Origin of the sequence: Sphingomonas echinoides (assembly GCF_029623395.1) — a bacterium.
Classification (GTDB): domain Bacteria; phylum Pseudomonadota; class Alphaproteobacteria; order Sphingomonadales; family Sphingomonadaceae; genus Sphingomonas; species Sphingomonas echinoides_A.
Window position 1 is genome coordinate 1 of sequence record NZ_JAPYKK010000001.1, and the last position, 230686, is coordinate 230686.

A 230686-nucleotide genomic window follows, 5' to 3' on the forward strand; every position below is an offset into this window, starting at 1 on the left:
CCATGGATATGCGCGCAAGGTCGATCGCGACCGGCCTGCTCCCCGCTCTCCTGCCCGCCCTGCTCTTGGTGAGCGGCTGCGCGGGGACGCAGAATCGCGGGCTCGAATCGGTCCACCAGCCCGTCGTCAGTCGGACCAGCTATGCGTTCGACGTCACCACCACGCCCGACGGCCTCGCCCCCGGCGAACGGCAACGGCTGGCCGGATGGATGGCGTCGCTCAGGGTTGGCTATGGCGATTCCATCGCAGTCGAAAGCGCCGACGGCGATGGCGGCGCGATCCGCGATACGGTCGCGGCCGAGACCGCTCGTTACGGCCTGCTGCTGGCGAACGACGTGCCGCTGACCGATACCCCGGTCCCGCCCGGCACGGCACGGATCGTCGTGACTCGAATGTCCGCAAAGGTCCCTGGCTGCCCCGATTTCAGCCGGGTTCGCTCGCCCGAGTTCGAGAGCAACACCTCGTCCAATCAAGGCTGCGCGATCAATTCGAACATCGCCGCGATGGTCGCCAATCCGGGCGATCTGGTGCGCGGGCAGGTAGGTCGCCCGATCACCGACCAGGCGACGTCGAACCGCGCGATCGACGCCTATCGCAAGGCGGTGCCGACCGGAAACGGCGGCATCACCATCCTGACAGAAAGCACCGGCGGCGGGAGCAAGAAATGAACGCACCCTTCAACCCCGGTCGTATAGGGTCGCGGGACCCCTTCGCCGCCTATGTCTGCGACGAGACCGCCGCCGAGACGCTTCGCCCGGTCGCGGTCGAAATGGGCTGGGCACCGGAAAAGGTGAACAAGGGCGGACTGCGCAACGCCGTGCAGTCGCTGTCCGTGTCCGCCTCCCCGCAAATCCTGTTCGTCGACCTGTCCGAGAGCGGCGATCCGATCAACGACATCAACGCGTTAGCTGAAGTGTGTGAACCCGGCACGGTCGTCATTGCTGCGGGTCAGGTCAACGACGTCCGGCTGTACCGAGAGCTCGTCGTCAGCGGCATTCAGGATTATCTGCTCAAGCCGCTCAGCCCCGACATGCTGCGCGACGCGTTCGGCCATGCCCAAGCGATGCTGAATGCGCCCAAGGCGGTCGAAGCCACAACCGAACGCCCGCATATCTCGACTTGCTTCATCGGCGCCCGCGGCGGCGTCGGGGCATCGACCCTGGCAACATCGATTGCGTGGATGATGAGCGAGAAAGGCGCGCGGACCACCGCTCTGCTCGACCTCGACGTGCATTTCGGCACGGGTGCGCTGGCGCTCGATCTTGAACCCGGGCGCGGCCTGACCGATGCGATCGACAATCCGAGCCGGATCGACGGCCTGTTTATCGAACGCGCGATGGTGAAGGCCAGTGAACGGCTGTCTGTCCTGTCCGCGGAAGCTCCGATCAGCGTTCCGGTGATGACCGATGGCACGGCGTTTTACCAGTTGCAGGAAGAAATGCGCGCCGCGTTCGAATGCACGATCGTCGACTTGCCGCGCGGGATGCTGGTGCAACACCCACATCTGATGACCGACATCCAGGTCGCGGTGATCGTGACCGAACTGACGCTGGCGGCCGCACGCGACACGATCCGGCTGTTGTCGTGGCTCAAGACCAACGCGCCGCAGACCCAGGTCGTGGTGGTCGCGAACAAGCTGCAGGTCGCGGCCCAGCTCGAAATCAGTCGGAAGGACTTCGAGGGGTCGATCGAGCGCAAGATCGATTACGCCATTCCGTTCGATCAGAAGCTCGCCGCGCAAGCCGCGAAACTGGGCAAGCCGCTCGCCGAAGTCGGCAAGACCTCCAAGACGATTCAGCCGCTGACGGAGCTTGCCGCCAATCTGATGGCGGTCGGCGATTCCGCGCAGTCGATCGACACCGGCGGCAAGAAGACGGCGGGCAGCAAGGGCACGTCGCTGATCGGCAAGTTCGACCTGAAGGGGATGCTCTCCAAGTCGGGCAAGAAAAAGTGACCGCGTTCGCATCCATGCGGGGCGTGTGACAGCGCCATGAACCTCATCCCGATCCTTTCGCTGGGCCTGGGCGCGCTGGTCGTGCTGATGCTGATGGCGTTTGCCTTCACCGGGCCCAATGCGGACCGCTCGGGGTCGCGCCGCCTGGATGCTGTGCGCGAACGGCACAGTGAAACGGGCAATGTCCTGGCGGATGCGCAGTTGCGCCGGATCTCAGCCGCGCGGAGCAACCGCATGGATCTGGCCGCGGCACGCTTCCTGCCCAACCCCGCCCTGCTCAAGAAGCGGCTCGCGATGACCGGCAAGACCTGGACGGTCGGTCAATACGGCGTGGCGACGCTTCTTGCCGTCAGCGGCGTCACGCTCCTGCTCGCGATCTTGGGGCTGCCGTTCCTGCTTGCGCTGCTGGTCGGCGTCGTGATCGGGGCGGGCGTGCCGCACAAGGTGGTCGGGTTCACAATCAAGCGCCGGATCGGCAAGTTCACCACCAAGTTTCCCGACGCGATCGAACTGCTCGTCCGAGGCCTGCGATCCGGCCTGCCGATTACCGAGACGATCTCGGTCGTGGCGCAGGAAGTCGACGGGCCGGTCGGCGTCGAGTTCAAGACGATCACCGACAAGATGAAGATCGGTCGGACCATGGACGCCGCCCTGCAGGACACCGCGGATCGGCTCGGCACGCCCGAGTTCCAGTTCTTCTGCATTACCATCGCGATTCAGCGTGAAACCGGCGGCAATCTGGCCGAAACGCTTGCCAATCTTGCCACGGTCCTGCGCATGCGGGGTCAAATGAAGCTCAAAATCCGCGCAATGTCGTCGGAATCGAAGGCGTCGGCGTACATCGTCGGGTCGTTGCCGTTCATCGTCTTCACGCTGATCTGGATCATCAACCCCCCGTATATGGCGAATTTCTTCATCGATCAGCGCCTGATGGTCACCGGCGGGATCGGGATGCTGTGGATGGGCATGGGCGCGTTCATCATGAGCCGCATGGTCAGTTTCGAGATTTGACGATGGCACCTGCACACACCGGTCCGATGGTTCTCGGCTTTGACGTCTACACCGTGGCGACTCTGCTCGCCGGGGTCGCGGCCTTCATGGTTTTGCTCGCCCTCTACGCGGTCACCACCGTCAACGACCCGATGACCAAGCGCGTCAAGGCCCTCAACGATCGGCGCGAGCAGTTGAAGGCGGGGATCACCGCGTCGACCAAGCGCCGCGCGAAGCTCGTCACCAAGAACGAGACGACCGACCGCATCAAGACCCTGTTGTCGAGCCTGAAAGTCCTCCAGGACAGCCAGGTCAAGGCCGCGCAGGTCAAGCTGATGCAAGCGGGAATCCGGTCGAAGGAATACGCCGTCGCGGTCATTTTCGGTCGGCTGGTGCTGCCGCTGACATGGGGCGTGCTGGTCCTGTACCTGGTCTACGGCAGCGGCATTTTCGCCAACTGGACGCCGTGGAAGATGTACGCGATCGTCGCGACCAACTTCGTGCTGTCGTACAAGGCGCCCGATCTCTATCTCGACAACAAGATCACCAAGCGATCGCAGGCGATCCAAAAGGGGTTGCCCGATGCGCTCGACCTGCTGGTGATCTGCGCGGAGGCGGGCCTGACCGTCGACGCTGCGTTCAACCGTGTCGCGCGCGAACTGGGCAAGGCATACCCCGAACTCGGCGACGAATTCACGCTGACCGCGATCGAGCTCGGGTTCCTCGCGGAACGGCGGCAGGCGTTCGAAAACCTCGCCTCGCGGGTCAAGCTCGACGCGGTCAAGGGCGTGGTCACCACCATGGTGCAGACCGAAAAATACGGGACCCCGCTCGCGTCCGCCTTGCGCGTGCTTTCGGCCGAATTCCGCAACGAGCGGATGATGCGCGCGGAGGAGAAGGCGGCACGGCTGCCCGCAATCATGACGATCCCGCTGATCCTGTTCATCCTGCCGACGCTGTTCATCGTCATCCTCGGCCCCGCCGCGTGCTCGATCGCGGACGCGTTCAAATAGAAGCACTTGCGACGTGCTTGTCGAACGGTCAGGGTCGTCGTCACCGCTTTGTAGCAGGAGACGCGCCATGCCATTTACGACACCCCAACAGTTCGTCCTGCTCGCCGTGATTTTGGTAGCAGGCTGGCTGATCGGCTATGCCAGCGCACCGGGCACGCGGAAGTACAAACGCCAGTTGCAGGACGAATCGGCGCGCAATATGGTCTATCGGCAAGAGACGGAAGGCCATCTGCGCGCCGCCGACGAGCGCGTCGCCGAGCAGAACCGCGAGATTGAGATGCTCCGCACCGAGCTGGCGGACGCGGATCGGACGATCGCAGCACTGCGGGAGTCCGGCCCTTTGCCGCCACGCGACAGGATGTAAGACCGAACCGTCGCACCGAAGAAGTGGGGGGAACGACGCCCCCCACCCCTTGCTTCAGGCGCGCTTGGCCAGCGCCGCCTGCGCCGCCGCCAGTCGCGCGATCGGGACGCGGTACGGCGAGGCCGAGACGTAATCGAGCCCGACCGTCTCGCAGAAGGCGATGCTCGCCGGATCGCCGCCATGCTCCCCGCAGATGCCGAGCTTGATATCCGGCCGCGTCGCGCGCCCGCGTTCTGCCGCGAGCGCGATCAGCTGTCCGACACCCTCGACGTCGAGGCTGACGAACGGGTCGCGTGCATAGATCCCGCGCTCGACATAGGTGCTCAGGAAGCGCGCCGCATCGTCACGGCTCACGCCTAGCGTGGTCTGGGTCAAGTCGTTGGTTCCGAACGAGAAGAACGCGCCGACCTCGGCGATCTCGCCCGCCATCAGGCAGGCGCGCGGGAGCTCGATCATCGTACCGACGTGATAGTCGAGTGTCGTGCCGGTCGCTGCGAACACCGCCTGCGCGGCCTTGTCGACCACCGTCTTCATCAATTCGAGCTCGCGCCGGGTGCCGACCAGCGGGATCATCACCTCGGGAATCGGCGCCGCGCCCGACCGCTGCGCGACGTCGACCGCCGCCTCGAAGATCGCGCGCGCCTGCATCTCGTAGATTTCGGGATAGGTCACGCCCAGCCGGCACCCGCGATGCCCGAGCATCGGGTTGAATTCGTGCAGTTCCGCCGCGCGGCGCTTGAGCACCGCGATGTCGATCCCCGCCGATCGTGCGACCTCGGCGAATTCGGCTTCCTCGTGCGGGAGGAATTCGTGCAGTGGCGGATCGAGAAGGCGGATCGTCACCGGAAGCCCGGCCATCACTTCGAACAGCTGGACGAAGTCGCTGCGCTGTTCGGGCAGCAATTTGTCGAGCGCGGCGCGGCGGCCCGCTTCGTCCTCGGCCAAAATCATCTGGCGGACATCGGTGATCCGCTGTGCATCGAAGAACATGTGCTCGGTCCGGCACAGACCGATACCCTCCGCACCGAACTCGCGCGCGACCTTGGCGTCGAGCGGGGTCTCGGCATTGGCGCGGACCTTGAGGCGCCGCACGCCATCCGCCCACACCATCAACGCCGCGAAATCGCCCGACAATTCGGGCTGCACGGTCGGGACTTCGCCCGCCATCACCTCGCCGGTGGTGCCGTCGATCGTCACCATGTCGCCCGCCTTGATCGTGCGATCGCCGACGCGCATCGTGCCCGCCTTGGCGTCGATCGCGATCGAGCCAGCGCCCGAGACGCACGGCCGCCCCATGCCGCGTGCGACGACGGCCGCGTGGCTGGTCATCCCGCCGCGGGCGGTGAGGATACCGCGCGCAGCGTGCATCCCGTGAATGTCCTCAGGCGACGTTTCGGTGCGGATTAGGATCACCGAATCACCAGCGTTGGCGCGCTTTTCCGCCGTATCGCTGTCGAAAACGGCGTATCCCGACGCCGCACCCGGCGAGGCGGGCAACCCCTTGGTCAGCACGTCGCGCGTCGCCGTGGGGTCGAGCGTCGGGTGGAGCAGCTGATCGAGCGCCATCGGATCGATCCGCGCGACCGCTTCCTCGCGCGTGATCAGCCCCTCGTTCGCCATGTCGACCGCGATCTTGAGCGCGGCCTTGGCGGTGCGCTTGCCCGAACGCGTCTGGAGCATCCACAGCTTGCCCTGCTGCACCGTGAATTCGATGTCCTGCATGTCGCGGTAATGCGTCTCGAGCAAGTCGAACACCTTCGCCAGCTCGCCGTACACTTCGGGCATCGCCTCTTCCATCGAGGCGGGCTTGGCACCGGCGGCTTCGCGCGCGGCGACGGTGAGATATTGCGGGGTGCGGATGCCGGCGACGACGTCCTCGCCCTGCGCGTTGATCAGGAACTCGCCGTAATAAGCGCGCGTGCCGATCGAGGGGTCGCGGGTGAAGGCGACGCCGGTTGCCGAGGTCTCGCCCATGTTGCCGAACACCATCGCCTGGATGTTGACCGCGGTCCCCCAGCTTGCCGGGATGTCGTTGAGGCGGCGATAGACTTTTGCGCGCTCCGACTGCCACGAACCGAACACCGCACCGACCGCGCCCCAGAGCTGGTCGTGCACGTCCTGCGGGAAGGGCTTGCCCCATTGCTGCTCGACCAGGCCCTTATATTCGGCGACGAGGCCGCGCAGATCGTCCGCGCTGAGATCGGTATCGAGGAAATAGCCGCGATCTTCCTTGGCGATTTCCAGCGCTTCCTCGAACGCGCCGTGGTCGAGCTCGAGCACCACGTCGGAATACATCTGGATGAAGCGGCGGTAGCTGTCCCACGCGAAGCGCGCGTCGCCCGAGGTGGTCGCGAGGCCCTCGACGGTCTGGTCGTTGAGCCCGAGGTTGAGGACGGTGTCCATCATCCCCGGCATCGAGGCGCGCGCGCCCGACCGGACAGAGACGAGCAGCGGATCGGCGGCATCGCCGAACACCTTGCCGGTGATGCCCTCGATATGCGCGATCCCGGTCGCGACTTCGTCGCGCAGGCCCTGCGGGAACTGGCCGCCCTCATCGTAATAGACAGCGCAGAAATCGGTCGAAATCGTGAAGCCCGGCGGGACCGGCAGGCCGATCGACGCCATCTCCGCCAGATTCGCGCCCTTGCCCCCCAGCAAATTCCGGTCGCCCTTGCCCCCATCGGACACCCCGCCGCCGAAGCGGTATACGTACTGAGTCATGCGTCTTCCCTCTAACAGGTTGAATTCGCTGGGGAGGCGATTGGAAGGTTAGGCTAAGGTTAGGCGTAAAGCGATTGCATCATCCCTCGATCCGCGAAAAGTCTGCCACATTGTGCACCGCAGCACGAACCCGGTCGAGCAAAGCGAGACGGGCCGTGCGCTTTTCGGGCACGGGGTCGTTGACGATCACGGTTTCAAAGAACGTATCGATCGGTGCGCGCAAGCTGGCAAGCGCGGCCATCGCGGCCTCGAAATCCTCGCGCGCGATCGCCGCGGTGGCGGCGGGTTCGGCGGAGTCGAGCGCGGTGGCGAGCGCAGTTTCTGCTGGTTCGGGGGTGTAGGACAGCGCTTTCTGTGGGGAGAGGGGCTGTGCTGCGGTTTCGAGCGGAACGCTGGTTGATGCGTCCCCCTCTCCCCGACCCTCTCCCCGGAGGGGAGAGGGAGAAGAAGGGACGCCCTCTTTCTTCAGGATATTCGCGGCACGCTTGTAGCCTGCGAGCAGGTTGGTGCCGTCCTCGGTGCCGATGAACTTCTGCAATGCATGGACGCGGGCGAGCAGGCGGACGAGATCGTCCTCCCCACCGAGCGCGAACACCGCGTCGATCAAGTCGTGCCGGACGCCAGCTTCGCGTTGCTGGACCTTGAGGCGGTCGGCGAAGAAGTCGACCGTCGCAACAACCGACTTGGCCAATCTCTCAGATACCTTGATCTCGTCCTGCTCGACCTCCTCGGCAGCCGCTTCCAATTCAGCTCTGAAAAATGTCTCAGCCGCTTTGGCATCCGGGTTCAAAAGTCGCCGAAGTTCGTCAAAGCGTTCGGCCGCGCGACCAACTGGGTTTCGAACACTCGCCATAGGCCACTGCCACGTAGCAGCGGCAACAGCATCGTTCAGCGCAAACCGAATATTGCCCGTTAGCACGGTCGATATCACGCCCAGTGCAGCACGACGAAGCGCGAACGGATCTTTGGATCCTGTCGGTTTCTCACCAACGGCGAAAAACGCAGCGATCGTATCCAGCTTATCCGCCAGCGAAACCGCCACCGTCACCGGATCGGTCGGCACGTCATCGCCCTGCCCGACCGGCTTGTAGTGATCGCGGATTGCGGCTGCGACGCGGGGGTCTTCGCCTTGCGCGGCGGCGTAATAGCCGCCCATCAGGCCTTGCAGCTCGGGGAATTCGCCGACCATGCCGGTGACGAGATCCGCCTTGCAGAGCAGGGCTGCGCGGTGCGCGAGGTTGGCGAGCTCTTCCTTTAGCCCCTCCCCTTCAGGAGTGGCGGGTGAACCGCGCCCCGCGCGGTTCAGATCAGGCTGGGAGCCTGATCGACCCGCCACTGGGTTGGGGTGGGGCAGTTCAGCAATCTGGCCGTCGGAAGCAGGCACGGCCCCACCCCCAACCCCTCCCCTGAAGGGGAGGGGCTTAGAAGAAACGATGCCCTCTTCGACCAGCCATCTCGCCAGCTTCGCCACACGCGCGACCTTGTCCGCGACCGTGCCGAGCTTCTCGTGGAACACGATCCGGTCAAGCTTCTCCGCCTGCGCCTCGAGCGGCACCTTCAGATCGGTCTCGTAAAAGAACTTCGCATCCGACAGCCGTGCCGCGAGCACCTTGCGGTTGCCCTCGACGATCTTCGCGCCGCCATCGACCGCATCGATATTGGCGGTGCAGACGAACGCATCCGCCAGCGCGCCATCGGCATCCCGGCACACGAAATACTTCTGGTTCACGCGCGCGGTCAGCTGGATGACCTCGGGCGGGACGCTGAGGAACGCAGCATCGAAGCGCCCCAACAAAGGCACCGGCCATTCGGTGAGCCCGGCATTCTCGGTCAGCAGCCCTTCGTCCTGGACCAGCTCGAGTCCGGCCTTGCGCGCGGCCATCGTCGCGCCGAGCGCGATGATCTGGCGGCGTTCGGCCTGGTCGACGATCACATGGCAAGCGCGCAGCTTCTCGACATAATCGTCCGCCCAGCCGATCGTGATGATTCCCGGATGATGGAAACGATGCCCGACGGTGGCGGCACCGCTGGTGATGCCGGCGATCTCGACGGGCACGATCTCCTCGCCGAACAGCGCGACGATCCCCTGCAACGGGCGGACCCAGCGCAGCGATTCCATCGTGGTCGACGCCCCGCCCCAGCGCATCGCCTTGGGCCAGGGGAAGGCGCGGATCATCGCAGGGATTGCCTCGGCGAGCACGCCGGCGGTCGCGCGACCGGGCTTGTCGACCACCGCGAACAGCACGCCGTCGCGCTCGACCAGTTGCTCGCGCGTAAGGCCGGTCTTGCGGAGGAAGCCTTCGAGCGCCTGCGGGGGGGCGCTCGCCTTGGGGCCCTTGGTTTCCTCGGACACCGCGGCGGTCTCGGTCGGGAGCCCGCGCGCGATCAGCGCGAGGCGGCGCGGCGTCGCGTAGGTGACGAGCTCGGTCGCGGCAAGACCGGCTTTCGCCAGTTCGGCGGCGAACTGCTTGGCGAGATCCTCGCGCGCGCGGTCCTGCATCCGGGCGGGGATTTCTTCCGAGCGGAGTTCGAGGAGGAAATCGGTCATGCGGGCACCGTTGGGAGGTTATGCGCAGTCGTGGAGAAGGATTGGCTCGCACAAAGGCACAAAGACACGAAGGGAAGAAGGCGGAGAAGTCGACGGTCGTCAGCGCTAAAGGCCGAGCGCAGCTCCATCGCAAAACCGGAAGCAGACCGACCGGCGGACACGAAGCGCAGCGTCTTCGTGCCTTTGTGGCTTTGTGCGAGAAAACCCTTCTTCCCGAACAAAGCCACAAAGGCACTAAAAGAGATAACGCCTGCGGCGCGGATCATGCGGTCCACCCCGGATAGGCTTCCTGCCACGCCGGTGTGTGCTTTTCGATCCACGCCTGGCAGCTGCCCTTCGCGAGATCGCGCACCCGCCCCATATACGCCTGCCGCTCGGCGACCGAGATGACCCCGCGCGCCTGCAACAGGTTGAACACGTGGCTCGCCTTGATCGCCTGCTCATAGGCCGGGATCGGCAGCCCCGCCGCGAGGCTGTTCTCGCATTCCGCGACATGCTTGCGGAACGAATCGAACAGGCTGTCGGTGTCCGCCACTTCGAAATTCCAGGTCGACATCTCGACCTCATTCTCGTGGAACACCTCGCCGTAGGTCACGCCCGCGTCGTTGAACGCGAGGTCGTAGACGCTGTCCTTGTCCTGGATATACATCGCGAGCCGCTCGAGCCCGTAGGTCAGCTCGCCCGCGACGGGCTTCATGTCGAACCCGCCCATCTGCTGGAAATAGGTGAACTGGGTGACTTCCATCCCGTCGCACCACACTTCCCAGCCGAGACCCCAGGCGCCGAGCGTCGGCGACTCCCAGTCATCCTCGACGAAGCGGATGTCATGCTTCGTGAAATCGATCCCGATCGCCGCGAGCGAGCCGAGGTACAGCTCCTGCAAATCGGCCGGGCTCGGCTTCAGGATCACCTGATACTGATAGTAATGCTGTAGCCGGTTGGGGTTCTCGCCATAACGGCCGTCGGTCGGGCGGCGGCACGGCTGGACGAAGGCGGCGTTCCACGGCTTGGGGCCGAGCGCGCGCAGCGTCGTGGCGGTGTGGAAGGTCCCCGCCCCCATTTCCATGTCATAGGGTTGCAGGATCAGGCATCCCCTATCGCTCCAATAGTCATGGAGCGTTAGGATCATCCGCTGGAAGCTCATCGGGCGGTCGGTCATGATAGGCAGGGCTTTGGCGCAGCGCAGCAAGGGGGTCAACGCCTCATCGGAAAGCTGTTAACCCGCGCCGGTTTAGGGGGTAGGGCGGCGACCATTCGCCGGACACGCATCGGGACGCTTCGCAATGACCTTCACCCGCCCCTTTCTTGCGCTCACCGCGCTGTTGCTGAGCGGCGGCGCGGTCGCGCAGACGGCACCCGCGCCGGTGCAGATGCCCGCAACCCCCCGCGCCGCCACGGTTCCTGCCGATCCCGCCCTGTGGGTGGTCAAGGACAAGGATACGACGGTGTATCTGTTCGGGACGATCCACGCGCTCAAACCACATCTCGGCTGGTTCGATTCGGCGGTGCGCAAGGCGTTCGATGCGAGCGGGCAGCTGATCCTCGAAATCCCCCTCCCCGATCCCGCGACCGCGCAGGCCGTGATGCTGCCGCTCGCGACCGACACGTCGGGGGTGCCGTTGATGCAGAAGCTCAACGCGGGTGACCGCGCCGCTTATGCCGCCGCGATGACCAAGCTCGGCATCCCGCCCGCCGCGGTCGAGAAGTTCGAGCCGTGGTTCGTCGCGGTCACGCTCTCCCAGTTGGCGTTGCAAAAGGCCGGGTTCAGCGCGGCGGACGGTGCGGAAGCCGCCCTCTCCGCCGCCGCCACCGCCGCGGGCAAGCCGATCACGGGGCTCGAGACGCTGCAGCAGCAGCTTGGTTATTTCCACGCGCTGTCGCAGGCGGACCAGATCGCCTTCCTCGTGTCGAGCGTGCAGGACATCGACAAGTTCGACGGGATGATCAACGCGATGCTCGACCGCTGGAAAGCGGGCGACGCCGAGGGCCTGAGCGCGCTGATGAACGAGGACCTGACGAGCCAGCCCAATCTGTACCGGATCCTGCTGGTCGAGCGGAACAAGCGCTGGGCGGCGTGGATCTCCGAACGGATGAAAAAGCCGGGGACGGTGTTCATCGCGGTCGGCGCGGGGCATCTTGCGGGGCGCGACAGCGTGCAGGTGCAACTGGCGAAGCGTCATCTCAAAGCCGTGCGCATCCGCTATTGATCCGGCGCTTCGGCCTTACGTTCGCGCTGCTGCTGGCGGGATGCGACCAGACACCGCCGACGCCGGCGCGGCCCGCGCTGTGGCAGGTGTCGGATGCGGATACGACGATCTGGCTGATCGGGACGATCCACGCGCTGCCCCCCAAGGTGCAATGGCAGACACCCGAAGTGGAGCGCGCGATCGGGGCGGCGGACACGCTGGTGCTCGAAGTGCCACCGGTGGCGAGCGCTAGTGCGCACGAGCAGTTTGAAACGCTTGCCCGGCAACGCGGCCTGCCCGCGCTGCTCGATCGCGTCGCGCCCGCGGATCGCGCGCTCTTAAAGCAGGGCATTGCCGCGGCGAGCCAGTCCGCCGCCGATCTCGACGGGTACAAGACCTGGGCCGCCGCGCTGGTAATCGGCGCGGGTGCGGGGCATGTCAGCCAGGCGTCCGCCGACGACGGGGTCGAGGCGGTGCTGACGCAGCGGTTCGCGGGCAAGACGATCGGTGCGCTCGAATCACGCGAGGGACAGCTCCACCTGTTCGATCGCTTGCCCGAGGCGTCGCAGCGGCGGTTGCTGCTGGATGCGGCGCGCGATGCGATCGACCCGGAGCAGGGGTATCGCCCGCTCCTCGCCGCCTGGATCAAGGGCGACGCGGCGAAGCTGTCCGCCACGCTCGATCCCGTCCGCCAGGACCGCGCGATCGCGGACGCGCTGATCGACCAGCGCAACCGCCGCTGGGAGCGCGCGATCGTCGGGCGGATGGCGCGCCCCGGCCGCGTGCTGGTCGCGGTCGGCGCGGGGCATCTGGTCGGGCCGGGCTCGGTCATCGCCCTGCTCCGCGACCGCGGGCTTAACGTGGAGCGGGTCGAGTAAGCCCGGCTTACACGTTCACCCGACCGGTCCGCACCAGCTTGCCCCAGCCGACCCGCGGGCCGCGCAACGCCTGGGTGATCGCCTTGAGCACCACGTAATACATGATCTGGCGATAGCCGAAGCGCTGCGGGATCAGCAGCCACAACAGCCGCCAGTCCTCGCGCCGCTCGAGCGCGAACGCGACGATCGCGGCGAGCAGGTCAATCAGCGTGAACACCAGCCAGTAGATCAGCATCTTCTCGACGTCATGCTGGGTCTGCGCCCAGCCATGCGCCAGCACCGCGAGATAGGTCATCACGAAGCTGACGATCAGCGCGAGATCGATGATCGGTGAGATCGCCGCAAAGACGATCTGGAACAGGATCGCCTGCGGCAACCCCACGCGCGCGAGCCCGCGCGGCTTGCCCGTCGCCATGATGCTGCCGTGCTTCCACAGGCATTGCAGCGTGCCGAACGCCCAGCGGAACCGCTGTTTGGCGAGGCCCTTGATCGTTTCGGGCGACTCGGTCCAGGCAACCGCATATTGGTCATAGGTGACCTTCCACCCGGCGCGCTGGATCGCGATCGTCAAGTCCTGGTCCTCGGCGAGCGTATCGTCGGGATAACCGCCGACCTGCTTGATCGCCGCCAGACGCCATGCGCCGACCGCGCCCGGCACCACCGCCATCGCGTCGAGCCGTGCGAGCGCGCGGCGTTCGAGGTTCTGCGCGGTGATATATTCGACCGCCTGGAACCGCGTCAGCAGGTTGACGCGGTTGCCGACCTTGGCGTTGCCCGCGACCGCGCCGAGCGTCGGATCGACGAACCAGCGCGCCAGACGCGCGATCGTGGTCGGCTCGAACTGCGTATCGGCATCGAGCGCGATGACGATCTCGCCGGTCGCCAGATCCAGCGCGCGATTGAGCGCGCGCGCCTTGCCGCCGTTTTCGAGCGTGAGCAATTTGACGCGCGGGTCATGCGCGAACGCGGCGTCGACCACGGCGCTCGTCGCGTCGGACGATCCGTCATCGATCACGATCACCTCGATCCGCACGTCGGTCGACGCGAGCACGCCCCGGACCGCACGTTCGATCACCAGTTCCTCGTTGAACGCGGGGATCATCACCGTGACGAACGTGTCGGGGTCGATCGGCGGGAACACCATCCGGCTCTCCCGACGCGCCTGGATCAACGCAAGGGCCGACAGGATGACCGCGCGTGCGATCCCGATCGAGATCGCGAAGAAGAAGATCCAGCCGAGCGCGACGACGATCCCGCCGAGCGCGCTGAAGATGAACAGGTTGAACTGCGCGGTCACCTGCTCGCTCTTGGAGATCGGCGGCATCGCCACGTCGCGCGGGATGCCGGCGAGTTCCGACACCGGAACGAAGCGATAGCCCTTGGCGCGCAGTTGATCGATGATCTGCGGCAGAGCGGCGAGCGTCTGCGACCGGTCCCCGCCCGAATCGTGCAGCAGAATGATGTTGCGGCTGCACTGCGGTTCATCGTCGTCGGTGCAACGGCCCGCCGGATCGGTCACGTCCGCAACGGTCCGGTCGATGATCGCCTGTGTCCCCGGTCGTTTCCAGTCATCCGGATCGACGTGAAGCCCGACCGATATGTACCCGAGATTCTGCGCCTGCAACGCCGGCGAGATTTCGTCCGCCGTGGTCGGCTCGGCATCGCCGAAATAAGGTGCGCGGAACAGACGGAGCGAATGGCCGGTAAACGCCTGGAACAGCCGCTGCGTGGTGTTGAGCTGAAAACGCGTTTCGGTTTCGGACGAACCCGCCAGGTTGGGATGGGTGTAGGTATGGCTGCCGATCTCATGCCCCTCGCGGATCATCCGTTCGAGCAGGCGGCGTTGGGTCAGCGCGTTCTCGCCGATCACGAAGAACGTAGCCGGTGCGTTCCTCTCCTTCAGGACGTCGAGGATCCGCGGCGTCCACACGGGGTCGGGTCCGTCATCGAAAGTGAGTGCGAGCAATCCCGGACGATACCCCGTTCGCGCGACGATATAGGGCGACGGCAAGGTCACGAAATGGACATCCGCGATCCCGCCGTTCCGGCCGGCGACCGCTTGGCGCACACCTGCAACGGGGACACCCGCAATCTTCAGGATCTCGCCGCTGCCCTCGATATCGACATCGGTACCCGCCGGGATCGCGTTGATCGCAGAGGGAGCAGGCAGACTGCGATGGGACCGCCCGAAGATCGACCATAGCGATGGGTCCTCCGCGCCGAGCCGCCACACCGCGACGCCGTTCAATCCGACACGGCTGAGGAATTTCATCTGGTTGTAGGCGGACGCCGCGTCGAGCAGCCAGACGACGTGGCGGTGGCTCCCTTCCATATACGCAAAGCCGGTGTTGCCGCTGGCCTTATCGAAGACCGGCATCGCGCTCGACTCCCGCGCGGCCTGCCACGCTTCGTCGATCGGCAGCGGTTCGCCGCCGCCGTCGTGCCAGTCGTATCCGTAGCTGCCGATCGCGACGACGATCTTGTTGCGCGGCACGCCCTTCACCGCACGCGCGACCGAGCGTTCGAACCATCCCTGCGACGCGATCGGGCCCGAATCGCCGCTGGTCTCGTGTTCGTCATACGCCATCAGGAAGACGCGATCGACGATCGCGGCGAAGGATTTGATGTTCCATCCCCCCTCGTCGTCCGCCGCGCCGATCGGCACCGCGATTGCGATGACCCAATTGCGCTTGGCGAAGCGCGCCTTGGCTTCGCGCAGGAAGGTGCGGAAGTCCTCCTGGCCGCGCGGGCTTAGTTCCTCGAAATCGAAGAACGCGCCGCCCGCACGGTTGCGCACCAGCCACGGCTCGAGCTTGTCGAGGAACGCCTTGCGCTGCGGCGCCGAGCGCAACAGCGCTTCCATGCCTTTCGCATCCCAGACGCCGTCCTTGGCGTTCTGGATCATCGGCAGGAGCAGCGGGCGGTGCGTCGAGCGGTTGATGATCTCGCGCCCCGCCGTATCGCGAAACACGGATATGTCGTGGTTCGTGCCCGTGACCGAAACCCACCCCGGGATCAGCCAGTCGAGATCGTTGATATGCCGCCGCAGCGAGGCGACGCTCGATTCATCCCACGGCACGTGAAAGCCGATCGCCAGCGGCTGATCGACCGCCGCGCCGACCCCGCGTGGGGGGGCCGCACCCATGAGGCGCGCGTAATCGACGATGTCGCGCCGTGCGCGCTTGAGCAGCGGATCGTGCGGCGGGGGCAGCTTGGTATAGGCCACATGTTCCGCTTCGACCGGGAGCAACGGCGGCGCCGGAACCACGCCGATCGACACGCTCAGCGCAGCGATCGACAGCAACACGAGCAGGACGAAGGCCGCGACCGCCATCGCAAAGCGACGCCGCCGGCGACCCGAGGCGTCATAGAAAATTGGTGCGCGGCTCATCGGCGAGGCATCCCCTGAAATGTTCTCATCCGTCACGATCGTTCACGATCGCATCGCCGCTTTCGCATGGCGTTAGCGCGACGCCAAGGTGACATTGATGTCATCTGTCAGGCGTTAACCTCATAAGGTTAACCGCTTGCTCCCCGGTCGCTTCCGGTTACGATCATCGGGCAGGAGAGCGAACCCAATGCGTCACATCGCGATCGTCGGTTCCGGACCGGCAGGATATTACACCGCGGAGGCATGCCAGAAAGCGTTCGGGGACGACTGCCGCGTCGATATCATCGATCGGCTGCCTGTTCCCTACGGGCTGATCCGCAGCGGCGTCGCGCCCGACCACCAATCGATCAAGGCGGTGGCGCGGCGGTACGAAGCGGTCGCGCTGAGCGATACGGTGCGGTTCGTCGGCAACGTCTCGGTCGGTGAGGCGGTATCGGTGCCCGAATTGCTGGACCTGTACGACGCGGTCGTGCTCGCCACCGGCGCGCCCGCCGACAAGCCTTTGGGCGTGCCCGGCGACGATCTGCCCGGCGTGATCGGCTCCGCCGCATTCGTCGGCTGGTATAACGGCCACCCGGATTTCGCGGCGCTCGATCCGCCGATCGGCGGGCTCGACGCGGTCGTCGTCGGCGCGGGGAACGTCGCGCTCGACGTCGCGCGGATCCTGGCGAAGACCGAGGCCGAATTCGGCGGATCCGACATCGTCGGCCACGCGCTCGACCGGCTGCGCGCCGCGGAACACGCCACGGTCACGCTGCTTGCCCGGCGCGGACCGCATCAGATCGCGATGACGCCCAAGGAACTGGGGGAACTGGCACATCTGACGCGTGCGGTCCCGCTGGTCGATCCGGCGGACTTGCCGCCGCTCGCGGACGACGCCGCACTCGACCCCGGAATGCGCAAGGCGGTCACGCATCTGCGCGACTTTGCGCAACCCCAACAGGACAAACCGGTCCGGATCGTGTTCGACTTTTTCGCGCGCCCCGTCCGCGTCGAAGGCGCCACCCACGCCGAGCGCGTGATCGTTGCGCGCACCCGACTCGACGAGTCCGGACGGCTGGTCGACACGGGCGAGGAATATGCGCTTCCCGCGACCCTGGTGGTCAGCTGCATCGGATACCGCACGCCCCCGATCGCGGGGGTGCCGTATGACGACGCGCTTGGCCGCTTTGCCAATGTCGATGGGCGAATCGCGCCGGGGTTGTACGCGGTCGGCTGGGCGAGGCGCGGTCCGACGGGTACGATCGGCACCAACCGGCCCGACGGCTTTGCGATCGCGGACCTGATTGCGGCCGACATTGCGCGCGGCAGCCAGAAGGCGGGTCGCGCGGGCCTCGATTCGGTGCTGACCGAGCGCGACATAGACATCGTCACTTTCCGCGACTGGCAGAAGATCGAAGCCGCGGAAGTCACCCGCGCACGCGACGGTGCCCCGCGCGAAAAGTTCGCCACGATCGCTGAGATGCTCGACGCCCGGATATGATCCCGGCGCAATTGCGGGGTCGGCGCAACTTTTCGCTTGCTAGGGTGCCCCTCCCCGGCTAACCGCTCGCCCCTGCAATGTGTCGGGGCGTGGCGCAGTCTGGTAGCGCACTGGTCTCGGGGTCCAGGGGTCGTAGGTTCGAATCCTATCGCCCCGACCATTGCAGCGATCGCTTCGCCCGAATGGGCTCGAGGCGGTCTTCCCCGAAATCATGCCGGCGTGTGTACGCCCCCACGGCGACATGCGGCGTCCATTGTGCACGTCCCGCTGTAGGCCGCGCGCTTCGTTACCGTGACCTTCGCAACCACCCCGGCCTTCGCCGGGGTGGTTGCGACACGGTCAGCCCTTGTGCTTCGCGCGCCAGTCGCGAACCGCAGCGAGCGTACCTTCGACATGACCGACCGGGTTGTTCTGCGTCAGTTCGTAGATCACCTCGCCGGTCGGCGCGATGACGTAGGACGTGCGGCTCGTGATCTTCGAACCCGCGGCATAGGACACGTCGTAATTCGTGATCATCGGCGGCGTGGCGGCGGCGACCGGGAAGGCGCTGCGGCATTCTTCCTTCGAGAATGCATCGATCTTGTCGATCCCGCCCGCCGTCAGCCCGACCAGCGTCGCGCCCGCCTTCTTGAAGTCGGCCGCGGCTTCGGCGAACTTGTGCGCCTCGATCGTGCAGCCCGCGGTGAAGGCGGCGGGGAAGAAATACACGACCACCGGCCCCTTCTTGAGCGCCGCCGCGAGCGAGAAGGTGAACGGTTTGCCCCCGAGCGCGCCCTGCGTGGAAAAATCGGGTGCCTTGGCCCCGACTTTCAGCGCGGCGGTGGCGGGCGCTGCGAGCGCGACGGTCGCGGCCAGAGCAAGGGCGGCGGCAGCATAGGGGCGAGCGAGCTTCATGCGGATTCTCCTGGCGATGTTTTGCAAAGCCTAGCTCGCCCCCTTTTGTTCCGCCAGCGGCAATCGGTTCCTGACGAATCGCCCATGTTGCGTTGCCCTGTGCGCATGCTATCGCCGCAAGCATGACCACCCCGCTTGACCGCATCCGCAATTTTTCGATCATCGCCCATATCGACCATGGCAAGTCGACCCTCGCCGACCGGCTGATCCAGCAAACCGGCGGCCTGACCGCGCGCGAAATGTCCGAGCAGGTGCTCGACAATATGGACATCGAGAAGGAGCGCGGGATCACGATCAAGGCGCAGACCGTGCGCCTCGCCTATCGCGCCAAGGACGGTCTCGATTACGTCCTCAACCTGATGGACACTCCGGGGCATGTCGACTTCGCCTATGAAGTGAGCCGCAGCCTCGCCGCGTGCGAGGGCGCGCTGCTCGTGGTCGACGCGGCGCAGGGCGTCGAGGCGCAGACCTTGGCCAACGTCTATCAGTCGATCGAGCATGACCACGAGATCGTGCCCGTCATCAACAAGATCGATCTCCCCGCCGCCGAGCCCGAAAAGGTCCGCAAGGAAATCGAGGACGTGATCGGCATCGACGCGTCCGGCGCGGTGCTTGCGTCCGCCAAGTCGGGGATCGGCATCGAGGACATCCTCGAGGCGATCGTCACCAAGATCCCACCGCCCAAGGGCGATCCCGAGGCACCGCTCAAGGCGATGCTGGTCGACAGCTGGTACGATCCGTATCTCGGCGTCGTCATCCTTGTCCGCGTGATCGACGGCGTCCTTAAGAAGGGTCAGCAGATCAAGTTCATGCAGACCGGCACGATGCACCTGGTCGACCGGGTCGGGTGTTTCCGCCCCAAGATCGAGCAGCTGACCGAGCTCGGCACGGGCGAGATGGGCTTCATCACCGCGCAGATTAAAGAGGTCGCGCAGACTCGCGTCGGCGACACGATCACCGATGCGAAGCGTCCGGCTTTGGAAGCACTGGCGGGCTTCAAGGAAGTCCAGCCGGTGGTGTTCTGCGGGCTGTTCCCGGTCGACGCCAACGACTTCGAGAAACTGCGCGAGAGCATCAGCAAGTTGCGCCTCAACGATGCGAGCTTCTCGTTCGAGATGGAAACCTCGGCGGCGTTGGGCTTCGGCTTCCGCTGCGGGTTCTTGGGACTGCTCCACCTGGAGATCATTCAGGAGCGCCTGACGCGCGAATATGACCTCGACCTGATCACGACTGCGCCGTCGGTGGTGTACGAGATCGAGCTGACCCACCCCGATCCTGCGGGCACGACGCAAATCGAGTTGCACAACCCCGCCGACATGCCCGAGCCCAACAAGATCGCGACGATCAGCGAGCCGTGGATCGAGGCGACGATCTACGTCCCCGACGAATATCTCGGCAGCGTATTGAAGCTGTGCCAGGATCGCCGCGGTATCCAGAAGAACCTGACCTATGTCGGCGGCCGCGCGCAGGCGACCTACGAGCTGCCGCTCAACGAAGTGGTGTTCGATTTCTACGATCGGCTGAAGTCGATGTCGAAGGGTTATGCCAGCTTCGATTACCATCAGATCGGCTATCGCGAGGGCGATCTCGTCAAGATGAGCATCCTCGTCAACGAGGAGCCGGTCGACGCGCTGTCGATGATCGTCCACCGCGGCACCGCAGAAGTGCGCGGGCGCGGGATGGTCGAGCGGTTGAAGGACCTGATCCCGCGCCATCTGTTCAAGATCCCGATCCAGGCGGCGATCGGCGGCAAGGTGATCGCGCGCGAGACGATCAGCGCGATGCGCAAGGACGTGACCGCAAAATGCTATGGCGGCGACGCGACGCGCAAGAAGAAGCTGCTGGAAAAGCAGAAGAAGGGCAAAGCGAAGATGCGCGAGTACGGCTCGGTCAGCATCCCGCAGGAAGCGTTCATCGCCGCGCTGCGAATGGGCGACGACGGCTGACGCACTGGGGGTTGGGCTCGCCCGCCCCCCTACTAACCGTCACTCCGCGCCTCCAAAGGCTTCCGTCATGCTGAACTTGTTTCAGCATCCACCGCGGAACAGGCATCGTCCGGACTCGCGGAGGGCTGGATCCTGAAACAAGTTCAGGATGACGGACGGTTTTTCAGAACGCTCGCCTTCCCGGGAATGACGGCGTTAGCGACCGACCTCAAACGCCAAAAACCCCGACCAAAGCCGGGGTTCTGGTATCATTGGCAATGTGTCGAAGCGCTCAGTTGCCCTGCGGCACAGCTCCACCCGGGGCTCCGCCCGGAACGCCACCAGGCGCACCCGGCATTCCGCCTGGCGGCATGCCGCCAGGAGCGCCGCCGCCCTGCATCATCTGCTGCTGCATCATTTGCTGCTGCTGAAGCTGCTGGACCGCGGCCTTGGACAGGAAATCGAGCATCTCGATGTCGAACACCAGCGTGGAATGCGCCGGCATCCCCGGACGCGCGGTGTCGCCATAGGCAAGGCTAGGCTTGATCCACACGCGGTATTTGCCGCCCTTGGGGATCAGCGACAGCGCTTCCTCGAACCCGGGAACGACCTGATGCTCGCCAAGCGGCACCGGGAACGGACGCTGGCTCTTGTCGAACACCGTTCCGTCGACGAACTTGCCCTCGTAATTGACGAGCGCGACGTCCTGGTCGGTCGGCGGGGCACCGGTGCCCGGCGTCAGCACCTGATATTGCAGGCCCGACGGCGTCTGCTTGACGCCCTTCTTCTGCGCATTGTGCGAGAGGAAGGTCGCTGCCGGATCAACCGGGGTCTGCACCGCCAGCGCCGCAGCGCCAACCGCGGCCACCGCGATGCCGGCCCACAGATACACCAACACACGCCGCTTGACGGGCTTCAGCGGAACAGCGGTGATCGACATGGGCGCTCCCAGGTGGGCGGTCGGGTCAGTAGAAGAGAGACTGGCGGGCCAATCACGACCCGCCCGAAGTTACGGTGTTACCGTGCTCCGTCACGCTCCATGCGCTTACGCTCGAGCTTGCGCGCGCGACGAACGGCAGCGGCACGCTCGCGGGCGCGCTTCTCGCTCGGCTTCTCGTAATGCCGGCGCAACTTCATTTCGCGGTAAACGCCTTCGCGCTGCAGCTTCTTCTTGAGCGCGCGCAGCGCCTGGTCGACATTGTTGTCGCGAACGATGATTTGCATAAACCCGAACAGCTCCGAATCGATAGAAAAGCGCCGCCGCGAACATCAGGTCCGCGTCGCAAGGCGTGCGCCCTACACGGCTGGGTTGTAAGTTTCAACCCGTGGCACAGCTTTTACGTGACTTGCCGGCCCTCCCCTCGCTAAGCGAACGGCATGACCGGAACACCGCTTACCCTATATAACAGCCTGACGCGAACGCTAGAGCCCTTCGCGCCGATCGACCCGCATGTCGTGCGGATCTACACCTGTGGCCCGACCGTCTATAACTATCAGCACATCGGCAACATGCGCGCGTTCCTGTTCGCGGACACGCTGGGGCGGGTGATTCGCTGGAAGGGTTGGCCGACCAAGCACGTCATCAACATCACCGACGTCGGCCATCTGACGAGCGACGCGGACGCGGGCGACGACAAGATGGAAAAGGCCGCCGCCGCGCAGGCCAAGTCGATCTGGGACATCGCCGCGCATTATACCGCCGCGTTCAAGGACGACGTCGCGCGGCTCAATATCGAGCCGCCCGCCGAATGGACCGTCGCGACCGACCACATCAACGAGATGATCGCCTTCGCGCAGAAGATCGAGCGCGACTGCTATCTCATCGACGGCGGGTTGTATTTCGATACGAGCAAGGTGCCGCATTATGGTGCGCTCGCGCGGGCGACAACCGATCAGGGTGAGAGCCGGATCGACCCGGTGTCGAGCAAGCGCAATGCCGCCGACTTCGCGATCTGGCGGCGCTCTCCCCCGGGCGAGCAGCGCCAGATGGAATGGGACTCGCCGTGGGGCAAGGGCGCGCCGGGGTGGCACCTCGAATGCTCGGTGATGAGCCTCAAGCATCTCGGGCATCCGTTCGACATCCATACCGGCGGGATCGACCACCGCGAGATCCACCATCCCAACGAGATCGCGCAGAACCAGGCGTTCTGTTCGTGCGAGGACACGGGCGCGCGAATCTGGATGCACAACAACTTCCTCGTAGATCGCGGCGGCAAGATGTCCAAGTCGACCGGCGAATTCCTGCGGTTGCAGACGCTGGTCGACGCCGGGTTCCACCCGCTCGCCTATCGGCTGATGTGCCTGCAGGCGCACTATCGCAGCGAACTGGAGTTCACCTGGGACAATCTCGCGGCGGCGCTGACTCGGCTCAAGCGGCTGGTGATCGCGCTGGATGCGTTGCGCGGACGCGACGACGGGACGCTCAAGGGCGATGCCGAACTGTATCTGGCGCGGCTCGAGGAAGCGGTCGCGGACGACCTCAATACGCCGCGCGCGCTGACCGTGCTGGACGAACTGATCGCGGACAAGAAGCTGTCGCCGACGGTGCGGATCGGCGCGATCGCCGATTTCGATGCGGTGCTGGGGTTGCGCCTCGCCGAACTGACGAGGGCGGAAATGCGGTTGCGTCCGGGGAGTGCGACGATCGACGAAGGAACGATCGACGTGCGGATCGCGGAACGCAAGCAGGCCAGAATCGACAAGGACTTCGCGGCTTCGGATGCGATTCGCGATTCGCTCGCGGCGGCGGGGGTCGAGGTGATGGACGGCGATGCGCTGGGATGGGACTGGAAGTTGGGCGCTTCCTAGGGCCAGACGTAAGGAGCACCTTGCGCGAATGCCGGCGTTCCGAGAGAGGGGCCAAGAACGCCCCCTCCCCCACGTCCGTCATTTCCGAACGGCGGGCTTGGATCGGTACCGCCGTTTCATCACAGCGTCCGCCAGTGGCGAACCCCGCGGGCACGGGGGTGACGGATGTGGCGGTGAAAGCGCGCCTCAATCGTGCACGGTCAGCCATTCCATTGTGGGCGCCCGCGCCGCCCGCACCGCATTCGCCGGATCGGCGGTGTCCTCCAGCCCGATCGCCATGCCACAGAACAGCATGCGTTCCCCGGGCAAGCCGATCGCTGCGCCGACCGTCTCTGGATACATCGCCCAGCATTCCTGCGCACACGTCGCCAGCCCCACCTCGACCGCAAGCAGCATCACGGTCTGAAGATACATGCCGAGGTCCGCCCATTGCGGCGGCCCCATCCGCCGGTCGATGCTGCAGAACAGGGCGGCGGGGGCGCCGAAGAACTGGAAGTTGCGCGCGAACCACGAGCGCCGCGCCGCCTTGTCGGCGCGCGGGATGCCGAGTTCGGCGTACAGCGCCTCCCCGACCGCGAAACGCCGGTCGCGGTATGGCGCGACGAGGTCACGGGGATAGATGTCATAGGCCGGCTCCTCGGTCTCGCCGCGCAACAGCTTCGCGGCGATCGTCTGCTTGAGCGCGGCGAGCGGTGCACCGGTCATCAGGTCGACGTGCCACGGCTGCAGATTTCCGCCGGTCGCCGCCCGCGCAGCCTTTGTAACGATCGCGTGCAACAGTTCCGTATCGACCGGGTTCGGGAGGAACCCGCGGACCGATCGCCGCGCCGCAATCGCTTCGCTGACGATCATGGAATCTCCTTTCGAGCCTTGGGTATGCAAGCGCACTCTTGCCCGGGACCGGCATTCAGGGCAAGACAGTTGCAAAATACAACCCTTATGGAGAGTCGAGCATGGCCGAGGCCTATATCGTGGACGCAGTGCGCACCGCCGGCGGCAAGCGCGGCGGAAAGCTCGCCGGGTGGCATCCGGTCGATATGGCGGCAGCGGTGCTCGACGCGATCGTCGCGCGGACCGGGATCGACGGCGCGGCAGTCGACGACGTGATCATGGGCTGCGTCATGCAGGGCGGGCAACAGGCGGGGCAAGTCGGCCGCAACGCGGTGCTCGCGGCGAAGAACCTCCCCGACAGCGTCCCTGCCGTATCGATCGACCGGCAGTGCGGCTCGTCGCAACAGGCGATGCAATTCGCCGCGCAGGCGGTGATGTCGGGGACGCAGGACATCGTGATCGCAGCGGGGGTCGAGAGCATGACGCGCGTCCCGATGGGCACCACTGCGACGCTGTTCATGAAAGAGGGGCTGGGCAACTACAAGTCGCCGCTGCTCGAGGAGAAATACCCCGGCATCATGTTCAGCCAGTTCATGGGCGCGGAGATGATCGTCAAGAAGCATGGCTTCACCCGCGAGCAGCTCGACACGTTTGCGGTCGAAAGCCACCGCCGCGCCGCCGCCGCGACCGACCGGGGTGCGTTCGACAAAGAGATCCTGGCGCTCGACGTCGAGACGCCCGACGGCATCATCAGCCACCGCACCGACGAAGGCATCCGCGCGGACGCGACACTGGAGAGCATCGGTTCGGTCAAATTGCTGCAGGAAGGCGGCAGCATCACCGCCGCCAACGCCAGCCAGATCTGCGACGGCGCGTCGGCGGTGATGATCGTCAGCGAGCGCGCGCTCAAGGAACATGGGCTGACCCCGCTCGCGCGCATCGTCAACCTGACCGTCACCGGGGGCGACCCGGTGATCATGCTCGAGGAACCGCTGTTCGCGACCGATCGTGCGTTGCAGCGCTCGGGGATGAAGATCGCGGATATCGACCTGTATGAGGTCAACGAGGCGTTCGCGCCGGTGCCGCTCGCGTGGCTCAAGCATACCGGCGCGGATCACGCACGGCTGAACGTCAACGGCGGCGCGATTGCCTTGGGGCATCCGCTCGGCGCGTCTGGGACGAAGCTGATGGCGACCTTGGTCCATGCGCTGCATGCATCGGGCGGGCGCTACGGCTTGCAGACGATGTGCGAAGGCGGCGGCATCGCCAACGTCACGATCATCGAACGGCTTTGATCTACCTTAGCCCCTCCCCTTCAGGGGAGGGGTTGGGGTGGGGAAGTCCAGCAGAACAAACCTCTCTGCGAGGCACGCCCCACCCCCATCCCCTCCCCTGAAGGGGAGGGGCGTTCTTGCTCCAAGGGAGGGACCCCGACATGAACCTAGACTCCAGCAAATCCGCGATCGTCACCGACGGTGCATCCGCCCGCGCCGCCAAGCGCGTCAACGCCGCGATCATCGAACGACTCTGATCTCACTTAGCCCCTCCCCTTCAGGGGAGGGGTTGGGGTGGGGAAGTCCAGCAGAACAAACCTCTCTGCGAGGCACACCCCACCCCCATCCCCTCCCCTGAAGGGGAGGGGCATTCTCGTTCCAAAGAAGGTATCCCGACATGAACCTAGACTCCGCCACCGCAGCCGTCGTCACCGGCGGCGCCTCCGGCCTCGGCGCCGCGACCGCGCGCGCGCTTGCCGCCAAAGGCGTCAAGGTCGCGATCTTCGACATGCAGACCGAGAAGGGCGAAGCGATCGCCGCAGAGATCGGCGGCACCTTCTGCGAAGTGAACGTCACGTCCGAGGAATCGGTCGACGCCGGCTTCGCCAAGGCGCGCGCGGCGCACGGGCAGGAAGCGATCCTCATCTGCTGCGCGGGCACCGGCAATGCGATGAAGACCGCGAGCCGCTCCAAGGAAGACGGCAGCATCAAGCATTTCAGCCTCGCCGCGTTCGACTGGCTTATCCAGATCAACCTCGTCGGCACCTTCCGCTGCGTCGCCAAGTCGGCGGCGGGGATGCTGACGCTCTCGCCCGGTGAAGACGGCGAACGCGGCGCGATCGTGATGACAGCGAGTGTCGCCGCCGAGGACGGGCAGATGGGCCAGGCGGCCTATTCCGCGTCCAAGGGCGGGGTCGTCGGCATGACGCTGCCGATCGCGCGCGACCTGATGGGGGAAGGCATTCGCGTCAACACGATCCTCCCCGGCATCTTCGAGACGCCTTTGATGCAAGGCGCGCCACAGCAGGTGAAGGACAATCTCGCCGCCTCGGTCCCCTTCCCCAAACGTCTGGGAAAGCCCGAGGAATATGCCAAGCTCGCGCTCTCGATGGTCGAGAACAGCTACTTCAACGGCGAAGACGTGCGGCTCGACGGCGCGATCCGGATGGCACCGCGCTGAATGGGACGGCATGATCCGGCGCGACAGGACCGCGCGCATTACCCGCACACCACGACGATCCAGACACGGTTCCAGGATCTCGACGTGCTCGGCCATATCAACAACGTCGCGATGGCAGCGCTGTTCGAGAGCGCGCGGGTGCGGTTCAACCGGTCGCTCGACCTGGCAGGCTGGTCGGGGCATCGCTGGCTCGTCGCGCGTGTGGAAATTAACTATCTCGCCGAGGCCTATTTCCCCGATGACGTCGAGGTCGCGACCGGGATCGGCGAGATTGGCAATCGCAGCTGGCAGATCCTGTCGGCGGCGTTTCAGCGCGGCGCTTGCGTCGCAACGTGCGACGTCGTCCTCGTCATGAGCGCAAGCGGCGGGCTGACCACATTACCCGACGATTTCCGCGCGGGGTTGGAGGAGAACCGGGTCGGCTGATCGATAAGGCCGTCACCCCGGCAAAGGCGAGACTTCTGCGGCGGGAGTTCGGTAAAACCGCCCGTCATCCTGAACTTGTTTCAGGATCCAGCCCTCCACGAGTCCGGACCATGCCGGCTGCACGGTGGATGCTGAAACAAGTTCAGCATGACGCCAGCTTTGGGGCGAGGGGTACTCGAACATAGCGGCCCCGGCCTTCGCCGAGGTGACGGCCGTAGCCACACGCCACCCCAACCTTGACTTCCGCCGCCGCCTCGGCCATATGGCGCTCATCGAAGCGTCATGCAGCGTGATCGGACCTTATCGTCCCAGCTCCGCCTCGGTCGTTACCAAACGGACTTCCCTTTTCACGCGGGGTGTCAAATCTCCCCCCGCCATCCGCGCGTCGAGAACGTGCGTCCATGGCATATGCAATGGAATACACTTTCATGTCTTTCGCACATCTCGGCCTTGCCGAGCCGCTCGTCCGCGCGCTCGAAGCAAAGGGCTATACCTCCCCCACCCCGATCCAGGCGCAGTCGATCCCGATGCTGCTCGAAGGCCGCGATCTGCTCGGCATCGCGCAGACCGGCACCGGCAAGACCGCCGCGTTCGTGCTGCCGTCGATCCAGCGCCTCGTCGCCGCCGACAAGCGCGTCCTGCCGACGCATTGCCGCATGCTGGTGCTCGCACCGACGCGCGAACTCGCCAGCCAGATCGCCGATAGCGCGCGCGATTATGCGAAGTTCTCCAAGATGACCGTCGCGACGGTGTTCGGCGGGACCAGCATCAACAAGAACCGCCAGGACATGAGCCGCGGCGTCGACATCCTCGTTGCCACGCCGGGCCGTCTGCTCGACCTGATCGAGCAGCGGATGGTCAGCCTCGCGATGCTCGAGATCCTCGTGCTCGACGAAGCCGATCAGATGCTCGACCTCGGCTTCATTCACGCACTGCGCAAGATCGTGAAGATGCTGCCGCGCGTGCGCCAGACGCTGTTCTTCTCGGCAACGATGCCGAACGCGATCCGCGAGCTCGCCGACCAGTTCCTCAACGATCCCGCAACCGTCAAGGTCGCGCCGGTGTCGAGCACGGCCGAGCGCGTCGAGCAGTATGTCTATTTCGTCAACCAGGGCGAGAAGCAGGCGCTGCTGACGATGCTGCTGGCGGACGGCGCGATAGAGCGTTGCCTAGTCTTCACGCGGACCAAGCATGGCGCAGACCGCGTCGTGAAGCTGCTCGGCGCAAACGGCATTCCGGCCAACGCGATCCACGGCAACAAGAGCCAGCCGCAGCGCGAACGCGCGCTCGGCGAGTTCAAGACCGGCAAGGTCAAGGTGCTGGTCGCGACCGACATCGCGGCGCGCGGGATCGACGTTTCGGGCGTCAGCCATGTGTTCAACTTCGAGCTGCCCAACGTGGCAGAGCAGTACGTCCACCGCATCGGCCGCACCGCGCGCGCCGGCGCATCGGGCATTGCGATCAGCTTCTGCGCGGATGACGAGCGGAGCTACCTGCGCGACATCGAGAAGCTGACGCGCGTCAAGCCCGACATGGTCAAGCTGCCCGAGGGCTTCATGGCCGAAGCCGCCCGCATCAAGGCGGCACGCCCGGCGGGTTCCGACGTCAGCGATCGTCCGCGCGACGAGAGCGGTCGTCACCGTGCGCCGCCGCGCGCAACGCATGCCGCCCGCCCGACCGGCGAGCGTCCTGCCGGTGGTAGCCGTCCGTATAACGCTGGCGGCGCGGGCCGTCCGGCGGGTGGCGCAGGCCGTCCGGCAGGCGCTGGTCGTCCGGCCGGTAGTGGTCGTCCCGGTGGCAGCGGCCGTCCGGCGGGTGGTGGTCGCCCAGCTGGCGGCGGCGGCGGTCGGCGGTCGCCTGCTGCTGGCTGAGGCTTTGCAGCCTTGAGCGGTTAAGGAACGGTCGGTCCCACGGGACCGGCCGTTTTTTTGTAAGTGCCACCGACCCTACGCCGTCATCCCTGCCGCCCCTTCCCTTCGCGCTCGCCCGCGCTAAGCTGCCCCCCGGACACAACCGGGGGGACGTGACGATGCAGGGCAGGATCTTGGGATACGACACCGACAGCGCCGAGGGGATGATCAGCGCTGAGGACGGATGCCGCTACGCCTTCACCCCCACCGATTGGCGCCACCGCACCGCGCCGCAAACCGGGCAGCGCGTCGATTTCGAGGCACGCGACGGCCGCGCCACCGGCATCTATGTCACCGGTGGCACCGCGATGACCGCCGACAAGAACCGCTTCGTCGCTGCGCTGCTGGCGCTTTTCCTGGGAACGCTCGGGCTCCACAAATTCTACCTCGGCAAGATCAAGGCCGGGATCATCATGCTGTGCGTCGCGGTGTTTGGGTCGATCCTGTTCGGCGTGCCGACCGCGATCATCGCGCTGATCGCGCTGATCGAATGCATCATCTATCTTGCCACGCCCGACGACGCGTTCGAGCGGAAATACGTCGAAGGCGACACCGCCTGGTTCTGACCATCGCCGAAAGATTGCCGATGAAAATCGTCCTGCCCGCGCTTGCCCGTTCGTTGCTCGAAGCGCGGCTTCCCGCCGGCCTCGACATCACCTGGGTCACGACGCGGGCGGAAGCAACCGAAGCAATGGCCGATGCCGAGATCGGCTGGGTCGATCTGTACCCGCACGGACTGACCTCGGAAGCGGTCGCCGCCGGCAAACGGTTGCGCTGGCTGTTCACCGCAGTCGCCGGAATCGAGTCGCTCGATCTGCCGGCGCTGCGCGATGCGGGGACGATCGTCACCAACGGCGCCGGCATCAATGCGATCGCGGTCGCCGAATATGCGGTGATGGGCGTGCTGGTCGCAGCCAAGCGCTATGACGAGGTGGTCCGCATCGCCGACCGCCACGTCTGGCCCGACACCGCGCCCGGACGGCAGGAACTGTTCGAAACGCGCGCGCTGGTCGTCGGGTATGGCGCGATCGGGCGGCTGATCGGGGAACGGCTGGCGGCGTTCGGAGTCGCGGTGACCGGCGTCACGCGCTCGGGCCGCGATGGGACGCTGCCACCGGATGCATGGAAAGCGCGGCTCGCCGAGTTCGACTGGGTCATCCTCGCCGCACCGTCGACCGACGGCACCAAGGCGACAATCGGCGCGCCGGAGCTCGCAGCGATGAAATCGAGCGCGTGGCTCATCAACATCGCGCGCGGCGACATGGTCGATCAGGATGCGCTGCTCGCGGCCCTTCGCGAAAGGACGATCGCAGGCGCGTTCCTCGACACGGTCGACCCCGAGCCGCTTCCGCCGGAGCATCCGCTCTGGACTGCCCCCAACGTGATCCATTCGATGCATCTCGCCGGACGCAGCCAGACCAAGATGTTCGTCCGCGCTGCCGACCTGTTCCTCCGCAACCTTGCGAAGTTCCAGGCAGGAAAGCCGATGGAGAATGTCGTCGATCTCGACGCGGGATATTGAAGCACGGACCGCGAACAGGGGCGCGCAGCGCGTCCCGCCACCCGTGGCAGTGTGTTCACTGCGGGCGCTACACATCTTTGACGCCGTAATGGGCATAAGGGCGACGGGTCGCGTCCGACGACCGGTGGCGGAGCCCAGCAATGCGTCGTCGGGGAATATCTCTCGACGGGCGAAACGCCCCTCGCCGCTACTGCGAGGTAAGCTCCAAGATCGCGAACGACTAAGGTTGATGGAAACCGGTCGCTCAACGCAGAACGGCTAACAACACTTCAGGCGGCAGGTATGGCGTCGAAGATGGCTCCGTCAAATACCTCCAACTGAGCTGGTTTTCGGAGTAACCCTTTGCCGCTCAGGCGAGCGAGAAGGTGCGCCACTGCAACTACCATCTCAGATGGGCGATAGGGTTTGGGCATCGAGCCTATTGCCACAGTCTCGGCAGAACAGGCTCGGCTGACTTGCCCGCTAATCAGAAGCACCGGTATCCCCATCGCCTTCAGATGCCTCGCAAGCTCGATGCCGTCGTCACCGCCCGCAAGCGAAATGTTGACCAACGCGATAAGGGGCTTTTCGGCCGTGGCGGCTTGGAGCGCCTCGTCCTGACGATCCGTTAGATCGAGCACTTTATATCCCGCCAGTTCGAATTCGTCGCGAAGGTCGATCGCGATCAACGCCTCGTCTTCGACGATCATCAGGGTTTCAGGCTTTTGGCTGACGAGTGATCCAGCCATAATCCACCTTACAGTTCGCGAGGTGCCACTAATGTATGCGTGCGAAGCTAAATAGCTGAATTCTAACGCATTCGAGACCCGCAAAGTTGCTGCCGTAAACCGACGACTTCATGCGGGAGCCATCCGGCGGGATTAGCTGCGTTTGGCGACGGCTCAAAAGGTCAGATAAGGCTCCAGCCCAAGGCTCAAAAATATGGCGGTGCTAGCCACCCGGTAAACGGGGCTGCTCCTTGCAATTTTCGCGACCAGTCGCCCCAAGTCCCAAATCTCGCAGTCGCTGTTAAAATGATGCTGCCGCACATGCGTGATGGCGGCCTCGTCGCTATCACCAACAAATTCGATCCGGCTGGTAATGCGCCCCTGATCATCTAAACAATATAGTTTGTACGCAGCCATAATGGGTACCGTACATATTCTAGATACCGTTCCCTAGCTTTTATAACAGATTGCAGTCTTTTTCTATGCGATCGCGAACAAGGTCGATCCTTGGACGCCTTGTTGACCGCGCTGGAACGCTACTGGGGTGGGGACGGAGGGTAGACAAAGGAGAAACTCGTGGGACGCCGACTTAACGATCGGCATGGCACGCTCTGCCATGGCTAACATCCGTTAGCGTTTCGCCGTCGAGGTCCGCAACTGAGCGTAAGCGGACATTCTACGTTTCCTTCACTTCGCCGATTACACGCAAAGTGAGTCAATCGGGACTATCTCAAGCGCCAACTGGTTTTAGGGCTTTTTGGAAAGGGGGACTGGTTCACCAATCAATGCACCTTGTATCGGCCAAATCGTGTTCGTTGATGGGATGCCCACCAACACCCGCTTGCCAAGTACCAGCGAATTGAAGACGTGGATTTCGGTCGGCACCGGATCGAGAGAGTGCGTGATAAACATGACCTCCGGTTTGGCCCCCGACGGCAGTTGCGGTTGAGTCGGCATGTCGAGGCAGGAGTTGGTGAAATGCCGGATGCTGCCGGCCTTGCCCGAGGCGTCGACATCGACCTCATAATGCCCTCCGAAAGGGATGGCCTTACCGCTTGTTTGTGGTGTGAGGAAGTAGACGGAGATCGCACCATCTACACTGTCGGGAGGCAGCACGACTGTATTGAAAGGTTTCGAAGAACAAGCTCTTACGCTGCTATCAGTCAGGATAGCTGCGCGCGCAGACGCAAGAGCGAGTAGCATGCGCCTATCCAGCTCGGAAAGCGCTACATTTTCAGCGGCGCCGAGAACGCGCCCTTCAACGAGACGGTTGGCTCTAAACGCTGCGACGTACACGGCCTTTCGCCCCGCCTTGTCGAAGAAGATGAGCCGGGGGTTCGTTGCCGGGCCATCGACGATGTACCCCCCGATTGTGTTCGACGGGTCGGTAAGCTTGGCAAGCATGTCGTCAGTTCCGTGCCATGCGGCCTGATCATAGGCGTAGAGGAGCGCACCTCGCTGACTTGCTCGTTCGAGCGCCTTTTCTTGCCCGGAGTTTTTCGCCGACGCGCCTTCGGCGAGCATAGTTGCAAATGCCCAGAGAAGCATAGCCATGTATCGAGTGCTTACTTTCATCTCGATAGATTATAAGATCTTGGTAGCCCGTCAACGACGCAATTGAGCGTCGATATTCTTTGTCAGCCAGATCCTGCGAACTTCTGCCTATGGGGAGAAAACAGTCATCACTATCCCGGCTTAAGAAACCTACTCCTCCCTGGCCGGATCGAAAAAGAACCAGTGTTCGTGAATCTTCCCGTCCACGATCCGCACAGCATCCGCACCGCTCACGATCACCTGGCCCGGCGGCCCGCCTTGCCAGCGTGTTACCGCAACACCGTGATGGCCGAGCGTCGGCCCGGTCACCTCGAACCGGAACCCCGGCGGCATGTCGGCGAGGACCGCGGCGACGGTATCGGAAATCGCCCCATGCCCCGTAATCGACCGCTCGGGTTCGTGGATGCGCGCCTCGGGATGATAGATCTCGGCGATGGCAGCCAGCCGCTTGTCGCCGTCACGCTCGTTCCAGACCCGTTCGATGCTGGCTTCCAGCAGCCCCGTCGCGATCACGTCGTTCATGTCGGGTTCCCATATCTGTAAGGCAACAACGCCTGCAGCATGCCACCGAACGCCTGGCCGAACCCTCGTATCAGATGCGCTTCAGCAACGGCAAATCCCGCACGAAGGCCACACCGTCCGCCAAACGCTCCCCAATTACCCAACAAGGGAAATTCTGGGTTGCACCTCTTACCCAGTCTGGGTAATAGCATCCGCATGACGACAATGGCCGGCCTCAAGATCAAACGCTTCCGCGAAGAACGGGGTCTCACCCGGGCTGCGTTCGGGGCGTGGTATGGCGCGCCCGGCTCGACCGTTCAGGGCTGGGAAGAGGATGGCAAGCGCGCCAGCGGCCCGGTGGTCAACCAGATCGCCGCCAACGCCATCGCGGCCCACGCCGACTGGTATGTACAGATTCGTATGGAGAATGACATGAGCAGCTGGGCCCCCGATAGCTGGACCCGCGCCGACGCGCGCCAGATGCCACACTATGAGGATTCCGCAGCGCTCGACGCCGCGACGACGCAGCTCAGCAGCTTCCCGCCGCTCGTCTTCGCGGGCGAAGCGCGCAACCTGACCGCGGATCTCGCGCGCGTCGCCGAGGGCAAGGCGTTCCTTCTGCAAGGCGGCGACTGCGCCGAGAGCTTCGCCGAGCATAGCGCGAACAACATCCGCGATACGTTCCGCGTGATCCTGCAGATGGCGGTCGTGCTGACCTTCGCGTCCAAGCTGCCGACGGTGAAGCTCGGCCGGATGGCGGGGCAGTTCGCCAAGCCACGCTCGGCCGACACCGAGACGATCGGCGACGTCACCCTGCCCGCCTATCGCGGCGACATCGTCAACGACATTGCCTTCACGCCTGAGGGCCGCGCAAACGATCCGCAGCGGATGATCCGCGCGTACAGCCAGTCGGCGGCGACGCTCAACCTGCTCCGCGCGTTCGCGGGCGGTGGCTATGCGAACCTCCATCAGGTCCATCGCTGGACGCACGATTACATGGGCCGCAGCCCGTGGGCGAAGAAGTTCGCCGACGTCGCGGACCGGATCGGTGAGTCGCTCGATTTCATGGAAGCGTGCGGGATCAGCCCCGAGACGGTGCCGCAGCTCGCGCAGACGAGCTTCTACACCAGCCACGAGGCGCTGCTGCTCCGCTACGAACAGGCGCTCACGCGGCAGGATTCGCTGACCGGCGACTGGTATGACACCAGCGCGCATTTCCTGTGGATCGGCGACCGCACCCGCTTCGAAGGCAGCGCGCATGTCGAATATCTGCGCGGGATCGGCAATCCAATCGGGATGAAGTGCGGCCCGAGCCTCGAGCCGGATGCGCTGTTGCGGCTGCTCGATACGCTCAACCCGTCGCGGATCCCGGGGCGGATGACGCTGATCACCCGCTATGGCCACGACAAGATCGAGGCGGGGCTCCCGAAGCTGGTCCGCGCTGTCCTACGCGAAGGGCATCCGGTAGTATGGAGCTGCGATCCGATGCACGGCAACGTCATTAAGGCGGCAAACGGCTACAAAACGCGACCATTCGATCGCATTCTGGCGGAGGTTCGCGGCTTTTTCGCGGTACATCGCGCGGAAGGGTCGATCGCTGGCGGCATTCACGCCGAGATGACCGGGCAGAATGTCACCGAATGCACCGGCGGCGCGGTCGATGTGACCGAACAATCGCTGGCGGATCGGTACCATACGCATTGCGATCCCCGTCTGAATGCCGGGCAGAGTTTGGAACTCGCATTCCTGCTGGCGGAGATGCTCAACGTCGAAATGGCAGAAAGGCGGCGCGCGGCGGCCTGAGCCACCGCGCGCTAAGCTATTGGACTATATCGCGGAACGACCCTGCAACAGGCGGACCACGACGACCACCGCGGCAATCACGAGCAGAAGGTGAATCAACCCGCCACCGATATGAACAGCAAGGCCGAGTGCCCAAAGCACGAGTAGAATGACGACGATCGTCCAAAGCATGTGAAATCCCTTTTCCAATACCGGCCCCTCGCCGGAACGGGTGACGCGGTCACCCATCGATAAGCAAACGTAACGATGCCGCGCAGGTTCCACGGGATCGTGCGCGGCAAAACGTGCCTTGACGCTGATCACCACCGTGCGTATGGACGCACCTCCCGCGACGGCCCCTTCGTCTAGCGGTTAGGACGACGCCCTCTCACGGCGTAAGCACGAGTTCGATTCTCGTAGGGGTCACCATCTCGCCATCCCAAGGCATTTGAAATGTGCCGGAAACAGCAGTTTCCAGCGGGTTCATTCGATTTGAGCATCGGAATCAGAGTGACGGGACGCTGCTACCCGTCACTCCACCGGATGAAGCTGATAGCTGTTCTTAGGTTGCTTGTGCCCCTCGCGACATCTCAAAGACGCGCTGCCAACGAGAACAGAACAGAGCGGGGAGCACCGGGGTAAATCCACAAGGCGCTGTAGCTGCTCTGGGCGTAGGTCTGGTCAAGGATGTTATCGACCTCGACCCGTGCCGTCAGCCCTTCTGTGACGGGATACGCGATGCTGGCCTTGGCTTTGACATAGCTGGCCAGCCGCAGGTTGCCGCCGTCGAGCGCCGCAGCCCGCGAACCGACATAGGTCGCGCCTGCACTCATAGCGAGATCGCGTCCTGACAGTGGTACGGTGGCAAAGAGTTGTAAGGTGCCAGCGTGGCGTGGAACATTGAGAACGTCGGCGCTGGGAAAAGCCGGATCTTGAGCGGATGCGTCTGTAAAGGCATAATTGCCGATCACCCGCACACGGGAGGTCAGATCGAGTTCCCCATCGAGTTCGACGCCGCGCGACCTGATCCTACCGACCGTGGCAAGGAAGTTCACGTCGATCGGATCGGCCGCGAGGATGTTGCGCTTGGAAACACTGAACCAGCTGGCGGCGGCGCGGACCGAAGGCAGGACCAGCTTGCCACCGACTTCATAGCCACGCCCCGTTTCCGGCGCGAACGCCTCTCCCAGCCGTCCGACGCTCGAATTGGCGCGCGAGCCTTCCCCCCAATTGGCATGGAAAGCGAAGCGCGGGTCGGGCCGATATCGAAGCCCGGCACGGAATTCGATCGGGTCACGCTTCAGGCGGCTGAGTTGCCCCGAACGCAGGTTGTCAATGCGCTGATCAAGATGCTCATAACGCAGCCCACCTACTGCACTGAGCGAGTCGGTCAGCTCCCACATGTCCTGACCATAGACGGCAACGGCTTTCCGCCGCTCGTTGGTGATCGTGAACGGTGTCAGGGGGCCGGCGGTGCCACCATAGATTGGGTTGAAGACGTTGATCGGATAGGGTTCTGTAGCGCTGGGCCGAAACCGTACCTGATAGGTATCGAAGTCGAGGTCGTAGAGCGTCACGCCAAAGCTCGGTCGGTGAAGCCCCAAGGCAGTCACCGTGCCGCGCACTTCGACGCGTCCCGACCAATCGGTCAAGCTCCAGTCGCGAAGGCGGCGTTGGCGGCGAACGATACCGTTTACTGGCGAGGTCGAGGTTTCGCTGGAGAAGCCGCGGATGCGCGCGTTACGATAGGCGGTACCGCCAACCAGGGTCCAGCTGCCCCCCAGATTCTGCTCTAGCGTCAGCTCGTGGCGCCAGTTGCTGGACGAAACGCGACCGTCACCCGGCTCCCCCAAGAAGCGATCGCGAGATACCGCTTCGGTATCACCGTTGATCGCCGGAATGCCACGGTCAAACGGAGAGCTGAACTGGACATATTCCCCTTGATAGGTGAGCGTTGTGCCGTTCATCGGGCGCCAGCTGATCGACGGTGCGAACAAGCGGCGCCTGAGATCGACGAACTCGCGAAAGCCGTCGCTATTCTCCATTGCGCCGACCAACCGGATCGAGAACGATGGCGACAGTCTGGATTCGACGTCGCCTTCCAGGCGGTAAGTCCCGAATGAACCACCACTCGCCGTCAGATTTCCACCAGTCCGGAAGCGCGGCTTCTTGGTGACGACGTTGATGACACCAGCCGGATCGACGGAGCCGAACACGACGCCGACCGGGCCTTTGAGGACCTCGATCCGTTCGACATTGGCGGGGTCCCGCGGCGGTCCGAAACCGCGGTTGGCGAGAAAGCCGTCGATGAAGTACTCGGCACCCGTATCAGGCGTCCCAAGGAAGCCGCGGATTGCATAATTGTCGCGCAGGCCACCAAGATTGTTCTGCTGTGATATGCCGCTGACCAACTCCAAGGCATCGGCCAGGCGGCGCACGCCATAATCATCGAGGATGCTGCGATCCAGCGCGATGCTGGCCTGCGACATCCGCTCGGTTACGATGTCCGATCCGTTGGTCCGATCGAGGCGCCGCTTGCCGAGCACGACGATGTCGTCGACCGTTGGTTTCTGCGCTTGCGTTGCTTCTTGAGCGAAAGCGGGCGTGATCGAACAAGTCGTCGCGGCAATCGCGGCGAGCGACGCGCATTCGCAAAGTGACCAGCGCTTCCGCCCCAAATTTTGCACGACCTTAGACACAGCTCTGATCACGGATGCCCCCGAATTTCATGTGAAAGCGCAGGGCATCTATGCCTTGCGTAACGATACATCGTCTCATAGACGTCGCTAATTCCGGCGCAAGATGAAAAAATGGTGACACGATGATGACGAATGACGCAGGCACTCCCCTGCCGATCGACGTGCGCGAGGTGCGACACAGCTACGGCGAGCGCGAAGTGTTGTGCGGGCTCGATCTCTCGGTGGCACCAGGCGAAATTTATGCGCTCCTGGGTGGCAATGGCGCCGGCAAATCGACCACGCTGTCCGCGTTGCTCGGCTTCATCGTGCCATCCTCGGGAAGCGTGCGTGTCGGTGGCATCGATCCTGCTGCCGATCCGGCCAAGGCACGCGCACAGCTCGCGTACGTGCCTGAGAGTGTTGCGCTGTATGATCAGCTGAGTGCACGCGAGAACCTCGACTATTTCCTTGCGCTTGCCCGCGCCCACAGGTCGCCGGATACCATCATCGCGCCTGCGCTCGAAGCCGTCGGGCTACCGCAACACGCCTGGAACCAACGCGTTGGTGGTTTCTCCAAGGGCATGCGGCAGAAAGTGGCGATCGCGCTCGCGCTGGCGCGTCATGTGCCGGTGCTTTTGCTCGACGAGCCGACGTCGGGGCTCGATCCCCGTGCCACCTTGGAGTTCAACCGCCTGATCGAGACGGCGCGTGACCGTCAGGTCGCCATCCTCATGGTGACGCACGATCTCCTGAGCGCTGTCGACGTTGCGGATCGCATCGGCTTCCTCGCCGACGGACGGATCGAAGAAGAGCTTGCTGCCGGAACCGGATCTGTCCGGTTCGATCTCAACGCGCTCCACGCCCGCTATACCGGAACGAGGGTGGCGGCATGAACGTGCGCGTGATCCGCATTGGGCTCGAGGAATGGCGCAGCCTGGCCAGGAACCGCGCTGGTCTTGTGGCAACTCTGCTGCTCGTTGCGCTCGTCCTCGTATCTGCGCTGGTCAGCTTCGAGCGCCGCGCCGGGATCGAGGCGGAACGGGCGCACTATCAGACCCTGGTGGACACAGACTTCGACAACCAGCCCGCCCGCCATCCCCACCGGATGGTGCATTATGGGCAATTCGTGTTCCGGCCGCTCAGTCCCCTCGCCTTCGTCGATTTCGGCGTCGACAGCTTTACCGGCAACACCATTTTTCTCGAAGGGCATCGGCAGAATAGTGCGAACTTCTCTGAAGCACGCCAATCGTCGCTGCTTTTGCGCTTCGGTCAACTGACCCCGGCGTTCGTCCTGCAGACATTGGCACCGCTGCTGCTCATCTTCCTGGCGTTCACCAGCGTGGCGAGGGAACGCGAACGGGGCACCCTGCGGCTTCTGCTGGCGCAGGGTGTCAGCGGCCCGCAACTGCTTATCGGCAAATTGCTGGGCCACGGCGGTATTGCGCTTGCGATCGGCACGCCGGCGTTTCTGCTCCTCGGCTGGCTGGCGGCAAGCGCGGCTGCACCCGCAAGGATCGTTGTCTTGCTTGTCATCGGGTATGCCGCGTGGCTGCTGCTCTGGGCTGCGCTCGCCGTGCTCGTTTCTGCGCTGGTCACTCGCTCGCGCGATGCTCTGGTGGCGCTCGTCGGTATCTGGATGGTCGTCGTCGTTCTGCTGCCCCGCGCCTTGCCCGAGGTAGCGGCGACCCGCACCGTGCTGCCGAGCAAAATCGAGACCGAGATCACGCTGCACCGTGCGCTCAAGCAGATCGGTGACGCGCATAATCCCGACGATCCGTATTTCGCCGCCTTCAAGGCGCGCGCACTTGCCCGGTACGGAGTGTCGCGTGTCGAAGACATGCCGGTACAATATGCGGGTCTTGTCGGCATGGAAGGCGAACGGTTGACGACCGGCCTCTACGCCAAGTCGGCGAGGGCAATCGAGGCGCGCGAGGGGGAGCAGAACGACTTCGTTCGCGCCTTCGGGACGATCAGCCCGCTCATCGCAGTTCGGCAGTTGTCGATGGCACTCACCGGCACTGGCCTTGCCGCTCATCAGGACTTTCTCAACCAGGCGGAGGCGTTCCGCTACCGGTTCGTGCAGGCGCTCAACTGGATGCAGGCGGAGAAGATCCCGGTCGTAAACGCCGGCGAGGATCCGCGCGTCTCCGCCGACAACTGGAAGACCATCCCCCGCTTCCAGTATCGCCCGTTCGTGCCAACTTCCGCGATGATCTGGCCGAACCTGCTGGTGCTCGGCGGCTGGCTGGCGGGCCTTGGGCTGCTTTCAGTGCCAATTGCCCGCCGTCTGGGAAAGGCGACACGATGAGCTTGGCCCGAGTAGAGCTGCGTCTTATCCTGCGCTCCCGTCTCGCCGCGGCAGCGCTTGCGTTGTTGTTCTTGCTATCAGCGCTTTCGATCTGGTCCGGCCTATCGGCGGTCGACCGGCAAGACGCCACGATCGCGCGTGTCACCGCCGAACAGGCACGCGATCTTGCGGCGGTGGCCAAGGAATATGGCAAGCCGGACGGTGAGGCAGGCTATGCCGCATATTACTCGTTTCTGCTGACCCACGACCGGCCTTCGGCCCTTGCCTTTCTCGCGCTGGGGCAGCGTGACGTCCAACCGGCAGTCCTTCGGGTTCGAGCCTTGAGCTTGCAGCAGCAACTCTACGAATCTGAAACGCTGAATGCCGAACAGGCACTGCCGGGCGTGTTCGACTTCGCCTTCGTCGCGATCTATCTCGCGCCCCTGGTAGTAATCGCGCTGACTCACGATCTGGTCACCGGCGAACGGGAAGGCGGACGGCTTCGCCTGCTGCTGTCGATGCCGGGCACCGGTTTGTGGCGGCGGCGGATTGGTCTTCGCTACCTGCTTGTCGCGCTGTCCCTGCTGACACCGGCCGCTGTTGCCCTTGTTGCTACGGGCGCCCCTGCCATGCTCGGACTTGGAATCGTGGTCGTGATTTCGGTGTACCTTGCCTTCTGGTTCGGACTCAGTGTGCTCATCGCCAGCCGGGTGCGTGCATCGGCAACGGCGGCAGCAGGCTCCGTCGGATGCTGGATTGTGCTGACCCTGCTGCTCCCCACCCTCGCCAATGCCGCGATCGCGCGCGCTGTGCCAGTCAGCAAGGGCATCGACTTGACCTTGGCGCAGCGTGAGATCGTTCATCACGGCTGGGACATCCCCAAGCCTGCAACGTTCGATCGTTTTCTGGCGACCCATCCCGAGTGGCGTGGTCACGAGAGCTTCAAGGGTCGGTTCCATTGGAAATGGCTGTTCGCCATGCATCAGGTCGGCGACGAAGCCGTGGCGGCGCAGGTTGCTGCCTATCGTGCCAGCCTGCTCGACCGCGAAAGCTGGACAGTCCGGCTTGGCTGGCTCCTGCCAAATGTCGCGGCGCAGGGAGTCCTGCATCGGCTCGCCGACACCGATCTTGTCGCGCAGCTCGATTATCAGGACAGCATCGGTGCGTTCCACAAGGAGCTGCGCTCGTTCTTCTACCCCTATCTCTTCCTCGATCGGCCCTTCACGCGTGCCGACTTCGGTTTGCTGCCAAGCTACCACGCCCGTAGCGGCACGGCTTCCTGGCCAGCCATCCCGATGCTGCTGTTGCTGATCGTGACGGGCCTTATCCTCGCAGCGAGCGCAGTTCAGATACGCGGGATCAGCCGCGACGATTCCCGTTGAACCAAATCCCTACCATCGTTCCCGAAAGTCGATCCGTGTCCCCTCGTAAACCTTCCAACTTGGCGTTTCTTCTCCTCATGGTCGCAGCACCGCTCGCGGCGCAGGGCCCCGCTCCCCTGCCGCCTACTCTGCCGTGGTCTGGCAGGAGCGAAGCGTTGATCGTTGAAGGCGACGATCCGTGGATTACCCCGGCGGAAGCGTCTGGGTTCAAGACAACGCCGCCTTATGCCGACGTGAAAGCGTGGCTTGCGCGGCTGGATGCGGCCTCGCCGCTGATCACCGTGCACAGCTTTGGTCGTACGGGCGAGGGGCGTGATCTGCTGTACGTGCGCGCGAGCAAGGGCGGCGCGAACAAGCCAGTGGTGCTGGTGCAGGCGGGGATCCACTCGGGCGAGATCGACGGGAAGGATGCAGGGCTGATGCTGCTGCGCGACATCGCGTTGCGCGGAAAGGAGGATCTGCTCGACAAGGTCGATCTGGTGTTCGTGCCGATCTACAACATCGACGGTCACGAACAGATAAGCGCGTATAATTTCGTCCATATCCGTGGCCCCTCCCAGAAGGGGCGCGAGGCAAATGCCCGCAATATCGATCTCAATCGCGATTACGCAAAGGCGGACGCGCCCGAGACTCGCGCCATGATCGGACTGTTACGGGCGCTCGACCCGATCCTCTACGTCGACTGCCACGTCAGCGAAGGCTTCGACATGCAGTATGACGTAACCTTCACCTATGCGGGCTGGGGCAAATACGCCCGGCACCGAGCGACCGCAGACTGGTTGGAAGGTCGCTTCGGGCAGGCTGTCACCTCCGCTCTGACGATGGCCGGGCATACGCCGAGCATCTATCCAAGCCCGATCGACACGCGCGCGCCCACCAAGGGCATCCGTTTCAGTCCAGAGGGGCCACGCTACTCGACGGGTTACGGCGACTTCATCAGCGTGCCGACGGTGCTGGTCGAAAACCACATGCTCAAACCCTATCGTCAACGTGTGCTGGGCACCTATGTCCTGCTCGAAGCCGCCTTGAAGATTGCAGCGCAGGATGCACAACGCATCGCTACAGCGAAGCGGAACGACCGCGCCTCCCGTCCCACCGAGCTTCTGACCCGCTGGTCTCCCGCAGAACAGCCGATCGGCTGGATCGAACGCTTCAATGGGGTGGCGTTCGACACCTACCTGTCTCCAGCATCCGGGCGCATGGAGCAGCGGTGGCTTGGAAAACCCCTTACGTTCCGCATGCCGATCATTGGCCAGCGCGCTACGCAAACGGTGCAACTCCCCAAGGCGTGGTGGGTCCCGGCTGCGCAGACTGAAGTGATCGAACGGCTGCGTCTTCACGGCATCGCTTTGGAAACAAGTACCGTCTCGCGGACGCTGAACGTCGATCAGGTCAGGTTGATCGATGCGAAGCTGTCCCAGCCAAGCGAAGGACGCGTGCCGATCACCGCTACTTTCTCGCATGAACGGCGCGAGCAGGTAATGCCCGTCGGCAGCGTCCGCGTACCCGCGGATCAGGAATTGGGACTATTAGCCGCGGCGCTGCTGGAACCGGAAAGTCAGGACTCGTTTCTTGCGTGGGGCTTCTTCCCCGAGATGATGGCGCCAGCGCCGAGCACGGATGCGTTCGTTCTCGCCGCCTTGGGCGATCGCATGCTCGCGACCGATCCCGCGATCAAAAGCGCGTTCGAGGCAAAATTGGTCGCCGAGCCTGGCTTTGCGACTGATCCTGAGGCGCGACTTGCCTGGTTCTACGAACGCGCCGGCCCCGGACATCCGTACCCTCTCCGCTATCCCATCGCCCGCGAGGTCGATTGAGCGCTGAAAGGGGACGAGAGTCCGCCTCGGATAGAGCGATGGCTGCGAAAACCGCTGGCACTACCTCCACGGGGGGTTGCGGCGCGTAGCAACGGACCACGCACGCCGCCCATCCGGCAGGCAGCAGATCGCACTGACTGGTATCGTGAGTCCGTGTGGTTCTCGTCTTGCCAAAACCAACCCTCATGTCGTAATGATACAACATATCATGACGTAGGGTGCAGTTCGATGGTTCAAGATGTAAAGGCTCTCTTGCCGGTGACGGTCCTGTCCGGATTCCTGGGCGCTGGAAAGACGACGCTGCTCAATCACATCCTCGCCAACCGAGAGGGCCGGCGGGTGGCCGTGATCGTCAACGACATGTCCGAGGTGAACATCGATGCGGATTTGGTCCGCAGTGGGGATACCGCCCTCTCACGCGGCGAGGACACGCTCATCGAAATGACCAATGGCTGCATCTGCTGCACACTGCGCGAGGATCTTCTCGTCGAGGTTCGCGCGCTGGCAGACGCCGGGCGGTTCGACTGCCTCGTGATCGAAAGCACGGGTATCTCCGAGCCGTTACCGGTCGCTGCCACCTTCTCGTTCGAGGACGAACAGGGCGAAAGCCTGTCGGATGTCGCGCGTCTGGATACGATGGTGACGGTGGTCGATGCCGCAAACCTGTTGCGTGACTATGCAAGCACCGACTTTCTCGCCGATCGCGGCGAAGCGCTCGGCGATGATGATCGGCGCAGTCTCGTGGGGTTGCTGGTCGAGCAGATCGAGTTCGCAGACGTGATCGTCATTACCAAGGCCGATCTCGTCGATGCCGCACAACTGGCGACCGTGCGCAAGCTGGTGGCCTCGCTCAACGCCGACGCCCGCATCGTCGAGGCACGACATGGAGCGGTGCCGCTCGACTCCGTGATCGAAACCGGATTGTTCGACGATGAAAAGGCGGAATTGCATCCGCTGTGGGCGAAGGAACTTTACGGCCACGCCGATCACCGTCCCGAAAGCGAGGAATACGGTGTCGAAAGCTTCGTCTACCGGGCTCGCGCACCTTTCGACCCGGCTAAGTTCCACGATTTCTCGCGGGGCGGGTGGCCGGGTGTGGTGCGGGCGAAGGGCCATTTCTGGCTTGCGACGCGTCCCGATTGGTGCGGAGAGCTCGCTCAAGCCGGAGCCCAATCGGTGACGGAAGCGCTCGGCCGCTGGTGGGCCTGCATCCCCGCGTCGGAGCGTCCGAGCGGCGAAGCATGGGACCGGATGGTGGCTGCCAGATGGTCGCCGATCTGGGGCGACCGACGGCAAGAACTTGTCTTCATCGGCATCGACATGGACGAGGCCGAGATCAGACGCCGCCTCGATGCGTGTCTTATACCCGCCGCCGCCTTCACGCCCCGGCTATGGGAGGGAATGCCCGATCCGTTCCCCGCCTGGGGTGTGCGAGAGGTGTCCTGATGAACGGCGCGTCGATACTTGCCTCTTCCCGCTCGCACGTTCGTCGAGCGCCCACCATCGATGCGTTTACAGCGATCCTCGATCCCAGAGTGAATCTCGCGATCTGGGAGAGGCCTTCGATGGTGCCGGTCGGGCCTCTGGACGGTTTTGGTACCATCCAGATGACGACCGCGATCGATCATGCGCACGCAGCGCTGACGGAGGCGTTCGCACGGCAGCCACCCGCCGCTTGGCATTCGGATATCGCTACCGATATCGCTTCACTCAGCGCAGCCTTTGCAGTGATCATGGCGTTGTCGCATGTCGCAATCCGCCTGGAGCGGGCGGTCGGCGACGCGTGCAAGCGCTGGCACGCGGATTACGTGTCCGTCCGGCTGATCTGCACCTATCGCGGGTCGGGAACACAGTGGATCGAACGGTCCGTCGACAGCACCGATGCATTGGTGGGCGAGACGCCCCGATCGCTTTCTCCAGGCGCGGTCGGCCTCTTCAAAGGCCGGAACCTCGCCGGTGAACAGGCCATCGTCCATCGCTCCCCGCCGATCGCGGGCACGGGCGAAGAGCGGTTGCTGCTGGTGATTGACGGTCCACCACCAGCGGACACCGCCGCGCTCTGGAACCGAGCGATGCAAAGTGGCTGACATATTCGCAGGCCATCATCGGTATGCGATCGGCAAGAGTATCCTTACCCTTTCGATGACCCAAGCCTTGAGGATCGACACTCCGTGACTCGTTTGCCGCTACTCATCGCCGCCACCCTCACAAGCGCTGGCGCCATTGCCGGCGCACAACAGTCGCTTGGGCCAGGGGGCTATTTGAGGCCGGGCGCGTTCGACGTGCTGGTTGTCCTACCACCTGCCCCGACGCCGGCCGATCCCCGGGGAATCGCCGACCGCGCGACCTTCAAAGCGACCCGCGCGCTTCAGGCCAGTCCTCGTTGGGAGATGGCGACCAACGACGTGAAGTCCGCCCCGTCTGACCTGTTCCATGACTTCAGTTGCGCACTTGGAATCACGCTAACACCCGAAAACGCCCCGCGAACCGCCGCGCTGCTTCGGCGCGCCATGTTCGATACGGGACGCCAGACAGGCACTGCAAAGACATATTACAAGCGGCAGCGCCCATTCCAGATCGACAGCGGGCCGATCTGCCAGCCCGCGGCGGAAGTGGCGGATAGTTATGATTATCCATCCGGCCATGCGACGGCGGGCTGGACCATGGCGACGTTGCTGGCGCAGGTCGCACCGGACCGCGCAACCGCGCTGCTAGCGCACGGCCGGGCTTACGGCGAAAGTCGGGTCGTGTGCGGTGTCCACAATGCCAGCGCGGTCGAAGCAGCGCGTCTTTCGGCCTCGTCGACATTGACGGCTATGCAGGGCGAGCCCGCCTTCGCCGCCGATCTCACAGCGTCCAAGCACGAGGTTGCAGCACTTCTGAAGGCCGCAGGCGCAGCAAAACACGACACTCCGGCTTGCACGCGTGAAGCGAAACTGGTTGCCCAGCGCCTCTACTGACGAGCTACTGAAACTTCGCCCCTGGCGATTCTATTGGTAAAAAACCCTCGCCACCAATTGCGATTACCGACCTGCGAAACGTCGGTCGGCAGTTCACACCGCGGTAGCATCGTGCCGTATCACCGCGCGTCGATCGCGCGCGAAAAGATGAGTGTTACGCCTTCTCTACTCTGGCGCTAACCCCGTAATCTGTCACATGGCATAGAGAACGGAATTGGGACCACGATGACGGCGGAAGTGGCTGACGAGCGGACGGCGCAGCGGGTTGCCGCCCTGACTTGCTATGCGGTGCTGGATGCGCCGCGCGATCAGTCGTTCGATGAGCTTGCGGAGCTCACTGCCAAGCTGTGCGATACGCCGATCGCCGTCGTCAATCTGATTGCCGCCGATCGACAGTTCTTCATGGCGGAGGTGGGTCTTGGCGTCCGCGAGACTCCGTTTGAAAGCTCGTTCTGCGCCAAAGCCATTCTGGAAGAAGACTTCCTGCTCGTTCAGGACGCGGCGCAAGACCCCCGGTTCGCCTGCAACCCGCTCGTCATCGGTGAGCCACACATCCGATTTTACGCAGGGGTTCTTCTCAAGAGCGAGGAAGGCGTCCCGATCGGAACGCTATGTGTCCTTGATTTTCGTCCACGGGACCTGACTCAGCTTCAGCTGGATACGCTCCAAATTCTGTCCCGACAGGTCATGGCGCAGCTCAACCTCCGGCGGGCCGTGCTCGATCGGGAGCGCCAGTATAATGCGGCCTGCGAAAGTGAGGCGCGTTACCGCACGCTGTTCGATTCCATCGAATCCGGCTTCTGTGTGGCTGAAGTCACCCAGCGGAACGCGGATGGTCTAACGGATTACCGTATCACCGACGCAAACCCCGCCTTCTTCCGACAGACCGGCTTCGACGAGACGATTCGAGAAACCTGGTTGCGAAAGGCTGTACCCGAGCTCGAGGAGCACTGGTTCGACATCTACGGCCGTGTGGCCTCTACCGGTGAGCCGATCCGTTTCGAACAGGGATCGCAGGCCCTCGGACGCTGGTTCGACGTATACGCCTTTCGCATCGGAGAAGCGGGTGAGGGGCGGATCGCAATTCTGTTCAACGACATCTCTGCGCGTCGCCGTGCAGAAGAAGCGCTGAGAGCGCTCAACGAAACACTCGAGCAGGAGGTGGCTAGTCGAACAGCCCAGCTTCAACTGTCCCAAGACATCATTGAGGCCAGCAACGATCCGATTTGCGCGTTCGATACCGAATGCCGGTTGATCGCCTTCAATAAGGCCCACAGCGACGAAATCTTTCGGATCTTCCATCATGAAGTTCAGTTGGGGGAGGTATTCCCCGATCTGTTCCCACCGGACCAGGCACCGATAATGCGGGCCTTCATGGAACGTGCTCTTACCGGGGAAAGCTACACCATCAGCGAAGCCTTTGGAAATCCTGACCTCGCCAAGCCTGTTTGGGAAGTCTCCTACTCGCCGTTGCGGGACGCCAGTAACCAGGTCGTCGGCGCATTTCACTATGCCCGCGACATCTCTGTTCGACTGCGGGCCGAGGCAGAGCTTGCCGAAACCCATCAGGCCCTCCGCCAAGCACAAAAGATGGAGGCCGTCGGCCAGTTGACCGGTGGTTTGGCGCATGACTTCAACAACTTGCTGACTGGCATGATGGGGAACCTTGAACTTCTGCAACTTCGTGTTGCCCGTGGTCGGCACGATGATCTAGATCGCTTTGTGAATGCAGCCCAAGGTGCGGGCCGGCGCGCTGCCTCGCTGACGCAACGATTGCTCGCCTTTTCGCGTCGGCAGACGCTCGATCCGAAGCCCACCGATGTGAACAAGTTGATCTTCGGTCTGGAGGAGATGCTCCAACGCACGGTTGGGGCGACCACGGACATCGAGATCGTCGGCGCAGCCGGTCTATGGACTGCCGAAATTGATGCCGGTCAGCTCGAAAACGCCATTCTGAACCTGTGTATCAATGGACGCGATGCGATGCCGCATGGCGGAACACTCACGATCGAGACTGCGAACAAGTGGATCGATGATCGCACCAGTCGCGAGCGGGATCTGCCTCCGGGACAGTATATCTCCGTGTGCGTGACCGATACGGGCACAGGCATGAGCGCAGAAACAATCGGGCGCGCTTTCGAGCCGTTCTTCACCACAAAACCCATTGGCCAGGGGACCGGCCTAGGCCTATCGATGATCTATGGTTTCGCGCGTCAGTCCGGAGGACAGGTTCGCATCTATTCCGAAATCGACCATGGAACGACGGTGTGCATCTACCTCCCGCGCTATCACGGCCAGGCGGAATCCGACGGCACCGATACCGAAGGTGTACTTGTCGACGGAACAATGGGCCAGACGGTGCTCGTGGTCGATGACGAGGCAACGATCCGACATTTGATCGACGAGGTGCTGGATGAGCTCGGCTACACGGTCATTGGCGCAGCCGACGGTGCCGCCGGTATCAAGGTTCTACAGTCGGGCGCTCACATTGACCTACTCATCACCGATGTTGGCCTTCCCAACGGCATGAACGGTCGTCAGGTCGCGGACGAAGCGCGGCGATTGCGGCCCGGGCTGAAGGTGCTGTTCATCACCGGGTTCGCTGAGAATGCTGCGGTCGGCAATGGCCATCTGGAACACGGCATGGAATTGCTCACGAAACCTTTCACCCTCGAAGCGCTGTCGTCAAAGGTTGCGAGCATGCTGAAGCGAGCGGAAGAATAGATTCACAAGCGTTCCACTTTACCGGGGCAACGTCGGCGCGCGTCCCTTTTTCGTTGGGGAGATTATTATCCGAAACGAAAGCCAGAGATCGGCTTTCCGAGGGCGTGTCCGTGAAAGTCGGTCCGGCCGGGCTCTCCGGACGCAGCACCCGCCGCCACCATCAGCGGCAGCAAGTGATCTTCCCGTGGCTGCGCATGACGAGCGCCGGGAGCCTGTTCCCAGGCAATCAAGGAACGTTCCCGCGTGATGCCGTCCACCATCGCTTCACGGAGCCATGCGTCGAATGCCTCGGCATCGGGCTCAGCTCTTCGGCTACCGCCCATGAAGCCGCTCATGTTGTGGTAGCTCTGGCCGCTGCCGATGATCAGTACGCCCTCTTCTCGCAGAGGCGTGAGCGCGCGACCGATGGCGAGATGAGCTTCGGGATCCAGCCCGCGCTTGAGCGACAATTGGACGGTTGGAACGTTGGCTTCAGGGAACATGACCTTGAGCGGTACGAAGACGCCATGGTCCCAACCGCGCACCGTGTCCGCACCGCTTTCGATACCGGCAAGACCGAGCAGGTTACGCACCCGATTTGCCACCTCCGGACTCCCGGGGGCGGGCCATGTCAGCCGGTAGGTGTGGTCGGGAAAGCCGCCATAGTCGAACAGTAAAGGCGGCGCAGCGGCGGCGTTGACTGTCGCTCGCGCTTCTTCCCAATGACCTGAAACAACTAGGATCGCGCTGGGCTGCTCGGTGAGTGCTGCAGCAAAATCACGGAGATATTCCTCTAGCTCCGCCCATGCTTCCCGCATCGGACCGGGATCGAGGAAAAAGCACGGACCACCACCGTGGTTGATGAAGAACGTCGGTTGCATCGTCTCGATATAGGCGTCGCGACCGCCTTGCAGGAGTGGTCAAATCATGATCGTCTCCATCGTCGGAGATGTTGAGTGATGATTAGCTGGGTCGAGCCTTTAACAGGTTCGAACGCTCGTCCCGATCGCTCCCCTGTGATCCTCTCGCAGCTTTGAAACGCTCCGCAGGATCGGATGACCTAAAGCCGCGCGTGCGTTTGTGGCGCTCCTCGATTTTCGGCCGACAGTTCGACTTCCGGCTTGCTGGCGTCGGATCGTGCCGAATGCCGGAACTTCTCGTCGCGGCACCCATCGCTGACTGACGGCTGATCCTGATCAAAATCCAGGACGCCCCGCCCAAAAAGGGGGCTCACTCCTTATCGACTGGTCGCACGGTCGATCAGATCCGCCATTGCAGTGTTGGCCTGCCCGGCCGCGATACTTGCCGGGCTGTTCCCCGCGACGTCGATCACCGCGGTTTCAGCACCCGCGGCGAGTAACATCTCGACGATCGCACCGTGCCCGAACATTACCGCGTTCATCAGCGCGGTTTGACCCGCGAGATTGCGCTGGTTCGCGTCTGCACCGGCATCCAGCAGCAGACGCGCGATATTGGCATAGCCTTTGAAGGCGACGCCCATCAGCGCGGTATTCCCCCGAGCACCATCCCCGGCAGCGGTATCCGCGCCATGCGCCAACAACCCCGCGGTCGCGCCTTCGTGGCCGTTGTAACTGGCCAGGATCAGAGGCGTATATCCTTTTGCGTCGCGCGCTTCAACATCTGCCCCTGCCTGGAGCAGCGCGGGAAGGACGTCGTCCCGTCCCAAGCGTGCGGCCTGATGCAACAGGTCCTGCAACCGCTCCGGCGACGGCAACGGTGTCTGGTCGGTCATGATTTGTGCGTCTGACACAGGAAGTTCCTAACAAGGCTGATCCACACCAACGATTTCGCAACGAAACAGGCTCCCACGATCGAACATATTGCCCGGGCAAAACGGACGCACGGCTTTGACCGAACCGCGTCGCCATCATAAGCCACGAAGCACCGCCGTTCTGCATCAGGCCGGCTTGGCTCGCAGGAATGTGCGTATGTCCAACGAATACGACCACGGACGCCGTGACGGGCTTAGACTGGCGATCGCCATCCTCGCCGCAGAAGAAGCCAAATGGGCGGCGCTGCTCGGGGAAAGCCCGTCGTGGCGGACCAACCAGACGCGCGAAGTCCGACACAAAACGCTGCAAGTCGCCCAGAAGCGCGTGCAAACGGTGCTGAACCGGCTTTCGCCCAAGCAGGACGACGGCATGAGTGATGAACTCGCCGCCGCGTTGGACAGCGCGGGGCTCTAACGCGTCCTGGCATGCCAGCGCCCCGTTGGCTGGCCCTACCCCGCGTACACCTTGACCACATCAAACAGGTAATCGCGCCCGTCATACAGCGACTTGACGTTCATCCGCTCGTTGAGACCGTGTGCGCGGTTAATGTCCGACGCGATAAACATCCCCGGCACGCCGTATACCGGAATCCCCACTGCCTCTAGAAACACACCATCGGTCGCGCCGGTCGACATCATCGGCAGGATCGGGACGCCGGGGAAATGCTTCGCCGCAACGGTCTTCGCAGGTCCCAGGATCTTGGGATCGAGCGTCGGCGGAACCGCGGTCGGGCGAATTGGCTGGTTGGCAGTAACCGTCACCTTGTCTCCCGCCAGTTCCTTCAGCTTCGCCAGAGTTGCATCGACGGTTTCGCCGGGAAAGATCCGGCAATTGACGTTGGCGGTCGCGCGCTGCGGCAGCGCGTTCTCGGCATGGCCGGCGTTGACCAGCGTCGCAACGCAGGTGGTGCGCAGGACCGAATGGAAAGTCTTGTTCGCGCTCACCACCGCATCCGCCGCAGTATCGGTTGGATCGGCTAGCAGCCGCTTGATCGCATCGCCCATGGGCCCGGGCTGTGCCGCCGCATTTCCGGCGAAGAAGGCGCGGGTCGTGTCGGTGAAGCGGATCGGGAACTCATACCCTTGCACCGCCCTCAACGCGTCGGACAATTGGTAGATTGCGTTATCGGGGGTCGGCTGAGAGCTGTGCCCGCCGGGGTTGGTGGCGAGCAGCGTAAAGTTCTGCGCGGCCTTCTCGCCTACCTGGAGGAACAACGTCTTGCGTTCGCCCTGTTCGGTTAGCAACCCGCCGCCGCCTTCGTTGAGCGCGAATTCCGCAGCGATGAGGTCGGGCTTGTTTTTCGCCAGCCACTCTGCGCCGTTGAACGCGAAGGTCGTCTCCTCGCCACAGGTCAGCGCGAGCTTGATCGTGCGCTTGGGGCGATAGCCGCCGGTCTTGAAGCGGATCATCGCGTCTGACCAGATCGCCGCCTGCGCCTTGTCGTCGGTGCTGCCGCGCGCGTAATAATAGCCGCCGTCCTCGACCAGCTTGAACGGATCGCGCGTCCAATCCTCGCGCTTGGCCTCGACCACGTCGAGATGCGCGAGCAACAGCATCGGCTTCATGCGCGCATTGCTGCCCTTCAGCACGGCGACGAGGCCACCCTCCTTGGGATGATCGGGCACCGAAAAATAGGTGATGTCACTGTCAGCATAGCCCGCCGCCTTCAGGCGCACACCGATTTGCGCAGCGGCTTGCGTGCAACTGCCGGCGGAGAGCGTGGTGTTGGTTTCGACCAGTTCCTTGTAGATCTCAAAGAAGGCCTTCTGGTCCGGCCTGTCCTGCGCCGTTGCTGCGGATGGGAACCCGGCCCCCGCTGCCGTCGTACCGAGAAGGATCGCCAAAGTGATCGCGCGCATGTTGCCCCCTGCCTGCTGATCTAGCGAGGCTAACGCCCTGAGCGGGGAACGCAACGGGGTGCGATGAATGGCGCTGCCACGCCTGGCTCGGTCATAACCGTGCAGGCGCCTTTTTCGGGCGTGCAAGATGGAGTTCACGGTTGACGAAGTCGATCCGGACTTGTCCGAACAACTGCAATGCATCCATCCCAAGAAGCAAGGCGGGCCGGTCCGCCAAGCCAAGCCGCGTGAACGGGGCGGCGTCCGAAAAGGCGATCGGCAGGTTCGCTAATTCGATCTCGCCGATCTTTACCCCCGTCACGATGCTGTATTGCGCCTGCAGCGTGGCTCCGGTGACGCTAAGCAGACTTACCGAGGTCATCGGACCGCTGCTCTTGGCGACGAGCCGCTGGAGCGCGATATTTCCCATGCTGACGACCGCCCCGGTATCGATCACCACGCGGATTCTTTGTCCACCATAGCGTGCATCAGTGACGACGAGCTGACCGAACAGGTTCTTGGCGCGAATGACAATGTCGTCGCGACCAAAACGCTCGAGCCGGGTTCGGCGTGTTGCCGGGGTTACGGTCATTACGTTACGCGCGAAATCGATCTGAATCGATTTCCCTTGCAACGTATCAATACCGACAAGCCCGGGCGCCCCCAGATGGCGTTCGAACAACACCGGCGCCTCGATGCGGGATCCCGTAAGATGCGCTCCCACCTTGGGCGATCCCACGACGATCATCGGGACCAATACAGTCCCAACGGGAACCGTTCCCGCCATCGCGGTTACGCGAACCCGTGGCCCCGGCGACAGCTGCAATCGCGTCGCCAGTTCCTGCGACAGCACGGTCCGCTCCGACCCGGTGTCGACGATGAACGGAAACGGGCCGTCGTCGCCGATCTCGACCGGCACCGTCATGCGCGTCTGGTCGATCCCGAAACCGAGCTCTTCCGCCAACGCGTGCTGCTCCGTTGGCTGGTCTTCAGTCTGAGGTTGTACCGGTGTTTTCGGTTGGAAGGTTTCCTGCGGCAGGGGCTGCACTACGGTCAGGATGGAGCCGAGCGAGGCGACCACCGGAGCGGCAAGAAGCAACGCCAGAAACATTCCTGCAAGCTACGCTCGTTCCGCCTCCTGAACAAGCAACGTCAGTCGACCCGCATGGCTTCCGCCGCGAGCACTTCGGCTTCCTCCAACAAGGCATCGTCGGACATTCCCTGCGCGACTTTCTCCCGACCGATCAGCGTCAGCACCGGGACCGCTAGCGGTGAAATGCGCGGCAGATCGACGTGCAGCATCGTATCCGCCGCACGGTCGAGCAGATTGGCGAGCCGCCCGACATCAGTCATGCGAGCACGCGCATCCGCCCATGCCGCTTGCAGCAGGATATGCGCCGGCTCGTACTTTCGCAGCACGTCGTAGATCAGGTCGGTGGAGAAGGTAACTTGCCGGCCGGTCTTGCGTTTCCCCGGGATCTGGCGCTCGACCAGCCCGCCAATCACCGCGACTTCGCGGAACGCACGTTTGAGCAGCGCGGATTGCTGCACCCAGTCGACGAACTCGTCCTCCAGAATATCGGGCGAGAACAGCGCGCGCGGATCAGGAATGGGATCGAGTCCGAAACAGGCGAGCGCATAATCGTTGGAAACGAAGCCGATCGGCCGCAGCCCCTGCGTTTCCATGCGCCGCGTGACCAGCATGCCAAGCGACTGGTGTGCGTTCCACCCCTCGAAACTGTAGGCGACCATGTAGTGGCGCCCCTCGCGCGGGAACGTCTCGACCAGCAACTGGCCCGGGCTTGGCAGGATGGAACGGGCCTGCTGCACCTCCAACCATTCGCGTACGTCATCAGGAAAGCGCGCCCATTCGGACGGGTCGGCGAGGAACCCCCGCACCCGATCCGCCAGGTTGGTCGACAGCGGCATTCGCGACCCGCCGTAGCTCGGAATCCGCGCAGGCCGAGCGGTGGCGCGGACGACCAGATCCTCGGTATCGATCCGTTCGACTTCCAGGCTCATCCCAGCGAAAAAAAAGGTATCGCCGGGACTCATCGTCGCGGCGAACGCTTCTTCGACTCGCCCGAGCGTACGCCCGTTCTTGAAGCGAACGCTGAGCATCGTCGCCTCGACGATGATCCCGGCGTTGAGCCGATGTTGCGCGATGAATTTGGGATGCGTGATTCTCCACATCCCGTCCGTGTCCTGGGTCAGCCGCTTGAACTTGTCGTAGGCCTGAAGCGCATATCCCCCGTCGCGAACGAAGTGCAGCACTTGGTCGAACGTCTCCGCGGTCAGCGCGGAATAGGGCAGCGCGGACCGGATCTCGTCGAGCAGCACCGCCTGATCAAACGGTGCGGCGCAGGCACACGCCATCACATGCTGCGCGAGGACGTCGAGCGCACCCATGCGAAAGACGTCAGCGTCAAGCTCACCAGCTTCCACCGCATCCAGTGCGGCGCGCGCCTCCAGATATTCGAAGCGATTACCAGGGACGACGATTGCCTCCGAAGATTCGTCCAGCCTGTGGTTGGAACGGCCAATCCGTTGCAACAACCGCGACGATCCCTTGGGCGCCCCCATCTGGATCACACAATCGACATCGCCCCAATCTACGCCAAGATCCAAGCTCGCGGTCGCGACCAATCCGCGGAGCTTTCCGTCCGCCATCGCGCCTTCGACTTTGCGGCGTGCCTCCAAACTGAGCGAACCGTGATGGACACCAAGCGGCAGGTTCATCGCATTGGCCTTCCACAAATCCTGGAAAATCAATTCGGCAAGGGCGCGGGTATTGCAGAAGACAATCGTGGTCTTGTGCGTCTCAATTTCAGCGATCACTTGTTCGGCGGCGTAACGCCCCGAATGGCCCGACCAGGGAATGCGGCCCTCGGGCAGCAGGATTGCGATGTTCGGCGGCGCACCGGGATCGCCCTGCACCAGCGTCACCGTATCGATGTCGCCATCGGGGGCGAGCCACGCGCGGTAGCCGTCAGGGTCTGCAACCGTCGCGGACAGCGCGACACGACGCAAACCGGGGGCGATCGCCTGCAGCCGTGCCATTCCCAGAGAGAGCAGGTCGCCGCGCTTTCCGGTTGCAAAAGCATGGACCTCGTCGACGACAATCGTCTTCAACCCGGCAAACATCGTCGCGGCATCGGGGTAGCTAAGCAACAGGCTGAGCGATTCAGGCGTGGTCAGCAGGATTTGCGGAGGGCGAATGCGCTGCCGCGCCTTGCGGTCGCTGGGGGTATCGCCCGTACGCGTCTCAATCCGGATATCCAGCCCCATTTCCTCAACCGGCGCGAGCAGGTTACGCTGGATATCAACCGCGAGGGCCTTGAGCGGGGAAACGTAGAGCGTGTGAAGCCCTTCGCTTGGGCTCTCGATCAGCTCGGCGAGCGTCGGCAGGAAACCGGCAAGCGTTTTACCCGCGCCCGTCGTAGCGACGAGCAACCCGTGTGCGCCGTTCCGCGCCACTGCAAGCATATCGAGTTGATGCCGACGCGGCGCCCAGCCTTTGGCCGAGAACCAGTTGGTCAGGTCAGATGGAAGAGACGACGCTGGTGGTGGCACTTGCGTCATATGGGGCGTCGACCGGAACGGTACCAGCCGTCCTGTGCCTCAGAGGTACGCAACCTTTGTGGCGCTCGCCCCGAGGTAATCGGCGCGCGACGAAAATGCGTCGCGCGCCGGATCATCAACGGACCGCCGCGGCCTCGTTTGCGATGACTTCGCCACGTTGTTCGGGGGTCATTGCCTGGGCATTCACGTCGGCGGCGCGGATTGCGTCTGCGCGCTCATCGGCAGTCTCTCGCTCGGCCTTGGCGGCTTGCTCCAGGTTTTCGGCCTGTGCTTCCATCGCATCGGCGCGGTTGTCCGCTGCCTTTTCGACCTGCTTGGCGAGCTTTCCATCGCCATTTCCGCCACACGCGGCCAGCGGGAGTGAGAGCGCTGCAAGCGCGACGAACATCGTATTCTTCATTGGTTAGTCCCCGTTACACATGCCTTAACTCGGCACGCACGGGAGAACCGGCAACGCGAAAGATCGTTCCGCTTCCGCATCGGCGCAGACCGCGCGACGCGATCTGCCCCGACGTGCGGCAGCTTCAGACGTGGATCGCCTTGCCGCGTACGGCCATCGCAGCCTCCTTCATAGCCTCGGCGTGCGTCGGATGGGCATGACACGTATATGCGATGTCTTCGCTGGTCGCGCCGAACTCCATTGCCGTGCAGGCCTCGGCAATCATCGTCCCCGCCACACTCGCGATCGCCCACACGCCGAGGACGCGATCTGTTTTGGCATCTGCAATCACCTTCACGAAGCCGTCGGGCTCGTGGTTGGTCTTGGCGCGGCTGTTGGCGGCCATCGGGAACTTGCCGACCTTGACCTCGGCGACCTTCTCGCGCGCGGCTTCCTCGGTCAGGCCGACGCCTGCGATCTCGGGCCAGGTGTAGACGACCGACGGGATGACATCGTGATTGACGATGCCGGTGAGGCCACCGATGTTCTCGGCGACCGCGATGCCCTCATCCTCGGCCTTGTGCGCGAGCATCGGGCCGGGGACGACATCGCCGATCGCCCAAATGCCGGGGACCGACGTCTGGAAGCGGTGGTCGGTCTCGACCTGCCCACGACCGTTGGTCGAAAGCCCTGCAGCTTCCAGGTTGAGCCCATCGGTATTGGGCTTGCGCCCGATCGACACGAGCACGGTATCCGCCTCGATCGTCTCAGGCGCACCACCCGCAGCGGGCTCGACCGTGATCGTCGCCTTCTCGCCCTCGACGCTGACGCCGGTGACCTTGGTCGACAGCTTGAACTCGATCCCCTGCTTCTTGAAGATCTTGTTCGATTCCTTGCGGATCTCACCATCGAAGCCGGGGAGGATCTGATCGAGATATTCGACGCAGGTGACGCGTGCGCCAAGCCGCTTCCACACCGAGCCAAGCTCGAGCCCGATCACCCCGCCACCGATGACGACCATATGCTCAGGCACCTTCGCCAGCTCGAGCGCACCGGTCGAATCGACGACAACCTTCTGGTCGACCGTCACACCCGGCAGCGGGGTGACCGACGAGCCGGTCGCGATCACGATGTTCTTGGCGCGATAGGTCTGGCCCGCGACGTCGACGCTGTCCTTGCCGGTAAAGCTCGCCTGACCCTTAAGCCATTCGACCTTGTTCTTCTTGAACAGGAAGGCGACGCCCGCGGTCAATTGCTTGACCGCATCGCGGCGCTGCTCGTGCATCGTGTCGAGGTCGAGCGAGACGCTGTCCATCTTGACGCCGAGCTTGGCCATCATGCCGTTCTTCGCGTCGTTGTAGAATTCAGAGGCGTGGAGCATCGCCTTGGACGGGATGCAGCCGACGTTGAGGCAGGTGCCGCCCAGCGTCTCGCGGCTTTCGACGCACGCCGTGCGCAGCCCGAGCTGTGCCGCGCGGATCGCCGCGACGTAGCCGCCGGGTCCGGCACCGATGATCAGAACGTCGAAATCATAGTCAGCCATTTTATGCTCCACTTGTGTTCCTGCGTAGGCAGGAACCCAGAGTTACGCGGGGCACCGTTTGAAACCTTCGACTCCTGCTTTCGCAGGAGAACGCATTTTCAGAACAGCGTCTCGTACAAATCCTTCAACTGCGGATTGTCCTGTTCGATCAACGCGATCTTCCAGGCCCGCCGCCACTTCTTCATCTGAAGCCCGCGATACCGCGCTGCCTCAAGATCGTCACACGCGTCGTACCAGACAAGATGCGTGCAATTGTATTGTTTGGTGAAGCCGTCGATCAACCGGTTGCGATGTTAATAGGCTCTGGCCAGCAAGTTGCTGGTGACGCCCAGGTAGAGCGTCCCATTGCGCTGGCTTGCCATCAAATAGACGCAGCCCGGTTTCGTATGACCTCTCCTGTCCTTCGTCGTGTTCCTGCAAGGGCAGGAACCCAGAGTTACGCAGTACAGCGTTCGAAACCCTGGGCTCTGCCTGCGCAGGCGCGCAACGGTCAGATCACAAGTCGATCAAGATCCGCGTCGGATCCTCGATAGCATTCTTGAGCGCGACGAGGAACGTCACGGCTTCGCGACCATCGATCAGCCGGTGATCGTAGCTAAGCGCCAGATACATCATCGGACGGATTACGATCTGCCCGTCGACCACGACCGGACGCTCGTCGATGCGGTGCAGCCCGAGCACCGCCGACTGCGGCGGGTTGATGATCGGGGTCGACATCAGCGAGCCGAACACGCCGCCGTTCGAGATGGTGAACGTGCCGCCCTTCATCTCGTCCATCTTGAGCGCGCCGTCTTTAGCGCGCTTGCCGAAGTCGCCAATCGTCTTCTCGATCTGCGCGACCGACATCTGGTCCGCATCGCGGATCACCGGAACGACGAGGCCACCCGGCGACGACACCGCCACCGAGATGTCGGCGTAATCGTGATAGACGATGTCGTCGCCGTCGATCGACGCGTTGACGCTGGGAATGTCGCGCAGCGCCATGGTGGCGGCCTTCACGAAGAAGCCCATGAAGCCAAGCCGGACGCCATGCTTCTTCTCGAACAGGTCCTTGTACTTCGCGCGCGCCGCGATCACCGCGGTCATGTCGACGTCGTTGAACGTCGTGAGCATCGCGGCGGTGTTCTGCGCTTCCTTGAGGCGCTTGGCGATCGTCTGACGCAGGCGCGTCATGCGCACGCGCTCTTCCTTGCGGCCGCCCGTTGCAGCGGGTGCGGGAGCCGCGGCAGGCGCTGGCGCGGCGGCAGGGGCCGGGGTCGAGGCGGCGGCGGCGGCGACGTCGTCCTTTGTCAGGCGGCCGTCCTTGCCGGTGCCCTTGACCGTCGACGGGTCGACGCCATGCTCGAGCACCGCGCGGCGTACCGACGGGCTGAGCGCAGCGGGGCCATCGCTCGACGACGACGGAGCCTGCTGGCCCGCGGCTGCGGCAGGAGAGTCAGAGGCGGGAGCGGCGTCTGACGTTGCAGTGACCGCCGGCTGGGCGGCAGGCGTCGATGCAGCCGCACCGTCGCCTGCGTCGATCGTCGCGAGCATCGCGCCAACCAGGACGGTGTCACCAACCTTGACCGCATGTTCGCCCATGATCCCGGCGACCGGCGACGGTACCTCGACCGAGACCTTGTCCGTCTCGAGGCTGGCGATCGGCTCGTCCGCTGCGACCTTGTCGCCAGGCTGCTTGAGCCATTCGCCGAGCGTCGCCTCGGTGATCGATTCGCCGAGTACCGGTACTGTGACTTCGGTTGCCATATGCGCCTCTTTTATCTTCCCCGGCGAAGGCCGGGGCCCAGGTGCGCAACGCTCGCTGATCAAGCGCCGCGCGAAATTACCTTATGCCTCACTACTGGGCCCCGGCCTGCGCCGGGGAAGCAGTGAGGGTGAATCAAACTTTCCGCGTGCGGCGAATTTCCTCGCGGACGCTGTGGCCGAGCGCATCGGCGACGAGCGCCGCCTGCTCGGTCTGGTGCCGCTTCATCAACCCGGTTGCGGGCGAGGCCGAAGCCGCACGACCCGCATAGCGCGCCCGCGTGACCGGACCGCCAACCTCGGTGAGAACCTCCTCGATGAACGGTTCGACGAAGCTCCACGCGCCGTTGTTCTTCGGCTCTTCCTGCGCCCACACCACCGTCTCGAGGTTGGGCATGCGCTTCATGCGTTCGACCAGCGGCTCGCCCGGGAAGGGATAGAGCTGCTCGACCCGTACGATCGCGGTGTTGGTATCGCCCGCTGCGTCACGCGCTTCGATCAGGTCGTAGGCGACCTTACCGGAACACAGGACGAGCCGCTTGACCTCGACGTCCGCCGGCGCGGAGGGATCGCTCAGCAACCGCTTGAAGTGGCTGTCACCGAGGAACTCGTCGACCTGCGACACCGCCATCTTGTGTCGCAACAGCGACTTGGGGGTGAAGACGATCAGCGGCTTGCGGAACGACCGATGCATTTGCCGACGCAGCAGGTGGAAATAGTTGGCCGGGGTCGTGCAGTTGGCGACCTGCATGTTGTCCTGCGCGCACAACTGCAGGAAGCGCTCGATCCGCGCTGAACTATGCTCTGGCCCCTGCCCTTCGTAGCCGTGCGGCAGCAGCATCACAAGGCCGTTGGCGCGGAGCCACTTGGCCTCGCCCGACGCGATGAACTGATCGATCATGATCTGCGCACCGTTCATGAAGTCGCCGAACTGCGCCTCCCACATGACCAACGTCTTGGGGTCCGCGAGCGCGTAGCCATATTCGAACCCGAGCACGCCATATTCGCTCAAAGGACTGTCGAGCACCTCGAACCGGCCGTGCGGGATCGTCTCGAGCGGGCGATACTTGTGCTCATCGGTCTGGTCGACCCAGACGGCGTGGCGCTGCGAGAAGGTACCGCGGCCCGAATCCTGCCCCGACAAACGAACGCCATAGCCTTCCGACAACAGCGACCCGAACGCCAGTGCCTCGCCGGTCGCCCAGTCGAAGCTGCGGCCCGACTTGAACATCTCGCGCTTGGCATCGAGCACGCGGTTGAGCGTCTTGTGGACGGTCAGCCCCTCGGGGATCGTCGTCAGCGTACGGCCGAGCGAGTCGAACAGCTTCTGTTCCATCCCCGTGTTGACGTTGCGACGCGCGGTCTCCGCGTCGGCCGGCGCATGGAGCCCCGACCATCGACCGGCGAACCAGTCCGCCTTGTTGGGCTTGTAGCTCGCGCCCGCCTCGAACTCGCCTTCGAGCAGCGTGGTGTACTGCTTGATGTTCTCGTCAATCCACGCGGAATCGATGACCTTCTGCTCGATCAGCTTCTTGCCGTAGATCTCGCTGACTGGCGGATGGTCCTTGATCGCCTTGTACATGAGCGGCTGCGTGAAGCCCGGCTCATCGCCTTCGTTATGACCGAAGCGGCGGTAGCACCACATGTCGATCACGATGTCGCGATGGAATTTTTGACGGAACTCCATCGCCATTTTGGTAGCGAAGGTGACGGCTTCTGGGTCATCGCCGTTGACGTGGAAGATCGGCGCCTGGACGCCCTTGGCGACATCCGACGGATAGGGCGACGAGCGCGCGAATTGCGGACTGGTAGTGAAGCCGACCTGGTTGTTGATGATGAAGTGGACGCAGCCTCCGGTGTTATACCCGCGGATACCGGAGAAGCCGAGCGTCTCCCATACGATCCCCTGCCCCGCGAACGCCGCGTCGCCGTGGATTAGCACCGGGAGCGATGCCTTATGCTCGGTCAGGTCGTTCGCGATCGTCTGGATCGCGCGGGTCTTGCCGAGCACGACCGGATCTTCCGCTTCCAGATGCGATGGGTTGGCGACCAGCGACATGTGGACGCTGATCCCGTCAAACTCGCGGTCCGTCGAGGTGCCGAGGTGATACTTCACGTCGCCCGAACCCGCGACGTCATCGGGATTGTCCGACCCGCCGCCGAATTCGTGGAAGATGATGCGGAACGGCTTGGCCATCACGTTGGTGAGGACGTTGAGGCGCCCGCGATGCGCCATGCCAAAGACGATCTCCTTCACGCCGAGCGAGCCACCGTATTTGATGACCGATTCGAGCGCGGGGATCATGCTCTCGCCACCGTCGAGGCCGAAGCGCTTGGTGCCGACATACTTCTTGCCGCAGAAGCGTTCCCACTGCTCGGCTTCGATCACCTTGTTGAGGATCGCCTTCTTGCCGAGGTCGGTGAACTCGATCGCCTTGTCCTTGCCTTCCATGCGGTCTTGCAGGAAACGGCGCTCCTCGACGTCGGCGATGTGCATGTATTCGAGGCCGACGTTGCCGCAATAATTGGCGCGCAGCGTGTCGATCAATTCGCGCACGGTCGCCCATTGCAGCCCCATCGTGCCGCCGAGGTAAACCGGACGATCGATGTCGCTATCAGAGAAGCCGTGATATTCGGTCTTGAGGTCGGCCGGCATCTCGCGCTGCGAAAGACCAAGCGGGTCGAGATTAGCGGCGAGGTGGCCGCGCACGCGGTACGTACGGATCAGCAGCATCGCGCGGATCGAGTCGCCTGCCGCGCGGATGATGTCGTCCTGGCTGACCGCAGGGGCCGCGGCCGGAGCAGGCTTGGCGCCGCCCTTCATGGGCTTGGGCGCGGGCTCCATCTGGGTCGGGTCGAGCGCGGCGGTCAGATCGTCCGTGGTCGACAGCGGCCACTTGGCCGACTGCCAGCTCGGACCCGAAGACGAACCCTCGAGTCCTTCGAAAAAGCCACGCCAGGCCGGCTCAACGCTGTCCGGGGACGTGCGGAAACGCGCGTAAAGCGTCTCGATGAACGCGGGGCTGACGCCGCCTGCGATATCGCCGAAGTCCTGGTTCTCGTAGCCCATAGCGAGTCCTCGTCACCCCGGAGCATTGGGGTCTTTAGTAGTGGGACACCGCCGCGCCCGACTGGACACGGCGGCCCCGGCATGACGCCGGGGCGACGTGCCTTTAACCCTTGAGCACTTCCAGCAAGGTCGTGCCCAACTCACTCGGCGAAGCGGAAACGCGAATGCCTGCGCGCTCCATCGCCGCAATCTTGTCTTCCGCGCCACCCTGGCCGCCCGAGACGATCGCCCCGGCGTGACCCATGCGACGACCTGGAGGCGCCGTGCGGCCCGCGATGAAGCCGGCCATCGGCTTCTTGCGGCCACGCTTGGCCTCGTCGATCAGGAACTGCGCAGCCTCTTCCTCGGCCGAACCGCCGATTTCGCCGATCATGATGATCGACTTGGTCGCGTCATCCGCAAGGAACAGCTCGAGCACGTCGATGAAGTTCGTGCCGTTGACCGGATCGCCACCGATGCCGACCGCGGTCGTCTGACCGAGACCTGCGTTCGACGTCTGGAACACCGCCTCATAGGTGAGCGTGCCTGAACGGCTGACAACGCCGACCGAGCCCTGCTTGAAGATGCTACCGGGCATGATGCCGATCTTGCACTCGCCGGGGGTGAGGACGCCGGGGCAGTTCGGGCCGATCAGGCGCGACTTAGACCCCGACAGCGCGCGCTTGACGCGAACCATGTCGAGCACCGGGATACCCTCGGTGATCGTGACGATCAGGGGGACCTGCGCGTCGATCGCCTCGAGGATCGAATCCGCCGCGAAGGGGGGCGGAACGTAGATCACGGACGCGGTCGCGCCGGTCATCGCGACGGCCTCGGCCACGGTGTCATACACCGGCAGGTCGAGGTGAGTCGTGCCACCCTTGCCGGGCGTGACGCCGCCGACCATCTGCGTGCCGTATTCCAGCGCCGCCTTGGTGTGGAAGCTGCCGGTTTCCCCGGTCATGCCCTGGGTGATAACCTTGGTGTTCTTGTCGACGAGGATGCTCATGCAGCACTCTTCCTAATTAAGAGAATGCGGGGATCGCGCTGTCGCGCGCCCCGCAGAGAATATCAGTTGAGCGACCCGTCGATCGCCTTACATGCGACGAGAAGTTCCTTGACCGCATCGACCGACACGCTGAGGTTCTGCTTCGCTTCGTCGTCGAGCTTGATCTCGATGACTTCCTCGACGCCGCCCGCACCGATCACGACCGGGACACCGACATAGAGATTGTCGATGCCATACTGGCCGGTCAGGTGTGCTGCCGCCGGAAGGACGCGCTTCTGGTCGTACAGATAGGCTTCCGCCATCGCGATGCCGCTGGTGGCAGGGGCATAATAAGCCGAGCCGGTCTTGAGCAGCGCGACGATCTCGCCGCCGCCGCCGCGGGTGCGCTTGATGATCGCGTCGATCTTTTCCTGGGTCGAACGCCCCATCGCGACGAGGTCGGGAACCGGGATGCCCGATACGGTCGAATAAGAGATGACCGGGACCATCGTGTCGCCGTGGCCGCCGAGCACGAAGCTGGTGACGTCCTTGACCGAGACCTTGAACTCGTCCGCGAGGAAGTGGCTGAAACGCGCCGAGTCGAGCACGCCGGCCATGCCGACGACCTTGTTGTGCGGAAGGCCGGAAAATTCGCGCAGCGCCCAGACCATCGCGTCGAGCGGGTTGGTGATGCAGATGACGAATGCATCGGGTGCGTTGGCAGCGATGCCCTCGCCGACGGCCTTCATAACCTTGAGGTTAATGCCGAGCAGGTCATCGCGGCTCATGCCGGGCTTGCGCGCGACACCTGCGGTCACGATGATCACGTCCGCGCCTGCGATGTCTTTGTAATCGTTGGTGCCGGTGATGGTCGCATCGAAGCCTTCGACCGGACTGCACTGGCTGAGGTCGAGCGCCTTGCCCTGGGGTACACCTTCGACGACGTCGAACAACACGACATCCCCGAGGCCCTTAAGCGCTGCGAGATGGGCGAGCGTGCCGCCAATGTTGCCGGCGCCGATCAGCGCGATCTTCTTGCGAGCCATCCGGGATCCTTTTCGCTTAGGCCCGCCCAGGGCGTTAATAACTCAAGAGCGATCGGGCGAGCTCTGCCGGGCGTCGCCTTAGGCGGGTTTTTGCGTTTGGGCAACCCGTGAGACACAGACTTTCACTTCTTATTGCAACTAGTTCGCAAGTGCAATAAGGTTTGCCATGCTCCTTCGCAGGCAGGAGCCCAGAGTTACGGGTGTGCCGCTCGTGTGGCTTTGGATCCCCGCCTTCGCGGGGAAACAGTTCGTTACGACAGGTTGTCGTCAATCCCCGCCATGCCCCGCAGCAAGATACTCTTCCGACCGCATCTCTTCCAGCCGGCTGATCGTCCGATCGAACTCGAACCGCCCATCCCCGCTTTCGTACAAGTCCTGCGGCTCGGCATCCGCGGCGGCGAGCAGCTTGACCTTCTGTTCGTACAGCGCGTCGATCAGCGCGACGAACCGCGCTGCCTCGTTGCGATTGTCCGGCCCCAACTTGGGAATGCCGACCAGGATAACGGTATGATAGCGCCGCGCGATCGCGATATAGTCCGCGCTCCCGCGTGCCTCCTCGCACAACCGCTTGAAGCTGAACACCGCGACGCCCTTTATCGCCTTTGGGACATGCACGCTGCGCCCTTGCACGATCAGATCCTCGGACGGGACATGCGCGCGGTCCTCGACCGGGAAGTCGGTCAAGCGGAAGAAGTCACCCGATAGCAGTCGGGTCGCTTCGGGGCCGTTCGGGACGAGCCAAGTGTCGACCGATCCCAGCCGATCACGGCGGTAGTCGGTCGGTCCGTTAAGCGTAATCACGTCCATCCGCGCTTCAATCAGCGCAATGAAGGGCAGGAAATGCTCCCGATTGAGCCCGTTCTTGTACAGGTCGGCGGGTGGGCGGTTGGAAGTCGTGACGACCGTCACGCCCTCCTCCAGCAAAAGCGTAAACAACCGCGACAGGATCATCGCGTCGGGGCTGTTGGTCACCATCATCTCGTCGAACGCGAGCAGCCGCGCCTCTTCGGCGATCGCCTTCGCCAGCGGTGGGATCGGGTCCCCCAGCTCCTTGGCGCGCTCGACCGCGAGGCGTTGGTGCACTTCGAGCATGAATTCGGCGAAATGGACGCGCCGTTTGCGGCGGATGTCGAGCGCGTCGAAGAACAGGTCCATCAGCATCGACTTGCCGCGACCAACCCCGCCCCACATGTACACGCCGCGCGGAGGCTCCGGCTTACGACCGAGCACGCGCCATAGCATCGAGCCGCGCTTGGGCGTTGCCTCCAGTGCGGTCGCCAATTCCGCCAGGCGCCGCGCCGCGGCTGCCTGCTCAGCGTCGGGACGGAGTTCGCCGGAGGCGATCAGCGCGTCATAGCGCGCGATAACATTGGTCATGCCGGGATCATTCTGGTTGGGGAAGCGTCGCAGCCGGGGACGCGGACTTGCGGAGCGTGCCCGAAAAGCTGGCGATCGTGGGAGTATGGTCCTGGACGATCAGGCCGCGTAGGAAGAGCAGGTTACGGGTTTCGCGCAGCAGTTCGATCCGCGCCTCGAGCGGGACGTCCAACGCGCCACCCCCGATGAACTGCGCCGACAGGTCGAGCGTGACCGCCCCACCCGCAGACAAGACATCGAACCCGCGCGCCGCGGCGAACAGCGCGACATCCATGAATCCGAGCAGCGCACCGCCATGGACATGGCCCCGCATATTGGAATGTGCCTGCCGCGGCATCATTCGGACTCGTGCGATCTCGCCTTCGACCCGAACCTGAAGCGGTTCCAGGAAGGCATTGTAGCGGGTGGCGTCGTGAAACTGCCACCGCTTCCATCCGGCCAGATCCGGATCATCGTCGAACGTGAACGGAGCGGTCAAACGTCGTTTATCCTCGGGCGTGGCCCCGTCCTCACGGACGGGGCGGCGCTGCTCATACGACGCGTTCTGCTTCCATCTTCTTAATTTCGGCAATCGCCTTGGCGGGGTTGAGACCCTTGGGGCAGACGTTCGCGCAGTTCATGATCGTGTGGCAGCGATACAGGCGGAACGGATCCTCGAGTTCGTCGAGTCGCTCGCCGGTCATCTCGTCGCGGCTGTCGGCGAGCCAGCGATAGGCCTGCAACAGGATCGCCGGGCCAAGGAACTTGTCAGAATTCCACCAGTAGCTCGGGCAAGCCGTCGAACAGCAGGCGCACAGAATGCACTCGTACAGACCATCGAGCTGCTCGCGCTCGGCTGGCGACTGGAGTCGTTCCTTGCCGGCGGGCGGCGGCGTGACCGTTTGCAGCCACGGCTTGATCGACGAATATTGCGCGTAGAAATGCGTGAAGTCAGGAACGAGGTCCTTGATCACTTCCATATGCGGCAACGGCGTGATGCGGATGTCGCCCTTCACGTCTTCGATCGCGGTCGTGCACGCCAGGCCATTCTTGCCGTCGATGTTCATCGAGCAGGACCCGCAAATGCCTTCGCGGCACGAACGGCGGAAGGTGAGCGACGAATCCTGCTCGCCCTTCATCTTGATTAGTGCGTCAAGCACCATCGGGCCGCACGAGTCGAGATCGACCTCGAACGTGTCGTAATGCGGGTTCGCGTTCGCATCGGGATCGTACCGATAGATCTTGAACTTCTTGATACGTTTCGCTTCGGGCGCCGCTTTATGAACCTTGCCACCCGACTTGGGCTTGGAGTTGGCGGGGAGGAAGAATTCGGCCATCGCTTGCTCGCGTTTTCCATCCAGGAGGGCGGGTTACCGCCGGGTTGTGCGGGTAGCCGTACACAAGCAAGGCCCGCCCCGCAAACCCTTGCGGCATCGAATTGCTGCAAGTGCGATTGCGGGGCGCGGTGTCATCCGATCAGATGACGTCGAGCACGAGCCCGCGATCGCGCGCTTCCTCGGCTTCGATATACCAGTTGGACGGGGCCTTCTGGCGCAGTTCCTCGAACGAAACCTGGCTGTCGCGGACGATCGCCTGGAAGCCTTCTTCCTCAATCTCGATCGAATGCTCGACCTCGTGGAGCGCCGCTTTGATGGACGCGACGACCATCCGTAACGGCCCGTTGAGGTCGATCTGCTTGGTGATTTGCCGTTCGTGCAGCATCAATCGCGTGTGCCGGGTGAGAAACCGGCGCGCGACCGGGAACGCGGACATGAACGTTGCGCCCGCAGAATAGACCGCCACCTTGCCGAGGAACAGGATCTCGCGACCGTCATGATCCTCAAGCAGCCGGATATCGTCCGCCATCGTCCGCGCGACTTCGGGGTCGCCGCCCAACGTGGTCAGCGCAATGACGAGCGTGCCCTCCTTCGGGCAATTGCCAAGTTGCGCACGAAAGTTTTCGTACATCAGCTGGTCCACGGTGCCCGACAGGCGGATGTGGGGATTGGCAAGGAGGGGATAGCGGGTGGGATCTGAGGTCTGGGTCATGGCCGCGGAAACCCGCATCCGAAGCTGCGGTTCCTCCCGCTCAAAATTAACGATGTTTGAGCGCAATCCGACCGGAGATCACACACCCTCCACATCGCCCACGTCGGCGCGAACGCCCCGGCGTCCCGCAATTGCAGACGCGTCGAGCGCGGCGTTGCGCCTCCGATCCGACGCCCTCTTGCGAATGGCCTGAAAGGTGACAACCTCGAACACCCGCCACGCGTGCCGCGCTAGGCGATACCGAAGGAACTTACGCCGATAGCGCCGTTCCGCCGGGTTGAGCGCAACCGCCCGCGCGATCTGCGCTACCGCCGCTGCGCGCTCACCCCGCCGCCATAGCATCGTGGCATACCAGTTCCGCAGATGGCCGACGTCGGGCTCGGCATCCACCACTTCCCCGGCGACCGCAAGCGCCTCCCGGCCCTCTCCCGCACTGACCAAAGCGTTTGCGAACGGGACGAGATAGATCGGCAAACGGTTCACTTTGACCGCGATATGGCGATGAATCGCCAGCGCTTCGTCGTGATTGCCCGTCCGCGTCAGGATTTGGGCGAGGCTGAGCATGCCAAGGGCCGAGTCGGGCTTTACCAGCCGCGCCTTGCGGGCAAGTGCGATCGCGGTCCGTGGACGGACCGCCGGTTGCCGTTCAGCCAGCGCGCCTAGGTAGACCGAGCTGGACGCGCGTCTTGCCCGAATCTCCCGCGCCATCGCGCTCCCATCGAACCGGTCATATAGCACGTCCTCGAGCAGCCCACGTAGCAGACCGACTTCGCCCAGGAACGTGCTGGCAGGGTGCAGACAATGCGCCACCGGCAGCAGGTGCGATCCGGTTTGCTCTGCGATCAACTGGGCGTGTCGGCGGTCCAGCGTCAGGTGCGGATCGTAGACGAGCACGGTCGACGCGGGGCAGCGCAACGGGCCGGCCATCGTGCTCAACCAGCGGATGCGATGCGCATCCTGCGACCAGCGCGTGTCCCAGTTCGCAATCGACGGATCGATCGACCATTGCGGCGAGAGCGCCAGGACGGCATCCGCCCCGATCGCGTCGGCCAGCCGGACCGCGGCATAGGCTCCCATGCTGGATCCATACGCGACCCGTCGCACCGCCCCGCTGGTCGCGGCGCGCACGACCGCCGCCGCCGCGAAGATGTCGTCATATTGATACCAGTCATTGCCACGCCCCAGCACGTGGATCGCCGATATGCCGTTTGCCTTCAGGAAACTTTCGCCGAACCCTTCGCGATCGAAGCCGTCGCCGATACTGTGATGATCGAACGTGATGACCCATCGATCACATCCCTCGATCGCCACCTGCCGGACCAAGAGCGTATCGCTACGATATAGCTCGATCGGCACGCCAAAACCCCATCTCATCTCAACCACCCCGGGCGCTCCTATCCCATTTAAGAGACTGGTGGAAAACCTTCCTTGATCGTCCGGTATCCGGAATTCGTTTGCTGCCAAGCGCATGCACTTTTCGGTCCAGCCACGACTGACCGCGTGCCCTCCGGCTATCGCAGCTTTCGTTCATCTCGATCTGCATCAACCATCTTTTACGGAACCTACCCGCCCCGTGTTCGTCGTCTGCCCGAACCCCCAAGAAGGCTCCCTACATGGCAGATTTCGACACGGTCACCGGCAACGGTGGCGAGACGCACCAGCAGGCGCAAGGCGATGCGCCGGTCCTGACGACCAACCACGGCGTGCCCGTTTCCGACAACCAGAACAGCCTCAAGAGCGGTTCGCGCGGCCCGACGCTGCTCGAAGACTTCGTCCTGCGCGAGAAGATCTTCCACTTCGACCACGAGCGGATCCCAGAGCGGATCGTCCACGCACGCGGTTCGGGCGCACACGGCTATTTCGAGGCGACCGACGACATTTCGGACCTGTCGCGCGCGGCCGTGTTCAAGAAGGGCGAGAAGACCGAAGTCTTCGTCCGCTTTTCGACCGTCGCAGGCGGTGCTGGCTCGGTCGACACCCCGCGCGACGTGCGCGGCTTTGCGGTCAAGTTCTACACGACCGAGGGCAATTGGGATCTCGTCGGCAACAACATCCCGGTGTTCTTCATCCAGGACGCGATCAAGTTCCCCGACCTGATCCATTCGGTGAAGATGGAAGCCGACCGCGCCTATCCGCAGGCCGGCAGTGCGCACGACACCTTCTGGGACTGGGCATCGCTGATGCCGGAAGCGACTCACATGCTGATGTGGGCGATGTCGGACCGTACTCTCCCGCGTTCGCTGCGGATGATGGAAGGCTTCGGCGTCCACACCTTCCGCCTCGTCAATGCCGAGGGCAACAGCAGCTTCGTCAAGTTCCACTGGAAGCCAAAGCTCGGCCTCCAGTCGACGATCTGGGACGAGACGCTCAAGCTCCAGGCCGCCGACAACGACTATCATCGTCGCGATCTGTTCGAGGCGATCGACACCGGCGATTTCCCCGAGTGGGAACTCGGCATCCAGGTGTTCGACCAGGCCTTTGCCGAAGCGCAGCCGTATGACGTGCTCGATTCGACCAAACTGATCCCGGAAGAGGACGTCCCGGTGCGGATCATCGGGCGGATGGTGCTCGACCGTAACGTCGACAACTTCTTCGCCGAGACCGAGCAGGTCGCGTTCCTGCCGACCAACGTCGTGCCGGGGATCGATTTCTCGAACGATCCGCTGCTCCAGGGTCGCCTGTTCAGCTATCTCGACACGCAGAAGTCGCGTCTGGGGACGACCAACTTCCACCAGATCCCGATCAACAGCCCGCGCTCGCCGGCGGGCAACTTCCAGCGCGACGGGATGATGCAGACCAAGGTCCCCAAGGGCCGCGCGAACTACGAGCCGAATAGCCTTGCCGCGCACGGCGAGGATGGCGGACCGCGCGAGAGCGCGACCAAGGGCTATGTGACGACCAACGCCGCAACCGGCGACAACGAGACGGGCGACAAGCTCCGTGTCCGTTCGGAACTGTTCGCGGATCACTACAGCCAGGCACGGCTGTTTTTCAATTCGGCGACCGAAAACGAGCAGGCACATATCGCGTCGTCGTTCGTGTTCGAGCTGTCGAAGGTCGGCCTGCTCGATCAGGTCCCGCCGCGGATGGTCGCCAATCTTCGCAACGTCGATGAGGGTCTCGCGCAGCGTGTCGCGGACGGCCTCAACATCGATTTGCCCGAGAAGGCAAAGGCCGCGCGCGAACCGGTCGACATGAAGCCTTCGGACGCGCTGTCGATCCAGAAGAATATGAAGGAGACGTTGGAAGGCCGCGTTGTCGGCATCCTGATTGCGGACGGCACCGACGCCGCCGAGCTCGACGCGCTGGTCGCGTCGATCAAGGACGCCAAGGGCAAGGCCGTGCTGGTCGCGCCCAAGGTCGGCGGCGCAACGCTGTCGGACGGCAGCAAGCGCAAGGCCGATGGCCAGCTCGCCGGTACGCCGTCGCAGATCTTCGACGCGGTCGCGATCGCGTTGTCTGCCGAGGGTTGCGCGATGCTGCTCAAGCAGGGCGCGGCGGTCCAGTTCGCGATGGACGCGTTCGGGCACCTCAAGGCGGTCGGTGCGAGCGCAGCGGCACAGCCGTTGCTCGACAAGGCCGGCGTAGAGAAGGACGAAGGCGTGACTGATCTGGGCGCGGACTTCGCCAAGGCAGCGGCGAAGCGCTTCTTCGCGCGTGAGCCGAACGTGCGCGATCTCGCCTGATTGCCGAGACGACAGACTAACGAAAAAGGCCCGGTGCGCTCCGCACCGGGCCTTTTTCTAATTCGGCATCATGCCGAGCAATCCGTGTTTCTCTGAACTTATCAGGCGGCATGCGAAGGGATTACCGCAACGCCGCCGCCACTGCCGCCGAGCAATTAATCGTCGTCGGCGGCCGCCCTTCCGCCGAGGGTGGCGTCTTCCGGATCCCCAGCGCCTCCCCTATCGAGCGCCCCAGCACGCGAAGCACCCCGCCTGCGGTCGGCTTCTCCGCTGCGCCGATCCCCGCGACCGACACCGTCGGCGAACTCAAGGTGCCGCGCACATGGATCGGGTCGGTAATCCGCAGCAACGCGTGGCTCTTGCTCGCCCCCGCTAGGGTCAGATCGAGTCGTTCGCCGTCGAGCACGATCCGCCCGGAACCGCGCCCAACCGACGCGCCCGTATCGATTGCGAGCGGGTTTGGCGTCAGCACGCCCCGCGTCGCGCGGAAGTTCGCGACGAGACAGCGCAGCGGAACTTCCTGGCTCGGCCCGCTGATAGCGTGCGACACCGCGCCGCTCAGGTTCTGCCCGAGGACATCCGCGACCATCCGCTGGACGTGCCCGTCGGTCGCGACGATCGCCGCCTTGCCGCTGGCGTGCGCCATCGCCTCGCGAACGGTATCACCCTGCCCGTTCATCACGATATGCCCGCGCACCGGCCCCGAGATCATCTTCGGCTGGCCGACCAATGCGTCCAGCGTCAGCCCGGCCAGACGCACGTCGACCCCGAGCTTTGGATTGCCGCTGCGATGATCGACCTTGACCGTCCCGGTCATTCGACCACTCGCCAGCGTCGCGACGATGTTGCTGACCGTCACCGTCCGGTGATCGAGCGTGAGCGTACCCGACAGGCTCTTGAATACCGTCCCGCCACTCGAAAGCAACTTGTGCGCGGCGAACACCAGCCGCCCGTCGGTCTTGCCGAGCTTGGACAGGTTGATCCGCGTCGGCGGGATCACGCGTGCGCCGATCGCGGCCTTACGCGCCGCCGATTTCGCGCGACCTTCGGTATCCGCCAGATCGTCGAAGTCGAACTGGCTTGCATCGATTTTCGCGTTGATCATGGTTCGCGCACCATCCTTGTGGATCGTCGCCAGGCCAGAGAAGCGCGATCGCCCCATACTCCCGGCGATCCGGTCGACATACCAGTCACGTCCATCATGCCGGATCTTGCCGCGAAAATCGATCGGTTGTGATCCAAACAGCCCCGCCTCGATGATCCGGTCGAGGTTCTTGAGCGTCGGCGCCTGCGTGCTGACGTCGGCGGTGAAATGGCGCGTGTCGAGTACACCGCGCATCGCCCCCTTCACCGTCATGCGCAATGCCGGCGATGCGAGCGACACGGCGAACGGATAGGACGCGGTAGGGTCGATCCCGGTGATCTTGCCGCCGTGCAACTCCAGTCGGGCAGGCGTATCCTGGAAGGTGCCTGTCGCCGCATATTGTAGGCCACGCGCAGCATCGACGCTTAACGGACCGGAAACCGTCAACCCGCGCTTGGCATCGCGGATGACGATCTGGCTGTTGGTGACGGTCAGATCGGACAAGCTCGGGCGGCTGTCTCCCCCACGCTTGGGCGTCTTGCGCTCAGGTTCCCAGTTCTTGCGCCCCGACACGTCGCGCACCAGCGCCACGCGTGCGCCGTCCACGCTGATCCGATCGGGCTTGAAAGCGCCTGTCAGCAACCGGAACACCGGCACGCGCAGGCTCACGCTATCCAGTCGAACGAAATCCCCCGGTCCAACCCATGCAGGCTGGGCGATCCGAACGTCGCGAATCGATACGGTCGGCGTGTAGGAAAACAGCGTGTCGCGCGTGACCGAGCCGACCTGTACCTTGGTATCGAGCGCCGCGGACAAACGGTTTTCAACGACGCCGCGCATCATCCCGACGGGAAACGCCCCGAGTGCAACCAGCGCGATGACGACGATCCCGCCGCCTACCGCAGCGGTCGCCAGCAACCGCGAACGCCATCGCGATTTGGATGTGGAAGGAAGGGCGGGCTGCTCGGAAGGGGCCGAAGCGGGAAGATCGATCACGCTTCAACAACCCTAGAACCGTCAGTTGGTTTCACCAGCGTATCTTTATGTGTCTCGTTCAACATTGCGAAGCCCCTTGCCCCTTTCGCCCGCCCCCGTTGACTTTCCCCCACATCCCTTTATTGGCCGCCGCTCTCCTGATCCGAGTTCGCTTGGGCCGGGACCGTCCGAGACAGCAGGTGGCCGAATTTCGTCGGTCTTAATGCCCTGCCGAGACGGGGACAGGATTTCACCGCACACCGGTTTTCCGGCGTGACGGCTTGCCGCCTACCCACCGCTTCGTCGGAGGTTGGCGTCGCTTCCATTCCCCATCGCTGGACACCTTCCGAGGCGCAACTGTGTCTCGGTTCGTAACCGGTCGTGCCGTTCGCGGTGCGACCATAAGTGGAGAATGGCATGGATCGCGCTCAAAAGACCGAGCTCGTTACCGAGCTGAACCGCACTTTTGCCGAAGTTGGCGTGGTGGTTGTCACCCGTAACCTCGGCATGACCGTTGCCCAGTCGACAAAGCTGCGCAACGCGATGCGGGATGCCGGTGCGACCTACAAGGTCTCGAAGAACAAGCTTGCCAAGATCGCTCTGGACGGCACCGACTACACCCCGTTGGGCGACATGCTCACGGGTCCGGTCGGTCTCGCCAGTTCCATCGACCCCGTCGCGGCCGCCAAGGTGGCCGTGGAATTTGCGAAGACGAACGACAAGTTCGAAATCGTCGGTGGTGCGATGGGTGCGACCGTCCTCGACGTGGACGGCGTGAAGGCACTCGCGACGATGCCGTCGCTGGACGAACTGCGTGCCAAGATCGTTGGCCTGCTGGTTGCACCTGCAACCAAGCTCGCAACGATTGCGCAGGCGCCTGCGGCTCAGCTCGCTCGTGTGCTTTCGGCCTACGCCGAGAAGGACGCCGAAAAGGAAACGGCGGACGCCTGACATCTGTCGGGTATTCGAGACTTTTTGAACTGAAACCATGGGGCGACGCCCCGATCAATGGAGACTACACATGGCAGACCTCAACGCGCTGGTTGACCAGCTTTCGGCTCTCACCGTCATCGAAGCAGCAGACCTGTCGAAGATGCTCGAAGAGAAGTGGGGCGTTTCGGCCGCTGCAGCAGTCGCAGCAGCACCGGCGGCAGCCGGCGGCGCAGCTGCTCCGGCAGCTGAAGAGCAGACCGAATTCGACGTCATCCTCACCGGCGACGGTGGCAAGAAGATCAACGTCATCAAGGAAGTCCGCGCGATCACCTCGCTCGGCCTGACCGAAGCTAAGACGCTGGTCGAGTCGGCTCCCAAGGCCGTCAAGGAAGGCGTTTCGAAGGACGAAGCAGCCAAGATCAAGGCCCAGCTCGAAGCAGCTGGCGCGACCGTCGAAGTCAAGTAAGGCGGACGAAGGGCGGCGGGCAACCGGCGCCCTTCCCCACCGGACCTTGGTTCGAACCGAAAAGGGCGGCCCCTGCGAAGGGGTCGCCCTTTTTGCGTTCGGGTGCCCTCGTAAATCGCGGTCCTGTTGCATCCTCGCCCCCATTCGGCTATGCGCGCACCCTTCCAACGAGACATCGATGGATTTTGCGGGAGGCGGCTCTTTACCGAGGCGTCGCTTGAACCGCTAAACTTGAACCGGGCGTCGCGCTTAGGCGCTGCGCCCTATGACAGAGTGAGACCGCCTTATGGCAAAGAAGATTACAGGCTACATCAAGCTTCAGGTGCCGGCCGGCAAGGCCAACCCGTCGCCCCCGATCGGTCCTGCGCTGGGTCAGCGCGGCGTCAACATCATGGAATTTTGCAAGGCGTTCAACGCGTCGACCGGTGACCAGGAAGTCGGCACGCCGCTCCCCACCGTCATCACCGTCTACGCCGACCGCAGCTTCTCGTTCGAGACCAAGACGCCGCCTGCGACGTTCCTGATCAAGAAGGCCGCTGGCCTTAAGTCGGGCTCGAAGGAGCCGGGCAAGACGGTCGCCGGCAAGATCAAGCGCTCGCAGCTTTCGGAAATCGCGACTGCGAAGATGAAGGATCTCAACGCCAACGATATCGACGCGGCAACCCGCATCATCGAAGGCTCCGCCCGCGCAATGGGCCTCGAAGTGGTGGAGGGCTGAGATCATGGCAAAGCTGACCAAGAAGGCAAAGACGCTCGGCACCGCGATCAACAGCGAGAAGCTGTACGGCATCGACGAGGCGATCGCGCTGGCGAAGACCCACGCAACCTCGAAGTTCGACGAGACGATCGAAGTCGCGCTCAACCTCGGCGTCGATCCGCGTCACGCGGACCAGATGGTCCGTGGCGTCGTCACGCTGCCTAAGGGCACCGGCAAGACGGTTCGCGTCGGCGTGTTCGCCAAGGGTGCCAAGGCTGACGAAGCCCGTGCCGCTGGTGCAGACGTCGTCGGTGCGGAAGACCTCATGGAAATCGTCCAGGGTGGCACGATCGATTTCGATCGCTGCATCGCGACCCCGGACATGATGGGCGTCGTCGGTCGCCTCGGCAAGGTGCTCGGTCCGAAGGGCCTGATGCCGAACCCGAAGCTCGGCACGGTCACGATGAACGTCGCGGAAGCGGTCAAGGCAGCCAAGGGCGGCCAGATCGAATATCGCGTTGAGAAGGCTGGGATCATTCACTCGGGTATCGGTAAGGCGTCGTTCCCGGCGGAAGACCTCCGCGCGAACTTCGACGCGCTGGTCGACGCAGTGGTCAAGGCCAAGCCGTCGGGCGCCAAGGGCAAGTATGTCCGCAAGGTCGCCGTCAGCTCGACCATGGGCGCCGGCATCAAGGTCGACACCGCCGAGGTTTCGGCGGCGTAAGCCTTTCCTGCCTCAAGCCATCCGAAAGGGCCGGGGGAAACTCCGGCCCTTTTTGCATGGGCCGACGAACGGAAAACATCCGCACGCGATCGCGTTTGCTGGCCTTACGCAACCAACCTCCACCGGCGAGCGGTCGCGCTGAATGTCACGAAGTCCCGGGACACCCCTGCCTGGGCTCCTACGGAAGCAGGAGCCCAGGAGTTGCGAAACCCTACAGGGGATGTTTTGCTTGGTTCTGCATTCCTGCGGGCGCAGGAAATGGTAAAGGACGGTGGGCCTAACCGGCTCACCCAATCGTCGCGGGCCGCAACAGCGGCTTATAGCGCGGCAATTGCTCTAGCGCCGTAGCGCTCTATGCCCGTCCGGGGCATTCTGTACCATCTGATCGGAGCGGTGCCGCTTCCCCTGCACCTGCAGGATGTTCGGCACCGCTACCGACAGCAATCAGTAAACGCGCTTCTTCGGCTTGATGTACTCGGCATCGTCCGTGAGCGTGTAGTCATGCACTGGGCGATAGCCGATATCGACCTTGCCCGCCTTGCCGCCCCAGCCGTTGAAGGTCGCGGTGGTGTGCTTCATCCAGTTCGCGTCGTCGCGATCGGGATAATCCTCGTTGACATGCGCCCCGCGCGATTCCTTGCGGTTGGCGGCGCTCTCCATCGTCACGACCGCCTGCGCGAGCAGGTTGTCGAGCTCGAGCGTCTCGACCAGATCGGTGTTCCAGATCAGCGAGCGATCGGTGACGTGCACGTCCTGCAGCCGCTGATAGGTCGCGGTGATCTTCTGCTGCCCCTCGGCGAGCAGCGCGTTGTCGCGGAACACTGCGCAATGCTTCTGCATCGTGCGCTGCATCTCGGTCCGGATCTGCGCGGTGGGCGAACCGCCCGTGGCGTTGCGGAACGTGTCGAGGCGACCGAGCGCCATGTCTTCCGACCCCTTGGGGAGCGGATTGTGCGGCGTGTTGGGCTTGAGCGTCTCCTTGAGACGCAAACCCGTAGCACGGCCGAACACCACAAGATCGATCAGCGAATTGGAGCCGAGGCGGTTCGCGCCATGGACCGAAACGCAGGCAGCCTCGCCGACCGCGAACAGGCCGGGGACGACCGAATCGGGGTTACCGTCGCGCAGGTTGACGACTTCGCCGTGATAATTGGTCGGGATGCCGCCCATGTTGTAATGCACGGTCGGCGTCACCGGCAGCGGCTGGCGCGTCAGGTCGACGTTGGCGAAGATCTTGCCCGTCTCGGTGATGCCCGGAAGCCGCTCTGCCAGCACCTTGGGATCGATGTGATCGAGGTGCAGGAAGATGTGGTCCTTATGCTCGCCGACACCGCGGCCTTCACGCATTTCCAGCGCCATCGAGCGCGACACCACGTCGCGCGACGCCAGGTCCTTCGCCGACGGGGCATAGCGCTCCATGAAGCGTTCGCCCTCGGAGTTGGTAAGATAACCACCCTCGCCGCGTGCACCCTCGGTGATGAGGACGCCCGCGCCGTAAATGCCGGTCGGGTGGAACTGGACGAACTCCATATCCTGCAGCGGGAGCCCAGCGCGGAGTACCATCGCATTGCCGTCGCCGGTGCAGGTGTGCGCCGAGGTCGCCGAGAAGTAGGTGCGGCCATAGCCGCCCGTCGCCAGCACGACCGAATGCGCGCGGAAACGATGGATCGATCCGTCGTCCATGCACAAGGCGATCACACCACGGCACACGCCGTCTTCCATGATCAGGTCGAGTGCGAAATACTCAATGTAGAAATCGGAATTATACTTCAGGCTCTGCTGGTACAGCGCGTGGAGCATCGCGTGACCGGTACGGTCGGCCGCGGCGCAGGTGCGCTGGACCGGAGGCCCCTCGCCCATGTTCTGCATGTGGCCACCGAATGGACGCTGGTAGATCGTGCCATTGTCGTTGCGGCTGAACGGCACGCCGGCATGCTCGAGCTCGTACACTGCCTGCGGTGCTTCGCGCACCATATACTCGATCGCGTCCTGGTCACCGAGCCAGTCGGATCCCTTGACGGTATCGTACATGTGCCAGGACCAATGGTCCGGCGAGTTGTTGCCGAGGCTCGCCGCGATGCCGCCTTGCGCCGCAACCGTGTGGCTGCGCGTCGGGAAGACCTTGGTGATGCACGCGGTCTTCAGGCCGCTCTCCGCGATCCCCATGGTCGCGCGGAGGCCCGAGCCACCCGCACCCACGACGACGGCGTCATAGGTATGGTCGATGATCTTATATGCCTCAGGCATGCGGCACTCCGGTGGTAGCGGTGAAGGCGACCTTGAGGATCGCGAAAATGGCGATGCCGGCGGTCACGACGGTGAAGAAGTTGAGCGCGACCATTGCGAGCACGCGGCTCTCGGCATGGGCGTAATCCTCGATCACGACCTGCAGGCCGAGCCGGAAATGGTAGAAGACCGAGACGATCAACAGCATCATCGGAATCGCCGCCCAGCTCGACGACAGCCACGTATGGACCGTGTCATAGTCATACGCCGGCAACCGCAGGATCGCGAGGAAGAACCACAGCATCAGGAACAGGTTGGCGCCCGCCGTCAGGCGTTGCTGCCACCAGTGATGCGCGCCTTCCTTGGCGCTGCCGAGACCGCGCACGCGGCCGAGTTCGGTTCCATATGCCATGTTACTTGACCCCCAGCAGGTAGACCCAGACGACCGCGGTGGCTGCAACCGAGAAGACCATCGTGGCAAGGGCACCGGACTTGTTACGCTTGAGCTCATAGCCCGCGCCCGTATCCATCACGAAATGGCGGATCCCGGTGGCCATATGCTGGAAGAAGGACAGCGTCAGCCCGATCCCGAACAGATAGCCAAGCGCGCCGCCGGCGAATTCGCCGAACACATGATGGAACGTGGCGTAGCTTTCGGCTCCGCCCGAAATCGCCGCCAGCCACCATACCATGACGAGCGTGCCGACCGTCGCCATCCCGCTGCCGGTGACGCGGTGCAGGATCGAGACCGTCATGTGCGGCCCCCATTTCCAGATGCTCAGATGCGGGCTGAGCGGTCGGGCGCGTTTGGTCGTTGGTGTCGTGCTGGCCAAGGCGGCATGTCCTCATCAATTGCAGGGTCGATTGCCGATCGAATGCGGGTTGGTGCCCTCTTAATCCGACGAGCCGATGATGCAAGGATTCTGGCTGATACCGCAGATGCATCCGACACAATCATCCATTTTGCCGGTTACACTGCGTTAACCAGCAGGCGTTACTCAAAGAGCGGGCGTTTCGCGCGCCGGCCTTGCCAGAGACGGAGCGTCCACGTTGAACCTCAGTACATTGCCCGCTCCCGGAGAGATTGCCGCGACCATCGATATCCGCGCCCGACTCCGGGCGTTCGACTTCGACGATACGCTCGAAGCCGCAGCGCGCGCCGTATGGGCGGTGCTTGAACCCGATGCGCCCGAGATCGCGCGCGCGTTCTGGGGGCAATGGCGCCGCGCCGGACTTGGCGAGACCAATTGGCAACCGCACGAGGAAACCAGGATGGTCGAGCTCGGAGTCGCCTATCTGCGCAATCGCTTCTGCGATGTCAGCGGTCGTGCCTGGGTCGAATCGATGGAGCGTTCGGTTGCCGCGGGCTATGCCGCGGGCGTCTCGACGATGGCGCTTCTGTCGATGACCTGCGCCAGCGACCGCGCCGCGTTGACGATCCTGTTCAAGCGGATCGAACCAGGCGACCCGCGTCTCCCCGCCTTTATCGACACCGTGTTGCGGCTGACCGGTCTCGAAAGCGAGATCACGGTCGAAATCTACAATGCCTTTTGCGCGCATAGCGCAGCGGGCCAGCGTGATCGGCTTGCGGCCGAGTTCCGCGAGGGGATCGCGTTGACGGTCGAGAAAGCGACTCAGGAATCCGAAGTCTTGCGCGGCCAATCGATGCGCACGTCGACGTCCGCGCGCGGCATGCTCGGCAAGACCAGCGAAGTCGCCGCTGCCGCCGAGCAGTCCGCGGTCGCAATGCGCGAAGCCGCACAAACCGCCGCCGGCCTGATCCGGGCGATCGAGGATGCCCGGACCGAAGTGGAAGCCGCCGCGGAAATCGCGAACCGCGCTTCGACACAGGCGGGCGCAGCGGTCGGCATGTCGGAAACGCTCAGCGACCATGCCAAGTCGATCGAATCGATCCTCGGACTCATCCGCGACATTGCCGGCCAGACCAACCTGCTCGCGCTCAACGCTACGATCGAAGCGGCCCGCGCCGGCGACGCGGGGCGCGGCTTCGCGGTGGTCGCACAGGAAGTAAAGAGTCTCGCCAGCCAGACCGCCCGCGCTACCGACGACATCGCCGCCAAGATCGCCGCGATCCAGTCTGCCACGCGCTCTACCGTCGAAACCAACGCGTCGATCAAATCGACCGTTGCCGAAGTCCAGGAGAGCGCGAACCGGATCCGCTATGCAATGGAAGCGCAGGCCCAGACCGTGACCGCAATCACTGCGGCGGTCGACGAAACCGCGCTGGCGGCCGATTCCATGTCGAACACGATCACCGCGATCCGGGAAGACACCGAATCCGTGGCCTCCGAGATCGACAGCGTCGGGCGCGGTTTCGACTCGCTCGACAGCAAGCTTGGGGCACTCAAGAACAGCGCCGGAGAATTCGTGACCAAGGTCGCAGCGTAACCGAAATCGAGCGGGTCTTGTGGCGCTCCAGGGAGTAAGACGATGACGAGTCAAGTGGGCAGATGGAGCGGCGAGAACCGGTCCGCTGCGCAACGGGTCGCCGACTATGATTGGGACGATACGCTGATCGCGGCGAGCGCCGAAATCGCTACGATCATTAGTGGTGACGAGCTGGCGATCTCGCGGACGTTCTGGGAGTATTATCTGGCTTTGCCGGTATCGGCCCATATTCGTCCGATGTTCGACGAAGCCGCGCTCGCATCGAATGTCGCGGAAAGCGGTCGCTATACGCTCCTGAAATATGCGGCACCGAAGAGCGAGGAGTGGGCGCGCATGGCGACGCACCACGTCGCCAGATCGCAAAACGCGGGAATCCCGTTGCAAGCGCTGCTGGCCTCGTTGAGTTTCGCGCACAGTTGCACGCTGCGCCTGATCGAGGAAAAGATTGGCGTCGCATCGCCCCGCCTCCGCATCCTGGCGGATGCGGTACAACGGCTGGCGCTGGTCGAGGCAGATGTCATGGCGTCGCATCTCGGCACGCACGACGCCGAACGCACACGCGCAGAACGCCGCGACCGTTCCGCGCATTTCAGCGAAACGATCGCCACGTCGATCGAAGGCACCGTGGCTCTGGGCAATCGCTTGCGGGTCCAGGCCCAGGGTGCGGCTTGTTCGACGCGCGGGATGACCGGCAAGACCAGCGAAGTCGCCGCCGCCGCAGAGCAATCCGCCACCGCCATGCGCGAAGCGGCACAGACCGCCGCCGGCCTGATTCGCGCGATCGAGGACGCCCGCACCGAAGTCGAGGCGGCAACCGCGATCGCGACACGCGCCTCGACCCAGGCGGGGACCGCGGTCTGTATGTCGGAGACGCTCAGCGATCACGCCAAGTCGATCGAATCGATCCTTGGGCTGATCCGCGACATCGCCGGACAGACCAACCTGCTCGCCCTCAATGCCACGATCGAAGCCGCCCGCGCGGGCGATGCCGGTCGCGGGTTCGCCGTGGTTGCGCAGGAAGTGAAAAGCCTCGCGAGCCAGACCGCGCGCGCGACCGACGATATCGCGTCGCAAATCTCCGCCATACAGTCCGCCACCCGCTCGACCGTCGCCACCAACGCGTCGATCAAGGCGACCGTCGGCGAAGTTCAGGAAAGCGCGATCCGCATCCGCCATGCCATGGAAGCGCAAGCACAGACGGTGACGGCCATCACCGCAGCAGTTGACGAAACCGCGCTCGCAGCGGACTCGATGTCGCACACGATCGTCGCAATCCGCGAGGATACCGACCATATCGCTGGTGAAATCGACACGCTTGAACGCGAATTTGGCAAGGTCGATGATCAATTGCGGGATCTGAAGGGCGCAGCAGACGCGTTTTCGGCGAGCGCCGCCGCCTGATATCGCATCCGGCGAGGGTTGGTTGCGCCGCGGGTCCCCGGTAGGACAGGCACATGACTAACATTCTTCTCACCGGTTCGTCGCGCGGCATCGGTGCCGCCATCGCAGCAACGCTCGATCGTCCCGACGTCGCGATCGTCGGGCACGGCACCCGCAGCGGCATCCCGGCAGACTTCGCCGATCCCGCCGCGCCGCGCGCCTTGTGGGATGCAGCGCTCGAACGGCTTGGCGGCACGATCGACGTATTGATCAACAATGCCGGGGTGTTCGACGCCAACCCGTTGGAAAACGACGATCACGCATGGGTCGAGGCGTGGGACCGCACGATGCGCATCAACCTTACCGCCGCCGCAGAGCTATGCCGGTTGGCGGTGCTGCACTGGCAAAGCCGTGGCACCGGCGGTCGAATCGTCAACGTCGCGAGCCGCGCTGCCTATCGCGGGGATTCGCCTGCGCACTGGCATTACGCCGCGTCCAAGGCGGGAATGGTAGCAATGACCAAGAGCATCGCGCGTGGCTACGCCAGCGAAGGCATTCTGGCCTTCGCCATATGCCCCGGCTTCACGATGACCGGCATGGCGGACGACTATCTGTCGAGCCGCGGGGGCGACAAACTTCTGGCGGACATTCCGCTCGGCCGCGTCGCCGCGCCGGACGAAGTCGCGGATGTTGCGCGTTTTCTTGCGCTGGAGGCGCCAGCGTCCATGACCGGCGCCGTGCTCGACGTAAACGGCGCGAGCTACGTGCGGTAACGACGGCGGGCTGCGCATCAGGAACGAATCAATTACCTGAAAACCGCGCAAGGCCGTCACCGCTTCCCTTGCGCAAACGGTCCGATCATCGTCCCGACGAACCCACCCGCCTTGTTGGTGCTGAGATTGGTCGCGTCCACGTCTGGCGCGAGCGTCACCCACTGTTTCCCGACTGCAAAAGCGAGATCGTACCGCCCGCCCCGCGCAGAGATTCGGAAACGCACCGGCCCCGCGACCGAAACCGCGCGCTCTGCCAAAGTCACGCCGGTGCGGGGTTCATCCTTCCCGGCACGCCGCGCCGCGCGGATGAAGGTCTTGCCGTCATGCCGGGTCAGCGCGATCGTCAGGAAATAGGCGTCGTTCTGGAGGGCGGCGAGCCCCGCCATCTCTCCCTCACCGGGCGTGAAGCGAACCTCGGTGGTGACGCTCGCGGTGCTGTGTTCCTGTCGCCGCGCGACGAACGCAGGCTTACCAAAATCGCCAATTCCGTCGGTCAGCGGATCAAGGTGCAACGTGCCTCCGCCAAGTTGATACGGCGCACCGCGCATCGTCATCCACTCAAGCCCCAGCCGCGGCCCCGTAAAATCGGTCCGAACCGAAAAGGTCCCAGTCAGCGGCACGGAATGCGCCGTCACCGCCGGCAACGGTGCGCGCACCACACGCGGCACGGTCTGGCCCTTGGGCAGGATGACCGGCCAGCCCGATGACCAGTCGACCGGCAGCAGGAAGGTCTCGCGCCCGATGTTGTAATAGTCCTGCGCATACGGCCGGGTCCCGAGGAACACCGACCACCAGCGCCCATCCGGCAGTTGCACCAGATCGGCATGCCCGGTCGCGCTGATCGGATCGGCGCGACCGGCGGGCTGGTCGCGTTGGGTCAGGATCGGGTTGATCGCTCGCGGTGCGGGGACATAGGGTCCGGTCACCGAGTCCGATTTGAATACGACCTGGCTGTGATTGACGCTGGTGCCGCCCTCCGCCGCGGTCAGATAATAAGCGTCCTTGACGCGGTAGATATGCGGTCCCTCGATCCAGACCGGCTTCGCGGAAAGATCGACCCCGCCGTTGACAACCATCTTGGCATTGCCGAGCATCTTGAGGCGAACCGGATCGAACTGTTCGATCCACAGCGCGCGATGCCCATCATAGGTCGATCCGCCGACAGGTTCACGGTTGTTGATGAGCCACGCCTTGCCATCGGTATCGAAGAACAGCGACGGATCGATCCCCTCGACCGTCGACAGGAACACCGGGTCCGACCACGGCCCCGCCGGATTGGTCGCGGTGATGACGAAGTTTCCGCCGCACCGGACGCAGGTGTTGACGATATAGAACCGTCCCGCATGATAGTTGATCGCGGGCGCGAACACGCCTTCCGACATGCCGCGCCCGGTGAAATCGAGCTGGCTCGGCCGGTCGATCGCGTTGCCGATCTGCCGCCAATGGACGAGGTCACGGCTGTGGAACACCGGGATGCCGGGGAACCAGGAGAAGGTCGAGTTGACCAGATAATAGTCCGCGCCGACGCGGACGATGCTGGGGTCGGGGTGATAGCCCGCGAGGATCGGATTGCGATAGCTTCCCGCCGGGACCGCGGTCCCGTCGGTGCCGCGATATTCCACCCAGTCGAACCGCGCCGGGCCCGCCGCCTGCGCGCTGCCTGCGACCGAAGCGATCACCGCCGTTGCGATTGCAGCGGATCGGATCGTCGTCGAAATCGGTCGGGACATAGCGCGCATGGTCAGTCTCGCCTTGCAGTTGGTCGCGGCAAACCCTATTATGTCTGAGTTATTATGGAAGGGCTTTTCGTGATCGATGGAGCAATTTTGGTCGGTACTGACGTTCGTCAGGCCGATACGCGGTTTACCGCAATCAACCCCGCGACCGGCGAAACGCTCGAGCCGAACTTCTCGGCTGCCGGTCCTGACGCAGTCGCGGAGGCTGCCGCACTGGCAGAAGAAGCATTCCCGGTCTATTCGACGACCGACCTGCCGACACGCGCAGCGTTCCTGGAAGCGATCGCCGAGGCGATCCTTGCGATCGGCGACGACCTGATCGTCCGTGCGATGGCCGAAAGCGGGTTGCCCCGCCCCCGCCTCGAAGGCGAACGCGGCCGTACCGTTGGCCAGCTTCGCATGTTCGCGCAGATGGTGCGCCAGGGCGACTTCCTTGACGCAACGATCGACCCGGCTCTCCCGGATCGCGCTCCGTTGCCCCGCCCCGACCTGCGCCGCATCAATGTCGCGGTCGGCCCGGTGGCGGTGTTCGGCGCGTCCAACTTCCCGCTCGCCTTCTCGGTTGCTGGCGGCGACACGGCGTCCGCCTTCGCGGCGGGTTGCCCGGTGATCGTCAAGGGCCATCCGGCGCATCCCGGCACCGGTGAACTCGTCGCGCGTGCGATCGCGTCAGCGGTTCAGTCGAGCGGCTTGCCGGCGGGCGTGTTCTCCTATCTTCCCGGCGATACCAATGCGCTCGGTGGCGCGCTCGTGGCGGACCCACGCGTCAAGGCGGTCGGGTTTACCGGGTCGCGCGGCGGTGGCCTTGCGCTGATGAAGATCGCGGCAGAGCGCGATGAGCCGATCCCGGTCTATGCCGAAATGTCGAGCATCAACCCGGTCATCCTGTTCCCTGCCGCGCTTGCCGCGCGTGCGAAAGAACTGGGCGCGGCTTATGTCCAGTCGCTGACGATGGGCGCGGGGCAGTTCTGCACCAATCCCGGGTTGGTGATTGCGGTCGAAGGCCCAGATCTCGACACGTTCGTCGCTGCCGCTGGCGAAGCGCTCACCGGCAGCGCCGCGTCGACGATGCTGTCGCCGGGGATCCACGAAGCCTATGAAAAGGGCGTCGAGGCACTTAGCGGACATGCGGCGGTTCGCACCGTCGCGCGCGGGGTCGACACCACCGGCCCGAACCAGGCAATCGGCGCGGTGTTTGAAACCGACGCGGCGAGCTTCCTCGCGGATCGTGCGCTCGGGCATGAAGTGTTCGGCTCCTCCTCGGTCGTGGTGCGCTGCAAGGACTTGACCGAAGTCGGCCATGTCATCGCATCGCTCGAAGGCCAGCTGACCGCGACGGTCCAGATCGATGACGGCGATGCCGAAGCCGCGGCGGGGATCGTCCCGATCATCGCCGGGCGCGTTGGGCGTATCCTTGCGAACGGGTGGCCGACGGGAGTCGAGGTGAGCCATGCGATGGTGCATGGCGGTCCCTTCCCTGCGACCAGCGATGGACGCACCACTTCGGTCGGAACGCTCGCCATTTACCGCTTCCTGCGACCGGTTTCGTTCCAAAATCTACCGCAAGCGATGCTTCCTGCAGCGCTTCGCGACGGAAATCCGTGGGATATTGCACGCCGGATCGACGGTGTGCGGGAAGCGTCCGCTCGATGATCGCATCGCTCGTACAGTTCGATGACGGCGCACGTGGCGTCGCGGCAATGACCTCCGATGGCGCGCGTCGCGTCATCGGGGTATCGACCGTGCTCGAGCTCGCCGAACTCGCGGTCCAGTCCGAAATCGGGCTGGCGGCGTTGGCGGAAACCCGGCTCGGCGACGCGGTCGATCTGGCGAGCGTCCGGTTGCTGGTCCCGATCGACCATGTCGACGACGCGCATCTGCTCGTAAGCGGCACCGGACTGACGCATCTCGGTTCGGCTGAGGGGCGGGACCAGATGCATCGTTCCGCGGTCGAGAATCCGGCGCCGACCGACTCGATGAAGATGTTCCTGATGGGCGTCGATGGCGGCAAGCCCGCCGCGAGCGGCGAAGGCGTCCAGCCCGAGTGGTTCTACAAGGGCGACGGCGCGATCCTCGCGGCACCCGGCGATGAGCTGACGATGCCGGGCTTCGCGCTGGATGGCGGAGAAGAACCGGAAATCGCGGGCGTGTATCTGATCGACGCGAACGGCGCGCCGGTCCGGATCGGATTCGCGCTTGGCAACGAGTTTTCGGATCACGTCACCGAACGCGGCAATTACCTGTGGCTGGCGCATTCCAAATTGCGTCCGGCGTCGCTCGGCCCCGAGCTGTTGCTTGGAGAGCTTCCCGCCGACGTGCGGGGCACCAGCCGGATTGTCCGCGACGGCGCGACCGTGTGGGAAAAGCCGTTCCTGTCGGGCGAGGCGAACATGTCGCACAGCATCGCCAACCTCGAACATCATCATTTCAAATATGCCGGGTTCCGGCGTCCGGGTGATGTCCACGTCCACTTCTTCGGCACCGCCACCTTGTCGTTCAGCGAAGGGTTCCAGACCCAGCCGGGCGACGTGTTCGAGATCGAAGCGGCGCCGTTCACCCTGCCGGTCCGCAATCCGCTCGCGGTCGGCGAGGACGCGGTGCCACAGGTCCGCACGCTATAACGGCGCGCCGCTCCCCGACATCGGCGCACGACGGACACGGTCGCGCCGATCCGCCGGGGAGCGGCACGACCGGCGAAGACGATCGCCTGCCCGGGCTCCGCATCCACGGCATCATCGCGCATGACATCGGCGTCGAGATCGTCAGCGGCGTGCGCCAGCCAGGCGCGGTGTTTGGCGGCGAGATCGAAGCGAGCGAAGCGCTGGGCGTTTCGCGCACCGCGTATCGCGAAGCGATCCGTATCCTCGCGGCGAAGGGGCTGGTGGAAAGCCGCCCGAAAGCAGGAACCCGCGTTACCCCGCGCAGCCGCTGGAACCTGCTCGACGTCGACGTGCTGGCGTGGACGTTCGAGGGTGAGCCCGACACCGACTTCATCATCGACCTGTTCGAACTGCGCGGCGTGATCGAACCCGCCGCGGCAGCGTTCGCAGCGCGGCGGCGCAGCGACGCGGATCTGGTGGATCTCGAGGAAGGCATCGCGGCGATGCGGCTGTACGGGCTCAAGGACCCGCGCGGGCAGACCGCGGATCAGCGGTTCCACCGGGCGATCCTGGCGGCGGCGCGCAACGAACCGCTTGCCGCGCTCGCCAACAGCGTCGGGGCGGCGGTGCGCTGGACGACGACGTTCAAGCAACGCAAACACGCACTCCCCCGCGACCCCCTCCCCGATCACGAGCGCGTCCACGACGCGATCGTCGCAGGCGACGCCAAAGCTGCGCACCGCGCCATGGTGGACTTGCTGCGGCTCGCGCTCGGCGACATGGGGCTGACCGAGCGGGAGTAAAGCGGCGTGCCGTCCGGTCTCCGGCGGCGGCGAGACGTATCAGAACGTCTTGGAACCGGTCGTTCCTGCGGCACACCGGCCTCGTGCCGAGGTTCCGTAGTCCTTTACCGTCGGGGCCTGCTGCCCGCTACAATGACTGGCGCGACTGGCCCCTGCCTTTGCCGGAACGTGCCTGGTATGGTCTAAGCCGCAGAGGCCCGGCTTCTTTCGGGCAACCGAAGGCGAACTGACCGCAAACGCCTACACCTGGACGTTCAAGCTGGCGATCCAGCCTTCAGATAACGGCCTTCGTTAAGCGCGATCTTTCCCGTTTCTCCGTCTGCGATTGGCCAATTGAGGGCGGATTTCAGAAGGGAGGTTGCCCCGGATGGCTGTCTGCGTGATCGCCGGGGAGTGTCCCACTCTAGGTTTGTCTTTGGGAAGGTCTCTACAGTCACCCCGCCTGCATCACTTTTTCTGTTGCGCCCCTCGCAGATCGGCATCGATCAGGGCCGCAACGTCGGTGACCGGAAGGCCATGCCGATCATTGAACGTGCCTGCCTTCGGCCAGGACACACCGCGACCGATCGCGAAGGCTGCACGGTACTTGCGCATCATGTTTTTCGGATCGTTCGCTAGCTCTTCCATTAGGAAAGGCACGGTCCAAACCGACCGCTTGAAGGCCCGGCCCAGTGCCACCTCCAATTTTTCCGCGACCTCGCCATATGTGACGGTGTCACCGGCCAGGAAGACGATCTCGTTGCGGATCGTCGGCTCGAAGAACACGATCTCGGCGGTCAGCATACCGATGTCATCCGGCGTCGTCAGCGTCACAGCGGTATCAAGGCTGCCGAGCGCGTGAACTTCGCTATTCTCCAGATCGACGACACCAAAGTCTGGCTCGAACAGGTAGCTCATGAACATGCCCGTAGAGATGATGACCCACTCGGTCTTGTCCTGCGAGCGCAGCAACTCGCGCACATCGAGCTGCGCATCGAAGATGTCCTGCGGCCCGCCGCGGCCGATCGCGTCGAAGTCGACGCCGAACTGCCACGGGAAATAGCGCGAGATACCGGATTGCAGCGCCGCCTTGGCGAGCTTCATCGGCGTGTCGATCCCGGCTGCATAGCCTGCACAGCCGATCACCGTGTCGTAGTCCGAAAAGAGCGATGCCAGCTCATCGATCGTGTCGTTCACCAGGTCGCCGAGCACGATCTCGATCCCGGCTTCGCGGATTTCGGCGATGTCACGCTGCTTGGAGGGATCCCCCGACTCGACGGCACTCTCGCGGAGAAGGACGCTGATCCTGGCACCGTCGATCCCCTTGGCGCGACGCGCCAGATTGCGGAGCACGGGCATGCCAAGCTCGCCGGCACCCAGGACAAGGCTATTGCGGGAGTTCACGTTGGAGACTGTATCGTTCATCATTCTAACTCGTTTCACCGTGGATGCCGGTGATCTGGCTAGCCACGGGCAAACGTGAAAGATGGGTACATGCGTGATACTGCCGTTCAATCTTTAAGCGAGGAGGACATCCTCCGATATTCGCAAACGGTTTGTGACGGCCTGCGGGACGATGACGACGGGGTTCGCCGTGAGGTGTTGGCCCATGCCGGCAACCGCTGGTCGCTTGGTGTCATCCATACGCTCGGCGTGTACGGCCAGCTTCGCCATGCGGAAATCGGCCGACGGATGCACGGTATCACGCAGCGGATGCTGACGCGCACGCTGCGCCATCTGGAGCGCGATGGATTGGTGGTGCGTCACGACTTCGAGGAGGTGGTTCCTCATGTAGAATATGCTCTATCCGAAACCGGACTGAAGCTACTGGTCAGGATGGTTCCCCTGTGGACGTGGATCGTCGAGAACGTCGACAGCTTTCGCGCATCACGAGAGATGTTTGATCGGGAACACGCGGGAGAAGCGCCTTGAAGGCGAAATCGGCTTACAGGCTCAGCTTTCTACAAATACCATCGTCTTCGGGAAACGTGGTGTCCCCCCCTATGGCAGCTATCGGAATAAACCTTCCGGCAAGCAGACAGTCCGCTTTCCACCAGGCCGGGAAGTTCAGGCGCTTCTAGCGTGCCAACGGTTCGTGAAAGCCGATTGGCAGCTTTCGGACGGTGAAACGGACGGACAGAAAACGCCCAATCCCCCCCACAAGATAGACAGGCTGCTTTTCACCGAAGGCCAAAACGTTTGCACCCGCCAAGTCGCACACCAAAACACTCAGCGTATGCGGAAGAACGACGACGCGTTTTTGATCGAAACGCCTGTTGCACTCCCACAAGAAATCGGTCCCCGATCACGACGAGTAAGCCTTGAGGGCCCGTTGATGGCTCGGAAGGGCCGCGCGCTTGGAACACTGTGATGAACTTGGTTAATTTCGGAGCAACCTTTTAACGAGGCCTCACGTAGCTTCCCCCGGCGTGGCAAATCAAAAAAGCTCCGTCTGTAAAAATAGTGGGAGAGTGAAATGAAAAAGCTTACTTTAGTGATCGCAGGAATGGCCGCGATCATCGCGCTCCCAGCAAACGCGGCACAATTCAATTTCAGCTTTGACACCACCAGCACCCTGTTCGGCGGCCCTTTTCAAACGGCACGCGGCATTTTTACGACCTCGGACACGGCGGTTCAGCGATTTGGACAAACGGCTCTTGCGATCACGGGCATCTCCGGAACGATCAACGGAGTCGCAATCAGCGGTCTATTCGACGCACCGGGCAGTCCGACATACTATTATTTCACGTCAGGGCCGACGTTTCTGGACGGTAGCGGAGTGAACTTCAACGCAGGCGCGGCACGGGGCATCGCCTTCTTCCATCAGGATAACGTCGCTGCCGATATATATCGGATAAACGGTAACGGCACGATCTCTGCTCTCGGGACCGCATCGTCCAGCCCAGTGGCAACTGCCGGCGCCATTCCTGAAACCGCGACCTGGGCGATGATGCTCGCGGGTTTCGGCATGATCGGCTTTGCGGTGCGTCGTCGCCAGTCGGTTAAAACGATTGCAAGCTACGCATAGGAGCTTTGCCGTTGCGAACGCTGAAGCCGCTGGCCGAAAGGCCGGCGGCTTTCTGCGGTTCGCCTCCCAAAGGACGTCCGCTCGATACCTTCCTAGACGCCCCATGGTGCATCATGGTCCCGCGCCCCTCACCGAAGGACGCGGGCCATGAGGATGCAGGGACGGGCCCGGCATCCCCCATGGGTCTCAGTGGTTGTCGCGCGGCAACCCACGGGTCTGGGCGATGCGCTGATACGCTTCCGCCCCTTCGAGGATCGCGCCGGTGCCGAGCTGGCCGACCACCGCGCGCTGCATTTCCTGCCACGGGGTCTGCGACGCGGGATAGGCATAGCCCCCGGCCGCTTGCTGCGCTTCGCGCCGTGCCGCGATTTCAGCATCGTCGATCAGCACGTTGGCAGTGCCGCGGTTGAGGTCGATCCGCACACGGTCGCCCGTGCGCAACAAGCCGAGCGTGCCGCCCGCAGCCGCCTCGGGCGAGGCGTTGAGGATCGACGGGCTGCCGCTCGTCCCCGACTGGCGACCGTCGCCGATGCACGGCAGCGCGTGGACGCCATCGAGGATCAGATGCGCCGGCGGGCGCATGTTGACGACTTCGGCAGCGCCCGGGAAGCCGATCGGCCCGGCGCCGCGCATCACCAGCAGCGTTTCCGCGGTGATCCCGGTTGCGGGGTCGTCGATCAGGCGGTGATATTCCTCCGGCCCGTCGAACACCACGACCGGACCTTCGAACGCATCGAGATCATCCGGGTTGGAGAGGTAGCGCTCGCGGAATTCGGGCGAGATCACGCTCGTCTTCATCACCGCATTCTCGAACAGGTTGCCCGACAGCACGACGAAGCCTGCCGCCTCCATCAGCGGGGTCGCGAACGGACGGATGACCTTCTCGTCCTCGATCGCCACGCCACGGCAATTCTCGCCCATCGTCTTGCCGTTGACGGTCATCGCGTCTTCGAGAATCAACCCCTGGTCGATCAGCTGCGACACGACCGCCGGAACGCCGCCCGCACGGTAGAAATCCTCGCCGAGATATTCACCGGCGGGCTGCAGGTTGACGAGCAAAGGAATGTCGAGGCCATGCTCCTGCCACGTCTCGACCGGGACATCGACGCCGATGTGGCGTGAGATGGCGGTGAGATGGATCGGCGCGTTGGTCGATCCGCCGATTGCCGAATTGACGCGAATCGCATTGAGGAACGCGTCGCGCGTCATGATGTCCGACGGCTTGAGGTCCTCGGCGACCATCTCGACGATGCGCTTGCCGGTCAAATAGGCGACTTCCTGGCGATCACGATACGGCGCGGGGATCGCGGCCGAACCCGGCAGCGACATGCCAAGCGCCTCGCACAGCGAGTTCATCGTCGTCGCGGTGCCCATCGTGTTGCAATAGCCGGTCGACGGTGCCGACGACGCCACCAGACGGATGAATTCGGCGTGATCGATCTCGCCAGCCGCGAGCAGTTCGCGCGCCTTCCATACGATCGTGCCCGAGCCGGTGCGCTCGCCCTTGTGCCAGCCGTTGAGCATCGGGCCGACCGACAAGGCGATCGCGGGGATGTTCACGGTCGCCGCCGCCATCAGGCAGGCCGGCGTGGTCTTGTCGCAACCGATCGTCAGCACGACGCCGTCGAGCGGATAGCCGTACAGAGTCTCGACCAGCCCGAGATAGGCGAGGTTGCGGTCGAGGCCCGCGGTTGGGCGCTTGCCGGTTTCCTGGATCGGATGGACCGGGAATTCGAGCGCGATGCCGCCGGCTTCACGAATGCCTTCGCGCAGCCGCTCGGCCAAGACGAGGTGGTGGCGGTTGCACGGCGACAGGTCGGAGCCCGTCTGCGCAATGCCGATGATCGGCTTGCCCGACTGCAGCTCGGCGAGGCTCAACCCGAAGTTGAGATACCGCTCGAGATACAGCGCGGTCATATCAATGTTGTCGGGATTATCGAACCACGCACGGCTGCGGAGCTGGGGAGGTGTGGACTCAGACATTTTCGGGAACTCCGCGTTTGACGCTATCCAGATCGAGATATACTCAGACATTTATAAGATCAATGAGGATGCGTGCCCATGGCAATAACACCCACCCGGCAACCGACGCTGACCGAGGCGCCACCGGAGGGCGGCGTGCGCCCTTCCTATGTCAGCGCGCTGGTGCTGCTTGGCACGCTGTTCTTCATGTGGGGGTTCATCACCGTCATCAACAACACGCTGCTGCCGCATCTGCGCAGCGTGTTCGAGCTGAGCTATACACAGACCACACTGATCGAGAGCGTGTGGTTCATCGCCTATTTCTTCGCGTCGATCCCCTCGGCGAAGCTGATCGAACGTATCGGCTACAAGAAGTCGCTCGTCGTCGGTCTGCTCATCATGGCAGCCGGCGCAGTCGGCATGACGGTGGCCGCGAGCATTCCGTCCTACGGCGTCACGCTCGTCATGCTGTTCGTCATCGCGAGCGGAATCACGCTGCTGCAGGTCGCGGCCAACCCCTATGTCGCGGTGATCGGCTCGCCTGAGACAGCGTCGGCGCGCTTGAACCTCGTCCAGGCGCTCAACTCCGCCGGGACGATGCTTGCGCCGCTGTTCGGCGCGTATCTGATCCTCGGGCGCTCGACCAGCGGCACCGCCAAGTCGGGTGCAGTGTTCACCCAGGCGGAGCGGCTCGCCGATGCGCAGTCGGTGGTCCTGCCTTACGTGCTGGTGGCGATCGTGCTCGTCATCCTCGCGGTCGTGATCGCGCGGTTCCCGTTGCCTGCGATGGGCACATCGACCAGCCGGATGGCGAAGGCCGACCGCAAGAACCACTCGCTGTGGAAGCACCGCAACCTGGTGTTCGGCATCCCCGCGATCTTCATCTACCTGATCGCCGAGATCGGCGTCGCCAACCTGTTCGTCAATTTCGTCAGCCAGCCGCAAATCGCGGACCTGACGCATGAGCAGGCCGGTCGCTACCTCACCTTCCTGTGGGGCTTCATGATGATCGGTCGCTTCCTCGGCTCGTTCATCATGCAGAAGATCCCGGCGGAGACGGTGCTTGCGGCGTTCTCGATCGGCGCGTTCGTCGTGATGCTCGTCACCGTCTTCACGACCGGGCCAATGGCGATGTGGGCGCTGATCCTCGTCGGGCTGTTCCACTCGATCATGTTCCCGACGATCTTCACGCTCGGGATCAAGGGCCTCGGCCCGTTGACCGAGGAAGGGTCGGGGCTGTTGATCATGGCAATTGCCGGCGGTGCTCTGGTCGTCGTGCAGGGGCAGATTGCGGATGCCTATGGGTTGCAGACGTCCTTCCTGCTGACCGCGGCGTGCGAACTGTACATCCTGTTCTACGCCCTGTGGGGCAGTCGGACGACCGAGATCGCAACGGTGCCGGGCCAGCCGCTCGAGGAATGACGAAGGCTTAGCGCCCCGTCTTATTCAAAACAAAACCCGCCGTGCGCTATGCGCACGGCGGGTTTTTTTACGTCTTGGAACAGCCCCCCCGGGGGGGACAATCCCCTAGAACCCCTTCTTCACCGTCACGAAGAACTGCCGCGGCGCACCGGCGAGCAGCGTCTGGCTGTCGCCGCTCTTGCCGAAGCCGTTCGACCCGATCGTCGCGACATAGCCGAGGTCGGTCAGGTTGGTGACGCTCCCCTCGATCCCCAGTCCGTTGAGCACGCCCTCACCCCGGAAGGTGTAGCCGATCGTCGCATCGACCAGCACGCGGCCCGGGACCGACTGATCGTTGAGATAGGTGAAGTAGCGCTTCGACATATAGTTGGCGCCGACCCGCGCGAGGAAGTGGCCGTCGTCATAGACCGCCTCGCCCTTCAGCATGTGCTCGGGGTTGTCGGGAACGGTCTTGCCCTTGGTCGCGGTATCGATCTGCCCGACCGAGCCGACCGCGGTGCTGATGACGTTGTCGCGATATTCCGCCTTGCCGTAGGAATAGGAGGCATAAAGCGAAACCGCCGGCATCACCTTGTACGTGCCGGTCACTTCGACGCCGTAGTTGCGCACCGAACCGACGTTCTGCAGCGTCGTCGGGTTGCCCGCGCCGCCCGTTCCGTTCGCCAGCGACAGCAAGCGGTTCGAGAAGTCGACATAATAGCCTGCGATCGACGCCTGGAACCCGGCCATCCGGAAGCGCCCGCCGACTTCGTAGCTGTCCGACCGCTCAGGCTTGAGCGTGTTGCGAATCAGGTCGAGCCCGGCCTGCGTCGTAGCGAAGGGCGACCCGCCGACTGCGCCGGACGTGAACGCGCGCATGTTTTGCGTGAAGGTCGCGAACACCTCGGTCTGGCCGCCGATCCGGTACAAGGCGCCGACCTGCGGCAGGAACCAGTCCTTCGACTCGATCTTTCCGGCAGCGAGCGTGCCGACGATCGCCTTGGCGCGGTTGACGACTTGCAAACCCTTCCACCCGCCGGTCAGCGTCAAGTCGCCCAGCGTCAGCTTGTCGGAGACGTAGTACATCAGGGTCTCGGTGTTGAACTTGGCATCGAACTGCGTGAAGAACGGATTGCTCTTGAACTGAAGCGTCGGCAGCGATGCAGTCGACTGATTGGCAAGACCGTAGAACCGCCGCGCATTCTCGGAATCGTTCGATTCGTACCACCCGCCGATTTCGAGGTGGTTCGGCCCGGTGTCGACCGCGACATGCCCCAATACGCCACCGCGATGGATATCATATTCGGTCGTGCGTACCGACAGCGAGGCGCCGCCCGGCGTCGGCGTATAGGGCAGATACCAGACGCCCTGCCCGTGATTGTCGTGATAATAGCCGGTCAGCTTGAGCGAGACATGGTCGGTCAGCCGACTGTCGAACGTCGCGCCCGCGAGATAATCCTGCCGCAGCCCGCCAGCATCGTAATAGACGTCGTCGACCGTCTTATAGGGTGCCGGAAAGGTCGTTCCCGCAGCCGGATAGGGCAGCGGGCGGCCGGTGGCGGTGTTCTGGTTCGCATAGACTTGCGCCAGCTGCGTCGCGAGCGGGAAGTTGTTCGAGATATTGTCGAGGTTGTAGCCGAACCGCTTGATCAGATCGAGGCTGAGATCCTGATAGTCCTGCTCGCGCCGGTCCGAATAATCGAAGAAACCGGTGATCGAGCCGCGGCTGCCGAGATCCTGGACGATCTTCGCGTTGACCTGATGCTGGCGCTGTTCGCCGAAGCCCTTCCACTTGTCGGTCTTGAGATAGCCGTAGCTGATATAGCCCTTGAGCCCCTGCCCGGTGATGTCACCGCTCTCGAGCCGGACGAACCCGCGATACGTCTCGTTGCTGCCATAGGTGCCCGACGCGACGATCCCCATCGTGTCCGACGGCTTGAGCGAGGTGAATTCGATCGTTCCGCCGAGATTGCTGCTGGACGCGGTGCCGAGCGCCCCCGCGCCCTGCGCGACCGACGCGACGCCGAGGTTCTCGGAAATGATCGCGCGGCTGATGTGGAGACCGTTGGTGTTGCCGTAGCTCATGTCGCCGAGCGGAATGCCGTCGAGCGTAAAGCCGAGCTGGTTCTGGTTGAACCCGCGCAGCGTGATCCGCGACGACCATTCGTACGCGCCGAAGGCGTCGGCTGCCTGATAGTTGACGCCGGGAAGCTTGGCGATTGCCTTGAGCGGGGTCGAGCCGGGGGTCAGGCGTTCGATGTCGAGATTGCTGACCGTCTGCACCTGCCGCGCCTGCCCGAAGCCGAGCACGACGATGTCGGACGTGTCGGCGGCGGGGGCGTCGCTTGCGGGGAGGTCGGTCGCCTGCGGCTCGACCGGCGCGGCGGTTTGCGCGACCGCAGCGGTCGAACAAAGGGCAAGCATCATCGAACCCGCAAGCAGGTGAAAACGAAGCGTCATTGCTGGAAACTCCCTGACGGGCCGATTGTCGGCCTCGTCGTGGCGCATGCCGACTTTGTGTTGCGGGGTCATGACCGTTTCGGGTCTAATCCGCGACGGTTGGCTACCGTTTTCGGCGAGCGTCAGCGCAAGGCCGCTGCAGCGGCGGAGGCGTAGAAGATGCGCGGCTGGAGGGGCTTCTTAAAGAAGCCCCTCCCCTGAAGGGGAGGGGCTAGGGAAAGCCCTCACACGTGTCGCAACCCTTTGGCGGCGGAACATAGGAGCAATGGCGTGGGTCGAAATCCGTGTCGAGCAGCCAGCAACATCAAGCGAGCTAGCGACAACGGCTACCCCCCGTAAGCCCCGGCCTTCGCCAACACCCCGCGCGCCTGCTTCAAATGCGGAATATCCAGCATCCGCCCATCGAGCCCAACCGTCCCCGCGCCACCCGCCGCATCGAACGCCGCGACCACCCGCTCGGCGAACGCGACCTCCTCCGCATCGGGGAGATAACTCTCATTGATCGCCGCGACCTGCGCCGGGTGAATCGCCAGCCGCCCGGTAAACCCCTCCGCGCGCGATGCGCGAGACGACGCCCGCAACCCAGCGTCATCGCGGAAATCAACGTACAGCGTATCGACCGCCTGCACCCCCGCCGCCTTCGCGCCGAGCAGCGTCAGCGTCCGAACGGTGCGGTAGGTCAGCGCCCATCCCCCCGCCGGATCGAGATTGGTGGACGCGCCCAGTGCCGCCGCCAGATCCTCCGCCCCCCAGGTCAGCCCGGCAAGCCGCGCCTGCCGCACCTTGGCATAGTCGCCGAGCGTGAATGGCGCAGCGGCAGTTTCGGTCGCGACCGGCAGGATCGCGATCGATCCGACGGTGAGCCCGGCCTGCGCCTCGAGCGCGTCGAGATAGAAAGACAGTTGCGCGATATCGGCAGGCCCGCCGCATTTGGGCAGCATCACGCCATCGGGCGCCGCCGCCACCACCGCTACCAGATCGTCGAGCACCATCCCGCTGTCGAGCGGGTTGATCCGCACCCACAGCTGACTCGTCCGCGCCGCCTGCAGCCGATCCGCCAACAGTCCGGCGACGAGATCGCGCCCGCGTGCCTTGTTCTCGGGCGCAACCGAATCCTCGAGATCGAAAATCAACGCATCCGCGCCGGTGCCATCGGCCTTGGCGAGCTTCTTCTCGCTGTCGCCCGGGATGAACAGCCACGATCGCAGGTCGATCATGCGCTTGCCTCCACCGGGGTCTTGCGCTGCAATCCGGTCCGCTTGCACGACGCAACGAGTTCCTCCCGCTGGTTGAACGCGCGGTGGACGAAGGTGACGATCCCCGCGTCGGGCCGTGAGCGGGACTCACGCACCTCGACCACTTCGGTCTCGACCCTCAGCGTATCGCCGATGAACACGGGCGCGGGAAACCGCACCTCATCCCACCCGAGATTGGCGACCGCGGTGCCGAGCGTCGTATCCCCGACCGAAACGCCGACCATCAGCCCGAGCGTGAAGGTCGAATTGACGATGATCCGCCCGTAGTCGCTGTCCTTCATGTATTCAGCGTCGAGATGCAGCTGCGCCGGGTTATGCGTGAGCGTCGAGAACAACAGATTGTCGGTCTCGGTCACGGTCCGCCGGATCGCGTGGGCAAACGTCTGCCCGACTTCCAACTGCTCGAACCACAATCCCGCCATCGCCTGCCGCTCCCGATTACCGCCCTGTGCCGGGCCTGCTGTGTTGCAGGACTGGCCATACCAGCGATTTTCGGAAGGGCTAGAGCGGGATGGCCCTCCCCCAAACCGTTCGGGGAAAAGGGGTGCTTACCCCAGTGCGGCGATGAACGCGCGCGCGTTCGCGCCGACCTGCTCGGCGGTCGCGCCGACCGAATAGAGCGCACCGCCCAGACCGAACCCGGCAGCGCCCGCCGCGGTCCACGGTGCCATCCCCTCGGGGGTGATTCCACCGACCGGCAGGACGCGCGCCGTCTTGGGCAACACCGCGCGCATCGCCTTCAGGATCGTCGGGCTTGCCGCCTCTGCCGGGAAAAGCTTGAGCGCAGTCGCACCGGTTTCGAGCGCGAGGAATGCTTCGCTCGGCGTGGCGATCCCCGGCAGCGACACCAGCCCCGCCGCCGCCGTTGCTGCGATGACGCGCGGGTTCATGTTGGGGGAAATGATCATGGTCCCGCCCGCCGCCTGCACCGCGGCGACGCCGTCGGTATCGAGCACGGTCCCCGCGCCGATGATCGCGCGGCCCTCGAACCGCTTCGCCAGCCGCGCGACGCTGTCGAGCGGGTCGGGCGAGTTCATCGGCACTTCGATCAGCGTGAACCCCGCCGCGACGAGTTCCTCGCCGATCGCCTCGACCTCGTCGGGGCGAACCCCGCGCAGGATCGCGACCAGCGGGCAACGCGCGAAGGCGGCGTCGAAATCGGAAACCATGGTCATGTGATCATTCTCCAAGCGCTTTTGCCAGCGCGATGATTCCGGCCGCAAAGGCGGCGTGGCTGTCGACGACATGGGGCGTGCCGCCATTCGCTTCGACCGCGAGGGCATACAGCCCGCCCAGGTCGGGATCGGACAGGATATGGACATCGCCCGCCCCGGTTTCGAGCCGCACGGCAACGTCGCTGCCGATCAGCAGACCGCTCGCGTAAGAGGCGGCGTCGGCGTCATCGCGCTGCCCGAGCAGCTTGCTCGCGCGGATGCCGAACAACGCGGCGGAGAGGTCGCGCCGCTTGCCCGCTTCGACGCCCTCGCGGAACGCGGCACCGGGAACAACCGCACCGACGAGCTGGCTCGACAACAATCCGTGACCGCGCAGCAGCGCAAACAGTTCGCCGGTCATCGCGGTGGTGAAATCCACGACGATCCCATCGGCCATCCGTGCCCATTTGCAATGGGTTCCGGGCTGGCAGAGCAGGCCGTCGCGCGGCACGAGCCCCGCCTCGACCGCACCAAGCAACTGTACTTCCTCGCCGCGCATCACGTCCGCCCGACCACCCCGGAGGACCGACAGGCCCGGCACGATCGCGGTTCGGTCGTCGATCCAGCCGAGCCCCTGCGCGAGCGTCGCGAACCCGGCAGGCACCGCGACATAGGGCACGTCGCGCCAGCCGATCGTCGACCCGACCATTCCGGCAAGCAGCATCGGAAGATCCCCGAAGTGCGCACGGATATCGGCGACTTCACTGGCGAACCCATCCTTCGCCACAGCGGTGACGCCGCGCGCGTCGCGGTCGGTGGCGACGACCTTGCCCGCCTCGATCCGATAGACGCGACGGTTCGTCGTTCCCCAATCGACCGCAAGAAAGGCATCGGTGAAGGCCGACGATACGGACATGGTCAACGCTTGGACTCCTTCGCACCGACAACGGCGATCACGCCCGCGCAAAGCGGTTGCGGGCTGCTGCGGTATTTATCTGACTTATTCCGTGTGTCCAGCGGATCCGCACGGGTCTGGATGGTGACAGTGCCCCAACAAACGGTCAGAATGGGCGCTTATGGCCCAGCAGACACAGCCGCCCGCGCGCAACCTGACCTACCGTCTGCTCGATACGATCGGGCTCGCGATCGTCACCGGCCAGTATGAAACCCAGCCCTTCCCGACCGAAGCGCAGCTTGCGCAGACACACGGAGTCAGCCGCTCGGTGACCCGCGAAGCGGTCAAGATGCTGACCGCCAAGGGCCTGCTCAGCGCCCGTCCACGGCAAGGCACGGTCGTCCGCCCGGCCGAAACGTGGAACCTGTTCGACACCGACGTCCTGCGCTGGATGCTCGAGCGCACTTTCTCGGTCGATCTGCTGCGCCAGTTCAGCCAGTTGCGGATCGCGATCGAACCCGAAGCGGCGGCGCTGGCGGCGCAGTTCGGCGGGGCGGCGGACTTGCGGCAGATCGATGCCGGGCTGGACCGGATGATCGCCGCCGATCGCGAAGCGGATGATCCGCTGGACGCCGACATCGCGTTCCACATCGCCATCCTCAAGGCGTCGCGCAATCCGTTCTACGGGCAATTCCGCGATGTCGTCGCCACCGCGCTACGCACCTCGATCCGCTTCACCAACCGCATCAAGGGGCGCAACGCGAGCATTACCGATCACGCCGCCGTCCGCGACGCGATCGTCGCGCGCGATCCGGTCGCAGCGCGGGCCGCAATGCGCCATCTGATCGGCGACGTGATTGAGCTGATCGACCGAGTCGAAGGGAAGGACGGATCGCCAACGGGTTGATGCCGCCCCCGCCGCCGCCTAGGAGCGCGGCAGTCATCATACAAAAGACGAGTGCCGCCATGCCGACCGCGACCGACCCCGCTTCGCCGCGCGATGGTGTCCTCCGTCTCGGTATCGTCGGCATCGGCAAGATCGCGCGCGATCAGCATATTCCCGCGATCCTGGCGAATCCCCGCTTTACCCTGATCGGCACCGCGGATCCACACGGCAGCCTGGCGGGTGTCGCGGCGTTTGCGGATCTGGCGGCGATGCTGGCCGCCGTCCCCGGTCTCGACGCGGTCGCCGTCTGCACCCCGCCGTCGTACCGCGCGGGCATCGCCACCGCCGCGATCGATGCGGGGCTGGCGGTGCTGCTCGAAAAGCCGACCGCCGCGACGCTCGTGGAAGCGGAGGCGATCGTGGCGCATGCCGCCACCACCGGCACGACGCTGATGGCGACCTGGCACTCGCGCGAGGCCGCCGCGGTCGCCGAGGCGCGCGCATGGATTGCCGAACGGAACGTCGTGGCGGTCGAGATCGTGTGGAAGGAAGACATCCGCCGCTGGCATCCGGGACAGGAGTGGATCTTGGCGGAGAATGGTTTGGGCGTATTCGATCCCGGGATCAACGCGCTGTCGATCCTCACCTTCATCCTGCCCGACCCCGTTCGCATCGAAACCGCGCGTATCGCGATCCCCGAAGGCCGGGGCGCCCCGATTGCCGCGACGTTCGCGATGGCGGCAGGCGACATCCGGATCACGGCGGATTTCGACTTCCTGCAAACCGGCCCGCAAAGCTGGGACATGCGGATCGATACCGATCGCGGGAGCCTGCTGCTCAGCGACGGCGGCGCGACGATCGCGATCGACGGGGAGGCACCGCGCAAATCGGAGAACATCGAGTATGGCTCGATCTACGCGCGGTTTGCGGATCTGGTGGCGGCAGGTGAGTCCGAAGTCGACTTGTCGCCGCTGCGGCTGGTCGAGGACGCGCTGCGCATCGCGGATCGCACGACGGCCGCCCCTTTCACGTTTTGAGCGCCACTCGCCCGGGCCTACCTTACCGCCGCACCGCCGCCACGTCCGCTTCGGTCCACCCGCCCCCCATCGCCTGGTACAGCGCGACATAGGACGTCAACCGATCCGCATTCGCCTGCACCAGCGCAAGCTCGGCGGTGAGCAGCCCGCGTTGCGTATCGAGCTGGTCGAGATACGACGAATAGCCCGCCCGGTAGCGGTTCGACGCGTTGCGCAGCGCGGCGGCATAAGCATCGCGCTGCCCGCGGATTGCGACGGCCTGCTCGCCCGAGCGCTGGACCCCGGCGAGACTGTCGTCGACTTCGCGAAACGCAGTCAACGCAGACCGCCGATAACTAAACGCCGCCTGGTCCCGCCGCGCAACGGTCAGATCGACGTTCGCGCGCAACCGCCCGCCGTCGAACAGCGGCGACAGCACGCTCCCGCCGAGCGAAAAGATCCCGACCGGATTGGCCAATGCGGTCGTCAGGATCACCCCCGCCGAACCGGTCAGCGCAATGTTCGGGAGCAACGCCGCGCGCGCACTGTCGAGGCTGCGGTCGGCGGCGACCAGCGTCTGTTCCGCCTGGAACAGATCGGGCCGACGGCGCAACAGGTCGGCGGGCAGCCCGTCCGGGATCGGTGGCAGGACCAGCGCGGTCAAAGCAGCCCCCCGCCCGATCGCGCGGGGCGTCGCGCCGAGCAACAGGCTCAGCGCATCCTCTTGCCGCGTGATCGCCAGTTGCGCCTGCGGGATCAGCTGTTCGGTCGCGCGATATTCGCCCTCCGCCTGATGCAGCTCGAGATTGGACGTATAACCCGTCTCCGCGCGTCGCCGCGCGATCCGCAGCGCATCGCCGCGCGCCGCAAGCGTATCGCGCGCGACCGCCAGCCGCGCGTCGAGCGCGCGCAGCGTGATGTACCCGCTCGCGACGCTGCTCGCGATGGCGAGCCGCACGACGTCGCGTGCGCCTTCACTCGCGAGCAATTGCGCGCGCGCGGCGGCGCTGGCGTTGCGCAACCGCCCGAACAGGTCGGGGTCGTAGCTGGCGGTGATCGACGGCGTCGCCGTTAGATTGGTGCTCGCTGTGCCAAAGGCATTGAGCGCGCGTGAATCGGTCGTTGGCACCCCCACGCTGACGGTCGGCGACAGTTGCGCGCGCGCCAAGCGCTCGGCCGCACGGGCTTCGTCGACGCGCCCCGCTGCAATCCCCAGGTCGGGATTGTTGGCAAGCGCTTCGGCCACCAGGCGCGTCAGCACCGGATCGCCGAACGCATTCCACCACTCCGCGCGGACCGGGGCCCCCGGACCGAGCGCGGTCCGCCATGCAGGAGGCGCGACGATCGCGGTCGCCACCGGTGCTGCGGGCCGCGGGCCGACGCAGCCCGTGACCAGCACGCCAAAAGCCGCCACGCCCAGCGCGCGTCTCATCGGATCCGCGGCCCGGAGGATGTGTCGATCCGAGTCTGCACCGACATTCCCGGGCGCAGCCGAGCCGCAAGCGGCTGACCCGGATCGATCCTGATCCGGACTGCGATCCGCTGCGGCACCTTGGTGAAATTGCCCGTCGCATTGTCCGCCTTGAGCACCGCGAATTCGGAACCGGCGGCGGGCGACAGCCGCTCGACATGACCGGTCAGTCGCGCATTGGCGAGGCCGTCGACAGTAAAGCTCGCGGGTTGCCCGACCGCCATGCGCGCGGTCTGCGCTTCCTTGTAATTGGCGATCACCCAGGTTTCGGGCGGCACGAGGAACATCAGCTGCGACCCGGCTGTGACATATTGCCCGACCCGCACGCCGACTTCGCTCAACCGTCCGCTTTCAGGCGCGCGCACCACCGTATTGTCGAAATCGATCTGCGCGAGCCGCTGCGCCGCCTCCGCGCCGCTGACGCCGGCTTGCTGCCCGCCGCGTCCGACCTCGACCGTGCGGATGTCCTGCCGCGCGATCTCGCGCGCGGCCTTGGCCTGCAACACGCCCGCCTGCGCTTGCCGGAGGGCCGCCAGCGTCTGGTCGCGTTCGCGCAGCGACACCGACCCATCGGTGACGAGGTCGTTGACTCGGTTCATGTCCGCCTGCGCGCGGAGCAACTGCGCGTTGGCGTTGGCCACCGCCGCATCCTGCGCCTGCAAGCTGGCGGCGCGCGCGCGCGCGGTCTGGTCGCTGTTCGCCAGCGTCGCCTCCTGCCCGGCAACCTGCGCCTTGGCCTGATCGACGCGCTGGCGGTAGATCCGGTCGTCGATCCGCACCAGCGGTTGCCCCTGCGTCACGCTTGCGAAATCGCGCACCAGCACCGCGGTGACATAACCGCTGACCTGCGGGCTGATCACCGTGGTGCGGCCGCGCACATAGGCATTGTCGGTCGCCTGGTTCGCAGTGGCGAACGGCGGCAGGCGCCACGCATAGAGCACCGCGCCGATCCCGACCGCCGACAATACGATCGCGACGATCAGCGCGCCGCGCGAGGGCCGCGGCGGCCGCCAGCCCGATCCTACCGGCGCAGCGGGGGCGGCGGGGGCGGCAGCGTTCTCCTCGGCGCGGGCCTCGGTGACGGGGGTGGCTGCGACGGGATTTTGCGGAGTCTGGCGCGTGTCGGTCATGCAGGAGCCTTGGCAAGCGCCGCGCGACGTTCGCGCCTCGTGCGGCGAATCAGAAGAAACGCAAGATAGACGGTGGTCAGCCCGGCGAGAACCGCCACCAGCCTAAACGTATCGTCATAGGCAAGGACATTCGCCTCGCGCGTCGCGGTTTGGGCGAGCAGCGCACCGCCCTCGGCGGCGCGCAACGTCGGATCGCCGACGACCCGCCCGACCGCGCCACCGCCCGCCGCGATCCGCGCAGCCACGATCGGATCGGTCGGGTCGATCGACTGGACGATCGCGGCGCTGTGCGCTTTCTCCGCGATCGTCTGATACGTGCCCAGCAACGCCGCCCCGCCGAGCCCGCCGATCGCGTTGACCATGCCGAACAGCGCGAGGAAACTGATGATATGCCCCGCGCCCGCCTTCAACGCGCGGGTCATCCCGAACAGCAGCGACGGGCCGAGGAAGAAGGTGCCGGCAAACGCGATCACGGCTTGCGTCAGGTACAACTGCGGCGGGCGCGTCAGGCTGGTCGATAGCGAATCGACATAGGCCGCAACCGCGACCAGGCCGATCGCGAGCATCACCGGATGCGTCAGCCGGTTGACGTCGAGCGTCACGGCGCTGGCAATGACGCCTGCGATCGAAGCGACGAAGATGATGACGAACAGCGTCCCGAACTGGTCGTTGTTTTGCCCCAATACGGTCAGCAACCCAACCGCGGCATAGGTCTGTTCGGACAGCACCAGCCGCGCCATCAGCGTCACCACCGCAAAACGGACGATATCGGCGCTGCCCAGCCAGCGCGTGTTGAGCAGCGGGTTGGCGCGCCCATGTTCGATCACCAGCGCCGTCGCGAGCAACGGGATCGCGACGACGAGCGACCAGCCGATCCACGGCGCCTCGAACCACCATACGATCCGCCCCTGCCCAAGCACCGCCGAGAACAGCGCGATTGCGACGGCGAACAGCGTGAAAGTGACGAAATCCAGCGGCTCGAACGCGCTTTTGCGTTCGGTCGGGGGCAAGCGCAGCAAGCTGACCGCGACCAGCGACAGCAATGCCAGCCCGAATTCGAACAGGTACAGCGCGCGCCATTGCGACATCGCGAGCAGTTCCGGGGAGAACAACCGCGCGAGCGGGGTGGCGCATTGCGGAATGCCGATCCCGATGACCAGCGCCCGCAATCGCCATTTCGTCGGCAACGCCTGCATCATGTAATAGAGGCTGAGCGAACTGAGCGCAGCGCCCGCCATCCCGCTCGCCGCGCGCACCGCGATCGCCGACCAGAACCCGTGGACGAACAGGTGCGCGAACGCGAGCAGCACGTACAATCCGAGGAAGATGATCGTAAAGGGTCGCAGACCGTATTGCTGGCGGAACTTGATCAGCAACAGGTTCATCGACGCATTGGTCATCACGTACACCGTCGGCAACCACGCGATCTCGGTCGGATCGAAACCGAGCGAGCCCTGCAATGTCATGGTGTTGACCGAAATCAGCGCGGTGCCGAGCCCGCCGGTCAGCCCCACAAGGATCGCAATCGCGCCATACGCCAAGCGGACGACCGCGGAATGTTCAGGCGATGCGGGCGAGCCGGGCAGCGCGGGCCGCTCATGCGGCGCGAAGGTCCAGTTCTCCTCGGTCAGGAAACGGCGAATACGACTGGCTGCCATCGTCTTTCCCTACGCGGTTGGCCAGGATCTGATCAATCCATCCCTATGGCCGATCGCCCGACAGGAAGGATACAACGCGCCCCCTTCCCGATCAAAAAAACGGTTGTTCGCCCGCACTCTTGATCCATATCAGTCCATAAAATCGGCGTGGGCGTTACGACCCGCGTCAAAGGGGAAATTGTGTGGCAGATTGTCCAACCGGCGTGGCGGGTCTCGATGACATCCTGGCCGGAGGACTCCAGCGCGGCCGCCTGATTCTGCTAGAAGGCAGCCCGGGCACCGGCAAGACGACCATCTCGACCCAATTCCTGCTGCAAGGGGCCGAAGCGGGCGAGCGGGTGCTCTACATCACCTTGTCGGAAACCGAGGAGGAGTTGCGCGAAGGCGCAGAATCCCACGGCTGGACCTTTCCCCCCAGCTTTACCGTGTTCGAACTCGTCCCACCCGAAAGTCTGCTCAACGACAATCACCAGCAGAGCCTGCTTTATTCGTCCGACCTGGAACTGGGGGAGACGACAAAGCGGATCTTCGAGATTTTCGAGCAGATCAAGCCGTCGCGGATCGTGCTCGATAGCCTTTCCGAAATCCGCCTGCTGGCGCAGAGTTCGCTGCGCTATCGTCGGCAGATCCTCGCGCTCAAACATTACTTCGCGCAGCAGGACGCGACCGTCCTGATGCTGGATGATCTGACCGCGGACATGATGGACAAGACCGTCCATTCGGTCGCGCACGCGGTCATCCGGCTGGAGGAATTGTCGCCCACGTACGGCGCGGAACGGCGGCGGTTGCGCGTCCTGAAATATCGGGGCCGGCGCTATCGCGGGGGCTATCACGATCTGGTCATCGACACCGGCGGGATCCGCGTGTTCCCGCGCCTCGTCTCGGCGGAGCATCGCGGCGCGTTTTCGCGGGAAAGCATTCCCGTCGGCAACGCGGCGTTCGACCGGCTGATCGGCGGCGGTTTCGAACGCGGCGCAAGCACCCTCGTGCTCGGCCCGGCGGGCACAGGCAAGTCGCTGTTAACGTTGAGCTTCGTCAAGGCCGCCGTCGAGCGGGGCGAAAACGCCGCGATGTTCGTTTTCGACGAGGAACTCGGGCTGTTGTTCAGCCGCGCGCTTGGTCTTGGAATTGACCTTGAAGCGATGGTCGCTGCGAACAAGCTCGTGATCGAGCAGATCGATGCGGCCGAACTCTCGCCAGGCGAATTCTCGGAGCGGGTGCGGATCTGTGTCGAACGCTACAAGGCACGGACCGTCGTGATCGACAGCCTCAACGGCTATCAGGCGGCAATGCCGGAAGAGCAGGCACTGATCCTGCACATGCATGAATTGTTGCAATATCTGAACCGGCAGGGCGTGATGACCTTCCTGACCGTCGCGCAACACGGCCTGGTCGGCGACATGAAATCCCCGGTCGACGTGACCTATCTGGCGGACACCGTGATCCTGTTGCGATATTTCGAAGCGACCGGTCGGGTCCGACGCGCGATCTCGGTCGTTAAGAAACGTATGGGAAGGCACGAAGACACGATCCGCGAATTCAGGATCGGGCATGCGGGGATTACCCTGGGCATCCCGCTGACGGCTTTCCAGGGTGTTCTACGCGGCGTCCCGACGTTGATTGGCGAAGACGATGAACTGTTGCTGGACTGACATGCGCAAGACTGCTTCTTGAACCGCACGCTCGCCGAAGGCGCCATCATCCTCGCTCCGCGCGGTCGCGATTCCGCGATTGCACGGGCGATGCTGGAGGAAGGCGGGCTCGAGGCCGAGGTTGCCAGCGACTTGCCCGCGCTGGCGGCGATGGTCGCGCGCGGATGCGGCTACGCCATTCTGACGGAGGAAGCGCTGCGCGGCGCGGACTTGCGAGAGCTTACAGCCGTGTTGGCGCAGCAGGCGGAATGGTCGGACCTGCCGTTCATCGTGCTGACCGAGCGCGGTGGCGGCCTCGAACGCAATCCTGGGGCAGTCCGGCTGCTCGAGGCGCTCGGCAACGTCACTTTCCTCGAACGTCCGTTTCACCCGACCACGCTGCTGTCGCTTGCCCGTGCAGCGCGGCGCGCGCGTTTGCGCCAGTATGAAGCCCGCAACCGGCTGGAGGACATTCACGCCGGGCAGGAACGCCTCAAGCTCGCGATCGCGGCGGGGGGACTGGGGGCGTGGACGCTCGACATGACGACCACCACGCTCCACGTCGAGCCCGATACCAAGGCACAGTTCGGTCGGACCGCGGAGGAGCCGTTCGACTATCTCGATTTGCTCGCAGCGATCCACCCCGACGACCGTGACGATACCGTCGCGGGCGTACGACGCGCGTTGGCGGACGGATCGGATTACCGCGCCGAAGTCCGCTGCCTGTGGCGCGACGGGTCGCTCCATTGGCTGCAGGTCGACGGTCGGGTCGAGCGTAGCCCCGCGGGACGGCCAGTGCGCGTCGTCGGCGTATCTCACGAGATCACCGATCGCCGGGTTATCGAATTGCGGCAGCGTGCGCTGCTGTCGCTGAGCGATCGGTTGCGGGAGGCGCCCGACACCGAAGCGATGTCGTTCGAGGCGGCGGCGATCCTCGGCAGTACGCTCGGTGTCAGCCGCGCCGGCTATGGGATCACCGACCCGGTCGCCGAAACGATTACGATCGAGCGCGATTGGGGCATGCCGGGAATTCCGACGCTCGCCGGCGTGCTGCACTTCCGCGACTATGGTTCGTACATCGAAAATCTGAAGCGCGGCGAGTTGGTCGCGTTTGCCGATGCGCGTACCGATCCGCGCACCGCGACCACGTCCAGCGCACTGGAAGCAATCGACGCGCGCGCGGTCGTCAACCTGCCCCTGACCGAGCGCGGGACGTTTTCGGCACTACTGTATCTGACCAACCGGCAACCGCGGATCTGGACGAAGGACGATCTCACCTTCGTCCGCGACGTGGCGGACCGGACGCAAGCCGCGATCGAACGTCGCCGCGCGGAGGACGCGCTGGCCCGGTTGGCGGAGACGCTGGAGCGACAGGTCGCCGAACGCACGCGCGAACGCGATCGGACCTGGCAGAATTCGCAAGACATGCTTGCGATCCTCTCCGACGACGGGATCATCCTGTCGATCAATCCCGCCTGGACCAAGATCCTTGGCTGGACTGCCGAGGAGATCGTCGGGCGCAGCCATCTCGTGTTCGGTCATCCCGACGAGGTACCCGCCAACGAAACCGCACGGGAAGAAACTTTGGCCGCGCCGCTGCGGCAATATGAAAACCGGTTCCGGCACAAGGACGGCAGCTATCGCTGGATCGCCTGGGTCGCGACTCTCGAAGGCGACCGGATCTATGCCAGCGGTCGTCACATCACCGCGGAGCGCGAGGCGCATGCCGATCTGGAACGCGCGCAGGACCAGTTGCGCCAGGCGCAGAAGATGGAAGCCGTCGGCCAGCTTACGGGCGGGCTTGCGCATGATTTCAACAACCTGCTGACGGCGATTTCGGGCAGTCTCGAACTGATCCAGGCGCGCATCAAGCAGGGCCGGATCAACGACGTCGATCGCTATATCGGGATGGCGCAACAAGGCGCCAAACGCGCCGCCGCGCTGACGCATCGGTTGCTGGCCTTTTCGCGGCGCCAGACGCTCGACCCCCGCCCGACCGACATCAACCGGCTGATCGCGAGCTTCGAGGAGCTGTTGCAACGATCGGTCGGGCCGTCGATCGAACTGGTCATCGTTCGCGATGAAGCGTTGTGGACCACGCTGGTTGATCCGAACCAGCTCGAAAACGCCGTCCTGAACCTGTGCATCAACGCGCGCGACGCCATGCCGGACGGCGGACGCATCACGATCGAGACCGGCAATACGGCACTCGATGCAACAGCCGCGCGTCGAAAGGACATGGCGCCGGGGCAATACATCACGCTGAGCGTCACCGACACAGGATCGGGGATGACCCCAGCGACGATCGCGCGTGCGTTCGACCCGTTCTTTACGACCAAGCCGCTGGGCGAAGGGACCGGACTGGGTTTGTCGATGATCTACGGCTTTGTCCACCAGTCGGGCGGCCAGGTGCGGATCACGTCGGAGATCGGGCGTGGAACCACGATGTGGCTGTATTTGCCGCGTTCTGACGAAGTCGCTTCCGCCGATCTCGAGGATCAGGTAGCGCCCAACGCCATCGGTGCGTCCAGCGGAAAGACCGTCCTCGTCGTTGACGACGAACCGGACGTGCGGGCCCTGGTCGTCGATACGCTCACCGATCTCGGCCATTCCGTACTGGAGGCGGGCGACGGGCCAAGCGCGCTGACGCTGCTGCATTCCACGGACGTGATCGATCTGATGATCACCGACGTCGGATTGCCCAAGGGGATGAACGGGCGGCAGGTCGCAGATGCCGCAAGATTGGCAAGGCCAGACCTCAAGATCCTGTTCATTACCGGCTACGCAGAGAATGCGGCAGTCGGAAATGGACACCTCGACCCAGGCATGCATATACTTACCAAACCGTTTGGGATGGATGTTCTGTCCGCGCGAATACAACAGCTCACCGCATCGTAGATACTCAATTAGGAGTAGTTCAAAGGATAGTCGCCCCCGCGCATTGCGCCGTCATTCTGTTTCCTCGATACTCCAGCACCGTGCTGAGGGGACTGATAGGATGGACGGGCCAAGGCAAGTAACTGGGCGCTTGATGACGTGTAACGACTTCGCCGGGCACGTCGGGACGACCTTCTCGCTCGGCCCTCCCCGGCTGGACGGCATGCCGTTGACGTTGGTCGAAGCGTCACGCAAACGCGGAGGGGGAATCGGCCGGGCGCCTTTCTCGCTCGTCTTCCGGAGTTCATCGGGGGAAACCTTGCCGCAGTCGACCTATCACCTGACTCACCCGGTGATGGGGAAGGTGGACATTTTGCTCGTTCCGTTCCGCCGCGTCGAGAATGGCATGGATTACGTCGCAACGTTCGACTGACCGTCGCGCGAAACGGCGTGTTTTCCCGTCGCAGGGAAGCAACCGAAGAGGCCGCGTCGCGTTGGCCCGACATGACGCGCAAACCGATCAGCTTCTTCATCCATCATCAGGGCCGCGGCCACGCCAATCGCGCGATGGCGATCATCCGGGAACTCCCGGCGGAGCGTCCGGTCAGCGTCTTGTGCGCGCGCCCCGAGCTGTTCGACGGGTTCGACCGGCCGATCGAGATCGTCCCGCTTCCCAACATGATCGGCGCGCCCGTCCCCGCCCCCGGCCTGTTCGCGCAACCCACGCCCGAGATCATGCATTGTGTCCCGCTCGGCGTCGCCAAGACCCGCGGCACGATGCGGACGATCCTCGACCATCTCGACGATGCCGATCCCGCGCTGTTCGTGGTCGACGTTTCCGCCGAAATTGCGATGCTCGCGCGGATCGCGAGCGTCCCTGCGATCAGTTTGCGGATGCATGGCGATCGGCTCGATCCGGGTCATCTCGGCGCGTATCAGGCCAGCGTTGGGTTGCTCGCGCCGTTCGACCGCACGCTCGAACAGGAGGATACGCCTAATTGGGTGCGCGATGCGACGTGCTACACCGGCGGGTTGTGCACCACCGTCGACGCCATCCCCACGCGGGAGGCCGCACGAGCCAAGCTCGGGCTCGACCCAACGCAGGAGATCATCGTCGTCCTCACCGGCGGCGGCGGCGCCGGGACGCCCTATGCGCCGTTGACGATGGCGGCGCGCGCGGTTCCGAACGCGCTGTGGCTGGTACTCGGGCCGACGCATCGCGAGGGGCATGAAACCGATTTCGGGAATTTGCGCGAGCTGGGCTGGGTCGCGGGCGTGACCGATTACATCGCCGCAGCGGACGTCGTCATCGCCTCCGCCGGGGACAATACCGTCCACGAAATCGCCCGCGTCGGGCGGCCCTATGTGTGTGCCCCGGAATGGCGATACTTTGCCGAACAGACGCGCAAGGCCGAACGGCTCGCCGAAGTGGGCGCCGCGGTCATGCTGCGGGAATGGCCGGGTGCGCTCGCGCCGTGGCGCAAGATCCTGGATGCTGCGAAAGCGCTCGACCCAGCTGCGCTAGCGGCCCTGTACGACTCTACCGCAGCGCAGAAAGCCGCGACCTATCTCGAACGGATGGCGGTGGATTTGTGGTCGAACGAGACACCGATTTCGACGCAAGTTGCACAGGGCGCAGGGAACGACGCGCCCCCGTTGCTTTCGGCGGCGTAACCGCCGCCGTCCTGCTCAGCTAAACAGCGCGGACGCCTCCAGCGTCGCGGCGACTTCGTCCGGGGTAGGATGCCGCAGTACGGTTAGGCACGCATCCTCGATCGTGATCAGGCCACGCTCGGCGAATTGCCCCAGCCAATAGTCCATGCACCACCGCCCCCATGTCGCATGGAACAGCCGCGCGTTGCGCAGGATCGCTTCGAAATGCTGGAGCGGAGGAATATGGATCGGATGATGCTGGTGATACGCCCGCGCGCCGCCGACCCATGCCATCGTCACCCCCGCGCGTTCGAGCCGCGCGGCAAAGTCGGTCTCCTCCCCGCCGTAACCGACATATCGTTCGTCCATCCCACCCGTTCGCGCCCAGTCGGCGGCAGACATCGCGAACGACAGGCCCCACAATTCGCCGTGGCTCGGTGTCGCGCGAACCTCGTCCTTGGCGATCGCGGGTTTGGCCGGGTGCCGCACGCCGATCCGGTCGAGCGCAGAATCGCTCGCCCCCGTGGGGTCTCCCGGCGGCAGGTACAGCACCTCGCCAAGCCGGACACCCGCCGCGTCCGCCGTCGCGCCATAGCGTTCGACCAGTCCCCGCGCCGGAATGCAATCGACGTCGAGCAGGATCAATTGCTTGCCCCCTGCAGCGGCTGCGGCGCGGTTGCGCGCAGCCGCGAGCGGCATCGGATCGCCGGGGACCATGACCGATCGCACCGGGAAGCGGGTCGCCGGCAAGGGCGTCGGCGTGTCCTGCATCCACGCGATCACCAGCTCGTCGGGCAGGCGCGTTTGCCGATCGAGCCCCGCGATCAGATTGGCGAGGTGCGCCGATCGTCCACGGACGATCGTCAAAACGCTGATCGTCACGCGCGCTGGGCGGTCTTGCGGAAGTGCGCAACGCCTTCGAGAATGCCGTTGGCGTAACTGCTTCGCGCGACGTAGCAGCGGCTAAGGTCCTTCCGCTCGGCAAGCCCGTCCGAATGATTACCGACGATGATCGCATTGGGGACCGACCGCAACATCTCGATGTCGTTGCCGCTGTCCCCCGCAACTACGACTTGCCCCGCCGCGAGCCCGAGCGCCTGGCGGACATGCTCAACCGCCGTGCCCTTGGATGCCGCGAACGGCAGCACGTCAAGATACCGCCCGTGGCTCTGGATGATCGTGCACGAGAGACCGCGGGAGTCGAGTAAAGTCCGCAGCCGCCGACCTGCATCGGGATCACCCTGGATCATGTAACTGAGCTTGGCGCGGCGTTGCTCGAGCGGGCTTTGCGGTGTCAGTCCGCCTTCCTCGGCGATGACGCGCGCAATTGCTTCGCGGTCCCAACCCGCGGCAACCTTCGCGTCCCAAGCGGTATCGCGCGCATACACACCACCCGGCTGGCGATGGTAGATCTCCGATCCGACCGAAGAGATCACGATCGCGGGCAACGGCGCATGATGCTGCGCCAATACCGCCATTGCACTGTGGAAGCTGCGGCCGGTCGCCACCGCGAAGACGAGCGCGCGCTCGTCACCATGCCACTGCCGAAACGCCGACAAAGCATCGCTGCATCCGAGCAGCGTGCCGTCGATATCGGACACGAGCAGATGGTCCGCATTCCTATGCCCAACGGATTGCGCCATTGGGGCGGCGGCGACTTCGGCCAGTAAGTCGGCGTAGATCGCGACATGGGCGGTCCAGTCGTAAACGCGCATCGCGGTGCGACCACCCGCGACATATTGCTCGTAGCGAGCTGCATCGCCTAGGATTACCAGCAGCGCGTCGGAAATCGCATCGGGCGAGCGCGGATCGACCAGCAGACCGTTACCACAAGTCTCTACGATGTCGTTCGGCCCGCCGCTGTCGGTCGCCACGACCGGGAGGCCCGATGCCGACGCTTCCAGCAGAGTCAGTCCGAACGGCTCGTTGAGAGCCGGATTGACGAACACCCCCCGCCGCGCGCGGGCGTGCGCGTAGACAGCGGGAATGTCGCAGGGCCGGTGCGTCTTGGGGTAAGCGACCTTGCCGTACAGGTCGTACCGGTCGATCAGGATCAGCAGTTCGGCGAGATTGTCGCGCACTTCGGGTTCGAGCGTGCGCAGGTCTTCCCGCGTCCCCGCAACAATCACCAGATTGGCCGCTTTTTGCAACGCCGGGGAACGACCGTAGGCCTCGACCAGTCCCGCTAGGTTCTTCTTTGAAACGGGTCGTGCGATCGCAAGGATCGTCGGCTTGGACGGATCGGCAAGGAACCGACCGATCGATGCGTCGATGGCGGGGTCCGTCTTCGCCTCGGCGAAGTCGTGCACGTCGCTACCCGGCGCAATGATGCGAATCCGGCCCGGATCATACGCATCGTACAGCGCATATTGCAGTTCCGCCTCGTCACGCGACGAGGCGATGATCGCCGATGCCCCGGCAATGGCGCGATCCTCGATCGCGATGCGGCGCTCCAGTCCGTCAACTTCGCGGCACGGACCGTCGAACGCCGCGCGCTTCACATGTCCCAGCGAATGCGCCGTGAAGACGTACGGTATGCCCAATCGCGCTTCGATTTCGGCAGCAAGGGCGCCGGCGTCCGCATAATGCGCGTGGATCACATCCGGCCAGCGATCGAGCGCGTTGATATGCGCGACGGCCGCCTCGACCAGACTATCGTGCTGAGTCCAGAGCTGTTCCTTGGCGAGATAGGCCTGATCGGCACTCCGCAAACGAACGATCCGCGTGTGGTCGTCGATTGTCTCGATGCACTGATCGTAACATTCGCCGTGATCCGGGTCGACGAAGGCCCGCGTCAGGATCTCGATCCGGTCGATCGCCGGATGGGCATCGCTCGCGCGGACCAGGTCGAGCAGATAGCGGATGTGTCCGCCGGTGTCGGCCGTCATGCCATATTCCACATCGTGCCCGCGAAGGCAGCCTTGCAATGCGATGTGAAGTACGAACATGGTTACCGTTCACTGGAGATACAGAAACAGGGAACAGATCCGCGCTCATCGCAGTTCCGGCACGATGGTCGTGAATCTACCTGATCCAGAGCAAGTCTCCTCCCCGTTGCAGGTCGGGCTGCTGACTTGGGCGTTACCACCCGAGAAAAGCGGGCTTTCTCGCGCGGCTCTCGAAATCGCGCATGCGGTGGCCGAGGCTGGCGCGAATGTTCGCGTGTTTACGCTCGACCGACACGGGCGAACGCGAGACGGCGCACTCGACATCATCGGCTGTGCGCCGCGTGGCGGGCTCGCTACGTTGCGGCGGCTGGCCGCGTTCGGGCATCTCGCTGCACCGCTCGCGTTTCGCGGTGCAGTGATGGCGGAGCATCGCCTGCGTCCCTTCGACGTTATCGAGGCGACCAACTGGTACGCCCCCGGCGCCGGTATCGCCGCGACCCGGAGGATGCCACTGGTGACGCGCAATTCGACGCCCGCGGCGATCTCGCTGGCGCAGGACCCGACGTTGCGGAACCGGTTCGATCGGGCGGGCGCGACGCTGATCGAACGCCTGTCGGCGCGCTGGAGCGGCGGGTTGATTTCGAATACTGCCGCGCATGGCGATACCATCGCGGACCTCTACGACGTGCCGCCCCCTGGACCGCGCCACGCTGTGATCGGCCTCAGTTTGCCACAGGCGATCACCGAGCGCGGTCGGCGAGCGACGTACCCGACCAGCCAGAATCCGGTCGAACTGCTGTTCGTTGGCCGGAACGAGCCGCGCAAGGGCTTCGACGCGCTGTGCGGCGCCGTCGCCCTGCTTGCAGCGGACACGGCCGCCGGATGCCTGCCCGCGTTCCGCCTGACGCTGGTCGGGGCACAGGCGGAGGATGTCGCCATGCTTCCCGCTCAAGCACAGTCGTTTCTGCGTCTGTTCCACCGTGTCGATGAGACTGCGTTGCACGATCTGTTCGAAGCGGCACACGTCGTGGTCGCGCCATCGCGCTACGAGAGCTTCGGTCTCGTGTACCAGGAAGCGATGATGTTTGGTCGCCCCGTGGTCGCCTGCGCCGAGGACGCGAGCGCACGGCTCTTCGTCGGCGAAAGCGGCGCCGGCGCGTTGGCGGCCCGCTGCAGCGCCGAGGATGTCGCCGCCGCACTGCGCCCGCTGATCGCCGATCCTGCCATACGTGCGACCTACGCAGCCGCCAGCCGCGCGGCGTCGGGGCAATTCACCCGGCGCACACTCGGCGAACAGACCATCGCGGCTTACCGATCGGCGATCGGATCGAACGGGCGCAGCAAGCGTGTTTCGTCCTCTGGGCGCGCACCGTCTGAGGACATGGCGGCATAGGTCAGCGTGCGCGCACGGACCCGCGCGGAATCGAGCCGATGCTCGATCGCACCCACCAGCGCGAGCGAGGTCTGCGCGAACGGGACGACCGGACGTTCGTGCACCGCTCCCGAAAACCGAACGTTGGCGCGGTTGAGCCGATACTGGATGTCGGGAAACAACGCCGACGCCACACCGTCGACCAGATTGCGCCGCGCCAACCCGAGCGACCGTAGCCCGTCCGCTTCCGCCGCCGACACGAGCCATCCCAGACTTTCGCGCAGCAGCGGGTCCGGTCGTTCATCACTGTCGAGCTGTAGCACCCACCCGTCCCCGGCGAGCGCCTGAACCCGGTTGCGCTGCGCCGCGAAATTTCCGTCGAGGGGATGGGCATGCACTTCCACGCCGGGAAACCGCGCCGCCCACGGCGCCGCATCCGGCGCATCGACCAGCACGATCCGCCGCCCGAACTCCGGTAATGTCGCAACGAGCGCCGCCGCCGCGTCACATTCGGATGGCTGCGTGATGATCCCGAGCGTGATCGTATGATTCCGCGCTTGCGCCGGGGATGCGTGCCCCTGCTCCACCACATAGCCGAACCGCCACGCGGCGTTGCGCCACGCTTCCGCAGTCATCGACCAGGGATCCGTGCCAAGGGCGCGCGCCGTCCCGTCCGCCAGCCGGCCCCGGATCGCGCGTTCGACCCCGTCCAGCGGAACGTCCGCGGCGACCCATAGCCCGCAGTGCGTGCATTCCTCGCCGTGCGTCCCCGCATCGTCGAATCGTTGGTGCCAGTCGGGATTGCCGCACACCGGACACCGCAAGCGCGCGGCGTGCCGCACGGTCATGCCGTCGCCCCGGCAATCTGCGCCATGTACAAATCGACATAGGCGCGCGCCATGCGCTCCGCAGTGAAGCGCGCTTCGAACGCGCGGCGGATCGCACCGCGATCGAGCGCCGCCGCCTGCGCCACCGCGGCAACCGCGTCCGCCTCGCTGGAAACGATGAACCCGGTCACGCCCGGCTCGATGATCTCACGCACGCTGCCCTTGTCCCAGGCGATCACCGGAGTCCCGCACGCCATCGCCTCGATCATCACGAGACCGAACGGCTCGGGCCAGTCGATCGGAAACAGCAAAGCCACCGCACCGCCCAGCAACTGCTGCTTCGCTTTGTCGTCCAACTCGCCGATATGCGTGATCGCGTCGCCGAGCGCGGGCGCGACGTGGCGTTCGAAATAGGTCGGATTGCCGACATCGACCGCGCCCGCCAGCCGCAACGGCATCCCCGCCGCCGTGGCAATCGCAATCGCCCGGTCGGGGCGCTTCTGGTCGGTCATCCGCCCGATGAAGGCGAGATAGCCGCCAGCCCCATCGCCGAGCGTATAGCGGTCGCGCGCGATCCCGTGGTGGACGATCCCCGCGAGGTTCGCGCGCGGTAGGGCAGACGCTTGCGATGCCGAAATCGCGGCGACGGGCAAATCGGCAAAGTGCCCGAAGAACAGTTCCCGGTCGCATTCGTCGAGCCGCCAGTGCACCGTCGTGATGCTCCGCGACCGCGCCGCGCCAAGCACTGCCGCATGCGCAAACTCGCCATGACAATGGATGATGTCGAACCGGTCCAACCGCGCGCCGAGCAGATCGAGCTGCATCGCCTCCAGCGCGGCGGGCACGCCGGGCGCAACGTCCCCGCGCGAGCGCTTGAGCGCCGCAAGGCTCGGTCCCGCAGAAATCAGCCGCGCCGACGTGACGCTGTCCGACGGCGCGAACAGCGTGACGTCATGCCCCTGCCCCACCAGTGCCTCGGTCAGATCATGCACGACCCTCTCGGTCCCGCCCGATCCCGTGGGCGGCGTGGGAAAGATCACCGGGGCGACTTGCGCGATCCGCAAGCGGTGGTTCGTTGCTGCGTCGGTCATGCTTCCCCTGCGCCGGGGCACCAATCCCCGATCCGGGGGGTGGACGAACGCGCGTGGTGGTCGGTTCCCACACGCCTCGTCGACGCCTGCATGGATCGATGCACCCAAATGCAGCGAAAACCGTTTGCCCAGCGCAACCCAAACGAAAGGCATTCGCATGTCCATCGACGTTATCTACAAGACCAAGGCCACCGCCACGGGCGGTCGTGACGGATCGACCCGCTCTGATGACGGATCCGTCGACGTCAAGCTGGTCGTGCCCAAGGAAATGGGCGGCCCCGGCGGGGTCGGTGCCAATCCGGAGAAGCTTTTCGCGGCAGGCTATTCCGCCTGCTTCCTCGGCGCGATGAAGGCGGTGTCGGGCAAGGCCGGTGTCAAGGTTCCTACCGACGCCAGTGTCACGGCGGAAGTCGGGTTCGGACCGCGCTCGGAGGGCGGCTACGGCATCACCGTGGACCTCTTCATCACGCTGCCAGGTGTCGAGAAGGCCGACGCCGAAAAGCTTGCGCATGCCGCGCACGAAGTCTGCCCGTACTCCAACGCGACCCGCAATAACGTCGATGTCGGTCTGAACATCGCGTAATGGGTTGAGCACCCCGGTCGGCGCAGAGCGTCGACCGGGGTCCGCCACAGCCATCCGCAAACGCTCAACCTAAACTGAAGCTGAACGGCGCGGTTCAGTCGATCGCCGTCAATGCCTTGATATCAGGGCTTTGACGAGACGATGCCTCCCGACGACATCCGTCTGGAAAACAATCTTCGTACCGTTGCGACCATATCGGCCCCTTTACGTTACGGTGGCTGGGATTCGGAGCTCTGCGTGATGATCGAATGTTTTAGGCGTGTGTCGACCGTTCGCGCGCGCCCTTGCCGGTGACACTTGCGACCGGCTTGGCCTGGGGAATTTGCGCCGCCTCCACCGCTGGCGTCATCACGCGCCCGTTCCGCTGGCCCGAGGCGATCTGGGCCACGCTTGGCGCCGGATTATTGCTCGTTCTCGGTCTGCTCCCGCTCCAGGCAGCCCTGGCGGCGGTCGGCAAGGGGGCGGACGTCTATCTGTTCCTGATCGGCATGATGCTGCTGAGCGAAACCTGTCGCCAGCGCGGCTTGTTCGACTGGGTCGCAGCAACCGCGGTGAACCACGCCAACGGGTCTCGCGCGCGCCTTTTCCTGCTCGTCTATGCGACCGGCGTCGTCACGACGACGTTCCTGTCGAACGACGCCACCGCGGTGGTTCTGACGCCCGCAGTCTACGCTGCCGCGCGCAAGGCCAAGGCGGAGCCGCTGCCGCTGCTCTTCGCCTGCGCGCTGATCGCCAACGCGGCGAGCTTCGTGCTGCCCATCTCGAACCCCGCCAATCTCGTGCTCTATGGGGGGCATATGCCCCCGCTCGGGCAGTGGTTCGGCTCGTTCGCGCTCCCCTCGATCGCCGCGATCGTGGTCACCTTCCTGGTGCTGCGCCAAGTCGAGCGTACCCGGATCGTCGGGGAATGCCTGTCCGGGGTCGAGCGCACGCCGCTGACGACCGGCGGGAAGATCGCGCTGGGCGGGATCATCGCCACCGCGATCGCGCTGCTGGCGGCTTCTGCCTTCGACATTCAGCTCGGCCTGCCGACCTGTATCGCCGGGGTGGCGACCACGCTGGTCGTCGCAATGTACACGCGGACCTCGCCGCTTGCGGTGGCGCGCGACGTGTCGTGGAGCGTGCTGCCGCTCGTCGCGGGGCTGTTCGTGCTGGTCGAGGCGCTCGATCATACCGGCGTCATCCGGCAGGTCGCGCAAATGCTGCGCGATGTCGCCGCCGACCCCACTCGGGGTGCGCTGACCGCTGGCACGGTGCTCGCCTTCGGGTCGAACCTCATCAACAACTTGCCCGCCGGGCTGATCGCCAGCAGCGCGGTGGCGCAGGCGCACCCGCCGCGGATGGTGATCGACGCGCTGCTGATCGGGGTCGATCTCGGCCCGAACCTGTCGATCACCGGGTCGCTTGCTACGATCCTGTGGTTGCAGGCGATCCGCCGCGAGGGGGAAGACGTCGGCTTCTGGCGCTTCCTCAAGGTTGGCGCGATCACGATGATTCCGGCCCTCGCCGCCGCGCTGCTGGCGCGTGTCGCCCTGGGCTGACCTGCCGCCCCTGACTTTCTCCCTACCTGCCCCGCCCCCCCTTCACTGCGCGAGACCCTTTATGGCCACTGCCTTCGCACCTCCCCAGTCCGGAGGCGCCGCTCCCGGGCGTTCGAAACCGGGCACGACGCTCGACGCCCTCAACTTCTTCCTTGCCGATGTCCGCGATGGGCTCGGCCCGTATCTCGCGATCTATCTCGTCGCAGTGCGCGGGCCAGCTCACGGCTGGAACGAAGCGACCGTCGGCTTGGTGCTGACGATCGCCGGGATCGTCGGGCTGCTTGCGCAGACGCCCGCCGGCGGACTGATCGATCGCAGCAAGAACAAGCCGCGGATCGTGATGATCGCCGCGCTGCTGGTAACGATCAGCAGCCTGTCCCTGCCGGTCGTATCGGGTTTTGCGGCGGTGACGGTGACGCAATCGATCGCCGCGGTCGCAGGCGCCGTGTTCGCGCCCGCGATCTCCGCGATCACGCTTGGGCTCGTCGGACCCAAGCTCTTCGCCAAGCGGGTCGCGCGCAACGAAGCGTTCAACCACGCGGGCAACGCCGTGTCCGCCGCGCTTGCGGGCGCGCTGGCGTGGAAATTCGGGCCGGTCGTGGTGTTCTGGCTGATGGCGGGGCTGACCGTCGCCAGCGTCGCGACCACCTTCCGCATCCGCAACAAGGACATCGACAATGCGGTCGCGCGCGGGCTCGATTGCGAACCCGAGGAGGGCTGTGAAGAGCCGAGCGGCTGGAAGGTGCTGGTCGAGAACCGCCCGCTGATGCTGTTCGCCGCCATCGCGTTCCTGTTCCACCTGTCGAACGCGGCGATGCTCACCTCGGTCAGCCAGTTGCTAGCGAAGACCGTGGGCAAGGATCAGGCGACCTCGCTCACCGCGGCGTGCATCGTGGCGGCGCAGCTCGTGATGGTTCCGGTCGCGATCGTCGTCGGGCGCTGCACCGAACGGTTCGGGACCAAACCGATCTTCCTGCTCGCCTTCGCTTTCCTCGCGGCGCGCGGTGCGCTCTATACCGTATCGAACGACCCGTATTGGTTGGTCGGCGTGCAGGCGCTCGACGGTGTCGGCGCGGGGATCTTCGGCGCGCTGTTCCCGGTCGTGATCGCGGACCTCACCGAGGGCAGCGGGCGGTTCAACGTCAGCCAGGGCGCGGTTGCCACGACCCAGGGGCTGGGTGCTGCGCTCTCCGCATCGCTTGCTGGCAGCGTGATCGTCTGGGCGGGGTACAGCGTCAGCTTCCTGACGCTCTCCGCGATCGCCGCAGCCGGGTTCACGCTGTATCTGCTCGCAATGCCCGAGACGAAGAAGGACCGGGCGTGACTCAGTGGATCCGCAACCCGGCGCTCAGCACCTCCAGCAACGCATCGACCTTTGGGCTGAACTGACGGCTGCGCTGCCAGACCAGGTGGAGCGGCAACCCATCGGTCGCCTGGTCTGGCAGCACCTCCACCAGATCGCCCCGCGCGAGTTCGTCCGCGATCAGCCAGGTCGCGAGTTGCGCGACTCCGAACCCCGCCTTGACCGCCTCGACCTGCGCTTCCGCGCTGCCGAGCACGATCCGCGGCTCCATCGGGCGATGCTCGACCCCACCCGCGCCATCCGCGAACCGCCACGCGATCGTGCTGCCATCCGCGCGACCATACAGGATGCAGTCCCGCTGCATCAGGTCCTCGATTATCTTGGGCACGCCATGCCGCGCAAGATACGCAGGCGACGCGCAGACGATCACGCGTTCGGTCCCGAGATGGCGGTGCCCCAGCGCATCGGGCCATGCCGCCACCGTGCCGATCCGCACCGCGACGTCGACCCCTTCCTCGACGATATCGACCAGCCGGTCGGTGAAGGTGACATGTGGCCGCACGTTTGGGTTACGCTCGGCATACGCCAGCATCAGCGGCATCGCGCGCATCCGCCCGAACGCCACGGGTACGTCGACCTTGATCCGCCCGACCGCCTCGGAGCGATGCGCCGCGAGCACCGCCTCCGCCTCGACCAGATCCGCCAGCACCCGCACGCATGTGTCGTAGAATGCGGCGCCCGCCTCGGTTAGCGTCAGCCGCCGTGTCGTCCGGTCGAACAGGCGACTGCCGAGCCGGGCCTCGAGCCGCGCGATCGTCTTGCTGATCGCCGAGCTCGAAAGGTTGAGCCGCTTGCCCGCGGTGGTGAAACTCCCCGCATCCGCCGCACTGACGAAGGCCTCGATGCCCTTGAGGCGTTCCGACGGGATCATGCTGGCTCACGATTGATGACGATTGGTCACAGGTTATGCGAAATCTTGCCGCGTGACGAGACGTTTCGTCATCCTACATCGGGAGGCTTCCGTTGGAGACGTCGCGATGCCCCCTTCCACTCTATCTACCGCCCATGCCGGGGCACCGCATCAGACGAGCGGCAACAGCCTTGCCGTGCTGTTGCTGGCGATCTCGGCATTCGTGATCGTCACGACCGAGTTCATCATCGTCGGGTTGCTGCCGAGCCTGGCGCGCGACCTCGGCGTTTCGGTCGCGGTGGCGGGACAATTGGTGACGCTGTTCGCCTTCACCGTCATGCTTGCGGGTCCTTTCCTAACCGCGATGCTCTCGCATTTCGAACGCAAGCGGCTATTCGTCGTCATCCTGTTGCTCTTTGCGGGTGCGAACGCGTTGGCCGCCGCCGCTCCCAACATCTGGATCCTCGGACTCGCCCGCTTCCTTCCCGCGCTCGCGCTCCCGGTGTTCTGGGGCACCGCGAGCGAAACCGCCGGCGCGCTCGCCGGGCCCGAACGGTCGGGCAAGGCGGTCGCCAACGTCTACCTCGGAATCTCGGGCGCGATGGTACTCGGCATTCCGCTCGGCACGCTCGCGTCGGAGGCGTTCGGCTGGCGCGGGACGTTCTGGGGGCTGTCGGGCCTGTCGCTGCTGATGGGCGTGCTGCTGTTCTTCGTTATGCCGACGCTCGCGCGCCCCGCCCGCGTCCGGCTCGCCGAACAGGCGCGAATCTTGAAAGACCCGTATTTCCTCGGCAACGTCGTCCTCTCGGTCGTCGTCTTCACCGCGATGTTCACCGCCTACACCTATCTCGCCGATACGCTGCAGCAGCTTGCCGAAATCCCGGCGGGTCAGGTCGGCTGGTGGCTGATGGGGTTCGGGATCGTCGGGCTAGCGGGCAACTGGCTTGGCGGGCATTTCGTCGGCAAGGGACCGCTGCAGGTCACCGCGGTGGCGGCGCTGGTGCTCGCGGTCGGGATCGCGGCGACCACCGCGTTCGTCGGATCGCCCGTGTGGCTCGGCGTGGCGCTGGCGGTGTGGGGTGTCGCGAACACCGCGCTCTACCCGATCTGCCAGGTCCGCGTGATGCAATCGGCAAGCCACGCCCAGGCGCTCGCCGGGACGCTCAACGTCTCGATGGCGAATGCCGGGATCGGCCTCGGCGCGATCATCGGCGGAACGATCATCGTCCATAGCGGCCTGCCGAGCGTGGGTTACGTCGCTGCGGCGATCGCGCTGCTGGCGGTGGTGCTGACCCCGCTGGTCGCGCGGCTGAAGCGCTGATCCCGTTTGCCTCCCCTCCCTGGAAGGGAGGGGATCGAGGGGTGGGTCGGCCCGCAAATCGAACGCACCGCCAGCCTCACACCGACCCACCCCCGGCCTCTCCCTTCCAGGGAGGGGAGGCACAGGTCCTTGCAGCCCGAACACCCTCCCAGCGTTGACAATCGACGCTGCACCAAAGGAACATGCGAATGCCCAAGCCATCCACCGACCACGATTATGCGGCCCGCGACGCCAGCATCTCGATCAACAGCTACACCACCGTGCTGCGGCGACCGCATGTCCCGCACGACCTGTTCGCGACTTATTGGCGCGACGTCCATGGCCCGCTGTGCGCGCGGATTCCGGGCCTCGCCTGGTACGTGCAGAACCATTTCGACCGCGATCAGGATGCGCATCTGTGGCCGGCCGTCGACGGCATCACGCCCTTCCCGGACTATGACCTCGACGGCGGCGTGGAGATCGGGTTCGCCTCCGCCGCGGATCAGGCGACGTTCAACGACGCCAGTCCTATCCTGTTCTCGGACGAACAGAACATGTTCGCCGCCACCGTCGCCTATGCGCTCCCGGATGGGTCACGCACGTTGATCGACCGTATTCCCGATCCGATCCCCAATGCCGACGACGGGTTCGACCGGATCCATGTCCATTTCGGCGCAGCGGGCGACGATCTCGCGGCGTTCCGCGCCTTCCTCACCGAGTTCGCGGAAATGCTCGCGGCGTCGGCGGCGGTGCTCAAGGTGCGACTGCATCTGCCTGAGCGCTACGACAATGCGAATCCGGCACCGCCCGCCCCCAAGGTCGATCACCAGGTCCCGCCCGAACGCACCGCGATCGCGATCCTGGAGCTCGCGTTCGCTACACCATTGACGCGGCGTGCCTTCCTCGAAAGCGAAGCGTTCCGCGCGACCGAGGCGGCGCAGCGCGTCCATATCCGCCACGCCACCGCCTTCGCGGTCAGCGGGGTCTATACCTATGTCCGCGACAAGACGCTGACGCTCGCCGGCCTGCGCGGGAGCCGTCCGGCGCAATTGATCGAACGATTGGGCGCGAACAACCAGACCACGGACGACGTACGCCGGCTGATGCTGACCGGCAGGCCGTGATCGGACGACCGCGACCACGGCGGTTCGCGGCGTATCGCTGGACGTTTGCGCGGCCATGCCTATATACCGCTCGGTATGAATAGCGTGTGTTCCATCTCCGCCCCGAAAGGCCGGCCCCGCGAGTTCGACATCGACGTCGCGCTCGGCAAGGCGCTGCTCGTGTTCTGGCGCAACGGCTATGAAGCCGCGTCGATGACCGAACTGACCAGCGCGATGGGGATTACCAAGCCCAGCCTGTATGCCGCGTTCGGCAACAAGGAAGCGTTGTTCAACAAGGCTCTCGATCTCTACGAACGCGAGAAGCTTGCCTATATGACCTCCGCGCTGGATGCCCCCAGCGCGCGTGGCGTGGCCGAGCGACTGTTGCGCGGTGCACTCGAGATGCAGATGAGCACGTGCGATCCCAAGGGATGTCTCGGGGTGATCAGCGCAGCGACGTGCGGCGCGGAAGCCGAGACGATCAAGGCCGCGGTGGTCAAGCGTCGTGCTTCGTCGGAGGCAGCCCTGATTCGGCGGTTCGAGGAAGCGCAGGCGGCGGGCGAATTGCCCGAGGGCATGACACCGGCGGCGCTTACCCGGTTTCTCTTTGCGATCCTGCAGGGTCTCGCCCTGCAAGGCGGCTCGGGTGCGACGTGTACGGAACTGAGCGAGCTGGTTGCAACGAGCATGGCGGTCTGGCCGACCAAGTAGGGCTATCAGCCCCCTTGAGATAAATATTCGGACCGGTATAGAATGCAGTTGACGGAATGCTTCAGCCCTTTATATACCGACTGGTACTGAAGCCGGGTTCTACTGTGGACCGGGTGCCGGCAAAGGGGTTCCTGCCCATGATTCTCTCAACCACCTGATCCGGCCCGCGCACCCAATGCGCGCCCGTCTTCCTCATGATCCGAACCGCCAGACGGCGCGCCGTGCGTCTCCGTCAGCGGCATCACCACGCCTTGCGACCTTCCCACCGTTGACGATGGTTCGTCCGCGATGCCGGTCGTGCGTCCTGCAAAGACCCGAAGGGGGAATTTCCATGGCCTATTTCGACATCAACCACCCATTCGCCGCACCCGTCCCCGTGCGCAGCCAGACCGTGTCGGCGACCACGCCAGCCGAACAGACGACCGCCACACGCGCCGGCTTCTCCGCGCTCGAATGGAGCGTCATCGCGCTGGCGCAGCGGGATACGCTCGGCAGCCTCAACACGCCCGGTCGCATGTCCCGCGCGCTGGGCACGGTATTCGGGCGCGGCACCGCATCGCGCCTCGCTGATCCCAAGCTCGAAGCGCTCCGCCGCGCCGCCGTCTACGCGCGCCATCGCGGCTATGCGATGCCCGTCACCGAAATCGGCAACTTCCACGAAAACGGTTTCTCCGAAGCGCAGATGGAGACGCTCGTCACCAGCATCACTGGCCTGCGGATCGGCAAGCCAGCCCGGAGTACGTCCGCATGAACATGATCACATCGATCGCGACGACCGAGCACAGCGCGCAAATCGACGCTACGCCGCCGAAACGCTGGACCCGCTGGCAGAAACGCAGCGTGATCCTCGTGCCGGTCGCGATCGCGGGCGTCCTTGGCGTCAAGCTGTTCGACCATTCCGACGCGGTCGCCGCCGCCCCGCCCCCCGCTGCGGTGACGATCGCGACCCCGCTGGTCCGCCAGATCAGCGAGTGGGACGATTATGTCGGCCGTTTCGCGCCGAGCCGCTCGGTCGAGGTGCGTCCGCGCGTCGCCGGCGAAGTGACTGGCGTCCATTTCCATGATGGCGACGTGGTCCGCCCGGGCCAGTTGCTCTTCACGATCGATGCGCGCCCGTTCGCGGCGGCGCTCGCCGAAGCACGCGCCAACGAAGCGAGCGCGCAGAGCGCGCTCGTTCTCGCGCGCACCGACCTTGGTCGCGCGACACGCCTGATCGATGACGAAGCGGTCTCGGCGGGCGAAGTCGATGCGCTGCGTGGGAAGCTCCAGGCGGCGCAAGCGGGGCTCGCCGCGGCGCAGGCACGCGTCCGCGCGCGGGCGCTCGACGTGTCGTTCACCCAGATCCGCGCGCCGATCGGCGGACGCATCTCGGACCGCAAGGTCGATGCGGGCAATCAGGTTGCGGGCGGCGAAGGCACCGGCGGCACCGTGCTGACCACGATCAACGCGCTCGACCCGATCTACTTCACCTTCGACGGGTCCGAGGCGCTGTACCTCAAGACCCAGCGCGCGCGCCAGCCGGGGGCCGCCGCCCCCGCGGTCGAGATCCAGTTGCAGGACGAGACCGCGCATCGCTGGAAGGGCAAGCTCGACTTCACCGACAACGGCCTCGACACGCATTCGGGGACGATCCGCGGGCGGGCGGTGCTGCCCAATCCGGGGCTGTTCCTGACGCCGGGGATGTTCGGCAACATGCGGCTCGCCAGCGCCGGGACCAAACCCGCGCTACTCGTTCCCGACGATGCGGTGCAGACCGATCAGGCGCGCAAGGTGCTGCTGACGGTCGGGCCCGACAATGTCGTGACCGCCAAGCCGGTCGTCGTCGGCGCGGTGGTCGACGGGATGCGCGTGATCCGTTCGGGGGTTGGACCCAAGGACCGGATCATCATCAAGGGCACGCAAATGGCCATGCCGGGGGCCAAGGTCGCGCCGACGCTCGGCAAGATCGCGGTGTCGGCGGATGCATCCGCTCCGATGGCGCAACCGATCGCGGGCGAAGCGACGCTGACCAAATAGCCGCCTTCTCCCCCGGCGAAGGCCGGGGCCCAGTCGGGACGCACTCTCGGCTCCATTCACTGCCGTTCCACTCCTGAACCCCGGCCTCCGCCGGGGAAGGAGGGAGTGTGCCCGCGGAATAGGAACTCGCATCATGCGCTTCTCGCGCTTCTTCATCACCCGGCCAATCTTCGCCGGGGTCATCGCGGTGGTCATCACCATCGTCGGGCTGATCGCCTATCTCGGCCTGCCCGTGTCGCAATATCCCGACATCGTGCCCCCGACCGTCACCGTCAGCGCGGTCTATCCCGGCGCATCCGCCGAGACGGTCGCGGAGACCGTCGCCGCGCCGATCGAGCAGGAAATCAACGGCGTCGACAACATGCTGTACCAGTCGTCGCAATCGACCGGCGACGGCAAGGTGACGATCACCGTCACCTTCAAGATCGGCACCAACCTCGATGCAGCGCAGGTGCTGGTGCAGAACCGCGTCGCGGTCGCCGTCCCGCGCCTGCCCGAGGACGTGCAGCGGCTCGGAGTCGTCACGCGCAAGACCAGCCCGGACTTCCTGATGGTCGTCAACCTCGTCTCGCCCGACAACTCGCTCGATCGCGGCTACATCTCCAATTACGCGCTGACGCAGGTCCGCGACCGCCTCAGCCGGATCGACGGCGTCGGCGACGTGCAACTCTTTGGCGCACGGGACTATTCGATGCGCGTGTGGATCGACCCCGGTCGCGCCGCCGCGCTCGATCTTACCGCCGGCGAAATCGTCGCCGCCCTGCGCGCGCAGAACGTCCAGGTTGCGGCGGGTACGCTCGGCCAGCCGCCTTATGCGCAGGGCAACGCCTTCCAGCTCAACGTCGAGACGCAGGGCCGCCTGACCGACCCCAAGCAGTTCGCCGACGTGGTGATCCGCACCGACACGGACGGCCGTCAGGTCAAGGTGTCCGACGTCGCGCGGGTCGAGCTCGGCGCGCAGGATTATGGCGCGAACACCTATCTCAGCGGCAAGCCGACCGTCATTGCCGCGGTCTTCCAGCGTCCCGGCTCCAACGCGCTCGCCGCCGCGCAGGCGGTGTCGGCCGAGATGGAGACGATGGCGAAGAAGTTCCCTAAGGGGCTGGCGTACAAGGTCATTTACAACCCGACCGAGTTCATCGCGCAGTCGATCGACGCAGTGAAGCACACGCTGATCGAGGCGATGGTGCTGGTCGTCCTCGTCATCCTCGTCTTCCTGCAGAAGTGGCGCGCCGCGATAATCCCGATCGTCGCGATCCCGGTCTCGCTGATCGGCACATTCGCGGTGCTAGCGGCGGTCGGATATTCGCTTAACAACCTGTCTTTGTTCGGACTTGTGCTCGCGATCGGGATCGTCGTCGACGACGCGATCGTGGTGGTCGAGAATGTCGAGCGAAACCTGGAACAGGGGCTTTCCCCGCTCGACGCGGCGCGCAAGTCGATGGATGAAGTGTCGGGGGCGCTCGTCGCCATCGTACTGGTTTTGTGCGCCGTTTTCATTCCGACCGTGTTCCTCACCGGCCTGTCGGGCGCGTTCTACCGCCAGTTCGCGGTGACGATCTCGACCGCGACGATCATCTCGCTGCTGCTCTCGCTGACGCTGTCGCCGGCGCTTGCGGCGATGCTGCTCAAGCCCCATATCTCGACCGACACAGGTGGTCGCGCGACGCGGCTCGTCCGGCGTGCAGGCGACGCATTCAACCGCGGTTTCGAGCGGATGAGCGTCGCTTATGGTCGTCTCACCGCCCGTTTGGTGCAGGCGCCGCGCCGAATGATGCTGGTTTACGGCGGTTTGATCGCGCTCACCGCGGTCGTCTTCACCGTCACCCCCGCAGGCTTTGTCCCCGCGCAGGATCAGGGCTATTTCCTGACCGTGATCCAGCTCCCGCCGGGCTCGTCGGTCGAACGTACCGATGCGGTGATGCAGAAGGTCGCCAAGCGCATCCTCCCGCTCGCGGGCGTCAAGGGCGCGGTGATGCTCGCGGGTTTCGACGGCCCGTCACAGACGCTCGCCCCCAACAGCGCCGCCGCCTACATCCCGCTCAAGAGTTTCGAGGAGCGTCGCAAACTCGGCGTCACGCTCGCGTCGATCATGGGCGAGGCGCAGAAGGTCACCGCCGACATCAACGAGGCACGGTTGCTGATCGTCCCCCCACCGCTGATCCAGGGGATCGGCTCCGCGGGTGGCTATCGGCTGATGGTGCAGGACCAGGGCGGCCACGGCTATCAGGAGATGGGCAAGACCGCCTATGACCTGATCGGCAAGGCCAACCAGACCAAGGGTCTCGCGCAGGTCTATACCTTCTTCGACACCGCCACGCCGCGCATCTTCGCGGATGTCGATCGCACCAAGGCGAACATGCTGGGCGTGCCGCCGGAGCGCGTGTTCGAGGCGTTGCAAGTCTATCTCGGCTCGGCGTTCGTCAACGATTTCAACCTGCTGGGGCGCACCTACCGCGTCACCGCGCAGGCCGACGCGCCGTTCCGCAACACCACCGCCGACATCGCCAATCTGAAGACGCGCTCGAACACCGGCGAGATGGTGCCGATCGGCTCGGTCTCGACCTTCCGCGACAAGACCGGGCCGTACCGCGTCGTGCGCTACAACATGTTCCCCGCGGTCGAGGTCGACGGCGATACCGCCAAGGGCTCCTCCTCCGGCCAGTCGCTCGTCGCGATGGAGAAGCTCGCCGATACCGCTTTGCCCACCGGCTATGCGCACGAATGGACCGGCATCGCGTTCCAGCAGAAGTCGGCGGGCAGCACCGCCGCGCTCGTCTTCGGCATGGCGGTGGTGTTCGTCTTCCTCGTGCTCGCCGCGCAATATGAGAGCCTGACGCTCCCGCTCGCGATCATCCTGATCGTGCCGATGTGTCTGTTGGCAGCAATGACCGGCGTGAACCTGCGGGGCATGGACAACAATGTGCTCACGCAGATCGGGCTCGTCGTGCTGATCGCGCTGGCCGCCAAGAACGCGATCCTCGTGGTCGAGTTCGCCAAGCAGGCCGAGGACGAGGATGGCCTCTCCCCGGTCGAGGCGGCGGTGCGCGCCGCGACCGACCGGTTGCGCCCGATCCTGATGACGAGCTTCGCCTTCATCCTCGGCGCGGTGCCGCTGGTGATCGCCGAGGGGGCTGGTGCAGAGTTGCGCCAAGCGCTCGGCACCGCGGTGTTCTTCGGGATGATCGGCGTGACCGGCTTCGGGTTGCTGTTCACCCCCACCTTCTACGTCGTCGCGCGCGCGCTGGCGCAGCGGTTCGAACGCCGCCGCCCAACCCCAGCGCCCGCCGCGCCATATGGCCCGGTAGCGCCGCACGCGCTCCAGCCAGCCGAATAGGACCGCTCATGAAAACCCTTTTGCTCACCGGCCTCTCCGCGCTCGCGCTCTCCGCCTGCGCCGCCGGGCCGACCTACGTCGCGCCGCTCCCGCCCCCCAAGGCGGCCGCCCCATTCGCCACCACCAGCGCCGCGACCGTGACCGCCGCGCCCGACGACGACTGGTGGCGGATGTACCGCGATCCCGTCCTGGACGGCCTGGTCGCGGATGCGCTCGCCGCCAACACCGACCTGCGCGTCGCGGTCGCGCGGCTCGACAGCGCGGGCGCGTCGCTGCGCGGCGCCAAGACCGATCGCGAACCGCAGATCAACGCGGGCGCGAGCGGCAATTATGCGCGCACCTCGCAGCTCCAGAACCTCCCCGGTCTCGACCGCGAGCGCGCGACCTACGATGTCGGACTCAACGTGAGCTACGAAGTCGATCTTGCCGGACGTGTCCGCCGGGGTGTCGAGGCGGCGCGCGGCGATGTCGGCGCGGCGCAGGCGGATGCCGATGCGGTGCGCGTCTCGATCGTCGCGGCGACCACCCGCGCCTATGTCGACGCCGCGTCGTCCGCCGAACGGCTCGGCGTCGCCCGCCGCATCGTCGACCTACTCGACAAGTCCACGACCTTGACCGGCAAGCGCGTCGAGGCAGGACGCGCCGCCAGGCTCGATGAAGTGCGGATCGCCGCGCTGCGCAGCCAGCGCGCCGCGCTCATCCCGCAAATCGAAGCCGAGCGGCAAGCCGCGCTGTTCCGGCTCGCGACGCTGACCGGGCGTACCCCGCAGGATCTTCCCGCCACCGCGGGCGCACGCACCACGACGCCGCGAATCGACCAGCCGATCCCGGTCGGCGACGGTGCGGCGTTGCTCGCGCGCCGTCCGGACGTTCGCGCCGCCGAACGGCGCCTCGCCGCCGCGACCGCGCGGATCGGGGTGCAGACGTCGCAGCTCTACCCGCAGATTTCGCTCGGCGGATCGATCGGGTCGACCGCGCTGACGGTGGGCGACATCTTCACTGGTGGTCCGGTCCGCTGGCTGGTCGGCCCCTTGCTCAACTGGACGCTCAACCAGTCCGCCGCGCGGGCGCGGATCGCGGGTGCGCAGGCGGATACGCGCGGTGCGCTCGCCAGCTTCGACGGCAGCGTGCTGGTCGCGCTCGAGGAAACCGAGACCGCGCTCTCCAATTACGCCCGCGAACTCGATCGCCGGACCCAGTTGCAGGCGGCGCGCGACAGTGCCGCCACCGCCGCGCGCATCACCCGGGCGCGACAACGCGAGGGCACGATCGACTTCCTCGAAGTGCTCGACGCCGAACGCACGTTCGCGGACAGCGATGCCGATCTTGCCAGCGCCGACGCCCGCATCGCGGACGCGCAAGTCGACCTGTTCCGGGCGCTCGGCGGCGGCTGGCAGCAACCCGATAGGGCACGCCCAACGCTCGGTTAACGGTCCATCGACCGCTGAACGCGGCCGACCGGCGCGGCGCGGCCACGGTACCGCGCCGCGATTGTGGGGACCGGACGCTCGGGCGCACTCGCTGCGGGGATCGCGGTCAGCACGGCGAACAGGACCGCGATCTGCAAGCCGAAGTCGACCGACGTCGCACTCCCCACAAAGGGCACCATGCTGATCAGCAAGCTCCGTTTGGCGCCTGCGACCAACAGCCGATCCGCGAACCCGGCACGCGCTATCGGTTGGAACACGACATTGAGCAGGAACAGCCCCAACAGGGCCGTTCCGATCACCCCGGTCCCGCACACCAGCGCGACGATCCAGCTCGACGCGCGAGTCGAACCGACGCCCAGCCCGACCCCGCCCGTCGCGAAAAAGCCTTCGAGGCTGACCGTGTTCCAGTACAGCCGTTCCTCGAACGATCCGGTCGTGGTCTTCTGCACGACTGCGGCGTCGAAGATCTCGAGCAGATGCGCGCCGACGCCGGGCAATACGGTCATCATCAGCCCCGCCGCGATCGCAAGCCCGGCCAGCACCGTGAGGTTGCCGACCAGACGCCCGGCCTCCGAACCGCCCTGTCCGCGCATCAGGAGGACGATCGTATCGGACGTCAGGACCAGCAAAAACACCAGCAGGCCAGACAGTGCGCCCGACGACGTCGACATCGCCGCCATCGCGAGACAGGCCCAGCCGGTGAGCGGAGCAAGCCAGCGCCATGCGCGATCGAGCATCACTGCCGGACGCATCAGGACGATCATCGCGCCGAACGACAGCGTGACATAGCCGAAGCTCGATGCCTCGGGCTGCAAACCGACGACGCGGCGCGTGCCCGCCATGTCGGCATTGGTCAGCATCGCATAGCCGGCGGTCCGCAACGGCTCCAGCACGCTGCTGCCGTAGGTGACGATATCGGCGACGCCACTCAGCACCACCGCGATTCCGCCGATGATCAGCCCCTTCCGGAAGATCTCACGCCCGCTTTCGTCGGACAGCAGCAGATACATCGCCAGCGTCATCAGGCAGGCGTTCGTCAGGTAGAGACCTTGCGTGAGATTTCCGGTGCCCGGCGCGAGTGGCATCGCTTGCTGGATGTTGAGCCCCATCGTCGGAACCCCGGCAAAAAGTCGCGGCGCCACCCCGGTGAGCAGGATGGCGTAGAGCATGAAGGCGATCAGAATCCCCAGATGTCGCCAGTCGAGCACAGCGTCCCACACGGCGGCAGGATCGCTCTTCAAAATCAGCCGGACGATCAGGAGGGAAGACAGGATCGTCGGCGGAATGAGGTTTATCCCACCGCTCATCGTCAACGGTACGACCGCGATCGTGCCGAGACTCATACTCGCAAACAGACCGTAGACGAGAATCCGGATTGGCATGCCGATGGCGAGAACGGCAAATGCCCAGAACAGCGCAAGGACCATTTCGTTGTTACCAATACCGCAGGTCTGCGGTATCCATACTGTATGAAGGTCCTCTTGAACATGCCGAGTCAAGCATCGGACAGACCGGGGGGCGTAGGGCGATTTGGACTTGAACTGACTCGACAGTTGCTTTCGCGAAATACGTACGCTTACTCCTTGCGGTCACAATTCTCGAAGAGTGACCTCGATCCTTCGTTTTCCGGTTTGAAGTGCGTCGAGACGATTGGTCGTGTTCGGCAGTTTGCACGCGAAGTCGTGGAATCTTCGCTCTATTCGCCATTTCGTGCGGTCTTTCGATCGAACGACCTCGTCGTCAATATCGATCCGCTCGGGATCTTCGCCGGGGGGCGCGCGCGCGTCACGATCGTCCACGACCTGTACTTTGCGACGATGCCGGCGCTGTACAGTCGGTTCGACATCGCAAAGGCGTGGCTGGTCTATCGGCTCGTCCTCAACCGCAGCACGCGGATCGTCGCGATTTCGGAGTCCACCGGGAACGACATCAAACGGCACTTCCCCCATCTGGCACGCCGCGTCCGCGTCATCCTGTCGGATACGGCGATGGATGCCGCGCCGGATCCGGCAACGCTCGCGCAGTGGAAAGACCAGCGCTTCGTCCTCGCGGTCGCCAACGCCAGCCCCAACAAGAACCTCGAAACGCTCGGACACGCCTTCTGCCGTGTCGCCGGGGCGGAACCCGGGCTGCTGCTCGTCCATGTCGGGAGCGATCCGGCGAACCGTCTGGCGGCGGTGATGGCGGAGCACGGCCTGTCGGACCGGCTGGTCCGCCAGCGCGGCATTTCCGATCACGCGCTTGCGGCTTTGTACCGGTCAGCGCTGTGTCTGGTGACACCGTCGCTGTACGAAGGGTTTTGCCTGCCGCTCCTCGAGGCGCAACGCTATGGCTGCCCGGTGGTCTTTGCAGACGCGCCTGGCACCGCGGAGATCGGCGGGATTGGCGGGTTGCGGTTCGATCCGCGCGACGTTGCCGCCTTGGCGCGCTTGCTGGACCGCGTGATCCACAAGCCTTCGCTACGATCAGTAATGCGCGCGCGCGGGCATCGCAACGCGACGCGGTTTTCGTGGGAAAGAAGCGCGCTCGAGTATGAAACCGTCTTTGCAGAAGCGCTGAGCGAGATCGGCCGGGGGTAGCGAGCAAGCCGGCCCGGTCGCGCTACAGGTCCAGAATGTTGGTCGGGTGCAATCGCCCGCGAAGCAGATCGCGCAGCGCGAGGACGTTGCCCTTCAACCGTCCCGCGCGATCGATCCACGGCTCCGGAAACCACGACCGCGCGAGGTTCTTGGCCGCATGGCGCGCGATGAAACGGAGCATCGCGGTCCGGCGCAACGTGCCCTTCCGCCACAGGTGGATCGGGTTCGCGACTTGCGAATAGCCCAGCTTCACGCCACTCGTCCGCCCGTGCTTGATCCCCTGATGAACGCCGGCGAAGGCGTTGGTGTAGGCGATCAAACCCCGCCCGACGAGCGCGCAACCGAAATCCACGTCCTCCAGCCATCCGTACAGCGGAAGCTGCTCATCGAACCGCACATCCCCGATCGCGCGCGATCGATAGACCATGTTGCACCCGTAGAGCCCGCCTGGATGCGCCCGCACCCAGACCGGTGGCGGCGGGCAGCGATCATAGGCGTCGACCGCGGCAAGCGCGGTCGCATACGACAGCCCCGCCCCGCCGATGCCATCGAGCAACAGATGCCCGGACGCCGCGATCAGATCGTCATTGGCGTGAAACAGCGCGACGATGTCCGCCACCGCCGTCCGCGACGGGACATAATCGTCATCGAAAAAGGCAACGATCTCCGCGCGATCGATCGCATGGGCCAACCCGGCGTTGCGCTGGATCGGCAATCCCTTGGGACTGATGATCACGTCGCATTGCAAAGGCCAATCATCCAGGACCGGCAAGTCATCGGGACCGGACACCGCAATACAGAACAGGTCTGGAAGGCGAGTCTGGCGTTGCAGATGGTCTTTCCACTGCAAGATCTCGCGGGGTCGCCCGGTGCTCGCGATGATGATCGCCAGAGAAGGGCGCCGTTTCGCAAGCACGATTGATCGAGACTCCAGATGTCTCGACTCCATGCACCATTGTTCTTGACCGGTCCAGCCGATCGCGGAGACTAGCCGCTGATCAACCGTTCCGCTTCGCGCGCCAGCCGCCCCAGCGCCATCAGGTCGGGGGCTTCATCGCGCGGAACCATGTCGACGACGCAAAGCGCGCCCAGCGCATATCCCGCGCGATTGACCAGCGGAATGCCAGCATAGAAGCGCACGAACGGTGCCTCCGCGACGGTCGGAAACGATGCGTACCGTTCGTCCTTCCGCGCATCGAGGATGACGAGCGGCTCCCCCGGACGCAGGATGACTCGGTCGCAGATCGCGGAAGACCGCGGCGTCTCGGTCACGTCGATGCCATGCCCTGCCGCAATCCACTGCCGGTTCCGGTCAATGATCGACACCGACGCGATCGGCGTACGCGCGAGGGCGGCGGCCTGCTCGACGATCCGTTTCAGCTCCCCTTCGCGTTCGGTCGTCGTCTTGCGCGCAGCATCGACCGCCATCTGGCGTCGCAATTCCAGCGCCGCGCCGTCCCGGCTCTCAAAATGCTGCATCGTCTACGCTTCCGTACATCAAGTCCGCTTCCCCACCTTTGCTGTCGCAATCCTTAACGGTTCGTATCGACCTGTTCCTGCGACAAAAATCTTTGTGTCCATGGGCCGGGGCTGTCCTCTTACCGCGCCGCGCGACCACAGCGCGAAACGCCATCAGCAGCGGTTACGCCGTGATGGCATCGACCTCCTTGATGAAGGCCGCCATCCGGATCGTCTTGGTGAGGAAAACATCCGCACCCGCAGAGCGACACGAGTCCTCGTCCGTTTTACCGCTCAGGACCGTGATCGCCATGATCGGGATGTGCTGCGTCAGCGGGCTGGCCTTCAGCTGCCGAATGATCTCGCGCCCGTCGACATAGGGCAGCCGGATATCGGTTATGATCGCGTCGGGCTGCCGGGAAACCGCCTCGAGATAAGCCAGCCGTTCGTCGGGAACCAGAACCGGTTCATGCCCCGCCTTCTGGAGCCACGCCGCGAACAATTTGCGGTGCAGCATGTTATCTTCGATCACCAAGACCGTTTTCGTCATACGCACCTTCTCATCCCGATTATGACAGCTACGATAGGGACGATCGCAGCCCTTTTACAAGCGTTTGCAAAATACGCAGCGCTTTGCGGGTTCCGCGGAAAGGTTGCCGCCATTCAAGGGCTTGGAAACGGTGTTCGACAGGTCGCGCGATTGCCGCCGCGCGCGTGGCTCGGCCAGGTCCGCGCGTCCGACCGTCCGGCAATAGTTCCGGTTTCCGTTGCCGCGTGCGCCTGCTAGGCTGTGGCGGTGGACAATGTGAAGTTTCCTCCCGTAGCCGATGACAGCGACGCCGCCCCCGCGGTCGATCCCCCTGCCCGCCAGCCGCGCGGCAAAGGGCGACGGTTACGCGGCGCCATCGCGCACAAGCTCGGCGTGGCGATTCTGTCGGGCGAATTCGCCCCGGGCGAGACCCTGTCGAGCGAAGTCGTCTTCGCGGAAACGCTCGACGTTTCGCGCAGCGCGTACCGCGAGGGGATTCAGGTCCTGATCGCCAAGGGGCTGGTCGAAAGCCGCCCGAAGGCCGGAACGCGTGTCCTGCAGCGGGACAGATGGAACCTGCTCGACCCCGACGTCCTCGCCTGGGCATTCGCCGGCGAGCCGGATCCGCAACTCGTCCGCAGCCTGTTCGAATTGCGCGCGATCATCGAGCCCGCCGCCGCGGGGCTGGCCGCGACCAACCGCGATCGTGCCGATTTGAAACAGATGAAGGAAGCGCTGGCCGCGATGCGCCGCCATTCGCTCGCGACCGATCTTGGCCGCGCAGCGGACCGGCAGTTTCACGACGCGATCCTGCGGGCGACGCGCAACGATGCCTTGCGGGTGTTGAGCGCCTCGATCGGCGCGGCGGTCAGCTGGACCACGCAGTTCAAGCAACGGCTGCGCGCCCTTCCGCGCAACCCGATCCCGGATCACGTCGTCGTCTACGACGCGATCGTCGCCGCCGATCCGGTCGCGGCCAGCGCGGCGATGCGCCAGTTGGTCGATCTGGCGCTCGAAGACACGCAGAACGCGATGGCGCGCTGAACCCGCGCGCCACCGCTCACATCAACGGCTGGACGTGGTGACCAGGTTCTTCCCGAAAAACGGGATCACATGGTCCTGGAAGCGGGCGGCGACATCGCTGACATGCGTGCCCGGATAGATTTCGAAACTGTTGGCAATGCCGTAGCGATCCATCGCCGCATGCAGCTTGGCGGCATCGTCCTTCAACCCGTCCTGATCCCCGACATCGATCGCGATTGCGCGATACTGCCGGAGATTGCCGACATATTGGTCGACCATCGCAAGCGGCGCATTCGCCGCCCACCGCGCGAGCACGTCGGGTTGCACCACGCCATTCTTGGTCGGCAGGTCGAGAAAGAAGGGTGGGTTCTTCGGGTTGGGCGACCAGGCGGCAGCCGTCGCAAATTGCGCGCGCCCGCCGAACGGCAACGCCGCCGCCGCCGCGCGCGTCTGCACCGCCTCCAGCGCCGCCCCGGCCTTCACGTCGAATTGCGCCGGATCGCGCGGCGACAGGCAGCACGGGCTCATCATGTAGATCGCCGCGAACAGATCGGGATGCCGCATCCCGATCCGCGTCGTGCCATACCCGCCCATCGAATGCCCGGCGAGACCGCGGCTGCGCCGGTCCGCGAGCGTGCGGTATTTCGCATCGATCGCGCGGATCAGGTCCCGCGTAATGAACGTCTCGAAATCGCCCGTCGTGACCGAACTCGAATACATCGACCCGTTGTGGACCGTCTTGGAATCCGGAATCACGACGATCATCTCGGGCGCGCCCTTCGCGAACGCGCCTTCGATCGTCTGCGGCACGTGGATCTCGCCGATCCACTGCTCCGCGCCGATCGAATAGCCGTGCAGCGCATACAGCACCGGATAGTGCCGGGTCGGGTTGGCGGCATAGCTCGGCGGCAGGACGACGATGACGTCGCGGTCGGCCGCATTGCCTTCGAGATTGCCGACGAGGCTCGGCGCGTGGACCTTGATGCGTTCCATCACGACCGCGCGCGCGCCTGCAACGGGCGCTGGCACGTGCGTCGGCACTTGCGCCACGGACGGCAAAGCCACCGCTGCCGTCATGGCAAGCGCAAAAACGCCGCGAAAAACGGTCCGGCGCGCACCCCGCGCCAGTGCTGAACGATCGTACCGCATCTGCATCCCCCCCATTGTCGTTTCTGTGTGCTTGGCGTGCACCACCACCCTGATCGCGCGGCAGCGCCTTGTCCGTCTAATCGACCCGATCGTCAAACCCCGCGACGGTCGACCATCGCGATCTTATCCCCCGCGCAGCATCTTCATCACCCACGCCCGGATCCGACCGTAATTGCCCTGGCCAAGCGGTCCGAGAATGCCGTGCTGCGCCTCCGGCAAATGCGCGAGCGGATGCCCCTCCGGTCGGAAGACGTAATGATCGAAGAACGCGCGCCACGCGGCACGCTCGGCGGGCGGGCGTTCGGCGATCGCGATCATCGACAGCAGCATCGCGGTATACGGCGCGTCCGGCCCCGCGGCGAAAGCGTCCCACCAGTAATTGACCAGCACGTTGAACGGCGCGGTCGCCTCGACCGAATGCCACCACAGCTTGGGCATGTACAAGGCGTCGCCCGGTGCGAGATCGACCACCATCGCACGGGCGCGCGCCGTCGCAACGTTCGGATAGCGCGGGTCGCCGGGCGGTGCGTTGGCCGCGAGGCTGATCGGCTGCCCCGCCATCGTATGGTCGATCGGGCCGACATAGAGCTGGCCGATCGCATCCGGCGGATACAGCGTGAACCGGCGCGTCCCGGCGACGACGCAGGCGAGGTTATCGAACGTGTCGTAATGACAGGCAACCGACGAAGCAGTCCCGATCCAGATTCGCGGACGCGCGGTGGCCGGCACGATCGGCAGGATGTTCTCCGCCGCAAAGCCGGGGAGATAGGCATCGGTCGGCAGCGATCCGAGATAGACCGACTCGGTCTCCGGTGCATCGGCAGCGGCAACGATCCGCGTCAGCGCATCCCCGAACCGCAGGCTTTCCCGCACAAAATTGAACCCGGCAAGGTCTTTGCCATAGGCATAGTGACCGGCGATTGCCGGATCGCCGACGAATGCTTCCGCCGTGCGCCCCGCATCGAACCGCGCGAGATACGCCACCAGCGCCGCACTCGATCGGATCGCCGCGGTAACGACCGGCCAGTTGCGGCAAAGCCCGCGCACCACGACCGGCAGGCATGGCTGGGCGATGTCCCGCACGAACGCCGCGAGATCCGTGATGGTCGCGGCGTCGACGCTGCGGGGTTCCGGGCCGCGTTCCATCATCCGGTAGCCAGACGATCGTTGCGCAACCGCGCGAGGCGACGGACATGCTGGAGCGAGGCGATCACGCCGTGGATCCGTTCCAGATCTCCCGATCGGAACAGCTCGAGCACGACCGCGTCGGACAGTTCGGCAAGCGAATCCCGGCTTACGGTATAGAGTCCTTCGACGCTCAGCCGTTCGCCATCATCGAAGGTGAAGGTCAGGTCGATCGGCTCGACCAGCTTCAACGACAGCAACCGCGCGATAAACGCATTGGTCGGCGCAATCCCGGAATGCAGTTGCCCCAGCGCGCGCTGGATTCCGCGCAGCGCTGGCGACGCGGAACCATCGGTTTCGAACACGGGCGTACCATATCCGGTCCCGAAGCGCGGATGCTGCGGATCGATCGCGATCGCCTCGTCGGATATGTAAAATCCTTCACGAACAACGTCGTTCAGGCGATTCGCGTGATCACCATCCGCTTCGCCACGAACGAGGTTCTGCCCCGGTTGCAGGCCCAGCATAGCCCCGGCGTAGAATTCGCCGGTGTCGGCATTCTTGCAAAACAGAATCGGGAAGTGTGCTGCTACCGATTCGATCTCGCTCGTCACGATCTGCACGAAATGGCGGTCGCCCGCGTCCGGCGGCGTGATCTGGAGCGAGTCGTGCGCGTGAATGTTCAGCAATTCCAACGTCGCCATGCCTGGCTCCCTCTCCGTCACACGGCTGACCCGCGGTACGCCCTCCGAATACGCGGCATGGCGGCGACCGCAAGGCTCGTACTCGTTATTCTATAATACACGGACAAATCGCTTGCATCCTAATTGTGGTAGCGATACCAACCCTAACGGCTCGATGATCGCACAAACGATCGCGGTCCATGGGCACTTGCGAGTTCGGTCGTTTCGACGGTTCGGTACGGTGTCCTGAACGAATAATGAGAAAAATCTCATAGAGGAGGGGATCGATGAAGAAATTTATCCAGCACGACGGCTTTAATTTTGCGGCGCGCCAGCGCCGCCGGTGCATGCTCGTCGGTGCCACCAGCTTGGTTGCGCTCACACTTGCGACTCCAGCGCTCGCCCAAACCGCAGACGCGCAGAACGCAACGACGAACCAGCCCGCTCCGGTCCAGCCCGCAGTCGCTGCCCCCGCCGGCACGGTGACGGCCGCGCAGGCCGGTACGCCGCAGGATGAGGCAACGTCCCCCGCCGCCGGAAACACCGCAGGCGCGCAAGGCGACGACATCATCGTCACCGGCCTGCGCGGCTCGCTCCAGCGCAACCTCGACATCAAGCGCAACGCCACCGGCGTGGTCGACGCGATCTCGGCCGAAGACATCGGCAAGTTCCCGGATTCGAACGTCGCAGCATCGCTCCAGCGCCTTCCCGGCGTGTCGATCCAGCGCTCGGGCAACCGCGGCGAGCCGACCGGCATCACCGTTCGCGGCTTCGGCGGCGATTTCAACACGACGCTGTATGATGGCCGCCGTATCTCGACCGCAACCGGCGGACGCCAGATCGATTTCTCGACCGTCGGCGTGGACTTCATCGGCCAGTTGAGCGTGTTCAAGACGCCGGACGTGACGCTGTCGTCCAACTCGATCGGCGCGACCGTCAACATCGAATTCCCCAAGCCGTTCGATCACCCCGGCTTCCGCATGGCGGCAAGCGGTTCGGGTTCGATCCAGGATCGTTCGGGCAAGGTCGTGCCGACCGCAGGGCTGCTGCTCAGCAATACCTTCGCCAACGATACGCTCGGCGTTCTCGCCGACGTGATCTACACGCGCCGCGACACCACCAGCAACCGCGTCTCGGTCTCGGGCTGGGCCGGCGGCTTCTACGCACCGTGCCAGTTGGCCGGAGCGACCACCACGACCTGCGCACCGTCGACCAACATCACGGCGGCACCGGGCAACCGCGCGAACATCACCGGCTGGTTCCCGCAGCAATATGTGATCAGCCAGGAAGCCGTTAAGGACGAGCGCGTCGACGGCCGGATCGCGCTGCAGTGGCATCCGTCCGAATCGGTCATGGTCACCGTCGACGACAATTTCTCACGTCAGGAAATCGTCACCAACGTCCCCGCGCTGGGCGTGTGGTTCAACCAGGGTGCGCTGCGCAACGTCACGCTCGACGGCAATGGCACGGCGGTCAACTTCAGTCAGCCGGGTGGTTCGCCGACCGATTTCACCGCGGCACGCAACACGCAGGTTCTCCAGACCAACCAGCTTGGCGGCAACGTCAAGTGGGATGTCTCGGACAACTTCTCGGTCAACGGCGATCTTGCCTGGGCGAAGAGCTGGCTCAACCCGGACAGCGACACGATCGGCAGCCAGAACGGCGACATCGGTTATGGTGGCGCACAGGCGAACAGCGCCGGTATTTCCATCACCGGCAACAGCAACAACAGCTTCCCGTCGCTCACCGCCTTCGGTCCGCAGGGCAATGCCGCCAACTTCCAGAACCAGGCGCTGATCGGTTCGCACGTCACCGTCAACCAGACGCAGAACAACGTCGACGAGCTCAAGCAGGGCCGCCTGACCGCGACCTGGAAGCAGGACGACCTGACGATCAAGTTCGGCGGGCAATATTACGAAGACAAGTTCAACCTTCGTAACAAGAGCACGTTCACCAACAACTTCTGGCAGGCCTATGCCGGCTACGGTGGCCCGTCCGCACAGGGTTCGGGCATCGCGCCGCTCCCGTCCAGCCTGTATCAGGGCACGGTCAACCTCGGCAGCAACTTCATCCCCGGTTTCAAGGGAACGCTGCCGTCGTCGCTGATCGTGTTCGATCCGGCTGCGTATCAGAGCTATCTGACAGGTCTGGGCAATCCCCAGGCAACGCGGGTTCCGGGCTTCAACTACCCGAACAACACGACCGACGGCTTGAACGGCTTCACTGGAACGTTCGATCAGCAGGTCGATCCGAACAGCGTCCAGCAGATCACCGAGAAGACGTGGTCGCTCTACATGAACGTCGCGTTCCAGACCGAAATCGCGAGCATGCCGTTCCACTTCGCGGCGGGCGTCCGCAACGAGAACACGCATCTCGTCTCGGTCGGCCAGGGCCGCCTGCCGACCTCGATCTCGACCAGCGCGGCGGATCCGACGCTGCTCAACCTCAACTTCGGCGCGGTCTCGCCGATCAGCGCGCGCAGCAACTATTCGTACTTGCTGCCGTCGATCGATACGCGGCTTGAAGTGACCGACAAGCTCCAGCTGCGCTTCGATGCGTCGCGCACGCTGACGCGGCCGGGCCTCGGCAACCTCAACCCGGTGCTCGCGGTCGGCGTCGGCCAGCGTGTCGGTGCCCTCACCGGCAGCGGCGGCAACCCGAACCTCAAGCCATACCTCGCGGACAATTTCGACGTCGCGGCGGAATGGTATTACCAGCGCAACTCGTACCTCTCGATCGATTTCTTCCTGAAGAACGTCAGCAACTTCATCGTTGGCGGCGTGACGCGGCAGGCGATCAACGGCGTGATCGATCCGACGACGGGTTCGCTCGCCAACTTCGCGGTCTCGCAGCAGGTCAACGGGCCGGACGCGACGGTCCGCGGCGTCGAGCTGGCGTGGCAGCAGGTGTTCGGCACCTCGGGCTTCGGGTTCAACGCGAACGCGACGTTCGTCGGCACCAACAAGCCGTATGATCCGACCAACATCTCGCAGACTGGTTTCGCCGTCACGGGCCTGGCCAACTCCGCGAACTTCGTCGGCTTCTACGACAAGAAGGGCTTCCAGCTCCGCGCTGCGGTCAACTGGCGTGACAAGTATCTGCTCCAGTTCGGGCAGAACCAGAACACCAGCAACTTCGGTGCCGAGCCGACCTTCGTCAATTCGAGCCTCCAGCTCGACCTGTCGACGAGCTACGACATCAACAAGCACTTCAGCGTGTTTGGTGAGGCGATCAACGTCAACAACAACCAGCAGAGCACGCATGGTCGCTTCGCGAACCAGCTGCTGGACGTGTACGACTATGGCCGCCGCTTCGTAGCGGGTGCCCGCTACCGCTTCTGATGTTCCTCCCCAGGGGGGTGTCGTATCGGCACCCCCCATTTTTTGGTACGAACCGGGCGCCATGCAGACCGTCAGCAACATCGTCATCGTCGGCGGCGGAACGGCCGGCTGGCTGACCGCGGGGATCATCGCCGCGCGCCATCAGGGGCGGATTGCCGCTGGAACGTTAACCGTCACCCTGGTCGAATCCCCCACCACCCCGATCATCGGGGTCGGCGAAGGCACTTGGCCGACGCTGCGCTCGACGCTCTCCAAGATGGGCGTGTCGGAAAGCGACTTCTTCCGCGAATGCAACGCCTCGTTCAAGCAAGGCGCCCGCTTCGCGCGCTGGACCACCGGCGAGCCCGATGAGGGCTATTACCACCCGCTGATGCTCCCGCAGGGCTTCACGCGCGTCAATCTCGCCGAACATTGGCTCGCCGATCCCAAGGGCCAGAGCTTCTGCGACATGGTGTCGCCGCAAGGCCTGCTCTGCGACGACGGCCTCGCCCCCAAGACGATCGCGACCCCCGAATATGACGCGGTCGCCAATTACGCCTATCACCTCGATGCGGGAAAGTTCGCGGGCTTCCTCCAGCGGCATTGCTGCGAGAAGCTCGGCGTCCGCCACGTCCTTGCCGACGTGCAGCATGCGACCCAGGCCGAGAATGGCGACATCCGCACCGTCGTCACCGAACAGGCGGGCGAGATCGCGGGCGACCTGTTCATCGACTGCACCGGTTTCGCCGCGCTGCTGATCGGCAAGACGCTCGGCGTGCCCTTCAAGAGCTGCGCCGACACGCTGTTCTGCGACACCGCGCTCGCGGTGCAATTGCCGCACGAGGACCCCGACGGCCCGATCGCGTCGCACACCATCTCGACCGCACAAAGCGCGGGCTGGATCTGGGACATCGGCTTGCCGACCCGCCGCGGGGTCGGGCATGTCTTCTCCAGCAGCCACATCTCGGACGATGCCGCCGAGCAGGAACTGCGCGCCTATCTCGGCCCGGCGGGCAAGGACCTGCCGGTGCGCAAGCTTGCGATCCGTGCCGGGCACCGCGAGACTTTCTGGAAGAACAATTGCGTCGCGGTCGGGCTGGCGGCGGGGTTCCTCGAACCACTCGAGGCGTCCGCGATCGTGCTGATCGAACTGTCCGCCAAGCTGATCGCCGAGCAGATGCCGGTGTGTCGCGAAGTGATGGACATCCTCGCCGCGCGGTTCAACGCGACGACGCACTATCGTTGGGGTCGGATCATCGATTTCCTCAAGCTGCATTATGTGCTCACCAAGCGCACCGACAGCGATTTCTGGCGCGACAACGTCCGGCCCGAGACGATCCCGGATCGGCTGCAGGACCTGCTCACGCTGTGGCGCTACCAGCCGCCGTGGTTCCACGACGAGTTCGACCGGGTCGAGGAAGTCTTCCCCGCGGCAAGCTACCAATATGTCCTCTACGGCATGGGCTTCCACACCGAAGTCGCGCGCGATGCGATCGCGGGCGACCGGCGGATCGCGGACCAGGCGCGTCGCGAGGCCGCGACCCAGACCGAACGGATGCGCCACGGCCTGCCGCGCCACCGCGACCTCATCCGCAAGATCGTCGAGCGCGGATTGCCGACGATCTGACGTCTCCTTTCCCCGACCAGAGGTACAGCATGGCATCGACCGTCTCGCACACTGCGCGTCTCATCCTTCTGGTCGGAGCCGGCGTCGCGGCGATGACCGCGCATGCGCAAACTGCCCCCGCCCCCCAGCCGCCCGTCCGCGCCGAGGCCGATCGCATGGCCGCCGCGATCGTCGCGCGGATGACGCCGCAGGAGAAGTTGCCGCAATTGCTCAACGTCGCGCCCGCGATCCCGCGGCTCGGGATTCCCGCGTACAATTGGTGGACCGAATCGCTCCATGGCGCGATCGGCCCGGTTCCCACCACCAACTTCCCCGAGCCGATCGGTCTCGCCGCCAGCTTCGACGCGCCGCTCGTCCACCGGGTCGCCGAAGTCATCAGCACCGAGGTCCGCGCGCTCCACACGCTCGGGCGGCAGACCGGCAAGCTTGGCCGGATCGGCACCGGGCTTGATACCTGGTCGCCCAACATCAACATCTTCCGCGATCCGCGCTGGGGCCGGGGTCAGGAAACGTACGGCGAAGACCCGTATCTGACCGCGCACATGGGCATGGCGTTCATCACCGGCATTCAGGGGCCCAACCCGGACATCCCCAACGTCATTGCCACGCCCAAGCATTTCGCGGTCCACAGCGGCCCGGAATCGACCAGGCACGGCGCGAATGTCTACGTCTCGCCGCACGATCTGGAGGACACCTATCTCCCCGCCTTCCGCGCCGCGATCGTCGAGGCGCGCGCTGGGTCGATCATGTGCGCGTACAATCGCATCGACGGCCAGCCCGCCTGCGCGAACGATCTGTTGCTCAAAGATCATCTGCGCGGCGCCTGGGGGTTCACCGGCTATGTCGTGTCGGATTGCGACGCGGTGAAGGACATTGCCGACGGCCACAAATATGCGCCTGACCAGGCAACCGCGATCGCGGCGGCGATGAAGGCAGGCACCGACAACGAATGCCACACCCAGACGATCGGCGACATGGGCGGCTTGCCCGAACGCTTCGGCGACGCCTTGCGGCGCGACCTGATCTCGCAGGGCGACATCGACCGCGCGCTGGTGCGGCTGTTCTCGGCGCGGCTGCGCAACGGCGACCTGCCGGGAATCGCCGGTGCTCCCGCCGTGGTGCCGGTCCGCGCGATCCTGACGCGCGATCACACCGCGCTCGCGCTGGAGGCGGCGGAAAAGAGCCTGGTCCTGCTCAAGAACGACGGCGTGCTGCCGCTGCGCCGCGGCGCGCGGATCGCGGTGATCGGCCCGCTCGGGGATGCGACGCGCGTCCTGCGCGGCAATTATTCCTCGCCCCAGTCCGCCACCCCCATTTCGATGGTCGAAGGATTGCGCCGCGCCGCCGGGGCGCGATCGGTCACGCTGGTGCCGTTCGGGGAATCGATCACCGATGGCGATCGCATTCCCACGGTCGCGCTGCGCACGCCGGACGGCAAGCCCGGGCTGCTCGCGCGCTATTTCAACCCCGTGACGCCCCCCACCCTGCCCTTCGCCCCCGGCACCGATCGCGCGGCGATCGCAGCGCTGACCTATCAGGATCGCCCCGTCGTCACGCGGCGTGAAGAGGACGTCGCGGCGCGCGGGCTGCTGCTGCCGACCGTCAACGATTATCACCGCACCGAATGGACCGGGTTCCTCGTCCCCCCCGAAACCGGCAGCTACCGCCTGGGCCTCGGCGGCAGCGGGCTGATCGAACTCGACGGCAAGACGTTCCTCGATGTCGGGGCGGATCATCGCGGGCCGCTCCCCTCGCTCAAGACCGTGCCGTTGCAGAAAGGCCATCGCTATCGCCTGCGCGTCGTCTCGACCGCGCGCGGGTTCGGCAATACCGATCTGGTGTGGAAGCGGATCTCGGCGCAGCCCGACGCGGCGCTCGATGCCGCCGCCGCCCGCGCCGACGTGCTCGTCGCGGTGGTCGGCCTCACCTCCGATCTGGAAGCCGAGGAGACCGGGACGGACATTCCGGGCTTCAAGGGCGGCGACAAGACCTCGCTCGATCTGCCCGCCGAGCAGGTAGCGATGCTCGAACGCGCCAAGGCCACCGGCAAGCCGGTGATCGTCGTCGCGATGAACGGCAGCCCGATCAACCTCGCCTGGGCGAAGGACAATGCCGCCGCGATCGTCGAAGCCTGGTATCCCGGCCAGTCCGGCGGGCTCGCGGTCGCCAACGTGCTGACCGGCAAGACCGATCCGGGCGGGCGGCTGCCGCTGACCTTCTACCGCAGCGTCGCCGACCTGCCGCCGTTCGACGATTATGCGATGACGGGGCGCACCTATCGCTATTTCACCGGTACGCCGGTGTACCCGTTCGGGCACGGGCTGAGCTACACACGCTTCGCTTATACGCCCCTTGTCGTGACGCCCGCTGCGGGCGGCGCGGACCAGGGGCTTCGCGTTATCACCGAGGTCAGCAACACCGGCAAGCGCGCGGGCGACGAGGTCGCCCAGCTTTACCTCACCTTCCCTGCCGTCCCGGGTGCGCCACGGATTGCGCTGCGCGGGTACAAGCGGATCACGCTCGCTGCCGGTGCACGCCAGAGCGTGACGTTCGACCTGTCGCCGCGCGACCTGAGCGCGGTCGGGGTGGACGGAGTACGGCAAGTGATGGCGGGCCAGTTCCACGTCAGCGTGGGGTCCGGCCAGCCCGATACCGGCGTCCCGGTCCAGTCGGCGGACTTCAAGATCGACCGTACGGTGCCGCTGCCGTTGTAAGGGCACCTACCAGCGATTGCCTTCAAACGCTTGGGTGCGATGACGTTTGATGGACTCCCCTCCCCTTCAGGGGAGGGGCTGGGGGTGGGGCCTATCCGTCTCATGGAGACCGCGCACGCGGGGAGAGGCCCCACCCCAACCCCTCCCCTGAAGGGGAGGGGCTTGCCGGATCAACGTACCGTCATCGGGCCTTGAATGTAGCGGCGCGCAATGATGACCCATCAAAACTCCAATAAAGGGCAGTTTGCGGCTCACGTTGCGTGAGACGGACCGGCGCGGCAGGCGCGGCGAGGCGCACGTTCGTTGAGACAAAAACCACGATCGGTGCGTCGGACGCACAATACTGATCCGTCCGCTCGCGATGTCCGAAACCACGAGGAAAGCCAGTCGTCTGCCGTCAGGCATGCGCTGATTTCAAGATCAGGTTTTCTGACACACAATCCTTCACAGCGAGGTCGCTTGTCGACCGCAAGAAAAGCGGACGTTCTCCTTGTAGTGCCGGCGTCCGCCAGATCGGCAGGGTTCGCCTAATTGCCGAAATTTAGTGTAAGGACTTTTTACACTTTGCGCCGATCGGTGAACGTCACGGCACTTGAGCGGACGTTAATCTGGGCTTGGCACAAAATCTGCTTGGAATCAGCTACCGGCTCTTTGCCGGCTACTTAGGGGGGCTTAATGAAGAAGCTTTTTTGCTCGGTTGCCGCACTCGCGTTCATGACTACAACGCCGGCCGCAGCGGCGACGTACGTGTTCACTCTGTCGAGTACCTTCGGTTCGGGATCCGGGAACTTAACGACGGTTGGAGACGCATCTCAGGGATTTTCGGAGATCACTTTGCTCAGCGGTGTTTTTGCAGGCGGCAGCATCTCATTGATCGCACCCGGACTTTATCCGACCGGTGCTGCGAATGATAATCTGTTCACGGCCACTGCGCCCTTCTTCAGTTTCAACGGACTGTCGTTTTCGGCGAATGGCTCCAACTACAATCTCTATAGCAACAGCTTCAACGTCCAGCTTTGCGGCGTGACCGCCGGTTGTGGCCTCGCTAGCTCGACGACCTTCTCAGCCACGCTTGCGCCGGCCGTTCCTGAGCCCGGCACTTGGGCGATGATGCTGCTGGGCTTCGGCATGGTCGGCTTTGGCTTGCGCAGCCTCAGGGGCAAGGTCACGATCAAGGTTAATTACGCCTAAGCTGACCGTCAGCAAGGCTTGCAGTCGAGCCGCCGGTTCTAATGGGGCCGGCGGCTTTCTGGTCTCTGGCGTATGTTCGCTCTACATCCAATTATTGCCATTCGTGCCCGCTCGCCGAGCGTCTCGCGTTCGTCGCACTGAATGTGATTTGCGTCTCAGCCAACGTGCGTTCCCGACCGCCAGCGCCTCACATCATCCGGGCCCGAAGAGCCATCTATTGCAGTTCTGGCCGCGCATCCTTGCGAGCCGATACAACTATGGTTGAAGCTCGACCAGAACCACGCCTTGCCGGGGGATCGTCACGTCCATCCCGCCCGGCGTCACCGTGACCGTCTCCGCAACGAGCCGCGAGGCGGTCTTCAACTGCGCGACCTGCGCTGCGCTCGGGCGCGCCGGGCTGCCGAGTTTCTGCCACTCGCCGAACGCATTCGCGTGCGTCGCATCGACCCGCCACAGCCGCGCGGTGGCCCCATGCTTTCCGCTGAGCGCGACGTGCACCGCGGCGGAAGGCCCCGGCACATCGTCGTCATGATAATTCCACAGCAAAATCGCGACCTTGCCCGCGCGATCGCGCGTCGCCAGCGCGCCGACGTCGGGCGCCGCCCGCACGCCATCCCGCACGATCGTATCGAGCGCGACTTCGCCGTCGCTCGTCGCCGCCACCTGATTTTCGCCAAGCTTTGCGAACAAGCGGAACACGTTAAACACCGCGAGATCGACCCCGTTGCTCGCGAGTTGCCGATAGCCGGCGAACCACGGTTGCCCGACGAAGGTGTACGACCACGACAGCGCGCCCTCCAGCGTGACGCCTCGCCGCCGCGCCAGCGTCCACAGCCGCGCATAGCTCGCCGCGGTGTAACTCGCATAGAGCGGCCCGTTGCGATAGGCGTTCGCCGGGCCGGGGCACGCCGCGCAGCCTTCGGGATCGTTTTCACCAATCACGATCGGCTTGTGCGCCAGGGACGGTACGGCGGCGATCTTGGCGAACCCGGCGTCCGCGGTCTTCAGCTGGTTGGCGATCCCCATGCGGACATGCCCGTCGACCACGCTCGGCTGGCCCTTGGCGTGGAACGAGACGAAATCGGTCGGCGTCCCGATCTTGCCGGTCGCATAATTCTTCCCCGTCGTCACATGCGCGAGGAAGCCATCCATGAACGCATCGCCCGACCCGGCGACGTCGGGTCCCCCGACCCGCGCGGTCGGCAACGCCCGCCGCACCGCGTCGATCGCGACATCGTGCATCCGGTAGAATTGCTCCGGATTGCCCGACCAGTAGAAATCGAGATTGGCCTCGTTCCACACCTCGAAATACCAGCGTTCGACCTCGGCGCGACCGTAGCGTGCGACGTTGTGCCGGGTCCATTGATAGATCAGCTCGCCCCATTTGGCGTAATCGTTGGGCGGGTAGGACCAGCCCGCGGTGATCCCCTTATAGTCGTTCCCGGGCTTCCACGCGCGGCGATAGGGAACGCCCTTGGGCGCGGACGACAACGCCTCGGGCATGAACCCGATCTCGAGATACGGGCGCACCCCGCGCGCGCGATAGCTATCGATGATCCCGTCGACGATCCGCCAGTCGTAGACGGGCTTGCCGTTCTTCTCGGTATAGGCGTTGGTGCTGCCCCATTTGAAATCGGCGGTGCCGTCGCCGGTGGTCAGCAGATTGTGCGCGCGGAAGTAGACCGCGTCGTGCCGCAACTGCCCGAGTTCGCGCATCAGCGCGACGCCATCGGGCGCGGTCGCATAGTTGGGTTCGTCCGCGCCAAAGAAGCGCCAAATCGGCGGCAAAGGCGCGACAATGCGGTCTGAATCGACGCGAACCGTCACAGGAATTGGCGGCAGCTCGGCGGATGGAGCGGCGGTTGCCGGCCCGCTCGACAGCAACACTGCGCTCACCCCGACTGCAAAGCTGCTCAACCGCATCGTCCATCTCCCTGTCGTCGGGCCGCAATCTTTGTGCGTGTCCGTCCGGGAGAGCGCTAACACGGAACCTGCCAAGTCAAAACGACTTGTCTTGAAGGATTTGCCTTAACCGGTTGCCGATACGGCCACTTCGATCGCGCCGGGGGCGATCTTCGCGGTCACCGGCGTACAGGCAAGGACTTCGCCATCGATCGAAATGCGTTGCGGCGGGTCGATCGTCACTTTGAAACACTCGCCGACGAAATCGCGGCTGCACGCATCCTTGTCCCGCAGCTTGAAGAACTTGGCATACCAGTCCCGCGCGAGCGCGACCTTGCTCTGCCCGACCACTGCCTGCAGCAACAGTTTGCGCGAGCCGACGTCCGCCGTATCCGACAGCGCGACCCCGCCGTGATGCCGCCCGTTGAGGATGCGCAATTCGGTCGCCCACAGCGTCTGCGCCTGCGTGCCATCGTCGATCGTCAACCGAAACGCCCGGAACCGGACCGAACATTTGAGCGCCCACATCAAATACCCCACCCGCCCGGCGTAGCGCTTGAGCTTGTGCGGCACCGTCTCCCCGATCATCGTGGAAAGCCCGATCGACGCACCGTTCACGAAGTAATCGTCGTCGATCATGCCTAGATCCACCCGCCGCCGCCGCCCGTTGGCGATCACATCGATCGCGCCGTCGAGATCCAGCGGCAGATGCAGCGACCGCGCAAAGCTGTTCGCGGTGCCGAGCGGGAGGACGGCGAAGACGCAATCCTTTCCGACCACCTCGTCGACTACACCCGAAAGCGACCCGTCCCCGCCACCGACGATCACCATCGGCACGCCGCTGGCGACCACGGTGCGCATCGTTGCTTCCATCTCGTCGGGATCCTTGACCGCATGGCAGGCGGTGAGGATGACGCCTGCCGCCACCAACTTGTCGCGCGCGGTCTCGAATAGATCCTGGCCCTTGCGCGAATGCGCGTTGATGATCAGCGCAGCTTCGCGCGGCAGGGGCTTTGTTTCCATTTCGCAACAACACATGAACTGCGCGGTTGCTCCAGCGTGGTGCAGTTAAACCCGCCAAGCCTTCCGCATGGCACGGTTGACCGGCGCAACCGCAATCGTCAGGCGGACGATCATGCCACGCCCGCTTGAGAACCCGGCAATGCGACGCAGCCAGAACCGCCCCGGCGCGATGCAGTTCGTGGTGTTCGGCGCGGGCGATTTCGCGTGCAATCTCTACTGGCAGAGCGTCTCGCTGTACCTGCTGTTCTTCTACACTGACGTGCTTGGGGTATCAGTCGCGCTTGGCGGGGCGCTCTACATGATCGGTGCGTTGTGGGACGGGATCGCGGACCTGCTCGTCGGGATTGCGGCGCAGCGGCCGGGGGTGCGGTATCGGCGGTTCATCGCCTGGGGGGCGGTGCCGTTGGGGATTGCGTTCGTGTTGCTCTATTCCACCCCGGACCTGACCGGCGTGTGGCTGGCGGGGGTGATCGGTGCGACGCAGATCCTGTTTCGCACGCTCTACGCGCTGGTCAACGTGCCGTATGCGGCCTGGACCGCGCGGATTAGCCCCGACAGTCGCGATCGCACGATGCTCGCGGGGGTGCGGATGCTATTCGGGACGATCGCGGCATTGGTCGTGACGATGGGGACGCCGTGGATCGCGCTGCGCGTGACGGGCGATGCGACGAGTCAGGCGGGGTTCGCGAGCGCGGCGATCGTTTACGGCGTCGTTGGTGCTGGGCTGTTGCTTGCGCTGGCTTTTGGCGCGCGGGAGGCTTTGCCGGCGGCGACGTCCAGGGCGCAGGCACCGCTGCTGACGTGCCTGCGGTTGCTGCTCGCCAATCGGGCGTTCGTCACGCTCAATCTGGCGGCGATGGTCGCGGGGCTGGCGGCGGCCGTGCTGACGCAATCGGTGCTCTATTATTTCAAACACGTCGCGGGGCAGCCCGCGCAGGGGCCGCAGACGCTTGCGCTGATGGCGGTCGCGGGGGCGGTCGCGGTGCCCGTTTGGTTGCTCGTCACGCGCTGGATCGGGTTGCGTGGCGTCTGGTTCGCGGCGGTTGGCTGGGGGCTCCTGTGCCTGACGCTGTTCGGGTTTGCGCCCCGGGGCACGGCGACGATCGCGGTGCTCGCCTTGCTGCAGGCGGCGTTTACTGGGTTCAATCTGGTGTTCTGGTCGATGCTGCCCAACACGGTCGAATATGGCGAAGATCGCACAGGCGCGCGGGTGGAGGCGCTGGCGTTCGGGGTCGCGGCCTTGTGGCAGAAGATCGGGCTGGCCGCAGCGGCGGGGGGACTTGGCTTGTTTTACAGACACATAGGGTATGTTGCCGGCGCGACCCAGAGCGCGGCCACCGCTGCGGGGATTCGCGACCTGATGCTCTATGCCTGTTCGGCGGGGTTGGTGGCGTCGGCGCTGGTCATGCTGGGCAATCCGCTCAAGCGCGGGGTCCATGCCGCGCTGGTCGAGGATCTGGCACGCCGCGCCGACGTCTGAGGATTAGGCCGCAACCAGTTCGAAGGAGGCGCTAACGCCTTCCGCTTGTGCCGAGGGGGCAACCCACAGGCGGAACTGGCCCGGCTCGACGGTCGGCTTGAGGTCGAGCCCGACGAACTGCAGGTCGCTGCGCTTGAGCGTGAACACCACCTCCTGTCGCGCCCCGGCGGCGAGGCGGACGCGGCGGAACGCCTTCAATTCGCGCACCGGTCGCGTGATGCTGGCCGCAACGTCATGAATATAAAGCTGAACGACTTCCTCTGCCGCGCGCGTCCCGCTGTTGGTGATCGTCGCGCGCACGTCGAGCGTTCCGTCCCACGCCAGCTTGCCATCGCCCAGTTGCAGGCCGGAATAGCCGATCTTGCCGTAGGTCAGCCCGTGCCCAAACGCGAAGCGCGCGGCGTTGGGGACCTCGCGATAGTGCGCCTTATAGTCGACCCGCGGTCCCTCGGGGTTGGGACGACCGGTCGATTTGTGCGCGTAATGGTACGGTTCCTGCCCGGTTGCATACGGGAAACTGACGGGTAGCCGCGCAGACGGCGCGACGATTCCGAACAATATGTCGGCGATCGCGGGGCCGGATTGCGACCCGAGGAACCATGTCACCAGAATTGCAGGGGCATCGAGCACCGCGCCCGACAAGGCCAGCGCGCGCCCGTTGCGCAGCGCGACGACGATCGGCTTGCCGGTCGCCGCGACCGCCGCAGCGAGCGCCATTTGCGCCGCCGGGACGACGATATCGGCACGCGATTGCGCTTCTCCCGACATGTTTTGCGCCTCACCGACGGCGAGAATCACGATATCCGCGCCGTTTGCCGCCGCCACTGCCGCCTCGATCCCGCCGGGAAGCGGCGCGTCGATCCCGGATCCGTCGGTCGCGGTGACCGAGGCGGGGTCAGCGACCAGCGCGCGAACCCCAGTCAGCAGGTCGACCGCTTCCTTGTCCGACCCATAGACGTTCCACGGGCCGATCAGCTCACGCTGGCCTTGTGCGAACGGGCCGATCAGCGCGATCCGCTTGCCTGAGCGGGGCAGCGGCAACAGGTCGCCGTCGTTCTTGAGCAGCACGATCGAACGCCGCCCCGCATCGCGGGCGAGCGCGAGATGCGGCTTGGTCCGCACGCGGGTGCGTTCGCGCTTGGGGTCGATCCGACGGAACGGGTCGTCGAACAGACCGAGCGCCTGCTTCGCCAGCAATACCCGCCGCACCGCCTGGTCGAGCCGCGCCATCGGCACCGCGCCCGATGCCACCAGCGCCGGCAGATGATCGCGGTAGAAGTTGCTCTGCATGCTCATGTCGACACCAGCCATGAACGCCAGCCGCGTCGCTTCGCGGGCATCGGCGGCAAAGCCGTGCGCGATCAATTCCTCGTCGGCGGTGTAATCCGACACGACCAGTCCACCGAAGCCCCATTCCTTGCGCAAGACCGTGTCGAGCAGCCACGGGTTGGCCGTCGCGGGGACGCCCGAGATTTCGTTGAACGACGCCATCGTCGATCCCACGCCAGCGCCGAACGCGGCCTGGAACGGCGGGAAGTACACGTCGCGCAGCGTCCGTTCGGACACGTCGACCGAATTATAGTCGAGCCCCGCCTCTGCCGCACCGTAGGCCGCGAAATGCTTGGCGCAGGCCATCACGGCGTCGTTTGCGGTGAGCCCCTTGGTCCCCTGGAACCCGCGGACACGCGCGGCGGCCATCACGCGACCGAGCAACACGTCCTCGCCCGCGCCTTCGACTGCCCGTCCCCAGCGTTGGTCGTGTGCGATGTCGACCATTGGCGCGAAGGTCCAGTCGATCCCGGCGGCAGACGCCTCGACCGCCGCGGCGCGCGCGGTCTGTTCGGCGAGATCGGGATCGAAGCTTCCCGCTTCCGCCAGCGGGACCGGGAAGACGGTGCGGAAACCGTGGATGACGTCGGCGGCGAAGATCAGCGGGATCTTGAGCCGTGCTTCGCGCATCGCGGCGGTCTGCATCCGCTGCGCCATGTCGGTACCGTGGCCGTTGAACACGCCGCCGAGCTGGCCTGCGCGGACTTCGCCGAGTTGCGCATCGAACGTCGCTCCGGCCTTGGTCGGGTTGAGGGCGTTGGCCGCGCCGCCGGCCCAGGCGGCGGCGTTGAGCGTCAACTGCCCCGCTTTCTCGGCGACCGTCATCGAGCCAAGCAGCGACTCGATCATCGGCGAACCGGCCATCGCGTCGGCCCCGGCCAGCAGCGCCCGTGCGGGACTTGCCGCCCAGGCGGTCACGGCCCCTGCCCCTAGCAGCATTGCGCGCCGTGAAATGCCCGACGGTTCCATCGCTTATCCTCCTGTTGGGGGAACTTCCGCCGCCCCGCCCGTGCGCCGGAAGGCCCGGTCTTGAACAGCGTTAATGAATGATGTAACCGGTTACATCAAGCAGGGAGATCGGCAGGGCCTCTGTCCCAGTCGGCGGAATGCAAAGCGGAGGCGCCCTCCGCAGCGCTCTCAGGAAGGATGTTCTCGACCCATGGCGAACGCCACGATCCGCGATGTTGCGCGTGAAGCCGACGTATCGGTCGCGAGCGTGTCGCGGGCGCTCAACGGGCACAGCAACGTCCGTCCGGAGCTGCGCCGCCATGTCGAAACGGTTGCCGCTGCGCTTGGCTATGTGCCCCACGCGGGCGCGCGCAACCTTAGTATGGCACGCGCGAATGCGATCGGCGTGGTCCTGCCCGACTTGCATGGCGAGTTCTTCTCCGAAACGCTCCGCGGGATGGATCGCGCCGCGTCCGAACGCGGGCTGCAGCTGTTGCTGTCGAACCTGCACGACGGCGACCGCGCGGTGGCAATGCTGCACACGATGCGCGGTCGGGTCGACGGGCTGATCATCATGGCGCCGCATATCGATCCAGCGCTGTTGCTGGCAGGGCTGCCGTCGAGCATCCCGGCGGTTCTGGTCAATTGCGCTGCGCCAGGGAAGGATCGCCCGACGTTGCAAGTCGACAACGTCGCGGGTGCGCGCGTGATGACGGAGCATCTGATCGCGACCGGGCGCCGCCAGATCGTTCATCTTTCCGGGCCGGAGAGCAACGCCGAAGCGCGCGAGCGGATCGAAGGATACCGCGCCGCTATGGATGCCGCCGGGCTGCAACATCGGATTGTCGCCGGCGACTTCATGCAGGAAACCGGCGCCGCGCTGACCCCGCAGATCCTGCGCGATCATCCCGAGATGGACGCGCTGTTCGCCGCGAACGACATGATGGCGATCGGCGCGCTGATCGCGCTGCGTGCCGCAGGGATCGACGTGCCCGGGCAAATCGCGCTCGCCGGTTTCGACGATATCCCGCTGTCCCGCCTGATCTCGCCCGCGCTCACCACGATGCACGTCGACATCGCCGGGATCGGGGAGCGCGCGGTCGCGCGGCTGACCGATGCCATTGCCGGCGCAAAGGATCACCAGCTCGAGATGTCGTTGCCCGAGCTGATGGTACGAGAAACGACACAAAAAGCCCGCGTCAGTCGGGCGTAAAGCAGGGAACACGAGTATGAACATGCGTAACCAGAAGTCTCTCCGGCTGTTGCTTGCGAGCGCGGCCATCTCCGCCGCGAGCGTTGCCGCCGTCCCCGCTTTTGCGCAGACCAGCACCGCCGCAATTCGCGGGCAAGTGACCGACGCCGCGGGCGCACCGGTCGCGGGCGCGAGCGTCGCGGCGGTCAGCAGCGACACCAACCAGACGTTTCGCGCGACCACCGATGCGAGCGGCAATTACGCGCTCAACGGCCTGCGTCCGGGATCGTATCAGGTAACGTCTACCGCGACCGACGGCCAGACTTCCACCCAGCTCATCACGGTCGCGATCGGCCAGACCGCCTCGCTCGACGCGACGGTCGAGGCCCCGGGCGCAGCCCCCTCGACCGGCAAGGACATCGTCGTCACCGGCAGCCGCCTGACCGAGACGCGCACCAGCGAAATCGCGACCAACGTCAGCCAGGCGCAGATCCGCGCGCTGCCGCAGACCGACCGCAATTTCCTGTCGTTCGCGGCGCTCGCGCCCGGCGTGAAGTACAATGACAGCGAGACCGACAAGGGCATCCAGTCGGGTGCCTCGACCGCGAGCCAGGTCAACGTCTTCATCGACGGCGTCAGCCTCAAGAACAAGATCAGCGAAGGCGGCATCGCCGGCCAGCAGAACAGCCGCGGCAACCCGTTCGGGCAGCTTGCGGTGCAGGAATTCCGCGTCCTGACGCAGAATTACAAGGCCGAATACGAACAGGCCGGGTCCGCGATCATCACCGCGGTGACCAAGTCGGGCACCAACGAATTCCACGGCGAGGTGTTCGGCCAATATACCGGCAAGGGCCTGTCCGAAACGTCGTTCCTCGACAAGCGCGACGGCAACCCCAAGCCCGACTTCACGCGCAAGCAGTACGGCATCGCGCTCGGCGGGCCGATCATCAAGGACCGCCTGTTCTTCTTCGGGACCTATGAGGGCAACGACCAGAACCGCGCGTTCAACGTCAAGAGCTCTGGTTCGGCCGACGCGGTCACCGAATTCGAGCAGGTGTCCGGCCGTCGTCTGCGAGATTTCGAGGGCGCTTTCATCAGCCCGTTCCGCGGCGATTTCTACTTCGGCAAACTGACCCTGACGCCGGACGATCGCCAGACCTTCGACGTCTCGTTCAGCCGCCGCCAGGAAAGCGACATCCAGAATTTCGGCGGGAACGTCTCGTTCGAGAATGCCGAGAACAAGCGCAACACGGTCGACACCTACCTTTTTAAATGGGCGTATAAGGGCGACAATTTCGTCAACGAATTCAATGCCAACTACCTCGAATACACGTTCAATCCGTCGTCGATCAATCCGGACCTGCCGACCTATGACTATGACGGCGTGATCGTCTTCGGCGGCAAGGATTCAACCCGCAAGCAAGTGCAGCGAGGCTATACGCTGCGCGACGATTTCACCTTTTCGGGGATCGACGGCCATACGATCAAGGTCGGCGGACGCGTCGAGATCACCGATCTGTCGTTCGACAACCAGACGTACGTCCAGCCGCGCTACACCTTCCGGCGCGACCCGCTCACCAACCTCACCTTTTCCTTCCCGTCGGAAGCGCGCCTCGGGCTCGGCAGCGGCCTGATCCAGAGTTCGAACACGCAGATCGGCCTGTACGCGCAGGACGACTGGAACCTGACCAACCGGCTGCAGCTCAATCTCGGCGTCCGCTGGGATTATGAGACCAATGCGGTCAACAACGATTATGTCACCCCCGCCTCCGCCGCGGCGGCGCTGCGGTCGCTGCCTACCTCGTCCTATTTCAACCCCGAGAATTACATTTCGACCGGGTCCAACCGCAAACCGTTTGCCGGCGCGGTGGCGCCGCGGGTCGGCTTTTCGTGGGACGTGAAGGGCGATCGGTCGACGGTCGTCTTCGGCGGGTTCGGGCGGTATTACGACCGCAACAACTTCAACAATACCGGCGACGAACTGTCGCGTGCGATCAACCCGATCGGCATCTTCCGCTTCTCGGCGGACGGCCTGCCGCGCAACGGCCTGTCGACGATCCGCTGGGACCCGTCCTATGCCACCCGCGACGGCCTGCTCGCGCTGCGCGCCAGCTCGGCGACGGCGGGAGCGTCCGAACTGTTCGCGGTGAAGAACAACGCCAAGCCCCCGGTCAACGACCAGATCAGCCTGGGCGTCCGGCAGCGGATCGGCGTCTTCGAGGCATCGCTGACCGGATCGTATCAACGCGGTCGCAACGGTTACACCAACATCTACGCCACGCGGAACACCAACGGCCTGGGGACGTGCTGCAACGTTTCGACGATCGAGCCGCTTGGCTATTCCAACGCGCTGATCGGCTATGACGGGCTCGATTCCCGCTACAAGGCGATCTTCTTCACGCTCGACAAGAACTACACCAAGGCGTCAGGCTGGGGGCTGAACATCGCTTATACGCTGTCGAAGGGCGAACAGAATGGCGACGGACTGTTCAGCCTCGATAACGTCACGCCGGATGCCTATGGCTGGCGCCCGCGCACTGGCGACGAACGGCATCGCGTCGTGCTGTCGGGGCTGGTCGATCTCCCGCTCGGCTTCCAGTTCGCGACGCTGAGCACGCTGGGCAGCGGACAGGCGTTCCGCGTGATCGACGGGACCAACGGCACCGCGGGAATCAGCCCGTTCAGCGCGCGCTATCCGCAGAAGAACTGCATCAAGGGTGTGTTCGCCTTCTGCGAGATCAACGTGACGCTCTCGAAGAAGATTCCGGTGCTCGGCAAGGATACGCTGGAGGCGGCGGTCGACGTTCTCAACGTCTTCAACAACAACAACTTCTCGGGCTTCGACGACGCGTTCAACAACACCATCAACCCCGCCACCGGGCGCGTCACCGATACGCTCGATCCGGCGCGGATCGGCAATTCGCTGCTGTCGCTGCCACGGCGGATCCAGTTCCGTCTGGGGTATCGTTTCTAAGGCGTTTCTGCCGGGCGGACGGTGCAGTGGCGCTGTCCGCCCCTCTTTCTGACTGCGTTGCGCGAGGCTTACCCGATGATCGACCGGCGTCACTTCCTCGGCACCGGTGGGCTGGCGCTCGTCGGGCTGGCAAGCGGCGGGATTGCCGCGCAACGGCGGCGGGTGCGGCCCAAACCCGTCCTTTCCCCGCACGAAGCGCTGATCGGCGACCTGCAACGCCGCACCTTCCAGTATTTCTGGGACACGACCGACCCGGTGACGGGTCTCGCGCCAGATCGCTGGCCGACGCCGGCGTTTGCGAGCATCGCCGCGACCGGCTTCGCGCTCACCGCTTATCCGGTCGGCGTGGTCAATGGCTGGATCAGCCGCGACCAGGCGCGCGCGCGGACGCTCGCGACGCTGCGTTTCTTCGCCAATGCGCCGCAGGGCCCCGCCCCGAGCGGTACCGCGGGGCACAAGGGCTTCTTCTACCACTTCCTCGACATGCAGAGCGGCACGCGCTTCCGTCGGACCGAACTGTCGACGATCGACACCGCGCTGCTGCTGGGCGGTGTGCTGTTCGCGCAGAGCTGGTTCGACAGCGACCATCCCGACGAAGCGCAGATCCGCGCGCTGGCGGAGCAGATCTATGCCGCGGTCGACTGGACGTGGTTCACGCCGCGCGCGCCGTTCGTGTCGATGGGGTGGCACCCCGAGCGCGGCTACATCTCGAGCGACTGGGACATCTACAACGAATCCCTGATGATGTACCTGCTCGCACTCGGGTCGCCGACGCATCCGCTGCCGGCGGAAACGTGGAACGCCTGGACCGATCGCTTCGCCGCCGCCTGGAGCGACCGCTGGGGCGAACCGCACCTCGCCTTCCCGCCGTTGTTCGGGCACCAATACAGCCAGACATGGGTCGATTTCCGCGGCATCCGCGATCGTTTCATTGCGACCAAGGGCCTCGACTATTTCGAGAACAGCCGCCGCGCCACGTATGCCCAGCGCGACTATGCGATCGCCAATCCGGGCAAGTTCGTCGGTTATGACGCGGCGTGCTGGGGGCTGACCGCCTGCGACGGACCCGGCGATTTCACGGTCACGCTCAACGACGTCGAGCGCCGGTTCTTCAGCTATTCGGCGCGCGGCCCCGGCGACCGGGACGACGGCACGATCGCCCCGACCGCGGCGCTCGGTTCGATCGCGTTTGCGCCCGAGATCGTCCTCCCGGCGGCGGGTGCGTTGCACAAGCGCTACGGCAGCGGGATCTACCAGCGCTACGGGTTCATCGACTCGTTCAACCCGACCCTGACCGCCGCACCGCCCGGAATGCGCGCCGGCCATGTCGACCCGGGCATCGGCTGGATCGATCAGGATTATATCGGGATCGACCAGGGGCCGATCGTGGCGATGATCGAGAACCGTCGCACCGGCCTGATCTGGCGCACGATGCACCGCAATCCGCATTTGCGCCGGGGGCTACGGCGGGCAGGGTTCACCGGCGGCTGGCTGGCCTGACAGGCGTCGGCAAGGAGGTTCCGTCCCCGTCCCCGTCCCTGCCCGGCCCCCTGAACGAAACCTTTCTGATTGGTGTACCATCCGGGACATGCGGATCGGTTCGGCGCACGCCGACCGCAGACTGGCGCAGCGCTATTGCCCATCACCTCCGTAGGAATAGCCTTAGGTCACACGTCGTGGATCGAGTCGCACCGTAAGACCGGGCGTCTGATCCGACGTACGGACAGGAGAGTAGTCATGGACCGCGACGTAAGGGAACATGCGACGGAACCCCGGGCGATCCTCGTCAGCGTGGCAGGCGATCCGCCCGCGCCGGCCGGGATCGAGCACGTCATCCTGGACCTCTCCAAATTCCACAATGGTCGCTGGGCGCTCGAGCTCGACGCCGCTTTTACCCGGCGCCAGACCCCGGTCGTTATCCTGGCGCGGGGGCTCGCCTGTCTTGCGGTATCCTGGTGGGCACAGCTGTCGCCCCGCAGTTATCTGCGGCAAGTACGGGGTGCGGTGTTCGAATCCCCCTTGTCCGTCGATTTCCACCATGTCGCGGCAGCCGCGAGCATCCGCACTGGACCGACCTATCGGCTGCCCTTCCCGTCGGTCGTCGTCAGCGACGGATCCTTCCAGATCGAACAGGTTCTGGCGCTCGCCGACAAATGGGGCAGCCAGCTTGTGACGCAACCGTCGGACATGATTGCGGACCATACCAACCGCCACGCAGCCTCGGACGGCACGGCGATGTTGCTGACCTATGCGCAGTTGCTGGACCGGACCGGTCGTGAGACTCCAGAACCAGCAAAGTGGTTTCGATCCCAAACGCTTATCGGGACTATCGGGCGCTGACCGGCGCCGCTTCGCGGTGATCTCCGCTTGCCCGACAACGCTCTCATACCTTTGATTGACAAGGGATCGGACCTAAACCACACTCGAGGAAGTGCCCAGCTTCCCGCAGTCCGAACCGCCGTCGCTGCCACCGCAATACACCAGCTTCATCGAGGAGCAGGTCGCTTCCGGTGCCTATCGCGATTCCGAATCCGTCGTCGCGGCGGCGTTGGATTTGTTGCGGGCACGAGAGACCGCGCAACCCGCAGATATACAGCCCCAGCCCGGCGCACACCCATGGCCCCATGAAGGTGGGGACTGCGGCAGCATCCTGCGCGCGCGCGACTGGAGCAAGACCGTGCTGGGTCCGATCGCCGACTGGCCGGCCGAACTCCGCACGACGGTGACCAACATCCTGCATTCGCCGATCGCCAAGGTGCTGATGTGGGGTCCCGAGCATATCATGCTGTACAACGATCCCTATCTCGCGATCGCGGGGGACCGGCATCCGATGGCGCTGGGTATGCCGGTCGCCACTGCCTTCCCCGACGTATGGGACTGGAACCGACCGATCCTGGAAGCGGGCTTTCGCGGCGAGCGTTTGTCGCATCGCGACCAGACGATCGTCTTCAACCGCCCAGACGGGGCGGAAACGATGGTCCTCGACCTGTTCTACACCCCCGTTCACGACGCGAACGGGCAGGTCGGCGGGATCATGTGCACGCTGTTCGACAATAGCGCCCGAGTCGACGCCGAACGCCGCGTCGCCGCGGCCGCGGCGGAATTGCGCCGGATCACCGATGCGGTGCCGATGTTGGTGTCCTACGTCGATCGCGACCAGATCTACCGGTTCGCCAACGGCTGCTATCGCGACTGGCTCGACATCGACCCCGACGCAATGATCGGGGAGACGGTCGAAAAGGTGCTCGGTCCGGAACTGTACGCGCTGCGCCGCCCGTCGATCGAACGCGCGTTGGCGGGCGAGCGTCTTTCCTCCGAAGCCACGCTGTTCCACCGCGACGGCACGCCCAAGCGCAGCGAGGTGCGCTACATTCCGCACATCGATGCCGACGGATCGATCCCAGGGGTCCATATCCTCGCGATCGACATCGAGGAACGTGCCCAACGCGAGGCGGCGCTCGCGATCAGCAACGGTCGGTTTCGCACCGCAATGGATGCGATTCACGGCGTCCTGTGGACCAACAGTCCCGATGGCCGGATGATCGGCGAACAGCCGGGGTGGGCTGCGCTCACCGGTCAACCGATCGAACAGTATCAGGGCTATGGCTGGACCGACGCGCTCCACCCGGACGATGTCGAACCGACCACGCGCGCCTGGCAGGCCGCCGTCGCCGCCAAATCCATGTTCGTGCATGAGCATCGCGCGCGGCACCATTCGGGCACGTGGCGCACCTTCGCGGTGCGCGCGCTGCCGTTGTTCGACGATACCGGGGAGATCCGGGAATGGGTCGGCGTCCATACCGACATCACGCACCAGCGCGCCGCCGAGGCCGCGCTGCGCGAGCAGGCCGAAAAGCTTGCGCGTGAGGCGACGCATCGTCGGCGCGCGGAAGATCAACTGCGCGCGCTCAACGAAGAACTCGAGGCGCGCGTGATCGCCGAGATCGACGAACGCCGCCAGGCCGAGGCGAAACTCGCACAGTCGCAGAAGATGGAAGCCGTCGGAAAACTGACCGGCGGCGTTGCGCATGATTTCAACAACCTGCTCCAGGTCGTGTCGGGCAATTTGCAATTGCTGGCGAAGGACATCGCCGGCAACGACCGTGCCGAGCGGCGCGTCGCCAATGCGATGGCGGGGGTGTCGCGCGGCGCGAAGCTCGCTGCGCAATTGCTCGCCTTCGGTCGGCGGCAGGCGCTCGAGCCAAAGGTCGTCAACGTCACGCGCTTCGTGCGCGGGATGGACGAAATGCTGCGCCGCGCGATTGGCGAGGGGATCGAAGTGGAAACGATCGTCGGCGGCGGATTGTGGAACACCTTCATCGATCCCGCGCAGATCGAGAACGCGCTGCTCAACCTGGCAATCAACGCACGCGATGCGATGGACGGGCAAGGCCGGCTGACGATCGAACTCGGCAATGCGCATCTGGATGACGGCTACGCCGATGCCAACGACGACGTAACGCCGGGGCAATATGTCATGCTCGCGGTGTCGGACACCGGCAGCGGGATGCCATCCGACGTGATCGACAAGGTCTTCGAACCGTTCTTCTCGACCAAGAGCGAGGGCAAGGGCTCCGGGCTGGGACTCTCGATGGTCTATGGCTTCGTCAAGCAGTCGGGCGGCCATGTGAAGATCTATTCCGAGCTTGGCGAAGGGACGACGATCAAGCTCTATCTTCCGCGTGCGATCCAGTCGGAGGACGTCGAGGTGATGACCGCGGCGGGCCCGATCGTCGGCGGAAACGAGACCGTCCTCGTGGTAGAGGACGATGCCGAAGTCCGCACCACCGTGGTCGAGATGCTGGCCGACCTTGGCTATAGGGTGCTCAAGGCGGTGGACGCGGCGAGCGGGCTGAGCGTCATCGAAAGCGGGATCGCGATCGACGTGCTGTTCACTGACGTGGTGATGCCCGGCCCGATGAAGAGCCCCGAACTCGCGCGGAAAGCGCGCGAACGCTTGCCCGACATCGCGGTGCTGTTCACCTCGGGCTATACCGAGAACTCGATCGTGCACGGCGGCAAGCTCGACGCCGGGGTCGAGCTGCTGTCCAAGCCCTACACCCGGGAAGCACTGGCGCGGAAGTTCCAGCATGTGCTGGCGAACCATCGCCAGCGCGCCGAGCAGGCCGCCGCCATGGCGCCTTCGGTCGGGTCGGACGACGGTGCCGCGGCGCGCCTGCAACGCCGGACGGTGCTGCTGGTGGAGGACGATGACATGATCCGCCGCAACAGCGCCGAGATGCTGCAGGCAAGCGGTTATGCCGTGGTCGACGCAGCGAGCGCGGAAGAGGCGATCTCGGCAATCAGGACGGTTCCGATCGACGTGCTCGTCACCGACATCAACCTGCCGGGGATGTCCGGCCTCGAGCTGGCGCGGACGGCGCGCGCGCAACGGCCCGAACTCGGGATCGTGTTCGCCAGCGGCGACCTGACGGTCATCGAAACGGATGTGGCGGCGGTGAAACTGCCCAAGCCGTATCGGCCGATCCATCTCGTGGCCTCTGTCGAAAAAGCGCTTGGCGTGGTCGAAAGGTTCGATACCGGCGCCCCACGATCCGACTGAGCGATCGTCCCCGTTTCCGGACGACCGCCAGGTCCTGTTCTGCGTTTCGCGCGACCTGCGCTCCATTGATACTAAAAAACGGAGGAGACGATCGATGAAATCCCTGTTCCCCTTGGCCATCGCCGGCGTGCTTGTCAGCACCGCCCCCCTCCCCGCCGCCACCCCGCCGACCGCGGAAGCGGTGACGATCGACAGCGGGCCGATCCGGGGTGCGCTGGCGGACGGCGTGCTGAGCTGGAAGGGTGTTCCGTTCGCGGCCGCCCCGGTCGGGCCGTTGCGCTGGCGCGCGCCGCAGCCCGTCGCGGCGTGGAAGACGGTGCGCGACGCGACGACCTATGCGCATGATTGCATGCAGGTCCCCTTCCCCAGCGACGCCGCCCCGCTCGGCACGCAGCCCGCCGAGGATTGCCTGTACGCCAACGTCTGGAAGCCCGCGCAGGCAAGCGGCAAGCTGCCGGTGATCGTGTGGATCTACGGCGGTGGCTTCGTCAACGGCGGCGCTTCCCCGCCGACCTACGCGGGCGCGAATGTCGCCAAGCAGGGCGTGGTGTTCATCAGCTTCAACTATCGCGTCGGGCGGTTTGGGACGTTCGCGCATCCGCAACTCACCCGGCAGAATCCCGATGGCGGGATGCTCGGCAATTACGGGTTCATGGATCAGATCGCCGCGCTGAAATGGGTCCAGCGCAACGTCGCGGCGTTCGGTGGCGATCCGGCGAACGTGACGCTTATCGGCGAAAGCGCAGGCGGCATGTCGGTCCACGCGATGGTGACGTCGCCGCTGGCGAAGGGCTTGATCGCCAAGGCGATCGTGATGTCGGGCGGCGCGGGCAAGACCGCGCCCGAGGCGACGCTTGCATCGGCCGAGCAGATCGGCGTCAACTTCGCACAGGCACACGGCGTCGCGGCGAGTGACCCCGACGCGATCGGCAAATTGCGCGCCTTGAGTGCGGAAACGGTGACCGACGGGCTCAGCATGATGCAGTTGTTCCGCCCTGCCCCCGGCCCCAAGACCTTCACCGGGCCGATCGTCGACGGGACGGTCGCGGTCGACACGGGCAAGGCCTATGCCAGCGGCGCGTTTGCACAGGTGCCGATGATGATCGGCGCGACCAGCCTCGACATGGGGGGCAAGACCGGGTTCATGATCGGCGGCGCCCGTGCGGCGGCGATCGCGGTGTCGGACAAGGGTGTGCCGACGTACGAATATCGCTTCTCCTACGTCGCCACTTCGGTCGATCGCCCGGGCGCCGACCATGCCTCGGACATTCCGTTCTTCTTCGACAATGCCGCGATCAAATACGGTGCCGCGACGACGCCGCGCGACGCCGCGATGGGCAAGACGATCAGCGCATACATCGTGAATTTCGCGAAGACCGGCAATCCGAACGGGGCCGGTTTGCCAGCCTGGCCGGCCTATCGCCATGAGACCGATTCGCTGATGGACTTCACCCCGGCGGGAACCGCGCAGCCGCAGAAGGACCCGTGGGGCGCGGAGATCGAGGCCGCACCGCCGCCGGCGCGGTGACCGGCTAGACCGTCCCCGACGCACGCGGCGGCGCCCACCGCAGAAACGCGTGCGTCGGGAAACGCGACGGGAGTCGCCCGAAACCCGACCGCGTGTACAGGCGGAGCGCGCCGACATTCTCCGACGCGACGTACAGCGCGACGGATTCGGCCGCTTCCGCCTCGGCCATGCCTTGAACCCATCGGATCATCGCCGACCCGCGCCCGTTCCCGCGCTCCTCGGGGAGGAGCGATAGTTCGATGACGTGCCACGCGCGCCGACTTCGGTCGAGCGAGAGCCGGCCGATCGGCTCGGTCGCAGGACCGCGGTCGATGACCCAGTAATCGGCCGCAGGGTACGCCGCTAGATAATGCGCCTGTTGCAGGCGGAACTGGTCCGCGATGAAGGCCTGCTTGCGGCTTTCCGGCCATGCGCATCCGCGCAACTCCGGTGCCCGAACGCTGCCGTAGAGTGTCAGCAAAAAGGACCTGTCCGCGCGTCTTACGGGACGGAGCCTGAAATCGTCCGGCAAGCGCACGTCCGACACGGGCCGACAAGGCAACGGCGGGGTGGTGGATCCGCGTGTCATGCGGTCTGCCAACCGTATCCGTTGTCGTTCCATCGCCTTCTCGAGGCGCGCATTCTTCGGCAAGAAACGATCGAACCGCCGTTCCGCCTGTGGAGGATGCCCTGAAATGCGCCTGGTGAAACCCGAAGACTTCGAACCCTGGGTCGGCCGGCGCGTGCGGGTCGACACCGCCCCGCGACCGATCGAACTGGTGCTTGCGAAGCTCGACCGCATGCCGGCGATCGTGGGTGCGGATTTCCGCGAGCCCTTTTCGATGCTGTTCGAAGGATCATGGCCGGTGCTGCTGCTGGATGCCACTTATGTGTTCGACTGCGGTCGCGGCGGTCCCCACGCCTTTCACGTGACGCAAATCCTCCCGCGGGGACAGATGCGACGGTATCAGGCGATTTTCGCCTGACCGACAAGACCGCCGACGCCGCATCGCGGCTCAATCGGGTCGTTCGGGCCAGATCCCGACCGTCGCGATGATCGTCGTCACCGCAAGAAACGGCGACATCACACTAAACGCCGCGCCTTGACCGGCCTGCCCGACGGTGACCGCGCCGGATAGCCCCGCGATCGTCCCCGTGACGCCGGCCAGCTGAACCGGCACGACGCCCGGCAAGCTCGCGTTCGCCGCCGGTACGTACAGCGTGGGTGTGACGTCGGGATCCTGCACCTTCCCCAGGAACGCGTTGTTTTCGGGGTCTGGGACCTGCTGCGACGGCGTCAGGCCCTTAAGCGCGGTCAGCGTACCGGCGACTCTGGGGGTGCCCGTCATCTGGAACGTTGCGCTATGATTGTGCACCGGCAAATGCGTGATGTTTAGCGCGACCGCTTCCCCCCCGCCGTTGGCGCCGGGGTTGCGCGGTGTCAGTCCCGGTCCCTGCCCGGTCCCAAGCATCGTCCGACCGCGTGCGTCCGGCAATCCGAAATCGGTCTTGCCGTTCCCGCCGAAGGTGTTCCCCAGCAAGGCGTACAAGGCGTTGTTCTGATTGACCTGGAGAATTGCGCCGTTGCATGCCAGCCAGTTGACTGGGGCATATCTGAAACCAACTTGCATGATCTGACCAATGAACGGATCCAATGTCGCCTCCTTCTACCAATAGGCGATTATACTATAGTGCGAGCGTCCCCTGCACTTGGTATTACTGGTTCAGTTTGGAGCATAATCATTCACTAGAGTCTTCAATTGAGGTAACTTTATTACCTCGGTTTGTCTTGCCTGCCGTCTTTCAGACCAACCGTTATTAACATGAATACTGGCTCTATAAATTCACCACCAGACGTCTCGAATTAGACCCTGAGCAAGGCTGGATCGTCGGCAAACCTCAGGCAGCAGTCTGTTTCGACCTGTGGGTGCCAGGGGACCGAGGGGGAATTGGATGCTGGAAGGCGTCGTTTTTCGTTTGCACGATGCTTTCTCAGGTGGTGCGCGTCGCTCCACGAGGATGGCGATCGCGGCAGGCATCCTGGCCGCCGCCTTTTTCCCCGCACAGGCGCACGCGCAGAGTAGCGGGTGCTCCGCGATCAATGGCGGCTTGCTCGATTTTCAATCCGTGTTCGCCAATGGCGAGCCGACTTCCGGCACGACCAGCAACTATCAGATCCATGTCGCGCTCTCGATGATGCGGACGACGACGGCCTATACCGACAATGTCACCGGATCGTCCTTCGTGCCCGACGGCATGACGACCTACGCGTTCGTGACGGGGGACAGGGTCGTTTTCAACACGACCGTGTCCTCCGTCACCAGTACCACGCGGATACGCATCCGCTCCGCCCCGTTGGGGTCAAGCGGCGGAGGTTATGCGGCGACGGGGTCCGGCGCGCGTGTCGATACCAGCACGCCCGGGACGTTTACCGGCAGTTACACGGTCCCGGCCGGGTTGCAGGCGGTCGGCATGTCGGTGGACACGGTTAGCGGGAATTCTGTCAGTAGCGCGGTGGTGACCTGCATTCCGTTCGTCGACCCCGGCTTGTCGCTCGGCGTCACGATGACGCACGGCGGAACGCCCGCGCAGAACGGCACGGTCGACTATACGATCACCCCCAGCGCGAGTGGCGCAAGCACCGGCACCAACCTGACGCTCGCCTTCACCTTGCCGGCCGGGTTGAGCTTCGCCTCGGGCTCCGGCTCCGGCTGGAGCTGCACCTCGACACGCTGCACCTACGGCAACGCGATCGGTTCGGGTGCCAGCGGCAACCCGCTGACCCTGCGCGCGAACGTCGCGAGCACCGCCAGCACGAGCCTGACCCCGAGCGTAACGCTTTCCGGCGGAAATGCCGGCAACGCGGCCAACGCAAGCGACCCGACCACGATCGCGCAAACCGCCGCATCGGTGAGCGTCGACGCCGGCAACAACCAGACCGCCGCCGCCGAAACCGCGTTCGCCACACCGTTGAGCGTGACCGTGCGGGATGCGGCCAACGCCGTGATTCCCAACGCGGCCGTCACCTTCACCGCGCCCGCATCGGGGGCGAGCGGGAGCTTTACCAACACCAGCAACACGATCACCGTCACCGCGTCCGGCGCGGGCGTCGCCAGCTCGGGAACGTTTACCGCCAATGCGACCGCAGGGGCCTATTCGGTCCTCGCGACGGCGGGCTCGGTGTCCGCGACCTTCAGCCTGTCGAACACGGCGGTCGTGGGGTTGCCGACCGTAACCGCGATCACCCCCACATCGGGTACGACGGCGGGCGGCACTTCGGTGGTGGTGACGGGCACCAACCTGACTGGCGCCAGCGCGGTGCAATTCGGCGGGGCGGGCGCTACCAGCTTTATCGTCGATAGCGCGACCCAGATCACCGCCACCACGGCGGCGGCGAGTGCGGGCGTGGTGGACGTGACGGTCACCACCCCCGGCGGCACCAGTGCGACGAGTGGCGCCACGCAATTCACCTACGTGGTCCCTCCGGCGACGCCGACCATCCCTTCCGCGCCGCCTGCGCTGTCGAACAGCGCGAGTGCGACTTTCCAGTTCACGATCGCCAATGGATCCGCGGAATGCGCGATCGACAACGGCAGCTTCACCGCCTGCGTCAGCCCGGTCACGTTCAGCGGGCTCTCCGATGGCGCGCACGTATTTCAAGTCCGCGCGACGAATGGCGGGCTGACGGGGTCGCCCGCCTCGTATAACTGGACGATCGACGCGAGCGCGCCCGCCGCGCCCGTCGTTACGACGCCCGCCAACGGATCGAACCGCGCCGTGTCTGAACGCGGAGTCAGCGGAACGGCCGAGCCAGCGAGTACCGTTACGGTCTATCTCGACGGCACGCCGGACGGGACGACGACGACCGCTGGATCGGGTCAGTGGAGCTTTACGCTGACCGCCTTGACCGCCGGCCCGCACACGGTGAAAGCACACAGCACCGATGCGGCGGGCAACGTCTCCACCGATTCCGCGGTCAGCAACTTTACGGCCGTGACGGCGCTCACCGCGACCCAGGCGGTGCCGAGCGTGTCGGCGACCATCAACACCGCGCTCACGCCCGTTCAGCCGGTTACGGCCAGCGGGGGGCTGGCGCCGATCAGCTATGCGTTGAGCGGCGGCACCCTGCCCCCTGGCCTGAGCTTCGACACGGTGACCGGGCAGCTTTCCGGCACGCCGACCGCTACGCTGTCCCCGACGACCTTCACCGTGACGGCAACCGACGCCCTCCCCCAGTCGGACGCGCGGACGTTCAGCCTGAGCGTCGGCAATGCAAGCCAGACGATCGCCTTCACCTCGACCGCGCCGGTGGCTGCGGTGATCGGGGGCGCAAGCTATACGCCGGCCGCGACCGCGACCTCGGGGCTGACGGTCACCTTCACGATCGATGGCGCGAGCAGCGGGGTTTGCGCCATTGCCGGAGGCGCGGTCAGCTTCAGCGGAGCGGGCACGTGCCGGGTCAACGCCGACCAGTCCGGCAACGCCAGCTTCTCGGCCGCGCCGCAGGTCCAGCAGAGCTTCGTGGTCGCAGCCGCAAGCCAGACGATCGCCTTCACCTCGACCGTGCCGGCGGCTGCGGTGGTCGGCGGCGCAAGCTACACGCCGACCGCGACCGCCACCTCCGGCCTGACGGTCGCCTTCACGATCGACGGCTCGAGTAGCGGGGTTTGCGCCATCGCCGGAGGCGCGGTCAGCTTCAGCGGAGCGGGCACGTGCCGGGTCAACGCCGACCAGTCCGGCAACGCCGGCTTCTCGGCCGCGCCGCAGGTCCAGCAGAGCTTCGTGGTCGGGGCCGCAAGCCAGACGATCGCCTTCACCTCCACCGCGCCCGTGGCTGCGGTGGTCGGGGGCGCAGGCTACACGCCGACCGCGACCGCCACCTCGGGCCTGACGGTCGCCTTCACGATCGACTCGTCGAGCACCGCGATCTGCACGTACAGCGCGGGTGTCGTCGGCTTTACGGGCACGGGGACGTGCCGCATCAATGCCGACCAGCCGGGCAACGCGAACTATGGCGCTGCACCGCAAGCGCAGCAGAGTTTCGCCGTCGGCATGGCGAGCCAGACGATCAGCTTCACCACGAGTGCGCCGGGGACGGCGCGCGTCGGCGGCGCGGACTATACCCCTGCGGCGACCGCGACCTCGGGGCTTCCGGTCGTCCTGACGATCGATGCCGGTAGCAGCGCGATCTGTACGCTGTCGGGCAGCAGCATCGCATTCACCGCAGCCGGGACGTGCCTGATCGACGCCAATCAGGCCGGGAACGCGGGCTATGCCGCCGCTCCGCAAGTCCAGCAGAGCGTCACCGTCGCCAAGGGCGACCAGACGATCACCTTCTCTGGGCTGGGCAATGCCTCGCTCTCCGCGTCCCCGCTGTCGCTTTCCGCCACCGCGGGGTCGGGGTTGGTCGTCCAATTCGCCAGCAGCACGAGCGCGGTCTGCACCGTTGCGGGGACGACCCTGGCGCTGGTTTCCCAAGGCACCTGTACCGTGACCGCGGACCAGCCGGGCGACGTCAACTGGAATGCCGCGCCGACCGTGACGCGCAGCTTCACCGTGCTGCCGGTGACGCTCGCGGTATCGAGCGGATCGGTCGCGACGGCGGTGGTCGGCACGGTCTATACCCAGACCAATACCGCGACGGGCGGCGTCGCTCCGTACCACTTCACGCTCGCGGGGGGCGCGCTGCCGCCGGGCGTTAGCCTCGACGCCGCAACCGGAACAGTGAGCGGCAGCCCGACCCAGGCCGGTGCGTTCAGCTACACCCTCTCGGTCAGCGACTCCGCCGCGCCGCCGTCGACCGTCACCGGCAGCGCGTTCGGCGGGAGCATCGCGAAGGGGAGCCAGACGCTCGCCTTCACCTCTTCCCCACCCGTCCCCGCGATCGTCGGCGGCAGCTACGCCGTCGTGGCGGTTTCATCGGCCACGTTGTCGCCGAGCTACGCGATCGAGTCCGCAAGCTCGGGCGTGTGCAGCCTCGCCGGATCGACCGTGAGCTTCGTGGCCGCCGGAACCTGCGTCATCCTCGCGGACCAGGCGGGAACCAACGACTATGACGCCGCGTCCCAGGTCAATCAGTCGATCACGGTTCTTGCCGCCCCGACCACGGCGGATCGCACCGTCGCGGTGCCGTATGACGCGGCTGGCACTGCGATCGATCTTTCCTCGAGCATCGGCGGCGGCGCGCACGTCAGCATCGCGATCGTCACCCCACCGACGCACGGCACCGCGACCGTGGCGGGGGACACCGTCACCTATGTTTCGGCCTCCGGCTATTTCGGTGCGGACAGCTTCACCTTCAACGCGACCGGGCCGGGCGGAACATCCGCCCCCGCGACGGTGCAGATCACCGTCGCGACGCCCGCGATTCCCGGCGCAGCAGCGGGCTCCGCCGATGTCGCGTACGACAGTCCGGGACAGGCGATTCCGCTCCAACCAAGCGGTGTCTTCGCCAGCCTTGCCATTGCCACCGCGCCAACCAAGGGGACGGTCACGATTGCCGGCACGACCGCCACGTATATCCCGACACCGGCCAGTTTTGGCGCGGACAGCTTCACCTATACCGCGACCGGACCGGGGGGGACGTCCCCACCCGCCACGATCGCCATCACGATCGCACTCCCTGCAACACCCGGCGCCGCAAACACGACCGCGCAAGTGGCGTACGGCGCCACGGGTCAGGCGATCGCGCTCCTTCCGAGTGGGGTCTATACCAGTGTTACGCTGGCAACCCCGCCAACCAAGGGCACGGTGACGATCGCCGGAACGACCGCAACCTATGTGCCGAACGCCGGAAGCTTCGGTGCCGACAGCTTCACGTACACCGCGACCGGCCCCGGCGGCACCTCCGCGCCCGGAACCGTCAGCGTGACCATTGCCACCCCCGCGGCGCCGGGCGCGGCGAACGTCTCGGCCGACGTCGCGTTCGGCAGCAGCGGCCAGCCGATCGCGCTCGCGCCCAGCGGAGTCTATACTACGCTCGATCTGGGGACCCTGCCGACCAAGGGCACGGTGACGATCACCGGGACGACTGCCCTGTATGTGCCTAACGCAGGAAGCTTCGGCACCGACAGCTTCACGTACACCGCGACCGGCCCTGGCGGCACCTCCGCGCCCGGAACCGTCAGCGTGACCATTGCCACCCCCGCGGCGCCGGGCGCGGCGAACGTCTCCGCCGATGTCGCGTTCGGCAGCAGCGGCCAGCCGATCACGCTCACGCCCAGCGGAGTCCATACGACGCTCGGTCTGGCGACCCTGCCGACCAAAGGCACGGTGACGATCACCGGCACGACCGCGCTCTATGTGCCGAACGCGGGAAGCTTCGGTGCCGACAGCTTCACTTATACCGCAACCGGGCCCGGCGGCACCTCCGCGCCCGGAACCGTCAGCGTATCGATCGCAGCACCGCCACCGCCAGTCGCCGCGCCAATCGACGTGGCCGCAGCCGGGACGACGGTGGAGGGGGGCGCGAGCGTCGGCATCGATCTTGCCAAGCTCATATCGGGGACCTTCGCGACGATCGAAATCGTGACGCAACCGGCGCACGGCATCGTGACGCTGCGCCCACCCGGCGCGGCACGCGCATCGGGCGCGCGGAGCGGCGGCGACGCGGGGCTCCTTGCCGTTGCCGACTGGACCGCAGTCTATGCGCCACAGGCTGGCTACGCCGGGAAAGACAGTTTCCAGTTCGTCGCGGTCGGCCCAGGTGGACGGTCGCTGCCCGCGGTCGTCGAGATTACTGTTAGCGGCCAGCCCCCGACCGCGCTCGCCAAGACTGCCATGACGGGCGACGCGCAGACCGTTTCGGTCGAGCTGACCGAGGGTGCGATCGGCGCCCCGTTCACCACGGCAACGATCGACGGAATCACCCCGGCGGACGCCGCCACGGCCCGCATCGTGCAAGGGGGCACCGCCGCGCAACCGAGCTACCGGCTCGACCTGACCACCCAGGCGCATTTCGGCGGAAAAGTGATCGTGCGCTATCGCCTTGGCAACGTCTTCGGCCTGTCCGCCCCCGCCGAGGTGACGGTCACGGTTACCGCACGCCCGGACCCGTCGGCCGACCCTGTGGTCCGCGCGATCGCCGACGCGCAGGCCGAAACCGCGCGCCGCTTCGCCCGCACGCAGGTTTCGAACTTCATGGCCCGCGCGCAACAGCTTCACCACGGCGGCGGCGCGACCAACCCGCTGGGGATCGCGCTCAACTTGCGCGACGCGGTCCTGACCCCGGGCGCGCCGAACACGGTCGCGGACGATTCCGCGATGTCGCCGACCGGGCGCAACCGCTTCGTGTCCAGAAGCGTCGCGGAAGCGACCTTGCCGGGACGATCGATCGGCAACGCGCCCGCAGACGAGCGATCCTTCGATGCGCTGCGCGGTTCCGACACCGCTGGCCACGAACAGGAGGATAGGTCGACAGCCGGTCCGCGCCCGATCGGCGATGTCGCGCTGTGGACCGGGGGATCGATCGAGATCGGCACGCTCGACCGGCGGTCGGGTCGCGCGAAGATCACGCTGGCGAGCGGCGGGCTGTCGACCGGCGCGGATATCCGGATCGCGGACTGGGCCACGCTCGGGCTCGGCGGCGGCTATGGCAGCGACGTCAGCCTGATCGACGGCGAAGCAGCGCGGGTTCGCGGCGAGACCAAGGTCTTCGCGGCTTACGGGAGCTTTGCCCCGATCGACGGCGCCTTCGTCGACGCGATGGTCGGCCATGGCAGTCTCGACTACACGACACGCCGTTTGGTCGCCTCGACCGGGGAACTGGCGCGTGGTCGGCGTGACGGGCACATGACCTTTGGCGCCGTGTCAGCGGGCGTGGACCGTGAGACGGACGATCTGCGCTGGTCGGGCTACGGCCGTCTCGAATGGCTGAACGGCAAGCTCGATGCGTATAGCGAGACGGGCGCGACACGCTATGCGCTGCGGTTCGACACGCGAAGCGTCCGCTCGCTCACCGGCGTCGTCGGCGGTCGATTGGAGGTCGCCCAGGACCTAGGCTTTGCGCGGGTCAGTCCCCGGATCGCGGCCGAATGGCTGCATGAGTTCCAGACGGCCGGGGTACAGAGCCTCGACTATGCCGATTTTACCGGCGCATCGACCTACCGCATTCGCGGAACCGGCTGGCAGCGCGAACAGTATCAAGTGTCGATCGGCAGCCGCTGGAGCCTGATGGTCCGGTGGATGATCGACATGGAACTCGGCATGCGCGGTGCCGCGGGCGAACATGCGGCACAGGCGCGGCTGCGGATCAGCAAGCGTTTCTGAACCGCACCGTCCCCCGCACTAGTTCTTGAGCCGCCACCCGCTGCGAAAGATCCAGCCGACGACGCCGAGGCACAGCACCAGGAACAGCGCGGTGACGCCGAGGCTCAGCCCGACCGAAACGTCACCCTTGTCGAAGAACGCCCAGCGGAACCCGCTGACGAGATACACCACTGGGTTGAACAGGCTGACCGTCCGCCACGGCTGCGGCAGCATGTCGATCGAGTAGAAGGCGCCACCCAGAAACGTCAGCGGGGTGATCAGCAGCGCGGGGATGAAGTTGAGCTGCTCGAACCCCTTCGCCCAGATGCCGATGATGAACCCGAACAGGCTGAAGGTCACGCTGGTCAATACCAGGAACGCGAGCATCGCGAAGGGGTGGACGATCTGCAACGGCACGAACAGCGCCGCGGTCGCGAGGATGATCAGCCCGATCACGATCGACTTGGTCGCGGCAGCCCCCACATAGCCGACCACCATCTCCATCGCCGAGACCGGCGCGGAGAGCAGCTCGAACATCGTGCCCGTGAACTTGGGGAAATAGATGCCGATCGAGGCATTGGCGATGCTTTGCGTCAGCAGCGACAGCATGATCAGGCCGGGCACGATGAAACTGCCATAGCCGACCCCGCCGACCGTGCTGATCCGCGACCCGATCGCACCGCCGAACACGACGAAATAAAGCGACGTGGTGATCACCGGGGTGACGAGGCTCTGCCACAAGGTGCGCAAGCCCCGCGCCATTTCGAAGCGATAGATCGCCCAGATGCCGTTGACGTTGATCGCGGGAGCTTTGTGCGTACCGCTCATGCCGCGTCCTTCTTTTCGACCAGGTCGACGAAAATATCCTCGAGGCTCGATTTCGAGGTCTCGAGATCCTTGAACCCGATCCCGAGCTCGGCGAGCTTGCGCAGCAGTGAGGGGATGCCGGTATGCTCGGCCTGCGCATCGAAGATGTAGCGCAAGGTCTTCCCGTCATTCTCGAGCGCGACGTCCCATTCCGCGAGTTCGGTCGGGAGCGTAGCCAGCGGTTCCTGCAGCGAAATCAGCATCTGCCGCTTGCCGAGCTTCTTCATCAACTCGGCCTTGCCCTCGACCAAGATCAACTGGCCCTTGTTGATGACGCCGACGCGGTCGGCCATTTCCTCGGCCTCCTCGATGTAATGCGTCGTCAGGATGATCGTCGTCCCCTTTTCGCGCAGCCGGTGGACGAGCTTCCACATGTCGCGACGCAGCGCCACGTCGACACCCGCGGTAGGTTCGTCGAGGAACAGGATGTCGGGTTCGTGGCTGAGCGCCTTGGCGATCAGCACGCGGCGCTTCATGCCGCCCGACAGTTCCATGATCTTGGCGTTGCGCTTGTCCCACAGCGACAAGTCGCGCAGCACCTGTTCGAGATACGCCTCGTTCGCGCCGCGCCCGAACAGGCGGCGGCTGAAGCGGACCGTGGCGATGACCGTCTCGAACATGTCGACCGACAGTTCCTGCGGGACCAGCCCGATCGCGCGGCGCGCGCTGCGGAAGTCGGTCAGCGCGTCATGGCCGAGCACGGTGACGCTGCCGGTGGTGGGGGTGACGATCCCGCAAATGATCGAGATCAGCGTCGTCTTGCCCGCGCCGTTGGGACCAAGCAACGCAAAGATCTCACCCCGGTTGATCGACAGATCAATCGGTTGGAGCGCGTGGTGGCCAGATGCGTAGGTCTTGGAGACCCCCGCGACCGAAAGTATGCTGTCCATCAAGCCCCCATGTGTTGTCCCGGAGATAGGGGCACTGGTGCGGCGCAACAAGGCAGACTCGGATGCATCGGGCTTCAGCGTCCGATCCGGCGGCGCAGGACCGACAGGCTGATGGCGATCGCGCGTCCCAGCGGGATCGGCGGCTTGCCGACCAGCGTACGGATCTTGTCGAGCCGCGTGGATCGCCCCGCATAGAAGCGGCGGACGAGCGCCGGGCGCAGGCCGTAGAAGCGTTCGATGACGCGATAGCGTTGTTGCGGATCTGCGCCGAGGAACATCATCGCGTTGAGAAACCGATAGAAGCCGCGCTCGCGCCACGCGGTTTCGCTATGGCGGCGCTGCGCCGCATGGATCGTGGCGCCGTCGATCACGTCAAGCGCCGCGATCAGGTCCGCGGTCCGCACCGCGTCGGGGAAGCTGTAGCCAGTCGCCGGTTGGAACAGCCCCGCGCGGAGCCCGGACAGGGTGACGCCCTCGGGTGCCGCGTCCCACAGGTCCGCCGCGTCCCCGCCGATCGCCATCGGCAAAACCCCCGCTTCGGTGCGGACGATGCTGGCGACACGCCAGCTTTGCGCGGCGGCATAGTCGAGCACGCGCGCACGCACCGCATCGTTCGCAAGATCGGCGCCATCGCTGAAATAGGTATCCTCGACCAGCAGGCGACGCGGGCCGAACGGCAGCGTGTAGACGAAGCGATAGCCGTCCTTCTGCGCGACGGTGGCGTCCATCACGATCGGCCCCGCCAGCCCGTGGTCCTCTTCCAGCTCCAGTTCGAGCCCGACGAACTTCTGCCAGCGCAGGTCGAGCGGATGATCGCGTGGAAGACCGCGCCCGTCGATCACTGCCTTGGTCCGCAGCACGCGCTGGTCCGCCAGCGTGACCGAGGTCGCCTCCAGCGCGACCACGCGCGTTCCAGTCAGGATGTGATCGGGTGGCACCGCCGCGCGCACCGCGGTGTCGAGCAGCACGCTCGTTGCAGTGCGATACCCGGCGCGGATCCTCCGCACGCGCTTGGGAAAGCGGACGGTGTATTCGTCCCAGCGATAGGCGATCAGCGGATTGGTCCAGCGCCGCTGCTCGGGCTCCATGTCGTCGTCGAACGAGGACCAGATATGATCGCCGCCGATCGTATCCCCCGCCTCGACGATCGCGACCGAAATCTCCGGACGAAGCTGTGCCAGCCGCAGCGCGATCAGCCCGTTCGACAGACCGCCCCCGACGAGTACGATATCGAAGTCCAACGGCGGCCCCCTCGCGTGGCCATCCTGACCGATGGCTTATACGATGACCATAGCAGAAACGGGGGCTTGGCGCGGCAGGCAATACGCCGTCGCTATTTCGCCGCGCGGGCTTCGGCGACCGCCTTTTGCAACGCTTCCAGCGTCAGCGCGGAGGACACCACGCTGTTGCCGATCACCCAGCTCGGCGTCCCCGTAAGCCCCAATTGCCGTGCGATGCCCATGTTGGAGGCGATCTGCTCCTCGGCCTGCGGAGCGAACGCTGCCGCCTTGGCAAGGTCGACGCCCGCCGCATTGGCGGATGCGGTGATCGTCTCGCCCGACACCGGGCCCGCCGCGTAGAGCGCGTCGTGGAATGCCTTGAACTTGCCCTGCTGCGCGGCGGCAAGGCTCATGCGCGCTGCGTCGACGCTCGCGTCGCTTAGCACCGGGAATTCGCGGAACACCACGCGGAGCTTTGGATCGCTTTTGAGCAGCGCCGCGATCGTCGGGAGGCTGGCACGGCAATAGCCGCAATTATAGTCATAATATTCGACCAACGTGACGTCGGGATTGGCGCTGCCCATCCAGGCGCTGCCGAACGGTTTCAGGATCGCGTCGCGGTTCGCCGAGATGACGTCGGCATGCGCGCGGTCGCGCAACGCGTCCATCGCTTGCGGGATGATCTCGGGATGGCGCAGCAGATAATCGTGCACCACCTGCTCGGTCCGTGCTGCATCGGGCGAGTTTGCGGGGACGAACCGGGCGAGCGCCCAAAACGTCGCCGCGCCGAGGATGGCGGCGACGAACGCCACCGCGAAGGAACCTGCATAAGGGCGCATCAGCGTCTTTTCTTATATTTCTTGGGGTTGTCCGACATCTCGTTCTGCGCGGCCATGGCAATGTCTTGCGCGCGGATCCAGTCGGTCGAATTGGGCGGAAGGCCCGCCATCGCGCCACGCGCGCTATAGGCGGCGGTGCGCTGATCGCCGGTCAGGCTCGCCTGCTCGGCGGTCGCGAGCAGCGCGCGGGTCTGGTCGCCCGACGCCTCGTAGACGGTGCCGAGTTGATACCAGGCGAACGGATTGTCGTCGTCACGCGCGACCGCCTGACGCAACACCTTGATCGCCTCGGGATAATTCGCCTTGTCCTCGGTCGCGATCAGCGCGTGGCCGAAGGTGGTCGCGATCAGCGGGCTGTTGCGCGACAGGTCTGTCGCCTCGCGCAGCGGCGCAAGCGCCTCGCTCGGCTTGCCCGCCTCGAGCAGGATCTGGCCCTGGATCTCGAGAAAATACGGGTCGTGCGGCGCGGTCTTGATGAGCGCAGCGGCCTCCGCATCGGCCTTCTGCGGATAGCCCGATTTATGCCAGGCGTACGCCCGCGCATAATGCGCATAGACGCTCTGGTCCTGCTCGGGATATTTGTTCAGCGTCGCCTTGGGGTCGGCGACATAGCCCATCAGCTTGGCCTTCACGCGCTTGAAGCGTTCCTCGAGCCCGGGATCGGGCCGGTTGTTGTACGCGGGCGAGGCCTGGACGTCGGCTGTCAGGTTGGCGATGCGTTCGCCCGACAGCGGGTGGCTCTGCGCGAACGGGTCGATGTTGTTGAGCCCGTAGGCATATTCCTCGTTCTGCAATTTCTTGAAGAAGGTCAGCATGCCCTTCCCGCTAATCCCGGATTCGCGGAGAAATTTCGCGCCGGTCGCATCGGCGGTCGATTCCTGGACGCGCGTATAGGCGAGGAACTTGCCCTGCGCCGCGCTAGTGCCCGCCGACAGGATTCCCGCCCCCGCCTCGGGCGCGCCCGCCGCGATCGCTGCAACGCCGAGCACCATGCTGAGGATCGAAATGCCCATCGCGGGGCGCGCGCCGCCGTCCATCAGCACGACATGCCCATCGGCGACGTGGCCGAGCTCGTGCGCGATCACGCCCTGGACCTGGTTGGCGTTGTCGGCGGCTTGGATCAGCCCCGAATGGACATAGATCGTCTGCCCGCCCGCGGTGAAGGCGTTGACCGAATCATCGTTGATCAGGACGACCTTGACCGCCGCGGGCGACAATCCCGCCGCCTTGACCAGCGGCAGCGCCATGTCGTTGAACATCGCTTCGGTCTCGGCATCGCGCAGGATCGACTGTGCTGTTGCCGGTTGCGCGAGGAGCAGGAGGGAGGCCGCGAGTCCCGCGATGTACCGCTTCATGCTTCTCCTATCCCCGAGTTTGCGCGTGCCGGCAACCGTGGCGGCACTGCGCGCAGCGGGCTGAACGGCGGGTGAAGCCAGGGCGTGCCGGGCCAGCGCACAAGCCGCCCGGCGCGATGGCGTTACGGTTTACCCGCTGCGTCGGCACCCAGCCGCTTCTCGGTCAGGACGCTCCATCCGGTCAGGAACAGCGCGCCGACGATCGGGCCGACGACGATCCCGCTCAGCCCGACCAGTTCGATCCCGCCCAGCGTCGTCACCAGGACCAGCCAGTCCGGAATGCCGGTGTCGCGCCCGACGAGGATCGGCCGCAGGATGTTGTCGACGAGGCCGATCACCACCACCCCGGACACGATGACCACGCAGGCCTGCCAGATCGCACCCGTCGCGAACAGATAGATCGCGACCGGACCCCAGATGATCGCCGGCCCGATCGCGGGCAGCAAGGCGGCGATCGCCATCAACACGCCCCACAGCAGCGCCGCGGGTAGCCCGACGATCCAGAAGGTGATCGCGCCGAGCGCGCCCTGCACCAGCGCCACGACGACCGACCCCTTGATCGTCGCGCGCGCGACCGCCACGAACTTGTCGGTCAACCGCTGTGCCACGTCCCGTTCGAGCGGCAGCGCGCGCATGACCGCCGGGCCAAGCCGCTCGCCGTCGCGCAGCAGGAAGAAGGTGACATAAAGCCCGACACCGAACGCCAGCAGGAATGCCGCGGCGTTCGCGCCGATCGAGAACGCGCGCCCCGCCAGCATGCTTGCACTGTTGGAGACCGCTTCCGATATCTGCGCTTGCGCCCGTTCGAAGCTGCCAAACCCGCTGCTGTCGAGCATCTGCTGCAAACGCTGCGGCAAAGCGTCGTGAACCTGCTCGAAATAGGACGCGACATTGATCTTTCCGGCGCGGAACTGACCATAAACGCCGGCAGCCTGATCAATAATCATGCTGCCCACGATCAACGCCGGGATGATCACCGCCACCGTGATGATCAGCAGCGCGACAAGCGCCGCTCGGTTGCGCCGGTCTGGCCAGCGGGCGAGCAGCCGCTGGAACAACGGCTGGAACAGGATCGCCGCCAGCGTCGCCCAGAGCAACGCGCCCAGAAAGCTGGTCACGACCAGCCCCAGCGCGATGGTGATCAAGACGAGGAAGACAATAAGTCCGCCATTTTCCACGCGCTGCCGTTCGATAGCGATTGTCTTATCCTTGAACATGAAAACGAGCACACCGAGCCGGGCAACCGTCTGGGTCGTTGCGGGGGTGAAACTCTCAACCGTGCAAATCGCTCCACGCGAAGCGGTCATGCTTAAGATGCAATGCGAGCAGGGAGATTGGCGCGGGAGGTTGGCCTGTCGCCGCATGCGGCACGCGTTCGGCGCGAGACGCCCCTCAGGCAAAACCGCGGCGGACCGGAACGGTGCAATATCAGCAGCGTGTCGTCGCCGACTCGCTGGGAAGCCCCCGCGTCCCCCGGCACGATGCCGGAGGACGCGGGGTCAGAGTCACGCGCCGAACGTGCGCTGCCACCAACCGCGACGCGGCGTGCCGGCTTCGCCCGGATCGGGATCGATCGCGGTCGGCGCGGGGGCCGGCGCTGCACGGTCGCTGTCCGCGGCGGGCGCGGTGGCTTCCGGGGCAGGCTCGATCGCCGGGGTCGATTCGACCGCTACGACCGGGTCAATCGCCGGGGCGCTGTCCGCGACTGGTGCTTCGGCAACGACTTCGGCCTTCGCCTTGGGACGCCGCGTGCGCTTGGGCTTGGCAGGCGCTTCCTCGGCGACGGTCGCGACCGGCGCTTCGACGACGGCTTCCGCGGGAGCCTCGGGGGCGACGGCCTTCTTGGTGCGACGGCGCTTCGGCTTGGCATCGGCCTCGGCGTCGACGGCGGGAGCCTCGACCACCGGGGTCTCGGCGACCGGCGCTTCGACCGCTGCAGCCTTGGCTGCGGGCTTGGCGTCAGCGTCGGGCTTGCGGGCCTTCGGACGACGACGGCCCTTCTTGGGCGCCTCTTCCTCGAGCACAGGCTCAGCCGGTGCTTCCGCCTCAGTCAGCGCAACCATCGTCTCGACGTCGACCGCGGGCAATTCCGCAGCAACTTCGACCGGCTGGGCTTCCTCAGCAGCGGCATCGCTCGACGGCTCGACCGCAGCCTGCTCGCCCTCTGCACGACGACCGCCGCGACGACCGCGACGACCGCGACGGCGCTTGCCGCCCTCACCTGCCGCGGCATCGCCTTCGGCGCTCGCAGCCGTTTCGTCACCATCGGACTCGGGCATGATGTCGGCACCGAGCAGCTCGGCGACATCGGACGCTTCCGACACCGCGTCGCCGCGATCCTCGTCGGTGTCCGCCATGGCTTCGCCGTCGGGCGAACCCTCGACCTCGCCCTCCCCCTCGGGACGATTGCGACCGCGACGCCCGCGACGGCGGCGGCGGCGGCGCGAACCACCCTCGTCGTCGCCCGCCCGCTCGGTCCGCTCCGGACGCTCGCGCGGTTCGCGCGCCGCCTTGGGCTCTTCCTCTTCCTCGACGACGTCGTCGACCTCGTCCTCATACTCCTCGTCGGCGATGTCCTCTTCGATGTCCTCGATCGGCGCATCGAAGCGCGGCGTGTAGGCGGGCGGCGGTCCGGAGACCTCGACCGACATACGCGCGCCTTCCTGCTCGCCGTCGGGCGAGACTTCGATCATCACGCCGTAGCGTTCCTCGATCTCGGCGAGTTCGGCGCGCTTGCGGTTGAGCAGGTAGAAGGCCGCTTCCTGGCTCGCGCGGAGCAACAGCTGCGATCCGCGACCTTGCGCGGCTTCGTCCTCGAGCAGACGCAGCGCCGACAGGCCCGACGACGAAGCGGTACGGACAAAGCCCGAGCCCTCGCAATGCGGGCACGGACGGGTCGATGCCTCGAGCACGCCGGTGCGCAGGCGCTGGCGGCTCATTTCCATCAGGCCGAACGACGAGATGCGACCGATCTGAATGCGTGCGCGATCGTTCTTGAGCGCTTCCTTCATCGCCTTCTCGACCTTGCGGACGTTCGAGCCGTTATCCATGTCGATGAAGTCGATCACGACGAGACCCGCCATATCGCGCAGGCGCAACTGGCGCGCGATCTCGGCAGCGGCCTCGAGGTTGGTCGCGGTCGCGGTCTGCTCGATCGAATGCTCGCGGGTCGAACGACCCGAGTTAATGTCGATCGACACCAGCGCCTCGGTCGGGTTGATGACCAGATAGCCGCCCGACTTGAGCTGCACCACCGGGTGATACATCGCGGAGAGCTGCTCCTCGACGCCCGCGCGCTGGAACAGCGGCACGGGGTCGCTGTAATGCTTCACCTTGCGTGCATGGCTCGGCATCAGCAACCGCATGAAATCCTTGGCGTGCTGATAGCCTTCGGTGCCCTCGACGATGACTTCGTCGATCTCGCGATTGTAGATGTCGCGGATCGCGCGCTTCATCAGGTCGCTATCGCCGTACACGAGCGCCGGCGCGGACGAGGACAGCGTCGCCTCGCGGATCCCGTCCCACAGCCGGGCGAGATAATCGAAGTCGCGCTTGATCTCCTGGCGCGTGCGCTGGAGCCCTGCGGTCCGCACGATGCAGCCCATCGACGGGGGCAGCTTCATGTCCGCCATGATCGACTTCAGACGCTTGCGATCGCCCGCGTTCGAAATCTTGCGGCTGATCCCGCCGCCGTGCGACGTGTTGGGCATCAGCACGCAATAGCGACCGGCGAGCGACAGATAGGTCGTCAGCGCAGCACCCTTGTTGCCGCGCTCTTCCTTGACGACCTGGACGAGCAGCACCTGGCGGCGACGGATGACGTCCTGGATCTTGTAGCGATGGCGCAAATTGGTGCGACGCTCGCGCAGATCGTCGGCGGCATCGTCCGATGCCGAGCGCTTGCGACGGCGACGGCCGCGGCCTTCACCGGGGTTTTCGCCTTCGGACGCGACTTCGCGATCGGGGACGATCTCGTCCGCGTCGTGCTCGCCATCATCCTCGAACCGCTCGATCGCATCCTCGTCGGGCTCGAAGCCTTCGTCGTCGGCTTCCAGATCGTCCTCGGCGTCCTGCTGGGCGCGCAAGGCTGCTTCTTCAGCAGCATGCTCGGCCTCTTCGCGCAGGAGCGCGTCGCGATCCTCCTTGGGGATCTGGTAGTAATCGGGGTGGATTTCGCTGAAAGCGAGGAAGCCGTGGCGGTTGCCACCGTAATCGATGAACGCGGCCTGGAGCGACGGCTCGACGCGCGTCACCTTGGCCAGATAGATGTTCCCCTTGAGCTGCTTGCGCTCAGCGGATTCGAAATCAAACTCTTCGATCCGGTTTCCCTTGACGACGGCAACACGGGTTTCTTCCCGGTGCCGTGCGTCGATCAGCATACGCGTGGTCATGTAAATATCTCCGGACACGCGGCCGGCTGCGCCATGGCGCTAGCCGCGCGAAATAAAGGTACGCGGAGCGAGGGGCGGTAACGCCGCCGGTTTCGCTCGCGCGGTGGGTTGCTAAAATCGCCTCTGTTCGCTCTGCATGCCCGGCCTTCCGGCCCTGGGCATCCCGCGCAGTCGCGTTCCCGCCGGTAGCAACCGGGGGAAACGAGAAACGGGAACCATGCATCATGCGAACGTCAACCTGGATAGGCCGCGGCCAGAGAACACCGGGGCGGCCGAGTGGACCTGTCGCATCCGTTACTTGGGTAACGATCAGGTACTGGTTATTGCCTAGCACCGACCTGCGCGCGCAGCAACCGGCACGTTTAGCGACGATATCGGGTAATTCTATGGTTGGACGACACGTTAACGTTTGTGCGCTATCACCCGCGAAATGGTCGTCGGGGGATCCGGGAAGGTGTGCGTAGTGCGCTTGGTGCAGGTGTTTTCTGCCATGTTTGCGTCGATCCGTGCCAGGTTTGCACCCGCTGGCAGCCCTTATCGCGCCGTTCGTGGCACGTTTGCCGCCGGTTTCTGCGTGGCAACGATCAGCCTGGGGACGGCGCCCGCGATTGCCGAAGCAACCGCGCAAGAGACAGATCGTGTTCCGGCCACCGCGATCAAGACCACGATGCCGAAAATGCCCGCGACCCGCCGATCCGCCGCGGCCCTCTCCCGGCCAGGACCGCAGCGTCGCGGGAGGCTGCCGCGGATTTATGGCGAGGACGAGCGTCGTCCGCTGGTCGTGATCGATGCGGGGCACGGGGGCGTGGATCCCGGCGCGATCTCGCCGATCGACGGGCGGCGCGAAAAGGACGTGACGCTCAAGATCGCGCGCGCGATCCGCGACGAACTGGTCCGCGCCGGGCGCGTCCGGGTCGCGTTGACGCGCGAGGATGACCGCTTCCTGATCCTGCGCGAACGCTACGGGATCGCGCGGCGGCTGGGGGGAGCGCTGTTCATCTCGATCCATTGCGACAGCGTCGGCTCGGGCGCGGCGACGGGGGCGTCGGTGTACACGCTGTCCGAGGTCGCCTCCGACCGCGAGTCCGCCCGCCTCGCCGCGCGCGAGAACAAGTCCGACATCATCGCGGGCGTCAACCTCGCGTCGACCAACGCCGACATCTCCTCGATCCTGATCGACCTGACCCAGCGCGAGACGATGAACGCGTCGGCGGGGTTCGCGCGGCTGCTCGGCCGCGAGGCGCGCGACCGGGTACCGCTCAAGCCCAATTTCCACCGGATGGCATCGCTGATGGTATTGAAGGCGCCCGACATGCCGTCGGTGCTGTTCGAAACCGGCTATATCTCCAACCCGGCTGACGCCGAGTTCATCGACAGCGAGGACGGTCGCCAGCGGATCGCGGAAAGCGTCGCGCGCGCCGTCGAAATCCACTTCGCGCGGCGCATGGCAAACCGCTGAACGACGTACGCAGACCCCCGCGATGCGACGGGTATCGGGCTGCGCGGGATAAGGCGGCTGGCAAGAGACGCGAAAGTTGCTAGAGCCTCGTGACTTATGGCCGAGCCCGACTCCACCGTGACATTCCGTATTCGTCGGGAAGAAGGGAGCTCAGAAGGCTTTCTTCGGCGCGCCTGGAAACGCTGGTGGGTCAAGACGCTCGCGATTCTGGCAGGTCTTGCCGTCATCGGCGCAGGCGTGGGCTGGTATGTCTTCGCGTCCGACTTGCCCGCGGTCGAAAAGCTGCGCACCTACGAGCCGCCCTTGCCGAGCAACGTCCGCGGGAACGACGGTACGCCGATCTACACCTATGCGCGCGAACGACGGGTCGAACTGAGCTACGCCGAATATCCGCCGATGCTGGTGAAGGCGTTCCTTGCCGCCGAGGACAAGTCGTTCTTCGAACATCACGGGGTCGACTATCTCGGGATCGCGGGCGCCGCGTTCCGCAACCTCAGCACTGGCCGTCGTCCGGCGGGCGCGTCGACCATCACGCAACAGGTCGCCAAGAACTTGCTGATCGGCAACGCGCCCAATTACAGCCGCAAGATCAAGGAAGCGATCCTCGCGTACCGGATCGAAGGCGCGCTGACCAAGAAGCAGATCCTGGAGCTGTACCTCAACCAGATTGCGCTGGGGCGGAACGCCTTTGGCGTGGCGGCGGCGAGCTATGCCTATTTCGGCAAGGATCTGAACAATCTCGACCTTGCGCAGATGGCGTATCTGGCGATCCTGCCCAAGGGTCCGTCCAATTACGATCCGGTCCGCCACACCCAGCGCGCGCTCGACCGGCGCGCGTATGTGCTGCGCGAGATGCTCAAGAACGGGTTCATCACGCAGAGCCAGCATGACAGCGCGCTGGCGGAGCCGCTCGGCACGGTTCCGCGCCAGACCCCCAAGCGCGAAACCGCGGGCGCAGGCTATTTCGTCGAGGAAGTCCGCCGCCAGTTGATGGGCAAATTCGGCGAAGACGCGCTCACCGGGCCGTACAGCGTCTATGCCGGCGGGCTGTGGGTGCGCACCTCGCTCGACCCCAAGATGCAGGATTATGCGCAGACCGCGCTGCGTGAAGGCCTGCTCCGGTTCGATCGCGGACGTGGCTGGTCCGGGCGGCTCGATCATGCCGAGATCGACGGCGACGCGTGGCAGAGCGCGTTCCTCAACAAGAACATCGGGGTCGATTACGACGACTGGCGCGCCGCGATCGTGATCGCGCTCGATACCAGCGCGGCGACGCTCGGGTTCGCCAACGGTGAGACGGGCACGATGCCGCGGTCCGCCGCGCAGATGCCGGTGCGGGGCGGGGGCGGCACCGCTTATGCCGCGCTCAAGGTCGGCGACCTGATCGCGGTCGCGCCCGAGGGCGGCAGCTTCGCGCTGCGGTCGGTGCCCAAGATTTCGGGCGCGTTCGTGGTCGAGGAACCGCAGACCGGCCGCGTGCTGGCAATGCAGGGCGGATTCGATTCACGTTTGCAGGCGTTCAACCGCGCCACCCAGGCGCAGCGCCAGCCGGGCTCGACGATCAAGCCGATCGTCTATGCCGCCGCGCTGGAGGGCGGGATGACCCCCGCCTCGATCATCGTCGACGGGCCGTTCTGCGTCTATCAGGGCGCGCGGCTGGGCCAGAAGTGCTTCCGCAACTTCGGCAACATGCGTGGTGCCGGGCCGCACACGATGCGCTGGGGCGTCGAACAATCGCGCAACCTGATGACGGTGCGCACTGCGGCGACCACCGGAATGCCGCGGATCGTGTCGCTGATGGACCGGATCGGCGTCGGCAAATATCCGCCCTACCTTTCCTATGCGCTTGGTGCGGGCGAGACGACGGTGTCGCGGATGGTCAACGCCTATGCGATCCTCGCCAACCAGGGGCAGTCGCATCCGTCCTCGCTGGTCGATTTCGTCCAGGACCGGCATGGCAAGGTAATCTGGCCCGAGAACTGGCGCGCGTGCGATCGGTGCAACGCGCCCAACTGGAACGGCAAGGCGATGCCGCGCCCGGTCGTGCGGGGGAAGCAGATCGTCAGCGCGATGAGCGCGTATCAGATGATCCACATCGCCGAGGGCGTGATCCAGCGCGGCACCGCGACCGTGCTGCGCGATCTCGACCGGCCGATGTTCGGCAAGACCGGGACCAATTCGGGGCCGACCGACGTGTGGTTCATCGGCGGCACCCCGCAGATGATCGGCGGGCTGTATATCGGCTACGATCAGCCGCATTCGCTCGGCGGCGCGGCGCAGGGCGGCACGGTCGCGGCGCCGATCTTCAAGGCGTTCGCGGTCAAGGCGTATGAGGGCCTGCCCAAGATTCCGTTCCGCGCGCCTGCCGGGATCCGCATGGTGCGGATCGATCGCGGCAGCGGGCGTCCGGTGTTCGGTGCGTGGCCGACCGACGACCCCAAGGCCCCCGTCATCTGGGAAGCGTTCAAGCCCGAGAGCGAACCGCGCCGCGTGATCCACCGCGACGCGACCGTTCCCGACCCCGTCGCTGCCGCCGCTGCCGCGGCGAAAGCGCGCGCCGCGGCCGAGGCGCAGAAGGACACGCGGCGCGACAGCGATTTCTTGCAAAGACAGGGTGGTATTTACTAGCACCACCCCCGGCCCATATACGTCGTCCCCGCATTGGCGGGGATCCATGCCCGTCTTACGGTCGAAATCATGGGTTCCCGCTTCCGCGGGAATGACGAAACGCTGTTTTCTGGAAGGTTTTCCGATGCGCGCTGAAGCGCAGGCTCATATCGACTCGATCAAGGACGCGCTCGCGCTGCTCCGCCGGTTCCTCGACTGGGACCGCGCGCTGCGGCGGCTCGACGAGCTCAACGCGCGCGTCGAGGACCAGGCCTTGTGGAACGATCCCAAGGCCGCGCAGGCGGTTATGCGCGAGCGGCGGCGTCTTGATGAGGCGATCACCGCGACGCGCGCGATCGAGAGCGAACTTAACGATACCGCAGAGCTGATCGAAATGGCCGAAGCCGAAGGCGATACCGAGATGGAGAGCGAAGGCGTTGCCGCGCTCGCCGATCTTGCGCGCCGGGCGGACACCGACAAGGTCAAGGCGCTGCTCGCGGGCGAAGCCGATGGCAACGATACCTATATCGAAGTCAATGCCGGCGCGGGCGGGACCGAAAGCCAGGACTGGGCGGGGATGCTCAGCCGCATGTACTCGCGCTGGGGCGAACGCCACGGGCTCAAGGTCGAGCTGATCGACCAGCATTCGGGCGAGCAGGCCGGGATCAAGTCCGCGACGCTGCTGCTCAAGGGCGAGAACGCATACGGCTATGCCAAGACCGAGAGCGGGGTCCATCGCCTCGTCCGGATCAGCCCGTATGACAGCGCCGCCCGCCGCCACACCTCGTTCGCGAGCGTGTGGGTCTATCCGGTCGTCGATGACAATATCGAGGTCGAGTATAACGAGAGCGACCTGCGCATCGACACGTACCGCGCGTCGGGCGCGGGCGGGCAGCACATCAACACGACCGATTCGGCGGTGCGCATCACGCACATCCCGACCGGGATCGTGGTGCAGTGCCAGAACCAGCGGTCGCAGCACAAGAACAAGGCGGAAGCCTATAACCAGCTCCGCGCGCGTCTCTACGAGCGCGAGCTGGCGATCCGCGAAGCCGCCGCCAATGCCGAGAATGCGGGCAAGACCGACATCGGCTGGGGGCACCAGATCCGCTCCTACGTGCTTCAGCCGTACCAGATGGTGAAGGACCTGCGGACTGGCGTCACCTCGTCGAGCCCGTCGGACGTGCTCGACGGCGATCTCGATGCGTTCATGGCGGCGGCGCTGTCGCAGCGCGTCACTGGCGAGACGGTAGAGGTCGAGGACGTCGAATAGTGGGGGAACGGCGCATTTCGGGTTTCCTAGGCGGTGCCGCCCCGGCGTATGTCGGGGTGATCGGCCAGCGTGGATCGCTCCGCCGCGCCGCCCTCGCCGCCTTCATGCTCGTCTCCGCGTGCGATGGCGGCCCGGCGCGTGTTCCGGACCGGACCGAGAAGGCCGGCCCCTTCCCCGCCCCCGACCGTCCGGTCGCGCCGGTCGTCTCGTCGCGCTGGTCGACCGAAGAGGAACGGGACCGGCTCAACGAAGCGAGCGAGGTGATGGCCAAGGCCGGGATCCGGCGCGGGATGACCGTGGCCGACATCGGCGCGGGCGAAGGCTATTACACGATCCGCCTCGCCGCGCGCGTCGGCAAGGAGGGTCGCGTGCTGGCGGAGGACATCATTCCCGCGGTGCGCGACAGCCTTGCGCTCCGCGTCGCGCGCGAACGGCTCGAATCGGTCAGCGTGCGGCTTGGCGCGGTGAACGACCCGAAGCTGCCCGACGCGAGTTTCGACCGCGTGGTGATGGTCCATATGTATCACGAGATCGAGCAGCCCTACGAATTCCTGTGGCGGCTGCGCCCGTCGCTGCGCCCCGACGGGCTGGTGGTGGTGGTCGATGCCGACCGCCGGACGCAGGATCATGGCACCCCGCCGGCATTGCTGCGGTGCGAATTCGCCGCGGTGGGCTATGTTCAGGTCGGGACCTACGACATGCCGTCGGCGGGCGGCTATCTGGCGACCTTCCGCCCGCAGGGACCGCGCCCGGAGCCGGCGTCGATCAAACCGTGCCGGATGCCCTGACCCTGCTATAGCAACCCGCGCGCGCGGAACCGGTCGCACCCGCCGCGCGCGAGCACGACATGCTCGACCAGCCGCACCCCGATCGCGTCGAGCGTCACCGCCAGCCGGCGCGTGATCTGGTAATCTGCGGCGCTTGGCGTCGGATCGCCGCTTGGATGGTTATGCGCCATTGCGACGGCCACGGCATCGAAGGCGATCGCGTCCGCCACCACGGTGCGCAGCGATAGCGCCAGCGAGGCAGCACCCCCCGCAGCGACGTGCCGCATGCCGAGAACCCTCCATTCCGGATCAAGATAGGCAAGGATCGCAACCTCCTGCGTCGCGCGGGCAAGCGGGGCGAAGTGGCGGTCGAGCCGCCGCAGCGCAGCGGCGACCGAGCCTCCCTCACTGTCAGGCGGACATGCGATCATCCCCGATCTAGACGCCGCGCCGCCGCATCCGCCCAGCCGAGCCATATCCGTTCCGGAGCGAGGGCCCCCTCAAAAACCGGCGATGGCCGCTCGCGCGAAAGATGCTAGGTCGTCCGGAAAGGACCGACGGGCGACCGGCGACACGACAATGAGGCAGGACATGCGACACCCGGAATATCAGTATCTCGACCTGCTCGAGACCGTGCTCGATCGGGGCGACGAACGCGTGGATCGCACGGGCGTGGGCACCCGCTCCGTCTTCGGCGCGATGGTGCGGTTCGATCTGTCGGGCGGACAGGTGCCGATCCTCACCACCAAACGCGTCTATTGGAAGACCGCGGTCCGCGAGATGCTGTGGTTCCTGACCGGCGGCACCAACATCCAGCCGCTGCTGCGCGACAATGTCCGGATCTGGTCCGACTGGCCGCTCGCCAGCTACCGCCGCGAGACGGGCGATCCGATCGAGCAGGCGGCGTTCGAGCAGCGGATCGTTGAAGACGACGGGTTCGCGGCGCGCTGGGGGGATCTGGGCCCGGTGTACGGCAAGCAATGGCGGCGCTGGCTGGGGTCGGACGGGCAGGAACATGATCAGATCGCGACGCTGATCGAAACGCTCAGGACCAATCCGTCGAGCCGCCGGATGCTGTTCCACGCGTGGAACGTGGCGGAGATTTCCGGCATGGCGCTGCCGCCGTGCCATATGGTGTATCAATTCCACGTCAGTTCGCGCGGTGCGCTGAACTGCCTGATCTTCCAGCGGTCGTGCGATCTGTTCCTGGGGGCGCCGTTCAATTTCACCGGGGGCGCGGCGTTGCTGCTGATGCTCGCGCAGCAAGCGGGCCTGGAGCCCGGGGAGCTCGTCTGGATGGGGGGCGACGTCCACATCTACAACAACCATCACGATCAGGTCCGCGCCCAGCTGGCGCGCGAACCCCGGGCCATGCCGACGATGAGACTGGTGCGGAAAGCCGATTCGATCGATGGATACACGATCGATGATTTCGAAGTGACGGGCTACGATCCGCATCCCTCGATCCACGGCGACGTGGCGGTCTAGCCGCGCTGCTGCACTGGAAACACGCATAGGATTTGCCGTAATGCTCCCCCTGCCCACGGTTCACATGCCCTCGATCGCGATCGCCGGCACCGACGCGCGCTTCCCGGTCCGCCGGATCTTTTGCGTGGGTCGGAATTATGCCGACCATGCGCGCGAAATGGGGGGCGACCCTACGCGCGAAGCGCCGTTCTTTTTCACCAAGCCGGGCGACGCCGTAATCGACAGCGGGAGCGTGCTGCCCCTCCCGAACCGGACGGCGGAGCTTCATCACGAAGTCGAACTCGTGCTCGCGCTCGGCGCGGGCGGCAGCGCCATCGCGATCGAGGACGCGGCTTCAAAGATCTTCGGCTACGGCGTCGGGATCGACCTGACGCGGCGCGACCTTCAGGCGGAAGCGAAGAAGGCGGGGCGCCCGTGGGACATGGCGAAGGGGTTCGACCGGTCGGCGCCGGTCGGTCCGCTCGTCACCACGCGCCCGGACGCGGCGGCGGAGATCGCGCTTTCGGTCGACGGTGCGGTGCGGCAACGCGGCAGCCTGTCCGACATGATCTGGACGATCGAGGAGATCATCGCGAGCCTGTCGACCTATGTGACGCTGGCGGGCGGCGATTTGATCTTTACGGGCACCCCCGCAGGCGTCGGTCCGGTTGCGCGCGGCGAGGGGATGCGCGGCACGATCGCCGGGCTTCCCCCGATCGAGATCCGCGTGGCGGACTGAACCCGACATGGGAGGCGCGACCGTCAATGGAAGTCGTGCGACTTGAACCGCACGACCTCTTCCGGGTCCATCCCGTCGGCATGCGGCGGCCAGTAGCAATTGCGCGGTCCGGGGCTCCACCCCGCATCGCCGCGATCGGGCGACCCCGCATGCCGCGCGCCGTCGCCGCGCCCGGTGACGTGGTGGAAGGACATTTCCCCGACGCGGTGGAGCAAATCGCCATGATCGATGATCCGGTCGCAAATGACATGGATCACCTCGCCTTCCTTCTGCACGCGCCCCTTCAAGCCGACCATCGCAGCGGTCATCACCGTCCGGCGTTGCTTCTCGAACCGGTCGGGCCACAGGATTCCGTTGGCGATTCCGGTCTCGTCCTCGATCGTGATGAACAGCACGCCCTTGGCGCTGCCCGGTTTCTGGCGGACGAGGATGATCCCGGCGACCTCGACGTGCCGCCCGTCGCGGATCGTGGCGAGATCCGCGCAGCGCGTGACGCCGCGCCGGGAAAGATCGTCGCGCACGAAAGTCAGCGGATGCGCGCGCAGCGATAGCTGGAGCGCGCGATAATCCTCGATCACTTCGCGCCCGTCGGTCAGCGGACGTAGCGCGACGTCGGGCTCGCCCCCTTCCGCGCTGGCAGTCTCGGCGGCGCGGTCGGCTGCGGCGAACAGCGGCAGCGGTGCCTCGCCCAGCCCGCGCACTTTCCACAGACCCTGGCGGCGATCGGTGCCGAAGGTGTGAAACGCGTCGCCGTCCGCCAGTTTCTCGATCGCCGCGCGCTGGACCCCGGATCGCCGCCACACGTCCTCGACCGCCTCGAACGCGGCAGTGCTGCGCGCCGCCACGATCCTGGCGCCGTCGGCGTTGGACAGGCCACGGATCTGCCGCAACCCGAGCCGGACCGCCAGATACCGCCCGCCGCCTTGCTCCAGCGTACAGTCCCAGCGGCTCGCGTTGACGCAGGGCGGGCGAACCTCGACGCCGTGCTCGCGGGCGTCGCGGACGATCTGCGCTGGCGCATAGAAACCCATCGGCTGCGCGTTCATCAGCGCGGCGCAGAACACGTCGGGATGATGATGCTTCATCCACGAGGATGCGTAGGAAATCTTGGCGAACGACGCGGCGTGGCTCTCGGGAAAGCCGTACGAGCCAAAGCCCTCGAGCTGGCGGAACGTCCGTTCGGCGAATTCGCGGGGATAGCCGCGCTCGACCATGCCCTCGATCAGCTTGACGCTGAAGTGGCTGACGCCGCCGGTGAACTTGAAGGTCGCCATCGCGCGGCGCAACTGATCCGCCTCGGCCGCGGTGAACCCGGCGCCGACGATCGCCACCTTCATCGCCTGTTCCTGGAACAGCGGGACGCCGAGCGTCTTTTCCAGCACGGCCTTGAGCTCGGGGCGCGGATATTCGGGTTTCTCCAGCCCCTCGCGCCGCCGCAGATACGGGTGGACCATGTCGCCCTGGATCGGCCCAGGCCGCACGATCGCGACCTGAATCACCAGGTCGTAGAATTTCTTGGGCTTCATCCGCGGCAGCATCGACATCTGCGCGCGCGATTCGATCTGGAAGGTGCCGAGCGTGTCGGCCTTCGCGATCATCGCGAAAACGGCGGGATCGTCGTCCTGCAAGTCCGCCAGCCCGACGCGCAGCCCCTTGTCCGCCGCGAGCATGTTGAACGCGCGGTTGAGGCAGCCGAGCATGCCGAGGCCGAGCACGTCGACCTTCATGAACTTCAGCGCATCGATATCGTCCTTGTCCCACTCGATGATCTGGCGATCCTCCATCGCGGCGGGTTCGATCGGGACCAGTTCGTCGAGGCGATCGTGCGTCAGGACGAACCCGCCGGGATGCTGGCTCATGTGGCGCGGCACCCCGATCAGCTTGCGCGCGAGCTCGAGCGTCAGGCGCAACCGGCGATCCGCCATGTCGAGGTTGAGCTCCGCGACATGCTTGTCGCCCACGCCTTCGGCCGACCAGCCCCATACCAGCCCAGCCAGCGAGGACGTTAGATCTTCGGGCAGGCCGAGCGCCTTGCCGACGTCGCGGACCGCGCCGCGTGCGCGGTAGCGCGTGACGACCGCGGTCAGCGCCGAACGGTCGCGGCCATAGGTCTGGTAGATCCACTGGATGATCTCTTCGCGCCGCTCATGTTCGAAATCGACGTCGATATCGGGCGGTTCGCGACGCTCGGCCGAGACGAAGCGTTCGAACAGCAGCTCGTGCTTGATCGGGTCGATCGAGGTGACGCCGAGCACGAAGCAGACACAGGAATTGGCCGCGGACCCCCGCCCCTGGCACAGGATCCCGCGCCGCCGCGCCTCGCGGACGATCGCATAGACGGTGAGGAAGTACGGCGCGTAGCCCAGCTCGCCGATCAGCCGCATTTCGTGCGCGATCTGGTCGGTATAGGCAGCGGGCACGGCGCCATCGAACATCCGGTCGACCGCATCGCTCGCCAGTTTCTGGAGCGCCTCCTGCGCGGTCAGGCCGTCGATCAGCCGTTCGTGCGGATATTGGTAGGCGAGCTCGCCGAGATCGAAGGTGCAGAGCCGCGCGATGTCGACGCTCGCGCGCAGCGCATCGGGATAGGCGCGGAAACGCCGCACCATCTCCTCCGGGGCCTTGAGCGCGCGATCCGCGTTGACCTCGCGGCGATAGCCCAGTTCGTCGACGGTGCATTTCTCCCGCACCGCGGTCACCACGTCCTGCAACAGCCGCGCTTCGGGGGCGTGATAGAGGACGTCGCCGGTCACGACCGCGCGCACTCCCGCTTCCCCCGCCTGGCGCGCCAGCGCGTCGATCCGCACCGCATCCCCCGGACGCCGCCGCTGGAACAGCGCCATATAGCCGCGCCGCCCGAACACCGCCTTGAGGTCCGCAAGCGCGGCAAGATTCTCCGAATCCGCCTCGCGCGGCAGCAGGATGGCGATCACGCCATCCGACCAGGGGGCAAGATCGGCCCAGTGGAGCAGACATTTCCCCTTGCCCGCGCGCTTCTTGCCGGTGGTCAGCAGGCGCGTGATCCGCGACCAGGCGGGCCGGTCGGTCGGGTACAACAACAGACTCCGGCCGCAGGACAAGTCGACGCGCGTGCCCGCGATCGACCGGACACCGGTCGCCTTCTGCGCTTCCCAGGCGCGCACGACGCCAGCAACGGTGCCGATGTCGCTGACTCCAAGCGCCGGATAGCCGAGCATTGCTGCTGCCGCGAACAGCTCGTCGGGCGCGGACGCGCCGCGGAGCAGCGAAAAGTGGGTGAGCACCTGAAGCTCGACATAGGCGGTCATCCGAACAGCCCGTGAATCCACCAGGACAAGTCCCCGGTGTCCTCTTCGAAGCCGTCGCCGCGACGGAACAGCCAGTAGCGCCCGCCTTCTTCATCCTCGACGCGGTAATAGTCGCGGACGGCCCACACTTCCGCATCCCGCCGCCACCATTCGCCGTGGACGCGCTCGGGGCCATCGCCTGCCACGACGGTGTACGTCTTGCCGCGCCATTCGAACCGCCGCGGCGGCTGGTCCGGCAGCAGCGCCATCACATGCAACAGCGGTTCGGGCCGTGCGAACAGGCGGATCGGGCGTTGCCACGCGGGCCAGTTGCCGGGCCGCTCGTTCGGATCGGAGTGGACGACCGCACGCTCGGGCACATGGCTTTCGACCGGCGCGATCCTGAAGACCGAGCGCACGCCGATCCGCCCCGCGATCACGTCGACCAGCCGCGCCGGGTCGCGCACCAGCGTCTCCCCGGCAAGCACCGCCCCCAGATCGACCGCGTCGAGCGGCTCGGTATGCGATGCCACCAGGCGGAAGTGTTCGAGGCCCATCCCCGGATCGATCCGTTCGATCCTGAGCTTGAACAGCCGCAACAGGTGCGACACCTCGCGCGTCGGGCGCGAGGTGCCGACCGCCACGACCTGTTCGCCGCCGTCGACGCGCAGACCGGTCAGCCGCAGCGATCGCGCGCCAAGCCCGCGCGCCTGGAGCACCACCGCCAGATCGTCGAGCAAATCGTGCATCACCTGCTCGATCGCCTCCGCCGTGCCGATCGGCTCGAGCAGGCGTCGCTCGACCACCGGGACCTGCGCATCCTCGCGCGGGGTAATCGGCTCGGCGACCGCGCCAAGTGCCTGATCCAGCCGCGTGATCGCCGCGAGGCCAAGCCTGCGCGCCAGCGGTCCGCGCGCGACCGGCAACAGGTCCGCGATCCGCTCGAACCCGAACTTGCGCGCGGCCGCGAGCGCGGACGGCGCCAGGCGCAGCGCCGCGACCGGCAAGGGGGCGATCGCTTCGGCGGTGGCGCGCGGTTCGATTCGAGTCAGCTCGTCCCGGCCGAAGCGGGCGAGCGCATGCGCGGCCCCCGCCGTATCCGCGACCGCGACGCGCGCGGTAAAGCCGGCGCGGCGACAGAAAGCGATGAGGCGCGCGCAGAACCGCTCCTCCCCGCCGTGCAGATGGTCGCAGCCCGCAAGGTCGATCCACAGCCCGTCGGTCGGCGTCACCGCCGCAATCGGCGACCAGCGCCGCACCGCCAGCAGCGCGAGCCGGTCGAGCAGCGCGGCATCCGCCGCGGGTTCGGCGGGACGAAAATCGAGATCGGACACGAGCGCGCGCGCATGGGTGGCGGCCATTCCGGGATGGATGCCGAGCGCGCGTGCCCCGACGCAGGCGGAGACCACCTCCTCGCGCCGCCCGACCTTGCCGACCAGCGCGAGTGGCGCCTGTTCGATCGGCTGGGGCACCGATGCGATGATACGCCGTGCCGGCACGCCAGCCTTGTACGGATGGCTCGCCGCTTCGGATCGCCGCCCGAGTTCGCGCATCGGGGGCTGGGCATGCGTCGGGAGCGCCGCGATCTGCGCCGCCACGTCGCCATGCGACGGCGTATCCTGGCGGGCCCAGCGCGCGCCGGGTCGCCACCCGCCGCGCCGTGGTGCGGAGCAATCCCCCGGATCGTCATCGACCGGCGCGAGCAGGACCGCGCGTTCAGGCAGCCGCATGGCGGGCCGTTCCAACCGTCTCAGCCGCTCGATGGCCAAGTTCGGCAGGAACAGCGAGACGACCCGTCTCATCGCTGCCCTCCACAATCAGGGAAAAGGATTCGCCGCCACGCTGCCGCGCGAGGTCGAGCGACCAGCGCGCGCGCCCGACGCCCGCGACATCGAGCCGGGCCGAAGGGGCGGAACCGATCCGCCAGCGCGTCCACGCCGCGGACGGCTCGGCAAACGGGTCCTGGTCGCGTGCGCGGCGGCGGCGCAGCAGCAGCACCGGCATGTCCGCCTCCGCCGCGACGAGTTGCAGGCGGCGGGTGGCGACCATCGAGACCTTGCGCGCCTCCGCGACGATCGCGGACGGCGTTCCGTCGCGCACCGCATCCTCGATCACCGCGAGCAGCGCCGCATCGTCCGCGGGTTGCGCGTAGAGGACGCTGGCGGAGGACAGCCCCGCCTGCGCGAGCCCCGGCGCGTACAGATCGCAGCGGCAGGTTGCCCACAAAACGGGGCCTCCGGTGCTCGCCGCCTCGCGCGCGGCGATCCCGGCGAGGAACAGCGTCGCGGCGCCATCGTCCGCCATCGAACCGCTGCGCGCGGTGGCCTCGTGCAAGGCGCCGGCGCGCAACCCGCCCGCCGCAAGCCGGCGATCGATCGCCTCCACCCCGAACGGCAGGACGCGATAGTCGGTCACCGGCGTGGCGATCGTCCGCAGCTGTTCTATTCTGGGCGCAAGGGAATCGGGGGCGGCGGACATTGGGTACAGACTCGGTTTGTTCCTATTATGTTCCACCTCAAAACCAAGTTGGTCAAGGTCGGATCCGATCGGCTCATCGATTCAAAAGGAACGGAATCGAAACGAAAACCTGCCGGGCGGGCGTGCCACGCTACCGGTTGCAGAAGCCCACGCGACGCATACATCCAAGCCTTCCCCAACCCGAGCAGCCCTTGCGCGCCAGCGCTACGGACTGGCTGAAAGGACATGGATCATGGCGCTCAAGGATGTTCTCCCCGACACGCTCGGCTTCGGTGCCGCGCCGCTCGGCAACATGTTCCGCGATATCCCGGACGAAGAGGCGGTGGCGACCGTCCAGGCGGCGTGGGACGATGGTATCCGCTACTATGACAACGCCCCCTTCTACGGCGCGGGCCTTGCCGAATTGCGGATGGGCGAAGCGCTCGCCGGCAAGCCGCGCGACCAATATGTCATCAGCACCAAGGTCGGCCGCGTGATCCTCGACGCGGTCGAAGACGTCAGCGCGCGGCAACAGGGCGAGAAGGCCGGCGTCTTCGCACACGGGCGCGCCAACACCGTCGTCAACGACTATTCGCACGATGCGACGCTGCGCTCGATCGAGGGTAGTCTCGAGCGCTTGCGGACCGACCATGTCGACATCGTCTTCGTCCACGACCTCGCGCGCGATTTCTGGGGCGACGCCTGGATCGCACGGTTCGAGGAAGCCCGCACGGGGGCGTTCCGGGCGCTCGACCGTCTGCGCGACGAGGGCGTGATCAAGGCCTGGGGTCTTGGCGTCAACCTGTGCGAGCCGATCGAAACCGTGCTCGACTTGAAGGCGCCGCGCCCGGATGCTTTCCTGCTCGCTGGGCGCTACACCCTGCTCGATCATTCGCGGGCGCTCCAGCGCGTCCTGCCGACGGTCGCCGAGCGCGGGCTGGGCGTCATCGTCGGCGGTCCGTACAGTTCGGGCGTGCTCGTCGGCGGTCCCAACTTCGAATATGCGCCCGCCACGCCGGCGATCCTGGACAAGGTGGCGCGGATCAAGGCGATCGCCGACCGGCATGGCGTGAGCATGAAGGCGGCAGGGCTGCAGTTCCCGCTCGCGAACCCGGCGGTCGCCGCGGTCATCCCCGGGGCCAGTCGCCCGAGCCGGATCGCCGAGGATCGCGCAGCGCTGACGGAAGTGATCCCCGCGCCGTTCTGGCAGGATCTGCGCGGCGCTGGTCTGGTCGATCCGGCCGCGCCACTGCCGGGTGGTGTCTGACCGTCAAGGCTCCGGAATACTGTTCTTGACGACCCCTCCCCCACGATCGAAGGTAACGATATCAACGATAAAGGAGGGGATCGCATGCGCGGTTTCACACGTCGCGACATCACGCTTGCCGCCGTCCTCGGTACCGCGGCGGCATCGCTCCCGGCGACTACACGGGCGGCGACACGGTCTGCGACCTCGCTCGATGCGCTGGCGCGGCGCAAGGGGTTGCGGTTCGGCTCCGCGATCAACTGGTCGGCGGCCGGCGCGGATCGCGGGTCGATCGCCAACCCGCCCTATGCGCGTCTGGTTGCGGCGGAATGCGGGGTCATCGTTTCCGAAAACGAACTGAAATGGCAGGCGGTGCGACCGACGCCGACGACCTTCGCCTTCGAACGGTTCGACGCGATCCTCGCCTGGGGCGAACGCCAGGGCATGGTGACGCGCGGCCACAATCTGCTGTGGCACCAGTCCAAATGGTTTCCCAAGTGGCTCAACAGCTACGACTTCGGCGCGACACCGCACCGCGACGGCGAACGCGTGCTGACCACGCATATCGAGACCGTCCTCGGACGCTACAAGACACGGATCGCGAGCTATGACGTGGTCAACGAAGCGGTTCGCCCGGAGGACGGGCAATTGTACGAAACGAGCCTGTCCCGCGCGATCGGCGGGGCGGAGGCGACGCTCGACCTCGCCTATACCACCGCCCGCGCCGCGGCGCCCAAGGCCGAGCTGGTGTATAACGATTATATGAGCTGGGAGCCCGGGAACGCCGCGCACCGCACGGGCGTGCTCAAGCTGCTCGAGGGGTTCAAGCGACGCGGCATTCCGGTCGATGCGCTCGGCGTCCAATCGCACCTGATGACCCAGGGCCTCGATGCCAAGGCGAGCGTCACGCGGCTCGAGCGCGACTGGCGGGCATTTCTCGATGCGGTAACGCAGATGGGCTATGCCCTGGTGCTGACCGAACTCGACGTCCGCGACAACAACCTGCCCGCCGAGATCACGCCCCGCGACCGCGCCGTCGCGGATTTCACGCGCGGCTATCTCGACGTGACGTTGAGCTACCCCGCGGTGCGCGACGTGGTGAGCTGGGGCCTGTGCGACCGGTACAGCTGGATCGAGGGGTTCGAACCGCGCAAGAACAAGGCGACCCGGCGCCCGACGCTGTACGATTCCACCTTCCGGCCAAAGCCGATGCGCGACGCGGTCGCAGCCGCCTTTGCCGCCGCCCCGACGCGCTGATCGGACCAGCCAAACGCCACACGCTTGAAATGGTGTCGATTTTTCCGGCGCACCCGCGTGTCAAAAGCTATGGACAGTCAGGGGTGGGTCGTGAGAAACAGGAGCCAGCGGGAGAGTCGTAACCGACCAACAGGAGCAGGATGATGAATCTAGGATCGACACCGTCTTTCCGGACGTCTTATGGACGGCTGGGTCTTGGCCTTGCCTGTGCGGCGTTCGCGCTGACGGCGTGTGGCAAGAAAGCCGAAACCACCGAAACCAGCACCACGACCACCACCGCCGCCACGACGGAAACCGCCGCGCCGGCGGCGACCGAAGCCGCACCCGCCGCTGCGCCCGCAGCAGCCAAGGCACCTGCGCCCGACAATACCGATACGGTCGCCGGCGTGAAGTTCGCGGCCTATACCGGCGACGCCGCGAAGGGCGCGGTCGACTTCGTCACGTGCAAGACCTGCCATGCGATCGAAGCGGGGGTCAACCGGATCGGTCCGTCGCTCCACGCAGTGGTGGGCCGCGCCGCCGGGACGATCCCCGGCTTCACCTATTCGCCTGCGAACAAGAACAGCGGCATCACCTGGACCGAAGAAAAGCTGTTTCAATATCTCGAAAACCCGCAGCGAGTCGTTCCCGGCACCAAGATGACCTTCGCCGGATGGCCGACCGATCCGCAAAAGCGTGCGGACGTGATCGCTTACCTCAAGACCCAGTCCTGAGGCTTTGGGACGGGATCCGGCGTCAGGCCGGATCCCGTCCGACGTACCGCGCGCCTGTCCGCACGACTGGACGTCCAGCGCTGCGGTCGCCCACACTTCCTTCCCGACCCTGCCGTATCAGCGCCGTCGCGCGAGATCTGCAAGATGCGCCGGAAACGACGCCGCAAGCGCAAGCGCGATCCACGGCCAGGCAAGCCCGGTAAGGGCGGCGCGCAGCGCGAGCAGCATCATTGCCCCCGGGAGCAACCGCAAGGTCGCCGCGCGTACCGTCCACTTCAGGCGTTGCGTCAGGACGACCCATTCGACCAGAATCACGACGAGGATCAGGTCGACGGCATGGGCCTGCCCGAACAGCCAGTGCCCGATCGCGTTCAGCCGAACGGCCCGTTCAACCGGGCGAGCGTCATCGTCAGATACCCCGCATAGGTCACCCAGGCGAGATAGGGCAGCAGCAACAGCGCCGTCGCGACCGAGCGCGGCCAGATGACGTAGATCCACAAAGCGATTGCCGCCCACCACGCGACCGCCTCGACCATCGCCCAGTCCGGGCGGTGGAGGCGAAACAACAGCACGCTCCACACGATGTTGAGGAAGCCGTTGAGCGCGAACAGGCCAATCATCCATTCCGCCGCCGACTGGTCCGGCATCGCGCGCCACCCCGCCACCGCCGCCAATGCGGTGCACAGATAGACCGCGGTCCACGCCACGGCGTAGACCTGCTCGGGCAAGGCCCAGCTTGGCTGGACGAGCGTGCGATACCACGGGTCGATCTCGGTGATCGTGGCGCCCATGGCGACGACGGCAACCGCCGCGATCGCCGCCATGCTGATCGGCAACCCCCACGAGCGGTGGACCCCGGGCGCGCGAACCCTCATGCCGGTGCTAGCCCGAGGAGATGCCGCACGTCCTTCAGGAAAATGCGGACGTGCGCGATCGGCTTGGCGCGGACCAGTCGCTTGTTCATATAAGCGTCCCACGTCAGCCGCTGGACGTCCGGATCCTCGCAGATCTTGACGAAGCGTTCGCGACGCGTGTCGCTCGAATACCAGAAATACTGCATCATCCGCAGGATCCAGAACACCCGACCATGGTCGCGCATGAAGCGCTTGCGCGCCAGTCTCAGCGCGGACACCTTGCCCGTCGCGAGGAACAGCGTGACCGCCTCGGCGACGTGGCGACCGCTCGCCATCGCATAATAGATCCCCTCGCCCGATGCCGGCGCCACCACCCCGGCGGCATCCCCGGCGACGATCACATCGCGGCCATTGTCCCACCGTCGCAGCGGCTTGAGCGGGATCGGCGCGCCTTCGCGGCGCAGCGTCGCGCAGCCGTCCAGCCCGGTCTGCTTGCGCAGCGCAGCGATCGCGTCGCGCAGCGCGAGCCCCTTCTGCGCGCTGCCGACGCCGATGCTCGCGGTGTCGCCATGCGGAAAGACCCAGGCGTAGAAATCGGGGGAATGCTTGCCTTGATAGATGACATCGCACCGTGACCGCGCATAATCGGCGCTGCCGTCGGGCGGCGCGGCGATGATCTCGTGATAGGCGAAGACGTAGCGCATCCGCTCCGCGCCCTTGAGTTCGGACCGCGCCACGCCGGAGCGTGCGCCATCCGCGCCGATCACGGTCCGCGCCGTCACGCGCTGTTCGGGCTCGCCGCGGTCGGGGCGGTAGACCACCACCGCATGCCCGTGCGCATCGCGCTCGATCCGCTCGAAGGTTCCTTTGCGGCGTTCGGCTCCGGCAAGCGCGGCCCGCGCGCGGAGCCATTCGTCGAACGTCTCGCGATCGACCAGCCCGACGAAACCGTCGCCGACCGGCATGTCGACCGTTTTCGCAGACGGCGCGACCATCCGTGCCATCGTCGCCTTGCTGACGAGCAGATGATCGGGAATTGCGAAATCCGCAATCGCGCGCGGGGGGATCGCCCCGCCACACGGTTTGATCCGCCCGGCGCGATCGAGCAGCAGCACTTTATGCCCGGCGCGCGCGAGATCGGTCGCGGCGGTCGCGCCGGACGGACCCCCGCCAATGACGATGCAATCGAACATGGTGCTCATAGCACAACCTCCCGATCGAAGCGGACCGCCCGCGGCGGAGAGCGGAGCGACACCGCTGCCGCCGCCAGAAACAGCAAAGCTTCCACGCCGAAGACGACCATGAACGTGTTGGGCACAGACCCCGTCAGCGCGCGTCCCGCGTCGACCGCGACCGCGCCGGTCACGCCTCCGAGCCCGAAGGCGATCGCCTGCGCCGCCCCCCAGATGCCCATGCGAAGGCCTTCCCCGTGTGATTCCCCCGGTGATTTTGCGTGTGATTCCCCGTGCGACTTGCCGTGTGATTTTCCGGCCGGTCCTGCGCTGGCCAGCGCCATCATCGCGCCGATGGCGGCGACGGCGAACACCCCATTGGCAAAACCGAGCGCGAAGACGTTGGCGAGAATCGGCCAGCCCGGACCGACTCGCGCCGCGACCGCAAGCCCGCACAGCGCGATCGCCGAGCCCGCACATCCCCCGACGATCCAGCGCCTCATCCCCGCCGCGGTCCGACCGCTGGCCCCGCTCCCCGCGACCCCGGTGAGGATCATGCCGAGCAGGACCCCGCCATGCTGGATGCCCGAAACCTGCGTCGACTGGCCCGGCGACAGACCGAAGCGCAAGCCGGTGAACGGCTCGAGAATGAGATCCTGCATCGCATAGGCGAGCATCGACAGGAAGATGAAGCCGGTGAACCGCCGCGCCTCACGGTCCGCCCACATTGCTGCAAGGGCATCCCAGAAACGCGCTGGCGGAGGGGCAACGCGTGCATCGACCGCGGTCAGCGACCCGCGCTCGATCCCGGTCACCGCGAGGATCGCGACGAGTAGCGCGACCCCCGCCACCCCGGCAACGACCCGCAGCAGGCGCGCGAACGAGAACGGATCGAGCAACGCCCCGGCGATCCCGGCGGACACGGCGATCCCCGCGACCATCATGATCCACGTCACCGCCGCTGCCCCCGCCCGCCGGTCGGGCGCGACCTGGCGCGCCAGCAGCGCGAGCAGCGACGTTCCTGCGGCGCCGACCCCCGCACCGATCACCGCGAAGGCGAGCACCGCCAGCGCATAACCAAAGGTGGAACCGCCTGCGATGACCCCGAGCGCCCAGACGGCGGTAACCGCACCTGCCGCCAGCATCCCCATTCCCGCGATGATCCACGGCGTCCGACGGCGTCCGCTATCCGACCCATGTCCCCACAGCGGACGGGACAGCTGAACCGCGTAATGCCAGGCGACGAGGCCTGCGGGCAGCGCCGCGGGCAGCGCATATTCGACCACCATGACGCGGTTGAGCAGCGACGTCGCGAGCATCACGATCGCACCGATCGCGCTTTGCACCAGCCCAAGCCGGACGATCTCCAGCCAGGTCAGCGACGTGCCAGACCGACCGGCGCTCATAACCCCAGCACTCCGCCGAGCCCGAATGCAGAAGCAAGCATTCCGAGGACATAGAGGCTCGTCCCGGTCGCATTGTACCAGGGCGTCTCGCGCAACGGATTGCGCAACAGCCGCGGCATCAGCGCGAGTTGCCCGGCCAACAGCACCCCGACCACGGCGGCCACCAGCATATGCCCCCACCAGGCGAGACACCCGATGACGACGATCTGTGGCACCGTCATCACGACGCACGCGATCCGTGCCGCCGGGCCGACCCCGAGGGTCGCCGGCAGCGACCGGATTCCCATCGCGCGGTCCCCCGCGACCGCCTTGAAATCGTTGAGCGTCATGATCCCGAACGCGCCGGCGCTGTAGAGGCCGAGCAGGATCAGGATGTGCCCGTCGGGCAGCGTGCCCGCCATCACGCTCGCACCGGTGAACCAGGTGAGCCCTTCATAGGTCAGCGCGACCGCGGCTGGCCCCCAGATCCCGCTGCGCTTCAACCGGAACGGCGGCGCGCTATACGCCCAGGCGAACGCCAGACCGACACCCGTGGCGAGCACGACCCAAATGCCGGTCGCCGCCGCGACGCCGATCGCGAGCACCGTGCCGACAATCGCGATCCACAGCCCCCACTGCCCGCCGACTCGGCCCGACGGGATCGGGCGGCCCGGCTCGTTGATGGCATCGACGTGCCGGTCGAACCAGTCGTTGACGGCCTGGCTCGTCCCGCACACCAGCGGCCCGACCAGCAGCACCCCGGCGATGAGGAACGGCCAGCGGCTCGAAACCGCGACTCCGGACGAGATCACCCCGCACAGGAACGCCCAAATCGGGGGAAACCACGTGATCGGCTTGAGCAATTCGAGGACATCACGAGCGCGGGGCCGCGCGCCGGGCCGCGCGCCGGGCGCGGAGCGGGATGTCAGCCGATGGGTTGCCATACGTGCCATGAGAGAAAGCTAATATGGACAGTCTCTGGCGTCAAATCTATTTGACAGTCAGCACGGCAACCGCGTCAGTTTTCCCCCGACACCAGATTGCCCAGCCCATGCCGATGGAGCTTCGAATAGAGGCTCTGCCGACTGATCCCGAGGATCTCCGCCGCCGAAGCACGGTTGTCCGACGTGTAGGCGAGCGCCGCCTCGATACAGAGCCGTTCGATCATGTCGGTCGACTCGCGCACGATGTCCTTGAGCGACATGCGCCCGACCAGCTCGGTCAATTGTTCCACCGACCGCGGCGTTTCGCGTTCCGTGGTGGGGACGACGCGCAGCCGACGCGCGACGTTGCGGATCGTGAAACCGTAGCAGTGGTCGCCATCCTTCGGCGCAACCACGCCTGAAATCTCGATTTCTTCGTGACCACCGCCGGTTCCGCGCAGGATCGTGGCGACGTTGCGGACCACGCCGTGTTCGCGCAGCTGGTTGACGATCAGGTCCAGATCAATCCCGGGGCGTCCAAGCCAGGTCGCCAGCGGTGCACCCACCACGCGCGCGACCGACGCCGCCCCCGCAAGCTCGACGAACGCGCCATTCGCGAACAGGATGGTCAGCGCCGAATCGACCAGCACGAACGCGTCGGGCATATGTTCGATGACATCGCCCATCGCCGTCGTATGGCCAGCGTCTTCGGTGGCAACCTGCGCCGGCAACAACCGCACGAGCAGCAGCGCCGCACGCCCCTGCCGGAACAGACGCGCCGAGATTGCGACTTCTCGCCCGCTCGCCAGCCGTACCGAAATCGCGGACAGATCGTCGCTTGCGCCCGCCGCGCCCAGATGCGCGATGAATGCATCGCGATCGGCGGCGTCGACGATCGTCCCGACTGGCTGGTCGTTCACGGCGTCGGGCTTTACGCCGATCAGATCCGCGGCTGCGGGATTGATCTCGCGGATCCGTCGCGTTGCCGCATCGATGATCAATACGGGCTCGGTCCCGAGGTCGAACAGCAAGCGATAGCGTGCCTCCGCCTGGCGAAGCTTGATATAGTCGCGTTCGAGCGATTGCTGGGTCTGGAGCAAGCGCTGCTGCATCGTTGCAGTGGCGCGCATGTCCCGCCCGATCGCGATCGCCCCGCCTTGCGCGAGCCGCATCACCAACCATCGCACGGGGACATCGCCGCCATGCGTCGGATGGTTGATCTGGCGCCAACGCGCAGGCTCCGCGCCAGCGCTGTCGGCGAGCATCTGGACGACCTTGGTCCTGCTTTCCACCGTTACGGTATCGATCCAGTTCTGGCCGATCCAGTCACTGAAACCCTGCGCGACGAGATCGGCATTGGCGATCGCTATGTCGCGGATCATACCGTCTGACCCGAGGACCAGCGAAATATCCCCTGCCGACGCGAGCAACGCAGCGGCGACATCGGGCGCAAGGGTATCCGCGACAGCGGAGGGGCTGGTAAAGGCATGCGGGGCGAAAAGGATGGGACGATCGTTCATCGACGAACAATTTGCTCCTGCAACTGGTGTCGCGGTTCGTACCCTGCCCGCGACCCCCGATCGCGATCAACCGGTCATGGCCGAAACCGCCTCCCGCGCGACCGCGTCGACCAGTTCCCCGGCAACGCGAACCGCTACCCTTGCGTCGGGGGCCGTCCCGTCCGCACCGATTGCGGCGGCAAGGTCCGCGTTTTGAGCGAAGACCCGTCCACCGACCATCACACAAATCCGGGGATTTCTGGATGACGCCCGCACGCCGCGGACGATCGAAGGCAAGGCGGCGATATGGCAGTCGCACGTGATCGTCAATCCGATCAAGTCGAACGCCTCGGCCCGGACATACCGGAACAATTCATCCGTCGACACTTCGTTGAGCCGATCGGTGAGCCAGCCGTTGGCACTAAACATCTCATCGACCACGACCGTCCCGAAACTATGCTGGTCTCCTTCCAGCGATGCGAACAGCGCGCGGCGGAAGCGATGGTCGTCGTGCACCCCCGTCCGGCTGCTGCCGGAAAGTTCGTGGACCACTTCCTGCAGCCGCCACAATCCCATCGTCACGTCAACGAAGTCACAGCGATCGTCATCCCACAATTCGCCAAGATGCCGTGCGGCGGGCGCGAGCAGGTCGACCAGCAACATTTCATAGGATATTCCGCGGGCGACCAGTCCCTCGACATGCTGAAGCAGTTCGTCTGCTTCGACCTGAAGGGCGAGCGGCGCGAACGCCGCGACTTCTTCTGCCGTAATCATGGAAAGGGGCTCGCCTACGCTCTCGAGGAGCGGCCCACTGGTATGCGCTGCCAACAAGCGTGGGATGATCTCGCCTTCGATCAGGCGGGTAAGGGAACGGGCCTGCTCATTGACGGCCTCGACCTTCCGGTCCGGCATCGTCGCGCCACGCATCATGGCGCTTCGCTTTGGATCGATCCAACCGCAACCACTTCGAAAGAAATGTTCAAGTCCGGTAAGCGAAGTCATCCTGACCCCCTCCGGTCTGGTTGAACATGCGAAGCGGTCGAACGCACCATATTTGGCTGGTCCGGCGAATCGCAGCGTATCCCGATCGAAACGACCTTGCAACGGACAAACGTTGCTGCATCGCAGTATGTGTCGACATTTCTTTACGTCAAGATGTGTTGACACTTTGCAAGGTGCGGCGATAGGTTGCGCAGCGAGAGGCGAGGCAACTATGCGGACAAACAGTCCAGTCCTGGCAAAGACACCGCGGCGGTCCGCGGATGCTCCGCTGTACACGCCCGAGCAGAAGCAACGGCGCGATGCGACCGTCTGGACGATCGTCCAGGCCATCCTGGCACCGCTGCAATTCGCGATCTTCCTGGTGAGCCTTGGGCTCGTCCTCCGATATCTCGCGACCGGCGAAGGCGCACTGGCGGCGACGGTCTCGATCGTGGTCAAGACGCTGACGCTCTATACCATCATGGTCACCGGATCGATCTGGGAGAAGGTCGTGTTCAATCGCTGGCTGTTCGCGCCCGCGTTCTTCTGGGAAGACGTGTTCAGCTTCCTCGTTCTGGCGCTGCACACTGCGTATCTGGTGACGCTGATCGGCGGGCTGGGGACCGAACGCGACCGGATGCTGCTCGCGCTCGCAGCCTATGCGACCTACGCAATCAACGCGACGCAGTTCCTGCTCAAGCTGCGCGCCGCACGTCTGCAGGCGGCGGCTGCGCCCGCGAACCGCAATACGGTGGCAGCGTGAACGCGCTGGCCCCTTGCGTCGCGCCGGACGGCACGGCGGCTGCGCCCATCGCGGGCACGACGATCCTGCGCGAACGCGGGCAGCGCGAGGTGTTCTGCGGGCTCACCGGGATCATCTGGCTCCATCGCAAGATCCAGGATGCGTTCTTCCTCGTCGTGGGGTCGCGCACGTGCGCGCATCTGCTGCAATCCGCGGCCGGGGTGATGGTGTTCGCCGAGCCGCGCTTTGCAACCGCGATCATCGAGGAACGCGATCTTGCCGGCATGGCCGATTGCAACGACGAACTCGACCGAGTCGTCGACCGCCTGTTGCTGCGCCGACCGGACATCAAGCTGCTGTTCCTGGTCGGCTCCTGCCCTTCCGAAGTCATCAAGCTCGATCTCGCGCGCGCTGCGCAGCGGTTGTCGGTCGAGCATGTCGGGCGCACGCGCGTGTTGCACTATTCCGGCAGCGGGATCGAGACGACCTTTACCGAGGGCGAGGACGCGTGCCTCGCCGCACTGGCGCCGGAGCTTGCCGCGACCGCACCCGATGCAGCGCTCGAACTGATGATCGTCGGCGCGCTTCCCGATGTAGTCGAGGATCAGTTCCTCCGGCTGTTCGCGCAAATGGGAATCGCGACCGTCCGGAGTTTCCCTGCGCGCCGCGCGGGCACGATGCCCCCGGTCGGGCCGAACACGCGCTTTTTGCTGGCCCAGCCGTTTCTCGGCGAGACTGCCCGCGCGCTTGCCGATCGCGGCGCGGTCCGGCTGGACGCGCTGTTTCCGTTCGGGGCCGAGGGGACGAGCGACTGGCTTCACGCCGCCGCCCGCGCGTTCGGGATCGACGAGATGCACTTCCGCTCGGTGATCGCGCCGGGCCGCGAACGCGCGCAGCGCGCAATCGCGCACGCGCGGGAACAGCTTGCCGGAAAGAGCATCTTCTTTCTTCCCGATTCGCAGCTCGAACTGCCGCTTGCCCGGTTCCTCGCGCGCGAACTCGGGATGACCCCGCTCGAAGTCGGCACGCCGTATCTCCACCGGGCGCATATGGCGGCAGAGCTGGCGTTGCTCCCCGCCGCTACCGTGATCAGCGAAGGGCAGGACGTCGACCGCCAGCTCGACCGTGTTCGCGCCGCGCGCCCCGACCTGACGGTCTGCGGGCTCGGGCTCGCCAACCCGCTCGAGGCCGAGGGGCTCACGACCAAATGGGCGATCGAACTGGTGTTCTCGCCGATCCACGGGTTCGACCAGGCGGGTGACCTCGCCGATCTGTTCGCGCGGCCGCTGCGGCGGCGCGACGTGCTGAAGGTATAGCCGCGATGCAGCTGACCGTCTGGACCTATGAAGGACCGCCCCACGTCGGCGCGATGCGGATCGCGACCGCGATGAAGGACGTCCATTACGTGCTCCACGCGCCGCAAGGCGACACCTATGCCGACCTGTTGTTCACGATGGTCGAGCGCCGCGACAAACGTCCGCCGGTCACCTTCACGACCTTCCAGGCGCGCGACCTCGGCAAGGATACCGCCGCCCTGTTCCAGACTGCGGTGCAGGACGCGGTCGACCGGTTCGCCCCGAAGGCGTTGCTGGTCGGCGCGTCGTGCACCGCGGAATTGATCCAGGACGATCCCGCCGGGCTAGCCGCGGCGTTGCGGTTGCCGATCCCGGTGATCGCGTTGGAGCTGCCCAGCTATCAACGCAAGGAACATTGGGGCGCGGCGGAGACCTTCTACCAGTTGGTTCGGACGCTGGCAGCGCCGCATCCCGGCGGCGAGGGCGTCGCTTCTCCGGCGCAGGGGGACATGGCGAAGCGCCCCAGCGCCAATATCCTCGGTCCGACCGCGCTCGGGTTCCGGCACCGCGACGACGTGGTCGAGATCACGCGGTTGCTCGGCACCCTCGGGATCGACGTCAACGTCGTCGCGCCGCTGGGGGCGAGGCCGGACGATCTGGCGCGGCTGTCGGCGGCGGATTTCAACATCTGCCTCTATCCCGAAATCGCCGATACCGCGTGCCGCTGGCTCGAACGGACGTTCGGCCAGCCGACCGTCCGCACCGTCCCGATCGGCCACGGCGCGACGCGCGATTTCATCGCCGAGGTCGCTGCGCTCGCGCGCGTCGATCCCGCCGCCGCGCTCGATACCTCGCGGTTGCCGTGGTGGAGCCGGTCGGTCGACTCGACCTACCTGACGGGCAAACGCGTCTTCATCTTCGGCGATGCGACGCATGCGATCGCCGCCGCGCGTGTCGCGCGGGACGAGTTCGGGTTCGAGGTCGTCGGGCTGGGCTGCTACAACCGCGAATTCGCCCGCGACCTCCGCGTCGCCGCGCAGCGCTACGGGCTCGATCCGTTGATCACCGACGATTATCTCGCGGTCGAGCAGGCGATTGCGGCGCTTCAGCCCGAACTCGTGCTGGGCACACAGATGGAGCGCCACATCGCCAAGCGGCTGCGCATTCCGTGCGCGGTGATCTCGGCGCCGGTCCACGTCCAGGATTTCCCCGCACGCTATTCCCCGCAAATGGGGTTCGAGGGCGCCAACGTGCTGTTCGACACCTGGGTCCATCCGCTGGTGATGGGGCTGGAAGAGCATCTGCTGACGATGTTCCGCGACGATTTCGAATTTTCGGACAGCGCCGGGGCGAGTCACCTGGGGCATGGTGCTGCCCCCCTCCCGCAAGCGGGAGCGGCTGGGGGTGCGCCCGCACCCTCGGCGGAAGCTGACGGTGATGCCGCGAGCCCACCCCCGACCCCTCCCGCGAGCGGGCGGGGCGGATGGAGTGCCGAAGCCGAGCGCGAGCTGCTCAAGATCCCGTTCTTTGTCCGCGGCAAGGCGCGGCGCAACACCGAACGCTATGCCGCAGAGCAAGGCATCGCCGCGATCACGCTCGACACGCTCTACGACGCAAAGGCGCATTATGCTCGCTAGCGCACCCTCGCCCGCCCCCATTGGCAGCCCCCCCGTCCGCGTGGTGATCATCACGCTCGACAATCATTTGTCGGGGGCGGTGCAGCGCGCGCAGGTCCGGCTCGCGCGCGAAAATCCTGGAATCACGATCGGCTTCCACGCCGCCGCCGACTGGGAGGAAAAGCCCGCCAGCCTCGATGCGGTCCGCGCCGACATCGCGCGCGGCGACGTGGTGCTGGTGACGATGCTGTTCCTCGAGGATCATATCCGCGCGATCCTGCCGGACCTGCAGGCGCGGCGGGACGCGTGCGACGCGATGATCGCGCTGATGTCGGCGGGCGACGTGGTCAAGCTCACGCGGATGGGCGACTATCGCATGGACAAACCCGCCTCGGGGATGCTCGCGCTGATCAAGAAACTGCGCGGCACCAGCAAGACCGGGGGAAGCTCGGGCGCGGGCCAGATGGCGGTGCTGCGGCGGCTCCCCAAATTGCTCAAGTTCGTTCCGGGCACGGCGCAGGACGTCCGCGCCTATTTCCTGACGATGCAATACTGGCTCGCCGCGTCGGACGACAATGTCGTCGACATGATCCGCGCGCTGGTCGATCGCTACGCCGCCGGGCCGCGTGTCGCCTTGCGCGGGACGATGAAGGCCCACGCCCCGCGCGATTATCCCGAGGTCGGGGTCTATCACCCGGCCCTCCCCCAGCGGATCGCGCCGACCGCGACCGAGCTGCCGCGGCGCCGCGGCGCGAAGGGCACGGTCGGGTTGCTGATGCTCCGCTCCTATGTGCTGGCGAATGACGCCGGCCATTATGACGGCGTGATCGCGGCGCTCGAAGCGCGGGGGCTCGACGTGATCCCGGCGTTTGCGGGCGGGCTCGACGGTCGGCCCGCGATCGAGGCGCTGTTTATGCGCGACGGGGTCGCAACGGTCGATGCGGTGGTAAATCTCACGGGGTTCAGCCTGGTCGGCGGGCCAGCCTATAACGATGCCGCCGCCGCCGAAGCGATTCTCGCGCGGCTCGACCGGCCGTATCTTGCCGCGCACCCGGTCGAATTCCAGACGCTGCAAGCGTGGGGGGCGAACCGGCAGGGGCTGCTTCCGCTCGAATCGACGATGATGATCGCAATTCCGGAGCTCGACGGGGGCACCGTGCCGATGGTATTCGGCGGTCGCTCGGACGGGTCCGATGCGCCCTGTACCGGATGCGCGCGCGGCTGCACCTTCCCCCCGGCGAGCGAGGTCCGCGCGATGCACGCGTGCAGCGACCGCGCCGAAATGCTCGCCGCGCGAGTCGACCGCCTCGTCGCGCTGCGCCACGCGGAGAATGCCGAGAAGCGCGTCGCGATCGTCCTGTTCAACTTCCCGCCCAATGCGGGCGCCGCCGGGACCGCGCAATTCCTCAGCGTCTTCGCCTCGCTCCACGCGACGCTGCACCGGTTGTCGCGGGAGGGGTACCGAGTCGAAATACCCGCCGATGTCGATGCGCTGCGCGAGGCGATCCTCGGCGGCAATGCCGCGCGGTTCGGGAGCGAGGCGAACGTCCACGCGAAGGTCGGCGCGGACACGATCGTCGCGCGCGAGACATGGCTGGCCGAGATCGAAGCAAGCTGGGGACCGGCGCCGGGCAAGCTGCAATCGGACGGCACCTCGGTCCAGATCCTCGGACGGCAATTCGGCAACGTCTTCGTCGGGCTGCAACCCGCGCTTGGATACGAAGGCGATCCGATGCGGCTGCTGTTTGCGGGGCGGTTTGCGCCGACGCATGCCTTTGCCGCCTTCTACCGGTGGTTGCGCGACGATTTCCGCGCGCATGCGGTGCTGCACTTCGGCACGCACGGCAGCCTGGAATTCATGCCGGGCAAGCAAAGCGGGCTGAGCGCATCGTGCTGGCCAGACCGGCTGATCGGCGATTTGCCCAACATCTATCTGTATGCCGCGAACAATCCGTCGGAGGGCGTGCTGGCGAAGCGGCGGTCGGGCGCGACGCTGGTGTCGTACCTGACGCCTGCGCTGACCAATGCGGGAGTCTATAAGGGGCTCGCCGCGCTCAAGGCGTCGATCGAACGGTGGCGCGTGGCGGAGCCGGGCAGCGACGAGGCGCGCGATCTGGCCGAACTGATCCACGATCAGGCGGCCGAACTCGATCTCGATCGGGCGTCTGCGCCGCTGTTGAGCGACGCCGGAAGTACGGAATTCGAGGGCGGCGCGCCGTACCACCCCCCGCAGGACCATGCGGACGCAGGAATCGCGGACCTTGCCGCCAAACTATATGAAATCGAACGCGAACTCATTCCGCAGGGGCTTCACGTCGCGGGCGAAGCGGCGACCCGCGAGGAACGCATCGCAATGCTCGCCGCCGCGTCAGACGCGCGCGGAGAGAAGCTGGCGCATGATATCATCGTCGCGCTGATCGATGGCGCGATCACGCCCGATACGCCGCTTCTGAAGGACATGGCGGCGCTCGACCGCGCGCTGTCGCGCAATGCCGAGATCGACGGGATCGTCGCGGCGCTGGACGCACGCTACATCCACCCGGTTACCGGCGGCGATTTGCTCCGCAGTCCCGAGATCCTGCCGACCGGGCGCAATATCCACGGCTTCGACCCGTTCCGTATCCCTTCGGCCTTCGCAGTCCGCGACGGCGCGGCGCAGGCCCAGCGGTTGATCGAGCGCAGCCTCGCCGATTCGGGGCATCTTCCCGAGACGGTCGCGATGGTGTTGTGGGGCACCGACAATCTCAAGAGCGAGGGCGCGCAGATCGCGCAGGCGCTGGCACTGTTCGGCGCGCGGCCGCGGTTCGACAGCTACAACCGACTGGCAGGGGCGGAACTCGTCCCGCTCGCGGAACTGGGCCGGCCGCGGATCGACGTGGTGGTCACGCTCTCCGGGGTGTTCCGCGATCTGTTGCCGCTCCAGACGCGGATGCTCGCACAGGCCGCGCTGCTTGCGGCGGAGGCGGACGAGCCGGACAGCCACAATTTCGTCCGTCGGCACGCGCGTGCACACGCGACGGCGCAGGGGTGCGACATCGAGACCGCGGCGTTGCGCGTCTTCTCCAATGCCGAGGGGGCTTACGGCGCCAACGTCAATCTGATGATCGACACCGGTGCGTGGACCGACCCGGACGAACTCGCCGACAGTTTCGAGCGGCAAAAGGGATTTGCGTACGGGGTGAAGGGAGCGCCGGTCCGGCAACCGGACGTGCTCAAGGCCGCGCTGCAGACCGTCGATTGCGCGTATCAGAACCTCGAAAGCGTCGAGCTCGGCATCACCAGCATCGATCAATATGTCGATACGCTCGGGGGAATCAGCCGCGCGGTGACGCGCGCGAAGGGCGGGCAGACCGCGCCGGTCTATATTGGCGACCAGACGCAAGGGACGGGCAAGGTCCGCTCGCTCCAGGAGCAGGTCGCGCTCGAAACCCGGACGCGCGTGCTCAACCCGGTGTGGACGGAGGGACTGCTGCGCCACGGTTATGAAGGCGTCCGCCAGATCGAGGGGAGCGTGACCACGACGATGGGCTGGTCGGCAACAACCGGCGAAGTCGATCCGTGGGTCTATCAGCGGATCAGCGAGACCTATGTCCTCGACGCGGCGATGCGCGAACGGATCGCCGCGCTCAACCCCAAGGCCTCCGCGCGCGTCGCCAACCGCCTGATCGAGGCGAGCGAGCGCAACTACTGGTCCCCCGACGCGGCGACGCTCGCCGCACTCCATGCCGCCAGCGACGAACTCGAGGATCGCCTCGAGGGGGTCGTCGCCGTCGCCGCCTGAAGGAAAAGAGAATGGCCCTACTCGACCCCCCCCGCGGACTGGACGGCGAAGGCTCGCTCCAGGTGGCGCTCGATCCCGGTGACCGGATCGGCAACGCCAAGGTGTTCGCGGTCTACGGCAAGGGTGGGATCGGCAAGTCGACCACCTCCTCCAACCTGTCCGCGGCGTTCTCACTGCTCGGCAAGCGCGTGTTGCAGATCGGCTGCGACCCGAAGCACGACAGCACCTTTACGCTGACGAAGAAACTGATGCCGACCGTGATCGACGTGCTCGAGACAGTCGAGTTCCATGCCGAGGAATTGCGCCCCGAGGACTATATGTTCGAGGGGTATAACGGCGTGATGTGCGTCGAGGCGGGGGGGCCGCCGGCGGGCACAGGGTGCGGCGGCTATGTCGTCGGGCAGACCGTCAAACTGCTCAAGCAGCACCATCTGCTCGAGGAAACCGACGTCGTGATCTTCGACGTGCTGGGCGATGTGGTGTGCGGCGGGTTCGCCGCCCCGCTGCAACATGCCGAGCGCGCGGTGGTGGTCGCGGCGAACGATTTCGACAGCATCTTCGCGATGAATCGGATCGTCGCGGCGATCAAGGCGAAGGCGAAGAATTACGACGTGCGGATGGCGGGCGTGATCGCCAACCGCTCCGCCGCGACCGACGAGATCGACCGGTTCAATGCGGCGACCGGGCTCAAACGGCTCGCGCATTTCCCCGATCTCGATGCGATCCGCCGCTCGCGGCTCAAGAAATGCACGTTGTTCGAGATGGACTCGACCCCCGAGGTCGATGCCGCCTGCCTCGAATACAAACGGCTCGCAGCGCAGATGTGGGCGGGTTGCGAGCCGCTGGACGCGCAGCCGATGAAGGATCGCGAGATCTTCGAATTCCTGGGGTTCGAATGATGCGCACGGCGAGCTACACCCACTTCCGCGGCAACCTCGAAACCTATTTCGATCGCACCGCCGCGAAAGCGTGGGAACAGCTCACCTCGGACGCGCCGGTCAGCGGGATCCGGGCGACGGTGCGCGCGGGGCGCACCGAAATGCGCGAGACGTTGCTGTCGTGGTTGCCCGCCGACATGACCGGGCTGCGGCTGCTCGACGCCGGATGCGGAACCGGCGCGTTCGCGGTCGCGGCGGCGGAGCGCGGGGCGGAGGTGGTGGCGATCGACGTCGCGGGGAGCCTCGTCCAGATCGCGCGCGACCGCGCGCCGGCCGGCCTTGCGATCGACTGGCGCGTCGGCGATCTGCTCGACCCGGCGCTCGGGACGTTCGATCACGTCGTCGCGATGGACTCGCTGATCCATTATCCCGCCGCCGATATCGTGAGCGTGGTGCACCATCTCGCCGCGCGCACGCGCGGATCGATCGTCTTCACCTTCGCGCCGCAAACGCCGCTGCTGCTGGCGATGCTCGGGATGGGGCGACTGTTCCCACGCAGCAACCGGTCGCCCGCGATCCTGCCGGTGCGCGACCGATTGCTCCGCACGCGGATCAAGACCGCGCTGCCGACCGCACAGATCGGGCGCGACCGGCGCGTGTCGGCGAGCTTCTATACCAGCCACGCGCTCGAGGTGCTGCCGTGACGCGCGACCTGACCGCGCTCAAGGCGTCGCTGCAACCGCGACCCGCGCGGTTTGGCGCGTTGCGCAGCGGTGCGTTCTGGAACCGGCTGGGCGCGCGTTTCCTGCCGTTCGCGGATGCCGCGACCGTCGAACTGCCGCTCGGGCGGCTGCTGCGGCTGTCGTTGTTCCAGGTTTCGGTCGGGATGGCCGCGGTGCTGCTGACCGGTACGCTCAATCGCGTGATGATCGTCGAACTCGGGATGGCGAGCTGGGCGGTCGGCGCGATGGTGTCGCTGCCGCTGGTGTTCGCGCCGCTGCGCGCGCTGATCGGCTTCAAGTCGGATCATCACCAGTCGCTGCTCGGGTGGAAGCGCGTGCCGTATCTATGGTTCGGCACGTTGCTCCAGTTCGGCGGGTTCGCGCTGCTGCCCTTCGCGTTGCTGGTGATGACCGGGCTGGGGCATGGTCCGCAAATCGTCGGGCAGCTCGGTGCGGGGCTCGCCTTCCTGATGGTCGGCGCGGGGATGCACACGACCCAGACCGCCGGTCTCGCGCTCGCGACCGATCTGGCGCCGCCCGACAGTCGTCCCCGCGTGGTCGCGCTGCTCTATGTGATGCTGCTGGTCGGCATGATGGTCAGCGCGATCGTGATCGGGCGCTTGCTCGACCAGTTCACGCCGACGCATCTCGTCCAGATCGTCCAGGGCGCGGCGGTGCTGACGGTCGTGCTCAACATCACCGCTTTGTGGAAGCAGGAACCGCGCCGCCGCGGCGGCACGGTGACCGAGGAGCGCCCGGCGCGATTCCGCGAGATATGGGCGATCTTCATCGCGCGGCCGCGGACGATGCGGTTGCTGGTCGCGACCGGGATCGGGTCCGCGGCGTTTTCGATGCAGGACGTGCTGCTCGAACCCTATGGCGGCCAGATCCTCGGGCTGTCGGTCGGCGCGACGACGTCACTCACCGCCTTGTGGGCGATCGGGATGTTGAGCGGGTTCGCGCTCGCCGCCCGCGCGCTCGGCAAGGGGGCGGAGCCACACCGGCTCGCAGGCTTCGGCGGAGTCGCGGGGATTGCGGCGTTCCTAAGCGTCATCTTCGCGGCGCCGCTGCACGCCACCGGATTGCTGGCGGTCGGCGCGGCGATCATCGGGTTTGGCGGGGGACTGTTTTCGGTCGGCACGCTCACCGCGGCGATGGCGATTTCGGACGCGAAGGACCTTGGCGGGCGGACCGGCCTCGCGCTTGGCGCCTGGGGTGCGGTGCAGGCGACCTGCGCGGGGACCGCGATCGCGATCGGGGCGATCCTGCGCGACGTCGTCTCCGCCGCCGCGGTAACGCACGCGCTCGGTCCGACGCTTGCCGATCCCGCGACGGGCTATGGCATCGTCTACGGGCTCGAGATCGCGTTGCTGATCGCGACGCTGATCGTGCTCGGACCGCTCGTGCGCCCGGCCACCGACCCGAGCCGAATCCGATTCGGCCAAACGCGCTTCGGCCTCGCCGAATTTCCGGCCTGAACAGGGGAGACAGAGCATGCACCCGACCCTTACCCCCGGCATCGATGTCGCGTTGCTGGTCTTCTATGCGTTCGTCTTGTTCTTCCTGTGCCTCGTCTTCTACCTGCGCCGCGAAGACCGGCGCGAAGGCTATCCGCTCGAACATGAATTCACCGGGCGGCTCGAATCCGAGGGCGGACCGTTCCTGACCGCGCTGCCGAAGACGTTCAAGCTCCCGTTCGATCGCGGGACGGTCACCACGCCGACCAAGGACCGCGAACCCGTCGAGATCGCGGCGCGCTTTACCGATCGCTTCGCGGGTGCGCCTTATGCACCGACCGGCAACCCGCTGATCGACGGGATCGGCCCGGCAGCGTTCGCCAACCGCGCCAACCATCCCGACATCGACCTGGAAGGGCATCCGCGGATCGTCCCGATGGGCACCGCGCTCGATTTCTCGATCGAACGCCGCGACCCCGATCCGCGCGGGATGGCGGTGCTGGGATGTGACGGCGTCGTCGCCGGGACGGTCCAGGAGCTGTGGATCGACCGCGCGGACCGCCTGATCCGGTACCTCGCCGTCGCGCTGGCGTCGGGCAGCGGGACCGTGCTGGTGCCGATGATGATGGTCGATGTCCAGCGCCGCCACGGGCGCGTGGTGTGCGACGCGATCACCGCGGCACAATTTACCGACGCGCCACGGCTGGAAGCCACCGACCGGATCACTTTGTACGAGGAGGATCGCGTGCTCGGCTATTTCGGCGGTGGATATCTCTACGCCACACCCGATCGGCAGGAGCCTTTTCTGTGACCGAGCATGACCATGAACCCATCCCCGGGCTGCCGGGCGTGTTGCCCAAGGACGAGCGCATCCTGTGGCAAGGGGCACCCGACTGGCGGATGCTGGCGCGGACCGCGTATCACACCCGGATCGTCACCGCGTATTTCGTGGTGCTGGCGGGGTGGTCGCTCGGGGGGGCGCTGGGACGCGGGATCGACGGGGTCGGCGAACTTTCGGGCGTTGCGCTGACCGCCGGGTTCGGCCTGATCGCGCTCGGTCTGCTCAACGGGCTCGCCTGGAGTGCCGCCCGCACGACCCTGTACACGCTGACCAACCGGCGGATCGTGTTCCGTGTCGGGATCGCCTTCTCGAAATGCATCAACCTGCCGTTGCGGCTGGTCGACACCGTCGGCCTGGCGGTGCACGCAGACGGATCGGGCGACTTGCCGCTTGCGCTGCGCAGCGACCGCAAGCTCGGCTTCCTCGCGTTATGGCCGCATGTCCGACCGTGGCGGGTCGCCACGCCCGAACCGATGCTGCGCGCGGTCCCCGACGCGCGCCACGTCGCCGCGCTCGTCGCCCGCGCGTGCGTTTCGGTGAATCCGAACGGCGCAATGGCACGCCCATCCGCGGACGCGCCTCGCGAAAAAGCGCTCGGTCAGGCGGTGGCAGCATGACCCGGGCACACCCCGAAGACGTGCCACGCAGCGCGCTGATCCTCGCCGGGACGCTCGTCGCGTTCGCGTTCACGCTCACCGCGGGCATGCGGATCGCGCACGTCGCCCCCGCAGCCTCGCCGGCATTGCTCCGCAGCGCCGAGCATATCGCGCCGGTCCGGTCACGCGATCTGCGCTTCGTCGATCAGGCCGACCGTGGCGTCCGGATCGAGGATGTCGGCACCGGCCGCACCGCCTCGGTGATCGTACCCGGGCAGCAGACCGGCTTCATTCGCGGCGTGATGCGCGGGCTGGCGCGCGAGCGACGGATGCGGGGGATCGGAAGTGCGCCCGCGTTCACGCTGACTCGGTGGCAGGACGGCGAACTGACGCTGACCGATACCGCCACGGGGCGTTCGATCGAGCTCAACGCCTTTGGCACCACGAACCGCGCAGCGTTCGCGGCCTTGCTCGACGAACCGGAGGCGGCACGATGATGCCGTTCCGCCGCACGTCCTTCGACACGCCCTGCCGGATCGAGGTCGAACATAGCGACGAATTCCTGTGTGCGCATGTCGAGCTTGCCGATGGCATTGCGATCAACCCGGGTGACCGGGTGCGCGTCCACGGCGACCCGATCCATGTCGCATTCGGCGAATCGCGGGTGATCGAACGGCTCGCCACCGTTGAGCGGGCGGGCCTGGCCGAGCGGTTGTGGACCCGGCTTTGCGGCCATTTCGAAATGACCGAACTCTACGAAGTCAGCTTTTCGGATCGGAGACTGTCATGAACGCCGTCACCCCGTTCGCCCCCGCCGACACGATGCGGATCGCGCGGCAGGACACCGTCCTGTCCCCGCGCTTCTACACCACCGATTTCGCGGCGATGGACCGGATCGACGTCTCGCCGGTGCGCGCCGAATGGGACCAGCTGATCGCGGAGATGGTCGCCGACCCCAACCGCCGCCACTTCCGCCGTACCGATGCGTTCGACGGCGTGATCGAATCCCTCCCCGCCGGGTTGCGCGAGGAATTCATCGATTTCCTGGTGAGTTCGCTCACCGCCGAATTCTCGGGCTGCATCCTCTACGCCGAGATCCAGAAGCGCGCGCAGAACCCCGACATCAAGGCGCTGTTCAAGCTGATGAGCCGCGACGAAAGCCGCCACGCCGGCTTCATCAACGATACGCTCAAGGACGCCGGGATCGGGGTAAACCTCAGTTTCCTGACCAAGACCAAGAAATACACGTACTTCCGCCCGAAATTCATCTTCTACGCGACGTACCTGTCCGAGAAGATCGGTTACGCGCGGTACATCACGATTTTCCGGCACCTCGCGCAGCATCCGGAATGGCGCTTTCACCCGATCTTCAACTGGTTCGAGGAATGGTGCAACGACGAGTTCCGCCACGGCGAGGCGTTCGCGATCCTGATGCGGACCGATCCCAAGCTGTTGCGCGGGCATAACGTGCTGTGGATCCGGTTCTTTCTCGTTGCGGTGTATACCACCATGTACGTTCGCGACCACAATCGCCCCGCCTTCCACACCGCGCTCGGGATCGACCCGACCGACTATGACCAGCGCGTCTTCACGGTCTGCTCGCAGATCACACGACAGGTTTTCCCGGTCGTGCTCGATACCGACTCCCCCGGGTTCCGCACAGGGCTGGAGCGGATGCGCCGGATCGCCGCGCGGATCGATGCGGCGAAAGCGCAGGGTGGCGTCATCGGCGGGCTCAAGCGGATCGGCCTGATCGGCGCGGCGGGGGTGGCGTTCGCGCGGCTGTACCTGACGCCGGTCCAGCGCAACGCGATCCCCGCCTCGGCGCGGCTGGTCCCGGCCTGGTGAGCATTCCGCCGCTCCTGTTCGCACTCGTCATGTGGTTCATCGGCACCGCAGCGGTGGTGTGGCTCGACAGCCGCCCGCGCGCGACGTTCCGTACCAGCTTCACGCTGGCAGGGATCGTGGCGGCGATCGCGACGGGCGCGGTATATTGGTCCGCCGCCGATGCGACTTGGGGCGGTGCCTATTGCGGTTTCGCAGCCGCGATCCTGATCTGGGGGTGGCACGAAATGGCCTTCCTGATGGGATTCGTTGCCGGGCCCAACCGCTTGCCCTGCCCACCCGGTGCAACCGGCTGGACTCGGCTCAGGAGCGCGACCGCGACGGTCATCCATCACGAGATCGCGATCGCCCTCACTGCGCTGCTGCTGTTCGCGCTAACCTGGGGCGAGCCCAACCAGGCCGCGCCGCTGACCTTCCTTCTGCTGTTCGTCCTGCGGCTGAGCGCCAAGTTCAACCTGTATCTCGGTGTGCCCAACCTCAGCGACGAGGTGTTTCCGGCGCATCTCGCTTATCTCAAGAGCTATTTTCGCAAGCGCGCGGGGAATCCGCTGCTGCCGGCGTCTATATTGGGTTCAGGCGCGCTCGCCGTGTGGACGTGGACGCTCGCCGAAGCCGCGCCCGTGCAGAGCGGCGCTGCGGTGACCGCGACGCTGCTTGCGGGACTGTCCGCCCTTGGGATGGTGGAGCATCTTTTTCTTGTGTTGCCGCTTAGGGATGCCAAACTGTGGCAGTGGGCGTCGGCAAAGACCAAAGCGGCAAAAGCCGCTGCCAACGACTAGAAGCGGGAGGGTATGCAATGGATTACGAGGCATTCTTTCAGGTTCAGCTCGACGTGCTGAAAGAAGACGGGCGCTATCGCAGCTTTGCCGAGCTCGAGCGCCGCGCCGGGCACTTCCCCCGCGCCCGCCATTATGGCGAGGACGGCGTCGACGAGGTCACCGTGTGGTGCTCGAACGACTATCTCGGCATGGGGCAACACCCCAAGGTGCTCGCCGCGATGCATGAGACGCTCGACGTGTGCGGCGCCGGCGCAGGCGGCACGCGCAACATTTCGGGCACGACGCATGCGCATGTGCTGCTCGAAGCCGAGCTTGCCGATCTGCACGGCAAGGAAGCCGCGTTGCTGTTCACGTCCGGCTATGTGTCGAACTGGGCGGCGCTGAGCACGCTCGCCGCGCGGTTGCCCAATTGCGTGGTGTTGTCGGACGAACTCAACCACGCGTCGATGATCGAAGGTATCCGCCATAGCCGCGCGGAGTGCATCCGCTTTGCGCATAACGATCCGGCCGATCTCGATCGACTGCTGTCCCAAATTCCGGCGGACCGACCCAAATTGGTCGCGTTCGAAAGCGTCTATTCGATGGACGGCGACATCGCGCCGATCGCCGAGATCCTCGACGTGTGCGAGCGCCACGGCGCGATGTCCTATCTCGACGAAGTGCACGGCGTCGGGCTGTACGGGCCGCGCGGCGGTGGCGTCGCCGAGCGCGAGGGGCTGATGGCGCGTGTCACGCTGATCGAGGGGACGCTGGGCAAGGCGTTCGGCGTGATGGGCGGCTATATCGCGGGCTCGGCCGCGTTGTGCGACTTCATCCGCAGCTTCGCGAGCGGGTTCATCTTCACGACCGCCCTGCCCCCCGCGCTGGCTGCGGGCGCGACCGCGAGTATCCGCCATCTCAAGCACAGCGCCGTCGAGCGGGCGCAACACCAGGCGCGGGTGGCGCAGGTGCGGCGGCGGCTGGATGCGATCGGCATCCCGACGATCGACAACCCCAGCCATATCATCCCGGTGATGGTCGGCGATGCGCACAAGTGCAAGATGATCAGCGACTGGCTGCTCGAACACCATGGCATCTACGTGCAGCCGATCAACTATCCGACCGTGCCGGTCGGGACCGAGCGGTTGCGGCTGACCCCGTCACCGGTTCATTCGGATGGCGACGTCGACAAGCTGGTGAGTGCGCTATCGGAAATCTGGTCGCAATGCGCGCTGGCCAGGCGGGCGATGGCGGCGTGAGCGCGGGCTGCGCGAAATAGTGGTTACACCCTCCCCGTTCGTTTGGGGGTTCGTTTCGAGCATCGTCGAGAAACCTGGAACCGGGTTTCTCGGCAAGGCTCCGCTCGACGCGAACGAGGGGTAATCGGTTGGACGTGCACGTTCCCACACCCCTGATCATGCCCGGGTTACCGACGAACACAATGTCTGCAGATAGCGTGTTGAAGGGAGCGGTCACCCAGCCGCGTTACTCCGACAGCCCCCGCCGGAACCGCCGCGCGAAAAGCCATGCGCCCCCGAACACCAGCGGCACCGCGGCGACCATCACCCATTCCTTCCAGGCATGCGCCGGGGCGGCAAGATAGCCGATCAGCGCGACCGCGTAATAACTGATCGCGACCACCGACAATCCCTCGACCGTCTGTTGCAGCCGGAATTGCAGCTGCGTCCGCGTGTTCATCGATTCGAGCAAATCGCGATTCTGCTTGGCGAGTGCGATGTCGATCCGTGTGCGAAGCAGTTCGCTGGTCCACGCCGCGCGTTGGGACAAGTCCGCGAGCCGTGCGGAAAAACTGTCGCAGGTCCGCACCGCCGGGGTCAGCCGCCGCTCGGTGAAATCGGCGAGCGTCTGATAGCCAGGGATCCGGCCGATCCCGAGCGTCTCGAGCCGGTCGAGGCTGAGTTGCGCATAGGCTCTGGTCGCGCTCATCCGATAGCGCGTTTCGGCCAGCAGGCGCGCGAGCTCGGCCGAGAGATAGGTCAGTTCGTCGAGCAGGCTGTCGTCCTGCGACACCCGTTCGGACACCGAGGCGGTGAGGCTCGCCAGCCGCGCCTCCAGCCGCGAGACATCGGGGGTCAGGCGCTGCGCGAGCGGCAGGCCCAGGAGCGCCATGTTCCGGTAATTCCCGAGTTCCTGCAGACGGAGCACGAGCTGCGCCGGCTCGTCGCGCAACAGCCCCTGGTCGAGCAACAGCAGCCGCCCGAAGCCATCCGCGTGTAACCGGAAGTCGGACAGGACGCGCGCCTTGCCGTCGCTCACGTCGCACAGGATCAGCGCCTCCGGGACGAACAGCGTGTCGAGCGCCGCTTCGTCGGGCGGATCGGTTCCGCAGGGATAGAAAGCGATCTGCGTCGCGCGGATCACGACGCCGGGCATATCGGCGAGGATCTTCGACGCCGCCGGATCGAACACCCCGCTGGCAAAAGGCTGGTCGAACGGACCTTCCCGGACGAACGTGTAGCTTGCGAACTCGGTGTGCCGCTCGAGCACCAGTTTCATCGCCCCGACGTCGACTACCGCATATTTGGTGGCGGCGGGAAGCGGCACCCCAAGCCGCGCGGCGATCGCCTCAAAATGCGCGCCCGCGCTCGCCGCCCCTGCCTCGCCAAGCACCGTCACCACTTGCATCAGCCGGCACGGCGCGGTGAAGCGCGGCAACCGCCGGACGTGCATTTCCTCCGCCAGCGCCGCGCGCAGCGGGTGGCTGTGCAGGCTCAGCCCATCCATGCGCGCGCGCCCGTCCATTGCGGGCGGCGCACGGTCATTGCCGCCGCGTCATCGCCTGCGGATTGGCCAGCACTGCCGGAACCGCAGCCCCCGCCGCACCACCCTCGGGTGCCGCGGTCGGCACCGGTGGCCCCTTCAATGTCGGGTTGTCCTTGAGCATCGAGTACCCGCCGAGCGGCTTGGACTGCCCCTGGTGGCACGTCTGGCAATTGACCTTATACGGGTCGCCATGCGGTCCCTTGCGATAGGCCGGGAACACCGCGGCGAGCGGGGAGATATAGCCCTCGTTCGCATCGCGGACCATGCGGATCCCGTAATAAGCGGTCGCCCGCTGCGGCCGGCTCAGACTCCACGATCGGAACGACTGGCTGTTGTGGCAATAGGTGCAATTGACGCCGAGCGCGGTGCTCATGTGCATCATCAGACCATAGGACTTTTCCGCTTCCTTGATCGACACGACATGGTTGGGCGACGGATATTGGCTGCTCGCCGCAACGCGGATCTGCGCCTTCCCCGCCAGATAGGTCTGGAACGGATCATAAGGCAGCGAAGCGTAGCCGACACTGACGTTGGGAGAATTCTGCCCATGTTTGTTGCGGACGATCGTATCGGGATCGGCCACGCCTTCGGCAATCGCCCATTTGTACGTCGGCACCGCGTTGCCCCGGTGGCAGGTGTAGCAGGTCACGCCGGTGCCCTTTACGTGGCTCGACCATTTCCCGTTGATCGTCCGGGTCATTTGCAACATCCGCCGCGCGACGACCTTGGTGTATTTTTCGTCCGAGGCCATGTTGTTGGGGTTGTGGCAGTAATTGCACCCCTGCTCAGGCGGCGCGACCCACTGGTTGATCGCGGCCATAAGGTGATTGAACCGCTCTGCCGACACGTCGCCCAGCACCTGGACATTCTGATAGGCCTCCCGCGCGCGCGGCCCGCTGTCGTCGGGAAGCGCATAGGGCGGCGGCGGGATCGCACCGAGCTTCGCGACATGGTCGGGATCGACGATCTGCGCCATTCCGGTCCCGCGAAAGCCGGTCTGTTGCGATTGCTTGGGCCCGAGTTCGCACCCGCCAAGCGCGATGGTTACGGTCACCAGCCCCGTGGCCGCGACTATCCTGCCAAGACCGCTCATTGCGATGCTCCCGGAAGCGTGGCGGGATCGATCACGCCCGGGCCCGGATACGCGGGCGCATAGCCGTGCTGGATCGCCCACAGATACCAATTGTCGACAACGGTGCCGGTCAGCAGGATCCCGATCCCGCCGGTCAGTGTCGTCAGAACCGCGAACCACCATGCCCAGCGATGGATCGATTCGTACGTCGCGTTGAACCCCATGGTCCAGCGCCAGAACAGCGCGGCGCGTTCGGCGGCGGTGCCTCGGTCGGTGATATGCTCGATCTCGCGCTCGCCGCCATAGCGCCCGACCGCGAGGATCGTCGCGCCGTGCATCGCGAACAACAGGGTCGATCCGTAGAGGAACACGATCGAAAGGCAGTGGAACGGATTATAGAAGAGGTTGCCGTAGCGGATCGAGAACGCCGCGGTCCAATCCAGGTGCGGGAAGATCCCGAACGGCACCGCTTCGGCCCAGCTGCCCATCAGCATCGGACGAATGAAGCCCAGGACGAGCATCAACCAGATCGCGCTGGCGAACGCCCATGGGACATGCGTCCCCATCCCCAGCGCCTTGGCGCGGCGGAAAGTGCGCAGCCACCATAACAGCACCGACGCGCTCATGCTGAACCCGGCGATCTGCCACCAGCCGCCCTTGGCCAGCGGCACGAACAGCTGGAAGCCATATTCCGGCCCCGGCGGTTCCAGCGCC

At 65.4% G+C, this 230686-nt stretch carries 177 protein-coding genes, 2 tRNA genes and 2 pseudogenes (1 of these 181 cut by a window edge); 97 read left to right on the top strand and 84 right to left on the bottom strand.

Going from position 1 to position 230686, the window contains the following annotated elements:
• The first annotated feature begins 2 nt into the window (after positions 1–2).
• From QBJ92_RS00005 to QBJ92_RS00025, 5 genes are all read left to right on the top strand, one after another.
• Complete coding sequence (locus QBJ92_RS00005; RefSeq protein WP_277967631.1) at positions 3–668, top strand: CpaD family pilus assembly protein; 666 nt, start codon at positions 3–5, stop codon at positions 666–668.
• Positions 665–1954, top strand: a complete 1290-nt coding sequence (locus QBJ92_RS00010; protein WP_277967632.1) for an AAA family ATPase — start codon at positions 665–667, stop codon at positions 1952–1954. Before QBJ92_RS00005 ends, QBJ92_RS00010 begins: the two co-directional genes overlap by 4 nt.
• A 36-nt stretch (positions 1955–1990) precedes the next feature.
• Entirely contained in the window at positions 1991–2965 is a 975-nt protein-coding gene (locus QBJ92_RS00015; protein ID WP_277967633.1) for a type II secretion system F family protein, read from the top strand.
• A gap of 2 nt (positions 2966–2967) precedes the next feature.
• A complete protein-coding gene (locus QBJ92_RS00020) occupies positions 2968–3957 on the top strand; it encodes a type II secretion system F family protein (RefSeq protein WP_277967634.1) in 990 nt (329 codons plus the stop codon).
• Positions 3958–4024: 67 nt separating this feature from the next.
• On the top strand, positions 4025–4321 hold the full coding sequence (locus QBJ92_RS00025; RefSeq protein ID WP_277967635.1) for a hypothetical protein: 297 nt from the start codon (positions 4025–4027) through the stop codon (positions 4319–4321).
• Positions 4322–4375: 54 nt separating this feature from the next.
• Here the strand turns inward: QBJ92_RS00025 and ppdK are convergent, their stop codons facing one another.
• From ppdK to QBJ92_RS00040, 3 genes are all read right to left on the bottom strand, one after another.
• Entirely contained in the window at positions 4376–7042 is a 2667-nt protein-coding gene (gene ppdK / locus QBJ92_RS00030; RefSeq protein ID WP_277967636.1) for a pyruvate, phosphate dikinase, read from the bottom strand.
• A 79-nt stretch (positions 7043–7121) separates the two neighbouring features.
• Positions 7122–9590: a glycine--tRNA ligase subunit beta gene (gene glyS, locus QBJ92_RS00035; RefSeq protein ID WP_277967637.1), complete on the bottom strand. Its 2469-nt coding sequence runs from the start codon at positions 9588–9590 to the stop codon at positions 7122–7124.
• 262 nt (positions 9591–9852) lie between these two features.
• Positions 9853–10749 (bottom strand): glycine--tRNA ligase subunit alpha, encoded by an 897-nt coding sequence (locus QBJ92_RS00040; protein WP_277967638.1) that lies wholly within the window; start codon positions 10747–10749, stop codon positions 9853–9855.
• A gap of 124 nt (positions 10750–10873) precedes the next feature.
• Here QBJ92_RS00040 and QBJ92_RS00045 point away from each other — a divergent pair, with 124 nt between their 5' ends.
• Both QBJ92_RS00045 and QBJ92_RS00050 read left to right on the top strand, forming a co-directional pair.
• Entirely contained in the window at positions 10874–11797 is a 924-nt protein-coding gene (locus QBJ92_RS00045) for a TraB/GumN family protein (RefSeq protein WP_277967639.1), read from the top strand.
• A complete protein-coding gene (locus QBJ92_RS00050) occupies positions 11794–12654 on the top strand; it encodes a TraB/GumN family protein (protein WP_277967640.1) in 861 nt (286 codons plus the stop codon). The genes QBJ92_RS00045 and QBJ92_RS00050 overlap by 4 nt, the downstream gene beginning before the upstream one ends.
• A 7-nt stretch (positions 12655–12661) precedes the next feature.
• On the opposite strand, the gene QBJ92_RS00055 is transcribed toward QBJ92_RS00050, so the two are convergent.
• Positions 12662–16045 (bottom strand): polysaccharide deacetylase family protein, encoded by a 3384-nt coding sequence (locus QBJ92_RS00055; RefSeq protein WP_277967641.1) that lies wholly within the window; start codon positions 16043–16045, stop codon positions 12662–12664.
• A 187-nt stretch (positions 16046–16232) separates the two neighbouring features.
• Between QBJ92_RS00055 and QBJ92_RS00060 the strand changes: the two genes are divergently transcribed.
• Together QBJ92_RS00060 and QBJ92_RS00065 are read left to right on the top strand one after the other, a co-directional pair.
• Positions 16233–17528, top strand: coding sequence for an FAD-dependent oxidoreductase (locus QBJ92_RS00060; RefSeq protein ID WP_277967642.1), 1296 nt, complete (start codon positions 16233–16235; stop codon positions 17526–17528).
• Positions 17529–17611: 83 nt separating this feature from the next.
• Positions 17612–17688, top strand: a tRNA-Pro gene (locus QBJ92_RS00065).
• 179 nt (positions 17689–17867) lie between these two features.
• Here the strand turns inward: QBJ92_RS00065 and QBJ92_RS00070 are convergent.
• Entirely contained in the window at positions 17868–18422 is a 555-nt protein-coding gene (locus tag QBJ92_RS00070) for a peroxiredoxin (protein ID WP_277967643.1), read from the bottom strand.
• Positions 18423–18544: 122 nt separating this feature from the next.
• On the opposite strand from QBJ92_RS00070, the gene lepA reads away from it, so the two are divergent.
• Positions 18545–20368, top strand: a complete 1824-nt coding sequence (lepA, locus tag QBJ92_RS00075; protein ID WP_277967644.1) for a translation elongation factor 4 — start codon at positions 18545–18547, stop codon at positions 20366–20368.
• A gap of 271 nt (positions 20369–20639) precedes the next feature.
• Here the strand turns inward: lepA and QBJ92_RS00080 are convergent, their stop codons facing one another.
• Together QBJ92_RS00080 and rpsU are read right to left on the bottom strand one after the other, a co-directional pair.
• Entirely contained in the window at positions 20640–21287 is a 648-nt protein-coding gene (locus tag QBJ92_RS00080; RefSeq protein ID WP_277967645.1) for an FKBP-type peptidyl-prolyl cis-trans isomerase, read from the bottom strand.
• Positions 21288–21364: 77 nt separating this feature from the next.
• The gene (gene rpsU, locus QBJ92_RS00085; protein WP_010162663.1) at positions 21365–21571 is read right to left on the bottom strand and encodes a 30S ribosomal protein S21; all 207 of its coding nucleotides are present in this window, start codon (positions 21569–21571) and stop codon (positions 21365–21367) included.
• Positions 21572–21724: 153 nt separating this feature from the next.
• On the opposite strand from rpsU, the gene cysS reads away from it, so the two are divergent.
• Positions 21725–23155, top strand: coding sequence for a cysteine--tRNA ligase (gene cysS / locus QBJ92_RS00090; RefSeq protein ID WP_277967646.1), 1431 nt, complete (start codon positions 21725–21727; stop codon positions 23153–23155).
• Between the two features lie 186 nt (positions 23156–23341).
• On the opposite strand, the gene QBJ92_RS00095 is transcribed toward cysS, so the two are convergent.
• Positions 23342–24007 (bottom strand): nitroreductase, encoded by a 666-nt coding sequence (locus tag QBJ92_RS00095; protein ID WP_277967647.1) that lies wholly within the window; start codon positions 24005–24007, stop codon positions 23342–23344.
• Between the two features lie 101 nt (positions 24008–24108).
• Between QBJ92_RS00095 and QBJ92_RS00100 the strand changes: the two genes are divergently transcribed.
• The 6 genes from QBJ92_RS00100 to QBJ92_RS00125 all read left to right on the top strand — a co-directional run bounded on the left by QBJ92_RS00100 (position 24109) and on the right by QBJ92_RS00125 (position 30298).
• Positions 24109–25281: an acetyl-CoA C-acetyltransferase gene (locus QBJ92_RS00100; RefSeq protein ID WP_277967648.1), complete on the top strand. Its 1173-nt coding sequence runs from the start codon at positions 24109–24111 to the stop codon at positions 25279–25281.
• Positions 25282–25657: 376 nt separating this feature from the next.
• Entirely contained in the window at positions 25658–26440 is a 783-nt protein-coding gene (locus QBJ92_RS00105) for an SDR family NAD(P)-dependent oxidoreductase (RefSeq protein ID WP_277967649.1), read from the top strand.
• Complete coding sequence (locus QBJ92_RS00110; RefSeq protein WP_277967650.1) at positions 26441–26866, top strand: acyl-CoA thioesterase; 426 nt, start codon at positions 26441–26443, stop codon at positions 26864–26866. It abuts the gene before it with no gap.
• Between the two features lie 428 nt (positions 26867–27294).
• A complete protein-coding gene (locus QBJ92_RS00115; RefSeq protein WP_277967651.1) occupies positions 27295–28737 on the top strand; it encodes a DEAD/DEAH box helicase in 1443 nt (480 codons plus the stop codon).
• 158 nt (positions 28738–28895) lie between these two features.
• The gene (locus QBJ92_RS00120; protein ID WP_277967652.1) at positions 28896–29342 is read left to right on the top strand and encodes a TM2 domain-containing protein; all 447 of its coding nucleotides are present in this window, start codon (positions 28896–28898) and stop codon (positions 29340–29342) included.
• Between the two features lie 20 nt (positions 29343–29362).
• A complete protein-coding gene (locus QBJ92_RS00125; protein WP_277967653.1) occupies positions 29363–30298 on the top strand; it encodes a D-2-hydroxyacid dehydrogenase in 936 nt (311 codons plus the stop codon).
• Between the two features lie 269 nt (positions 30299–30567).
• Here the strand turns inward: QBJ92_RS00125 and QBJ92_RS00130 are convergent, their stop codons facing one another.
• From QBJ92_RS00130 to QBJ92_RS00145, 4 genes are all read right to left on the bottom strand, one after another.
• The gene (locus QBJ92_RS00130) at positions 30568–31026 is read right to left on the bottom strand and encodes a response regulator (RefSeq protein ID WP_277967654.1); all 459 of its coding nucleotides are present in this window, start codon (positions 31024–31026) and stop codon (positions 30568–30570) included.
• 153 nt (positions 31027–31179) lie between these two features.
• Entirely contained in the window at positions 31180–31422 is a 243-nt protein-coding gene (locus QBJ92_RS00135; RefSeq protein WP_277967655.1) for a hypothetical protein, read from the bottom strand.
• Positions 31423–31752: 330 nt separating this feature from the next.
• Complete coding sequence (locus QBJ92_RS00140) at positions 31753–32559, bottom strand: hypothetical protein (RefSeq protein WP_277967656.1); 807 nt, start codon at positions 32557–32559, stop codon at positions 31753–31755.
• A gap of 150 nt (positions 32560–32709) precedes the next feature.
• Positions 32710–33081 (bottom strand): nuclear transport factor 2 family protein, encoded by a 372-nt coding sequence (locus QBJ92_RS00145; RefSeq protein ID WP_277967657.1) that lies wholly within the window; start codon positions 33079–33081, stop codon positions 32710–32712.
• A gap of 411 nt (positions 33082–33492) precedes the next feature.
• On the opposite strand from QBJ92_RS00145, the gene QBJ92_RS00150 reads away from it, so the two are divergent.
• Positions 33493–34863: a class II 3-deoxy-7-phosphoheptulonate synthase gene (locus QBJ92_RS00150; RefSeq protein WP_277967942.1), complete on the top strand. Its 1371-nt coding sequence runs from the start codon at positions 33493–33495 to the stop codon at positions 34861–34863.
• A gap of 24 nt (positions 34864–34887) precedes the next feature.
• Here the strand turns inward: QBJ92_RS00150 and QBJ92_RS00155 are convergent, their stop codons facing one another.
• Positions 34888–35034, bottom strand: coding sequence for a lmo0937 family membrane protein (locus QBJ92_RS00155; protein WP_277967943.1), 147 nt, complete (start codon positions 35032–35034; stop codon positions 34888–34890).
• 162 nt (positions 35035–35196) lie between these two features.
• Here QBJ92_RS00155 and QBJ92_RS00160 point away from each other — a divergent pair.
• A tRNA-Glu gene (locus QBJ92_RS00160) sits at positions 35197–35271 on the top strand.
• A gap of 161 nt (positions 35272–35432) precedes the next feature.
• Here QBJ92_RS00160 and QBJ92_RS00165 read toward each other — a convergent pair.
• Positions 35433–37388, bottom strand: a complete 1956-nt coding sequence (locus tag QBJ92_RS00165) for a TonB-dependent receptor (protein WP_277967658.1) — start codon at positions 37386–37388, stop codon at positions 35433–35435.
• 278 nt (positions 37389–37666) lie between these two features.
• On the opposite strand from QBJ92_RS00165, the gene QBJ92_RS00170 reads away from it, so the two are divergent.
• From QBJ92_RS00170 to QBJ92_RS00205, 8 genes are all read left to right on the top strand, one after another.
• The gene (locus QBJ92_RS00170; RefSeq protein ID WP_277967659.1) at positions 37667–38413 is read left to right on the top strand and encodes an ABC transporter ATP-binding protein; all 747 of its coding nucleotides are present in this window, start codon (positions 37667–37669) and stop codon (positions 38411–38413) included.
• Positions 38410–39828 carry an ABC transporter permease gene (locus tag QBJ92_RS00175; protein WP_277967660.1) on the top strand — a complete coding sequence of 473 codons (1419 nt, stop codon included), beginning with the start codon at positions 38410–38412 and terminating at the stop codon, positions 39826–39828. The genes QBJ92_RS00170 and QBJ92_RS00175 overlap by 4 nt, the downstream gene beginning before the upstream one ends.
• The gene (locus tag QBJ92_RS00180; protein WP_277967661.1) at positions 39825–41189 is read left to right on the top strand and encodes an ABC transporter permease; all 1365 of its coding nucleotides are present in this window, start codon (positions 39825–39827) and stop codon (positions 41187–41189) included. Before QBJ92_RS00175 ends, QBJ92_RS00180 begins: the two co-directional genes overlap by 4 nt.
• Positions 41190–41266: 77 nt before the next feature.
• The gene (locus tag QBJ92_RS00185; protein WP_277967944.1) at positions 41267–43006 is read left to right on the top strand and encodes a M14 family metallopeptidase; all 1740 of its coding nucleotides are present in this window, start codon (positions 41267–41269) and stop codon (positions 43004–43006) included.
• A 228-nt stretch (positions 43007–43234) separates the two neighbouring features.
• Complete coding sequence (locus tag QBJ92_RS00190; protein ID WP_277967662.1) at positions 43235–44452, top strand: GTP-binding protein; 1218 nt, start codon at positions 43235–43237, stop codon at positions 44450–44452.
• Positions 44452–45093, top strand: a complete 642-nt coding sequence (locus QBJ92_RS00195; protein ID WP_277967663.1) for a DUF1826 domain-containing protein — start codon at positions 44452–44454, stop codon at positions 45091–45093. Before QBJ92_RS00190 ends, QBJ92_RS00195 begins: the two co-directional genes overlap by 1 nt.
• Positions 45094–45396: 303 nt before the next feature.
• Complete coding sequence (locus QBJ92_RS00200; RefSeq protein ID WP_277967664.1) at positions 45397–45966, top strand: acid phosphatase; 570 nt, start codon at positions 45397–45399, stop codon at positions 45964–45966.
• A 225-nt stretch (positions 45967–46191) separates the two neighbouring features.
• Complete coding sequence (locus tag QBJ92_RS00205) at positions 46192–48690, top strand: PAS domain-containing protein (protein ID WP_277967665.1); 2499 nt, start codon at positions 46192–46194, stop codon at positions 48688–48690.
• Positions 48691–48755: 65 nt separating this feature from the next.
• On the opposite strand, the gene QBJ92_RS00210 is transcribed toward QBJ92_RS00205, so the two are convergent.
• Both QBJ92_RS00210 and QBJ92_RS00215 read right to left on the bottom strand, forming a co-directional pair.
• On the bottom strand, positions 48756–49550 hold the full coding sequence (locus QBJ92_RS00210) for a DODA-type extradiol aromatic ring-opening family dioxygenase (RefSeq protein ID WP_277967666.1): 795 nt from the start codon (positions 49548–49550) through the stop codon (positions 48756–48758).
• 356 nt (positions 49551–49906) lie between these two features.
• Entirely contained in the window at positions 49907–50386 is a 480-nt protein-coding gene (locus tag QBJ92_RS00215) for an ankyrin repeat domain-containing protein (protein WP_277967945.1), read from the bottom strand.
• A 232-nt stretch (positions 50387–50618) separates the two neighbouring features.
• Between QBJ92_RS00215 and QBJ92_RS00220 the strand changes: the two genes are divergently transcribed.
• Positions 50619–50876, top strand: coding sequence for a hypothetical protein (locus QBJ92_RS00220; protein ID WP_277967667.1), 258 nt, complete (start codon positions 50619–50621; stop codon positions 50874–50876).
• Between the two features lie 35 nt (positions 50877–50911).
• On the opposite strand, the gene QBJ92_RS00225 is transcribed toward QBJ92_RS00220, so the two are convergent.
• From QBJ92_RS00225 to QBJ92_RS00295, 15 genes and pseudogenes are all read right to left on the bottom strand, one after another.
• Positions 50912–52321, bottom strand: a complete 1410-nt coding sequence (locus QBJ92_RS00225) for a M20/M25/M40 family metallo-hydrolase (RefSeq protein WP_277967668.1) — start codon at positions 52319–52321, stop codon at positions 50912–50914.
• A 91-nt stretch (positions 52322–52412) separates the two neighbouring features.
• Entirely contained in the window at positions 52413–53264 is an 852-nt protein-coding gene (locus tag QBJ92_RS00230; protein WP_277967669.1) for an aspartyl protease family protein, read from the bottom strand.
• A gap of 188 nt (positions 53265–53452) precedes the next feature.
• Positions 53453–55882 (bottom strand): ligase-associated DNA damage response DEXH box helicase, encoded by a 2430-nt coding sequence (locus QBJ92_RS00235; RefSeq protein ID WP_277967670.1) that lies wholly within the window; start codon positions 55880–55882, stop codon positions 53453–53455.
• Between the two features lie 115 nt (positions 55883–55997).
• Entirely contained in the window at positions 55998–56282 is a 285-nt protein-coding gene (locus QBJ92_RS00240; protein ID WP_277967671.1) for a hypothetical protein, read from the bottom strand.
• A gap of 124 nt (positions 56283–56406) precedes the next feature.
• On the bottom strand, positions 56407–57804 hold the full coding sequence (lpdA, locus tag QBJ92_RS00245; RefSeq protein WP_277967672.1) for a dihydrolipoyl dehydrogenase: 1398 nt from the start codon (positions 57802–57804) through the stop codon (positions 56407–56409).
• 98 nt (positions 57805–57902) lie between these two features.
• Positions 57903–58166, bottom strand: a pseudogene (locus tag QBJ92_RS00250) (GIY-YIG nuclease family protein).
• A 133-nt stretch (positions 58167–58299) separates the two neighbouring features.
• Positions 58300–59550, bottom strand: a complete 1251-nt coding sequence (gene odhB / locus QBJ92_RS00255; RefSeq protein WP_277967673.1) for a 2-oxoglutarate dehydrogenase complex dihydrolipoyllysine-residue succinyltransferase — start codon at positions 59548–59550, stop codon at positions 58300–58302.
• Between the two features lie 133 nt (positions 59551–59683).
• Positions 59684–62617 (bottom strand): 2-oxoglutarate dehydrogenase E1 component, encoded by a 2934-nt coding sequence (locus QBJ92_RS00260; protein ID WP_277967674.1) that lies wholly within the window; start codon positions 62615–62617, stop codon positions 59684–59686.
• Between the two features lie 103 nt (positions 62618–62720).
• Positions 62721–63605, bottom strand: coding sequence for a succinate--CoA ligase subunit alpha (gene sucD / locus QBJ92_RS00265; protein ID WP_010160545.1), 885 nt, complete (start codon positions 63603–63605; stop codon positions 62721–62723).
• Between the two features lie 62 nt (positions 63606–63667).
• Complete coding sequence (gene mdh, locus QBJ92_RS00270; protein WP_242140424.1) at positions 63668–64630, bottom strand: malate dehydrogenase; 963 nt, start codon at positions 64628–64630, stop codon at positions 63668–63670.
• A 267-nt stretch (positions 64631–64897) separates the two neighbouring features.
• Positions 64898–66007 carry a cell division protein ZapE gene (zapE, locus tag QBJ92_RS00275; RefSeq protein WP_277967675.1) on the bottom strand — a complete coding sequence of 370 codons (1110 nt, stop codon included), beginning with the start codon at positions 66005–66007 and terminating at the stop codon, positions 64898–64900.
• A gap of 7 nt (positions 66008–66014) precedes the next feature.
• Complete coding sequence (locus tag QBJ92_RS00280) at positions 66015–66485, bottom strand: PaaI family thioesterase (RefSeq protein WP_277967676.1); 471 nt, start codon at positions 66483–66485, stop codon at positions 66015–66017.
• Between the two features lie 52 nt (positions 66486–66537).
• A complete protein-coding gene (locus QBJ92_RS00285) occupies positions 66538–67323 on the bottom strand; it encodes a succinate dehydrogenase iron-sulfur subunit (RefSeq protein WP_277967677.1) in 786 nt (261 codons plus the stop codon).
• A 139-nt stretch (positions 67324–67462) separates the two neighbouring features.
• Positions 67463–68035, bottom strand: coding sequence for an ATP-dependent Clp protease proteolytic subunit (locus tag QBJ92_RS00290; protein WP_277967678.1), 573 nt, complete (start codon positions 68033–68035; stop codon positions 67463–67465).
• A 78-nt stretch (positions 68036–68113) separates the two neighbouring features.
• Positions 68114–69409 carry an alpha/beta hydrolase gene (locus tag QBJ92_RS00295; RefSeq protein WP_277967679.1) on the bottom strand — a complete coding sequence of 432 codons (1296 nt, stop codon included), beginning with the start codon at positions 69407–69409 and terminating at the stop codon, positions 68114–68116.
• A 239-nt stretch (positions 69410–69648) separates the two neighbouring features.
• Between QBJ92_RS00295 and QBJ92_RS00300 the strand changes: the two genes are divergently transcribed.
• On the top strand, positions 69649–71721 hold the full coding sequence (locus QBJ92_RS00300; RefSeq protein ID WP_277967680.1) for a catalase: 2073 nt from the start codon (positions 69649–69651) through the stop codon (positions 71719–71721).
• 121 nt (positions 71722–71842) lie between these two features.
• On the opposite strand, the gene QBJ92_RS00305 is transcribed toward QBJ92_RS00300, so the two are convergent.
• Positions 71843–73723, bottom strand: coding sequence for an AsmA family protein (locus tag QBJ92_RS00305; protein WP_277967681.1), 1881 nt, complete (start codon positions 73721–73723; stop codon positions 71843–71845).
• A gap of 474 nt (positions 73724–74197) precedes the next feature.
• Between QBJ92_RS00305 and rplJ the strand changes: the two genes are divergently transcribed.
• The 4 genes from rplJ to rplA all read left to right on the top strand — a co-directional run bounded on the left by rplJ (position 74198) and on the right by rplA (position 76600).
• Positions 74198–74731, top strand: coding sequence for a 50S ribosomal protein L10 (gene rplJ, locus QBJ92_RS00310; RefSeq protein ID WP_277967682.1), 534 nt, complete (start codon positions 74198–74200; stop codon positions 74729–74731).
• A gap of 70 nt (positions 74732–74801) precedes the next feature.
• Positions 74802–75179 (top strand): 50S ribosomal protein L7/L12, encoded by a 378-nt coding sequence (gene rplL / locus QBJ92_RS00315; RefSeq protein ID WP_242139444.1) that lies wholly within the window; start codon positions 74802–74804, stop codon positions 75177–75179.
• A 286-nt stretch (positions 75180–75465) separates the two neighbouring features.
• Entirely contained in the window at positions 75466–75897 is a 432-nt protein-coding gene (gene rplK / locus QBJ92_RS00320; RefSeq protein ID WP_010160412.1) for a 50S ribosomal protein L11, read from the top strand.
• Positions 75898–75901: 4 nt separating this feature from the next.
• Positions 75902–76600: a 50S ribosomal protein L1 gene (gene rplA, locus QBJ92_RS00325; protein ID WP_277967683.1), complete on the top strand. Its 699-nt coding sequence runs from the start codon at positions 75902–75904 to the stop codon at positions 76598–76600.
• A 444-nt stretch (positions 76601–77044) separates the two neighbouring features.
• Here the strand turns inward: rplA and sdhA are convergent, their stop codons facing one another.
• The 3 genes from sdhA to sdhC are packed head-to-tail and all read right to left on the bottom strand — an operon-like array spanning position 77045 to position 79659.
• Complete coding sequence (sdhA, locus tag QBJ92_RS00330) at positions 77045–78847, bottom strand: succinate dehydrogenase flavoprotein subunit (RefSeq protein ID WP_277967684.1); 1803 nt, start codon at positions 78845–78847, stop codon at positions 77045–77047.
• Positions 78840–79238 carry a succinate dehydrogenase, hydrophobic membrane anchor protein gene (sdhD, locus tag QBJ92_RS00335; protein WP_277967685.1) on the bottom strand — a complete coding sequence of 133 codons (399 nt, stop codon included), beginning with the start codon at positions 79236–79238 and terminating at the stop codon, positions 78840–78842. Before sdhD ends, sdhA begins: the two co-directional genes overlap by 8 nt.
• Position 79239: 1 nt before the next feature.
• Complete coding sequence (sdhC, locus tag QBJ92_RS00340) at positions 79240–79659, bottom strand: succinate dehydrogenase, cytochrome b556 subunit (protein ID WP_277967686.1); 420 nt, start codon at positions 79657–79659, stop codon at positions 79240–79242.
• A gap of 232 nt (positions 79660–79891) precedes the next feature.
• Between sdhC and QBJ92_RS00345 the strand changes: the two genes are divergently transcribed.
• The 3 genes from QBJ92_RS00345 to QBJ92_RS00355 are packed head-to-tail and all read left to right on the top strand — an operon-like array spanning position 79892 to position 83388.
• Positions 79892–81235 (top strand): methyl-accepting chemotaxis protein, encoded by a 1344-nt coding sequence (locus QBJ92_RS00345; protein ID WP_277967946.1) that lies wholly within the window; start codon positions 79892–79894, stop codon positions 81233–81235.
• A gap of 42 nt (positions 81236–81277) precedes the next feature.
• Positions 81278–82636 (top strand): methyl-accepting chemotaxis protein, encoded by a 1359-nt coding sequence (locus QBJ92_RS00350; protein WP_277967687.1) that lies wholly within the window; start codon positions 81278–81280, stop codon positions 82634–82636.
• 53 nt (positions 82637–82689) lie between these two features.
• Positions 82690–83388 (top strand): SDR family NAD(P)-dependent oxidoreductase, encoded by a 699-nt coding sequence (locus QBJ92_RS00355; protein WP_277967688.1) that lies wholly within the window; start codon positions 82690–82692, stop codon positions 83386–83388.
• A gap of 56 nt (positions 83389–83444) precedes the next feature.
• Here the strand turns inward: QBJ92_RS00355 and QBJ92_RS00360 are convergent, their stop codons facing one another.
• Positions 83445–85118 carry a glycoside hydrolase family 43 protein gene (locus QBJ92_RS00360; protein WP_277967947.1) on the bottom strand — a complete coding sequence of 558 codons (1674 nt, stop codon included), beginning with the start codon at positions 85116–85118 and terminating at the stop codon, positions 83445–83447.
• A 78-nt stretch (positions 85119–85196) separates the two neighbouring features.
• Between QBJ92_RS00360 and QBJ92_RS00365 the strand changes: the two genes are divergently transcribed.
• From QBJ92_RS00365 to QBJ92_RS00375, 3 genes are all read left to right on the top strand, one after another.
• Positions 85197–86777 (top strand): aldehyde dehydrogenase (NADP(+)), encoded by a 1581-nt coding sequence (locus tag QBJ92_RS00365; RefSeq protein ID WP_277967689.1) that lies wholly within the window; start codon positions 85197–85199, stop codon positions 86775–86777.
• Positions 86774–87745, top strand: a complete 972-nt coding sequence (gene araD1, locus QBJ92_RS00370; protein ID WP_277967690.1) for an AraD1 family protein — start codon at positions 86774–86776, stop codon at positions 87743–87745. Before QBJ92_RS00365 ends, araD1 begins: the two co-directional genes overlap by 4 nt.
• Before the next feature lie 86 nt (positions 87746–87831).
• Positions 87832–88527, top strand: a complete 696-nt coding sequence (locus QBJ92_RS00375) for a FadR/GntR family transcriptional regulator (protein ID WP_277967948.1) — start codon at positions 87832–87834, stop codon at positions 88525–88527.
• 447 nt (positions 88528–88974) lie between these two features.
• On the opposite strand, the gene QBJ92_RS00380 is transcribed toward QBJ92_RS00375, so the two are convergent.
• Complete coding sequence (locus tag QBJ92_RS00380) at positions 88975–89931, bottom strand: aromatic alcohol reductase (RefSeq protein ID WP_277967691.1); 957 nt, start codon at positions 89929–89931, stop codon at positions 88975–88977.
• Positions 89932–90000: 69 nt separating this feature from the next.
• Between QBJ92_RS00380 and QBJ92_RS00385 the strand changes: the two genes are divergently transcribed.
• Positions 90001–90438 carry a winged helix-turn-helix transcriptional regulator gene (locus QBJ92_RS00385; RefSeq protein WP_277967692.1) on the top strand — a complete coding sequence of 146 codons (438 nt, stop codon included), beginning with the start codon at positions 90001–90003 and terminating at the stop codon, positions 90436–90438.
• Positions 90439–90982: 544 nt separating this feature from the next.
• The gene (locus QBJ92_RS00390; protein WP_277967693.1) at positions 90983–91534 is read left to right on the top strand and encodes a PEPxxWA-CTERM sorting domain-containing protein; all 552 of its coding nucleotides are present in this window, start codon (positions 90983–90985) and stop codon (positions 91532–91534) included.
• A 186-nt stretch (positions 91535–91720) separates the two neighbouring features.
• Here the strand turns inward: QBJ92_RS00390 and QBJ92_RS00395 are convergent, their stop codons facing one another.
• Complete coding sequence (locus QBJ92_RS00395) at positions 91721–93517, bottom strand: IlvD/Edd family dehydratase (RefSeq protein ID WP_277967694.1); 1797 nt, start codon at positions 93515–93517, stop codon at positions 91721–91723.
• Between the two features lie 78 nt (positions 93518–93595).
• On the opposite strand from QBJ92_RS00395, the gene QBJ92_RS00400 reads away from it, so the two are divergent.
• Positions 93596–94918 (top strand): sugar MFS transporter, encoded by a 1323-nt coding sequence (locus QBJ92_RS00400; RefSeq protein WP_277967695.1) that lies wholly within the window; start codon positions 93596–93598, stop codon positions 94916–94918.
• A gap of 105 nt (positions 94919–95023) precedes the next feature.
• On the opposite strand, the gene QBJ92_RS00405 is transcribed toward QBJ92_RS00400, so the two are convergent.
• From QBJ92_RS00405 to QBJ92_RS00425, 5 genes are all read right to left on the bottom strand, one after another.
• Positions 95024–97357 (bottom strand): TonB-dependent receptor domain-containing protein, encoded by a 2334-nt coding sequence (locus tag QBJ92_RS00405; protein WP_431358339.1) that lies wholly within the window; start codon positions 97355–97357, stop codon positions 95024–95026.
• A gap of 326 nt (positions 97358–97683) precedes the next feature.
• The gene (locus QBJ92_RS00410; RefSeq protein ID WP_277967696.1) at positions 97684–98574 is read right to left on the bottom strand and encodes an HpcH/HpaI aldolase/citrate lyase family protein; all 891 of its coding nucleotides are present in this window, start codon (positions 98572–98574) and stop codon (positions 97684–97686) included.
• The gene (locus QBJ92_RS00415) at positions 98571–99035 is read right to left on the bottom strand and encodes a MaoC family dehydratase (RefSeq protein ID WP_277967697.1); all 465 of its coding nucleotides are present in this window, start codon (positions 99033–99035) and stop codon (positions 98571–98573) included. Before QBJ92_RS00415 ends, QBJ92_RS00410 begins: the two co-directional genes overlap by 4 nt.
• A gap of 126 nt (positions 99036–99161) precedes the next feature.
• The gene (locus tag QBJ92_RS00420) at positions 99162–99788 is read right to left on the bottom strand and encodes a 2-dehydro-3-deoxy-6-phosphogalactonate aldolase (RefSeq protein WP_277967698.1); all 627 of its coding nucleotides are present in this window, start codon (positions 99786–99788) and stop codon (positions 99162–99164) included.
• 4 nt (positions 99789–99792) lie between these two features.
• Positions 99793–100683 (bottom strand): 2-dehydro-3-deoxygalactonokinase, encoded by an 891-nt coding sequence (locus QBJ92_RS00425; RefSeq protein WP_277967950.1) that lies wholly within the window; start codon positions 100681–100683, stop codon positions 99793–99795.
• A 160-nt stretch (positions 100684–100843) separates the two neighbouring features.
• Between QBJ92_RS00425 and QBJ92_RS00430 the strand changes: the two genes are divergently transcribed.
• Both QBJ92_RS00430 and QBJ92_RS00435 read left to right on the top strand, forming a co-directional pair.
• The gene (locus tag QBJ92_RS00430) at positions 100844–101569 is read left to right on the top strand and encodes a FadR/GntR family transcriptional regulator (RefSeq protein WP_277967699.1); all 726 of its coding nucleotides are present in this window, start codon (positions 100844–100846) and stop codon (positions 101567–101569) included.
• A 59-nt stretch (positions 101570–101628) separates the two neighbouring features.
• Positions 101629–102585 carry a Gfo/Idh/MocA family protein gene (locus tag QBJ92_RS00435; protein WP_277967700.1) on the top strand — a complete coding sequence of 319 codons (957 nt, stop codon included), beginning with the start codon at positions 101629–101631 and terminating at the stop codon, positions 102583–102585.
• Positions 102586–102607: 22 nt separating this feature from the next.
• Here QBJ92_RS00435 and QBJ92_RS00440 read toward each other — a convergent pair whose 3' ends face one another.
• Genes QBJ92_RS00440 through QBJ92_RS00450 form a run of 3 tightly spaced genes read right to left on the bottom strand, consistent with a single transcriptional unit; the run spans position 102608 to position 106823 of the window.
• The gene (locus tag QBJ92_RS00440; RefSeq protein ID WP_277967701.1) at positions 102608–103996 is read right to left on the bottom strand and encodes an efflux transporter outer membrane subunit; all 1389 of its coding nucleotides are present in this window, start codon (positions 103994–103996) and stop codon (positions 102608–102610) included.
• Positions 103993–105165: an HlyD family secretion protein gene (locus QBJ92_RS00445; protein WP_277967702.1), complete on the bottom strand. Its 1173-nt coding sequence runs from the start codon at positions 105163–105165 to the stop codon at positions 103993–103995. Before QBJ92_RS00445 ends, QBJ92_RS00440 begins: the two co-directional genes overlap by 4 nt.
• A complete protein-coding gene (locus tag QBJ92_RS00450) occupies positions 105162–106823 on the bottom strand; it encodes an MFS transporter (protein WP_277967703.1) in 1662 nt (553 codons plus the stop codon). The genes QBJ92_RS00445 and QBJ92_RS00450 overlap by 4 nt, the downstream gene beginning before the upstream one ends.
• 203 nt (positions 106824–107026) lie before the next feature.
• Here QBJ92_RS00450 and QBJ92_RS00455 point away from each other — a divergent pair, with 203 nt between their 5' ends.
• From QBJ92_RS00455 to QBJ92_RS00470, 4 genes are all read left to right on the top strand, one after another.
• Positions 107027–108475, top strand: a complete 1449-nt coding sequence (locus QBJ92_RS00455) for an ATPase domain-containing protein (protein WP_277967951.1) — start codon at positions 107027–107029, stop codon at positions 108473–108475.
• Between the two features lie 18 nt (positions 108476–108493).
• Positions 108494–111352 carry a PAS domain-containing protein gene (locus tag QBJ92_RS00460; RefSeq protein ID WP_277967704.1) on the top strand — a complete coding sequence of 953 codons (2859 nt, stop codon included), beginning with the start codon at positions 108494–108496 and terminating at the stop codon, positions 111350–111352.
• A 133-nt stretch (positions 111353–111485) separates the two neighbouring features.
• On the top strand, positions 111486–111764 hold the full coding sequence (locus QBJ92_RS00465) for a DUF6916 family protein (RefSeq protein WP_277967705.1): 279 nt from the start codon (positions 111486–111488) through the stop codon (positions 111762–111764).
• A 71-nt stretch (positions 111765–111835) separates the two neighbouring features.
• On the top strand, positions 111836–113005 hold the full coding sequence (locus QBJ92_RS00470; protein WP_277967706.1) for a glycosyltransferase: 1170 nt from the start codon (positions 111836–111838) through the stop codon (positions 113003–113005).
• 15 nt (positions 113006–113020) lie between these two features.
• Here QBJ92_RS00470 and QBJ92_RS00475 read toward each other — a convergent pair whose 3' ends face one another.
• Positions 113021–113866: a glycosyltransferase family 2 protein gene (locus QBJ92_RS00475; protein WP_277967707.1), complete on the bottom strand. Its 846-nt coding sequence runs from the start codon at positions 113864–113866 to the stop codon at positions 113021–113023.
• Entirely contained in the window at positions 113863–115872 is a 2010-nt protein-coding gene (locus tag QBJ92_RS00480; protein ID WP_277967708.1) for an HAD-IIB family hydrolase, read from the bottom strand. The genes QBJ92_RS00475 and QBJ92_RS00480 overlap by 4 nt, the downstream gene beginning before the upstream one ends.
• 130 nt (positions 115873–116002) lie before the next feature.
• Here QBJ92_RS00480 and QBJ92_RS00485 point away from each other — a divergent pair, with 130 nt between their 5' ends.
• Positions 116003–117265, top strand: coding sequence for a glycosyltransferase family 4 protein (locus QBJ92_RS00485; RefSeq protein ID WP_277967709.1), 1263 nt, complete (start codon positions 116003–116005; stop codon positions 117263–117265).
• On the opposite strand, the gene QBJ92_RS00490 is transcribed toward QBJ92_RS00485, so the two are convergent.
• Together QBJ92_RS00490 and QBJ92_RS00495 are read right to left on the bottom strand one after the other, a co-directional pair.
• Positions 117181–118092 (bottom strand): hypothetical protein, encoded by a 912-nt coding sequence (locus QBJ92_RS00490; protein WP_277967710.1) that lies wholly within the window; start codon positions 118090–118092, stop codon positions 117181–117183. The two genes, QBJ92_RS00485 and QBJ92_RS00490, sit on opposite strands and share 85 nt — an antisense overlap.
• On the bottom strand, positions 118089–119162 hold the full coding sequence (locus QBJ92_RS00495) for a glycosyltransferase family 4 protein (RefSeq protein WP_277967711.1): 1074 nt from the start codon (positions 119160–119162) through the stop codon (positions 118089–118091). The genes QBJ92_RS00490 and QBJ92_RS00495 overlap by 4 nt, the downstream gene beginning before the upstream one ends.
• A 157-nt stretch (positions 119163–119319) precedes the next feature.
• On the opposite strand from QBJ92_RS00495, the gene QBJ92_RS00500 reads away from it, so the two are divergent.
• The 3 genes from QBJ92_RS00500 to QBJ92_RS00510 all read left to right on the top strand — a co-directional run bounded on the left by QBJ92_RS00500 (position 119320) and on the right by QBJ92_RS00510 (position 122610).
• A complete protein-coding gene (locus QBJ92_RS00500; RefSeq protein WP_277967712.1) occupies positions 119320–119745 on the top strand; it encodes an organic hydroperoxide resistance protein in 426 nt (141 codons plus the stop codon).
• Between the two features lie 290 nt (positions 119746–120035).
• Positions 120036–121286: an arsenic transporter gene (locus QBJ92_RS00505; protein ID WP_277967952.1), complete on the top strand. Its 1251-nt coding sequence runs from the start codon at positions 120036–120038 to the stop codon at positions 121284–121286.
• Between the two features lie 61 nt (positions 121287–121347).
• The gene (locus QBJ92_RS00510; RefSeq protein WP_277967713.1) at positions 121348–122610 is read left to right on the top strand and encodes an MFS transporter; all 1263 of its coding nucleotides are present in this window, start codon (positions 121348–121350) and stop codon (positions 122608–122610) included.
• Between the two features lies 1 nt (position 122611).
• On the opposite strand, the gene QBJ92_RS00515 is transcribed toward QBJ92_RS00510, so the two are convergent.
• Positions 122612–123520, bottom strand: coding sequence for a LysR family transcriptional regulator (locus tag QBJ92_RS00515; protein WP_277967714.1), 909 nt, complete (start codon positions 123518–123520; stop codon positions 122612–122614).
• 106 nt (positions 123521–123626) lie between these two features.
• Here QBJ92_RS00515 and QBJ92_RS00520 point away from each other — a divergent pair, with 106 nt between their 5' ends.
• From QBJ92_RS00520 to QBJ92_RS00550, 7 genes are all read left to right on the top strand, one after another.
• On the top strand, positions 123627–124820 hold the full coding sequence (locus QBJ92_RS00520; RefSeq protein WP_277967715.1) for an MFS transporter: 1194 nt from the start codon (positions 123627–123629) through the stop codon (positions 124818–124820).
• A gap of 188 nt (positions 124821–125008) precedes the next feature.
• Entirely contained in the window at positions 125009–125923 is a 915-nt protein-coding gene (locus QBJ92_RS00525) for an EthD domain-containing protein (RefSeq protein ID WP_277967716.1), read from the top strand.
• A 75-nt stretch (positions 125924–125998) separates the two neighbouring features.
• Positions 125999–126613, top strand: a complete 615-nt coding sequence (locus QBJ92_RS00530) for a TetR/AcrR family transcriptional regulator (RefSeq protein WP_277967717.1) — start codon at positions 125999–126001, stop codon at positions 126611–126613.
• A gap of 331 nt (positions 126614–126944) precedes the next feature.
• A complete protein-coding gene (locus QBJ92_RS00535) occupies positions 126945–127364 on the top strand; it encodes a hypothetical protein (protein WP_277967718.1) in 420 nt (139 codons plus the stop codon).
• The gene (locus QBJ92_RS00540; protein WP_277967719.1) at positions 127361–128629 is read left to right on the top strand and encodes an efflux RND transporter periplasmic adaptor subunit; all 1269 of its coding nucleotides are present in this window, start codon (positions 127361–127363) and stop codon (positions 128627–128629) included. The genes QBJ92_RS00535 and QBJ92_RS00540 overlap by 4 nt, the downstream gene beginning before the upstream one ends.
• A 133-nt stretch (positions 128630–128762) precedes the next feature.
• Positions 128763–131966 carry an efflux RND transporter permease subunit gene (locus QBJ92_RS00545; RefSeq protein ID WP_277967720.1) on the top strand — a complete coding sequence of 1068 codons (3204 nt, stop codon included), beginning with the start codon at positions 128763–128765 and terminating at the stop codon, positions 131964–131966.
• Between the two features lie 8 nt (positions 131967–131974).
• Positions 131975–133396, top strand: a complete 1422-nt coding sequence (locus tag QBJ92_RS00550; RefSeq protein ID WP_277967721.1) for an efflux transporter outer membrane subunit — start codon at positions 131975–131977, stop codon at positions 133394–133396.
• On the opposite strand, the gene QBJ92_RS00555 is transcribed toward QBJ92_RS00550, so the two are convergent.
• Positions 133393–134778 carry a hypothetical protein gene (locus tag QBJ92_RS00555; protein ID WP_277967722.1) on the bottom strand — a complete coding sequence of 462 codons (1386 nt, stop codon included), beginning with the start codon at positions 134776–134778 and terminating at the stop codon, positions 133393–133395. The genes QBJ92_RS00550 and QBJ92_RS00555 overlap by 4 nt on opposite strands.
• 300 nt (positions 134779–135078) lie before the next feature.
• Here QBJ92_RS00555 and QBJ92_RS00560 point away from each other — a divergent pair, with 300 nt between their 5' ends.
• A complete protein-coding gene (locus QBJ92_RS00560; RefSeq protein WP_277967723.1) occupies positions 135079–135975 on the top strand; it encodes a glycosyltransferase family 4 protein in 897 nt (298 codons plus the stop codon).
• 22 nt (positions 135976–135997) lie between these two features.
• Here QBJ92_RS00560 and QBJ92_RS00565 read toward each other — a convergent pair whose 3' ends face one another.
• The 3 genes from QBJ92_RS00565 to QBJ92_RS00575 all read right to left on the bottom strand — a co-directional run bounded on the left by QBJ92_RS00565 (position 135998) and on the right by QBJ92_RS00575 (position 137983).
• The gene (locus QBJ92_RS00565; RefSeq protein WP_277967724.1) at positions 135998–136891 is read right to left on the bottom strand and encodes a glycosyltransferase family 2 protein; all 894 of its coding nucleotides are present in this window, start codon (positions 136889–136891) and stop codon (positions 135998–136000) included.
• A 71-nt stretch (positions 136892–136962) separates the two neighbouring features.
• Positions 136963–137454 (bottom strand): GAF domain-containing protein, encoded by a 492-nt coding sequence (locus QBJ92_RS00570; RefSeq protein WP_277967725.1) that lies wholly within the window; start codon positions 137452–137454, stop codon positions 136963–136965.
• Positions 137455–137617: 163 nt separating this feature from the next.
• Positions 137618–137983 (bottom strand): response regulator, encoded by a 366-nt coding sequence (locus QBJ92_RS00575; protein WP_277967726.1) that lies wholly within the window; start codon positions 137981–137983, stop codon positions 137618–137620.
• A gap of 255 nt (positions 137984–138238) precedes the next feature.
• Between QBJ92_RS00575 and QBJ92_RS00580 the strand changes: the two genes are divergently transcribed.
• Complete coding sequence (locus tag QBJ92_RS00580) at positions 138239–139006, top strand: FadR/GntR family transcriptional regulator (protein WP_277967727.1); 768 nt, start codon at positions 138239–138241, stop codon at positions 139004–139006.
• 21 nt (positions 139007–139027) lie between these two features.
• Here QBJ92_RS00580 and QBJ92_RS00585 read toward each other — a convergent pair whose 3' ends face one another.
• From QBJ92_RS00585 to QBJ92_RS00595, 3 genes are all read right to left on the bottom strand, one after another.
• A complete protein-coding gene (locus QBJ92_RS00585; protein WP_431358340.1) occupies positions 139028–140134 on the bottom strand; it encodes an alpha/beta hydrolase in 1107 nt (368 codons plus the stop codon).
• Between the two features lie 123 nt (positions 140135–140257).
• Entirely contained in the window at positions 140258–141283 is a 1026-nt protein-coding gene (locus QBJ92_RS00590; RefSeq protein ID WP_431358341.1) for a cupin-like domain-containing protein, read from the bottom strand.
• Complete coding sequence (locus tag QBJ92_RS00595; RefSeq protein WP_277967729.1) at positions 141280–141963, bottom strand: SapC family protein; 684 nt, start codon at positions 141961–141963, stop codon at positions 141280–141282. The genes QBJ92_RS00590 and QBJ92_RS00595 overlap by 4 nt, the downstream gene beginning before the upstream one ends.
• A gap of 266 nt (positions 141964–142229) precedes the next feature.
• Between QBJ92_RS00595 and QBJ92_RS00600 the strand changes: the two genes are divergently transcribed.
• The 4 genes from QBJ92_RS00600 to QBJ92_RS00615 all read left to right on the top strand — a co-directional run bounded on the left by QBJ92_RS00600 (position 142230) and on the right by QBJ92_RS00615 (position 150794).
• A complete protein-coding gene (locus QBJ92_RS00600; RefSeq protein WP_277967730.1) occupies positions 142230–145283 on the top strand; it encodes a TonB-dependent receptor in 3054 nt (1017 codons plus the stop codon).
• A gap of 61 nt (positions 145284–145344) precedes the next feature.
• Positions 145345–146889 carry a tryptophan halogenase family protein gene (locus QBJ92_RS00605; RefSeq protein ID WP_277967731.1) on the top strand — a complete coding sequence of 515 codons (1545 nt, stop codon included), beginning with the start codon at positions 145345–145347 and terminating at the stop codon, positions 146887–146889.
• Between the two features lie 29 nt (positions 146890–146918).
• On the top strand, positions 146919–149603 hold the full coding sequence (locus QBJ92_RS00610; protein ID WP_277967732.1) for a glycoside hydrolase family 3 C-terminal domain-containing protein: 2685 nt from the start codon (positions 146919–146921) through the stop codon (positions 149601–149603).
• A gap of 675 nt (positions 149604–150278) precedes the next feature.
• On the top strand, positions 150279–150794 hold the full coding sequence (locus QBJ92_RS00615; protein WP_277967733.1) for a PEPxxWA-CTERM sorting domain-containing protein: 516 nt from the start codon (positions 150279–150281) through the stop codon (positions 150792–150794).
• Between the two features lie 255 nt (positions 150795–151049).
• Here the strand turns inward: QBJ92_RS00615 and QBJ92_RS00620 are convergent, their stop codons facing one another.
• Positions 151050–152717 carry a GH39 family glycosyl hydrolase gene (locus QBJ92_RS00620; RefSeq protein WP_277967734.1) on the bottom strand — a complete coding sequence of 556 codons (1668 nt, stop codon included), beginning with the start codon at positions 152715–152717 and terminating at the stop codon, positions 151050–151052.
• 105 nt (positions 152718–152822) lie between these two features.
• Complete coding sequence (locus tag QBJ92_RS00625) at positions 152823–153719, bottom strand: diacylglycerol/lipid kinase family protein (protein ID WP_277967735.1); 897 nt, start codon at positions 153717–153719, stop codon at positions 152823–152825.
• 67 nt (positions 153720–153786) lie between these two features.
• Here QBJ92_RS00625 and QBJ92_RS00630 point away from each other — a divergent pair, with 67 nt between their 5' ends.
• Positions 153787–155199: an MFS transporter gene (locus QBJ92_RS00630; RefSeq protein ID WP_277967736.1), complete on the top strand. Its 1413-nt coding sequence runs from the start codon at positions 153787–153789 to the stop codon at positions 155197–155199.
• 3 nt (positions 155200–155202) lie between these two features.
• Here QBJ92_RS00630 and QBJ92_RS00635 read toward each other — a convergent pair whose 3' ends face one another.
• Positions 155203–157467, bottom strand: a complete 2265-nt coding sequence (locus tag QBJ92_RS00635) for a glycoside hydrolase family 3 N-terminal domain-containing protein (RefSeq protein ID WP_277967954.1) — start codon at positions 157465–157467, stop codon at positions 155203–155205.
• A 220-nt stretch (positions 157468–157687) separates the two neighbouring features.
• On the opposite strand from QBJ92_RS00635, the gene QBJ92_RS00640 reads away from it, so the two are divergent.
• The 6 genes from QBJ92_RS00640 (at position 157688) to QBJ92_RS00665 (ending at position 168733) form a co-directional block, all read left to right on the top strand.
• Positions 157688–158689: a LacI family DNA-binding transcriptional regulator gene (locus QBJ92_RS00640; protein ID WP_277967737.1), complete on the top strand. Its 1002-nt coding sequence runs from the start codon at positions 157688–157690 to the stop codon at positions 158687–158689.
• A gap of 22 nt (positions 158690–158711) precedes the next feature.
• The gene (locus QBJ92_RS00645; protein ID WP_277967738.1) at positions 158712–161642 is read left to right on the top strand and encodes a TonB-dependent receptor; all 2931 of its coding nucleotides are present in this window, start codon (positions 158712–158714) and stop codon (positions 161640–161642) included.
• Positions 161643–161717: 75 nt separating this feature from the next.
• A complete protein-coding gene (locus tag QBJ92_RS00650) occupies positions 161718–163142 on the top strand; it encodes a glucoamylase family protein (RefSeq protein WP_277967739.1) in 1425 nt (474 codons plus the stop codon).
• Between the two features lie 237 nt (positions 163143–163379).
• On the top strand, positions 163380–163982 hold the full coding sequence (locus tag QBJ92_RS00655; RefSeq protein ID WP_277967740.1) for an alpha/beta hydrolase: 603 nt from the start codon (positions 163380–163382) through the stop codon (positions 163980–163982).
• Positions 163983–164424: 442 nt separating this feature from the next.
• Positions 164425–167205 carry a PAS domain-containing protein gene (locus QBJ92_RS00660; protein WP_431358349.1) on the top strand — a complete coding sequence of 927 codons (2781 nt, stop codon included), beginning with the start codon at positions 164425–164427 and terminating at the stop codon, positions 167203–167205.
• A 94-nt stretch (positions 167206–167299) separates the two neighbouring features.
• A complete protein-coding gene (locus tag QBJ92_RS00665) occupies positions 167300–168733 on the top strand; it encodes a carboxylesterase/lipase family protein (protein ID WP_277967742.1) in 1434 nt (477 codons plus the stop codon).
• 4 nt (positions 168734–168737) lie between these two features.
• On the opposite strand, the gene QBJ92_RS00670 is transcribed toward QBJ92_RS00665, so the two are convergent.
• Positions 168738–169301 (bottom strand): GNAT family N-acetyltransferase, encoded by a 564-nt coding sequence (locus tag QBJ92_RS00670; protein ID WP_431358342.1) that lies wholly within the window; start codon positions 169299–169301, stop codon positions 168738–168740.
• A gap of 106 nt (positions 169302–169407) precedes the next feature.
• On the opposite strand from QBJ92_RS00670, the gene QBJ92_RS00675 reads away from it, so the two are divergent.
• Entirely contained in the window at positions 169408–169698 is a 291-nt protein-coding gene (locus QBJ92_RS00675) for a DUF6916 family protein (protein ID WP_277967744.1), read from the top strand.
• Positions 169699–169728: 30 nt separating this feature from the next.
• Here QBJ92_RS00675 and QBJ92_RS00680 read toward each other — a convergent pair whose 3' ends face one another.
• On the bottom strand, positions 169729–170367 hold the full coding sequence (locus QBJ92_RS00680; RefSeq protein WP_277967745.1) for a phage tail protein: 639 nt from the start codon (positions 170365–170367) through the stop codon (positions 169729–169731).
• 364 nt (positions 170368–170731) lie between these two features.
• Between QBJ92_RS00680 and QBJ92_RS00685 the strand changes: the two genes are divergently transcribed.
• Positions 170732–177979, top strand: coding sequence for an autotransporter domain-containing protein (locus QBJ92_RS00685; protein ID WP_277967746.1), 7248 nt, complete (start codon positions 170732–170734; stop codon positions 177977–177979).
• Between the two features lie 18 nt (positions 177980–177997).
• Here the strand turns inward: QBJ92_RS00685 and QBJ92_RS00690 are convergent, their stop codons facing one another.
• From QBJ92_RS00690 to QBJ92_RS00720, 7 genes are all read right to left on the bottom strand, one after another.
• Positions 177998–178786 carry an ABC transporter permease gene (locus QBJ92_RS00690; RefSeq protein ID WP_277967747.1) on the bottom strand — a complete coding sequence of 263 codons (789 nt, stop codon included), beginning with the start codon at positions 178784–178786 and terminating at the stop codon, positions 177998–178000.
• Complete coding sequence (locus QBJ92_RS00695) at positions 178783–179715, bottom strand: ABC transporter ATP-binding protein (RefSeq protein WP_277967748.1); 933 nt, start codon at positions 179713–179715, stop codon at positions 178783–178785. The genes QBJ92_RS00690 and QBJ92_RS00695 overlap by 4 nt, the downstream gene beginning before the upstream one ends.
• Before the next feature lie 74 nt (positions 179716–179789).
• Positions 179790–180956, bottom strand: coding sequence for a lycopene beta-cyclase CrtY (gene crtY / locus QBJ92_RS00700; protein WP_277967749.1), 1167 nt, complete (start codon positions 180954–180956; stop codon positions 179790–179792).
• Positions 180957–181048: 92 nt separating this feature from the next.
• Positions 181049–181774, bottom strand: coding sequence for a DsbA family protein (locus QBJ92_RS00705; RefSeq protein ID WP_277967750.1), 726 nt, complete (start codon positions 181772–181774; stop codon positions 181049–181051).
• The gene (locus QBJ92_RS00710; RefSeq protein WP_277967751.1) at positions 181774–183129 is read right to left on the bottom strand and encodes a M48 family metalloprotease; all 1356 of its coding nucleotides are present in this window, start codon (positions 183127–183129) and stop codon (positions 181774–181776) included. The genes QBJ92_RS00705 and QBJ92_RS00710 overlap by 1 nt, the downstream gene beginning before the upstream one ends.
• 122 nt (positions 183130–183251) lie before the next feature.
• A complete protein-coding gene (locus tag QBJ92_RS00715; RefSeq protein WP_277967955.1) occupies positions 183252–184346 on the bottom strand; it encodes an AI-2E family transporter in 1095 nt (364 codons plus the stop codon).
• Positions 184347–184634: 288 nt separating this feature from the next.
• A complete protein-coding gene (locus QBJ92_RS00720) occupies positions 184635–187520 on the bottom strand; it encodes a ribonuclease E/G (protein WP_277967752.1) in 2886 nt (961 codons plus the stop codon).
• 733 nt (positions 187521–188253) lie between these two features.
• Here QBJ92_RS00720 and QBJ92_RS00725 point away from each other — a divergent pair.
• The 4 genes and pseudogenes from QBJ92_RS00725 to QBJ92_RS00740 all read left to right on the top strand — a co-directional run.
• Positions 188254–188979, top strand: a pseudogene (locus QBJ92_RS00725) (N-acetylmuramoyl-L-alanine amidase family protein); the annotation flags it as partial.
• Positions 188980–189075: 96 nt separating this feature from the next.
• Entirely contained in the window at positions 189076–191607 is a 2532-nt protein-coding gene (locus tag QBJ92_RS00730; RefSeq protein WP_277967753.1) for a penicillin-binding protein 1A, read from the top strand.
• Between the two features lie 124 nt (positions 191608–191731).
• On the top strand, positions 191732–192859 hold the full coding sequence (gene prfB / locus QBJ92_RS00735) for a peptide chain release factor 2 (protein ID WP_029623721.1): 1128 nt from the start codon (positions 191732–191734) through the stop codon (positions 192857–192859).
• 104 nt (positions 192860–192963) lie between these two features.
• Positions 192964–193647, top strand: a complete 684-nt coding sequence (locus QBJ92_RS00740) for a class I SAM-dependent methyltransferase (protein ID WP_277967957.1) — start codon at positions 192964–192966, stop codon at positions 193645–193647.
• 5 nt (positions 193648–193652) lie between these two features.
• Here the strand turns inward: QBJ92_RS00740 and QBJ92_RS00745 are convergent, their stop codons facing one another.
• Complete coding sequence (locus QBJ92_RS00745) at positions 193653–194057, bottom strand: JAB domain-containing protein (protein WP_277967754.1); 405 nt, start codon at positions 194055–194057, stop codon at positions 193653–193655.
• A gap of 160 nt (positions 194058–194217) precedes the next feature.
• Here QBJ92_RS00745 and QBJ92_RS00750 point away from each other — a divergent pair, with 160 nt between their 5' ends.
• Positions 194218–195114 (top strand): thymidylate synthase, encoded by an 897-nt coding sequence (locus QBJ92_RS00750; RefSeq protein ID WP_277967755.1) that lies wholly within the window; start codon positions 194218–194220, stop codon positions 195112–195114.
• Positions 195115–195154: 40 nt separating this feature from the next.
• Positions 195155–195832, top strand: a complete 678-nt coding sequence (locus QBJ92_RS00755) for a fumarylacetoacetate hydrolase family protein (RefSeq protein ID WP_277967756.1) — start codon at positions 195155–195157, stop codon at positions 195830–195832.
• Positions 195833–195855: 23 nt separating this feature from the next.
• Here the strand turns inward: QBJ92_RS00755 and QBJ92_RS00760 are convergent, their stop codons facing one another.
• From QBJ92_RS00760 to QBJ92_RS00770, 3 genes are all read right to left on the bottom strand, one after another.
• On the bottom strand, positions 195856–199119 hold the full coding sequence (locus QBJ92_RS00760) for an error-prone DNA polymerase (RefSeq protein ID WP_277967757.1): 3264 nt from the start codon (positions 199117–199119) through the stop codon (positions 195856–195858).
• On the bottom strand, positions 199116–200651 hold the full coding sequence (locus QBJ92_RS00765) for a DUF6504 family protein (RefSeq protein ID WP_431358350.1): 1536 nt from the start codon (positions 200649–200651) through the stop codon (positions 199116–199118). Before QBJ92_RS00765 ends, QBJ92_RS00760 begins: the two co-directional genes overlap by 4 nt.
• A 163-nt stretch (positions 200652–200814) precedes the next feature.
• A complete protein-coding gene (locus tag QBJ92_RS00770) occupies positions 200815–201576 on the bottom strand; it encodes an ImuA family protein (protein ID WP_277967758.1) in 762 nt (253 codons plus the stop codon).
• A gap of 232 nt (positions 201577–201808) precedes the next feature.
• Here QBJ92_RS00770 and QBJ92_RS00775 point away from each other — a divergent pair, with 232 nt between their 5' ends.
• The 3 genes from QBJ92_RS00775 to QBJ92_RS00785 all read left to right on the top strand — a co-directional run bounded on the left by QBJ92_RS00775 (position 201809) and on the right by QBJ92_RS00785 (position 204771).
• On the top strand, positions 201809–202822 hold the full coding sequence (locus QBJ92_RS00775; protein WP_277967759.1) for an aldo/keto reductase: 1014 nt from the start codon (positions 201809–201811) through the stop codon (positions 202820–202822).
• Between the two features lie 84 nt (positions 202823–202906).
• Positions 202907–204058 (top strand): endo-1,4-beta-xylanase, encoded by a 1152-nt coding sequence (locus tag QBJ92_RS00780; protein WP_277967760.1) that lies wholly within the window; start codon positions 202907–202909, stop codon positions 204056–204058.
• Between the two features lie 143 nt (positions 204059–204201).
• Positions 204202–204771, top strand: coding sequence for a c-type cytochrome (locus QBJ92_RS00785; protein WP_277967761.1), 570 nt, complete (start codon positions 204202–204204; stop codon positions 204769–204771).
• Positions 204772–204888: 117 nt separating this feature from the next.
• On the opposite strand, the gene QBJ92_RS00790 is transcribed toward QBJ92_RS00785, so the two are convergent.
• From QBJ92_RS00790 to QBJ92_RS00820, 7 genes are all read right to left on the bottom strand, one after another.
• Complete coding sequence (locus QBJ92_RS00790) at positions 204889–205086, bottom strand: hypothetical protein (RefSeq protein WP_277967762.1); 198 nt, start codon at positions 205084–205086, stop codon at positions 204889–204891.
• A gap of 56 nt (positions 205087–205142) precedes the next feature.
• Positions 205143–205646 carry a TspO/MBR family protein gene (locus QBJ92_RS00795; RefSeq protein WP_277967763.1) on the bottom strand — a complete coding sequence of 168 codons (504 nt, stop codon included), beginning with the start codon at positions 205644–205646 and terminating at the stop codon, positions 205143–205145.
• Positions 205643–206827: a geranylgeranyl diphosphate reductase gene (locus tag QBJ92_RS00800; RefSeq protein ID WP_277967764.1), complete on the bottom strand. Its 1185-nt coding sequence runs from the start codon at positions 206825–206827 to the stop codon at positions 205643–205645. The genes QBJ92_RS00795 and QBJ92_RS00800 overlap by 4 nt, the downstream gene beginning before the upstream one ends.
• Positions 206824–208203, bottom strand: a complete 1380-nt coding sequence (locus tag QBJ92_RS00805) for a BCD family MFS transporter (protein ID WP_277967765.1) — start codon at positions 208201–208203, stop codon at positions 206824–206826. The genes QBJ92_RS00800 and QBJ92_RS00805 overlap by 4 nt, the downstream gene beginning before the upstream one ends.
• Entirely contained in the window at positions 208200–209135 is a 936-nt protein-coding gene (gene chlG, locus QBJ92_RS00810; protein ID WP_431358343.1) for a chlorophyll synthase ChlG, read from the bottom strand. Before chlG ends, QBJ92_RS00805 begins: the two co-directional genes overlap by 4 nt.
• A gap of 65 nt (positions 209136–209200) precedes the next feature.
• Positions 209201–210625, bottom strand: a complete 1425-nt coding sequence (ppsR, locus tag QBJ92_RS00815) for a transcriptional regulator PpsR (RefSeq protein WP_277967766.1) — start codon at positions 210623–210625, stop codon at positions 209201–209203.
• A 66-nt stretch (positions 210626–210691) separates the two neighbouring features.
• Entirely contained in the window at positions 210692–211534 is an 843-nt protein-coding gene (locus tag QBJ92_RS00820) for a cobalamin B12-binding domain-containing protein (protein ID WP_277967767.1), read from the bottom strand.
• Between the two features lie 283 nt (positions 211535–211817).
• Between QBJ92_RS00820 and bchF the strand changes: the two genes are divergently transcribed.
• Genes bchF through hemA form a run of 14 tightly spaced genes read left to right on the top strand, consistent with a single transcriptional unit; the run spans position 211818 to position 227375 of the window.
• On the top strand, positions 211818–212348 hold the full coding sequence (gene bchF, locus QBJ92_RS00825) for a 2-vinyl bacteriochlorophyllide hydratase (RefSeq protein ID WP_277967768.1): 531 nt from the start codon (positions 211818–211820) through the stop codon (positions 212346–212348).
• Complete coding sequence (locus QBJ92_RS00830; protein ID WP_431358344.1) at positions 212345–213643, top strand: ferredoxin:protochlorophyllide reductase (ATP-dependent) subunit N; 1299 nt, start codon at positions 212345–212347, stop codon at positions 213641–213643. The genes bchF and QBJ92_RS00830 overlap by 4 nt, the downstream gene beginning before the upstream one ends.
• 5 nt (positions 213644–213648) lie before the next feature.
• A complete protein-coding gene (bchB, locus tag QBJ92_RS00835; protein ID WP_277967769.1) occupies positions 213649–215259 on the top strand; it encodes a ferredoxin:protochlorophyllide reductase (ATP-dependent) subunit B in 1611 nt (536 codons plus the stop codon).
• Positions 215249–219019 carry a magnesium chelatase subunit H gene (locus QBJ92_RS00840; RefSeq protein WP_277967770.1) on the top strand — a complete coding sequence of 1257 codons (3771 nt, stop codon included), beginning with the start codon at positions 215249–215251 and terminating at the stop codon, positions 219017–219019. Before bchB ends, QBJ92_RS00840 begins: the two co-directional genes overlap by 11 nt.
• 11 nt (positions 219020–219030) lie before the next feature.
• Positions 219031–219918, top strand: a complete 888-nt coding sequence (gene bchL, locus QBJ92_RS00845; RefSeq protein WP_277967771.1) for a ferredoxin:protochlorophyllide reductase (ATP-dependent) iron-sulfur ATP-binding protein — start codon at positions 219031–219033, stop codon at positions 219916–219918.
• A complete protein-coding gene (gene bchM, locus QBJ92_RS00850; RefSeq protein ID WP_277967961.1) occupies positions 219918–220601 on the top strand; it encodes a magnesium protoporphyrin IX methyltransferase in 684 nt (227 codons plus the stop codon). Before bchL ends, bchM begins: the two co-directional genes overlap by 1 nt.
• A complete protein-coding gene (locus QBJ92_RS00855; protein WP_277967772.1) occupies positions 220598–222097 on the top strand; it encodes a BCD family MFS transporter in 1500 nt (499 codons plus the stop codon). The genes bchM and QBJ92_RS00855 overlap by 4 nt, the downstream gene beginning before the upstream one ends.
• Before the next feature lie 16 nt (positions 222098–222113).
• On the top strand, positions 222114–222887 hold the full coding sequence (gene puhA, locus QBJ92_RS00860; protein WP_277967773.1) for a photosynthetic reaction center subunit H: 774 nt from the start codon (positions 222114–222116) through the stop codon (positions 222885–222887).
• Complete coding sequence (puhB, locus tag QBJ92_RS00865) at positions 222884–223534, top strand: photosynthetic complex putative assembly protein PuhB (RefSeq protein WP_277967774.1); 651 nt, start codon at positions 222884–222886, stop codon at positions 223532–223534. The genes puhA and puhB overlap by 4 nt, the downstream gene beginning before the upstream one ends.
• On the top strand, positions 223531–224010 hold the full coding sequence (gene puhC / locus QBJ92_RS00870; RefSeq protein ID WP_277967775.1) for a photosynthetic complex assembly protein PuhC: 480 nt from the start codon (positions 223531–223533) through the stop codon (positions 224008–224010). Before puhB ends, puhC begins: the two co-directional genes overlap by 4 nt.
• A complete protein-coding gene (locus tag QBJ92_RS00875) occupies positions 224007–224303 on the top strand; it encodes a hypothetical protein (RefSeq protein WP_277967776.1) in 297 nt (98 codons plus the stop codon). The genes puhC and QBJ92_RS00875 overlap by 4 nt, the downstream gene beginning before the upstream one ends.
• Positions 224300–225361, top strand: a complete 1062-nt coding sequence (acsF, locus tag QBJ92_RS00880; protein WP_277967777.1) for a magnesium-protoporphyrin IX monomethyl ester (oxidative) cyclase — start codon at positions 224300–224302, stop codon at positions 225359–225361. Before QBJ92_RS00875 ends, acsF begins: the two co-directional genes overlap by 4 nt.
• Positions 225358–226137, top strand: coding sequence for a putative photosynthetic complex assembly protein PuhE (puhE, locus tag QBJ92_RS00885; protein ID WP_277967778.1), 780 nt, complete (start codon positions 225358–225360; stop codon positions 226135–226137). The genes acsF and puhE overlap by 4 nt, the downstream gene beginning before the upstream one ends.
• A gap of 17 nt (positions 226138–226154) precedes the next feature.
• Entirely contained in the window at positions 226155–227375 is a 1221-nt protein-coding gene (hemA, locus tag QBJ92_RS00890) for a 5-aminolevulinate synthase (RefSeq protein WP_277967779.1), read from the top strand.
• Positions 227376–227601: 226 nt separating this feature from the next.
• Here hemA and QBJ92_RS00895 read toward each other — a convergent pair whose 3' ends face one another.
• The 3 genes in view from QBJ92_RS00895 to pufM are tightly spaced (at most 34 nt apart) and all read right to left on the bottom strand, a layout consistent with a single transcriptional unit that may run on beyond the window.
• A complete protein-coding gene (locus tag QBJ92_RS00895) occupies positions 227602–228861 on the bottom strand; it encodes a DUF3422 family protein (protein ID WP_277967780.1) in 1260 nt (419 codons plus the stop codon).
• Between the two features lie 34 nt (positions 228862–228895).
• Positions 228896–229993 (bottom strand): photosynthetic reaction center cytochrome PufC, encoded by a 1098-nt coding sequence (gene pufC, locus QBJ92_RS00900; protein WP_277967781.1) that lies wholly within the window; start codon positions 229991–229993, stop codon positions 228896–228898.
• A protein-coding gene (gene pufM / locus QBJ92_RS00905; protein ID WP_277967782.1) for a photosynthetic reaction center subunit M crosses the window boundary here: on the bottom strand, positions 229990–230686 show its 3' portion. 278 nt of this gene lie beyond the right edge of the window; only the last 697 of its 975 coding nucleotides appear in the window; the start codon falls outside the window, past its right edge — the gene reads right to left on this strand; the stop codon is at positions 229990–229992. Before pufM ends, pufC begins: the two co-directional genes overlap by 4 nt.

Excerpts from the sequence above, each read along its gene's own strand:
- QBJ92_RS00005 (WP_277967631.1), top strand. The coding sequence starts at position 3 with ATGGATATGCGCGCAAGGTCGATCGCGACCGGCCTGCTCCCCGCTCTC.
- QBJ92_RS00010 (WP_277967632.1), top strand. The coding sequence starts at position 665 with ATGAACGCACCCTTCAACCCCGGTCGTATAGGGTCGCGGGACCCCTTC.
- QBJ92_RS00015 (WP_277967633.1), top strand. The coding sequence starts at position 1,991 with ATGAACCTCATCCCGATCCTTTCGCTGGGCCTGGGCGCGCTGGTCGTG.
- QBJ92_RS00020 (WP_277967634.1), top strand. The coding sequence starts at position 2,968 with ATGGCACCTGCACACACCGGTCCGATGGTTCTCGGCTTTGACGTCTAC.
- QBJ92_RS00025 (WP_277967635.1), top strand. The coding sequence starts at position 4,025 with ATGCCATTTACGACACCCCAACAGTTCGTCCTGCTCGCCGTGATTTTG.
- ppdK (WP_277967636.1), bottom strand. The coding sequence starts at position 7,042 with ATGACTCAGTACGTATACCGCTTCGGCGGCGGGGTGTCCGATGGGGGC.
- glyS (WP_277967637.1), bottom strand. The coding sequence starts at position 9,590 with ATGACCGATTTCCTCCTCGAACTCCGCTCGGAAGAAATCCCCGCCCGG.
- QBJ92_RS00040 (WP_277967638.1), bottom strand. The coding sequence starts at position 10,749 with ATGACCGACCGCCCGATGAGCTTCCAGCGGATGATCCTAACGCTCCAT.
- QBJ92_RS00045 (WP_277967639.1), top strand. The coding sequence starts at position 10,874 with ATGACCTTCACCCGCCCCTTTCTTGCGCTCACCGCGCTGTTGCTGAGC.
- QBJ92_RS00055 (WP_277967641.1), bottom strand. The coding sequence starts at position 16,045 with ATGAGCCGCGCACCAATTTTCTATGACGCCTCGGGTCGCCGGCGGCGT.
- QBJ92_RS00060 (WP_277967642.1), top strand. The coding sequence starts at position 16,233 with ATGCGTCACATCGCGATCGTCGGTTCCGGACCGGCAGGATATTACACC.
- QBJ92_RS00070 (WP_277967643.1), bottom strand. The coding sequence starts at position 18,422 with ATGAAGCTCGCTCGCCCCTATGCTGCCGCCGCCCTTGCTCTGGCCGCG.
- lepA (WP_277967644.1), top strand. The coding sequence starts at position 18,545 with ATGACCACCCCGCTTGACCGCATCCGCAATTTTTCGATCATCGCCCAT.
- QBJ92_RS00080 (WP_277967645.1), bottom strand. The coding sequence starts at position 21,287 with ATGTCGATCACCGCTGTTCCGCTGAAGCCCGTCAAGCGGCGTGTGTTG.
- rpsU (WP_010162663.1), bottom strand. The coding sequence starts at position 21,571 with ATGCAAATCATCGTTCGCGACAACAATGTCGACCAGGCGCTGCGCGCG.
- cysS (WP_277967646.1), top strand. The coding sequence starts at position 21,725 with ATGACCGGAACACCGCTTACCCTATATAACAGCCTGACGCGAACGCTA.
- QBJ92_RS00095 (WP_277967647.1), bottom strand. The coding sequence starts at position 24,007 with ATGATCGTCAGCGAAGCGATTGCGGCGCGGCGATCGGTCCGCGGGTTC.
- QBJ92_RS00100 (WP_277967648.1), top strand. The coding sequence starts at position 24,109 with ATGGCCGAGGCCTATATCGTGGACGCAGTGCGCACCGCCGGCGGCAAG.
- QBJ92_RS00105 (WP_277967649.1), top strand. The coding sequence starts at position 25,658 with ATGAACCTAGACTCCGCCACCGCAGCCGTCGTCACCGGCGGCGCCTCC.
- QBJ92_RS00110 (WP_277967650.1), top strand. The coding sequence starts at position 26,441 with ATGGGACGGCATGATCCGGCGCGACAGGACCGCGCGCATTACCCGCAC.
- QBJ92_RS00115 (WP_277967651.1), top strand. The coding sequence starts at position 27,295 with ATGTCTTTCGCACATCTCGGCCTTGCCGAGCCGCTCGTCCGCGCGCTC.
- QBJ92_RS00120 (WP_277967652.1), top strand. The coding sequence starts at position 28,896 with ATGCAGGGCAGGATCTTGGGATACGACACCGACAGCGCCGAGGGGATG.
- QBJ92_RS00125 (WP_277967653.1), top strand. The coding sequence starts at position 29,363 with ATGAAAATCGTCCTGCCCGCGCTTGCCCGTTCGTTGCTCGAAGCGCGG.
- QBJ92_RS00130 (WP_277967654.1), bottom strand. The coding sequence starts at position 31,026 with ATGGCTGGATCACTCGTCAGCCAAAAGCCTGAAACCCTGATGATCGTC.
- QBJ92_RS00135 (WP_277967655.1), bottom strand. The coding sequence starts at position 31,422 with ATGGCTGCGTACAAACTATATTGTTTAGATGATCAGGGGCGCATTACC.
- QBJ92_RS00140 (WP_277967656.1), bottom strand. The coding sequence starts at position 32,559 with ATGGCTATGCTTCTCTGGGCATTTGCAACTATGCTCGCCGAAGGCGCG.
- QBJ92_RS00145 (WP_277967657.1), bottom strand. The coding sequence starts at position 33,081 with ATGAACGACGTGATCGCGACGGGGCTGCTGGAAGCCAGCATCGAACGG.
- QBJ92_RS00150 (WP_277967942.1), top strand. The coding sequence starts at position 33,493 with ATGAGCAGCTGGGCCCCCGATAGCTGGACCCGCGCCGACGCGCGCCAG.
- QBJ92_RS00155 (WP_277967943.1), bottom strand. The coding sequence starts at position 35,034 with ATGCTTTGGACGATCGTCGTCATTCTACTCGTGCTTTGGGCACTCGGC.
- QBJ92_RS00170 (WP_277967659.1), top strand. The coding sequence starts at position 37,667 with ATGACGAATGACGCAGGCACTCCCCTGCCGATCGACGTGCGCGAGGTG.
- QBJ92_RS00175 (WP_277967660.1), top strand. The coding sequence starts at position 38,410 with ATGAACGTGCGCGTGATCCGCATTGGGCTCGAGGAATGGCGCAGCCTG.
- QBJ92_RS00180 (WP_277967661.1), top strand. The coding sequence starts at position 39,825 with ATGAGCTTGGCCCGAGTAGAGCTGCGTCTTATCCTGCGCTCCCGTCTC.
- QBJ92_RS00185 (WP_277967944.1), top strand. The coding sequence starts at position 41,267 with ATGGTCGCAGCACCGCTCGCGGCGCAGGGCCCCGCTCCCCTGCCGCCT.
- QBJ92_RS00190 (WP_277967662.1), top strand. The coding sequence starts at position 43,235 with ATGGTTCAAGATGTAAAGGCTCTCTTGCCGGTGACGGTCCTGTCCGGA.
- QBJ92_RS00195 (WP_277967663.1), top strand. The coding sequence starts at position 44,452 with ATGAACGGCGCGTCGATACTTGCCTCTTCCCGCTCGCACGTTCGTCGA.
- QBJ92_RS00200 (WP_277967664.1), top strand. The coding sequence starts at position 45,397 with ATGGCGACCAACGACGTGAAGTCCGCCCCGTCTGACCTGTTCCATGAC.
- QBJ92_RS00205 (WP_277967665.1), top strand. The coding sequence starts at position 46,192 with ATGACGGCGGAAGTGGCTGACGAGCGGACGGCGCAGCGGGTTGCCGCC.
- QBJ92_RS00210 (WP_277967666.1), bottom strand. The coding sequence starts at position 49,550 with ATGCAACCGACGTTCTTCATCAACCACGGTGGTGGTCCGTGCTTTTTC.
- QBJ92_RS00220 (WP_277967667.1), top strand. The coding sequence starts at position 50,619 with ATGTCCAACGAATACGACCACGGACGCCGTGACGGGCTTAGACTGGCG.
- QBJ92_RS00225 (WP_277967668.1), bottom strand. The coding sequence starts at position 52,321 with ATGCGCGCGATCACTTTGGCGATCCTTCTCGGTACGACGGCAGCGGGG.
- QBJ92_RS00235 (WP_277967670.1), bottom strand. The coding sequence starts at position 55,882 with ATGACGCAAGTGCCACCACCAGCGTCGTCTCTTCCATCTGACCTGACC.
- QBJ92_RS00240 (WP_277967671.1), bottom strand. The coding sequence starts at position 56,282 with ATGAAGAATACGATGTTCGTCGCGCTTGCAGCGCTCTCACTCCCGCTG.
- lpdA (WP_277967672.1), bottom strand. The coding sequence starts at position 57,804 with ATGGCTGACTATGATTTCGACGTTCTGATCATCGGTGCCGGACCCGGC.
- odhB (WP_277967673.1), bottom strand. The coding sequence starts at position 59,550 with ATGGCAACCGAAGTCACAGTACCGGTACTCGGCGAATCGATCACCGAG.
- QBJ92_RS00260 (WP_277967674.1), bottom strand. The coding sequence starts at position 62,617 with ATGGGCTACGAGAACCAGGACTTCGGCGATATCGCAGGCGGCGTCAGC.
- sucD (WP_010160545.1), bottom strand. The coding sequence starts at position 63,605 with ATGAGCATCCTCGTCGACAAGAACACCAAGGTTATCACCCAGGGCATG.
- mdh (WP_242140424.1), bottom strand. The coding sequence starts at position 64,630 with ATGGCTCGCAAGAAGATCGCGCTGATCGGCGCCGGCAACATTGGCGGC.
- zapE (WP_277967675.1), bottom strand. The coding sequence starts at position 66,007 with ATGACCAATGTTATCGCGCGCTATGACGCGCTGATCGCCTCCGGCGAA.
- QBJ92_RS00285 (WP_277967677.1), bottom strand. The coding sequence starts at position 67,323 with ATGGCCGAATTCTTCCTCCCCGCCAACTCCAAGCCCAAGTCGGGTGGC.
- QBJ92_RS00290 (WP_277967678.1), bottom strand. The coding sequence starts at position 68,035 with ATGACCCAGACCTCAGATCCCACCCGCTATCCCCTCCTTGCCAATCCC.
- QBJ92_RS00295 (WP_277967679.1), bottom strand. The coding sequence starts at position 69,409 with ATGAGATGGGGTTTTGGCGTGCCGATCGAGCTATATCGTAGCGATACG.
- QBJ92_RS00300 (WP_277967680.1), top strand. The coding sequence starts at position 69,649 with ATGGCAGATTTCGACACGGTCACCGGCAACGGTGGCGAGACGCACCAG.
- rplJ (WP_277967682.1), top strand. The coding sequence starts at position 74,198 with ATGGATCGCGCTCAAAAGACCGAGCTCGTTACCGAGCTGAACCGCACT.
- rplL (WP_242139444.1), top strand. The coding sequence starts at position 74,802 with ATGGCAGACCTCAACGCGCTGGTTGACCAGCTTTCGGCTCTCACCGTC.
- rplK (WP_010160412.1), top strand. The coding sequence starts at position 75,466 with ATGGCAAAGAAGATTACAGGCTACATCAAGCTTCAGGTGCCGGCCGGC.
- rplA (WP_277967683.1), top strand. The coding sequence starts at position 75,902 with ATGGCAAAGCTGACCAAGAAGGCAAAGACGCTCGGCACCGCGATCAAC.
- sdhA (WP_277967684.1), bottom strand. The coding sequence starts at position 78,847 with ATGCCTGAGGCATATAAGATCATCGACCATACCTATGACGCCGTCGTC.
- sdhD (WP_277967685.1), bottom strand. The coding sequence starts at position 79,238 with ATGGCATATGGAACCGAACTCGGCCGCGTGCGCGGTCTCGGCAGCGCC.
- QBJ92_RS00350 (WP_277967687.1), top strand. The coding sequence starts at position 81,278 with ATGACGAGTCAAGTGGGCAGATGGAGCGGCGAGAACCGGTCCGCTGCG.
- QBJ92_RS00355 (WP_277967688.1), top strand. The coding sequence starts at position 82,690 with ATGACTAACATTCTTCTCACCGGTTCGTCGCGCGGCATCGGTGCCGCC.
- QBJ92_RS00360 (WP_277967947.1), bottom strand. The coding sequence starts at position 85,118 with ATGTCCCGACCGATTTCGACGACGATCCGATCCGCTGCAATCGCAACG.
- araD1 (WP_277967690.1), top strand. The coding sequence starts at position 86,774 with ATGATCGCATCGCTCGTACAGTTCGATGACGGCGCACGTGGCGTCGCG.
- QBJ92_RS00380 (WP_277967691.1), bottom strand. The coding sequence starts at position 89,931 with ATGAACGATACAGTCTCCAACGTGAACTCCCGCAATAGCCTTGTCCTG.
- QBJ92_RS00385 (WP_277967692.1), top strand. The coding sequence starts at position 90,001 with ATGCGTGATACTGCCGTTCAATCTTTAAGCGAGGAGGACATCCTCCGA.
- QBJ92_RS00390 (WP_277967693.1), top strand. The coding sequence starts at position 90,983 with ATGAAAAAGCTTACTTTAGTGATCGCAGGAATGGCCGCGATCATCGCG.
- QBJ92_RS00395 (WP_277967694.1), bottom strand. The coding sequence starts at position 93,517 with ATGTCTGAGTCCACACCTCCCCAGCTCCGCAGCCGTGCGTGGTTCGAT.
- QBJ92_RS00400 (WP_277967695.1), top strand. The coding sequence starts at position 93,596 with ATGGCAATAACACCCACCCGGCAACCGACGCTGACCGAGGCGCCACCG.
- QBJ92_RS00405 (WP_431358339.1), bottom strand. The coding sequence starts at position 97,357 with ATGACGCTTCGTTTTCACCTGCTTGCGGGTTCGATGATGCTTGCCCTT.
- QBJ92_RS00410 (WP_277967696.1), bottom strand. The coding sequence starts at position 98,574 with ATGATCGACCTGCGATCGTGGCTGTTCATCCCGGGCGACAGCGAGAAG.
- QBJ92_RS00415 (WP_277967697.1), bottom strand. The coding sequence starts at position 99,035 with ATGGCGGGATTGTGGTTCGAGCAGTTGGAAGTCGGGCAGACGTTTGCC.
- QBJ92_RS00420 (WP_277967698.1), bottom strand. The coding sequence starts at position 99,788 with ATGACCATGGTTTCCGATTTCGACGCCGCCTTCGCGCGTTGCCCGCTG.
- QBJ92_RS00425 (WP_277967950.1), bottom strand. The coding sequence starts at position 100,683 with ATGTCCGTATCGTCGGCCTTCACCGATGCCTTTCTTGCGGTCGATTGG.
- QBJ92_RS00430 (WP_277967699.1), top strand. The coding sequence starts at position 100,844 with ATGGCCCAGCAGACACAGCCGCCCGCGCGCAACCTGACCTACCGTCTG.
- QBJ92_RS00435 (WP_277967700.1), top strand. The coding sequence starts at position 101,629 with ATGCCGACCGCGACCGACCCCGCTTCGCCGCGCGATGGTGTCCTCCGT.
- QBJ92_RS00440 (WP_277967701.1), bottom strand. The coding sequence starts at position 103,996 with ATGAGACGCGCGCTGGGCGTGGCGGCTTTTGGCGTGCTGGTCACGGGC.
- QBJ92_RS00445 (WP_277967702.1), bottom strand. The coding sequence starts at position 105,165 with ATGACCGACACGCGCCAGACTCCGCAAAATCCCGTCGCAGCCACCCCC.
- QBJ92_RS00450 (WP_277967703.1), bottom strand. The coding sequence starts at position 106,823 with ATGGCAGCCAGTCGTATTCGCCGTTTCCTGACCGAGGAGAACTGGACC.
- QBJ92_RS00465 (WP_277967705.1), top strand. The coding sequence starts at position 111,486 with ATGACGTGTAACGACTTCGCCGGGCACGTCGGGACGACCTTCTCGCTC.
- QBJ92_RS00470 (WP_277967706.1), top strand. The coding sequence starts at position 111,836 with ATGACGCGCAAACCGATCAGCTTCTTCATCCATCATCAGGGCCGCGGC.
- QBJ92_RS00480 (WP_277967708.1), bottom strand. The coding sequence starts at position 115,872 with ATGACGGCCGACACCGGCGGACACATCCGCTATCTGCTCGACCTGGTC.
- QBJ92_RS00490 (WP_277967710.1), bottom strand. The coding sequence starts at position 118,092 with ATGACCGTGCGGCACGCCGCGCGCTTGCGGTGTCCGGTGTGCGGCAAT.
- QBJ92_RS00495 (WP_277967711.1), bottom strand. The coding sequence starts at position 119,162 with ATGACCGACGCAGCAACGAACCACCGCTTGCGGATCGCGCAAGTCGCC.
- QBJ92_RS00500 (WP_277967712.1), top strand. The coding sequence starts at position 119,320 with ATGTCCATCGACGTTATCTACAAGACCAAGGCCACCGCCACGGGCGGT.
- QBJ92_RS00510 (WP_277967713.1), top strand. The coding sequence starts at position 121,348 with ATGGCCACTGCCTTCGCACCTCCCCAGTCCGGAGGCGCCGCTCCCGGG.
- QBJ92_RS00515 (WP_277967714.1), bottom strand. The coding sequence starts at position 123,520 with ATGATCCCGTCGGAACGCCTCAAGGGCATCGAGGCCTTCGTCAGTGCG.
- QBJ92_RS00520 (WP_277967715.1), top strand. The coding sequence starts at position 123,627 with ATGCCCCCTTCCACTCTATCTACCGCCCATGCCGGGGCACCGCATCAG.
- QBJ92_RS00525 (WP_277967716.1), top strand. The coding sequence starts at position 125,009 with ATGCCCAAGCCATCCACCGACCACGATTATGCGGCCCGCGACGCCAGC.
- QBJ92_RS00530 (WP_277967717.1), top strand. The coding sequence starts at position 125,999 with ATGAATAGCGTGTGTTCCATCTCCGCCCCGAAAGGCCGGCCCCGCGAG.
- QBJ92_RS00535 (WP_277967718.1), top strand. The coding sequence starts at position 126,945 with ATGGCCTATTTCGACATCAACCACCCATTCGCCGCACCCGTCCCCGTG.
- QBJ92_RS00540 (WP_277967719.1), top strand. The coding sequence starts at position 127,361 with ATGAACATGATCACATCGATCGCGACGACCGAGCACAGCGCGCAAATC.
- QBJ92_RS00545 (WP_277967720.1), top strand. The coding sequence starts at position 128,763 with ATGCGCTTCTCGCGCTTCTTCATCACCCGGCCAATCTTCGCCGGGGTC.
- QBJ92_RS00550 (WP_277967721.1), top strand. The coding sequence starts at position 131,975 with ATGAAAACCCTTTTGCTCACCGGCCTCTCCGCGCTCGCGCTCTCCGCC.
- QBJ92_RS00555 (WP_277967722.1), bottom strand. The coding sequence starts at position 134,778 with ATGCCAATCCGGATTCTCGTCTACGGTCTGTTTGCGAGTATGAGTCTC.
- QBJ92_RS00570 (WP_277967725.1), bottom strand. The coding sequence starts at position 137,454 with ATGCAGCATTTTGAGAGCCGGGACGGCGCGGCGCTGGAATTGCGACGC.
- QBJ92_RS00575 (WP_277967726.1), bottom strand. The coding sequence starts at position 137,983 with ATGACGAAAACGGTCTTGGTGATCGAAGATAACATGCTGCACCGCAAA.
- QBJ92_RS00585 (WP_431358340.1), bottom strand. The coding sequence starts at position 140,134 with ATGCGGTACGATCGTTCAGCACTGGCGCGGGGTGCGCGCCGGACCGTT.
- QBJ92_RS00590 (WP_431358341.1), bottom strand. The coding sequence starts at position 141,283 with ATGATGGAACGCGGCCCGGAACCCCGCAGCGTCGACGCCGCGACCATC.
- QBJ92_RS00595 (WP_277967729.1), bottom strand. The coding sequence starts at position 141,963 with ATGGCGACGTTGGAATTGCTGAACATTCACGCGCACGACTCGCTCCAG.
- QBJ92_RS00600 (WP_277967730.1), top strand. The coding sequence starts at position 142,230 with ATGAAGAAATTTATCCAGCACGACGGCTTTAATTTTGCGGCGCGCCAG.
- QBJ92_RS00605 (WP_277967731.1), top strand. The coding sequence starts at position 145,345 with ATGCAGACCGTCAGCAACATCGTCATCGTCGGCGGCGGAACGGCCGGC.
- QBJ92_RS00610 (WP_277967732.1), top strand. The coding sequence starts at position 146,919 with ATGGCATCGACCGTCTCGCACACTGCGCGTCTCATCCTTCTGGTCGGA.
- QBJ92_RS00615 (WP_277967733.1), top strand. The coding sequence starts at position 150,279 with ATGAAGAAGCTTTTTTGCTCGGTTGCCGCACTCGCGTTCATGACTACA.
- QBJ92_RS00620 (WP_277967734.1), bottom strand. The coding sequence starts at position 152,717 with ATGCGGTTGAGCAGCTTTGCAGTCGGGGTGAGCGCAGTGTTGCTGTCG.
- QBJ92_RS00625 (WP_277967735.1), bottom strand. The coding sequence starts at position 153,719 with ATGGAAACAAAGCCCCTGCCGCGCGAAGCTGCGCTGATCATCAACGCG.
- QBJ92_RS00630 (WP_277967736.1), top strand. The coding sequence starts at position 153,787 with ATGGCACGGTTGACCGGCGCAACCGCAATCGTCAGGCGGACGATCATG.
- QBJ92_RS00635 (WP_277967954.1), bottom strand. The coding sequence starts at position 157,467 with ATGCTGCTAGGGGCAGGGGCCGTGACCGCCTGGGCGGCAAGTCCCGCA.
- QBJ92_RS00640 (WP_277967737.1), top strand. The coding sequence starts at position 157,688 with ATGGCGAACGCCACGATCCGCGATGTTGCGCGTGAAGCCGACGTATCG.
- QBJ92_RS00645 (WP_277967738.1), top strand. The coding sequence starts at position 158,712 with ATGCGTAACCAGAAGTCTCTCCGGCTGTTGCTTGCGAGCGCGGCCATC.
- QBJ92_RS00650 (WP_277967739.1), top strand. The coding sequence starts at position 161,718 with ATGATCGACCGGCGTCACTTCCTCGGCACCGGTGGGCTGGCGCTCGTC.
- QBJ92_RS00655 (WP_277967740.1), top strand. The coding sequence starts at position 163,380 with ATGGACCGCGACGTAAGGGAACATGCGACGGAACCCCGGGCGATCCTC.
- QBJ92_RS00660 (WP_431358349.1), top strand. The coding sequence starts at position 164,425 with ATGCTGTACAACGATCCCTATCTCGCGATCGCGGGGGACCGGCATCCG.
- QBJ92_RS00665 (WP_277967742.1), top strand. The coding sequence starts at position 167,300 with ATGAAATCCCTGTTCCCCTTGGCCATCGCCGGCGTGCTTGTCAGCACC.
- QBJ92_RS00670 (WP_431358342.1), bottom strand. The coding sequence starts at position 169,301 with ATGACACGCGGATCCACCACCCCGCCGTTGCCTTGTCGGCCCGTGTCG.
- QBJ92_RS00675 (WP_277967744.1), top strand. The coding sequence starts at position 169,408 with ATGCGCCTGGTGAAACCCGAAGACTTCGAACCCTGGGTCGGCCGGCGC.
- QBJ92_RS00685 (WP_277967746.1), top strand. The coding sequence starts at position 170,732 with ATGGCGATCGCGGCAGGCATCCTGGCCGCCGCCTTTTTCCCCGCACAG.
- QBJ92_RS00690 (WP_277967747.1), bottom strand. The coding sequence starts at position 178,786 with ATGAGCGGTACGCACAAAGCTCCCGCGATCAACGTCAACGGCATCTGG.
- QBJ92_RS00695 (WP_277967748.1), bottom strand. The coding sequence starts at position 179,715 with ATGGACAGCATACTTTCGGTCGCGGGGGTCTCCAAGACCTACGCATCT.
- QBJ92_RS00705 (WP_277967750.1), bottom strand. The coding sequence starts at position 181,774 with ATGCGCCCTTATGCAGGTTCCTTCGCGGTGGCGTTCGTCGCCGCCATC.
- QBJ92_RS00710 (WP_277967751.1), bottom strand. The coding sequence starts at position 183,129 with ATGAAGCGGTACATCGCGGGACTCGCGGCCTCCCTCCTGCTCCTCGCG.
- QBJ92_RS00715 (WP_277967955.1), bottom strand. The coding sequence starts at position 184,346 with ATGTTCAAGGATAAGACAATCGCTATCGAACGGCAGCGCGTGGAAAAT.
- QBJ92_RS00720 (WP_277967752.1), bottom strand. The coding sequence starts at position 187,520 with ATGACCACGCGTATGCTGATCGACGCACGGCACCGGGAAGAAACCCGT.
- QBJ92_RS00730 (WP_277967753.1), top strand. The coding sequence starts at position 189,076 with ATGGCCGAGCCCGACTCCACCGTGACATTCCGTATTCGTCGGGAAGAA.
- prfB (WP_029623721.1), top strand. The coding sequence starts at position 191,732 with ATGCGCGCTGAAGCGCAGGCTCATATCGACTCGATCAAGGACGCGCTC.
- QBJ92_RS00740 (WP_277967957.1), top strand. The coding sequence starts at position 192,964 with ATGCTCGTCTCCGCGTGCGATGGCGGCCCGGCGCGTGTTCCGGACCGG.
- QBJ92_RS00745 (WP_277967754.1), bottom strand. The coding sequence starts at position 194,057 with ATGATCGCATGTCCGCCTGACAGTGAGGGAGGCTCGGTCGCCGCTGCG.
- QBJ92_RS00750 (WP_277967755.1), top strand. The coding sequence starts at position 194,218 with ATGCGACACCCGGAATATCAGTATCTCGACCTGCTCGAGACCGTGCTC.
- QBJ92_RS00755 (WP_277967756.1), top strand. The coding sequence starts at position 195,155 with ATGCTCCCCCTGCCCACGGTTCACATGCCCTCGATCGCGATCGCCGGC.
- QBJ92_RS00760 (WP_277967757.1), bottom strand. The coding sequence starts at position 199,119 with ATGACCGCCTATGTCGAGCTTCAGGTGCTCACCCACTTTTCGCTGCTC.
- QBJ92_RS00765 (WP_431358350.1), bottom strand. The coding sequence starts at position 200,651 with ATGCGCGAACTCGGGCGGCGATCCGAAGCGGCGAGCCATCCGTACAAG.
- QBJ92_RS00770 (WP_277967758.1), bottom strand. The coding sequence starts at position 201,576 with ATGTCCGCCGCCCCCGATTCCCTTGCGCCCAGAATAGAACAGCTGCGG.
- QBJ92_RS00775 (WP_277967759.1), top strand. The coding sequence starts at position 201,809 with ATGGCGCTCAAGGATGTTCTCCCCGACACGCTCGGCTTCGGTGCCGCG.
- QBJ92_RS00780 (WP_277967760.1), top strand. The coding sequence starts at position 202,907 with ATGCGCGGTTTCACACGTCGCGACATCACGCTTGCCGCCGTCCTCGGT.
- QBJ92_RS00785 (WP_277967761.1), top strand. The coding sequence starts at position 204,202 with ATGAATCTAGGATCGACACCGTCTTTCCGGACGTCTTATGGACGGCTG.
- QBJ92_RS00795 (WP_277967763.1), bottom strand. The coding sequence starts at position 205,646 with ATGAGGGTTCGCGCGCCCGGGGTCCACCGCTCGTGGGGGTTGCCGATC.
- QBJ92_RS00800 (WP_277967764.1), bottom strand. The coding sequence starts at position 206,827 with ATGAGCACCATGTTCGATTGCATCGTCATTGGCGGGGGTCCGTCCGGC.
- QBJ92_RS00805 (WP_277967765.1), bottom strand. The coding sequence starts at position 208,203 with ATGAGCGCCGGTCGGTCTGGCACGTCGCTGACCTGGCTGGAGATCGTC.
- chlG (WP_431358343.1), bottom strand. The coding sequence starts at position 209,135 with ATGGCACGTATGGCAACCCATCGGCTGACATCCCGCTCCGCGCCCGGC.
- ppsR (WP_277967766.1), bottom strand. The coding sequence starts at position 210,625 with ATGAACGATCGTCCCATCCTTTTCGCCCCGCATGCCTTTACCAGCCCC.
- QBJ92_RS00820 (WP_277967767.1), bottom strand. The coding sequence starts at position 211,534 with ATGATGCGTGGCGCGACGATGCCGGACCGGAAGGTCGAGGCCGTCAAT.
- bchF (WP_277967768.1), top strand. The coding sequence starts at position 211,818 with ATGCGGACAAACAGTCCAGTCCTGGCAAAGACACCGCGGCGGTCCGCG.
- bchB (WP_277967769.1), top strand. The coding sequence starts at position 213,649 with ATGCAGCTGACCGTCTGGACCTATGAAGGACCGCCCCACGTCGGCGCG.
- QBJ92_RS00840 (WP_277967770.1), top strand. The coding sequence starts at position 215,249 with ATGCTCGCTAGCGCACCCTCGCCCGCCCCCATTGGCAGCCCCCCCGTC.
- bchL (WP_277967771.1), top strand. The coding sequence starts at position 219,031 with ATGGCCCTACTCGACCCCCCCCGCGGACTGGACGGCGAAGGCTCGCTC.
- bchM (WP_277967961.1), top strand. The coding sequence starts at position 219,918 with ATGCGCACGGCGAGCTACACCCACTTCCGCGGCAACCTCGAAACCTAT.
- puhA (WP_277967773.1), top strand. The coding sequence starts at position 222,114 with ATGCACCCGACCCTTACCCCCGGCATCGATGTCGCGTTGCTGGTCTTC.
- puhC (WP_277967775.1), top strand. The coding sequence starts at position 223,531 with ATGACCCGGGCACACCCCGAAGACGTGCCACGCAGCGCGCTGATCCTC.
- QBJ92_RS00875 (WP_277967776.1), top strand. The coding sequence starts at position 224,007 with ATGATGCCGTTCCGCCGCACGTCCTTCGACACGCCCTGCCGGATCGAG.
- acsF (WP_277967777.1), top strand. The coding sequence starts at position 224,300 with ATGAACGCCGTCACCCCGTTCGCCCCCGCCGACACGATGCGGATCGCG.
- hemA (WP_277967779.1), top strand. The coding sequence starts at position 226,155 with ATGGATTACGAGGCATTCTTTCAGGTTCAGCTCGACGTGCTGAAAGAA.
- QBJ92_RS00895 (WP_277967780.1), bottom strand. The coding sequence starts at position 228,861 with ATGGATGGGCTGAGCCTGCACAGCCACCCGCTGCGCGCGGCGCTGGCG.
- pufC (WP_277967781.1), bottom strand. The coding sequence starts at position 229,993 with ATGAGCGGTCTTGGCAGGATAGTCGCGGCCACGGGGCTGGTGACCGTA.